The organism is Arthrobacter sp. 92 (assembly GCF_050260325.1).
In the GTDB taxonomy this organism is placed as follows: Bacteria; Actinomycetota; Actinomycetes; order Actinomycetales; family Micrococcaceae; genus Arthrobacter.
Genome location: NZ_CP189863.1, coordinates 1,478,640 through 1,705,614, shown reverse-complemented (window position 1 = coordinate 1,705,614; position 226,975 = coordinate 1,478,640). Strand labels below are relative to the sequence as shown.

General features: G+C 65.3%; 214 protein-coding genes, 1 tRNA gene, 3 rRNA genes and 1 pseudogene (2 of these 219 only partly in view). 67 read left to right on the top strand and 152 right to left on the bottom strand.

Annotated features, from left to right (window positions below):
• Positions 1-1,622, top strand: the 3' portion of a protein-coding gene (locus ACP4XC_RS07825) for an AMP-dependent synthetase/ligase (RefSeq protein WP_427174329.1). It extends 217 nt beyond the left edge of the window; 1,622 of the gene's 1,839 nt are visible here — the last part of the coding sequence; its start codon lies off the left edge, out of view; its stop codon occupies positions 1,620-1,622.
• A gap of 118 nt (positions 1,623-1,740) precedes the next feature.
• On the opposite strand, the gene ACP4XC_RS07820 is transcribed toward ACP4XC_RS07825, so the two are convergent.
• Complete coding sequence (locus tag ACP4XC_RS07820) at positions 1,741-5,136, bottom strand: pyruvate carboxylase (RefSeq protein ID WP_427174328.1); 3,396 nt, start codon at positions 5,134-5,136, stop codon at positions 1,741-1,743.
• 319 nt (positions 5,137-5,455) lie between these two features.
• Between ACP4XC_RS07820 and ACP4XC_RS07815 the strand changes: the two genes are divergently transcribed.
• Complete coding sequence (locus tag ACP4XC_RS07815) at positions 5,456-6,271, top strand: ParA family protein (protein WP_427174326.1); 816 nt, start codon at positions 5,456-5,458, stop codon at positions 6,269-6,271.
• 131 nt (positions 6,272-6,402) lie between these two features.
• On the opposite strand, the gene ACP4XC_RS07810 is transcribed toward ACP4XC_RS07815, so the two are convergent.
• The 5 genes from ACP4XC_RS07810 to gcvH all read right to left on the bottom strand — a co-directional run bounded on the left by ACP4XC_RS07810 (position 6,403) and on the right by gcvH (position 9,480).
• Complete coding sequence (locus ACP4XC_RS07810; protein WP_427174325.1) at positions 6,403-6,999, bottom strand: MerR family transcriptional regulator; 597 nt, start codon at positions 6,997-6,999, stop codon at positions 6,403-6,405.
• 239 nt (positions 7,000-7,238) lie between these two features.
• Positions 7,239-7,742: a bifunctional nuclease family protein gene (locus ACP4XC_RS07805; protein ID WP_427174324.1), complete on the bottom strand. Its 504-nt coding sequence runs from the start codon at positions 7,740-7,742 to the stop codon at positions 7,239-7,241.
• On the bottom strand, positions 7,742-8,458 hold the full coding sequence (locus tag ACP4XC_RS07800; RefSeq protein WP_427175053.1) for a MerR family transcriptional regulator: 717 nt from the start codon (positions 8,456-8,458) through the stop codon (positions 7,742-7,744). Before ACP4XC_RS07800 ends, ACP4XC_RS07805 begins: the two co-directional genes overlap by 1 nt.
• Before the next feature lie 23 nt (positions 8,459-8,481).
• Entirely contained in the window at positions 8,482-8,958 is a 477-nt protein-coding gene (locus tag ACP4XC_RS07795; protein ID WP_427174323.1) for an FHA domain-containing protein, read from the bottom strand.
• 135 nt (positions 8,959-9,093) lie between these two features.
• Positions 9,094-9,480, bottom strand: coding sequence for a glycine cleavage system protein GcvH (gcvH, locus tag ACP4XC_RS07790; RefSeq protein WP_427174322.1), 387 nt, complete (start codon positions 9,478-9,480; stop codon positions 9,094-9,096).
• A 147-nt stretch (positions 9,481-9,627) separates the two neighbouring features.
• Here gcvH and ACP4XC_RS07785 point away from each other — a divergent pair, with 147 nt between their 5' ends.
• Positions 9,628-10,536 (top strand): Fpg/Nei family DNA glycosylase, encoded by a 909-nt coding sequence (locus ACP4XC_RS07785; RefSeq protein ID WP_427174320.1) that lies wholly within the window; start codon positions 9,628-9,630, stop codon positions 10,534-10,536.
• 1,267 nt (positions 10,537-11,803) lie between these two features.
• On the opposite strand, the gene ACP4XC_RS07780 is transcribed toward ACP4XC_RS07785, so the two are convergent.
• Both ACP4XC_RS07780 and ACP4XC_RS07775 read right to left on the bottom strand, forming a co-directional pair.
• The gene (locus tag ACP4XC_RS07780) at positions 11,804-12,457 is read right to left on the bottom strand and encodes an AbiV family abortive infection protein (protein ID WP_427174319.1); all 654 of its coding nucleotides are present in this window, start codon (positions 12,455-12,457) and stop codon (positions 11,804-11,806) included.
• A 100-nt stretch (positions 12,458-12,557) separates the two neighbouring features.
• The gene (locus ACP4XC_RS07775; RefSeq protein ID WP_427174318.1) at positions 12,558-13,403 is read right to left on the bottom strand and encodes a hypothetical protein; all 846 of its coding nucleotides are present in this window, start codon (positions 13,401-13,403) and stop codon (positions 12,558-12,560) included.
• A 150-nt stretch (positions 13,404-13,553) separates the two neighbouring features.
• Between ACP4XC_RS07775 and ACP4XC_RS07770 the strand changes: the two genes are divergently transcribed.
• Positions 13,554-14,267 carry a hypothetical protein gene (locus ACP4XC_RS07770; protein WP_427174316.1) on the top strand — a complete coding sequence of 238 codons (714 nt, stop codon included), beginning with the start codon at positions 13,554-13,556 and terminating at the stop codon, positions 14,265-14,267.
• A 92-nt stretch (positions 14,268-14,359) separates the two neighbouring features.
• Positions 14,360-14,950, top strand: coding sequence for a hypothetical protein (locus ACP4XC_RS07765; protein WP_427174315.1), 591 nt, complete (start codon positions 14,360-14,362; stop codon positions 14,948-14,950).
• Between the two features lie 55 nt (positions 14,951-15,005).
• Here the strand turns inward: ACP4XC_RS07765 and ACP4XC_RS07760 are convergent, their stop codons facing one another.
• The 6 genes and pseudogenes from ACP4XC_RS07760 to ACP4XC_RS07735 all read right to left on the bottom strand — a co-directional run bounded on the left by ACP4XC_RS07760 (position 15,006) and on the right by ACP4XC_RS07735 (position 19,606).
• Positions 15,006-15,302 (bottom strand): helix-turn-helix domain-containing protein, encoded by a 297-nt coding sequence (locus tag ACP4XC_RS07760; protein ID WP_427174314.1) that lies wholly within the window; start codon positions 15,300-15,302, stop codon positions 15,006-15,008.
• 126 nt (positions 15,303-15,428) lie between these two features.
• Entirely contained in the window at positions 15,429-16,538 is a 1,110-nt protein-coding gene (locus ACP4XC_RS07755) for a DUF4209 domain-containing protein (RefSeq protein ID WP_427175052.1), read from the bottom strand.
• Positions 16,539-16,751: 213 nt separating this feature from the next.
• A pseudogene (locus ACP4XC_RS07750) lies at positions 16,752-17,171 on the bottom strand (DUF7380 domain-containing protein); the annotation flags it as partial.
• A 110-nt stretch (positions 17,172-17,281) separates the two neighbouring features.
• Positions 17,282-18,178, bottom strand: a complete 897-nt coding sequence (locus tag ACP4XC_RS07745) for a DUF5677 domain-containing protein (protein ID WP_427174313.1) — start codon at positions 18,176-18,178, stop codon at positions 17,282-17,284.
• An 83-nt stretch (positions 18,179-18,261) separates the two neighbouring features.
• Positions 18,262-18,405 (bottom strand): hypothetical protein, encoded by a 144-nt coding sequence (locus tag ACP4XC_RS07740; protein ID WP_427174310.1) that lies wholly within the window; start codon positions 18,403-18,405, stop codon positions 18,262-18,264.
• Positions 18,406-19,093: 688 nt separating this feature from the next.
• Positions 19,094-19,606, bottom strand: coding sequence for a hypothetical protein (locus ACP4XC_RS07735; RefSeq protein ID WP_427174309.1), 513 nt, complete (start codon positions 19,604-19,606; stop codon positions 19,094-19,096).
• A gap of 182 nt (positions 19,607-19,788) precedes the next feature.
• Between ACP4XC_RS07735 and ACP4XC_RS07730 the strand changes: the two genes are divergently transcribed.
• From ACP4XC_RS07730 to ACP4XC_RS07720, 3 genes are all read left to right on the top strand, one after another.
• A complete protein-coding gene (locus ACP4XC_RS07730; RefSeq protein ID WP_427174308.1) occupies positions 19,789-20,307 on the top strand; it encodes a hypothetical protein in 519 nt (172 codons plus the stop codon).
• A gap of 435 nt (positions 20,308-20,742) precedes the next feature.
• Positions 20,743-21,051, top strand: a complete 309-nt coding sequence (locus ACP4XC_RS07725) for a hypothetical protein (protein WP_427174307.1) — start codon at positions 20,743-20,745, stop codon at positions 21,049-21,051.
• Positions 21,052-21,098: 47 nt separating this feature from the next.
• A complete protein-coding gene (locus ACP4XC_RS07720; RefSeq protein ID WP_427174306.1) occupies positions 21,099-21,758 on the top strand; it encodes a hypothetical protein in 660 nt (219 codons plus the stop codon).
• Positions 21,759-22,073: 315 nt separating this feature from the next.
• Here the strand turns inward: ACP4XC_RS07720 and ACP4XC_RS07715 are convergent, their stop codons facing one another.
• Entirely contained in the window at positions 22,074-23,003 is a 930-nt protein-coding gene (locus tag ACP4XC_RS07715; protein WP_427174305.1) for a hypothetical protein, read from the bottom strand.
• 263 nt (positions 23,004-23,266) lie between these two features.
• On the opposite strand from ACP4XC_RS07715, the gene ACP4XC_RS07710 reads away from it, so the two are divergent.
• Entirely contained in the window at positions 23,267-23,983 is a 717-nt protein-coding gene (locus tag ACP4XC_RS07710; protein WP_427174304.1) for an HIRAN domain-containing protein, read from the top strand.
• A gap of 10 nt (positions 23,984-23,993) precedes the next feature.
• Here the strand turns inward: ACP4XC_RS07710 and ACP4XC_RS07705 are convergent, their stop codons facing one another.
• From ACP4XC_RS07705 to ACP4XC_RS07690, 4 genes are all read right to left on the bottom strand, one after another.
• Complete coding sequence (locus tag ACP4XC_RS07705; RefSeq protein WP_427174303.1) at positions 23,994-25,013, bottom strand: hypothetical protein; 1,020 nt, start codon at positions 25,011-25,013, stop codon at positions 23,994-23,996.
• A 34-nt stretch (positions 25,014-25,047) separates the two neighbouring features.
• Complete coding sequence (locus tag ACP4XC_RS07700) at positions 25,048-25,422, bottom strand: nucleotide pyrophosphohydrolase (protein ID WP_427174302.1); 375 nt, start codon at positions 25,420-25,422, stop codon at positions 25,048-25,050.
• Positions 25,423-25,513: 91 nt separating this feature from the next.
• Entirely contained in the window at positions 25,514-27,013 is a 1,500-nt protein-coding gene (locus ACP4XC_RS07695) for a hypothetical protein (protein ID WP_427174301.1), read from the bottom strand.
• A 289-nt stretch (positions 27,014-27,302) separates the two neighbouring features.
• Positions 27,303-27,548: a helix-turn-helix domain-containing protein gene (locus tag ACP4XC_RS07690; RefSeq protein ID WP_427174300.1), complete on the bottom strand. Its 246-nt coding sequence runs from the start codon at positions 27,546-27,548 to the stop codon at positions 27,303-27,305.
• 44 nt (positions 27,549-27,592) lie between these two features.
• Between ACP4XC_RS07690 and ACP4XC_RS07685 the strand changes: the two genes are divergently transcribed.
• Entirely contained in the window at positions 27,593-28,237 is a 645-nt protein-coding gene (locus ACP4XC_RS07685) for a hypothetical protein (RefSeq protein WP_427174299.1), read from the top strand.
• Complete coding sequence (locus tag ACP4XC_RS07680; protein ID WP_427174297.1) at positions 28,234-29,421, top strand: tyrosine-type recombinase/integrase; 1,188 nt, start codon at positions 28,234-28,236, stop codon at positions 29,419-29,421. Before ACP4XC_RS07685 ends, ACP4XC_RS07680 begins: the two co-directional genes overlap by 4 nt.
• Positions 29,422-29,525: 104 nt before the next feature.
• On the opposite strand, the gene ACP4XC_RS07675 is transcribed toward ACP4XC_RS07680, so the two are convergent.
• The 9 genes from ACP4XC_RS07675 to ACP4XC_RS07635 form a co-directional block, all read right to left on the bottom strand.
• Positions 29,526-29,602: transfer RNA gene (locus tag ACP4XC_RS07675), tRNA-Pro, on the bottom strand.
• Between the two features lie 150 nt (positions 29,603-29,752).
• Positions 29,753-31,303, bottom strand: coding sequence for a ribosome biogenesis GTPase Der (der, locus tag ACP4XC_RS07670; RefSeq protein ID WP_427174296.1), 1,551 nt, complete (start codon positions 31,301-31,303; stop codon positions 29,753-29,755).
• Positions 31,304-31,313: 10 nt separating this feature from the next.
• Positions 31,314-31,997: a lysophospholipid acyltransferase family protein gene (locus tag ACP4XC_RS07665; protein ID WP_427175051.1), complete on the bottom strand. Its 684-nt coding sequence runs from the start codon at positions 31,995-31,997 to the stop codon at positions 31,314-31,316.
• A 58-nt stretch (positions 31,998-32,055) separates the two neighbouring features.
• Positions 32,056-32,769 (bottom strand): (d)CMP kinase, encoded by a 714-nt coding sequence (gene cmk / locus ACP4XC_RS07660; RefSeq protein ID WP_427174293.1) that lies wholly within the window; start codon positions 32,767-32,769, stop codon positions 32,056-32,058.
• The gene (locus tag ACP4XC_RS07655) at positions 32,769-33,878 is read right to left on the bottom strand and encodes a prephenate dehydrogenase (RefSeq protein WP_427174291.1); all 1,110 of its coding nucleotides are present in this window, start codon (positions 33,876-33,878) and stop codon (positions 32,769-32,771) included. The genes cmk and ACP4XC_RS07655 overlap by 1 nt, the downstream gene beginning before the upstream one ends.
• Positions 33,879-33,881: 3 nt before the next feature.
• Complete coding sequence (locus tag ACP4XC_RS07650) at positions 33,882-35,123, bottom strand: pseudouridine synthase (protein WP_427174290.1); 1,242 nt, start codon at positions 35,121-35,123, stop codon at positions 33,882-33,884.
• A 110-nt stretch (positions 35,124-35,233) separates the two neighbouring features.
• Positions 35,234-35,902, bottom strand: coding sequence for an SMC-Scp complex subunit ScpB (gene scpB / locus ACP4XC_RS07645; protein ID WP_427174289.1), 669 nt, complete (start codon positions 35,900-35,902; stop codon positions 35,234-35,236).
• Positions 35,899-36,711, bottom strand: a complete 813-nt coding sequence (locus ACP4XC_RS07640; protein WP_427175050.1) for a segregation and condensation protein A — start codon at positions 36,709-36,711, stop codon at positions 35,899-35,901. The genes scpB and ACP4XC_RS07640 overlap by 4 nt, the downstream gene beginning before the upstream one ends.
• An 89-nt stretch (positions 36,712-36,800) precedes the next feature.
• On the bottom strand, positions 36,801-37,700 hold the full coding sequence (locus ACP4XC_RS07635) for a ParA family protein (protein ID WP_427174287.1): 900 nt from the start codon (positions 37,698-37,700) through the stop codon (positions 36,801-36,803).
• 318 nt (positions 37,701-38,018) lie between these two features.
• Here ACP4XC_RS07635 and ACP4XC_RS07630 point away from each other — a divergent pair, with 318 nt between their 5' ends.
• The 11 genes from ACP4XC_RS07630 (at position 38,019) to ACP4XC_RS07580 (ending at position 47,086) form a co-directional block, all read left to right on the top strand.
• Positions 38,019-38,348, top strand: a complete 330-nt coding sequence (locus tag ACP4XC_RS07630) for a hydrogenase maturation nickel metallochaperone HypA (RefSeq protein ID WP_427174286.1) — start codon at positions 38,019-38,021, stop codon at positions 38,346-38,348.
• 3 nt (positions 38,349-38,351) lie between these two features.
• Positions 38,352-39,311, top strand: a complete 960-nt coding sequence (hypB, locus tag ACP4XC_RS07625) for a hydrogenase nickel incorporation protein HypB (RefSeq protein ID WP_427174285.1) — start codon at positions 38,352-38,354, stop codon at positions 39,309-39,311.
• Between the two features lie 56 nt (positions 39,312-39,367).
• On the top strand, positions 39,368-40,426 hold the full coding sequence (locus ACP4XC_RS07620) for a hydrogenase expression protein HypE (protein WP_427174284.1): 1,059 nt from the start codon (positions 39,368-39,370) through the stop codon (positions 40,424-40,426).
• Positions 40,427-40,450: 24 nt separating this feature from the next.
• Complete coding sequence (locus tag ACP4XC_RS07615) at positions 40,451-42,244, top strand: nickel-dependent hydrogenase large subunit (RefSeq protein ID WP_427174283.1); 1,794 nt, start codon at positions 40,451-40,453, stop codon at positions 42,242-42,244.
• 6 nt (positions 42,245-42,250) lie between these two features.
• The gene (locus tag ACP4XC_RS07610; protein WP_427174282.1) at positions 42,251-43,177 is read left to right on the top strand and encodes a NifU family protein; all 927 of its coding nucleotides are present in this window, start codon (positions 42,251-42,253) and stop codon (positions 43,175-43,177) included.
• Between the two features lie 71 nt (positions 43,178-43,248).
• The gene (locus tag ACP4XC_RS07605; protein WP_427174281.1) at positions 43,249-43,965 is read left to right on the top strand and encodes a DUF5947 family protein; all 717 of its coding nucleotides are present in this window, start codon (positions 43,249-43,251) and stop codon (positions 43,963-43,965) included.
• Complete coding sequence (locus tag ACP4XC_RS07600; RefSeq protein WP_427174280.1) at positions 43,958-44,599, top strand: DUF6084 family protein; 642 nt, start codon at positions 43,958-43,960, stop codon at positions 44,597-44,599. Before ACP4XC_RS07605 ends, ACP4XC_RS07600 begins: the two co-directional genes overlap by 8 nt.
• Positions 44,596-46,062, top strand: coding sequence for a hypothetical protein (locus ACP4XC_RS07595; RefSeq protein ID WP_427174279.1), 1,467 nt, complete (start codon positions 44,596-44,598; stop codon positions 46,060-46,062). Before ACP4XC_RS07600 ends, ACP4XC_RS07595 begins: the two co-directional genes overlap by 4 nt.
• Entirely contained in the window at positions 46,059-46,178 is a 120-nt protein-coding gene (locus tag ACP4XC_RS07590; RefSeq protein ID WP_427174278.1) for a DUF6893 family small protein, read from the top strand. Before ACP4XC_RS07595 ends, ACP4XC_RS07590 begins: the two co-directional genes overlap by 4 nt.
• Before the next feature lie 27 nt (positions 46,179-46,205).
• On the top strand, positions 46,206-46,817 hold the full coding sequence (locus ACP4XC_RS07585; RefSeq protein ID WP_427174277.1) for a hydrogenase maturation protease: 612 nt from the start codon (positions 46,206-46,208) through the stop codon (positions 46,815-46,817).
• An 11-nt stretch (positions 46,818-46,828) separates the two neighbouring features.
• Positions 46,829-47,086 (top strand): HypC/HybG/HupF family hydrogenase formation chaperone, encoded by a 258-nt coding sequence (locus tag ACP4XC_RS07580; RefSeq protein ID WP_427174276.1) that lies wholly within the window; start codon positions 46,829-46,831, stop codon positions 47,084-47,086.
• A 13-nt stretch (positions 47,087-47,099) separates the two neighbouring features.
• Here the strand turns inward: ACP4XC_RS07580 and ACP4XC_RS07575 are convergent, their stop codons facing one another.
• The gene (locus tag ACP4XC_RS07575) at positions 47,100-47,873 is read right to left on the bottom strand and encodes a DUF6390 family protein (protein ID WP_427174274.1); all 774 of its coding nucleotides are present in this window, start codon (positions 47,871-47,873) and stop codon (positions 47,100-47,102) included.
• A gap of 254 nt (positions 47,874-48,127) precedes the next feature.
• Here ACP4XC_RS07575 and ACP4XC_RS07570 point away from each other — a divergent pair, with 254 nt between their 5' ends.
• The 3 genes from ACP4XC_RS07570 to ACP4XC_RS07560 are packed head-to-tail and all read left to right on the top strand — an operon-like array spanning position 48,128 to position 51,099.
• A complete protein-coding gene (locus tag ACP4XC_RS07570) occupies positions 48,128-49,291 on the top strand; it encodes an ABC transporter substrate-binding protein (protein WP_427174273.1) in 1,164 nt (387 codons plus the stop codon).
• Positions 49,281-50,357: a FecCD family ABC transporter permease gene (locus ACP4XC_RS07565; RefSeq protein WP_427174272.1), complete on the top strand. Its 1,077-nt coding sequence runs from the start codon at positions 49,281-49,283 to the stop codon at positions 50,355-50,357. The genes ACP4XC_RS07570 and ACP4XC_RS07565 overlap by 11 nt, the downstream gene beginning before the upstream one ends.
• A complete protein-coding gene (locus ACP4XC_RS07560) occupies positions 50,350-51,099 on the top strand; it encodes an ABC transporter ATP-binding protein (protein ID WP_427174271.1) in 750 nt (249 codons plus the stop codon). The genes ACP4XC_RS07565 and ACP4XC_RS07560 overlap by 8 nt, the downstream gene beginning before the upstream one ends.
• A 79-nt stretch (positions 51,100-51,178) precedes the next feature.
• Here ACP4XC_RS07560 and ACP4XC_RS07555 read toward each other — a convergent pair whose 3' ends face one another.
• Positions 51,179-52,519, bottom strand: a complete 1,341-nt coding sequence (locus ACP4XC_RS07555) for a cation:dicarboxylate symporter family transporter (protein WP_427174270.1) — start codon at positions 52,517-52,519, stop codon at positions 51,179-51,181.
• Positions 52,520-52,672: 153 nt separating this feature from the next.
• On the opposite strand from ACP4XC_RS07555, the gene ACP4XC_RS07550 reads away from it, so the two are divergent.
• Together ACP4XC_RS07550 and ACP4XC_RS07545 are read left to right on the top strand one after the other, a co-directional pair.
• On the top strand, positions 52,673-54,343 hold the full coding sequence (locus ACP4XC_RS07550) for a sensor histidine kinase (RefSeq protein ID WP_427174269.1): 1,671 nt from the start codon (positions 52,673-52,675) through the stop codon (positions 54,341-54,343).
• On the top strand, positions 54,340-55,059 hold the full coding sequence (locus ACP4XC_RS07545; RefSeq protein ID WP_427174267.1) for a response regulator: 720 nt from the start codon (positions 54,340-54,342) through the stop codon (positions 55,057-55,059). Before ACP4XC_RS07550 ends, ACP4XC_RS07545 begins: the two co-directional genes overlap by 4 nt.
• A gap of 30 nt (positions 55,060-55,089) precedes the next feature.
• On the opposite strand, the gene ACP4XC_RS07540 is transcribed toward ACP4XC_RS07545, so the two are convergent.
• A complete protein-coding gene (locus ACP4XC_RS07540; protein WP_427174266.1) occupies positions 55,090-56,991 on the bottom strand; it encodes a propionyl-CoA synthetase in 1,902 nt (633 codons plus the stop codon).
• A 175-nt stretch (positions 56,992-57,166) separates the two neighbouring features.
• Here ACP4XC_RS07540 and ACP4XC_RS07535 point away from each other — a divergent pair, with 175 nt between their 5' ends.
• From ACP4XC_RS07535 to ACP4XC_RS07520, 4 genes are all read left to right on the top strand, one after another.
• Positions 57,167-57,826: a GntR family transcriptional regulator gene (locus tag ACP4XC_RS07535; RefSeq protein ID WP_427174265.1), complete on the top strand. Its 660-nt coding sequence runs from the start codon at positions 57,167-57,169 to the stop codon at positions 57,824-57,826.
• Complete coding sequence (locus tag ACP4XC_RS07530) at positions 57,819-59,339, top strand: MmgE/PrpD family protein (RefSeq protein WP_427174264.1); 1,521 nt, start codon at positions 57,819-57,821, stop codon at positions 59,337-59,339. The genes ACP4XC_RS07535 and ACP4XC_RS07530 overlap by 8 nt, the downstream gene beginning before the upstream one ends.
• A complete protein-coding gene (prpB, locus tag ACP4XC_RS07525) occupies positions 59,339-60,244 on the top strand; it encodes a methylisocitrate lyase (protein WP_427174262.1) in 906 nt (301 codons plus the stop codon). The genes ACP4XC_RS07530 and prpB overlap by 1 nt, the downstream gene beginning before the upstream one ends.
• Before the next feature lie 68 nt (positions 60,245-60,312).
• Complete coding sequence (locus ACP4XC_RS07520) at positions 60,313-61,452, top strand: bifunctional 2-methylcitrate synthase/citrate synthase (RefSeq protein ID WP_427174260.1); 1,140 nt, start codon at positions 60,313-60,315, stop codon at positions 61,450-61,452.
• Between the two features lie 194 nt (positions 61,453-61,646).
• On the opposite strand, the gene ACP4XC_RS07515 is transcribed toward ACP4XC_RS07520, so the two are convergent.
• The 12 genes from ACP4XC_RS07515 to ACP4XC_RS07460 form a co-directional block, all read right to left on the bottom strand.
• Positions 61,647-62,618, bottom strand: a complete 972-nt coding sequence (locus tag ACP4XC_RS07515; RefSeq protein ID WP_427174259.1) for a hypothetical protein — start codon at positions 62,616-62,618, stop codon at positions 61,647-61,649.
• Entirely contained in the window at positions 62,611-63,120 is a 510-nt protein-coding gene (locus tag ACP4XC_RS07510) for an RNA polymerase sigma factor (protein WP_427174258.1), read from the bottom strand. Before ACP4XC_RS07510 ends, ACP4XC_RS07515 begins: the two co-directional genes overlap by 8 nt.
• Positions 63,121-63,188: 68 nt before the next feature.
• Complete coding sequence (locus tag ACP4XC_RS07505; RefSeq protein ID WP_427174257.1) at positions 63,189-63,677, bottom strand: 8-oxo-dGTP diphosphatase; 489 nt, start codon at positions 63,675-63,677, stop codon at positions 63,189-63,191.
• Positions 63,678-63,744: 67 nt separating this feature from the next.
• Positions 63,745-64,785, bottom strand: coding sequence for a site-specific tyrosine recombinase XerD (gene xerD, locus ACP4XC_RS07500; RefSeq protein WP_427174256.1), 1,041 nt, complete (start codon positions 64,783-64,785; stop codon positions 63,745-63,747).
• Positions 64,758-65,420, bottom strand: a complete 663-nt coding sequence (locus tag ACP4XC_RS07495; protein ID WP_427174255.1) for an NUDIX domain-containing protein — start codon at positions 65,418-65,420, stop codon at positions 64,758-64,760. Before ACP4XC_RS07495 ends, xerD begins: the two co-directional genes overlap by 28 nt.
• A 27-nt stretch (positions 65,421-65,447) precedes the next feature.
• Complete coding sequence (locus tag ACP4XC_RS07490; RefSeq protein WP_427174254.1) at positions 65,448-67,256, bottom strand: CTP synthase; 1,809 nt, start codon at positions 67,254-67,256, stop codon at positions 65,448-65,450.
• A gap of 133 nt (positions 67,257-67,389) precedes the next feature.
• Positions 67,390-69,129: a DNA repair protein RecN gene (recN, locus tag ACP4XC_RS07485; RefSeq protein ID WP_427174252.1), complete on the bottom strand. Its 1,740-nt coding sequence runs from the start codon at positions 69,127-69,129 to the stop codon at positions 67,390-67,392.
• Positions 69,130-69,132: 3 nt separating this feature from the next.
• Entirely contained in the window at positions 69,133-70,158 is a 1,026-nt protein-coding gene (locus ACP4XC_RS07480) for an NAD kinase (RefSeq protein ID WP_427174251.1), read from the bottom strand.
• Between the two features lie 13 nt (positions 70,159-70,171).
• Complete coding sequence (locus ACP4XC_RS07475; protein ID WP_427174250.1) at positions 70,172-70,984, bottom strand: TlyA family RNA methyltransferase; 813 nt, start codon at positions 70,982-70,984, stop codon at positions 70,172-70,174.
• A gap of 2 nt (positions 70,985-70,986) precedes the next feature.
• Positions 70,987-71,253 carry a hypothetical protein gene (locus ACP4XC_RS07470; RefSeq protein ID WP_427174248.1) on the bottom strand — a complete coding sequence of 89 codons (267 nt, stop codon included), beginning with the start codon at positions 71,251-71,253 and terminating at the stop codon, positions 70,987-70,989.
• Positions 71,254-71,262: 9 nt separating this feature from the next.
• Positions 71,263-72,252 carry an HAD-IIA family hydrolase gene (locus ACP4XC_RS07465; RefSeq protein WP_427174247.1) on the bottom strand — a complete coding sequence of 330 codons (990 nt, stop codon included), beginning with the start codon at positions 72,250-72,252 and terminating at the stop codon, positions 71,263-71,265.
• Between the two features lie 5 nt (positions 72,253-72,257).
• Positions 72,258-73,121, bottom strand: a complete 864-nt coding sequence (locus ACP4XC_RS07460) for a hypothetical protein (RefSeq protein WP_427174246.1) — start codon at positions 73,119-73,121, stop codon at positions 72,258-72,260.
• On the opposite strand from ACP4XC_RS07460, the gene ACP4XC_RS07455 reads away from it, so the two are divergent.
• Positions 73,110-74,051: a hypothetical protein gene (locus tag ACP4XC_RS07455; protein ID WP_427174244.1), complete on the top strand. Its 942-nt coding sequence runs from the start codon at positions 73,110-73,112 to the stop codon at positions 74,049-74,051. The two genes, ACP4XC_RS07460 and ACP4XC_RS07455, sit on opposite strands and share 12 nt — an antisense overlap.
• Positions 74,052-74,054: 3 nt before the next feature.
• Positions 74,055-74,225 carry a hypothetical protein gene (locus tag ACP4XC_RS07450; protein WP_427174243.1) on the top strand — a complete coding sequence of 57 codons (171 nt, stop codon included), beginning with the start codon at positions 74,055-74,057 and terminating at the stop codon, positions 74,223-74,225.
• A gap of 317 nt (positions 74,226-74,542) precedes the next feature.
• On the opposite strand, the gene rrf is transcribed toward ACP4XC_RS07450, so the two are convergent.
• The 7 genes from rrf to ACP4XC_RS07415 all read right to left on the bottom strand — a co-directional run bounded on the left by rrf (position 74,543) and on the right by ACP4XC_RS07415 (position 85,588).
• Positions 74,543-74,659 (bottom strand): 5S ribosomal RNA (gene rrf / locus ACP4XC_RS07445).
• A 230-nt stretch (positions 74,660-74,889) separates the two neighbouring features.
• Positions 74,890-78,016: ribosomal RNA gene (locus ACP4XC_RS07440) — 23S ribosomal RNA — on the bottom strand.
• A 491-nt stretch (positions 78,017-78,507) separates the two neighbouring features.
• Positions 78,508-80,031, bottom strand: a 16S ribosomal RNA gene (locus ACP4XC_RS07435).
• Together the 16S, 23S and 5S rRNA genes form the textbook arrangement of a ribosomal RNA operon.
• A gap of 507 nt (positions 80,032-80,538) precedes the next feature.
• Positions 80,539-81,852 (bottom strand): tyrosine--tRNA ligase, encoded by a 1,314-nt coding sequence (tyrS, locus tag ACP4XC_RS07430; RefSeq protein WP_427174242.1) that lies wholly within the window; start codon positions 81,850-81,852, stop codon positions 80,539-80,541.
• Positions 81,853-81,949: 97 nt separating this feature from the next.
• The gene (locus ACP4XC_RS07425) at positions 81,950-84,178 is read right to left on the bottom strand and encodes a HelD family protein (protein WP_427174241.1); all 2,229 of its coding nucleotides are present in this window, start codon (positions 84,176-84,178) and stop codon (positions 81,950-81,952) included.
• A 107-nt stretch (positions 84,179-84,285) separates the two neighbouring features.
• Positions 84,286-84,843, bottom strand: coding sequence for an adenine phosphoribosyltransferase (locus ACP4XC_RS07420; protein WP_427174240.1), 558 nt, complete (start codon positions 84,841-84,843; stop codon positions 84,286-84,288).
• Between the two features lie 94 nt (positions 84,844-84,937).
• A complete protein-coding gene (locus tag ACP4XC_RS07415; protein WP_427174239.1) occupies positions 84,938-85,588 on the bottom strand; it encodes a DNA-3-methyladenine glycosylase in 651 nt (216 codons plus the stop codon).
• Positions 85,589-85,670: 82 nt separating this feature from the next.
• Here ACP4XC_RS07415 and ACP4XC_RS07410 point away from each other — a divergent pair, with 82 nt between their 5' ends.
• Positions 85,671-87,170, top strand: a complete 1,500-nt coding sequence (locus ACP4XC_RS07410; protein ID WP_427174238.1) for a DNA-3-methyladenine glycosylase 2 family protein — start codon at positions 85,671-85,673, stop codon at positions 87,168-87,170.
• Positions 87,167-87,679 carry a methylated-DNA--[protein]-cysteine S-methyltransferase gene (locus tag ACP4XC_RS07405; protein ID WP_427174237.1) on the top strand — a complete coding sequence of 171 codons (513 nt, stop codon included), beginning with the start codon at positions 87,167-87,169 and terminating at the stop codon, positions 87,677-87,679. The genes ACP4XC_RS07410 and ACP4XC_RS07405 overlap by 4 nt, the downstream gene beginning before the upstream one ends.
• 7 nt (positions 87,680-87,686) lie before the next feature.
• On the opposite strand, the gene ACP4XC_RS07400 is transcribed toward ACP4XC_RS07405, so the two are convergent.
• The 10 genes from ACP4XC_RS07400 to argC all read right to left on the bottom strand — a co-directional run bounded on the left by ACP4XC_RS07400 (position 87,687) and on the right by argC (position 97,889).
• On the bottom strand, positions 87,687-88,427 hold the full coding sequence (locus ACP4XC_RS07400) for a maleylpyruvate isomerase family mycothiol-dependent enzyme (RefSeq protein ID WP_427174235.1): 741 nt from the start codon (positions 88,425-88,427) through the stop codon (positions 87,687-87,689).
• 28 nt (positions 88,428-88,455) lie between these two features.
• Entirely contained in the window at positions 88,456-89,013 is a 558-nt protein-coding gene (locus tag ACP4XC_RS07395; RefSeq protein ID WP_427174233.1) for a pyridoxine/pyridoxamine 5'-phosphate oxidase, read from the bottom strand.
• A 77-nt stretch (positions 89,014-89,090) separates the two neighbouring features.
• On the bottom strand, positions 89,091-90,527 hold the full coding sequence (gene argH, locus ACP4XC_RS07390; protein ID WP_427174232.1) for an argininosuccinate lyase: 1,437 nt from the start codon (positions 90,525-90,527) through the stop codon (positions 89,091-89,093).
• Positions 90,528-90,531: 4 nt separating this feature from the next.
• A complete protein-coding gene (locus ACP4XC_RS07385; protein WP_427174231.1) occupies positions 90,532-91,737 on the bottom strand; it encodes an argininosuccinate synthase in 1,206 nt (401 codons plus the stop codon).
• Positions 91,738-91,838: 101 nt separating this feature from the next.
• Entirely contained in the window at positions 91,839-92,369 is a 531-nt protein-coding gene (locus tag ACP4XC_RS07380) for an arginine repressor (protein WP_427174229.1), read from the bottom strand.
• The gene (gene argF, locus ACP4XC_RS07375) at positions 92,369-93,364 is read right to left on the bottom strand and encodes an ornithine carbamoyltransferase (protein WP_427174227.1); all 996 of its coding nucleotides are present in this window, start codon (positions 93,362-93,364) and stop codon (positions 92,369-92,371) included. The genes ACP4XC_RS07380 and argF overlap by 1 nt, the downstream gene beginning before the upstream one ends.
• Entirely contained in the window at positions 93,361-94,674 is a 1,314-nt protein-coding gene (locus ACP4XC_RS07370; protein WP_427174225.1) for an acetylornithine transaminase, read from the bottom strand. Before ACP4XC_RS07370 ends, argF begins: the two co-directional genes overlap by 4 nt.
• Complete coding sequence (gene argB, locus ACP4XC_RS07365) at positions 94,671-95,651, bottom strand: acetylglutamate kinase (RefSeq protein ID WP_427174224.1); 981 nt, start codon at positions 95,649-95,651, stop codon at positions 94,671-94,673. The genes ACP4XC_RS07370 and argB overlap by 4 nt, the downstream gene beginning before the upstream one ends.
• Before the next feature lie 43 nt (positions 95,652-95,694).
• Positions 95,695-96,861 (bottom strand): bifunctional glutamate N-acetyltransferase/amino-acid acetyltransferase ArgJ, encoded by a 1,167-nt coding sequence (argJ, locus tag ACP4XC_RS07360; protein WP_427174223.1) that lies wholly within the window; start codon positions 96,859-96,861, stop codon positions 95,695-95,697.
• Positions 96,858-97,889, bottom strand: a complete 1,032-nt coding sequence (argC, locus tag ACP4XC_RS07355; protein WP_427174222.1) for an N-acetyl-gamma-glutamyl-phosphate reductase — start codon at positions 97,887-97,889, stop codon at positions 96,858-96,860. Before argC ends, argJ begins: the two co-directional genes overlap by 4 nt.
• 162 nt (positions 97,890-98,051) lie before the next feature.
• On the opposite strand from argC, the gene ACP4XC_RS07350 reads away from it, so the two are divergent.
• From ACP4XC_RS07350 to ACP4XC_RS07335, 4 genes are all read left to right on the top strand, one after another.
• Positions 98,052-99,140 carry a fatty acid desaturase family protein gene (locus ACP4XC_RS07350; RefSeq protein ID WP_427174221.1) on the top strand — a complete coding sequence of 363 codons (1,089 nt, stop codon included), beginning with the start codon at positions 98,052-98,054 and terminating at the stop codon, positions 99,138-99,140.
• Between the two features lie 147 nt (positions 99,141-99,287).
• Positions 99,288-100,253 (top strand): quinone oxidoreductase family protein, encoded by a 966-nt coding sequence (locus ACP4XC_RS07345; RefSeq protein WP_427174220.1) that lies wholly within the window; start codon positions 99,288-99,290, stop codon positions 100,251-100,253.
• A gap of 308 nt (positions 100,254-100,561) precedes the next feature.
• A complete protein-coding gene (locus tag ACP4XC_RS07340) occupies positions 100,562-104,413 on the top strand; it encodes a Pls/PosA family non-ribosomal peptide synthetase (protein WP_427175049.1) in 3,852 nt (1,283 codons plus the stop codon).
• Positions 104,414-104,457: 44 nt separating this feature from the next.
• Positions 104,458-105,840: a M1 family metallopeptidase gene (locus tag ACP4XC_RS07335; RefSeq protein ID WP_427174218.1), complete on the top strand. Its 1,383-nt coding sequence runs from the start codon at positions 104,458-104,460 to the stop codon at positions 105,838-105,840.
• Here ACP4XC_RS07335 and ACP4XC_RS07330 read toward each other — a convergent pair.
• From ACP4XC_RS07330 to pheS, 3 genes are read right to left on the bottom strand one after another with little or no spacing between them, the layout of a single operon-like run.
• Complete coding sequence (locus tag ACP4XC_RS07330; protein ID WP_427174216.1) at positions 105,818-106,459, bottom strand: 4'-phosphopantetheinyl transferase family protein; 642 nt, start codon at positions 106,457-106,459, stop codon at positions 105,818-105,820. The genes ACP4XC_RS07335 and ACP4XC_RS07330 overlap by 23 nt on opposite strands.
• Positions 106,460-106,509: 50 nt before the next feature.
• On the bottom strand, positions 106,510-109,053 hold the full coding sequence (gene pheT, locus ACP4XC_RS07325; protein ID WP_427174215.1) for a phenylalanine--tRNA ligase subunit beta: 2,544 nt from the start codon (positions 109,051-109,053) through the stop codon (positions 106,510-106,512).
• 2 nt (positions 109,054-109,055) lie between these two features.
• Positions 109,056-110,117, bottom strand: a complete 1,062-nt coding sequence (pheS, locus tag ACP4XC_RS07320; RefSeq protein ID WP_427174213.1) for a phenylalanine--tRNA ligase subunit alpha — start codon at positions 110,115-110,117, stop codon at positions 109,056-109,058.
• Between the two features lie 265 nt (positions 110,118-110,382).
• Between pheS and ACP4XC_RS07315 the strand changes: the two genes are divergently transcribed.
• Together ACP4XC_RS07315 and ACP4XC_RS07310 are read left to right on the top strand one after the other, a co-directional pair.
• A complete protein-coding gene (locus ACP4XC_RS07315) occupies positions 110,383-110,829 on the top strand; it encodes a hypothetical protein (protein ID WP_427174211.1) in 447 nt (148 codons plus the stop codon).
• A 1-nt stretch (position 110,830) separates the two neighbouring features.
• Positions 110,831-111,475 (top strand): SIMPL domain-containing protein, encoded by a 645-nt coding sequence (locus ACP4XC_RS07310; protein ID WP_427174209.1) that lies wholly within the window; start codon positions 110,831-110,833, stop codon positions 111,473-111,475.
• Between the two features lie 35 nt (positions 111,476-111,510).
• Here the strand turns inward: ACP4XC_RS07310 and pcp are convergent, their stop codons facing one another.
• On the bottom strand, positions 111,511-112,167 hold the full coding sequence (pcp, locus tag ACP4XC_RS07305; RefSeq protein WP_427174208.1) for a pyroglutamyl-peptidase I: 657 nt from the start codon (positions 112,165-112,167) through the stop codon (positions 111,511-111,513).
• 139 nt (positions 112,168-112,306) lie between these two features.
• On the opposite strand from pcp, the gene ACP4XC_RS07300 reads away from it, so the two are divergent.
• Positions 112,307-113,443 carry an Rv2578c family radical SAM protein gene (locus ACP4XC_RS07300; RefSeq protein WP_427174206.1) on the top strand — a complete coding sequence of 379 codons (1,137 nt, stop codon included), beginning with the start codon at positions 112,307-112,309 and terminating at the stop codon, positions 113,441-113,443.
• A 30-nt stretch (positions 113,444-113,473) separates the two neighbouring features.
• On the opposite strand, the gene ACP4XC_RS07295 is transcribed toward ACP4XC_RS07300, so the two are convergent.
• On the bottom strand, positions 113,474-113,926 hold the full coding sequence (locus ACP4XC_RS07295) for a (deoxy)nucleoside triphosphate pyrophosphohydrolase (RefSeq protein WP_427174205.1): 453 nt from the start codon (positions 113,924-113,926) through the stop codon (positions 113,474-113,476).
• A gap of 297 nt (positions 113,927-114,223) precedes the next feature.
• On the opposite strand from ACP4XC_RS07295, the gene ACP4XC_RS07290 reads away from it, so the two are divergent.
• Entirely contained in the window at positions 114,224-115,432 is a 1,209-nt protein-coding gene (locus ACP4XC_RS07290; protein WP_427174204.1) for an MFS transporter, read from the top strand.
• Positions 115,433-115,487: 55 nt separating this feature from the next.
• On the opposite strand, the gene ACP4XC_RS07285 is transcribed toward ACP4XC_RS07290, so the two are convergent.
• Positions 115,488-116,405, bottom strand: a complete 918-nt coding sequence (locus ACP4XC_RS07285; protein WP_427174203.1) for a cation diffusion facilitator family transporter — start codon at positions 116,403-116,405, stop codon at positions 115,488-115,490.
• A gap of 233 nt (positions 116,406-116,638) precedes the next feature.
• Between ACP4XC_RS07285 and ACP4XC_RS07280 the strand changes: the two genes are divergently transcribed.
• The gene (locus ACP4XC_RS07280) at positions 116,639-116,905 is read left to right on the top strand and encodes a GlsB/YeaQ/YmgE family stress response membrane protein (RefSeq protein WP_427174202.1); all 267 of its coding nucleotides are present in this window, start codon (positions 116,639-116,641) and stop codon (positions 116,903-116,905) included.
• A 125-nt stretch (positions 116,906-117,030) separates the two neighbouring features.
• Here the strand turns inward: ACP4XC_RS07280 and ACP4XC_RS07275 are convergent, their stop codons facing one another.
• The 4 genes from ACP4XC_RS07275 to infC all read right to left on the bottom strand — a co-directional run bounded on the left by ACP4XC_RS07275 (position 117,031) and on the right by infC (position 119,987).
• Positions 117,031-117,933, bottom strand: a complete 903-nt coding sequence (locus ACP4XC_RS07275; RefSeq protein WP_427174201.1) for a TrmH family RNA methyltransferase — start codon at positions 117,931-117,933, stop codon at positions 117,031-117,033.
• A gap of 54 nt (positions 117,934-117,987) precedes the next feature.
• Complete coding sequence (gene rplT / locus ACP4XC_RS07270) at positions 117,988-118,452, bottom strand: 50S ribosomal protein L20 (protein ID WP_427174200.1); 465 nt, start codon at positions 118,450-118,452, stop codon at positions 117,988-117,990.
• 118 nt (positions 118,453-118,570) lie between these two features.
• Complete coding sequence (gene rpmI, locus ACP4XC_RS07265) at positions 118,571-118,765, bottom strand: 50S ribosomal protein L35 (protein ID WP_009358635.1); 195 nt, start codon at positions 118,763-118,765, stop codon at positions 118,571-118,573.
• 115 nt (positions 118,766-118,880) lie between these two features.
• A complete protein-coding gene (infC, locus tag ACP4XC_RS07260) occupies positions 118,881-119,987 on the bottom strand; it encodes a translation initiation factor IF-3 (RefSeq protein WP_427175048.1) in 1,107 nt (368 codons plus the stop codon).
• 387 nt (positions 119,988-120,374) lie between these two features.
• On the opposite strand from infC, the gene ACP4XC_RS07255 reads away from it, so the two are divergent.
• Positions 120,375-120,761 (top strand): DUF1844 domain-containing protein, encoded by a 387-nt coding sequence (locus ACP4XC_RS07255; protein WP_427174199.1) that lies wholly within the window; start codon positions 120,375-120,377, stop codon positions 120,759-120,761.
• Between the two features lie 117 nt (positions 120,762-120,878).
• Here ACP4XC_RS07255 and ACP4XC_RS07250 read toward each other — a convergent pair whose 3' ends face one another.
• The 8 genes from ACP4XC_RS07250 to ACP4XC_RS07215 form a co-directional block, all read right to left on the bottom strand.
• The gene (locus tag ACP4XC_RS07250) at positions 120,879-122,177 is read right to left on the bottom strand and encodes an MFS transporter (protein WP_427174197.1); all 1,299 of its coding nucleotides are present in this window, start codon (positions 122,175-122,177) and stop codon (positions 120,879-120,881) included.
• Positions 122,178-122,236: 59 nt separating this feature from the next.
• Positions 122,237-123,157 (bottom strand): SseB family protein, encoded by a 921-nt coding sequence (locus ACP4XC_RS07245; RefSeq protein WP_427174195.1) that lies wholly within the window; start codon positions 123,155-123,157, stop codon positions 122,237-122,239.
• A 12-nt stretch (positions 123,158-123,169) separates the two neighbouring features.
• Positions 123,170-123,916, bottom strand: coding sequence for a bifunctional 1-(5-phosphoribosyl)-5-((5-phosphoribosylamino)methylideneamino)imidazole-4-carboxamide isomerase/phosphoribosylanthranilate isomerase PriA (gene priA, locus ACP4XC_RS07240; RefSeq protein ID WP_427174194.1), 747 nt, complete (start codon positions 123,914-123,916; stop codon positions 123,170-123,172).
• A gap of 55 nt (positions 123,917-123,971) precedes the next feature.
• Positions 123,972-124,130, bottom strand: coding sequence for a hypothetical protein (locus ACP4XC_RS07235; protein WP_427174193.1), 159 nt, complete (start codon positions 124,128-124,130; stop codon positions 123,972-123,974).
• Positions 124,131-124,901 (bottom strand): imidazole glycerol phosphate synthase subunit HisH, encoded by a 771-nt coding sequence (gene hisH / locus ACP4XC_RS07230; RefSeq protein ID WP_427174192.1) that lies wholly within the window; start codon positions 124,899-124,901, stop codon positions 124,131-124,133.
• The gene (hisB, locus tag ACP4XC_RS07225) at positions 124,898-125,524 is read right to left on the bottom strand and encodes an imidazoleglycerol-phosphate dehydratase HisB (protein ID WP_427174191.1); all 627 of its coding nucleotides are present in this window, start codon (positions 125,522-125,524) and stop codon (positions 124,898-124,900) included. Before hisB ends, hisH begins: the two co-directional genes overlap by 4 nt.
• Positions 125,525-125,607: 83 nt before the next feature.
• Positions 125,608-126,726 (bottom strand): histidinol-phosphate transaminase, encoded by a 1,119-nt coding sequence (locus ACP4XC_RS07220; RefSeq protein ID WP_427174190.1) that lies wholly within the window; start codon positions 126,724-126,726, stop codon positions 125,608-125,610.
• A gap of 87 nt (positions 126,727-126,813) precedes the next feature.
• Positions 126,814-127,212, bottom strand: a complete 399-nt coding sequence (locus tag ACP4XC_RS07215; protein WP_427174189.1) for a LysM peptidoglycan-binding domain-containing protein — start codon at positions 127,210-127,212, stop codon at positions 126,814-126,816.
• A 337-nt stretch (positions 127,213-127,549) separates the two neighbouring features.
• Between ACP4XC_RS07215 and lexA the strand changes: the two genes are divergently transcribed.
• Positions 127,550-128,299 carry a transcriptional repressor LexA gene (gene lexA, locus ACP4XC_RS07210; protein WP_427174188.1) on the top strand — a complete coding sequence of 250 codons (750 nt, stop codon included), beginning with the start codon at positions 127,550-127,552 and terminating at the stop codon, positions 128,297-128,299.
• Between the two features lie 29 nt (positions 128,300-128,328).
• Here lexA and ACP4XC_RS07205 read toward each other — a convergent pair whose 3' ends face one another.
• Both ACP4XC_RS07205 and hflX read right to left on the bottom strand, forming a co-directional pair.
• Entirely contained in the window at positions 128,329-130,416 is a 2,088-nt protein-coding gene (locus ACP4XC_RS07205) for an ATP-dependent DNA helicase (RefSeq protein WP_427174187.1), read from the bottom strand.
• Positions 130,409-131,977 carry a GTPase HflX gene (gene hflX, locus ACP4XC_RS07200; protein ID WP_427174186.1) on the bottom strand — a complete coding sequence of 523 codons (1,569 nt, stop codon included), beginning with the start codon at positions 131,975-131,977 and terminating at the stop codon, positions 130,409-130,411. The genes ACP4XC_RS07205 and hflX overlap by 8 nt, the downstream gene beginning before the upstream one ends.
• Positions 131,978-132,410: 433 nt before the next feature.
• On the opposite strand from hflX, the gene ACP4XC_RS07195 reads away from it, so the two are divergent.
• Positions 132,411-133,025, top strand: a complete 615-nt coding sequence (locus ACP4XC_RS07195) for a class I SAM-dependent methyltransferase (RefSeq protein ID WP_427174185.1) — start codon at positions 132,411-132,413, stop codon at positions 133,023-133,025.
• Here ACP4XC_RS07195 and dapF read toward each other — a convergent pair.
• The 6 genes from dapF to ACP4XC_RS07165 all read right to left on the bottom strand — a co-directional run bounded on the left by dapF (position 133,006) and on the right by ACP4XC_RS07165 (position 138,801).
• Positions 133,006-133,950: a diaminopimelate epimerase gene (dapF, locus tag ACP4XC_RS07190; protein WP_427174184.1), complete on the bottom strand. Its 945-nt coding sequence runs from the start codon at positions 133,948-133,950 to the stop codon at positions 133,006-133,008. The genes ACP4XC_RS07195 and dapF overlap by 20 nt on opposite strands.
• Before the next feature lie 144 nt (positions 133,951-134,094).
• Positions 134,095-135,057 (bottom strand): tRNA (adenosine(37)-N6)-dimethylallyltransferase MiaA, encoded by a 963-nt coding sequence (gene miaA / locus ACP4XC_RS07185; protein WP_427174183.1) that lies wholly within the window; start codon positions 135,055-135,057, stop codon positions 134,095-134,097.
• Positions 135,058-135,059: 2 nt separating this feature from the next.
• The gene (gene miaB / locus ACP4XC_RS07180) at positions 135,060-136,616 is read right to left on the bottom strand and encodes a tRNA (N6-isopentenyl adenosine(37)-C2)-methylthiotransferase MiaB (protein ID WP_427174182.1); all 1,557 of its coding nucleotides are present in this window, start codon (positions 136,614-136,616) and stop codon (positions 135,060-135,062) included.
• A 129-nt stretch (positions 136,617-136,745) separates the two neighbouring features.
• Positions 136,746-137,258 carry a regulatory protein RecX gene (locus tag ACP4XC_RS07175; RefSeq protein ID WP_427175047.1) on the bottom strand — a complete coding sequence of 171 codons (513 nt, stop codon included), beginning with the start codon at positions 137,256-137,258 and terminating at the stop codon, positions 136,746-136,748.
• Positions 137,259-137,331: 73 nt separating this feature from the next.
• Entirely contained in the window at positions 137,332-138,387 is a 1,056-nt protein-coding gene (recA, locus tag ACP4XC_RS07170; protein ID WP_427174181.1) for a recombinase RecA, read from the bottom strand.
• A 189-nt stretch (positions 138,388-138,576) separates the two neighbouring features.
• Complete coding sequence (locus tag ACP4XC_RS07165) at positions 138,577-138,801, bottom strand: DUF3046 domain-containing protein (RefSeq protein WP_427174180.1); 225 nt, start codon at positions 138,799-138,801, stop codon at positions 138,577-138,579.
• Positions 138,802-138,842: 41 nt separating this feature from the next.
• On the opposite strand from ACP4XC_RS07165, the gene ACP4XC_RS07160 reads away from it, so the two are divergent.
• Positions 138,843-139,352 (top strand): MarR family winged helix-turn-helix transcriptional regulator, encoded by a 510-nt coding sequence (locus tag ACP4XC_RS07160; RefSeq protein WP_427174179.1) that lies wholly within the window; start codon positions 138,843-138,845, stop codon positions 139,350-139,352.
• 88 nt (positions 139,353-139,440) lie between these two features.
• Here ACP4XC_RS07160 and ACP4XC_RS07155 read toward each other — a convergent pair whose 3' ends face one another.
• From ACP4XC_RS07155 to ACP4XC_RS07125, 7 genes are all read right to left on the bottom strand, one after another.
• Positions 139,441-139,893: a helix-turn-helix domain-containing protein gene (locus ACP4XC_RS07155; RefSeq protein ID WP_427174178.1), complete on the bottom strand. Its 453-nt coding sequence runs from the start codon at positions 139,891-139,893 to the stop codon at positions 139,441-139,443.
• A gap of 140 nt (positions 139,894-140,033) precedes the next feature.
• Positions 140,034-140,528 carry a CinA family protein gene (locus tag ACP4XC_RS07150; RefSeq protein ID WP_427174177.1) on the bottom strand — a complete coding sequence of 165 codons (495 nt, stop codon included), beginning with the start codon at positions 140,526-140,528 and terminating at the stop codon, positions 140,034-140,036.
• 28 nt (positions 140,529-140,556) lie between these two features.
• The gene (gene pgsA / locus ACP4XC_RS07145; protein WP_427174176.1) at positions 140,557-141,183 is read right to left on the bottom strand and encodes a CDP-diacylglycerol--glycerol-3-phosphate 3-phosphatidyltransferase; all 627 of its coding nucleotides are present in this window, start codon (positions 141,181-141,183) and stop codon (positions 140,557-140,559) included.
• A gap of 9 nt (positions 141,184-141,192) precedes the next feature.
• On the bottom strand, positions 141,193-144,093 hold the full coding sequence (locus tag ACP4XC_RS07140; RefSeq protein ID WP_427174175.1) for a DNA translocase FtsK: 2,901 nt from the start codon (positions 144,091-144,093) through the stop codon (positions 141,193-141,195).
• Positions 144,094-144,274: 181 nt separating this feature from the next.
• Positions 144,275-145,966, bottom strand: coding sequence for a ribonuclease J (locus ACP4XC_RS07135; RefSeq protein WP_427174174.1), 1,692 nt, complete (start codon positions 145,964-145,966; stop codon positions 144,275-144,277).
• A 42-nt stretch (positions 145,967-146,008) separates the two neighbouring features.
• Entirely contained in the window at positions 146,009-146,917 is a 909-nt protein-coding gene (gene dapA, locus ACP4XC_RS07130; protein ID WP_427174173.1) for a 4-hydroxy-tetrahydrodipicolinate synthase, read from the bottom strand.
• A 78-nt stretch (positions 146,918-146,995) separates the two neighbouring features.
• Positions 146,996-147,352 (bottom strand): hypothetical protein, encoded by a 357-nt coding sequence (locus ACP4XC_RS07125; protein WP_427174172.1) that lies wholly within the window; start codon positions 147,350-147,352, stop codon positions 146,996-146,998.
• 255 nt (positions 147,353-147,607) lie between these two features.
• On the opposite strand from ACP4XC_RS07125, the gene ACP4XC_RS07120 reads away from it, so the two are divergent.
• On the top strand, positions 147,608-148,843 hold the full coding sequence (locus ACP4XC_RS07120; protein ID WP_427174171.1) for a heparan-alpha-glucosaminide N-acetyltransferase domain-containing protein: 1,236 nt from the start codon (positions 147,608-147,610) through the stop codon (positions 148,841-148,843).
• A 6-nt stretch (positions 148,844-148,849) separates the two neighbouring features.
• Here the strand turns inward: ACP4XC_RS07120 and ACP4XC_RS07115 are convergent, their stop codons facing one another.
• Genes ACP4XC_RS07115 through ACP4XC_RS07075 form a run of 9 tightly spaced genes read right to left on the bottom strand, consistent with a single transcriptional unit; the run spans position 148,850 to position 156,569 of the window.
• On the bottom strand, positions 148,850-149,332 hold the full coding sequence (locus tag ACP4XC_RS07115; protein WP_427174169.1) for a hypothetical protein: 483 nt from the start codon (positions 149,330-149,332) through the stop codon (positions 148,850-148,852).
• A 2-nt stretch (positions 149,333-149,334) separates the two neighbouring features.
• On the bottom strand, positions 149,335-150,093 hold the full coding sequence (gene dapB / locus ACP4XC_RS07110) for a 4-hydroxy-tetrahydrodipicolinate reductase (protein WP_427174168.1): 759 nt from the start codon (positions 150,091-150,093) through the stop codon (positions 149,335-149,337).
• Between the two features lie 46 nt (positions 150,094-150,139).
• On the bottom strand, positions 150,140-150,610 hold the full coding sequence (locus ACP4XC_RS07105; RefSeq protein ID WP_427174167.1) for a molybdenum cofactor biosynthesis protein MoaE: 471 nt from the start codon (positions 150,608-150,610) through the stop codon (positions 150,140-150,142).
• Complete coding sequence (locus ACP4XC_RS07100) at positions 150,600-151,127, bottom strand: MogA/MoaB family molybdenum cofactor biosynthesis protein (RefSeq protein ID WP_427174165.1); 528 nt, start codon at positions 151,125-151,127, stop codon at positions 150,600-150,602. The genes ACP4XC_RS07105 and ACP4XC_RS07100 overlap by 11 nt, the downstream gene beginning before the upstream one ends.
• Complete coding sequence (gene moaC, locus ACP4XC_RS07095; RefSeq protein ID WP_427174164.1) at positions 151,124-151,651, bottom strand: cyclic pyranopterin monophosphate synthase MoaC; 528 nt, start codon at positions 151,649-151,651, stop codon at positions 151,124-151,126. The genes ACP4XC_RS07100 and moaC overlap by 4 nt, the downstream gene beginning before the upstream one ends.
• Entirely contained in the window at positions 151,639-152,886 is a 1,248-nt protein-coding gene (locus ACP4XC_RS07090) for a molybdopterin molybdotransferase MoeA (protein WP_427174163.1), read from the bottom strand. The genes moaC and ACP4XC_RS07090 overlap by 13 nt, the downstream gene beginning before the upstream one ends.
• 26 nt (positions 152,887-152,912) lie before the next feature.
• Entirely contained in the window at positions 152,913-154,409 is a 1,497-nt protein-coding gene (locus ACP4XC_RS07085) for a molybdopterin-dependent oxidoreductase (RefSeq protein WP_427175046.1), read from the bottom strand.
• Positions 154,410-154,459: 50 nt separating this feature from the next.
• On the bottom strand, positions 154,460-155,749 hold the full coding sequence (locus ACP4XC_RS07080) for a sensor histidine kinase (protein WP_427174162.1): 1,290 nt from the start codon (positions 155,747-155,749) through the stop codon (positions 154,460-154,462).
• Positions 155,736-156,569, bottom strand: a complete 834-nt coding sequence (locus ACP4XC_RS07075) for a response regulator transcription factor (protein WP_427174161.1) — start codon at positions 156,567-156,569, stop codon at positions 155,736-155,738. Before ACP4XC_RS07075 ends, ACP4XC_RS07080 begins: the two co-directional genes overlap by 14 nt.
• 132 nt (positions 156,570-156,701) lie before the next feature.
• On the opposite strand from ACP4XC_RS07075, the gene moaA reads away from it, so the two are divergent.
• Together moaA and ACP4XC_RS07065 are read left to right on the top strand one after the other, a co-directional pair.
• On the top strand, positions 156,702-157,832 hold the full coding sequence (gene moaA / locus ACP4XC_RS07070) for a GTP 3',8-cyclase MoaA (RefSeq protein ID WP_427174160.1): 1,131 nt from the start codon (positions 156,702-156,704) through the stop codon (positions 157,830-157,832).
• 7 nt (positions 157,833-157,839) lie between these two features.
• Positions 157,840-158,106: a MoaD/ThiS family protein gene (locus ACP4XC_RS07065; RefSeq protein WP_427174159.1), complete on the top strand. Its 267-nt coding sequence runs from the start codon at positions 157,840-157,842 to the stop codon at positions 158,104-158,106.
• 29 nt (positions 158,107-158,135) lie between these two features.
• Here the strand turns inward: ACP4XC_RS07065 and ACP4XC_RS07060 are convergent, their stop codons facing one another.
• Positions 158,136-159,275 carry a response regulator transcription factor gene (locus tag ACP4XC_RS07060; RefSeq protein WP_427174158.1) on the bottom strand — a complete coding sequence of 380 codons (1,140 nt, stop codon included), beginning with the start codon at positions 159,273-159,275 and terminating at the stop codon, positions 158,136-158,138.
• Between the two features lie 135 nt (positions 159,276-159,410).
• Between ACP4XC_RS07060 and ACP4XC_RS07055 the strand changes: the two genes are divergently transcribed.
• A complete protein-coding gene (locus ACP4XC_RS07055; RefSeq protein WP_427174157.1) occupies positions 159,411-159,692 on the top strand; it encodes a hypothetical protein in 282 nt (93 codons plus the stop codon).
• Between the two features lie 30 nt (positions 159,693-159,722).
• Here the strand turns inward: ACP4XC_RS07055 and ACP4XC_RS07050 are convergent, their stop codons facing one another.
• The 16 genes from ACP4XC_RS07050 to ACP4XC_RS06975 form a co-directional block, all read right to left on the bottom strand.
• Positions 159,723-160,643 (bottom strand): alpha/beta hydrolase, encoded by a 921-nt coding sequence (locus ACP4XC_RS07050; RefSeq protein ID WP_427174155.1) that lies wholly within the window; start codon positions 160,641-160,643, stop codon positions 159,723-159,725.
• Positions 160,640-161,299, bottom strand: a complete 660-nt coding sequence (locus tag ACP4XC_RS07045) for a TetR/AcrR family transcriptional regulator (protein WP_427174154.1) — start codon at positions 161,297-161,299, stop codon at positions 160,640-160,642. The genes ACP4XC_RS07050 and ACP4XC_RS07045 overlap by 4 nt, the downstream gene beginning before the upstream one ends.
• A complete protein-coding gene (locus ACP4XC_RS07040) occupies positions 161,296-162,921 on the bottom strand; it encodes a class I adenylate-forming enzyme family protein (RefSeq protein ID WP_427174153.1) in 1,626 nt (541 codons plus the stop codon). Before ACP4XC_RS07040 ends, ACP4XC_RS07045 begins: the two co-directional genes overlap by 4 nt.
• On the bottom strand, positions 162,918-164,027 hold the full coding sequence (locus ACP4XC_RS07035) for a branched-chain amino acid ABC transporter permease (protein ID WP_427175045.1): 1,110 nt from the start codon (positions 164,025-164,027) through the stop codon (positions 162,918-162,920). The genes ACP4XC_RS07040 and ACP4XC_RS07035 overlap by 4 nt, the downstream gene beginning before the upstream one ends.
• Positions 164,028-164,170: 143 nt before the next feature.
• Complete coding sequence (locus ACP4XC_RS07030) at positions 164,171-165,046, bottom strand: branched-chain amino acid ABC transporter permease (RefSeq protein WP_427174152.1); 876 nt, start codon at positions 165,044-165,046, stop codon at positions 164,171-164,173.
• The gene (locus ACP4XC_RS07025) at positions 165,043-165,852 is read right to left on the bottom strand and encodes an ABC transporter ATP-binding protein (protein WP_427174151.1); all 810 of its coding nucleotides are present in this window, start codon (positions 165,850-165,852) and stop codon (positions 165,043-165,045) included. Before ACP4XC_RS07025 ends, ACP4XC_RS07030 begins: the two co-directional genes overlap by 4 nt.
• On the bottom strand, positions 165,849-166,613 hold the full coding sequence (locus tag ACP4XC_RS07020) for an ABC transporter ATP-binding protein (RefSeq protein ID WP_427174150.1): 765 nt from the start codon (positions 166,611-166,613) through the stop codon (positions 165,849-165,851). The genes ACP4XC_RS07025 and ACP4XC_RS07020 overlap by 4 nt, the downstream gene beginning before the upstream one ends.
• Positions 166,614-166,665: 52 nt before the next feature.
• On the bottom strand, positions 166,666-167,865 hold the full coding sequence (locus ACP4XC_RS07015; protein ID WP_427174149.1) for a substrate-binding domain-containing protein: 1,200 nt from the start codon (positions 167,863-167,865) through the stop codon (positions 166,666-166,668).
• A 213-nt stretch (positions 167,866-168,078) separates the two neighbouring features.
• Entirely contained in the window at positions 168,079-168,564 is a 486-nt protein-coding gene (locus ACP4XC_RS07010) for a DUF1579 domain-containing protein (RefSeq protein ID WP_427174148.1), read from the bottom strand.
• Positions 168,565-168,675: 111 nt separating this feature from the next.
• Positions 168,676-170,019 (bottom strand): M16 family metallopeptidase, encoded by a 1,344-nt coding sequence (locus ACP4XC_RS07005; RefSeq protein ID WP_427174147.1) that lies wholly within the window; start codon positions 170,017-170,019, stop codon positions 168,676-168,678.
• A 132-nt stretch (positions 170,020-170,151) separates the two neighbouring features.
• The gene (locus ACP4XC_RS07000) at positions 170,152-172,413 is read right to left on the bottom strand and encodes a polyribonucleotide nucleotidyltransferase (RefSeq protein WP_427175044.1); all 2,262 of its coding nucleotides are present in this window, start codon (positions 172,411-172,413) and stop codon (positions 170,152-170,154) included.
• Positions 172,414-172,662: 249 nt separating this feature from the next.
• Complete coding sequence (gene rpsO, locus ACP4XC_RS06995) at positions 172,663-172,932, bottom strand: 30S ribosomal protein S15 (protein WP_427174145.1); 270 nt, start codon at positions 172,930-172,932, stop codon at positions 172,663-172,665.
• A 217-nt stretch (positions 172,933-173,149) separates the two neighbouring features.
• Complete coding sequence (kynU, locus tag ACP4XC_RS06990) at positions 173,150-174,403, bottom strand: kynureninase (RefSeq protein WP_427174143.1); 1,254 nt, start codon at positions 174,401-174,403, stop codon at positions 173,150-173,152.
• Positions 174,400-175,254, bottom strand: a complete 855-nt coding sequence (kynA, locus tag ACP4XC_RS06985) for a tryptophan 2,3-dioxygenase (RefSeq protein ID WP_427174142.1) — start codon at positions 175,252-175,254, stop codon at positions 174,400-174,402. The genes kynU and kynA overlap by 4 nt, the downstream gene beginning before the upstream one ends.
• A gap of 121 nt (positions 175,255-175,375) precedes the next feature.
• Positions 175,376-176,359: a bifunctional riboflavin kinase/FAD synthetase gene (locus tag ACP4XC_RS06980; protein ID WP_427174141.1), complete on the bottom strand. Its 984-nt coding sequence runs from the start codon at positions 176,357-176,359 to the stop codon at positions 175,376-175,378.
• Between the two features lie 65 nt (positions 176,360-176,424).
• Entirely contained in the window at positions 176,425-176,562 is a 138-nt protein-coding gene (locus ACP4XC_RS06975; protein WP_427174140.1) for a hypothetical protein, read from the bottom strand.
• Between the two features lie 58 nt (positions 176,563-176,620).
• Here ACP4XC_RS06975 and ACP4XC_RS06970 point away from each other — a divergent pair, with 58 nt between their 5' ends.
• Complete coding sequence (locus ACP4XC_RS06970) at positions 176,621-177,223, top strand: NUDIX domain-containing protein (protein WP_427174139.1); 603 nt, start codon at positions 176,621-176,623, stop codon at positions 177,221-177,223.
• A 19-nt stretch (positions 177,224-177,242) separates the two neighbouring features.
• On the opposite strand, the gene ACP4XC_RS06965 is transcribed toward ACP4XC_RS06970, so the two are convergent.
• The 3 genes from ACP4XC_RS06965 to truB are packed head-to-tail and all read right to left on the bottom strand — an operon-like array spanning position 177,243 to position 179,053.
• Positions 177,243-177,776 (bottom strand): hypothetical protein, encoded by a 534-nt coding sequence (locus ACP4XC_RS06965; RefSeq protein ID WP_427174138.1) that lies wholly within the window; start codon positions 177,774-177,776, stop codon positions 177,243-177,245.
• A gap of 1 nt (position 177,777) precedes the next feature.
• The gene (locus ACP4XC_RS06960; protein ID WP_427174137.1) at positions 177,778-178,131 is read right to left on the bottom strand and encodes a hypothetical protein; all 354 of its coding nucleotides are present in this window, start codon (positions 178,129-178,131) and stop codon (positions 177,778-177,780) included.
• Between the two features lies 1 nt (position 178,132).
• Positions 178,133-179,053, bottom strand: coding sequence for a tRNA pseudouridine(55) synthase TruB (truB, locus tag ACP4XC_RS06955; RefSeq protein WP_427174136.1), 921 nt, complete (start codon positions 179,051-179,053; stop codon positions 178,133-178,135).
• Positions 179,054-179,146: 93 nt separating this feature from the next.
• Here truB and ACP4XC_RS06950 point away from each other — a divergent pair, with 93 nt between their 5' ends.
• Together ACP4XC_RS06950 and ACP4XC_RS06945 are read left to right on the top strand one after the other, a co-directional pair.
• On the top strand, positions 179,147-180,319 hold the full coding sequence (locus ACP4XC_RS06950) for a pyridoxal phosphate-dependent aminotransferase (protein WP_427174135.1): 1,173 nt from the start codon (positions 179,147-179,149) through the stop codon (positions 180,317-180,319).
• A 34-nt stretch (positions 180,320-180,353) separates the two neighbouring features.
• Positions 180,354-180,557, top strand: a complete 204-nt coding sequence (locus ACP4XC_RS06945; protein WP_427174134.1) for a hypothetical protein — start codon at positions 180,354-180,356, stop codon at positions 180,555-180,557.
• 33 nt (positions 180,558-180,590) lie between these two features.
• Here ACP4XC_RS06945 and ACP4XC_RS06940 read toward each other — a convergent pair whose 3' ends face one another.
• The 8 genes from ACP4XC_RS06940 to rimP all read right to left on the bottom strand — a co-directional run bounded on the left by ACP4XC_RS06940 (position 180,591) and on the right by rimP (position 188,111).
• Positions 180,591-180,932, bottom strand: a complete 342-nt coding sequence (locus tag ACP4XC_RS06940) for a CU044_2847 family protein (RefSeq protein WP_427174133.1) — start codon at positions 180,930-180,932, stop codon at positions 180,591-180,593.
• Positions 180,933-180,964: 32 nt separating this feature from the next.
• Entirely contained in the window at positions 180,965-181,402 is a 438-nt protein-coding gene (trxA, locus tag ACP4XC_RS06935) for a thioredoxin (RefSeq protein ID WP_427174132.1), read from the bottom strand.
• Positions 181,403-181,521: 119 nt separating this feature from the next.
• Positions 181,522-182,007 (bottom strand): nucleoside deaminase, encoded by a 486-nt coding sequence (locus ACP4XC_RS06930; protein ID WP_427174131.1) that lies wholly within the window; start codon positions 182,005-182,007, stop codon positions 181,522-181,524.
• Positions 182,008-182,132: 125 nt separating this feature from the next.
• Positions 182,133-182,654, bottom strand: coding sequence for a 30S ribosome-binding factor RbfA (gene rbfA, locus ACP4XC_RS06925; RefSeq protein WP_427174130.1), 522 nt, complete (start codon positions 182,652-182,654; stop codon positions 182,133-182,135).
• A gap of 244 nt (positions 182,655-182,898) precedes the next feature.
• A complete protein-coding gene (gene infB, locus ACP4XC_RS06920) occupies positions 182,899-185,820 on the bottom strand; it encodes a translation initiation factor IF-2 (RefSeq protein WP_427174129.1) in 2,922 nt (973 codons plus the stop codon).
• Between the two features lie 152 nt (positions 185,821-185,972).
• Entirely contained in the window at positions 185,973-186,335 is a 363-nt protein-coding gene (locus ACP4XC_RS06915; RefSeq protein ID WP_427174128.1) for a YlxR family protein, read from the bottom strand.
• Between the two features lie 178 nt (positions 186,336-186,513).
• The gene (gene nusA, locus ACP4XC_RS06910; RefSeq protein ID WP_427174126.1) at positions 186,514-187,494 is read right to left on the bottom strand and encodes a transcription termination factor NusA; all 981 of its coding nucleotides are present in this window, start codon (positions 187,492-187,494) and stop codon (positions 186,514-186,516) included.
• On the bottom strand, positions 187,494-188,111 hold the full coding sequence (gene rimP, locus ACP4XC_RS06905; RefSeq protein ID WP_427174124.1) for a ribosome maturation factor RimP: 618 nt from the start codon (positions 188,109-188,111) through the stop codon (positions 187,494-187,496). Before rimP ends, nusA begins: the two co-directional genes overlap by 1 nt.
• An 87-nt stretch (positions 188,112-188,198) precedes the next feature.
• Here rimP and ACP4XC_RS06900 point away from each other — a divergent pair, with 87 nt between their 5' ends.
• The 5 genes from ACP4XC_RS06900 to fdhF all read left to right on the top strand — a co-directional run bounded on the left by ACP4XC_RS06900 (position 188,199) and on the right by fdhF (position 195,941).
• Positions 188,199-189,353 carry a DUF4439 domain-containing protein gene (locus ACP4XC_RS06900; RefSeq protein WP_427174123.1) on the top strand — a complete coding sequence of 385 codons (1,155 nt, stop codon included), beginning with the start codon at positions 188,199-188,201 and terminating at the stop codon, positions 189,351-189,353.
• A 92-nt stretch (positions 189,354-189,445) separates the two neighbouring features.
• Positions 189,446-190,174, top strand: coding sequence for a VIT1/CCC1 transporter family protein (locus ACP4XC_RS06895; protein ID WP_427174122.1), 729 nt, complete (start codon positions 189,446-189,448; stop codon positions 190,172-190,174).
• A 148-nt stretch (positions 190,175-190,322) separates the two neighbouring features.
• On the top strand, positions 190,323-191,348 hold the full coding sequence (locus ACP4XC_RS06890) for an aminoglycoside phosphotransferase family protein (RefSeq protein WP_427174120.1): 1,026 nt from the start codon (positions 190,323-190,325) through the stop codon (positions 191,346-191,348).
• A gap of 145 nt (positions 191,349-191,493) precedes the next feature.
• Complete coding sequence (locus ACP4XC_RS06885; RefSeq protein ID WP_427174119.1) at positions 191,494-193,260, top strand: NAD(P)H-dependent oxidoreductase subunit E; 1,767 nt, start codon at positions 191,494-191,496, stop codon at positions 193,258-193,260.
• Positions 193,257-195,941, top strand: coding sequence for a formate dehydrogenase subunit alpha (fdhF, locus tag ACP4XC_RS06880; RefSeq protein WP_427174117.1), 2,685 nt, complete (start codon positions 193,257-193,259; stop codon positions 195,939-195,941). Before ACP4XC_RS06885 ends, fdhF begins: the two co-directional genes overlap by 4 nt.
• Positions 195,942-195,985: 44 nt before the next feature.
• On the opposite strand, the gene ACP4XC_RS06875 is transcribed toward fdhF, so the two are convergent.
• The 9 genes from ACP4XC_RS06875 to dxr form a co-directional block, all read right to left on the bottom strand.
• A complete protein-coding gene (locus ACP4XC_RS06875; RefSeq protein WP_427174116.1) occupies positions 195,986-196,780 on the bottom strand; it encodes a sulfite exporter TauE/SafE family protein in 795 nt (264 codons plus the stop codon).
• Positions 196,781-196,792: 12 nt separating this feature from the next.
• Positions 196,793-198,604, bottom strand: coding sequence for a proline--tRNA ligase (locus tag ACP4XC_RS06870; protein ID WP_427174115.1), 1,812 nt, complete (start codon positions 198,602-198,604; stop codon positions 196,793-196,795).
• Between the two features lie 326 nt (positions 198,605-198,930).
• Entirely contained in the window at positions 198,931-199,818 is an 888-nt protein-coding gene (locus ACP4XC_RS06865; RefSeq protein WP_427175043.1) for a GNAT family N-acetyltransferase, read from the bottom strand.
• The gene (gene ispG / locus ACP4XC_RS06860) at positions 199,781-200,947 is read right to left on the bottom strand and encodes a flavodoxin-dependent (E)-4-hydroxy-3-methylbut-2-enyl-diphosphate synthase (protein WP_427174114.1); all 1,167 of its coding nucleotides are present in this window, start codon (positions 200,945-200,947) and stop codon (positions 199,781-199,783) included. The genes ACP4XC_RS06865 and ispG overlap by 38 nt, the downstream gene beginning before the upstream one ends.
• Positions 200,948-200,986: 39 nt before the next feature.
• Entirely contained in the window at positions 200,987-201,280 is a 294-nt protein-coding gene (locus ACP4XC_RS06855; protein WP_427174113.1) for a YciI family protein, read from the bottom strand.
• A 73-nt stretch (positions 201,281-201,353) separates the two neighbouring features.
• Positions 201,354-201,875, bottom strand: a complete 522-nt coding sequence (locus ACP4XC_RS06850; protein WP_427174112.1) for a hypothetical protein — start codon at positions 201,873-201,875, stop codon at positions 201,354-201,356.
• Positions 201,872-202,558, bottom strand: coding sequence for a MarR family transcriptional regulator (locus tag ACP4XC_RS06845; protein WP_427174111.1), 687 nt, complete (start codon positions 202,556-202,558; stop codon positions 201,872-201,874). Before ACP4XC_RS06845 ends, ACP4XC_RS06850 begins: the two co-directional genes overlap by 4 nt.
• 101 nt (positions 202,559-202,659) lie before the next feature.
• Positions 202,660-203,991, bottom strand: coding sequence for a M50 family metallopeptidase (locus ACP4XC_RS06840; RefSeq protein WP_427174110.1), 1,332 nt, complete (start codon positions 203,989-203,991; stop codon positions 202,660-202,662).
• 18 nt (positions 203,992-204,009) lie between these two features.
• Complete coding sequence (dxr, locus tag ACP4XC_RS06835; protein WP_427174109.1) at positions 204,010-205,194, bottom strand: 1-deoxy-D-xylulose-5-phosphate reductoisomerase; 1,185 nt, start codon at positions 205,192-205,194, stop codon at positions 204,010-204,012.
• Positions 205,195-205,249: 55 nt separating this feature from the next.
• Between dxr and ACP4XC_RS06830 the strand changes: the two genes are divergently transcribed.
• On the top strand, positions 205,250-206,728 hold the full coding sequence (locus tag ACP4XC_RS06830; RefSeq protein ID WP_427174108.1) for a lipase maturation factor family protein: 1,479 nt from the start codon (positions 205,250-205,252) through the stop codon (positions 206,726-206,728).
• An 18-nt stretch (positions 206,729-206,746) separates the two neighbouring features.
• On the opposite strand, the gene ACP4XC_RS06825 is transcribed toward ACP4XC_RS06830, so the two are convergent.
• Together ACP4XC_RS06825 and ACP4XC_RS06820 are read right to left on the bottom strand one after the other, a co-directional pair.
• Positions 206,747-207,409, bottom strand: a complete 663-nt coding sequence (locus tag ACP4XC_RS06825; RefSeq protein WP_427174107.1) for a response regulator — start codon at positions 207,407-207,409, stop codon at positions 206,747-206,749.
• The gene (locus tag ACP4XC_RS06820) at positions 207,399-209,183 is read right to left on the bottom strand and encodes a sensor histidine kinase (RefSeq protein WP_427174106.1); all 1,785 of its coding nucleotides are present in this window, start codon (positions 209,181-209,183) and stop codon (positions 207,399-207,401) included. The genes ACP4XC_RS06825 and ACP4XC_RS06820 overlap by 11 nt, the downstream gene beginning before the upstream one ends.
• 228 nt (positions 209,184-209,411) lie before the next feature.
• Between ACP4XC_RS06820 and ACP4XC_RS06815 the strand changes: the two genes are divergently transcribed.
• From ACP4XC_RS06815 to ACP4XC_RS06805, 3 genes are read left to right on the top strand one after another with little or no spacing between them, the layout of a single operon-like run.
• Complete coding sequence (locus ACP4XC_RS06815) at positions 209,412-210,230, top strand: ABC transporter ATP-binding protein (protein WP_427174105.1); 819 nt, start codon at positions 209,412-209,414, stop codon at positions 210,228-210,230.
• A gap of 24 nt (positions 210,231-210,254) precedes the next feature.
• Complete coding sequence (locus ACP4XC_RS06810; protein WP_427174104.1) at positions 210,255-211,148, top strand: ABC transporter permease; 894 nt, start codon at positions 210,255-210,257, stop codon at positions 211,146-211,148.
• A 3-nt stretch (positions 211,149-211,151) separates the two neighbouring features.
• Positions 211,152-212,210 (top strand): ABC transporter substrate-binding protein, encoded by a 1,059-nt coding sequence (locus ACP4XC_RS06805; protein WP_427174103.1) that lies wholly within the window; start codon positions 211,152-211,154, stop codon positions 212,208-212,210.
• A 111-nt stretch (positions 212,211-212,321) separates the two neighbouring features.
• Here ACP4XC_RS06805 and ACP4XC_RS06800 read toward each other — a convergent pair whose 3' ends face one another.
• The 7 genes from ACP4XC_RS06800 to ACP4XC_RS06770 all read right to left on the bottom strand — a co-directional run bounded on the left by ACP4XC_RS06800 (position 212,322) and on the right by ACP4XC_RS06770 (position 220,446).
• On the bottom strand, positions 212,322-213,161 hold the full coding sequence (locus ACP4XC_RS06800; RefSeq protein WP_427174102.1) for an HpcH/HpaI aldolase/citrate lyase family protein: 840 nt from the start codon (positions 213,159-213,161) through the stop codon (positions 212,322-212,324).
• Positions 213,158-213,709, bottom strand: a complete 552-nt coding sequence (locus ACP4XC_RS06795) for a MaoC family dehydratase (RefSeq protein WP_427174101.1) — start codon at positions 213,707-213,709, stop codon at positions 213,158-213,160. Before ACP4XC_RS06795 ends, ACP4XC_RS06800 begins: the two co-directional genes overlap by 4 nt.
• A complete protein-coding gene (locus tag ACP4XC_RS06790; RefSeq protein WP_427174100.1) occupies positions 213,706-214,467 on the bottom strand; it encodes a CoA transferase subunit B in 762 nt (253 codons plus the stop codon). The genes ACP4XC_RS06795 and ACP4XC_RS06790 overlap by 4 nt, the downstream gene beginning before the upstream one ends.
• Positions 214,468-214,469: 2 nt before the next feature.
• Positions 214,470-215,279, bottom strand: a complete 810-nt coding sequence (locus ACP4XC_RS06785; RefSeq protein ID WP_427174099.1) for a CoA transferase subunit A — start codon at positions 215,277-215,279, stop codon at positions 214,470-214,472.
• Positions 215,280-215,339: 60 nt separating this feature from the next.
• Positions 215,340-216,515: an acyl-CoA dehydrogenase family protein gene (locus ACP4XC_RS06780; protein ID WP_427174098.1), complete on the bottom strand. Its 1,176-nt coding sequence runs from the start codon at positions 216,513-216,515 to the stop codon at positions 215,340-215,342.
• A 99-nt stretch (positions 216,516-216,614) separates the two neighbouring features.
• The gene (locus ACP4XC_RS06775; RefSeq protein WP_427174097.1) at positions 216,615-218,831 is read right to left on the bottom strand and encodes a biotin carboxylase N-terminal domain-containing protein; all 2,217 of its coding nucleotides are present in this window, start codon (positions 218,829-218,831) and stop codon (positions 216,615-216,617) included.
• Between the two features lie 7 nt (positions 218,832-218,838).
• The gene (locus ACP4XC_RS06770; protein ID WP_427174096.1) at positions 218,839-220,446 is read right to left on the bottom strand and encodes a carboxyl transferase domain-containing protein; all 1,608 of its coding nucleotides are present in this window, start codon (positions 220,444-220,446) and stop codon (positions 218,839-218,841) included.
• A 192-nt stretch (positions 220,447-220,638) separates the two neighbouring features.
• Here ACP4XC_RS06770 and ACP4XC_RS06765 point away from each other — a divergent pair, with 192 nt between their 5' ends.
• A complete protein-coding gene (locus tag ACP4XC_RS06765; protein WP_427175042.1) occupies positions 220,639-221,295 on the top strand; it encodes a TetR/AcrR family transcriptional regulator in 657 nt (218 codons plus the stop codon).
• A gap of 249 nt (positions 221,296-221,544) precedes the next feature.
• Here ACP4XC_RS06765 and ACP4XC_RS06760 read toward each other — a convergent pair whose 3' ends face one another.
• The 3 genes from ACP4XC_RS06760 to pdhA are packed head-to-tail and all read right to left on the bottom strand — an operon-like array spanning position 221,545 to position 225,118.
• A complete protein-coding gene (locus ACP4XC_RS06760; RefSeq protein ID WP_427174095.1) occupies positions 221,545-222,936 on the bottom strand; it encodes a dihydrolipoamide acetyltransferase family protein in 1,392 nt (463 codons plus the stop codon).
• On the bottom strand, positions 222,933-223,943 hold the full coding sequence (locus ACP4XC_RS06755; protein WP_427174094.1) for an alpha-ketoacid dehydrogenase subunit beta: 1,011 nt from the start codon (positions 223,941-223,943) through the stop codon (positions 222,933-222,935). The genes ACP4XC_RS06760 and ACP4XC_RS06755 overlap by 4 nt, the downstream gene beginning before the upstream one ends.
• Positions 223,943-225,118: a pyruvate dehydrogenase (acetyl-transferring) E1 component subunit alpha gene (pdhA, locus tag ACP4XC_RS06750; RefSeq protein ID WP_427174093.1), complete on the bottom strand. Its 1,176-nt coding sequence runs from the start codon at positions 225,116-225,118 to the stop codon at positions 223,943-223,945. The genes ACP4XC_RS06755 and pdhA overlap by 1 nt, the downstream gene beginning before the upstream one ends.
• A gap of 195 nt (positions 225,119-225,313) precedes the next feature.
• Between pdhA and ACP4XC_RS06745 the strand changes: the two genes are divergently transcribed.
• Positions 225,314-225,787 carry an Lrp/AsnC family transcriptional regulator gene (locus ACP4XC_RS06745; RefSeq protein ID WP_427174092.1) on the top strand — a complete coding sequence of 158 codons (474 nt, stop codon included), beginning with the start codon at positions 225,314-225,316 and terminating at the stop codon, positions 225,785-225,787.
• Between the two features lie 197 nt (positions 225,788-225,984).
• On the top strand, positions 225,985-226,461 hold the full coding sequence (locus tag ACP4XC_RS06740) for a hypothetical protein (RefSeq protein WP_427174091.1): 477 nt from the start codon (positions 225,985-225,987) through the stop codon (positions 226,459-226,461).
• 128 nt (positions 226,462-226,589) lie between these two features.
• Here ACP4XC_RS06740 and ACP4XC_RS06735 read toward each other — a convergent pair whose 3' ends face one another.
• Positions 226,590-226,975: the 3' end of a solute symporter family protein gene (locus ACP4XC_RS06735; protein WP_427174090.1), read on the bottom strand. 1,231 nt of this gene lie beyond the right edge of the window; 386 of the gene's 1,617 nt are visible here — the last part of the coding sequence; its start codon lies beyond the right edge, outside the window — the gene reads right to left on this strand; its stop codon occupies positions 226,590-226,592.

The window sequence follows — 226,975 nt, the reverse complement described above, 5'->3', positions numbered from 1 at the left end:
GGGTGGGGATCATGTCCCGCACGAGGTACGAATGGGCGCTCGTTGACTTCGCCGTCTGGTTCGCAGGCGCCATCTCCGTGCCCATTTATGAGACGTCCTCCCCCAGCCAGGTGGCCTGGAACCTCGGCGATTCCGGTGCCGTGGCCGCTTTCGCCGAGTCGCCGCACCACGAGGATGTCATCCGGCAGGCCGCCACCTCCGAGGGTCTCGGTTCCCTCGCCCACGTCTGGCAGCTTGAGGGCGCCGGTCTTGACGAACTGCGTGCGGCCGGGACCAGTGTCAGTGACGACCAGCTCGAAGAGCGGCGGAACAAAGCCTCCCTGACGGATGTGGCCACGATCATTTACACCTCCGGGACCACGGGACGGCCCAAGGGCTGCGAGCTGACGCACGGCAACTTTGTGGAACTCTCCGAGAACGCGCTGGCGACGTCGCTGTCCGGGATTGTCCACGAACATGCCCGCACCATCATGTTCCTGCCCCTGGCCCACGTGTTCGCGCGGTTCATCTCGGTCCTGGCGGTTGCCGGCGGCGTCACGGTGGCCCACACGCCGGACATCAAGCACCTCCTCCCGGACCTCCAGAGCTACCGGCCCACCTTCATCCTCGCCGTCCCGCGCGTGTTCGAGAAGGTCTACAACTCCGCCCTGACGAAGGCCGAGGACGGCGGCAAGGGCGCCATCTTCCACAAGGCGGCGGACACGGCCATCGCCTACTCGCGCGCCAAGCAGTCCGGTTCGGTTGGACTCGGACTCAGGCTGCGGCACGCCCTGTTCGACAGGCTTGTGTATGGCAAGCTCCGGGCCGCAATGGGCGGCCAGGTTGCACACGCCGTCTCCGGAGGGGGGCCGCTGGGCGAACGGCTGGGCCACTTCTTCCAGGGCATCGGCATGCAGATCCTGGAGGGATACGGCCTCACCGAAACTACCGCTCCCATCACGGTCAATACCCCGTCGCTGATCAGGATCGGCACCGTGGGCGCTCCCCTTCCCGGCAACGCGGTGAAGATCGCGGACGACGGCGAGATCCTCGCCAAGGGCGTCTGCGTGATGCGCGGGTACTACAAGCGCCCTGACCTCGCGGCCGAGGCCTTCGTGGACGGGTGGTTGCGGACCGGCGACATCGGCCAACTGGATGAGAACGGCTTCCTCACGATTACCGGACGCAAAAAAGAAATCATCGTTACCGCAGGCGGCAAGAACGTGGTGCCCGCACTCCTGGAGGACCAGATCCGGGCTGACGCGCTGGTGTCCCAGGTGCTGGTGGTGGGTGACAACCGTCCCTTCATCGGGGCCCTGGTGACCCTGGACGAGGAGGCCCTGCCGGGATGGTTGCACCGCCACGGCCTCGCAGCCGTCACCACCATGGCTGAGGCGGCGGAGCATCCCGCGATCAAAGCCGCGGTCCAAGGGCTCATCACCAAGGCCAATCAATCCGTTTCCCAGGCCGAGGCCATCAAGTCGTTCCGCATCGTGCCGTCTGATTTCACTGAAGCCTCGGGTCACCTGACGCCCTCCATGAAGGTCAAGCGCGCCCAGGTCATGAAGGACTTCGAGAACGTGATCGAAGAGATGTATGCGGCGCGGCGCCCTGCCCGCCCGGAGCCCTCCGGCCAGCACTAGCCACGCGGCACGGCACGGCACGGCAGAAAAACAGCAAGGGGAAACACGACAAAGTCCAATCAACAAAAAGGGTCCTTCCGGCTTCGGCCGGAAGGACCCTTCTGCTTTTTACGACTGGCTACTCGACGACGAGCAGCAGGTCTCCGCCCTGCACCTGCTCCACCGCGCCGACCGCGAGCCGGGATACGGTGCCGGCCACCGGCGTCGTGATTGACGCTTCCATCTTCATCGCCTCGATGGTGGCCACGGTGTCACCGGCCTTCACCGCGTCCCCGGACTTGACGGCCAGGGTGACGGCTCCCGCGAACGGCGCGGCAACGTGGCCCTGCTGGGCCGGATCCGCCTTCTCCGCGGCCTTGACGTTGCTGACCACGGACCGGTCTCGGACCACGACGGGCCGGGACTGGCCGTTCAGGGTGCACATCACGGTGCGCATACCCTTCTCGTCCGGTTCGGAAACCGCTTCGAGCGAGGCAATGAGGCGGACGCCCTTTTCCAGCTCGATCTCGTGCTCGGCGCCGCGCTGCAGGCCGAAGAGGTAGTCCCGGGTGTCCAGCACAGACAGGTTGCCGTAGGTCTCCACGCTCTTCTGGTAGTCCTTGGTGGGACCTTCGAACAGCAACCGGTTCAGGGTCTGCTGACGGGTCTTGGAGTCGCCCTTGAGTGCGGCGCTGTCCTCCGTGCTGAGCTCGACGTCCCGGACCTTCACGCTGCGGCCCTGCAGTGCCTTGGTACGGAACGGTTCGGGCCAGCCTCCGGGAGGATCACCGAGTTCGCCTGACAGGAACCCGATCACCGAATCCGGGATGTCGTAGTTCTGCGGGTTCTCGTTGAAGTCCGCCGGATCCGCGTTGAGTCCCACGAGGTGCAGGGCCAGATCGCCCACCACCTTGGAGGAGGGTGTGACCTTCACGAGACGGCCCAGGATGCGGTCCGCCGCTGTGTACATGTCCTCAATGGCTTCGAAGCGTTCGCCGAGGCCGAGGGCCATGGCTTGCTGCCGCAGGTTCGATAGCTGGCCGCCGGGAATCTCATGCTGGTACACGCGTCCGGTGGGGCCCGGCAAGCCGGATTCGAACGGTGCGTAGACCCGGCGCACGGCTTCCCAGTACGGTTCCAGCGAGCTGACCTTCGCCAGGCTCAGTCCGGTATCGCGGGGGGTGTGGGCCAACGCGGCGACCAGCGCGGACGCGGAGGGCTGGCTGGTGGTTCCGGCCAGCGATGCCGACGCCACATCCACGGCGTCCACTCCGGCGTCCACGGCTGCGAGGAGCGTGGCCAGCTGGCCGCCTGCGGTGTCGTGGGTGTGGAGGTGGACCGGAAGGTCGAAACGTTCGCGCAGGGCGCTCACGAGCTTGGCAGCGGCGGCGGGGCGCAGCAGCCCGGCCATGTCCTTGATGGCCAGGATATGCGCGCCGGCGTCAACAATCTTCTGGGCCAGCTCCAGGTAGTAGTCCAGCGTGTAGAGCTTTTCGTCCGGATCGAGCATGTCGCTGGTGTAGCAGAGCGCAACTTCGGCGACGGCGGTGCCGGTTGCCCGGACGGCACGGATGGCCGGTGCCATCTGGTTGACGTCGTTGAGGGCATCGAAGATCCGGAAGATGTCGATGCCGGTGGCCGCCGCCTCGTTGACGAATGCCTCCGTGACCTCTTCGGGGTAGGGCGTGTAGCCCACAGTGTTCCGGCCGCGGAGCAGCATCTGCAGGCAGATGTTCGGCAGCGCCTTGCGCAGCGCCGCCAGCCGGTCCCACGGGTCCTCCCCCAGGAAGCGCAGGGCAACGTCGTAGGTGGCTCCGCCCCAGGCCTCAACCGAGAGCAGTCCGGGCATCAGGGCGCTAACGGCGGGGCCGGCCGCGACCAGGTCCCGGGTGCGAACCCTGGTGGCCAGCAGCGACTGGTGCGCGTCGCGGAAGGTGGTGTCCGTGACGGCAACGGCGTCCTGGGCGCGCAGGGCCTTGGCGAATCCCTCCGGGCCAAGCTCAAGCAGCCGCTGGCGCGAGCCCTTGACAGTTCCTGAGTCGGTGATGAGGGGCAGCTTCGCGGCGGGGTCCGAATGGACTTTAAGGTCCCCGTTGGGCTTGTTCACGGTGACTTCGGCGAGCCAGGTCAGCAGCTTGGTGCCGCGGTCCGCGGAGACGCGGGCCTTCAGCAGCCCGGGCCGCTCGTCGATGAACGAGGTGGCGACGTCACCGGCCACAAAGTCGGGGTCGTCCAGGACGGCCTGCAGGAAGGAGATATTGGTGGACACGCCGCGGATCCGGAATTCGGCGAGGGCGCGCCGGGCCCGGGCGACGGCGGTGGGATAGTCCCGGCCGCGGCAGGTCAGCTTGACCAGCATCGAGTCGAAGTGCGGGCTGATTTCGGCGCCCGAGTAGACGGTGCCGCCGTCGAGCCGGACTCCGGCGCCGCCGGCGGATCGGTAACCGGTGATCTTTCCAATGTCCGGCCGGAAGCCGTTGGCAGGGTCCTCTGTGGTGATGCGGCACTGCAGGGCGGCGCCCTTGAGCTGGACCGTCTCCTGTGAGAGTCCGAGGTCCGCGAGCGTCTCGCCGGAGGCGATCCGGAGCTGGGCCTGGACGAGGTCGACGTCGGTTACTTCCTCGGTGACGGTGTGCTCCACCTGGATGCGTGGGTTCATCTCAATGAAGACGTGCTGGCCTGCCCGCTCGCCAACGGTGTCCACCAGGAATTCCACAGTGCCGGCGTTCACGTAGTTCAATGCCTTGGCGAACTTCACTGCGTCCCGGTACAGCGCCTGGCGGATGCCTTCATCAAGGTTGGGCGCAGGAGCGATCTCGATGACCTTCTGGTGGCGCCGCTGGATGGAGCAGTCGCGCTCGAAGAGGTGCATGACGTTGCCCTCGGCGTCGGCCAGGATCTGGACTTCGATGTGGCGGGGGCGCAACACGGCCTGTTCGAGGAACATGGTGGGATCGCCGAATGCGGCGTCTGCCTCGCGCATGGCCGCCTGGAGGGCTTCGGGCAGGGCGTCACGGGTATCCACCCGGCGCATGCCCCGGCCGCCGCCGCCGGCCACGGCCTTGGCGAAGATGGGGAAACCGATCTCGTCGGCGGCTGCGATCAGCTCGTCGAGGTCTTTCGAGGGCTGGCTGGACCTGAGCACGGGCACACCGGCATTGCGGGCCGCCTCGAGGGCAGCGACCTTATTGCCTGCAAGTTCGAGAACCTCCGCGGGCGGACCCACGAACGTGATGCCCGCCTCGGCCGCCGCCCGTGCGAGCCTCGGGTTTTCGGAGAGGAAGCCGTAGCCGGGGTAGATGGCATCGGCACCGGACTCCTTGGCCACCCGGACCACTTCGTCGACGTCGAGGTAGGCCCGGACAGGGTGGCCCTCCTCGCCAATCAGATACGCCTCATCAGCCTTCTGGCGGTGGATCGAGTTGCGGTCCTCGTTAGGAAACACAGCTACTGTCTTGGCGCCCAGCTCGTAGCCGGCGCGGAATGCGCGAATCGCGATTTCGCCGCGGTTGGCCACCAGAATCTTGGAAAACATGCTTCTCCTGCATCATTGCGGGTGGATCGGTAGGTGGTCACAGTGTCTAAGACGGGCAACTGCAAACACAAATCATTGTGTCTACCATCACAGAATTATCCGTCATGAGCAGTTGATTAGGCAGGCTTGCCCGCCTATGGGCTTTTCCAGCTTAGTGCCGGGTGGGGGCGGGGCACAGCCCCCGTGCGGGATGAAACGGGAATCAACACCGCGCCGACATATGATGAGTGGGGGCTGCGTCAGCTCGCCCCCGCTCCGGGGATAGCCGGAGCCGGCACTATCCCAACACGGCAACCGGCGTTAGGTATTGGTTTTTCAAGTGCAAGTAGTCAGCATCAGCAGCCTCAAAGGCGGGGTCGGCAAGACATCGGTCACCACCGGATTGGCGTCTGCGGCCCTTGCCGCCGGCATCCCCACTCTTGTGGTGGACCTTGATCCCCATGCGGACGCCAGCACGGCTTTGGGCGTTGCGCCCGGGGACCAACTGGACATCGGGCGCATGCTCAAGAACCCGAGGCGTGCCCGCCTCACGGAAAACGTCGTTCCCAGCGGGTGGGTTGCGCGTGCCGGCCACGCCGGCAGCGGCATCCTGGACGTGGCTGTGGGCTCGGCCTACACCGGCGTCTACGACCGCCCGGACCTGGGCCGCCGTGATCTGCGCCGCTTATCCACCGTGCTCGCCGGCACCAACAACTATGAACTGGTGCTCGTGGACTGCCCCCCGTCGCTGAACGGGCTGACCCGGATGGCGTGGTCCGCAAGCGACAAGGTGACCCTCGTGGCGGAACCCGGCCTGTTCTCGGTGGCCGGAACCGAGCGGACCCTCAGGGCCATCCAACTGTTCCGGCAGGAGTTCGCCCCGAGTCTGTCCCCGGCCGGCATTGTGGCCAACCGCGTTCGCCATGGCTCGTCCGAGCACGCCTTCCGCCTGGCCGAAATGCAGTCCATGTTCGGCGAGCTCCTTCTTACCCCGCACATTCCCGAACAAGCCAACTGGCAGCAGATCCAGGGCGCGGCCCACTCCATTCACCACTGGCCCGGAGACTCGGCCAAGAACGCCGCCGGGCTCTTCGATACCCTGCTGGGCAACCTTGTGCGGTCCAACGGCTCCGTCCGGAACCGAAGCCACCGCTAGTCCAGACCGCCCGGAGGCAACGGCCCGGGCGGCAAGGGCGGGCGGAATCAAGCAGGATCCACAACATAGGACAGGCCACCTTTCTTGTCGAAAGGTGGCCTGTCCTGTGTGTTTAGGTCTGGATTTCCAGGCTAGCTGATCTTGCGGGCAGCCCGGCGTTTGCTCAGCTCGTCGTCGGGAAAGGACTGCTCCGATGCGTGCTCGCTGGGAAGCGCCGCAAGGCTGCCTTCCACTTCACGCCACACCCGGCCCACTGCGATGCCGAAGACGCCCTGGCCGCCCTGGACAAGATCAATGACCTCATCCGCGGACGTGCACTCGTAGACGCTCGCGCCATCGCTCATCAGGGTGATCTGCGCAAGGTCTTCAACACCGCGTTCCCGCAGGTGTTCAACTGCCGAGCGGATCTGCTGCAACGAGACCCCCGTGTCCAGCAGACGCTTGACAACCTTGAGCACCAGGATGTCCCGGAAGCCGTAAAGCCGCTGCGACCCGGAACCGGCGGCGCCCCTCACTGCGGGTTCAACAAGCCCGGTGCGGGCCCAGTAGTCCAGCTGACGGTAGGTGATGCCCGCGGCTTTGCACGCGGTGGGACCGCGGTAGCCTGCGTCCTCGTCAAGAACCGGAAGATCTTCCGTGAACAGGAGGCCCTGGGCACCGCTCGCGGGCAGCGCAACGCCTGCCGTTGAAGCGTGCTTCAGTTCGCCTGCTTCGCCTTTCGGACTCACTGGATCCTCCTCGTCGTATGCTCCCCTAAGGAAGTTGCAGCAACAGCTGGACGAATGTGAAATTCATCCGTGTAATTAGGCCGGGGCTGCACTTTCCAGTGTGACTTGCGCGGCTGTTGTATGCAATGGGAACTTGGTACCTTCGACGTTAGGCCTGCCGCAGGCCAAGGTCAAAGATGCTGGCCGCATTTCAGGGGCGTGTCGAAACTTTCAGCCTCGAGTTTAAGCTTAATGTGGCCTCAGCCGTCGAAGTCCTCAGGTTCAACGTCGTCCAGGAACTCGCGGAAGCGCCTGAGCTCCCCTTCTTCGTCCACGGCGGGGCCTGGCTCGGTGTCCTCACCCTCGTCATGTTCGGTGATCCGGACCCCGGCCTCGTCCATTACGGCGTCCGCACACCAGATCCGGCACTTGGCGCGCAAGGCAAGCGCCAGCGCATCCGATGCCCGGGAACTGACTGTGGTGCCGTTCTCGAACTGGAGTTGGCCGTAGAAGATGTTGTCCTCCACGGCCACGATGTTGACGCTGACGATGTTGTGGCCAAGGGATTCGACGACGTCGATCAGGAGGTCGTGGGTCATGGGGCGCGGGGGCACCACGCCTTGCTGGGCAAGCGCTATGGCACTCGCCTCCGGGGTGCCGATCCAGATGGGGACGTGGCGTTCCCCGTGAATCTCCTTCAGCAGCACCAACGGCTGGTTCGAGGGCAGCTCAATCCGCACACCCACGATTTCGACTTCGATCATCAGCTGTCCATTCGCGAAATCCTGTCCTGCACCAGGGCACGGTGCAGGGTCAGGCAAAGATCACTGATTTCACGGGCGGCCTCAGCGGCGCGGGCGTGGGACGCCGCATCCTTCCGCGAGGTCAACGTTGCCACCGCGCGTTCCACGAGGCCGAATTCGCGTTCAGCGGCAGCCTGGAAGGGCCGCAGGTGCCGGGGTTCGAGTCCGTGGCTTTCCAGCTGGACGCACGTGCGGGCGACCTGCAGGGCATGTTCGTCGAACTTCCCATTGACGTGCCCGATCAGGCCGTAGCTCAGCAATGACTGCAGCAGCGGCACACTCGCCCCGGACTCGGCACGCAGTTGTTCCTCGCTGAGCCTGCGGACCTTGTTCTGCAGCTCCGCGGCCAGTTCGTCGGAAACGATCCGCGGCGATACGGTGACCCCGGGGGGCAGATTTTCCGGGCGTTCCCCCCGGTCGATCGCATCAAGGTAGTCCTTGATGACCTTCAGGGGGAGGTATTGATCCCGCTGGAGGGCCAGGACGAAGCGAAGCCGTTCCACATCCGTGTCCGCGTACTGCCGGTATCCGGCCGGGGTGCGCCGCGGGTTGATCAAACCCTTTTCCTCAAGGAACCTGATTTTGGACGCGGTCATACCGGGGAAGTCATCGCTCAATTGAGCCAGGACTTCCCCGATGTTCAGGACCTGGGGTCCTCGCCTTTCGGGCTGTGCCAGTGCCACAGGCAGCTACCCCGGGATCAGACGTTGCCTGCTGCGCGGGCAGGGCTGAGGTAGAAAGTGAGGCGGAACTTGCCGATCTGGACTTCATTTCCGGACTTGAGTTCCACGCTGTCCACGCGGTCGTGGTTCACATAGGTCCCATTGAGGCTGCCGGTGTCCACCACTTCGAAGCTGCGTGCAGTCCTGCGGAACTCAACATGACGGCGCGATACCGTAACGTCGTCGAGGAAGATATCGGCATCCGGGTGGCGCCCGGCAGTGGTGACGTCAGAGTCCAACAGGAATCTCGCCCCAGTGTTGGGTCCGCTGTGCGCGACCAGCAGGGCTGAACCGAAGGGGAGCGCCTCCACGGCTGCGCGCTCTTCAAGAGAGAGCTTGTGCGCAATGATCGGCTCATCACGGACCGGCGTGAGGTGGATGGACGTGGTCTCCGAAGACTTCACTCCACCTGTGCCGTAATCACCACCGCCGTGGTTCTGTTCGTGGCCAACCATGGATTCCTCCTTTTCCGTTGCAGATACCCCCTGCAAACAACGCATACACTCCGGAAAAGCCTGGCAGATCCGGTCCAACGGCCTGTTATCCGGCTGCTGATCGCTCAGCAGCCGGCCTCCACATACCGGTTGTCTTTAGCCTACCTGTTGTTCGTACTCGGATGCACTGAGCAGCGACTCCAAGGCGTCGGGCTCGGCGAGCTTGACTTCGATGAGCCATCCGTCGCCGTAGGGATCTGAGTTGATGAGCGCCGAATCTGTGTCCAACGATTCATTCCGGGCAACGACCTCGCCGCTGACGGGGGCATAAATGTCGCTCACGCTCTTGGTGGATTCAACCTCACCCACGACGTCGTTCGCTTTCACCTTGGTACCGGCCTCGGGCATCTGTGCGTACACGACGTCTCCCAGCGCATCCTGGGCGAAATCCGTGATACCCACCCGCACCACACCCTCGGCGTTCGGAGCGGACACCCATTCGTGTTCGGCGGTGTAGGACAGGTCTTCGGGAATGTTGCTCATCACGGGGCCTTTCATCGGTTCAATCAGCAATGTCGGTCGGTCAGCAATGTCAACGGAGGTCTGCAGAACAAGCCGCCGCTGAAAGTATAGGCACATTGGGCGGGCCGGTGAGCAGCCCCTGTCGCATGCTTGTGGCACAGTGGTGACATGCCTGAACTACCCGAGGTGGCCGGCCTGAGCGCTTTCCTGGACACCCGGCTCCGCGGCGCCATCCTGACGAAAATCCAGATCGTCTCGTTTGCCGTGCTCAAGACGGCGGATCCGCCCTATTCAGCGCTGGAAGGCCGGGAAATTACGGGTGTTCAGCGCATGGGCAAGTTCATCGTCCTTGATGCCGGCGGGATCCAGCTCGCCTTCCATTTGGCCAAAGCCGGCTGGCTCCGCTACACCGAATCGCCGTCACCGGCCGTCCTGCGCCCGGGCAAGGGCTATATTGCCGCACGGCTGGAGTTCATGAAGGCCGCCGCTGACGTCGCAGGCGCGCCCGGCGGACCCCGGCACGACCTTCATGTGGGGATTGACCTGACCGAGGCAGGCACAAGGAAGAGCCTCGCCGTCCACGTGGTCAGGGACCCGCAGGATGTGCCCGGAATCGCCACGCTTGGCCCCGATCCCCTGAGCGCGTCATTCGACCTGGCCACCTTTGCCGGAATCCTCGCGGCCAGTCCACAGCAGATCAAGGGTCTGCTTCGCAACCAGGGAGTCATCGCGGGAATCGGCAACGCCTACAGCGACGAGATACTCCATGCTGCCAGGATTTCCCCGTTCGCCCTGTCCAAGACTCTTGACGAGAACACTGTCCGGGTCCTGTACGAGTCCATCCACAGCGTGCTGGGGGCCGCCGTCGCGGAGGCAGTAGGGAAGGCTCCCAACGAGCTGAAGGATGCAAAGCGGAGCACCATGCGGGTCCACGGACGGACGGGACAGCCGTGTCCGGTATGCGGGACCACCATCCGCGAAGTGTCCTTTGCCGACAGGGCGCTGCAGTACTGCCCCGGATGCCAGACCAACGGAAAGATCCTCGCGGACAGGCGGACGTCGCGGTTCGTAAAATAGGGCGCGGCGGCCCGATTCCGCCGTCATCGCGAAAAGTCATCGGGAACCCGCGGAGCCGCCGGGCTCCTGAGGATCGCTGGCCAACAAAAAACCGCTCCATCACCGGACTTTCTTTCCAGTGATGGAGCGGTTATTTCTGCTGGTCGGGCTGACAGGATTTGAACCTGCGACCCCTTGACCCCCAGTCTCCGGCTAAGCATTCGCCGCCATTCACTGCTGACTGAAAACCGGCCTATATAAGGAAGGGAATCAAAGACAGACACCCCCGAACAACTACGAAATCAGCCGCGTTGCTACACGGGTTGCTACAGAGGGTCCCACCTCGAGTGACTCAGACATGCGGCTGCCGTCTCAAATCCCATAATCGCCACGCCTCGCTCGTCATCAAAACGGCGGCCACATAAGACTTCGTCACGTCTTCCAGACTGGAAGTCATACTCAGGACCGCGCCGCCGCCCGGAAGGCTGGTGCGTTCAGTCGGCCGTACATAAGTTGGCCAGGATCGAGCATGCGCCGCGGCGCTGGCCATCCGCCATTCGGCAGCTAGAGCTAACCGGAACCAATCATCGTTACTACCTCGTCCAGCCAAGTGGGCGGCAGCCTCACGCATCATCGTTGTGGACACGAAGTCGCCGTCATATGGCCGTCCCTTGCGAAGCCCCCGCAAGGACAGCAGCTCTTCGGTTAGCCGCTGCGCCAATTGGTCTAGCCCCTCAACGAAGTCGGGTGCTTGGTTATCTCTCACATAGTCATCGCGAGCAAAGTCATTTACGAAGCCCCGGTGCTGCTTCCGCTCATCAGACTCAATGGACAATGCCCGGCAGCGCCGGTCCTCGCGGCTGCCCGACAACAGCCAGACGGCCTGAGACGCGCCGAGCAAGGCTGCCCTCGTCACAGTAAAGATAGACGACGGCCGTAGCGTCAGACCGTCCCGGGTAAGGTCCGCCACCAGACCTAGATGGTCCACGGCGACTATGAGCCCGTACCAGGCTCCGGTTCGGACGGGATGCCCAGTCAGCCCGTCGTCATCCCTGGCTATGGAACTCCCAGGCTCCACTTCATCCCGCTCTCCGGTCCGGCGTTCCCAGTGTCGAACAGCCTTCATCGCGAGCCGGAGCCGCCCCCACCAAATTTCGTCCCCGTCCATGAGGCTCACTCTAACTGCCTGCTCCACTGACTCCGCCAACAGAGGCTGTCCCTGCCCGGCGTCCCGGACGAAGACCGCACCGGCAACCCGTTCGAAGTCGCATTCAAGACCGGAGATATGTCAAGGCTTCTCCGCCGGGGAACCGGCCCCACGCCCGTGCAGCTCAGGATGGGCAAGTTGTCCGAGCCGACGACTCATCCCATATAGCGGGCGAAATTGGTCGGGTCGCATGATAGCCCGCATCCAATTCTCGTCGTAGAGCAGGTGAGCTGCCCGCGCCACCGCCTCCAACTCATTGACAACTGAGGAGCGCGCCGCAGTACTGCCAGGCTGCCGAAGTGCACCGGCCTTCCAGTCCACATAAAAGCCTGCTTGCTTCATGTCGTTGAGATGGTCAGCTACCTCGGCGAACTCAGCGCCGTCGCCGCTGTCGTCCCTTGCCGGCCATTCGCCAGTAAACTCCTTCTCTAACCAAGAGGCGTAGCGCTTGGCCGTCCTGAGCTTGGGTGGATGCTTTCTAGCCAGACGCTCGAAGTCCGCGGGGATTAGCACAACGTCAGTGTGACCGTCCCATGCGGCATGCGCTGCCCTGTAGACCCACACGGCCTTTCCCAGCTCTTCGCAAGCCAGAACCACCAATGAGAGGGCACGACCAGCGGAGCCACGACCGACTAACGCCTCTGCATCCTCGAGAAGGTCGACTATGTTTTCCATAAGTGCGCGCCACCAGACCCACGCGTCTTCGGCCGAGAGCTGCGACGGAACGTCCCCCATGTATGTCCCTCCTTCGTATTACCCATCCATAGTCTATGGACGCGTAACCCTCGCGCCTGCGGTGAATCGCTGGGAGGCACGCAGGCCGGCAGGGTGTTAGTTAGCTGTTCTTGGCCTGCCCAGGGAGGTATTCGTCCACTGCATTCTTCCAACCGTCGCTAGACAGCACATCCGCGTCCAAGTCGGATGGGATCGGCGTGTTCACGGGGGCAACATACAAAGTGGCCTTGCCGGGCGGCACCCAAGACGTTGCGGATACTGTGACTTCGTCCGTAAAAATTCCATCCGGCAATTCGAGCCAGCCTCGTGTCTGCAGACGCTCAATCAGATGCAAGGTCTCTACTGCTGCCAGCATCTCCGAGGCCACGGTTCTCATGGCCGCCACGTACATCTCTTCCAAGGCCATTTTGCCGCCGTACGAGCGTCGTATTTCATCCTCATGCAACAGGTTTCCGTACAGCCACGATCCAGCCAGTTGTTTATGCGACAAAACGCCACCGTCCCATGGGTCTCGCGGCTTACCGTGGGGATAGTCTGGGTCCGCGTTGCGGAAGCTCGTACGCAACTCTGATGCTTTTGCTCGGAATTCTGAAGCCCCCGACCTGCCCTTTAACACTGTATTGACAGCATCAAGGACATTTTCGTAGTGGACTCCGTCGCTCTTCAGGAATATGGGTCGAACTCTGGCCGCGGCAGACTCCAACTGCTCGGTGGGGATCAGGTCCACCGGCTGCAAGCTAACCTTGGTCTCGCCTGTGACGGTACTTCGAGCCAGAACTGCCTTGATTTCCACCTTGGCTAGCTTTCGGAGTTCCAAAAGGTCGCCCGCAAGCGAGTGATCCTGGACTATCCTCACGCGCAGAACGAAACGCTTCAGCAATTCCAATTGGCGCTCCGGCAGAGGTCCCATCCCTTCTACACCTTTCGCGCTCAGCCCATTCGACACTCGCAACATATTACTGGTGTGTCCACCAGGACATGGCCAGGACTGCTGTGCCCCCAGTTACTCCGACGCAGACTGCACCGCATCCAACATTCGCGGTCCAGGGCCGTGCCGGGCCGGTCGATCCCGCTCGCGATCTCCTAGTCTGATCGTATGAACCCGACCAGCACGGCAACGCCACCTGAAGCTCTCAGGAGTTGGACCAACCAGCATCCGCGTAGGGAGGCAATCCAGCAACACGGGTTTAGTCTCAACTTGGCTTGGTGGAACAATCGCATCCTGCACCTCCGTGGTGGCCCGGTGGCTGGAGCGGATGGCCGCGAGGACTGGATTGATCGCGGGCACCTCTTCGCCATGGCCCAAGCTGCAAGGGACGACGAAACCGGGGGTAGCGCCTTGCAGCTGCTGTGGAGCACTTTGGCTTGGGGCACCGGAACTAATCACCGCAATTCACCGCGGCGCATCGCCTCGATCGAAGCCCGGCCTGACCATGCTGGGCTCTTGCTTCGCGACGCAGCGAGGCTGTCGGTCACAGATCCGAGGGGTGCGTTTTTGCTGTTGCAGCCCGGCCGCAATGCCATAGGTTTCCTAGGCCCGAATTTCTTTACCAAGTTCCTTTACTTCGCAGGCGGTGGTGAGCCCAGCCACCCGTGCCTCATCGTCGATAACCGAGTGCTGGTTAGTCTGTTCCGAGAGACCGGGAACTCAGACTTCGCTCCACGAACCACAAATTATGGTGTAGAAGTCTATGAATCGGCTCTGAGCCAGATGGTTGAGTGGGCAGAAGGCCTGTCGCACGCGGGCCGCACAGTCGGGCCGGACGAGGTCGAGCGTTGGGCCTTTTCGGCAGGCGGGCGGCGCGGCTGACCCGGGTCATGATTGTCAGGCGACTGCTCGCTCAAGATGGTGCCATCCAGTTAGAAATGCACGTCAGCAGAAACACCGAAAGGAAGTGCGCAGTGGACGAGCCTGTCCGAGGAGCTCAAGAATTTAGTCTGGCTGACCAGGACGAGGTGAATTGCCCTATGCATGGCTGGTTGTCTCATGCGGCCTTCCATGAAGCGGCGCACGCAGCATTCGCAGTGATGAACGACATCGAGTTCTCCACAGTGTCTGTTTACCCGTATGGACAGGCACCTGCGCACCCGAGTGGTTTGTTGGGTGGAGGCGTCCAGTTAGTCCACGATGGTCGTACTTGGGTGCCAGGCCGCCAAGATGTGGCGTTTGATTTTGCCGTCATTGGCACAGCGGCGGAGCGACGCGCGTATGGCCATTTCAATGACAACAGCCGGGATGGTGACCGCGAGTTTTTAAGGGTGTCCATGGGCTGGGGCGATTCAGAGGGAGATCGCGAAATTATGGACGCTCTCATCGAGGAATCTGAGAAGCGATTGGAGCTCCAGATGCCGATACTGTACCCAGCCATCGGAAAAGTATTCCTGGCTTTGATCGAGAGCCTCAACATCAAGGACAATGCCTACACTACTTTCGACCAGCCGCTCGTACTGTCGTCAGCGAAAGTCTCCAAAATCATCGGGCCCACTGTTTAGGCAAGTCAAGCTAGACACTCGGAGAGAAGGACGGATGAGGCTCGACCAGCGGAGGTTAGTCCTCTTCGGGCGAGAGGTCACCGTTCAGGATTCGGGCTGCCGTCTGTTCGTAGGCGCTGATGATGTAGTTTTCCAGGTCCGTCTGGCCGATCCGCCACATACCCCGCCCACCGATTTGGATCCCTCGAAGTTCTCCTGTCTTGAGTAATGCCCTGACTTGAGGCAGCCCGACGTTTAGCTCCTCGGCTACTTGTTCGATCGTCAGAAAGCGGCGTTTTGTTACCGGTTGTTCGCTCACTACTTCTTCATTCTCTTGATGGATTTTGCCGACGAAATCAATCTCGGATACCACTGCTCGGCCCACGGCCACCTATGGCCGACAATGTCTGCTCAGGTCGTGCGACTGGAGAGCTGGCAATTACACCGCGCCAGCTTACCCAACAACGCCATACCAAGCCGCCGAAAACGTACCGAAAGGCTACGCCGACTCTTGGTCCCCGGGCTGTTGCGTTCTGCCAGCAGCCCAGAAAGGCAAGACTACGAGGTATAAGCACAGCCACCAGACGTAAGCGGCGACATACCCAGCAGCTGATCCTTCAACAAGAAGCCCGTGGGCCTGGTGATTTCGGAAGTTCGGTCCGAGACGATCAAGAAGGACAGCATCCAACGTGAACTGCAGGTTATGCCCCAATATATCTGCGGTTTCGTCCATGGCAAGCAATGTACCCAGCGCTGCCTCTGACTGGATGCCGTCCGCGTCGCGCGTAGTCGTGTCGATGCCACGTTCCTTAAGGAGGTAACGCAGGAACGCCTCGATCTGAGGGACGAGAATGTGGGCGCTGGTCAGAAAATCCCAATTGAATCCGGCTGCGAGGCCCTTGAGCCAGAAGACCTCGTGCCCGGGAGGCACCGCCGGAGACTCCCTTACCAAATGGGCGAGTTCACGAGCCTGAACGTGGTGTTCGCGGCTAAAGACTTCCAACGCCGGGACTATTCGCCCCTTCACCAGGAGCTCTATGGACATCACGTAATCCTGGATAGCCCTAGCCCGTGCCAGCTCACCATCTGTGCCGGAAAGCGCGGACGGGATTCGCGCAACCGTTAGCCCCTCGGCTGTCATCACTGTTGTGCCTAGGATGTCCACCACCGAACCTTCGCCCCGTTCCGGCGCTGCCCTGCTAAACGATTGGGAGCCCGGTATGGGGAAGAGTGTAATCAGGGCAAATAGCGCTTCAACAGTCGTTTTACCTCTCACGTGAGCTTCTGCGCTTATTGCCATGTCAGCCAGGTCAATGGGCTCGGACTCGTATGGAGAAAACTCCTCCATACCTCTGGCGCTTGCGGATACGTGCCGTTGACGAAGTTCCCGCATACTTGTGTCAAACCGCTGACTTCGGTATCGCCTAGGAATCTCTCTGTGAACTTGGATTGCCTTTTCAAGCAGCGACGCAACCCTGATATAGCTGGGAGATTCGCTTTGTTCAACGGCGTCAGCTTCCTTTTCAAAGGATTCCGCCAACTCAGTCGAGATCGCCCAATAGAAGGTCTCCCTGGCGACGAAGCTTTGCCATTCCCGGGCTTCAGTCAATAGGGCTCGTTCTAAGAGGAACTTGCCCTCTGCACCTGCTTGACGAGCTACTCCGCGGAAGGCACATGCTCGCTCATGGGCACTTTCTCGCCCAATACCGTACCTTCGGGCCAAGGAGGATAGATCGAAGGTTAAGGAGTCCATTGCTGCCAAGCGTGTATCTAGAGCCTGACATATCTGGTCTTCCACCTGGGTCAAGGAATCTTCAGCAGGTCCCCGAAGCATCCGGCCGAGGCACATCGCTCTGTCCCAACACTCAACGATATAGTGCCCGGCAACCGAGGATGTCCCGCCAAGGCTAAGGGAACTATAAGCCTCTATGGCTTCAACCGCGTTGCTTACGCCGAGGTTTCGTCGTCTGAGCCAGACGACGTCGCGTACCCGTCCTCTCAGGTCTGGACGGGCTATGTGCTGAGCAATGGCGTCTAGGTACTCAAGCGTCGGATTTGAAAGGTCATCGATGGAGAAGCTCCGCTGACCCTCCAACTGGATGGCAGGTCGAAAGGGTGTCATTCTGTCGCCAGGTTCACAGTGTAGGAAGCATATGCTTCCTAGAACCCACGCGACGCGTTGGACATGCTCCGGCTGGTTGTCGTCCGCGGACAATCTCGCGAGGGCACCGTTCAGACCCATAAATTGTCCGACGGGCACGTCTTGCAGATATGTGCCGAGCACGGACCAGTCAAAAGTGTCCGCGTCCAAATCTCCCAGCTCAACGGTTGGTGGCACTGTGCCGTCCCCCGCTAGGCCTCTCCATCACTGACTACGCCTTTCAAGAATTCCTCATGCGCTGCGTCCAATGCCTTAATACGCTCGCGAAGGTCGGTGAGGGCTTCAACGATCGAAGGAGCTGGCGTCGGTGCGAATACGCCAACGTACCCCTGCAAAATCACTGTACTGAGGACCCCCATCATCAGGAGTACCTGAGGACGGAACTCAGTTGCTTCGAAGACGGGAACGAAACCCTGGCCTTCAGACTCGATGTGGTTTCGCAGGACGTCCGACCATGTCCCATGTACGGCTGAGGACCCCGCTCGGTACGCCGTATAGGCGGCAGGGCCCAAAAGCTTGATGCGTGCTTCCGCTGGTGGCCATCCGTTGTTTTTTCGGGAAGGAACCTCTGAGGGATCCACGCCGGCCTGACGGAAGGTATCGAGGGCCGATCTACGCATGCGCTCCTCTATCGGCCAGACTTCGCCACCGCGCTGCTTGACCAGGCCCTCTATTGTTTTCAGCAATTGCGACTCTTGAATCAGGCTGTCATGGAGAAAGGACAGGAACCGTCCAGAGTCTGACGGCGCATCAAGAAGGTAGGCAACGGTGGACGCCGATTCAAGAAACTCACGAGAGAGCGCCATCTGGTGATCTCCACCATGGTCGTCAATTATCTGACGCAATACCAGACGCGTGATCTTATACATTCGGACCAACTGACCGGCACAAATTGCCTGGTCACGCGGCAATTCATCTCCCTGCCCCTCTTCCCGGATTGATAGCGCTAAGGCAATCCACGACCCAGTTTCCTTCAGGATCTCAAACGACTCCTTCAGATAGGCAATCTCGTGACTCTCCCCGCGCAGGACATCGAAATTGACAATATATCGCTCTGGAACAACATCTCCAGCATCAGCCGTTTGCATGAATTCCGATCCCACTCCAGGTATTTCACGACCACCCTGAGCGACTTAAAGTAGCAATTCGATCATGGACATCATCCCCCACCCTAGCGATGGCACGTACATCCACACCGCGCGTCCAAGTGCAGGTACTCGTAGTCCGGTTCCAATTCCTCATACGGGTTGCCCTCCTGCTCGCCGTCGATGCGGCTCATCATGGCCATGAATCCCTCAGCGTCAAACTTCACCATGTTGGAGACCTTAGCGGGAGGCTACGACTGTGCTTTCCTGCGACCCCTAGTTCGTCCTACCCGCCACCCCGGCAGCGCCACATTTAGGAGGGCTTCCTTGTCGTCGGCCAGATCTCCGGCGCGGGACTTGGCCCGTTGAACATGCAGCCATACGCCTAGGATGTGTTCTTCCTCTGAGTTTGTTTCCTTGTGACGCGGCCACTCATTACCGGAAGCCATGTAGATAACCAGAACCCGCAAGCGGTCCTTCCAACGTGCTTCATCAGCGGCCTTCCGGCTCCGCTGATCCCAGAGGGGAACTGACGCCAATCCCTGCCGATACACCGGGGAAAGCGTGCCTCTTTCGGCATCCTGCCGACGTCGGAGTAGCCAGGCCGCCAGCGCGCGTTCACGCGTGCGGGAGGGTCTCGCCGAGGGAAGGCGGCCTTCCGAGGCGTAAAGGGACACGACTGCACTCATATTCGCTATCCCCGCTTTGCTCACTCTTGCCGACGTGCGCAGTTTGCCTGCATGCTCCTCCCTCAGGCTTGGCTCTGCGATAGCGGCAACTCGGATGTGGTAGCGGACGGTATTGACGGCCACTGACACCAACTGGGCAATCTGGGCGCACCCGAGTCCTTGTCGATACATCTCGACCCATTCGGAATGCGGCGCACGGCGCAGGACCCTGGTCATCGCTGAGAGCCCCTTACTTCGGCATTGAATCTGACTGGCGATCAAGTATCCGTGCGATCAGATCGGACTTTCTCGACTTGTACTCGCCGTGTCCTGTGCTTGCGCGTGCCCGAAATGACTTCGGATCCAACGCATTTTCTTCGACAACCGTCGCAACCCAGTCTTCAGGAAAATATCGGGTCTTTGATTCCCCTGGCCCGAGCGTCCAAGGCAGAGGTGTCTCCCACAGTTGGAAGCGCGTAGGTATCAGCTGCACTTTGCCGGACTTCGGTATAAGTACTACGGACTCGACGACAGTCGTCCCCGCACGTCCCTTGTTGGTTGCCTTGACCGCCACGAAGTGACGCGGAGGCTCCGTTCCCACGATGGCGGACGTCACCGTGAGTTCGACCTTTGCGCTATCAGACCACCGAAACCAGAAAGTGAGCACAACGGAGGCTACGGAAATCAGTATGGCTACCAGAGGCAATAAAGCGGCCCATGGGTCATTGCCAACAATCTGCACTTGAACGATGTCGAGAGGCACCCGACGATTCTAACGGTGGCTGGAAGAGAACCATTGGAGACGTCAAACAAAAGCCGCAGCGGAGTGCGGTTTATCCGCCCGCCTCTTGCAAGATCCCGTTCGAGCGACATGACGGGCATTAGGGCGCGGCCGTGGGAGAATTCCTTCGGCACAGACGCCTACAACAAGGGGGACCTCGAAAAATGGCAAGATCTAACACCGAGACCGCGAAACTGATTAGCGATGGTTTCAACAGTTCCAGTAAAGACTGGGAGATTGACCGTTATCAGTACAGCAACCAGGGGGAGCCCTCCCCCGGTACGCGGCACGTACAGGCGGTCATCGCCCGGTTGAGCTCTGCCGTCGGGGGCGATGATGAAGTGCTGCATGCCATTGCCGGCGTGAAGACGAATTCTGATGGAGGCCATGGAGAGGAATTCGAGGTGGCAGTATTCACCAAGGCCGCTCTGTTTCACTCCCGGTTTGGGCTGGACGACAAAAAGGTTGAAGTTGAGGTGATCCCGCGTGCCACTATCACTGCACTTAGGGTCACGGACTCAGGCCCGTACACTCAGGAAGAAAACCCAGCTCGCCTGAAATTTACAGCCGTTTACGACAACGGGCTCTCCGTTAGCTTCCCGCTCAAAAACAACACTTGGTCGGAAATGGACTGGCTGAGCGACGTTTACAGCGGCCTAAAGTCAGATCTACTGACGAACTGACAAACGCCAGGCCCGTCGAGGGCGGGACTGGGAACCTCCAGTCCCGCCCTCTGGCGCATCCGCAGGGACTAACTGAGGCGAGTCAGCTATGGGAAGCAGGATGAGTGGGGCTGGCCGCAGCCCTGAAATGTGGGGCTCTGCGTCCACGTGTCATGGTTAGATGGGCCCCATGGGGAAAACTTGGGGGATATTGGCGGTTGCCGCGTTGGCATTGACGAGCTGCGGGACCGAATCGGAAGCGACACCAGCGGACTCTCAAACCAGGCCGGCGTCGGCCTCGGCGTCACCCACCCCGTCCGCGAAAGCCAAAATTGGGGAGTCCGTCTGTAAAGACGCGGAGGGCGATTCATCCTCCCAGGCCGCTGACCTCGACCAAGTGCGGTTGCTTAGGGACGGCAAACTCATGTTCGTCGAGTTCACCTTGACAAGGTTGCTGTGACCGGGGCCGTTCTTTACTCCGTGACGGCTTGGAGTCCTGATGGCAAGACTGGTTATCAGATCGGTGCCAAGTTCCAAAACGGAAGAGAAGTCTCAAACTTCATCTATAACCTCACGACGTCCAAGCAAGAAAACATCACCAACGGGACCGTCGCCGCGGACAAAGAGGTAAGCACCTGCTACCCCCTCGCCAAGCTAGCTGGCTTGGGCGATACATTCGTCTGGTCTGGGACCTTGAGCGTCGACGGCAGGGACGTGGACCGCTGCCCGAACGGCGACCCCCAGGCGACATTTCCCAATGTCTGAGCGAGCTTCCAGTGAATGACCCATCATTTATGCTAATTCTGCCGGCCATGTTCGCTCTGCTGGGTGCGCTTGGCGGTTCCGGCCTTACCGCCTATATCAACCGCCGCAATACGGTTGACACACTGACATCCTCACAGCGCGCCAACGAAGAACAGTGGGACCGCAGCCACAAACGCGAGCACGACACTTGGCTCCGCGACCAAAAGCAAGAGGCCTACATGAAGTTCATGCTGGCCGCGCAATCGCAGCACGCCCGCATTCAAGCAATGCCATATGAGGACCTTCCTGGAGTAAACCCGGAAGAGCTTGTGATCGAACGCGCCGGGGTGAAAGTTATAGGCTCGCCGGCTGTGCGCTATGCAGCACGCGCTCTGGAATCAGCCGTGGCACATTCACACTTCGTGAATAGCTACGCCGGGGCTTACTTCCTGGAAAACCCCGAGGGGGATCATGAACGGGCTTTAGACGAAGAACAGCGAATACGTCACTTCACAAACAAAACGGAGGCCCTGGATTTGTGTGTCGCCGCCAGGGACAGCTTCGCTCTCCGGCTACTCGACTACGTCGAAGCCGTGCGCTTGGATCTTGGAACCTACTCGCCAGACGATGACGAGTTGAACCAAGACAACCGCCAGCGCTTGACCCAGTTTGGGGCCCAAGACGAGCGTGAGCATCTTGATACTTTGCCAGACGCGGAATTAGCGTGATTGGTCGGCCCAAGATAGCGGCTTTGCTGATGGCAGGCGCAGGAGTTCCACAAGAAGTTAGGCGTGCGCGTTCTTCACCCAACGCCGGAACCAATTGCCTCGTTCTTCGTCGAGTTTGCGCTGCTCTTCCACCCGTGCTTGCTCAAGTTCCCGGCGCATTTCGTCAGCGGCCCTTCTAACTGCAACGTCGAAAGAAGTGCTCTGGGACACGGCCTTCCTGCTACGGGACCTAGTCTTCCGTTTCACGTTTGCGGTCATTTTGTGTTTCCTTCCAGATACCACAGCCGAGCCTGCATCTTGGTGGTGCCAATGAGTCTACTGTTCCTCGACCATACTTTCGACCTCTGACATTCCGATGGGTTCCCCTAACCTGTGCGGCTGGGAAAGGCCGAGAGACGATTCAGCAACAGCCAAAATCAGACCCAAAACTTCCAAGTATTCGAGGGCCAGCTTTTCAGGTAAGCCCTTTGGGGTCGGCGTGTTCATGGAGAGCATGCCGTGGATGTTTCCATCTACGACGGCGGCAACGGACGCGTAGCAGCGATAATCGCGCCTCGCCGCGGGTGTGTGCGGCTCGTGGCTGCCATCGTCGTGCCAAACGCTGTCATCCATGTCCGGGCAGTATTCCCCGCCGCCGCGAAGAGTCCTCACCAGGATCGGCCGATCTTCGGCGACGTCACCGGAGATGATCGCTCGCCGAACACTGAACGTCTTGTCTACGACTTCTAGGCGGTAGTTGCCCGCGTCATCTTTGGTGAGGCGGTAGTAGTTAACCTTGACCGGCGTTCCCCCTCGCTCGAAGTAGCCCTGGAGCTTACCCAAGACATCCGCCACAAGAGGGCTGTACTCAGCAAGTCTCTTGGCCTCGCTTTGTGACGTTGAAACCCGTCGAATTGCCTCGAGTCGCTCAAGGTTGCGATGGATGACGGAGCGCATAGCAACCGCTTCTGCAACAGTGGCCTGGCGAGTTGAGTCGTCAAGCGTTTTTCGCAGCTTCAGCAGTGACGCGCTTTGGCCGATAGAACCCACAGCGGCAAGTGCCACACCCACACCGATCCAACATGCTGTTGTCACTATGTCGGAGCCCCAGTCTTTTGGCTGATCCTTCTCCAAAAAGACCGGAAGGATGGCAACCAGCCCGCCACCCAATATGACCGCCGCGGTTCCTGCATAGCTCGTTACGTACTTCCAATTTCGCCCGATGAATCTGGGGATCATCTGGATTTGGAACTGTCTGCTGGGCATCACTCGATTGTATGCATTGCCGAGTGCTTTCCCATCCCTGAGCGGGGGGATGAGGCGGAGGGCCGTCTGCAAAGAATAGACGGTGACTGTCCTCGCGCGCGCGACCCCCCTCACCCGCCGGAGGGGGAGGGACCACTGCCGGCAAAGGGGCCCTGAATGCGTCCAACCAGAGATTGCGACGCCCCTACCCGGGCCATACTAGATGGCAGCCTCGTTCGTGCTAATCGACAGTAAGGCATGCAGACCGCCTATATAGTCGGGGCATGGGGATTTGGGAGCGGTTCAAGAAGGCAGTCGTTGGCGTGGACACCAGGGGAACTTCAGCCTCCCAGCAGCTGCATGCCCCCACGCCCAGCCCACCCGCAACGACTCCGCGCCCTGATCCGGCTGACCGCCCACCTCTGGTGGAGGAGCGTCGAGCCGAACCGTCCAAGCAGTCGACGGCTACCAGCAAGGTTTATGAGGCTGAGAAACGGCGTGCGCAAGCTGCCGGGCAGACCGTGAAGGGTTATCGTGCCGGTTACATCGGGACCGAGGAGGCCAAGTCATTCCTGGTCGCCGATCCCGATGGGCTACCGCCGCTGAAATTGGTCCCGTCGAACAACGGCCTGGACTTCGCCCTTCCCGATGGAAAGCTCGTGGACTACAACACCTTGGCTTTGCGCCATTTCAACATCTTTGCCTTTCGCGTAGTTGGCATGGGCTACTACGAAGACCCTGAGAGGCCGTTCAAATTCCGAAACGGCCAGCGCGTGGCTGTGAAGCGTGAGTCCGACAACGAGCACGACCCCAACGCGGTCGCGATTACCGTTGGCCGTCCCGAACGGAAAGTCGGCTACGTAAATAAGCAGCGCGCCAAGTGGGTAGCGGAACTATTGGACGACGGGCAGGAACTCGAGGGAGTGGTGATCCAGACTAAAGCGTCCTCTCCGCGCGTTCTGCTGACCACGCCTGAAATGCTGGCCCATCTCCGCCGTTGAGACTGGTCGTTTAGGCACTAACCGTGTCAAAAACGGCCTTCTTAAAGTCTGTGTTCCAGTGGAAGTCAAAGTACGGTCTCGTAGCTTCGTTCTGAATCCAGAGATCGCAGGAGCGCCCAGCCACGAATTCCTGGAGGTACTGCCCCGCGGCGTCGCCGAATTCAAGCATGGGGCTGATCTGGAACATGCCGTTGTCGTCGACTGAGATGAGTCCGCGCCCGAACAGGGCGTCGCAGCCGAATGTGCAGTTGGGCATGACGACGTTGGCGTAGTCGCGCTTTTCCGCGTCAGTACATGCCGCCCGTCGCTTGATATGACCGGCCACCAGGAATCGTACCGGGAACTCCCGGCTGCAGATGGCGCAGTGGGCTGTGTCGCCGGGAAAGAGGCGCGTGCGCAGGAATGCCTGCTCTGCCCGGCGCGTGGCTTCAACCCGGAACTCCATCTGGGCAAAGTTTGGATCCTCGACGGTCTCTTCGTAAGCCGGCTCATCGGGCACCGGGGTGTAGTCGTTGCCGACCATGTCCAAGTAGGCCAGGACGGCGTCGCTTTTGTCCTGCGGGAGGACCTGAAACTCCATGACCGTGGCGTTGGGTTTGCGGTCGACCACGCGGTTGATCTCCATGTAGGGGATGGCAATCGTCCTGAGTTCGTCGATGGCAAAGATGCATTCCCAGGTCTGGGTTATGCCGTTGGCGGTCTCTGCTGTCCCCCACAGCCGCGTGGCTACTGCGGGACTCCGCAAGAGGTAGGTGATCACCCCGAGCGTAAAGAACTCGTTGTTCTTGGCGAACAGGACGATGTCGCCGGGCCGCATGCGCTGCCACTTTGCGACGTGCTGGTTGTTCTCGCCGGGCTTCGCGCCCCACAGCGGGACTTTTCCTGACGGGTAAAGCTGTTGAAGTTGGTCGACGTCGGACTGGTTCAGCAGCCCTGCTATTTCCTGGAGGTCCACCGGGGACTTGATGGTGTCCTCATAGTGCTTCTTGGAGATGGCTGCCGCGCAGGGCTGTAGTACAACGAGACTCATGCTTCCTTCTTCCCCCGAAAGTGTCTCCTGAAGCCTAGCCTTCGACCGTCTGTTCCGTGCCGAGGTTGGTGTACTTCGTGGCGTTGCCTCGGGAGAGTTCGACGGGGTACTTCTGGCCGTTGACCTGAATTTTGGCGCGGAGGGCGTCGTCGAGGTCGATCCCCAAGATGTCGGCCAGCCGAAGGAGGTAGCCGAAGACATCAGCTATTTCGTGCTCAACGGCAGTCCTGTTGTCCGGGTTGCGCATCCAATCGGCGACTTTGTCATCCTGGAGCCACTGAAAAAGTGATACCAGCTCTCCCGTTTCTCCGCTCAGGGCCATGATGAGGTTCTTGGGAGTGTGGAACTGCTCCCAGTCCCGCTCTTGGGCGAACGCGCGTAGTTGGGCGGTCAAAGATTCGATGGACATGAACTTAGCGTATGCGACGCACGCTGTTGCCTTGCTCAGGAGTGCCTACAACGTCACGGCGAGTAAGCGAAGCGGCTCGGTGCGCCGGGATCTACGACACTAACCGCACCCCCCGCGGAGCGGCCAGCGCCAATCCCCTGCCAGCTTCAGCAGCTTCACCGATGTCAGTGGTTCGGTTGGGGAAATCCGGAATGCTGGCATCGGCGCATTGCTGATGCGCCGGAGCCGAGGATCCGTTCGCGGTGCCAGAATCTGCAGTAGGAACGTGCAGTGGTCCTGTGCCCCCTTCCGAGGGTTGGGTGGGTACTGCAATTTCTGGCACCGCGTCACTGGCCCGTTGCGGGGGTACTGCAATTTCTGGCACCGCCAGTACTGGATTAAGAGCATCCGGATTGATGCCGTGGGCAAGCGAGTAATGCCAGAGTGTTGTTTCCCTGCCGTTGACCGGATTTACGGCGTCCCGCTCGTCCACCGTGAGCACTCCCAGCATATTGAGCGCTTGCAGTTCGCGGTCCACGGTCGCCCTTGGAAGGCCAAGGCGCTTGCGAACATCCTTGGTGGGGCTGTCAGGATTGGCCGCCACATCGTCGAGGACCCGGAGCCGCGGGGGCGGCATGCTGTCCCTGGCGCACCGGATCGCCAACCGCAGTGCCGCCCTCCGGTCAATGCCGATGGCGACGGCACCACGGACAATCTGCGTAAGCTGCTTGGCAAACCGTGTTGGCATCTCCGGCGCGTGAGCGTCGATGACGTCGCCCCGATAGTTGTGTTCCACAGCAGTCCTGGCTCTGGTGACAACATCCGCCGCGTCCAGGAGGACGTCCGTCTCTTTTTCAGTCACCTCGATGCCGCGGGGCTGCATTCCAGCCATTACGCGGGCGACAGCAGTTGCCAGTTCCCTGCGCATAGCGGCCTCATGCCCTGTATTGCCGATAGCTTGGCGGCCGGCCGCTTGTCGGCCTTGGCTGGAATCCATACGGACCAGCACAAACCTGTCTCCCATGGCCGAGATGACCGAGTGGGCCTTGTCCCATGCCGTGGTCACCGCCCCGATAACGACGAGTCGGCCTACCCATTCAAGGGTTTGTCCGCCGTCCGTGCCGACATTCCGAGACCACCTGCCGTCATAGACTTCTCGAAGAGCTCCGAGTACCTCGCCGCGTTGGTCGCCAGACATACTCAGGATGCTGGTGACGTCCTTGATTACTACAATGCCTCGGTCGCCGATCTTGCGAAGGAGCCCGCCGGTCGCATCCTGAGTGTGTTCCCGCTTTGAAGTTGCGGACAATAAGGCACCCTGGCTCGCGATTGTTGAAAGGACGTGCGCTCCCATCCCGGCAAGCGCACCAACAGTCTCCGTCTTCGCATTGCCCGATCCGGAGATAAGCCACAGCCACACGGGGTCGCCGTCGAGCCGTTCCACAGCTGCTGTGGCAAGAACGGCATCCAGCGCGTCTGTGTCATACTCAGCTCCGAGCCAGCGACGGAACACCGCGTGGCACTCCTCCACGGTCATGGGAGGGAGCATCCCCTCCGCCGCTTCGGAGTCAGCCAGATCCGCGGTCGTCTGTGGGCTGAAATCCAATGTCATTGTCCACCGCCCCACCAGCAAGCGCCCAGCCTCGCGGCCAACTCCCATTCTCGCCATCCGGTCCTCTCCAGACGGCGGCCCTCCTCGACTAGCTCCTCCGCTCGGAGGCCCATCACCATGGGCGATGTACGAAATCCTCCGGCAGCCGGGTCGAGGGGATCCCTTCGCCCGTCCTCGAGAGGAGGACAACGGAGGGAAGCTTGACGACGGCGGATTAGGCTACTGGTGGTTTCAAGAGTCCTGGCCCTCACTGCTTCCCGGCTTTGGGGGCTCGCCTGTGCCTTCGGCATCATCGACTGCCGCCAACCTTCAGGACCGTACCGCTGACCTTCCCGGCATAGTCTCGGACGCTCTCGGCGGTCACTAGGGATCGTCGACCGATCTTCGCCGGCACGAGCTCGCATTCCCTGATGAGCTGATAAACCATGGTCCGCCCAACGCCCAACGCCTCCGCTGCTTCGTCTATAGTCACGAGCACTCGTTCCACAACTGCCTCCTCTAATACGTACTTGGATACTAGAATCATTGCGTACATCTACGTATAGTGGGAAGCGTAACCGGACGAGTTTAGGAGTACGTATGGGAATCGGCAAGGCTAGAACCTCTTACGAGGAAGCAGCCGTGAGCAGGGGCGGAAATTTCGTAACGAACGACCAAACACTCCTGTCGTTCACGCTCTGGGGCCGCGACAGCAAGATTAAGGGATGGGAGAAGTACGAGGGACTGCCCTTTCCAGAGCGAATGCTCGTCGGCCAGCGCGCCACGCCTGGAGGGCGGAAGCCGGAAGGCGAGGACGCGGATTACATCGTCATTCAGTACACATTTGAGATGCGTAACGGCGTGCCGGAGTGTGTTCATCTCGATATCGAGTCTCAGTACGGCACGCAGAGCGTTCGGGCCAAAGACTTGGAGTACCTAAAAATCGACGACGTCCTTGAAGCCACATTGAATCACCTGACTGAGTGGGGAAGGAAGCTCCCCCCACCGCCCCACCAGCGGCGCGCCGCCGTCTCCGGCCTTATGCGTCGCCGCCGTACTCTCTCCGACGACGTTCTGCTTGAGGTGGCACGCATCTACGAGGAAAACATTGACGCCGCGCCCACCCAAGCAGTCTCTGACCACTTTGCCATATCAAAAAGTGCTGCAGACAAACGGGTCAAGCGCGCCCGCGATGCGGGCTACATAACCAAAACGGCTAAAAGCGGAAGGAAACCGCAGCAGTGAGTAAACGAGCGAATGGCGAAGGGTCGATATACAAACGCGAATCGGACGGGCGCTATGTCGGAGCCCTCACGCACCTGAATCCAGTGACGGGGAAAAACAGCCGGAAGGTGTTCTACGGAAAGACCCGGTCCGAGGTTAGAGTCAAGCTGCGCAATGCCACTGATCGGCTCGAGGAAGGCCAACCAGTCCGCGACTCGAAGGCCACGGTTTCCCAGTGGCTGCAACACTGGGCCGAGACGACACTCGCTGCGAGCGACCGCAAGGAGTCCACGCGTGCCTTGTACCGGACGCTTGCGACAAAGCACCTCATGGCGGAACCGTTCGGGGCAATACGACTGGACAAGCTCAGGCCATCGGACGTCGAGGCGCTGGTCCTCCGGCTCCGTGCGGGGACTCGGCTGGCCTTGACTGCGGATGGCACCGAGACCGAAGTGCGCGCACTCTCCGACTCGACTATCAGAACCACGTATACGGTGCTCCGTGCCGCCCTCGACGGCGCTGTGAGAGACGGACTACTGGCCCGCAACCCGTCCGCCATAGTGCGCAGGCCGGGAGTGCAGCGCACAGAAGCACGGCACCTCTCCCCTGCTGAAGTTCGCCGCCTCCTTCGAGCAGCCGCGCCTTCCCGCTACTACAGCGCCCTTCTGCTAATCGCTGGGACGGGAATCCGCCGTGGTGAATGCTTAGCGTTGCGCTGGGCAGACATCGACCAGGACGCTGGAGTACTGAGGATCAGGGGAACACTCTCCCGTATCGGCGGAAAGCTGACAGTCACGGAGCCCAAGTCGGCACGGTCCCGCCGCGTGCTTCCCCTATCCCCCGTCACAGCGGCCCTGCTGTCTGGTCAACGAAAAGCCCAGACTGCCGAGCGCCTGCGTGCGGGAAGCCAATGGGCGGACACGGGGCATGTGTTTACAACGGAAACGGGCCAACCCGTGGACCCCCGCAACCTCTACAGGGTGGTGCAGATCGCAGCGGCGCGTGCGGGCCTCAAGGACGTCGGAGTCCATTCGCTTCGTCACTCCGCCGCGACGGCCATGCTGGAGGCCGGGGTGAATATTAAGGCGGTCTCTGATTTGTTGGGGCACTCCTCGGTGAGCATCACCGGCGACATCTACGGGCACACGTCCGATGACAGCGCGCGCGCCGCGGTGGCCAGGCTGTCCGAAGCCATGGGGTTCTGAGCAAGCATCAGCCGCGTTGCTACATTCGTTGCTACATTCGGGGCGAACACAGAGAAGGCCGCCTCCAGATTTCTCCGGAAACGGCCTTCTATCTGCTGTTTCTTTGGTCGGGCTGACAGGATTTGAACCTGCGACCCCTTGACCCCCAGTCAAGTGCGCTACCAAGCTGCGCTACAGCCCGTTAGTTCCGCCGTTCTCCGCTTCGACGTCCTCCTGGAATGTTTCCCAGAATTTCTTCTCAGCAGTCCGGCCGAACCACCTCCAAAAGCTTACACGATCTCAGAGGGTGCCCGTGACACTTTCATGCTCCCACAGGGCAGGTGTGTCGCAATTAACGCTTCTTGCCACGCTTTTCACGGACGCGCATGTTGACCTCGATGGGTGTTCCCTCAAAGCCGAAGGTTTCGCGCAGCCGGCGCGTAATGAAACGGCGGTAACCGGGGTCCAGGAAACCGGTGGTGAACAGCACGAACTTCGGCGGCCTGCTTGAGGCCTGGGTGCCGAACAGGATGCGGGGCTGCTTGCCGCCGCGCACCGGGTGCGGATGGGCCGCCACAAGTTCGCCGAGGAAGGCGTTCAGGCGCCCCGTGGGGATGCGCTTGTCCCAGCTTTCCAGGGCCGTGTCGAGGGCCGGGACCAGCTTGTCCTTGTGCCACCCGGTCAGTGCCGAGATGTTGACGCGCGGCGCCCATGCCACGTGGGCCAGGTCCTGCTCGATTTCACGTTCCAGGTAGGTGCGGCGTTCGTCGTCGAGGAGGTCCCACTTGTTGAACGCCAGCACCAGCGCACGGCCTGATTCGATGGCGAGCTGCAGGATGCGGACGTCCTGTTCGCTGAGCACTTCGTCCACTGCAAGGAGCACAACGGCGACCTCGGCCTTTTCGAGCGCGCTCTGGGTGCGCAGGGAGGCATAGAAGTCCGCTCCCTGGGCCATGTGCTGGCGGCGGCGGATACCGGCAGTATCCACAAAACGCCAGGTGCGGCCGCCGAGCTCGATGAACTCATCCACCGGGTCACGGGTGGTGCCTGCGGTGTTATCCACCACAACGCGCTCGGAGCCGGCCAGCTTGTTCAAAAGGGAGGATTTGCCGACGTTCGGACGGCCGATGAGGGCAACGCGGCGCGGGCCGCCGGAGCGCTCGAGCCCCTCGATGGTGGAGAACTCGGGGAGGACATCCATGACGTGGTCCAGGAGGTCGGCGACGCCGCGGCCGTGGAGGGCCGAGACGGGGTACGGCTCGCCGAAGCCCAGGCCCCATAGCGTGGCGGAGTCAGCTTCCTGCGCGAAGTCGTCCACCTTGTTGGCCACCATGATGACCGGCTTCTTGCTCTTGCGCAGCATCTTCACCACGGCCTCGTCGGTGGCGGTCGCGCCCACGGCGGAGTCCACGACGAACAGCACGGCGTCCGCGAGCTCAACGGCCATTTCGGCCTGTTCGGCAACGCGGGCGTGGATTCCGCGCGCATCGTGCTCCCAGCCGCCGGTGTCCACTATCGTGAAGTTCCTGCCGTTCCAGTGAGCCGAGTACATGACGCGGTCGCGGGTGACGCCCGGGGTGTCTTCGACCACTGCTTCACGGCGTCCCAAAATACGGTTCACCAGCGTGGACTTGCCCACGTTGGGCCGGCCGATGATGGCCAGCACCGGATCCAGCTTGACGGGGCCGTCGAAGTCCTCGTCCTCGTAGAGGCCGTTCAGAAGGGCCGCATCTTCTTCATCTAGGTCGTAGTCGTCGAGGCCGGCCCGGAGTGAAGCGGCGCGGACCTCGGCCTCGTCATCGTCCAAGGCAGCAAGATGCTCCGCCACCTGGTCCGTGCCGGTGGGCGTGTATTCGTCTTCGCCGGCGCCAAAGTTGCCGGAGGTTTGAGTCGTATCGCTCATTGCACTTTCCTTAGTGGTGATCTGCCGGCGTCCCGGCTACTTCTTCATGACGTTTTTGCGGGGAATCCGCGCCGGGCAATGGTTGCCCGCTGAGTTGAATTGCGCTCTGGACATGCCGTGCCAACGCGGCCCGGATCTCTTTTCCCGCCCTGTCCATTGAAACACGCCCGGTCTCACCGGATTTGCGGTCCACCCGGACGGCCTCGCCGAAACTGACATGCAGCCTCCGGCCGGGCCGTGGGACGGAGTCCAGGTGTTCGCCGCCAGTCCGGGTGCCGAGGATGGCCACGGGGATAACGCACGCCTCCGAGTTGAGCGCAAGCCACGCCACACCGTTGTTGATGCTCGATGCCTCACCGCTGCCCCGTGTCCCTTCGGGCAGGATGCCGATGCAGCGGCCGGCATCGAGCGCGGCTTTGCTCAGCTGCAGTGCCGCCCGGTCCCCGGAACGGTCCACGGGCAACTGGCCGGAGGCCCGCAGCACTCCCCCGGTGAATCCCTTGAACATCTCCTTTTTGACGAGGATATGCATGGCCCGGGGGGAGGCGCCGAACATCACGGGTCCGTCCAGGAAGCTGATGTGGTTGCCGGCGAAAATCACCGGCCCCTCCGCCGGGACGTTTGCGCGGCCTTGAACGGATGTCCGGTAGACCACATGGTCCAGAAGCCAGCCCACCGGCCGGCTCCAGGCCATGGTCCAGGCTCCCGGAAGTTGGCCGGTGGCCGGAGGTGCCGTCCGGCGCTGCCCTGCATCAGTCACGGTTGATGATCCTGCTGACTATTCCCAGCGCTGCGTCCACGGTGCCGTCAAAATCCAGATCCGAGGAATCCAGGGTGACAACCCCGTCGGCAGCCTTCGTGAAATTCACCACGGTGGAGTCTTTTGCATCACGCTGGGTAACCTGCGCGGCCAATTGTTCGGCATTTTGGGTCCCGCCAAGCTGAATGCCGCGGCGGCGCAGGCGGGCTTCCTCGCTTGCTGTCAGCAGCATGCGCACTTCGGCACCCGGCACCACAACCGTGGTGATGTCACGGCCTTCCACCACTATGCGGCGGTGGTGCTTTTCGATCAGCCCACGCTGGCGGCGGATCAGCTCCTGCCGCGCGCCCAGGGTGGTGGCCACGGCACTGACGGCCGAGGAGATCTCCGGCTCGCGGATGGCCTGGGTCACATCAACGCCGCCCACCCGGACGAAGTCCTCCTGGGGACTGGTGCTGACCTCCAGCGGAAGCTCCTCCGCGGCCTGCTCGATCGCGGCCGCGTCCTTCAGGTCAACTCCCAGGTCAAGGCAGAACCAGGTCAGGGCCCGGTACATTGCCCCGGTGTCCAGGTAAGCGAGCCGAAGCCGGCGCGCCACCTCCCGGCTGACGCTGGACTTGCCCGACCCTGACGGACCGTCGATGGCTACCACCAGCGACCTGCCTTGGCGAAGCATGGGCACGGTATCAATCAGTTCCTGAGTCATTACTGGAGTACCCGCCATCCACGGTCGTTGAGTGCTTCGATGAGCAGATCATGCTTGTTGGGCAGTACAGAGAGTTCCACCATGCCAACATTCTGCCCCGAGGAATGATCCAGGCGCAGATCTTCGAGGTTGACGCCGATCTCGCCGATCTCCGTCAGCAGACGCGCGATCTGGCCCGGTTTATCGTCCACCAGGACGGTGAGCCAGGAATAGGCCTGGGGCGGCCCGCCGTGCTTACCCGGAATACGGGACTGCCCGGCATTGCCTTCGCTGATCAGCTGGGCGAGATCCAGCCGGGCGCCGGGCGCGGTGGGATCCTCCAGCGTCGCGATCAGCCGGTTGAGGTCCTCCCGAACCCCGTGCAGGACCTCGACGACCTTGCCCGCGTTGGCTCCCAGGATCTGAACCCACAGGGTGGGATCGCTGGCGGCAATGCGGGTGACGTCACGGAGCCCGTTCCCCGCCAGGGACAAGGCGTGCAGGGGCGTGCCCTGCAGGCGGCCCGCCACGAGGGAGGACATCACCTGGGGAACATGGGAGACCAGAGCCACGGCTTCATCGTGCTCGTCCGGTGCGAACTGCGTCACCACCGCGCCAAGGTCCGTCGCCAGGGCCCGGGCCGCCTGCAGGGCGGCCGGAGAAGTTTCCTCCGACGGGCAAAGGACCCACGGCATGGAGGTGAACAGCTCGCCGCGGGCAGCCACCGGACCTGACTTCTCCCGTCCAGCCATAGGATGCGTGCCCACGTACCGGCCAAGATCCACGCCCCGCGACCTCAGGTCCGCAAGGATGCCAGCCTTCACGCTGGCAATGTCCACCACCGTGGCTTCCGGGTACTCCAGGAGCGACCGCTCCACCACGTCAGCCGTAACATCCGGCGGCGCGGCTACGACCACCAGCTCAGGCTGCTCGTCGCCAATCCGGGACAAGGGCAGGCCCGCGCCGATGTCAACAGCGACGGCCTCGTTGGTGGGCGACGGGTCTGACAGGAACACGGACACGCCGCGCCCCCGCAGACCGAGGCCGATACTGGTCCCCAGCAACCCGGTCCCGATGACCACGACCGGGCCGTTGAGGTGGCCGCGGCCGTGGGTACGAAAGGCAGACATACGCTATAGCCCTACGGACGCCAGCAGATGGCCGACTTCCTGCTTGCCAAGGTTGCGGATGCTGCCCTGGCGCTGGTCGCCCAGGCCGATGGGACCCACCTTGACGCGCACAAGGCGCAGCACGGGGAAGCCCACGGCGTCGAAGAGCCGGCGGACAATCCGGTTCTTGCCCGAGTGCAGCACCACCTCAATGAGAACGTGCCCCGGGGTGGAGTCCACCAGCTTGAAGGAGTCAACGGATGCGATGCCGTCCTCAAGCTCGACGCCGGCCTTCAGCTGGGCGCCGATCCCCTGGGGGAAGGGGCCGCGGACCTGGACAAGGTACGTCTTGGGCACCTCGTAGGAAGGGTGCGTCAAACGGTTGGCAAGTTCGCCGTCGTTGGTCAGCAGCAGCAGCCCCTCGGTGGCGACGTCGAGGCGTCCTACGTGGAAGAGCCGTTCCCCATGGGTGTTGCGAACGAAGTCGCTGATGCACGGACGGCCGTCGGGATCTTCCATGGTGGAGACAACACCCTTGGGCTTGTTGAAGACCATGTAGACCATGTTCTCGTCCAGCTGGATGCGCAGGCCGTCAACGTGGATCACAGCCGTCTTGGGGTCGACGCGGACACCGAGCTCCGTGACCACCTTGCCGTCCACCTCAACACGGCCTTCCGAGATCATTTCCTCGCAGACACGCCGTGAGGCAACGCCAGCCTGGGCCATGACCTTCTGCAGGCGGATGCCATCGGCGTCGTGCAGCTCGGACTGCGGCACCTCGCGGCGCGGGCCGCGGTTGCGGCCCGGCTTGCGGACGGGGCCGAGGTTCTGGCCGAAGCGTTCGCTGCCGAAGGCGCGGGGACCGGCAGCCCTCGACGCGCCGGTGCGCGGCTTGGGCTTCAAGGCGCCGGGCGTGCCTGGAACCTTGCCTGCGCCGGGTTTGCGGGCGCCGGGCTTCCTCGCCGGCTTGGAGCCCGGCTTCCAGTCGCCGGCCGCGGGACGGCCGGACGGCGCGCCGGCATCCTGCAGGTCCGGATCGACAAAAGCCTCTTCGCGGGGCTTCGGGCGCTTGAACGAGCGGTCCGCGCTCTTCGTGAAATCGCTGGAGAACGGGCGCTGGCCCGTCCCACCGGTGCGGCCTCCGGTGGTGCGGCCCGCACCGCCCTGTGCGGCACCGCGGCCTGCGGCGCCTTGTGCTGGATTGCGTCCGGCGCTGTTGCGTCCCGAACTGCTACGTGGTGAACCCTGGCGTCCCGCCTGTGTCATGACCCGTCCTTCGTTATGTTGGCCGGCAAGGGTTGTCTCCTGACAACACCCGCCAGCCGGCCAGATTCGTTCTGGCCTGGTGGATACTCGTGCGCAGGCAGGGATGCTGCCTACATTCTTCCGGCGTCGTAGAACTCTTCGATACCCTCAAGCCCTGGAAGATGGGGCGAGAGCTGAGGCAATTCAGCCACCGAGCCGATTCCCATGCGTTCAAGGAAATACGACGTCGTGCGGTACAGGATGGCCCCGGATTCGGGATCCGTTCCCGAGTCCTCGATCATTCCCCGCTGCAGCAGCGTCCGCACAACAGAGTCAACGTTAACTCCTCGAATTGCAGACACCCTTGCCCTGGATACGGGCTGGCGGTATGCGATGACGGCGAGCGTTTCGAGCGCCGCCTGCGTCAGCCTGGCTGTCTGACCTTCAAGCACAAAGCCCCCGACGACGTCGGCGAATTCCGCGCGTGAATAGATCCGCCAGCCACCGGCGATATTCCGCAATTCAAAACCCCGGGGGGTGGATTTGTGGCCAGCATCGCTGGCAACGTCCATGTCCGGGGCATTAACAGTATAGCCGTTATAATCGCGCTGAAGTTCCGCCAGAAGCTGTTCGACGACGCCGACGGTCAGGTTCAGACCCGAGGCCAGTTCAAGGGCAGAGGCAGGCTGATCGATAACCATCAGGACGGCCTCGATGGCCGCTCGCGCGCCGCCCGGCAGAGCGCTGACATCCACACCGTCGCCGGCGGCCCCGCCGGGTCCTTGCGTTGTTCGGCTCACGGTTGCTCCTCATATTCGGTACTGAGATTATCGCTGCTCCAGAGTCCGCTCCCGGCGGTCCAGTGCACGGTGAGATCGCCCAGTGGCAGAAGCTGATCGAACGAGACCGCCTTGTCACGGAACAGCTCCAGGAGCGCGAGGAAGCGAGCCACCACCACGAGGGTCGACTCCGCATCCGCGGTGAGGGCACGGAAGGAAAGGGCCCTCCCCTGCTGCAGTTTCAGGCCCAGGATTTCCGCCTGCTCCTTCACACTTACCGGGCTGGCGTGAAGGTGGGCGAGCCCCACTTCGGTGGGGGGCGCCTCCCTGGGTTTGAGCGCCGCGCCGGCAAGGGCGGCAAACTGCCCGGGAGTATGCTTCCACACCAGCTCGGGAAGCAGTGCCGCGAAATGGCCTTCCAAGGCGACCTGCCGTGGGTATCGCATCGCCTCGAGGTCCAGAGCGGAGTCGATGAGGCCGGCCACGTGCTTGAACGCCTTGTACTGGAGCAGCCGGGCGAACAGCAGGTCGCGGGCTTCCAGCAGGGCGATGTCCTCGTCGTCCTCGACCTCGCCTGCGGGCAGGAGCCTTGCCGCTTTCAGGTCCAGCAGGGTGGCCGCGATCACCAGGAACTCGCTGGCCTCGTCGAGGGCCCATTCCTCCCCCACTTGCTGAAGGCCCCTGATGTACTTGATGAACTCGTCCGTTACGGTGGCCAGTGCCACCTCGGTGATGTCCAACCGGTGCTTGGTGATCAGACCGAGCAGAAGATCGAACGGGCCGGTGAAGTTGGCAAGGCGGACCTCAAAGCCGGGCTTTTTCGCGGGCACCGTTTCCGGGTCGACGTCCGCGGCTTCCGCCGTGTCGGCCTGCCGGCCGGCGGGAGCGAGCGGGTTGCCTGTCCGTGCCACGTCCCTGCTTAGGGCGCGCCGCCGCGCGAAATCAGCTCTTTGGCCAGGCGGCGGTAGGCATCGGCGCCGATGTGGTTCCCGGCGTAGCTCGTGATGGGTTCGGCAGCCACCGTGGCGTCGGCGAACTTGATGGAACGCTTGATGACGGTCTCGAAGACCTTGTCACCGAACGCCTCCACGAGCCTGCTGATGACTTCACGGCTGTGTAAGGTCCTGGCGTCATACATTGTGGCCAGGACGCCGTCCACCTGGAGTCTCGGGTTCAGCCGGTCCTGGACCTTGTCGATGGTTTCAACGAGCAGGGCAACAGCACGCAGCGCGAAGAATTCACAGATCAGGGGAATGATCACGCCGTGTGCGGCCGTCAGTGCGTTGACCGTCAGCAGCCCCAGGGATGGCTGGCAGTCGATCAGGACGACGTCGTACTCGTCCTCGACCTTCTTCAGCGCCCGGTCAAGCACCTGTTCGCGCGCCACCTCGTTGACCAGCTGGACCTCTGCGGCGGAAAGGTCGATGTTTGCCGGGAGCAGGTCCACATTCTCCACTCCGGTCTGCTGGATGGCATCGCGGATGTCCACTTTGCGGTCCATCAGGACGTTGTAGACCGTGAGGTCAAGCTCGTGGGGATTGGTCCCCAGGCCGGCCGAGAGCGCACCCTGCGGGTCGAAGTCGACCAGGAGCACCCGGCGGCCGTATTCAGCCAGTGCGGCGGCCAGGTTGATCGTGGAAGTGGTCTTACCCACTCCGCCCTTCTGGTTGACCATGGCGATGACCCTCGCCGGACCATGGGAAGACAGCGGCGCAGGCTCCGGAAATTCGCGGTAGGGCCGACCCGTGGGGCCCATAACGGCGTCTTCCAGATCGAGTTCGGTGCCTTCCAGAGTTGCTGAACCCTGTTCGCTGCTCACGTATCTATCCACACTTTCGATGACGTTGATTTCCTGCCGCTGAATGTTCAGCGCCGACTGGTCGTCTGATCGGTTCTTCTGATCTGTTCTTCTGATCGGTTCTTCTCGTCAAGGCTACAGCGCCCAACACGCTATTCGACGGAACTTGACACGCACCCTTGATTGAGCCTTTACCTTCTGGTTAAGGTCGAAGGTTGGCTTCCGGCCCGCATTTGCGCTGCCTCACCGGGCACCGGGACACCCCCGTCACTCCGCCTTGCGCCTATTGATGTTTGCACGCCCCAGGCCTACATTGAAACGACGAGGTGGCATAGGGACATGCACGAACTTTCGATCACGCAGAGTCTTGTGGAGGCGGTCCTCAACCGGACCGGCAACCGCCCCGTGACAAGCGTCAATCTCCGGATAGGCCCGCTGAGCGGTGTACTTCCGGATGCCGTGCGATTCTGCTTCGAGCTCGTCACTGCCGACACGCCCCTCGCTGACGCAGCCCTCATCATCGATGAACCCCAGGGCCTGGCATTGTGCCGCAGTTGCCGGAACGAATTCGCGCTCGAGGACCGGTTCCTGCTCTGTCCGTGCGGCAGCGCAGATGTTGAGATCGTCAGTGGCCGGGAGCTTGCGGTCACCTCGGTGGAGGTTGCGTAGCCAATGTGTGCAACGTGCGGATGCGGTGATGACGCCGGAACGAGGGTTTTGCGGCTGGACGGGACCGCCGAGCCCGTTCCCGGACGAGAGCACCAGCACCAGCACGGACAAGAGCACGAGCACGGACACCAACACGGGCACGGGCACGGGCACGGGGCCGAACACGGCCATCCGCCTGTCCACGGGAACAACCATCCCCAATCGCACACGGACGCCGGGGCCGCGGGGGCGCAGGATCCCGCCCTGGGAAGGCGCACCGTAATCCCGCTGGAAGTGAACCTCCTGGCGAAAAACGACCTCCTCGCCGCGCGCAACCGGGGCTGGCTCGAAGGGCGCGGCATCCGCGCTTTCAACATCATGAGCTCCCCGGGTGCTGGCAAAACCACCCTCCTGGTGCGGACCATCAGTGAACTGGCCGGGCAACTGGATGTCGCCGTCATCGAAGGGGACCAGGAGACCTCGCTGGACGCGGACCGGATCCGCGCATCCGGCCGCCCTGTCATCCAGATCAACACCGGGGCAGGCTGCCACCTCGATGCCGAGATGCTGCAGCGCGGCCTCACCGCGCTGGACCCCGGTCCGGGCTCCACAGTCTTCATTGAAAACGTGGGCAACCTGGTGTGTCCCGCGCTGTTCGATCTCGGCGAGTCCGCCAGGGTCGTGATCATTTCCGTCACGGAAGGCGATGATAAACCGCAGAAATATCCTCACATGTTCCTGGCCGCAGACCTGGTGATCGTCAACAAGTCAGATCTGCTCCCCTATGTTGATTTCGACGTCGAGGAATGCTCGCGCCAGGCGCGCCTGCTGAACCCAGGCGTGGACGTCCTGACCCTGTCGGCATCCACCGGAGACGGAATGGAGAGCTGGCTTGAATGGATCCGGAAGAATCCCGGCCCTATGGCCAGCCCCATCGGGGTCGCTACGAGGTCCGGTCCAGGCGCTGGCGGTCGACGCGTTTGAACTGCTGACGCACGTTTTGAGCCGCACCGGCGGGCGGGGCTCCGAAGGAGGCAACGATGCCTACGGAAACTGCATTGAAAGCGGAAGAAACACTGATCCATGTCCTCTGGATCAACGCCGGCCTCAGCTGTGACGGCGACTCTGTGGCCCTGACGGCGGCCACCCAGCCAAGCGTCGAGGAAATTGCCCTCGGCGCGCTCCCCGGGCTCCCGAAGATAGCGATGCACTGGCCCCTGATCGACTTTGAGTGCGGGCCGCAACAAGGTGCCGACGACTTCCTGGAGTGGTTCCGCAAGGCGGACCGCGGTGAACTTGAGCCTTTCGTCCTGGTGGTGGAGGGTTCGATCCCGAATGAAAAGCTGCACTCAGACGGCGGCTACTGGGCGGCCTTTGGCAACAACCTGGACACGGGTCAGCCCATCACCACCAGTGAATGGCTGGACCGGTTGGCACCCAAGGCGACGGCAATCATCGCCGCCGGGACCTGCGCCACCTACGGCGGCATCCATGCAATGGCGGGGAACCCCACTGGAGCCATGGGAGTGCCGGACTACCTTGGCTACGACTGGAAGTCCAAGGCGGGGATACCGATCGTTTGTGTGCCGGGCTGCCCCATCCAGCCGGACAACCTATCCGAGACCATGACGTATCTGCTCTATCAGGCCACTGGCCAGGCTCCCATGATTCCACTCGACGAGGCTCTGCGCCCCACGTGGTTGTTCGGTGCCACCGTTCACGAGGGATGCGACCGTGCCGGGTACTACGAACAAGGCGATTTTGCCACCGAATACGGTTCGCCGAAGTGCATTGTCAAACTCGGCTGCTGGGGCCCGGTGGTCAAATGCAACGTTCCGAAGCGTGGCTGGATGAACGGCATAGGTGGCTGCCCGAATGTTGGCGGCATCTGCATCGGCTGCACGATGCCCGGCTTCCCGGACAAATTCATGCCGTTCATGGACGAACCCCCGGGCGGCAAACTGTCCACGACCTCGATCATGCCCTACGGCAAGACCATCAGAACCCTCCGCAGCATCACCACGCACACCGTCGACCAGGAACCACGGTGGCGCAAGCCCGGCAATGATCTGCTGACCGGCGCCAAGCGGACCTGGTAAAACGAGACCCAGAGAGGCAATGCAATGACTTCGACGATTCCGATGCCGCCGACGGGCGGCGCCGCGGGCGAGAATCTGGTGGAGATGGCGTGGGACCCGATCACAAGGATCGTCGGCAGCCTCGGCATCTACACCAAAGTGGACTTCAAGAACAACCAAGTGGTGGAATGCCACAGCACCTCCTCGATCTTCCGCGGATATTCCATCTTCATGCGCGGCAAGGACCCCAGGGACGCGCACTTCATCACGAGCCGGATCTGCGGAATCTGCGGCGACAACCACGCCACCTGCTCGTGCTACGCACAGAACATGGCCTACGGCGTCAAACCCCCGCATCTGGGCGAGTGGATCGTGAACCTCGGCGAGGCCGCCGAATACATGTTCGACCACAACATCTTCCAGGAAAACCTGGTGGGCGTTGACTACTGCGAAAAGATGGTGGCCGAAACCAACCCCTCTGTGCTGGCCAAGGCCGAAAACGCCCGCGCCCCGCACGAGGCGGACCACGGATACCGCACCATCGCCGACATCATGAGGTCGCTGAACCCGTTCACGGGAGAGTTCTACCGGGAGGCCCTCCAGGTCAGCCGGATGACGCGTGAGATGTTCTGCCTGATGGAGGGCCGGCACGTCCACCCGTCAACGCTGTACCCCGGCGGTGTTGGCACCGTGGCGACCATCCAGCTGATGACCGACTATATGACCAGGCTGATGCGCTATGTGGAGTTCATGAAGAAGGTTGTGCCCATGCACGATGACCTCTTCGACTTCTTCTACGAAGCGCTGCCCGGCTACGAACAGGTGGGGCTGCGCCGCACACTGCTCGGTTGCTGGGGATCGTTCCAGGACCCGGAGTACTGCAATTTCTCCTACAAGGACATGACGGAGTGGGGCCGGAAGATGTTCGTCACGCCCGGTGTGGTGGTTGACGGCAAGCTCGTCACCACCGATCTGGTGCGGATCAACCTCGGGATTCGGATCATGCTCGGGTCGTCCTACTACCAGGACTGGGGCGAGCAGGAAATGTTCGTTACCCGCGATCCGCTGGGGAATCCGGTGGACCGGCGCCACCCGTGGAACCAGCACACCAATCCGAGGCCGCAAAAGCGCGACCTGGAAGACAAGTATTCCTGGGTGATGTCTCCCCGCTGGTTCGACGGCCAGGACAATCTGGCTTTGGACACCGGCGGAGGCCCGCTTGCACGGCTGTGGTCCACTGCGCTGGCCGGGCTCGTGGACGTGGGCTACCTCAAGGCCACCGGCAGCAGCGTGCAGATCAACCTGCCCAAGACCGCACTGAAGGGCCCCGTGGCGCTCGAATGGAAGATTCCGCAATGGAGCAACACCTTGGAGCGGAACCGTGCCAGGACCTACTTCCAGGCGTACGCGGCGGCGGCCGCCCTGCACTTCGCGGAGAAGGCCCTCGAGGAAATCCGGGCCGGCCGCACCAAGACGTGGGAGACGTTCGAGGTCCCGGACGAGGCCATCAGTTGCGGCTTCACCGAGGCGGTCCGCGGCGTCCTCTCGCACCACATGGTGATCCGCGATGGCAAGATCGCCAACTACCACCCCTACCCGCCCACGCCATGGAACGCCAGCCCGCGCGATTCCGCGGGAACGCCCGGCCCCTATGAGGATGCTGTCCAGGGCCAGCCGATTTTCGAGGAAAACGACCGCGAGCACTTCAAGGGCATAGACATCATGCGCACCGTCCGGAGTTTTGATCCGTGCCTGCCCTGCGGCGTCCACATGTACCTTGGTGACGGCCAGACGCTGGACCTGCTGCACTCCCCCACGCAGTCCTTGACCGGTGAGTAGCCTGCCATGGACCACGAAAACCTTCTCGGCGCCGCGGGTGAGCGGATCAGCTCGCTGCTTGATGCGCTGGGTTCCGGCGGCCCCGTGGCCCGGGACCGTGCGGAGGAACTGGTCCGGCAGGTAACCGACCTCTATGGCGCCGGGCTGGAGCGCATCCTTCAGGTGCTGGACGGCGAGGGCGCCCTCACGTCCAGCACACTGGCCGCCCTCACCTCCGATCCCCTCGTGTCCGGCTTGCTTGTGATTCATGGCCTGCACCCTTTGGACCTTCCGGCGCGGGTGGCAGGCGCCCTCGATTCGGTGCGGCCCTACCTCGGCTCCCACGGCGGGGACGTGGAGCTGCTCGGCATCAGCGAGGAAGGCGTGGTTCGCTTAAGGCTCTTGGGCAGCTGCCAGGGCTGCCCGTCGTCGTCGGTCACCCTGAAGCTCGCCGTCGAGGACGCGATCGAGACGGCGGCGCCCGAAGTGACCGGCATCGAGGTGCAGGAAGCAGCGCCGGCAACCGCGCCGGCCCTCATCCCGGTCGGCGCCCTGCGGTCACGGCTGGATGGTGCTGGCCCGTCCCCAGGGGAAGTCGCCGGCGGGACGTGGGAAGCGCTGCCCGAGCTGTCTGGCTTGGAGTCCGGCGCCGTGGCCGGGTTCCTGGTCTCGGGGCTGGAAGTGCTCGCCTGCCGGATCGGCACGGACATCTACGCGTTCGTGGACCGCTGCCCGCGATGTACCCGGCAGATGCCCGGAGCGAGCCTGCAACGTGCCCTGGCGGCCCCGCTGGGCGGCGGCCTGTTGCGGTGTCCGCACTGCAGGAGCCACTTTGACGTGCGCAAGGCGGGAGTCTGCCTTGAGGACAGGAACCTGCATCTGGATCCCCTGCCGTTGTTGTTGCGCGGCGGCGTTCCATCTGTCGCCGTGCCCACGGCCGCCGAGCCGCCGTGATGGGGCGCACGGCCCCACCCAGGAGCAGATATGGAACGGAGCACGGGAATGCAGCAGGAGAAGGAGCCGACATGACGGCAACGCCTGACACCAGCGTGACTTCCACCGGCGCAGCGCAGGGAAGCGGCGCCTCGGCGTTTTCCGTGCTCCGGCGGATAGCCTCAACACGCCCGGCCCGGGCCGCCGGCGAGCGCTGCGAGATGTGTGCCGAGCCCATCCCCGAGGCACACCAGCATGTAGTGGACCTGGAGGGCCGTTCCCTTCTGTGTACCTGCCGCCCGTGCTACCTGTTGTTCACGGACTCGACGGCGCAGCTGCGCTACCGTTCAGTGCCGGAGCGCTACCTGAGCTTCGAGCACTTTGTGCTGGGACCGGCACAGTGGGACGCCTTGGAAATCCCGGTGGGACTGGCGTTCTTCTTCCGCAACACGGCCCTCGGACGCACCGCCGCCTTCTATCCGAGTCCGGCAGGCGCCACCGAATCCGAGCTGCCGTTGGCCGCCTGGGCTGCTGTTGAAGCCGCCAACCCCTCCCTGGCAGTCCTCGCTCCCGACACCGAGGCACTCCTGATCCGAGCGCCCGGTGCGGACCGGGATGGCGCCGACTGCCACTTGGTGCCGATCGATGCGTGCTATGAGCTGGTGGGCCGGTTGCGCCGGGTATGGAAAGGGTTCGACGGCGGACAGGACGCCCGCCACGAACTCGCCGGATTCTTCGATCGCGTGAGCGCACGGAGCCGGCCGGCCCCCGACCCGGCTCAGGCGGACGGCGAGCGCCAGCATGGCTGAGTTGGAGTTCAGCGTGCTGGCCATTGCCCCGGAGGCCTACGCCGCGGCCCCGCAACTGACGGTCCGGCTGCGCATCATGGAGAGCACCGGCGCCGTCATCCACGCCATGGCACTGAGCTGCCAGGTCCGCATCCGGGCCCAGCGCCGGGGATACGGCGCCGACGAGGAGGCCGGTCTCCTGGAGCTCTTCGGCAGCCGCGAACGCTGGCCCACCACACTGAAGCCCTTCCTCTGGATGCAGAGCGGCGTCCTGGTCCAGGGCTTCACAGGAGCGGCCGAAGTTGACCTGCCCCTTCCCTGCACCTTTGATTTCGAGGTCTCCGCCGCGAAGTACCTGAATGCGCTGCGGGGCGGGACCGTTCCGCTGGAGTTCCTCTTCTCCGGGACCGTGTTCACGCGCGGCCCGGAGGGTTTCGGCGTCGAGCGCATTCCGTGGGACCGGGAAGCGTCCTACCTCATGCCGGTGGCCGTGTGGCGCGCCCTGATGGACGCCTTCTTCCCCAACCAGGGGTGGCTCCGCCTGGACCGCGACGTTCTGGCTGCCCTAGCAAGGTACAAGGCTGCCCGCGGACTCCTCTCCTGGGACGCCGCGATCGAAGGGCTGTTGGCCGGGGCCGGTGACCCGGTGCCGTGAACGCCGGTCTCAGCCTGGCGCGCGCGGTTGCGGACGCAGTCCTCTACGAGGGGTATCTCCTCTACCCTTACCGTGCATCGTCCACAAAGAACCAGGCGCGGTGGCAGTTCGGCATCCTGGGCCCCCCCGGGGCGGCGGAATCCGGGACTGGTGAAGACCACGGCATGTGGGCGGACTGCCTGCTGGAAGCGGGGGCCGCGGGGCGCGTTGAGGTTCATCTGCGGTTCCTGCACCTTCAGTCGAGAACAGCTGAACGGGCCACCGGGGATGGCTTCACGCCGGTGGAGGAGCTGACGGTGGGCTCATCCCGGTGGATCAGCTGGGACGAAGCCACAGAGCAGGAGATCACGCTGGGACCGTTCAGCATCGCCCAACTGGTGGCCGGCATGACGGCCCCCATATCGGTTGCCGCCCACGAGGAGACCGAACTGGTACGGGATGGCAGCGGCGCAGCCGTGGGACGCCTCGTGCGCCGGCGCCGGAACCTCAGCGGCGCTCTCTTCCTGTCCGCGGTACGGGCACCCGTGGCTGTGGACCCGGAGGGAGCGGCGCCTGTCCCGCTGTGGCGGATCAGCGTCGCCGTCCGCAACACGGCGGCGGGCCGGACCACGGACAAACGCTCCGCCATCGAACTTTCCTTCATTGGCACGCACATCCTGCTCAGTGCGTCCGACGCCGATTTCGTCTCGTTGGCCGACCCGCCCGAGCGTGCATCCGAGGCCGCCGCTGCCTGCCGCCAGAGCCGCTGCTGGCCGGTGCTGGCCGGACCCGAGGGCCAGCGCGATGTGCTGCTTCTTTCCCCCATCATTCTTTATGACCACCCGGCAGTGGCGCCCGAAAGTTCCGTGGAGCTTTTCGATGCGACCGAGATCGATGAGATCCTGACCCTGCGGGTGCTCACCCTGACCGACGAGGAAAAGGCCGAGGCCAGATCCACCGATCCCCGGGCCGCGGCAATCATTGAGCGCTGCGAGAACATGACCGCAGAGGAACTCCAGCAGCTGCACGGGATTCTGCGGAACCCGCACGCCCTACGCGAGTCTCCCGCACCCGGGGACCCGGGGAATGATGGGTTCCCCACCTATTTCGTTCCCGGAGCTGATCCGTCCGCAGACCCCGGGGGCGATGCCCCGTGGTGGGACCCGGCGCGGGATGCCGCCGTGGACCCGGAATCCGATACCGTCCTGATTGACGGCGTGCCGGTTTCCCGGGGCAGCCGGGTGCTGGTGGCACCACAACGCCGCGCCGACGCGCAGGACTTCTTCTTCGCGGGGCAGCCGGGACGCGTCACCGGCGTTCATTTCGACGTCGACGGCGGCACCCACGTGGCAGTGGTCCTGGAAGCCGATCCGGCCGCCGAACTGCAGGAATGGTACGGGCGGTACCTGTATTTCTCCCCGGAAGAACTCGTCCCGCTTCCCCCTGCGGGGAACGGGAACAACGGAAAGGAAACATCGCCATGAAGGGCATCGGAATCTTCACCGTCATGCTGCTCATTGCCTGCGGCGCTGCGGCCACGGTGATCGGCATCAGGTCCATCCCCGACATCAAGCGCTACCTGAGAATGCGCCGGATGTGATGGCGGACGGAACCGAAGGGACTGGACGTGACGAAGATACTCGTGGCCGGGGTGGGGAACATCTTCCTCAGGGATGACGGTTTCGGACCGGAAGTGGCGCGCCGCCTGGCATCGGAGGGCACCTCAGCCGCACCCTTTGATCCTGTTGACGGGATTGACGTGCGGGTAGAGGACTACGGAATCCGCGGGATGCACCTCGCCTACGATCTCCTGGACGGAGTTGATGCGCTGATCCTGGTGGATGCCGTTCCGGGCCGACCCGTGAGCGCCGGCGGCCCCGGACCCGGCAGCATCCGGGTCATGCGGATCCGCGGCGACGACCTGGAGGGTGAACAGGCGGACGGGGAGCATGGGGACGGGGATCACCCGGGCCGTGACTACCCGTCCGAGGAACCCGACGGCGGGAACCAGGCCGGTCTGGACCCCCACGGCATGGATCCCCTGGCCGTGTTACAGCGACTGCGCAGCCTGGGCGGCGCCCTCCCTGTGACCTACCTGGTGGGGTGCGTTCCTGCAAGCGTTGATGAGGGCATGGGGCTCTCCGACGAAGTCTCACGGGCAGTCCCAGAGGCAATGGATGCGGTCCGGAGGCTGCTGGCCCTGAACCCGGCCGGCGCGGCCGCGGCCCAAAGCAAGTGAGGAGGGGAATCATGTGCCTGGGAATTCCCGGCAGGGTCATGGAAGTCCTGGACGGCTACAACGGCCAACTGGCCCTGGTGGACGTGGCCGGGGTTCAGCGGAAAGTCAATATTGGGCTGCTGGAGGACGGTCCGGTGGAACCGGGAACCTGGGTGCTGATCCACATGGGTTTCGCGTTGGAACGCGTGGACCAGAACGGCGCCGACCAGGCAATGTCGGGTCTCGAACTGATGGGCCGCGGACCGGACAGCGGTGAGCCCCTAACGTAGCTGGCAGCACCGCTCAATGCTCCAGCGCGATCGCCGTTCCGCGGTGCTCCACACCGGAATTTGCGATCTTCAGGTGGCGGTCAAAGTAATGCCGCAGCCTTGCGAGCTGCCGCGGCGACAACCGGTCGCACACCCAGTCCCAGTGCAGGGAGACAATGTCGCCGGGTGCCAGGTCGTTGACGAAACCGCTCCCGGCCACGGCGTACTTGGCCGTCTCCATCACGGCGTCTCCGAGCGAGAGCGCCACTCCGTCCCAGCGGAGGGGCCGGGACCGTACCAGGACTTCATCGCCGGTCACCGCCACCACCTCGCCCCAGCGGATGCGGCACTGATCGAGCACGGCGAGCGCTGTGGCCGAGCGCCGGTCATCGCGCAGGAGTCCCAGCCACGGGTAAATCTCGAGCACATGGAAGCTGTGGTGCGGGACGCCTCCGGCCAGCACTCCCTCCATCAGGTGCGGGAACTGATGACCGGTACGGGCGCGGAACCGGTCCTCCATGGAATTGCCGATGTTCCTCACACCCACGGAGTCCAGCAATGCGTTCCCCACCCAGTAGGCCTCAACCACCCGGTAGTCCAGCGGATCCGGCGTGCCTGTGGCTCCGGCTATGAGTTCCAGGTAGGGCCAGGCACCGGCAAACCCCTTGGCCAGTTCCCGCAGTCCCGGATCCGTAATGCCCGACTGACCATAGTGGAGGAGGGCGTCGCTGTCCTCGGGGCCGCAGCTGCCCCTGGAGTTGGGCGGATAGGCATACCGCACGAACAACTGCGCACCATTGACCAGCATCCCGTGGCCTCCGTCCCAAGGACTCGATTCGCAGGGCTCCGATCGACAGGGGCCTCGACTCACAGGGGCTCCGATTCACACGGATTAGTGTGAGGCTAGCACCGCCCACCCGGCACAACAACGGCCGTTTGGCAGGGATTGACACCCGCTCGACAGGGGGCGGATCCTGTGAGGAACTGCCGCACCAAACGGGCTGCCACTGTTGCCATGGCTCGAGCGGTCGTTCTGTGTTGTCCTTCCGGGGAGGTGGGCCGATGAGCAGTCCCGAATCGAGTCGGCGGGCACTGCTGACGGCGGCCCTGTACGGTGCGGGGGCGGTACTGCTGACCTCCTGCGGCGAAGGCAACGCCTCCCCTCCGGCGTCGGCCCCGCCTGCCTCCGACACCTCCGACACCGCCGCCGAGGCACGGATACGGGTGACTGACCAGCGCGGAAAAGCCCTTGAGTTCGACCGCCAGGTCACGCGGGTGGTCACCATCCCCATGCCCGCCGCCTCGCTGCTGGCCGCCGTCGACCGTGGCACCGGCCATTTGGCCGGGATGCACAACGCCTCCTGGGTGGCCATGCGGGACGGCGCCATGGGCACCATGTTCCCCGAGGCACTGAAGATCCCCCATGACATCGCAACAACCGACTTCACCCCCAACGTCGAAAGCATCCGGGCACTGGATCCCGACGTCGTGGTCCAATGGAGCGATTCGCAATTGACTGCCCCGCTGGAGGAGGCCGGGATGAAGGTCCTGGGGATCAAGAACACAGGGACCCAGCAGGACGTGGACACCTGGATGTCGCTTTTCGCGGCCATGCTGGGCCAACCGGACCGGGCCGTGCAGATGAAAGCGCGCAGCGACGAGGAACAGCGGGCCATCAGGGCCGAGGCTCAGGGCCGCCGCTCCCCCGCCCCGGCCATCATCTACTTCAACAGGTTCAGCGGTGGCCTCAAGGTGGCCGGACAGTCCAGCTACAACGACTTCTACATCAAACTTGTAGGCGGCAGCAATCCGGCAACGGGTCCCCATGGCCTCACGGGCAGCGGGATGGTAGGGGTGGACGTCGAACAGGTCCTCGCGTGGGACCCGGATATCATCCTGCTGGGAAATTTCGACGATGCCATGCCCAATGACCTGTACTCCAATCCGGTGTGGCAAAGCGTCTCCGCGGTGAAGTCGCGCCGCGTCTACAAGGTTCCGCTGGGCGGCTACCGGTGGGACCCGCCCGGCCAGGAGTCGCCACTCATGTGGCGCTGGCTCAGCGATATCAGCTTCCCTTCCGTGCAGCCGTCCTCGCTGCGGGCAAAAATCGACGGCTACTTCGATTTCCTTTACGGACACAGGCCAACACGTTCCGAAACGGACAAGATCCTGTGGAACGAAATCAACGGCCAGTCGGCCAACTACGGGCAATTCAATGCTTCGTGAGGCGTCCGACGCCTCCCCCGGCACAGCGCTCGGGCAGGCGCCGGCATCCTGGGGCCGCAGCATAGGTCCGCCCGTGGTTGCCGGCGTGGTCCTCGCAGCTGTGGCGGCCCTGGCGCTGGCGAGCGGCCGCTACAACGTGCCCTTGGCGCATGTCATGGAGATCCTTGCCTCGCGGGTGGCGCCATTGACGTCCAGCGTTTCGGGCGCCGAACAAAACGTGGTGCTGCTCGTCAGGCTTCCCCGCGTACTGCTGGCCCTGCTGGTGGGAGGCGGCCTGGCAATCGGAGGAGCGGCACTGCAGGCGGTCTTCCGTAATCCGCTGGTCAGCCCGGAGGTCATCGGAGTGTCATCGGGCGCCTCTTTCGGTGGCGCGCTGGCGCTGCTGCTGGGACTTGGACCGGGGCTTCTGGTGGGTGGATCGTTCGCCTTCGGCCTGCTGGCACTGGCCACGCTGTTCCTGATCACATCCGGCCGCGGCGGCGCCCACATGCTGATGGTCGTGCTCGGCGGGATCGTCACGGCGTCGTTCTTTTCCGCTCTCGTTGCCTTGGTGACGTACGTGGCGGACCCCTTCACCACGCTGCCCGCCATCGTCTTCTGGCTGCTGGGAAGCGTCGCCACGGCCACGTGGGCGAAGGTGTCCGTGGCCCTGATCCCTGTCGCAGCGGGCACCGCCGTGTTGCTGGCATTGCGCTGGCGCGTCAATGTGCTTTCGCTTGGCGACGACGACGCCGCCTCACTGGGGCTCCGCCCGCGTCCGCTTCGCTGGCTGATCCTTGCGGCAGTGGCCCTGATCGTGGCCGGAGCGGTTGCGGTCAGCGGCGTCATCAGCTGGGTCGGGCTGGTGATACCGCACCTGGCGCGCATGTGGGTGGGGCCGGACCACCGGGTCCTGCTTCCGGTCTCGTTCCTCCTGGGCGGGGCTTACCTCATCGCGATCGACACCATCGCGCGCACCGTCACTGCCGGCGAGATCCCGCTGGGTGTCCTCACGGCGCTGGTTGGGGCGCCCGTCTTTTTCCTGCTGCTGCGCCGCAACCGCGAGAGGATCTGGGACGGTGCTTGAGCTGCGCGGGGCCGGTTTCGGCTACACACCACGGAACTGGATATTCCGGGATGTCAGCTTTTCGGTGCCCCCCGGCACAGCCACCGCGGTCCTGGGCCCCAATGGCAGCGGCAAGACCACCCTGGTGCGGTGCGCGGCAGGGCTTTTGCCGGTCCGGGACGGCACGGTCCACCGGTCCAGGGCCGCCGGCTATGTACCCCAGGCGCGCGGAAGCACGTTCGGCTACCCGGCCCTGGACATGGTGGTGATGGGCCGCGCCCGCAGGATCGGGGTCTTCAGTTCCCCGGGAAAACACGACAGGGCGGCTGCGCTGCAAGCCATGGACCGCGTAGGCATCGCAGGACTCGCCCACCGGCTGTTTCCCACACTCAGCGGAGGCGAACAGCAGCTGGTCCTGATCGCCCGGGCAGTGGCCGGAGGATCTCCGTTGCTTGTCCTGGACGAGCCGTCCACCGGCCTGGACCTGAAAAACCAGGCACGCGTGCTCGGGCTCCTGCGCGACCTCAGGAGCAGCGGGATGTCGCTGCTGCTCAGCACCCATCACCCCGAACATGCGCTGTACCTGGCTGATTCTGTGGTTCTCCTGGGCCCCACCGGGGTCCTCACAGGCGCGGCCTCGACGCTGCTGACGGACTCCCAGCTCTCGGAGCTGTACGGCGTTGGCGTGAGCATGTTGACCTACGACGACGGCGGCACCTCCCGCCGCACCGTGGTCACCCGCTACGGCCCCGGTGGCGACTGACTGCGGACGCGGCAACGCCCGGGAGCGTGGCTCCCGGGCGTTGCCGCGGATTGGGACGTGTTAGTCCTTCAGGCCAGGCTCAGGCGTGGGCCGGAACTGGCTGCACGGTGGCTTCGTGCCCTGCGTGGTGGCCGGCGATCATGGTCTGCTCGTCGAAAGGCAGTGCGCCCGAGAGGACGCGGTCCACCTGTCCGCCGTCGATTTCCTTGACCCATGTGCCGATCAGGACCGTGGCCACGGCATTGCCGGTGAAGTTGGTCAGCGCGCGGGCCTCGGACATAAAGCGGTCGATACCCACGATCATGCCCACGCCGCCCAGCAGCTGCGGGGCATGTGCCTGGAGTCCGGCGGCCAGGGTGGCCAGGCCTGCACCCGACACACCTGCGGCACCCTTGGACGCAATGATCATGAAGATCAGCAGGGAAATCTGCGCGCCGAGGTCCAGCGGGGTGCCCATGGCGTTGGCCACAAACAGGGAGGCCATGGTCAGGTAGATGGCCGTGCCGTCCAGGTTGAAGGAGTAGCCGGTGGGGACCGTTACGCCGACGACCGGCTTGGACACTCCCAGGTGTTCCATCTTGGCGATCAGGCGCGGCAGGGCAGCCTCGGAGGAGGACGTGGAGAAGATCAGCAGGTATTCCCGGCCGAGGTACTTCATGAGCTTGAAGATGTTGACGCCCGCCACGACTTGGAGAATTCCACCAAGAATGACCACGATGAACAGGGCGCACGTGATGTAGAAAGCCACCATGAGCGTGAACATGCTCACGATCACCTGGAACCCGGTGGCCCCGACCACCGCGGCGATGGCGCCGAAGGCACCGATGGGAGCCAGCCACATGACCATGATCAGGATGCGGAAGACGAGGGCCTGGCCGTGGGCGATCGCCTTGAGGATCGGCGCACCCTGGGTGCCCATCTTTTGAAGCGCGAAACCAACCAGGATGGCGGCCAGCAGGGTGGGCAGCACCGGAATGTCGCCGGGAATGATGCCCAGCAGGAAGTCGACGGTGCTGTCCGCGGCGGCCTTCTTGTTGGGGTCGTAGGCGCTCAGCTTGAGCCCCTCGCCGGGGTGGACGATGTTGCCCACCACAAGGCCGATGGCCAGCGCGAACGTGGACATAACGACGAAGTAGCCCAGAGCCAGTCCGCCGACCTTGCCCACGGTGGCGGCTTTGGCGATGGAACCGATGCCAAGGACGATGGTGCAGAAAATGACCGGTGCGATCATCATCTTGATCAGCTTGATGAATCCGTCACCGAGGGGCTTGAGGTTCTTGCCCACCTCCGGGAACATCAGTCCGACCACTGCGCCGAGGACAACGGCGGCGATGACGGCGATGTAGAGATAATGGGTCTTGTCGAGCCTTTTGCGCCCAGCCGTGGCTGGCGAGGGTGACTCTCCTCGTTGAGAAGCCATGATGTGTCTCCTTATGGATAATCTGGAAGACGTTGCGGCACAGTCTCTGGGCTCTTCACGTCGGTCCGGTGTGATATCCATCATTAGGCACGGGGTGACCTGGCTCACCGTTGCGTTCATATTGGTCATGGAAGGTACTCGTGGAAGGTTTTGATGAGGCATAAGTGGAGCATCGCGCGCCGCCTGTTCGTGGCGCATCTGCTGTTTATGCTGGCGCTGACCACCATCGTCGGCACGGCCACCTTCATCGACGCCCGTGACCACGCCTACGATGAGGCCGGACGCCGGATGACCGGCGTCGCCACCGCAGTGGCCGACAACCCCCTTGTCCTGCAGGCTGCATCCACGAAGGACCCCTCAGCCCAGCTGCAGCCCTATGCCCGGAAGGTGATGCATGACGCCGGCGCGGATTTCATCACCATCATGGCACCTGACCGGACCCGGTGGACCCATCCCAACGACGAAGAGCTGGGCAAGCCCTACATCGGTTCCATTGATGCCGCCCTGAAGGGACAGGTCTTCACCGAAATTACCGCCGGAACGCTCGGACCGTCTGTCCGGACCATCGCCCCGGTGAAGGACCAGGCAGGGAACGTGAAGGCCCTGGTGGCGGCCGGAGTGACCGTGGGGACCGTGGACGTGGCCGTGTCCGGCAGGCTGCCGGCCCTGCTGGCCATCGCCTTTGCGCTGCTGTTGGGAGGGTCGGTGGCCTCCTGGCTGCTGGGCCGGTACCTGCGCACTGTCACCCGCGGCTGGGGCCCCGAACAGCTCGCCCAGCTCTTCGCCTACTACGAATCCGTGCTGCACTCCGTCCGGGAAGGCGTCATTCTCGTGGACCCGAAGGGCCGCGTGGTGATGTACAACGATCAGGCCGCGGAGCTCCTGGGACTGGCACCGCAAACCCCGGGCAGCGGCCGGAGCGAGCCGCCGCTGCTGACTGACCTCCCCGTGGCTGAGAGCCTGAAGGATCTCTTCGAATCCGGCCGGACCACGCGGGATGAGATCCATGTCTCCGGGCCCCGGCTCCTCGTGGTGAACCAGGGCCCAGCCGTGGGCCCGCCTGCCGCCGGGCGTCAGCGTCCGGCGGTGTTCGGAACCGTGGCCACCATCCGCGACCGCACGGAGATCGAGTCGCTCGGCAGCGAGCTGGAGAGCCTTCGCACCCTCTCCGATGCCCTCCGCGCGCAAACCCACGAGCACGCCAACCGGCTGCACACCATGGTTTCCCTGATGGAACTGGGCCGTGCGGATGAGGCCCTGGATTTCGCCACGAAGGACCTGGAGCTAAGCCAACGGCTCACCGACGAGATGGTCCACTCCATCGAGGAGCCAATCCTGAGTGCCCTGTTGATGGGCAAGATGGCCGAGGCCCACGAACGGGGCGTGGAACTGGACCTGAGGGCCAGCGGTTCGGCCGAGTTGGCGGGCCTGGCTGTCCAGGACCTGGTGACGATCCTGGGCAACCTGTTGGATAACGCTATTGATGCCGCCGCCGGCGCCGACGCCCCCAAGCGGGTGGAGCTTGCCGTGGAGACCAGCGCCGAGGGCCTGGACATCACCGTTCAGGATTCCGGCCCCGGCATAGATCCCGCATCCGTGGACGATGTCTTCCGTCACGGGTTCAGCACCAAGGCGGCGGGCAAGTTCGGCCGTGGGCTCGGCCTGGCGCTGGTCCGGCAGGCCGTGCACCGGCTGGGCGGCTCCATGGCCATCAGCAACCATGGCGGCGCACATTTTCATGTGTTCCTCCCCGCGGCGGGTCCGGAAGGTCCGGCCAAGGATGCCAACCGCGGCGCCTCCGCTGCCATCAAGGAGCCTTCATGACCGATATACGCGTCCTGGTTGTTGAGGATGAGCCCATAGCCGCGGCGGCCCACGCGGCGTATGTGGGACGGCTTGAGGGTTTCTCCCTTGCCGGCACCGCTCCCGATGGGCAGTCCGCCCTCCGGTTACTGGCCGAATTCTCCGCTGCCGGAAACCCCGTGGAGCTGGTGCTGTTGGACATGAACCTGCCGGATCTGCACGGGCTGGACATTGCCCGGCGGATGCGGGCCTCGGGACTCTTCGCGGACATCATCGCCATCACCGCTGTGAGGGAGCTCAATATCGTTCGCAGCGCCGTGGCCATCGGGGTGGTCCAGTACCTGATCAAGCCATTCACGTACGCCACGTTTGCGGACAAGCTGGGCAGCTACCGGCTCTTCCGGGAACAGCTCGCCTCCACGGGAGCAGGCGGCGGCAAGGCCGGAGCCTCCCAGAGCGACGTCGACCAGGCGTTCGCGAGCCTGCGGGCGCCGTCGGAGCTGCCCCTTCCCAAGGGACTGGCAACATCAACGCTGGACGCGGTGAAAGACTTCATGAAGCGGCAGGACCGCGCCGTTTCAGCCAGCGAGGTGATGGAAGTGCTGGGAATGTCCCGGGTGACCGCGCGGCGGTACCTGGAGTACCTCGCGGATGCCGGAACGCTCTCCCGGACCGCGCGCTACGGAGCCCCCGGCCGGCCGGAGAACGAATACCGCTGGCTCCGGCCGACGTCCTAAGACTCCTGCTCCACAAAGGACGCGTCCGCCCTATTCCCCCGCCGCGGCGGGGCGAAGGGTCTCGATGAGCTGGTCGATCACGCCGGCGTCTTCGATGGTGGACGGCACCACATAGTCGTCGCCGTCCGCGATCTGCCGCATGGTCTTGCGCAAGATCTTTCCGGAGCGGGTCTTGGGCAGGGCTTCCACGACGGTGACGTGCTTGAAGTCCGCCACCGCTCCGATGTCCCGGCGGACCAAAGCGATGAGGTCCTTGACCAGGATTTCCTCGGGAACCTCCACGCCGGATTTGAGCACCACATAGCCGCTGGGGCGCTGGCCCTTGAGCGGATCCGCGATGCCGATGACGGCGCATTCAGCGACCGCCGGATGCTGACCGATCACCTGTTCCATCGCGCCGGTGGAGAGCCGGTGGCCGGCGACATTGATGATGTCGTCGGTGCGGCCCATCACATACAGGTACCCGTCTTCGTCCCGGTAGCCGGAGTCGCCGGTGGCGTAGAAACCCTCGAACGCCTGCAGGTAGGAGGAAATGTAGCGTTCGTCGTTACCCCAAAGCGTGGTCAGCGTGCCGGGCGGCAGCGGAAGTTCCAGGACGATGTTTCCTTCCGTCCCCGCCTCCACGTCCTCTCCGCTGCCGTCCACTATTTTCAACCGGAAGCCCGGCATGGGGACGCTCGGCGAGCCCGCCTTGATGGGCAGCTCGTCCAGGCCCCGCGGATTGGCGCAGATCGCCCACCCCGTTTCGGTCTGCCACCAGTGGTCCACCACCGGGACACCCAGGATCCTGGAGGCCCAGTGGAAGGTGTCGGTGTCCAGCCGTTCGCCGGCGGCAAAGAGGGTGCGCAATGTCGAGATGTCGTACTTTTCGAGCAGCTTCGCCTCGGGGTCGGCCTTCCGGATGGCCCGCAGGGCGGTCGGCGCAGTGAAAAGCACGTTGACCTTGTGGTCCTGGATCACCCGCCAAAACGCTCCGGCATCCGGGGTGCCCACCGGCTTTCCTTCGTAGATCACGGTGGTGGCACCCGCCAGCAGCGGACCGTACACGATATAGGAATGGCCCACCACCCAGCCGACGTCGGAGGCGGTCCACATGACGTCTCCGGGGCCGACGTCGTAAATGTTCTGCAGGGTCCAGCTGAGTGCCACCCCATGGCCCCCGTTGTCCCGGACCACGCCCTTGGGCGCGCCGGTGGTCCCCGAGGTGTAGAGGATGTACAGCGGGTCGGTGGCCTTGACGTCCACTGGCGCGGCCGGTTCGGCGCCGGCCATGGCGGTGTCCCAGTCCAGCCAGCCGGCGTGGTTGGCCGCCGAGGCCGCGAAGCCTTCCCTCGCCTTGACGAGGACCGGTATGTCCTGCGCTCCGGCGAGGCTGAGGGCTTCCGCGACGGCGGGCAGGTATTCGATCCGGCGGGAGGGCTCGATGCCCCCGGACGCCGTGAGAACAGCCTTCGGGGCTGCGTCCCGGATGCGGGCGGCGAGTTCCTTGGGGGCAAAGCCGCCGAAGACCACGGAGTGGACGGCCCCTAGGCGCGCGGTGGCCAGCATGGCGATGGCGGCTTCGGGAATCATCGGCATGTAGATCACCACGCGGTCACCCTTGCCCACGCCCTGGCTGCGCAGGACCCCGGCGAACCGGGCAACCAGGTCCGTCAGTTCGGCGTAGCTGTAGCTCCGTTGCACGCCCAGCATGGCGGAGTCGTAGATCAGCGCGTCCTGATCGCCCCGGCCTTCCTCGACGTGGCGGTCCAGGGCGTTGAAGCAGGTGTTGAGGACCCCGTCCGGGAACCAGCCGTACAAGGGCGCCCTGCTGGAGTCCAGGGCACGCTGCGGGGGCGAAGACCAGGCGAGCGCGGCCGCGGCTTCCAGCCAGAACTCCGCGGGCTTCTCCAGACTGCGCGCGTAGCTCTCCCGGTAGTTCTTGGTAACCATGAAATGAATCCCGTCCACGACGTTGTGATGCTGCCCATGGTAGCCCGACGTTTCGGAACCACACAAGAGCCAATGTATACAGGGCTGGCATCTTTATCCACGTTTTCCGGGAATTGCTGGGAAAATTCACCCGGGATGTATACACTGGACACCGTCAACCAATGAAGGAGGCAGGATGCGCGCAAGCGACAGGGCCTATGCGGCCCTCCGCGACGACATCATCGAATGGCGCCTCCAGCCCGGGACGGTGCTCGCCGAAGTTGAGCAGTCAGAACGCCTCGGCATCTCGCGCACACCGTTGCGGGAGGCCCTCAGCCGGCTCACCGCAGAGGGACTGACGACGGCGGCAGGCGGCCGCGGCGTCGTCGTCACCGACATCTCGCTGGAGGACATCGACGAACTCTTCGAGCTCCGCGAAACCCTGGAGGGCAAGGCGGCGGCATTGGCCGCTGAACGCGGGGATGCCGCAACGTTTGAACAGTTGCGGCTCGAACTGCTGCAGGCGCCGGAACTAATCAGCGGCGCCGACCCCGCACGCCACGACTACTACGCCCTTGTGGGCCGTCTGGACGCTGCCATCGACGCCGCGATCTCCAACTCCTACCTCGCCCAGGCGATGCGGAGCCTGCGCGTGCACCTGGTCCGGGTCCGCAGGCTGGCGGCGGACGACGCGGAACGCCTCACCGCAGCCGCGGCCGAGCACGCCGCCATCGCCGAAGCCATCGCAGCCGGCAATCCACGGCTGGCCGAAGCCGCCACCACCGTGCACCTGCACCGAAGTCTTTCCCACGTCAAAGCCACACACACACCGCAGCAAGAGGAGCACCATGGTTAAGGAACACCACGTCCGCGTTTACAAGAGCGAGGAAAACCTCCCGCGCGAGGACCAGCTAGCCTACAAGATCGCGAAGGTCGCGGCAGACCCCGTGGCCGTGAGCGACGAGGTCACTGACATGGTGATCAACCGGGTCATCGACAACGCGTCCGTGGCCATCGCATCCCTGAACCGTGCCCCCATCGTGGCCGCCCGCGCGCAGGCCCTGACCCATGGCCTCACCACCGGGGGCAAAGGCTCGAAGGTGTTCGGGATCGACGAGCGCGTGGCGCCCGAATGGGCCGCGTGGGCCAACGGGGTGGCGGTGCGTGAACTCGACTACCACGACACCTTCCTCGCCGCGGACTACTCCCACCCGGGCGACAACATTCCGCCGATCCTCGCCGTCGCCCAGCACGTCGGCTCCAGCGGCCAGGACCTCATCCGCGGCATCGCAACCGGCTACGAAATCCAGGTCAACCTGGTCAAGGCCATCTGCCTGCACAAGCACAAGATCGACCACGTCGCGCACCTGGGCCCCTCGGCCGCCGCCGGCATCGGCACCCTCCTGGGCCTCGAGGTCGAGACCATCTTCCAGTCGATCGGCCAGGCGCTGCACACCACCACCGCCACCCGGCAGTCCCGCAAGGGCGAGATCTCGACATGGAAGGCACACGCCCCCGCGTTCGCCGGCAAGATGGCTGTTGAATCCGCGGACCGGGCCATGCGTGGGCAGACCTCCCCCGTGCCGATCTACGAAGGCGAAGACGGCGTCATCGCGTGGATGCTCGACGGCCCCGACGCCAACTACACGGTGCCCCTGCCCGAGGCCGGCGAAGCCAAGCGCGCCATTTTGGACACCTACACCAAGGAGCATTCCGCCGAGTACCAGGCACAGGCCTGGATCGACCTCGCCCGGAAGCTGCACGGCGAACACCCCGAGGTTACGGACCCGGCCAACGTTGAGTCTGTGCTGATCAAGACCAGCCACCATACCCACTACGTGATTGGCTCAGGCGCCAACGATCCCCAGAAGTACAGCCCCACCGCGAGCCGCGAAACCCTCGACCACTCCATCCCGTACATCTTCACCGTTGCCCTGCAGGATGGCGCCTGGCACCACGTGGATTCCTACGCGCCCGAACGTGCCGGCCGCCCGGACACCGTGGAACTGTGGCACAAGGTCACCACTGTCGAGGATCCGGAATGGACCCGCCGCTACCACTCCCTGGACATTTCCGAGAAGGCCTTCGGCGGTTCCGTGGAGATCACGCTCAAGGACGGCACGGTCCTCACCGACCAGATCGCCGTGGCCGACGCCCACCCCCTGGGCGCCCGTCCGTTCGCGCGGGAACAGTACGTCAACAAGTTCCGCACCCTCGCTGCCGGCCTCGTGGCCGAGGAGGAAATCGAACGCTTCCTGGCCGCCGCCGCCCGGCTCCCCGAACTTGCCGCCGGCGAGCTGGACCAGCTCAACATCCAGGCCGCGGAAGGCGTCATCGACCTTTCAGCGGCCCCGAAGGGACTCTTCTGATGCTGTACTCCAAAACCACCCCGGAGCAGAAGCGGCTCCGTTTCCGCGAGCTCCTTGCCGCCGGCACCATCACACAGTTCCCGGGGGCCTTCAACCCGCTCTCGGCGCGGCTGATCGAGGAAAAGGGTTTTGACGGCGTGTACATTTCCGGCGCCGTCCTGGCCAACGACCTTGGGCTGCCCGACATCGGTCTCACCACGCTGACCGAAGTGGCCACCCGGGCCGGACAGATAGCCCGCATGACCGACCTGCCCTGCATGGTGGATGCCGATACCGGCTTCGGCGAGCCCATGAATGTTGCCCGCTCAATCCAGGAACTTGAGAACGCCGGCCTGGCCGGGTGCCACATCGAGGACCAGTTCAACCCGAAGCGCTGCGGCCACCTGGACGGCAAGAACGTGGTGGACCTGGATACCGCCACTAAGAGGATCCGGGCCGCGGCCGACGCCCGGCGGGATCCGAACTTCCTGATCATGGCCCGCACGGACATCCGCGCCACCGACGGCCTCCAGGCCGCCCAGGACCGGGCAAAGGCGCTCGTGGAGGCCGGCGCGGATGCCATCTTCCCCGAAGCCATGAAGGACCTGAGCGAGTTCCAGGCCATCCGCGACGCCGTGGACGTGCCCATCCTGGCCAACATGACCGAGTTCGGCCAGAGCGCGTTGTTCACGGTGGACGAGCTGGCCGGTGTTGGCGTGAACATGGTGATCTACCCGGTGACGCTCCTCCGTAGTGCCATGGGCGCCGCGGAGCGTACTCTGGAATCGATCAAGTCTGACGGAACCCAGGAGGCACAGGTAGAGAACATGCTGACCCGTGCGCGGCTGTATGACCTTGTGGACTACGAGGCCTACAACCGCTTTGACACCGGGGTCTTCAATTTCAAGATTCCCGGTACCAACTGACATCCCCCAACCATCCCGGACTTCCGGCTCCGGCCGGCATACAGGCATAGGAACGAAGGAGTTTCAGCATGGCTGAAAATGAGATCAAAAAGGGCCTCGCCGGCGTCGTGGTGGACTACACCGCCGTCTCCAAGGTCAACCCGGACACCAACTCGCTGCTGTACCGCGGCTACCCCGTGCAGGAGCTGGCCGCCCGGTGCAGCTTCGAGGAAGTGGCCTACCTGCTGTGGAACGGCGAACTGCCCACCGCGGAGCAACTCGCGGAGTTTACTGCCAGGGAACGCGCCGGACGCGCCCTGGATCCGGTGGTCAAGCAGGTGATCGACGCGCTGCCGCTCACCTCGCACCCGATGGATGTCTGCCGTACGGCGGCCTCCGTCATGGGCGCGCGGCACCCGCTGGCGGAGGACTCCTCCCGCGAGGCGAACCTGGCCAAGGCCATTGACTTGTTCGCTGCGATGCCGGCCGTGGTGGCCTACGACCAGCGGCGCCGCCACGGCCAGGACGTGGTGGAACCCCGCGAGGACCTCGGCTACGACGCGAACTTCCTGTGGATGACGTTCGGCGAGGAGCAGGTGCCGGACGTGGTGGACGCGTTCAACGTGTCCATGATTCTTTATGCCGAGCACTCCTTCAACGCCTCCACGTTCACCGCACGCGTGATCACCTCCACGCTGTCTGACCTGCACTCGGCGGTAACGGGTGCCATCGGCGCCCTCAAGGGGGCGCTCCACGGCGGGGCCAACGAAGCGGTGATGCACACCTTCGACGAGATCGGGATCCGGCCGGAGGAGTCACTCGAGGAAGCCGCCGCGAGGGCAAAGGCATGGATGGAGGACGCCCTGGCCCACAAGAAGAAGGTGATGGGCTTCGGGCACCGGGTGTACAAGCACGGCGACTCCCGCGTGCCCACCATGAAGGCCGCGCTGGACAAGATGATTGCGCATTATGGCCGTCCCGAGCTGTTGGGGCTGTACAACGGGCTCGAAACAGCCATGGATGAGGCGAAGGGGATCAAGCCGAACCTCGATTACCCAACGGGGCCCACCTACCACCTCATGGGATTCGACACCGCCACCTTCACTCCCCTGTTCGTGGCGAGCCGTATCACCGGCTGGACCGCCCACATCATGGAGCAGTTGGAATCAAACTCCCTGATCCGGCCGCTGAGCGAGTACAACGGCGTGGAGGAACGGCACCTGCCGTAGACGGGGCCGTCTGCGGAACGTCCGCCCCCAGGCGGAATCTGACAGGCGGAAATTGGCAGGCACAAACGCGGGCCGGTCACCTGAAGAGGGTGACCGGCCCGCGTTTGTACCGCCTGCCGTTTTGCCTGCCGTCAGGGTGCTGGCGTCAGCCCGTCACGTGCAGTCTGATGATCATCTCCCTCAGCTTCCTGCGCTCAGCCTTGCCCATATAGTCCCTGGACCGGATGCACGGCGAGGGAGATCAGCATCCGCTTGACGTCCTGGTACTCCTGCGTCTGCATGTACGCCTTGGCCTCAGCCACGCTGGCGAAGGAGAGGGCGGCCTCATTGCCGTCAGGGGTGAGCCACACGGCGTCCCCGAAATGCACGAAGGGCATGTTGTCCGGGCCCAGGATGCCGTTGTACAGCCCGCACGTGGTGGTGCCCGGAGCGAGTTCCATGTCGTTCAGGGCCATGGATCCATAGACCTTGTCGGATTGGATGACCCGAAAGACGAACGCAGACGGGCCGAGGGGATGTTCTTTGAGTTTGTCCGCCTTTTGCGGGATGTCGAGCACAACTGAATCCAGGGTCGAGAACGGCTTCGGTTCCGGGCAGGCCGGCCCTCCCGTTCCCTCGTAGGCCAGGGTAAGGGTTGACATTTTTTTACCGTCGGGATTCTTCACCTCAACGACGTTGTACGAGCCCCCTTGGATCGTTTGCGGCATCTGGGAGACGGTCCAGCTCGCGGGGAGTTCAAACGTGGCCTGGCCGGTCGCGTCCGTGAAAGTCGTCCAGGCGGACTGAGCGGCCGGCGGGGCCGCGCTCGTCGGCGCCGGCGTGGACGCCGAGGCAGATGCCGACACGCCCGGCGAGGCAGTCGGGGAACCAGCCGTTGGAGCCGCAGTGCCTGCGGGTGAAGGAGGCATGGTCAGGGATCCCAGATGAGTGGCCACCAGGACACCGGCCGTAACAGCGGCCGCGGCGAGGGTCATGGCGACGGCCAGCCTGGCCCGCCGGTGCTTCCGGTCCTCGAACCGCACCACGCTGGCAGGCAGACTATGGATGAACTCCCCGGGTTCGGCGAGCATCCGGCGCAACGCCGCCTCGCCGTCGGGCGCGGACGTCTCGTGGCGCACAGGGTCCGTTGCGGAAATCATGTCCTTGATCGGATCCATCTCAGGCACCCATCTTTTGTGTCGAGGTTTTAGCACTGGCCGGCATGTGCTTGCGAAAAGCGGCCCGGGCCCGGTGCAGCCGGACCTTGGCGGCCGACTCGCTGCATTGCAGCACGCCCGCAATGTCCGCGATGCTCAATTCATCCCAGTAGGCGAGCTGGAGGATATCCTGATCCGTCTCCCGCAGGGCGGCCATGGCATCCTGGACCGCCACGTACTCTGGCCCGTCGCCGGACAACACAGCGGCCGCTGAGCGCAGCTTGTCCTGGAGCGCCCGTTGCCGGTCCCGGCTGCGGTACGCATTCCCGATAAGGTTGCGGGCCACCGTCAAGAGCCACACCGTGTCCGTCCGCTGCGCGTCATCCCATTTCTGCCACACCACCCGGTATACATCCGCGGCAAGTTCCTCGGCGAGCTCGGCCGATTCCACCCGCCGCCTCACAAATCTGTAAACCCGCGGATAGCTGTCCTTATGAACGGCGATGAACGCCAATTCGCGCTCCGAAAGCACACGTCCCCCCAATAAGAAGTGTCCGAACTGCTGGATAACTGTATTGTTTCCGGCTGCCCGGGCCGGGGTTACAGGCCCCGCACAGAATAGTCCGCAGTGGCCACGGTCTCGTTGTCATCGTTCAGGGTGATGACGGCCTCCACGATGCCCTCCCCCAAGGCCAGCGGCAGCCAGTGCTCCGCATCCTGCCACATGCGCTCCAGCGGCAGAGACGCCACGTGGAACCACTCCGGGACGATTTCCTGGCTTTCGACAGGGTCGCCCGTCCAGCGGCGCGCGGTGAACAGGCTCGTGGACATGTTCCACTCCGGCCGGGCAGGAAAGATGAATTCAACCAGACCGGCAACGCGCAGATCGTCCTCCGTGACCACGATTCCGGCTTCCTCGAAGACTTCCCGGCAGGCAGCCTCGGCATCGGACTCCCCTGGTTCCACGTGGCCGCCCAGCCCCACAATTTTTCCGACGCCGAAGCCGGTCTTCTTCATGCCGAGCAGGACCTGCGTACCGGCAGTTCCGTCGCGTAACAGGAAGCACAAAGTGACCGCTGTCGAGTTCATGAATCCACCCTAGCGCCCGGCCGCGGTGGCAGTGGCTGCCCCGCCGCAGGAATGCCGCGGACCGGTATTAGCCCAGGGCGCGGGGGTGTGCGGCAGCGTAGACCTCGCGCAGGGTATCGGCTGTGACCAGCGTGTAGACCTGCGTGGTGGTCACAGAGGCGTGCCCCAGCAGTTCCTGGACAACCCGGACGTCGGCTCCCCCCTCCAGAAGGTGTGTGGCGAACGAGTGCCGGAGCGTGTGCGGAGAGACGTCCTTGCTGATGTTGGCCTTGTCCGCCGCGGCCTTCAGAATGGTCCAGGCGCTCTGCCTGCTGATTCTTCCGCCGCGGGCGTTCAGGAAGAGCGCCGGGGTGCCCTTGCCCTTCGCCGCCAGCAGCGGCCTGCCACGGACCAGGTACGCGTCCAGCGCCCGTGCCCCGAAGGACCCCAAAGGCACCAACCGCTCCTTGGACCCCTTGCCGAACAGCCGCACGATGGCGGGTCCTGGCTGCTCCGGCTGCAGCGAAATATCGTCCACGTCCAGTCCGACGGCCTCGCTGATCCGGGCTCCGGTGGAGTACAGGAATTCGAGCAGTGCGCGGTCCCGGAGCCCGGTGGCGGTATCGGTGCCGGCGGCCTCAAGGATTCTGGTGACCTCGTCGACGCTGATGGCCTTGGGGAGCCGCCTGCCGGGCATGGGCGGGTGGACGTCACTGGCGGCATCCGCCGTCGTTATTCCTTCCAGCGCCCAGAACTTGTGCAGGCCGCGCACGGCAACCACGGTCCTGGCCGCCGACCGGACCCCCAGCGTCGAGCCGCCGTCGGATCCGTCCGATAATGCCTGAACAAAGCCGGTCACGTGGTGCCGCGTCACATCCGCAGGCTGGCGGACGTCCCTGGCAGCGAGGAAAGTGGCGTAGCGCGCCAGGTCCCGGCGGTAAGCCGAGAGGGTGTTGGCCGCGAGTCCCCGCTCCACGCCCACGTGCTGCAGGTAGTCGGTGATGGCGCGGTCGATCGCATTGCGGGGCCGGGTCGCAAGGCTGGAAGGATCCTCCCGAACCGGCCGTGCCGGCTGCTCCGCCTCGGGAGTGACCGTGGTCATCAACGCTGGCTGGGGTGAGCCGGCCAAGGGGCGTCGGCAGGGCGCAGACTCTTGAAATCGTCCGCGCGGGCCGCTGCAGCAGCGAGAATACCGACGACGGCGGACGGGTTGTGCAGGCGGCCGTCCAACACCGCGGCCACGGCGTCGTCGAGCCGCGTCCAGTGAAACTCGATCTCCGCCTCCTCGTCCGTGCGGACGTGGAGCTCGTGGTGGGGAACCGCGCTGAGCCCACGGGCCAGATAGATCCGGATAGCCTCGCTGGAGGAGCCCGGCGAGTTGAAGAAATCGGCCAGGACGTTCCAGGTTGAGGCGATAAGGTCCGCTTCCTCGGCGAGCTCCCTGGCAGCCCCTGCCACAAAGTCCTCGCCCTCGACGTCAAGCAGCCCGGCGGGGATTTCCCACAGGTCCATGCCCACGGGATGCCGGTACTGCTTCATCAGCAGGATCTCACCGGCATCGTTCATGGGCAGGACGGCCACAGCGCCCGGGTGGTCGATGTAGTCGCGAACCAGTTCGTCCCCGTGCTCACTGAGCTGGAAACTGTCACTGACAACATCCCAGATGCGGCCCTGGTAGACCTTCTGGGAAGACAAAAGACGGCGCGGGCTCGGGGCATCCGAAACCTGCCGTGCAGCACTGGGGGTTTCAGACATACCGGGCATCGCGCCGTCCTTCGATTGAGCTGGGAACTACTTTGAGGCCACCGTGTTTGGGGCCTCTGCCTTTGGGGCCGCTGCGCTTGATGACTTGCGGGCGCCGGCGGTCACCGGGGCGCCCGGCAGCGTGGCAAGACTGTCCTCAGCCTTCTGGTGCTCCAGCGCAGCTTTCACGAGACCCGCGAACAGCGGGTGCGGCCGGGTGGGCCTGGAACTGAGTTCCGGGTGCGCCTGGGTGGCCACGTAGTACGGGTGGACCTCGCGGGGAAGCTCCACATACTCCACCAGCTTGCCGTCCGGCGACGTTCCGGAAAACACCAGGCCTTGGGCAGCAATCTGCTCGCGGTACTTGTTGTTGACCTCGTAGCGGTGGCGGTGGCGTTCGCTGACCTTCGTGGTGCCGTAGGTTTCGGCGATGACGGAACCCTCGTCCAGCTTGGCCTCGTAGAGGCCCAGGCGCATGGTGCCGCCGAGGTCGCCCTTGCCGTCAACGATGTCCAACTGCTCTTCCATGGTGGCGATCACCGGGTACTTCGAATCCGGTTCGAATTCGCTGGAGGATGCGCCCTCGAGGCCAACGACGTTCCGGGCGTATTCAATAACCATGCACTGAAGTCCCAGGCAGAGTCCGAGGACCGGCAGTTTGGTTTCACGGGCAAATTTCAGGGCGCCCAGTTTGCCTTCGAGTCCGCGGATGCCGAAACCGCCGGGAACGCAGATGGCGTCCACTCCGGAGAGGGAGCTGACCGCACCTTCGTGGGTCTCGCATTCGTCCGAGGGCACCCAGCGGATCTTGACCTTCGTGTCGTTGGCGAAGCCGCCGGCACGAAGCGCCTCCGTGACGGAGAGGTACGCGTCCGGGAGGTCGATGTACTTGCCGACCAGTGCGATCTCAACTTCATGCTTCGGGTTGTGGACGGCTTCGAGGAGTTTGTCCCAGCTTGTCCAGTCAACGTCCTTGAACGGCAGGTCCAGGGCACGCACGATGTAGGAGTCCAAGCCCTGCCTGTGCAGCGTCTTGGGGATGTCGTAGATGCTGGGAGCGTCCGGGCAGCCGATGACGGCGTCGATGTCGACATCGCACATCCGGCCGATCTTGTCGCGCATTGGCTGGGGCACCTCGCGGTCGGAGCGGATGACAATCGCCTCGGGCTGGATCCCGATGGAGCGAAGCGCAGCCACGGAATGCTGCGTCGGTTTGGTCTTCAGTTCCTGGGACGGTCCGATGTAGGGAACCAGGGACACATGCAGGAAGAAGACGTTGCCGCGGCCGATGTCCTGGCGGACCTGGCGGGCCGACTCCAGGAAGGGCTGCGACTCGATGTCGCCGACGGTTCCCCCGATTTCGGTGATGATCACATCGGGGGCGTTCTTGCCTTCGGCGGGCAGGCGCATGCGGCGCTTGATCTCGTCCGTGATGTGCGGGATGACCTGGACGGTGTCGCCGAGGTACTCGCCACGGCGTTCCTTGGCGATCACCGTTGAATAGACCTGGCCGGTGGTCACGTTGGCGGAGCCCTCAAGGTTCTCGTCGAGGAAACGCTCGTAGTGTCCGATGTCGAGGTCGGTCTCGGCGCCGTCGTCAGTGACGAAGACTTCGCCATGCTGGAAGGGGTTCATAGTGCCCGGATCCACGTTCAGGTAGGGATCGAGCTTCTGCATTGTTACAGACAAACCGCGTGCCCGCAGCAGGTGACCGAGGCTCGAAGCCGTCAGTCCCTTGCCTAGCGAGGACGCCACACCGCCGGTGACGAAGATGTGTTTGGTCGTCTTGGACGAACCCGGGAACCGGGAATTTACACGGGAATTTGATCGCTGCACCACGGAATTCGAGCCTATCATCAAATGAGCCTTCCACGGGTCGAATAACGGTTTCCCCAAATGCTCCAGTCTCCCCCGCCGTACGGCCTTGTTCAAGGTCTGGCGCGGGACCGGCTGGGCCCGGCCGCCCGGATGTGACCAGTCTCGCAGTACTTCAGGCGCGCTGTGGGAGCAGCTTGGCGTCGTCCAGCAATTCCTGGGCGTGGGCCTGGGCTGATTCGGAGTCTTCCTGGCCGGCAAGCATCCGGGCCAGCTCTTTGACCCGTTCCGCCTCATCCAGCAATTGCACGTCACTGGAGGTGAACCCGCTGGCGGTGGCCCCGTCGGAGCCGCGCACGGAGGTCTTGGTGACACGGATGTGCTGGTCCGCGAAAGCGGCCACCTGAGGAAGGTGGGTGACCACCAGCACCTGGACATGCCGGGCCAGCATGGCCAGGCGCCGCCCGATCTCCACCGCGGCGCGGCCGCCCACTCCTGCATCGACCTCGTCGAAGACGAACGTGGGGACGGGGTCCACGGCAGCCAGTACCACTTCGATGGCCAGCATCACGCGGGAAAGTTCACCCCCGGACGCGCCCTTGCCCAGCGGACGCGCCGACGCGCCGGAGTGCGGCTGGAGCAGGAACGCGATGTCATCGGCGCCGAACGGCCCCAGCTGACCGGCGGCCTCCACATTGATCACGAGTGTGGCATCGGCCATGGCCAGCGCCTTGAGCTCGGCGCTGACCCGTCCGGACAGGTCCTTGGCGGCCTTCTTTCGGGCCTTGGTAATGGCCCCAGCCTGCTTCCGGAGCTCGGCTTCGGCGCGGGACACTTCGGCGTCGAGGGCTTCGATCCGGGTGGAGTCATCCTGCAGTTCCTCGTACCGTGCCCGGGCTTCCCCGGCCCAGACGAGCACTTCGTCGATGCTGGGCGCGTACTTGCGGACCAGCTTGGCCAGCGCCGCACGGCGGTCCTCGATCTCCGCAAGCCGCTCAGGGCCTTCGGTGTCCAGCGCGGCCTGATAGCTGGCAAGCTCGGTGGCGATGTCACTGAGCAGGAAGCCGACTTCGGCCAGCCGGGCCGCCGCGGAGCCCAGTTCCTCATCGTGTTCGGCAACGTGTTCCAGGGTGCGCTTGGCGGCGTCCACCAGCGTGGTGGCGTCTCCACCCTCGCCGAAGTCCTCGGCGATCAGCGCCTGGTGCGCGGTGCTCGCCGCAATCCGCAGCTCCTCGACGTTGGCGAGCTTCACGGCCTCCGCCTTGAGCGCCTCGTCCTCCCCCGGCTGCGGGTCGACGGCGTCGATCTCAGCGAGGGCCGCCTCCAGGGATTCGGCCTCACGGAGCCGTTCCCGGGCGGCACTGCGGAGGGCGTCGAGCTCGGCCTGGCTGGCGTGCCAGTGGGCGTACAGCTCCTGGTACCGGACCAGGGTTCCGGCCAGCCCCACGCCGGCGAATTTGTCCAGGGCGCCGCGCTGGGCCACGGGGCTCTTAAGCCTGATTTGGTCCGACTGCCCGTGCACCACCACGAGGGTTTCACCGATTTCGGCAAGGACGCCCACGGGGGCGGCGCGCCCGCCAAGATAGGCCCGGCTGCGGCCGTCGGCTCCGACGCTGCGCGCCAGCAGCAGTTCAGCGCCGCCGTCGAACTCCTCGATGTCGGCTCCTGCCTCGCGGGCCCGTTCCACCGCGGCATGGCCGGCGTCGAGCCTGAGCACCGCCTCCGCGGAGGCGCTCTTCGCGCCGCTGCGCACGGCGCCGGCGTCGGACCTCGCACCGAGGAGGAGGCCGACGGCGGTCACCACCATGGTCTTGCCGGCACCGGTTTCACCGGTCACCACGCTTAGCCCGGGGCCCAGCGGCAAGGTGGCATCGGTGATGACGCCGAGGTCGCGGATTCTCAGTTCTTCAAGCATGGTTCACTTCGCAGTCGTTGGATCGTTGGTCCCGGGCTCTTCTTCGTGCCGGGAGGCTGAGGGCGGTGCCATGGGCCTGGGCGTACGAACGAGGGGCACCGGGCCGGTGTGAATGGCCTCGGACTGCGGCATGGGACCCCGCCAGCCGTGAATCGGCAGTTGGAATTTGCGGACCAGCCGCGCCGAAAACGGCGTCTGGTGCGTCCGGGCCAACCGTACGGGAGTTGCCGAACGGGTCACCTCCACACGCGCTCCCGGCGGGAGGTCAACGCACCGGCGGCCATCGCACCACAACACGCCCTGCGCGTCGGTCCGGTTCAGCACTTCCACGGCCAGCCTGGAGCGTGGTGAAACCACCAGCGGCTTGGCGAAGAGCGCGTGTGCGCTGATGGGAACAATCACCAGGGCCTCCACCTCCGGCCACACCACAGGTCCGCCGGCCGAAAAGGCGTAGGCCGTGGAGCCGGTGGGGGTTGCCAGCACCACTCCGTCGCAACCGAAGGAGGTCAGGGGGCGCTCATCCACTTCCGTGACCACCTCGAGCATCCGTTCCCGGTTGCCCTTCTCGATGGCGGCCTCGTTTAGCGCCCACGTGTGCCAGATCTTCTGGCCCCGCACCCAGACCTGAACGTCGATGGTCATACGCTCTTCCACGGTGTAGTCGCGGCTGGCAATCCATTCGACCGTCTGCGCCAGGTCGGCCCGTTCGCTTTCGGCCAGGAATCCCACGTGCCCCAGGTTGACGCCCAGCAGCGGCACGTCAACTTCCCGGACAAGTTCCGCCGCCCGGAGAATCGTGCCGTCTCCGCCCAGTACCATCACCAGTTCGACGTCGGGAAGCTGGACATGGTCGTGCAGAACCTCAACCGGGTGTTCGAGCCGGCCGAAGAAGTCCTCCATGTCCTCCAGTTCGGATTTTTGCATCACCGGCACGATGCCGGAGGAATGCAGTTGTTCGCACGCCTCCCAGGCAGCCTTCAGTGAATCCTCGCGGCCGGTGTGGGCAAGGACCAGTACACGCCTGCTCATCGGGTTCCGCTCTCTAATGGTTGGGCCAGATCGTTCCGAGCAATGCAGCAACGGCTGCGTCACGCTCTTCGATCTTAGGCAAATCGGTGGCTATCCCGCGCGTTATCCACAGGAAGTATTCGACGTTTCCATCCTGTCCCGGCAACGGGCTCGCCGCCAGGCCGCGCAATTCGAGTCCTGCATCCAGTGCGGCCGCGGCCACTTTTCCCACCGCCTTACGGCGCTCCAGCTCCGAGCTGACCACGCCGGTGCGTCCCAGCCGGTCCTTGCCGATCTCGAACTGCGGCTTGACCATCAGAACCAGGTCTCCACCTGGATCCGTGCATGCGGCCAGGGGCTGCAGCACCAGGGTCAGAGAAATGAAGGAAAGGTCGGCCACGGTCAGGGCCACCGTGCCGCCGATCTCCGCGGGTGTCATGTAACGGACGTTCATCCCTTCGTGAACCGACACACGGGAGTCATTCCTGATCTGGGCCACCAGTTGTCCGTGGCCCACATCCACCGCCACCACGCGTGCGGCGCCCCGCCTTAGCAGGACTTCGGTGAAGCCTCCCGTCGAGGCCCCCGCGTCAAGGCAGCGTTTGCCTTCCACCGTGACTTGGGGAAACGCATCAAGGGCCCCGGCCAGTTTGTGCCCGGCCCGGCTCACGTACGTATCCTCATCGCCCCCGGCAACCTGGAGGGCCGTCAGGTCATCGACCTGAACGGAGGCTTTGGCAAGCACAGTGCCGCCGGAGCTGACTTTGCCCTCGGCGATGAGCCGAGCGGCATGGGTGCGTGATCTCGCAAGCCCGCGGGTGACGAGCATCTGGTCCAGCCTTGCCATTTTCAGGCGACGCCGGAGGTGGTCGGGGGCACTTCATTCAGGGCGTCGAGCAGGGCATCGTGCAGGTCCGAGTAGGCAACCGCATGCTCGGCGACCGGCAGCCCGGGAACGGCGCCCAGCCGGCCCACCAAGGCACCGACCGACGCGTCGCGGTGCAACGCACCGGCGGCCCCGGCCTGGCTTGCCCCGTCGAGGTCCTCCGTGACGGGAGGCCAGCGGACCTCGGTCCGATCTGAGTCCGTTTCTGGATACGTGTTCAGCTCGGTCATGGTCCCAGTCTAATCAGTCAGCCACTCAAGGACCGGAGCCGTGGCCTTATCCGCCTTGGGGTTGGACGTCCACCATGCCGAGCAGGCGGCGCGCCAGGAGTCGAGGTCCTCCGGGTCGCCGGTGATCTGGACCGAGCCTTCACGCACCACGGCGGCGGAGGCGCCGCAACGGAATGTACCGCCGTCGTCCTCCACGGACGGGTACACGAGGTACAGGTCGCTGAGATCGTTTATCAGGTAGTCCGGACGTTCCGGTGCGCGGGCGGCCAGGATGGACTCCCGGGTGTCGACGCCGGTCAGCACGGCTACCGTGGCGAAGCCGGCATTGTTTCCGCCCAGGATGTCGGTGTCCAGCCGATCACCTACCACCAGCGGCCTTTCGGAGGACAGCCGCTTCGCCGCAGTGTGGAAGAGCGGAGCTTCCGGTTTGCCGGCAACCAGCGGCTTCTGGCCTGTTGCCGCGGTGACGGCGGCCACCAGGGTTCCATTTCCCGGCGCGATGCCCCGGGCCTGCGGGATGGACATGTCCGTATTGGTGGCAACCCACAGGGCGCCTCCGGCAATCACGTACGACGCCTCGGCGAGGTCCTTCCAGCCGATTTCGGGGCTGAAGCCCTGGACCACGGCCACCGGCTTTTCCTCCGCGCTGCGGACAGGTGTCAGCCCGGACAGCTCGACTTCGAGGGCGAGGGCGTCGCTTCCCGTAATGAGCACGCGCGCTCCCGGCGCGAGGAGTGTGGAAAGCAGCTCCCCCGCCGCCTGCGATGAGCTGACAACCTGGTGGTCTTCCGCCGGTGCGCCAAGCTCGCGCAGGTGCGCGGCCACCTGTGCAGGCGTACGCGATGCGTTGTTGGTCACGTAGCCGAGGCCGACGTCGATTCCTGCCAATTGCCGCAGAGCCTCAATGGCTCCCGGGATGGCGTGCGGACCGGCATAGACCACACCGTCGAGGTCGGACAGCAGGGCATCGAACATGGAGATCAGTGGAACATCCGGCATACCGCTTAGTCCTCCACGCGGTCGGGCTGGCCGGTCTCCGCGTTCGTGTCCTCGAGCTCGTCCTCTTCCACGGAGTCCTGGTCGGACTCAGCATCGTTGGACTCGAAGTAATCGGATTCGACGTCGTCAGAGCCCTCGTCCACCCCTGTCGATGTTGCGGAAGCCTCGGCGCCGGATTCCGCCGCCAAGGCGTTGCGGGCGTCCGCGCTTTCCTCGGAGGATGCGGGCGTGGCATCGGTGGACTCCTGCGTACGGTGACGACGCTGCGCCGCCTCTTCCCGGGCTTCCTCTTCCTCGTCCCAGCCGAGGTCGATGATGTCCGGTTCCTCCGAGGCTCCAAGGCCCAGTGCATTCTCGGCGACGATCGCCTGACGCTGCCACTTCTCGGCTTCCTGCGCGCGGCCAACCGCGTTCAGGGCGTCGGCGTAAGCCCGGAACAAGCGGGGGCTGTAGGAAAAAGCCCTGTTGATGTCCAGCTGCGGGATCTCCAGCTCGGCCACCGCGGCGTCGAGCTGGCCGAGGTCCGTACGGGCCCCTGCGGCGACGATGGCAAGCTCCACCTTGCCGGGTGCGTCCAGGTCCTTGGCTTCCTCGGACCGGGCCACATCCAGCGCCCGGTCCGGGCGTCCCAGTCCCCGCTCGCAGTCGGCCATGACGGGCAGGTGCACGTTGGAGCCGCTGATTCGACGGTAGGTGCGGAATTCACGGAGCGCTTCGCCGTAGTGGCCGGCGGCGTATGCGGTCAGGCCCACGGCCTCGCGGACCGCGGACAGCCGTCCCCCGCGGCGGCTGGCGGCCAGGGCATGCTGGAAGGCAAGCTCGGGCTCCTCGTCGATGAGCCGGCCGGCCATCACCAGGTGACGGGCCACCCACTCCGCGCTCTTCGCTTCGAGGGTCTTGATTTCGTGCTTGGTTACGCGGTCCAGTTCCTGGCCCGTGACGTCTTCGTCAATCTGGGGAGAGCGCTCGCGGTCAGGACGGTTGGAGCTGCGCAGGTCGCGGGCATTGGGGACATGTACCGGCCGGTCCTCGGGCCGGTCGCGGCCGAACTGGCGCGGGCCGGACTCGCCGCGGTCAAAACTGCGGGGGGCGCGCTCCTGGCGCTCGCCGCGGTCGCCGAAGGGCTTGCGGTTCTCGCCGGCACCGAAGCTGCGGCGTTCCGGACTGCCTTCACGGGCGGGACGGTCACCATAAGGCTTGCGCTCACGATCACCGGCGCCGAAGCTGCGGCGCTCCGGACCGCCTTCACGGGCGGGACGGTCACCATAAGGCTTGCGCTCACCGGCACCATACGGCTTGCGCTCACGATCACTGGAACCGGCGCCGAAGCTGCGGCGCTCCGGACCACCTTCACGGGCCGGACGGTCACCATAGGGCTTACGCTCACCGGCACCGTACGGCTTACGCTCACCGGCACCGGCGCCGAAGCTGCGGCGCTCCGGACCACCTTCACGGGCCGGACGGTCACCATAAGGCTTACGCTCACCGGCACCGTACGGCTTGCGGTCACGATCACCGGAACCGGCACCGAAGCTGCGGCGCTCCGGACCACCTTCACGGGCCGGACGGTCACCATAAGGCTTACGCTCACCGGCACCGTACGGCTTGCGGTCACGATCACCGGAACCGGCACCGAAGCTGCGGCGCTCCGGACCACCTTCACGGGCGGGACGGTCACCATAAGGCTTACGCTCGCCAGCACCGGCACCGGCGCCGAAGCTGCGGCGCTCCGGACCGCCTTCACGGGACGGACGGTCACCAAACGGCTTACGCTCTCGATCGCCAAAGGCTGGGCGTGATCCTTGCGAACCCCGGTCTTCCCGGGCACGGAACCCGCGGGGATCACCGCCGGAGTTGTTTGTGCCGCGGAAACCTCCGCCGCCGGAACCTCGTCCGCCGCCGGAGTTGTCGCGGTCTTTGCCGCCGCGGTTACCGTCGTTGTGCTCAGCCATGGTGGATTCCTCCTGTTGTGAGCCGACCACTGGCGCAATCGCAGCCGCTCTTATTCCGTGTTTCGTTTCCTACGCAACCCGAAATCAAGCGCTTCGAAGTCCGTACAACTCATACAATTCTAAGCGAGCGGCCCGCGCCCGGCTAACGACGGGAAGCCTTTCGACCCCGCCGGTGGCAAGTCTCACACCGGAGGCAGGGCAGTAGCTCCCGAGTGGCGGCTCCGGCCCGCGTGGGGCCGGGCATATCCCCTGGGAATGTACACCGTGCCCGCTACGGAAAGGTGGGGTTAAATGGCTCAGGCTCCGACGTTGTTGTCGGAGCCTGAGCTCTAATGGTTGTCCGGCGGTGACCTACTCTCCCACACCCTCCCGGGTGCAGTACCATCGGCGCTGTGGGTCTTAGCTTCCGGGTTCGGAATGGGACCGGGCGTTTCCCCCACGCTATGACCGCCGTAACCCTTGCTCCGCACCCCGTTCTAGGGGGTGGGAAATCTTGTGGTTACAACATGTGTTCCTGCCCGGTGCGGGCAGGTGTGGTGTTGTTATTCAGTTGTTGGTTCGCCAGGCAACGTGCCGCGGGTGCGGGTTTGTTGGTTGGGAACCACATAGTGGACGCAAGCAGTCTTGTTTCTTTCTACCACCCCATGGGTGCAAACGCTTTTGAAGTTCGTTTGCGGGGTGGTGTGTGGTGTAAGTTATCGGCCTATTAGTACCGGTCAGCTTCACGAGTCGTTAGTCCTCGCTTCCACATCCGGCCTATCAACCCAGTGGTCTGGCTGGGGGCCTCTCACACACAAGGTGTATGGAAATCTCATCTCGAAGCGAGCTTCCCGCTTAGATGCTTTCAGCGGTTATCCCATCCGAACGTAGCTAATCAGCGGTGCACTTGGCAGTACAACTGACACACCAGAGGTTCGTCCGTCCCGGTCCTCTCGTACTAAGGACAGCCCTTCTCAAATTTCCTGCGCGCGCAGCGGATAGGGACCGAACTGTCTCACGACGTTCTAAACCCAGCTCGCGTACCGCTTTAATGGGCGAACAGCCCAACCCTTGGGACCTACTCCAGCCCCAGGATGCGACGAGCCGACATCGAGGTGCCAAACCATGCCGTCGATATGGACTCTTGGGCAAGATCAGCCTGTTATCCCCGAGGTACCTTTTATCCGTTGAGCGACGGCCATTCCACAATGTACCGCCGGATCACTAGTCCCGACTTTCGTCCCTGCTCGAGATGTCTCTCTCACAGTCAAGCTCCCTTGTGCACTTACACTCGACACCTGATTGCCAACCAGGCTGAGGGAACCTTTGGGCGCCTCCGTTACTTTTTAGGAGGCAACCGCCCCAGTTAAACTACCCATCAGGCACTGTCCCTGACCCGGATTACGGGCCGAAGTTAGATGTCCAAAGTGACCAGAGTGGTATTTCAACGATGACTCCACCCGAACTGGCGTCCGGGCTTCAACGTCTCCCACCTATCCTACACAAGCCACTCCGAACACCAATACCAAACTATAGTAAAGGTCTCGGGGTCTTTCCGTCCTGCTGCGCGTAACGAGCATCTTTACTCGTACTGCAATTTCGCCGAGTTTATGGTTGAGACAGCGGGGAAGTCGTTACTCCATTCGTGCAGGTCGGAACTTACCCGACAAGGAATTTCGCTACCTTAGGATGGTTATAGTTACCACCGCCGTTTACTGGGGCTTAAATTCTCAGCTTCGCCTTGCGGCTAACCGGTCCTCTTAACCTTCCAGCACCGGGCAGGAGTCAGTCCGTATACATCGTCTTGCGACTTCGCACGGACCTGTGTTTTTAGTAAACAGTCGCTTCCCCCTGGTCTCTGCGGCCCCGCCACGCTCCGGACAGTGAATGTCCATCACGATAGGGGCCCCCCTTCTCCCGAAGTTACGGGGGCATTTTGCCGAGTTCCTTAACCATAATTCTCTCGATCGCCTTAGTATTCTCTACCTGATCACCTGTGTCGGTTTGGGGTACGGGCGGCTAAAACCTCGCGTCGATGCTTTTCTAGGCAGCATAGGATCACCGAATCCCCCCGTGAGGGAGTCCCATCAGATCTCAGGCATCATGAACGGCGGATTTGCCTACCGTTCGCCCTACATCCTTGGACCGGGGCAACCATCGCCCGGCCCGGCTACCTTCCTGCGTCACACCTGTTAATACGCTTACCTCCCAGGATCAGGTCCCGCGCTCGGCCAAAACCCACACACCCCAAAGGGTGATAGGGCAGGCTCCGGGCGGTTAGTATCCCCTGTTCAGCATGGGCGGTTTTTCGCCGGTACGGGAATATCAACCCGTTGTCCATCGACTACGCCTGTCGGCCTCGCCTTAGGTCCCGACTTACCCAGGGCAGATTAGCTTGACCCTGGAACCCTTGATCATTCGGCGGACGGGTTTCTCACCCGTCTTTCGCTACTCATGCCTGCATTCTCACTCGTGTAGGCTCCACCGCTGGTTTACACCGCGACTTCACTGCCCACACGACGCTCCCCTACCCATCCAGACGCCTGAACCACAAGGGCTTAGCAAAAATCTGAATGCCACAACTTCGGCGGTGTACTTGAGCCCCGCTACATTGTCGGCGCGGAATCACTTGACCAGTGAGCTATTACGCACTCTTTTAAGGATGGCTGCTTCTAAGCCAACCTCCTGGTTGTCTTCGCAACTCCACATCCTTTCCCACTTAGCACACGCTTAGGGGCCTTAGTTGGTGGTCTGGGCTGTTTCCCTCTCGACTATGAAGCTTATCCCCCACAGTCTCACTGCTGCGCTCTCACTTACCGGCATTCGGAGTTTGGCTGACGTCAGTAACCTTGTAGGGCCCATTAGCCATCCAGTAGCTCTACCTCCGGTAAGAAACACGCAACGCTGCACCTAAATGCATTTCGGGGAGAACCAGCTATCACGAAGTTTGATTGGCCTTTCACCCCTACCCACAGCTCATCCCCTCCATTTTCAACTGAAGTGGGTTCGGTCCTCCACGACGTCTTACCGTCGCTTCAACCTGGCCATGGGTAGATCACTTCGCTTCGGGTCTAGATCACGCCACTGCAACGCCCTGTTCAGACTCGCTTTCGCTACGGCTTCCCCACACGGGTTAACCTCGCGACGTAACACTAACTCGCAGGCTCATTCTTCAAAAGGCACGCCGTCACCAGAATCAGACTGGCTCCGACGGATTGTAAGCACACGGTTTCAGGTACTGTTTCACTCCCCTCCCGGGGTACTTTTCACCTTTCCCTCACGGTACTGGTCCGCTATCGGTCATTAGGGAGTATTTAGGCTTATCAGGTGGTCCTGACAGATTCACACGGGATTTCTCGGGCCCCGTGCTACTTGGGATACTCTCCAGGCGGTGCCAAACATTTCGGTTACGGGGCTCACACCCTCTCTGGCCGGCCTTTCAAGACCGTTCACCTATGCCCGCACATCACACCTCACCAGCCCGGCAGAGCTGGTATGGAAAGTCCCACAACCCCGACCATGCAACGCCCGCCGGCTATCACACATGGAACGGTTTAGCCTGATCCGCGTTCGCTCGCCACTACTGACGGAATCACTATTGTTTTCTCTTCCTGCGGGTACTGAGATGTTTCACTTCCCCGCGTTCCCTCCACGCACCCTATGTGTTCAGATGCGGGTCACCAGGCAGCTCGCGCCCCTGGCGGGGTTTCCCCATTCGGAGACCCTGGGATCACAGTCCGGTTATCGACTCCCCCAGGCTTATCGCAGATTCCTACGTCCTTCTTCGGCTCCTAATGCCAAGGCATCCACCGTGTGCTCTTAAAAACTTGACCACAAAAGATCAATAAAACGCTATTCTTTCGAGAGAACCACAGAAACCATCACCCCACCCCGAAGGATGACGCAACAGATCCAGGTTCATATATCTTGGAAATTGCTTCTTATAAAAGATGCTCGCGTCCACTATGTAGTTCTCAAACAACAACCCCGTACCACACACCCCACACACACAAACGCGCATGATCGGTGCAGCCAGGAAACCAGAAACACACAAGTCCCGGAGCCAAAACCCCGGCCCTGTTGCCTCAGGACCCAACAGTGTGCCAAACACTAAACCACCCGCAACCCCCCGCACCGTTCCAGGACCACCGCCCCAAAGGGCGTGTATCCGTACTGGGTGCCGGGAAAAAACCGGCGGCCGCTATTCGTTGATATTCCACCCGTGAGCACCCGCCGCAGAACTAGCGTCTGCGCAACGGGCCTACTCCTGACAACCCCTCCACACCCGCATACACGGGGCAAGGTGACTGTAGGCGCTCCTTAGAAAGGAGGTGATCCAGCCGCACCTTCCGGTACGGCTACCTTGTTACGACTTAGTCCCAATCGCCAGTCCCACCTTCGACAGCTCCCTCCCACAAGGGGTTAGGCCACCGGCTTCGGGTGTTACCAACTTTCGTGACTTGACGGGCGGTGTGTACAAGGCCCGGGAACGTATTCACCGCAGCGTTGCTGATCTGCGATTACTAGCGACTCCGACTTCATGGGGTCGAGTTGCAGACCCCAATCCGAACTGAGACCGGCTTTTTGGGATTAGCTCCACCTCACAGTATCGCAACCCTTTGTACCGGCCATTGTAGCATGCGTGAAGCCCAAGACATAAGGGGCATGATGATTTGACGTCGTCCCCACCTTCCTCCGAGTTGACCCCGGCAGTCTCCTATGAGTCCCCGCCATCACGCGCTGGCAACATAGAACGAGGGTTGCGCTCGTTGCGGGACTTAACCCAACATCTCACGACACGAGCTGACGACAACCATGCACCACCTGTGAACCGGCCCCAAAGGGGAAGGACTGTTTCCAGCCCGGTCCGGCCCATGTCAAGCCTTGGTAAGGTTCTTCGCGTTGCATCGAATTAATCCGCATGCTCCGCCGCTTGTGCGGGCCCCCGTCAATTCCTTTGAGTTTTAGCCTTGCGGCCGTACTCCCCAGGCGGGGCACTTAATGCGTTAGCTACGGCGCGGAAAACGTGGAATGTCCCCCACACCTAGTGCCCAACGTTTACGGCATGGACTACCAGGGTATCTAATCCTGTTCGCTCCCCATGCTTTCGCTCCTCAGCGTCAGTTAATGCCCAGAGACCTGCCTTCGCCATCGGTGTTCCTCCTGATATCTGCGCATTTCACCGCTACACCAGGAATTCCAGTCTCCCCTACATCACTCTAGTCTGCCCGTACCCACCGCAGATCCGGAGTTGAGCCCCGGACTTTCACGGCAGACGCGACAAACCGCCTACGAGCTCTTTACGCCCAATAATTCCGGATAACGCTTGCGCCCTACGTATTACCGCGGCTGCTGGCACGTAGTTAGCCGGCGCTTCTTCTGCAGGTACCGTCACTTTCGCTTCTTCCCTACTGAAAGAGGTTTACAACCCGAAGGCCGTCATCCCTCACGCGGCGTCGCTGCATCAGGCTTTCGCCCATTGTGCAATATTCCCCACTGCTGCCTCCCGTAGGAGTCTGGGCCGTGTCTCAGTCCCAGTGTGGCCGGTCACCCTCTCAGGCCGGCTACCCGTCGTCGCCTTGGTGAGCCATTACCTCACCAACAAGCTGATAGGCCGCGAGTCCATCCAAAACCACAAAAAGCTTTCCACCCCCCACCATGCGATGAGGAGTCATATCCGGTATTAGACCCAGTTTCCCAGGCTTATCCCAGAGTTAAGGGCAGGTTACTCACGTGTTACTCACCCGTTCGCCACTAATCCCCCCACAAGTGAGGTTCATCGTTCGACTTGCATGTGTTAAGCACGCCGCCAGCGTTCATCCTGAGCCAGGATCAAACTCTCCGTTGAAGTAAAACAAAAACGAACACAACCACCAACCCCCGGGAAAACGGGAGAAAACGGCTGCAAAATTTGAAACCAGCTGTAAAAACCAGACCACACCACGGGGTGGCGGATCCAGTCAATTCAACCAATCCATATAAATAAATTGGTATCAACAAACTTGGCACACTATTGAGTTCTCAAACAACAGACACATTCGAATACTTCTCGAAACAATTCATAAATTCAATTCAATGAATTCTTTATGTTCCGCATTTCTTCGCTGCGATGTTTCTAGCTTATTTCATTCAATTTCATTTTGCAAATCCTGATAATTTTCCGGAAATTCACTTTTTCAACTGAATCCGCCCATCGAAATTTGAAGCAAATTTTCATTGTTAGCGCGAGGCGCATGAAGACTTGCTTCTCAATTTTGTAGGGGGTCTGTCACCACTCAGCGGCGGCGACTCAGAAAACAATACACGCTCCTCCCCCGCCGGGCAAATCAGCGGAAAAGGAGCGTGCAGGTGCCCGCTAGGAAGCTGAAACTTCCACCGTGGCCAGGTTCTTCTTACCCCGGCGCAGCAGTAGGTACCGGCCGTGCAGAAGTTCGTTGCGCGGGATCACCGCCTCGGGGTCGGTGACCTTGACGTTGTTGACGTAGGCGCCACCTTCGCCGACAGTCCGGCGGGCAGCCGATTTGCTCTCGGCCAGCCCACTCGCCACGAGCAGATCGATAATGCCCAGGCCGCCCGGTTCAACCCGGGCCGTGGGAAGTTCAGCGGTCGCGGCCACAAGGGTGCGTTCGTCGAGTGCGCTCAGATCCCCGCCGCCAAACAAAGCCGCGGACGCAGCGATGACCTTTTCCGTGGCCTCCACGCCGTGGACGAGTGAGGTCACTTCGAAGGCAAGGCGGCGCTGGCCTTCGCGGGCAAAGGGACGTTCCGCTATGGAGATTTCGAGAGCTTCAATCTCGGCACGGCTCAGGAAGGTGAAGACCTTCAGCCGGGCCGCAACATCGGCGTCGGCCGTGTTCAGCCAGAACTGGTAGAAAGCGTAGGGGCTGCACATCTCCGGGTCGAGCCAAATGGCGTTCCCCTCGCTCTTGCCAAACTTGGTGCCATCGGAGTTGGTGATGAGCGGCGTGCCAAGAGCGTGGACGTGCTTACCTTCCACTTTGCGGATCAGCTCCGTTCCGCTCGTGAGGTTGCCCCACTGGTCTGAACCGCCGGTCTCCAGGACGCATCCGTAATCGCGGAAGAGCTGCAGGTAGTCCATGCCCTGCAGGATCTGGTAGCTGAACTCGGTGTAGCTGATGCCTTCCTCGGAACCGAGGCGTGAGGCCACGGCGTCCTTGCGGAGCATGGTGCCCACACGGAAGTGCTTGCCGATATCCCTCAGGAAGTCGATGGCGCTCAGCGGCGCGGTCCAGTCCAGGTTGTTGACCATCCGCGCGGCGTTTTCGCCTTCGAAGCTAAGGAAGCGACGAACCTGCGCCTGCAGGTACCCCACCCATTCAGACACGGTGTCCTTGGTGTTCAAGGTTCGTTCGGCGGTGGGACGGGGGTCACCGATCAATCCTGTTGAACCGCCCACGAGGCCCAGAGGCTTGTGCCCGGCCAGCTGGAGGCGCCGCATCACCAGAAGCTGCACAAGATTGCCCAGGTGCAGGCTCGGGGCAGTGGGATCGAATCCGCAGTAATAGGTGACGGGGTCACCGGCCAGGAGCTTTTCCAGCTCCACTTCATCCGTGGACACGTGGATCAGGCCACGCCATTTTAGCTCCTGCCAGACATTGGCAAAGCTCGGATCGTTCTGCTGGGACTCGAGAAGATTTAGTTGGGACACGTCTTCTAAGTTAGCAGGATTGAACGTGCCCCAGCGCGGAATGACGGGGAACGCACGCTGGCGGGACGACTTGTGGCCGGTCGTCCCGCCGTCGGGGTCAGCGCTCGATGCCTGCCGGGACAGGGGCCGCCGCAATAAGCCGCAGCCGCTGCGTTGGCCTGGTCATGGCGACATAGAGGTCGCCTACCCGGCCGTGTTCGTGGTTGAGCATCATGGCGGGCTCGAGGACCACAACGCCGTCGAACTCCAGGCCCTTTGCTTCCCTCGGGCTGATCACCACAATGTCCTGTTCGTAGCTGCCAGCGCCCGTGCCGACGCGTTTGCCGTAGGCGGCCCGCAGTGCCGCGGCGGCCTCCGGCAGGAGCTCGCCGTCGGCGATCACGGCGAGCAGGCCACCGTCGAGCGCCTCGATTTCTTCGGGAAGCACCTCCACAAGCCGGCTGACGATGCTTCCCGCCTCGACCCGGTCGATGATCGGTGACCAGCGGCCTTCCCGAACGGCCTTGGGGGCTGAAACAACGAGTCCGGCGGCGTTGGCCATCCGCACGGCCGCCTCAGCGATCTGGGACGGGGTGCGGTAGTTGACCGTCAGTTCCTCGAGCTGCCACCGGTCGCCAAACATCGGCTCCAGGGCGCTCTGCCAGGAATTGGCGCCGGCCACAGAACTGGTCTGGGCGATATCGCCCACGATCGTGAATGACTTCAGCGGGCATCGGCGCACCAGGAGCCTCCACTGCATGGGCGAGAGTTCCTGTGCCTCATCCACCACGATGTGGCCAAAGGCCCACGTGCGGTCGCTATTGGCCCGCTCGGCCGCGGTGAGCCGCGAGATGCGCTCCTCGTTCTGGTCGACGAGTTCCTCAGCGGTGATGAGCACGTCCACGCCGGCCGTTTCCATGTTGACCAGGGTTTGTTTCGCGTTGGCAAGATCGCGCGCCCTGTCGTGTTCCTGCTGGGCCAGTCCGCGGCCTGCGGCCGGGTCCAACTCCCCCAGCAGTTCCGCCGCCTCGTCCAGCAGCGGGACATCGGCTTCGGTCCACGGTGAATCGGCAGGCCTGAGTAGCAGCGCCCGTTCGGCATCGGTCAGGTGCGGCGTGCATGCTTCCAGGATTGCGGGCTTGCTGAGGAGTTCGCCCACGAGTTTTTCGGGCGTCATCGGCATCCAGCACAGGTTCAGGGCAATCCGGACGTCGCGGGCAGTCCGGACGTCCTCGGCGAGGTAAGAGCGGTCAGCGTTGTTGCCGATGCTGCCGGCTTCGACCAGTTCGGTCATCTGCTCCGTGAGTTCCCGGAGCAGGATCTTGACGAATGTCAGGCGTGCCTCATTGTGCGGCTTGCCCGTGCCCCGTGCCTTCTCCCGGGCCCGGCGGACCTGGCGCGGCGTGAGGACCAGCTTGCGGCCATCCACCTCCAGGACACGGTCGGCCGGAGGGACGCGTTGCCTGTTGGCGACCGCGTTGGCCATGACGTCCGCCATGTCCAGCCGGCCCTTGATAGCGGCGACGTCCGCTTCCTGCTCAGCGACGGCGTTAATGCCGGGCATCAGCCGTCCCACGCTGGCCATGACCACGCCCGTCTCGCCAAGGGAGGGAAGGACGCGTTCGATGTACTTCATAAACGACGACGACGGGCCCACAAGGAGCACGCCAGCGGACTTGAGGCGGTCGCGGTGCGTGTACAGCAGGTAGGCCGCACGGTGCAGGGCCACTGCGGTCTTGCCGGTGCCCGGACCTCCCTGGACCACAACGGCACCGGAGATGGATGAGCGGATGATGCGGTCCTGCTCCGACTGAATGGTGCCCACAATGTCGGACATGCGGCCGGTGCGCTTTGAGTTCAGGGCGGCCAGCAGCGCGCCTTCTCCCTGCAGGGATTCGTTGTCCTTCAGCATGTCGGCGTCAAGGACATCGTCTTCGATGGCCTTGACTTCGCGCCCCTGCAGGATCAGGTGCCGGCGACGGCGGACGCCCTGGCGGTCGAATGCGGTGGCCTGGTAGAAGTGGCCCGCTTCGGGCGCACGCCAGTCCACCATGAGCCGCTGCAGGTCATCGGTGGTGAGGCCGATGCGCCCGATGTACTGCGCCTCCCCCGAGTCGAGGTCGAGCCGGCCGAACACCAGCCGGTCGTCGACGGCGTCGAGCTGCGCCAGGCGGTCCTCGTACAGGGCCGCGAAGGCGTCCCGTTCTGAAACATTCTGCATCGTCCCCACGGCCCCGGCGCGGCGCACCTGGGCCAGTTGCTCCCGCTTTTCGGCGCGCAACTCATCCAGGCGGGCGTACAGCCCGGCCACATAGTCCCGTTCGTGGACCAAATCAGCGTCAAGCATCGAGCCGTTCCCCTATCGCGAAATACAGACCGTCCATTCTACAACCATTTCGATGAACACATCTGAAACATGTCAGTGCTTCCACGCCCCCCGGCATGCCAAAGGTCCTAAACACGAATGAGTGACCTTACGCGGTGACCGGTCAGGGCGGACCGACCGCGCAGTCCGCCGAGTTCCATCACCACTCCCACCCCCGAAACGTGCACGCCGCTGCGCTCGAACAACCGGGCGGCGGCACCGAGCGTGCCGCCGGTGGCGAGGACGTCGTCGAGAATCAGGACCCTGCTTCCGGCCGGGAGGTCCGTGGTGTGCAGTTCCAGCGTCGCGGTGCCGTATTCCAGGGCGTAGTCCTCGGCAAGGACTTCCCGCGGAAGCTTTCCGGCCTTGCGGACGGTGATCACTCCGGTATTGGTGGCATAGGCCGCAGCCGCCGCCAGCAGGAAGCCGCGGGCCTCGACTCCAGCCACGGCGTCAAACTGTCCCCGGAACGGTTCAACGAGGGCGTCAACAACGGCCCTCAGCGCCGCGCCGTCGGCGAAAACCGGCGTCAGGTCCTTGAAGATAATTCCGGGCTTGGGATAGTCCGGGACTGTGGCGCAGAGACTGTTGATCAGCTCGTCCACTGGCACGGCGCTCTTGACTTGGCCTGGCTCGCTTTGATTCACCCGTCCACACTATGCCCGCGCCAGCCAATGTTCACGATCGGGAGACGCAATACACGTATCGGACACTGGCGGGGGTGATCCAATGCTCCGGGGGCTACGGCGAGCGGACCTTGGCCGCCTTGTAGCGCGAGACCGTGGGATCGCCGGTCAGCCAGAACCGCCAGGGGTAGTCATGGCTGCCGCCGGCGCCGGACACCCCCACCCGCGGACCCGAGCTGAACCGGGTAGCCCTGCTCTCCGGGAGCTCCAGGCTGAAGGGCGCGCCGAGGGCGTCCCGGCCGCTGTCGGCCGTCGTCAGCCCCAGTGCGGTGGCCAGCCGTGCCGGGCCGCTGGCCAGATCCGTATGGGACTTCGACGCCGGGCGCCGGGTGTGGGCCAGCTCTTCGCCGCCCACGATTTCACCGGCCCGCAGCAGGAGGGCCGACGCCACGCCTGCCGGTCCGCAGACGATGTTGGCGCAGTAATGCATCCCGTACGTGAAATAAACGTAAAGATGGCCGGCCGGGCCGAACATCGGCGCGTTCCGGCGCGTGGGCCCACGGTAGGTGTGCGAGCCAGGGTCCGGGTGCAGGGAATCGTGCGGCCCCAGGTAGGCCTCGACTTCGGTGATCCGCACGGACACAGCACCTTCGGCGCTGTCATGTGTCAGCACGGAGCCGAGCAAGAGCGGCGCCACGTGCCGGGGGTCCGCGGACAGGACTTCGCGCAGCTGCTGCTCGGAGACGGGGCGCGTGGTGGGGCTCATGCAACAACTTTAACAAATTCCACCCCACGGCCATGTCCGATTTCCGCTAGCAGCGGGTCCGGGAAGCTGACAGTATGGAGCCATGGACTTCTGGCAGCGCTACCGGGCAATCGATGCCCGCGACCCCCGCTTCGACGGACAGTTCTATACAGCCGTACGGACCACCGGGATCTACTGCAGGCCGTCATGCCCCGCCCGGACCCCAAAGGCCGCAAACGTCACGTTCTATGAAACATCCGCTGCGGCCCATGATGCCGGGTACAGGGCCTGCAAACGCTGCCTGCCGGAGGCCGTGCCCGGCACACCCGCGTGGAACTTCCGTTCGGACGTGGCGGGCCGCGCCATGCGGCTTATCAACGACGGCGTGATCAACCGCGACGGCGTGGAGGGGCTCGCCTCGCGGCTGGGCTACTCGTCGCGCCAGCTCAACCGGATCCTCAGCCATGAACTGGGGGCCGGCCCGTTGTCGCTCGCCCGGGCCAGCCGCGCGCAGACCGCACGGACCCTGCTGGTCTCGACCCAGATGAAGCTGGCGGACGTGGCTTTCGCGGCCGGTTTCAGCAGCGTGCGCCAGTTCAATGAGACCATCGGCGAAGTCTTTGACATGACGCCCACGGCGCTGCGCCACACGGCCCGTCATCACAAAGCAGCGGCGGCCACGACGGCGCTGACCCTCAATCTCCCCTACCGGGAGCCATTCGACCCCGGCATCTTCAATTTCCTGGCCGTGCGCGCCATTCCGGGAATCGAGACCGGAACCCCCACCTCCTACGCGCGGACCCTGCGGCTCCCCCACGCGGACGCCCGCTTTAGCGTGGATTATGACGCCGCCGCACCGGGCCGCCCCTTGGCCCTCACCCTAGGGGCGGTAGACCTCCGGGACCTGCCTTCCCTGCTGAGCCGGGTCCGCCGGCTCCTGGATCTCGACGCGGATCCGGTGGCCATCGATACAGCGCTCGCCTCGGACCCGCGGCTGGCACCGTCTGTCAGGACCTGTCCCGGAATGCGGATGCCGGGCGCGGTGGATCCACAGGAACTGCTCATCCGGGCAATGATCGGCCAACAGATCACGGTGGCCGCCGCCCGGACGGCCCTCACCCTGTTGTCCGAAGCCGGCAGCGGGAGCATGGCCCCGGCCGATGGCGTCCACCGGTTGTTTCCCACGCCGGCCCAGATCGCGGAGAGCGGATTCGAACTGCTGCGCGGTCCGCGGCGGCGGATAGAATCGGTCACTGCCGCGGCGACGGCGATGGCCTCTGGCAAACTGGACTTTGGCTACGGCGACTCGCTGTCCGGTCTTGAGGCAAAGCTGCTGCCCCTGCCCGGCGTGGGGCCTTGGACCGTGGGCTACGTCGCGATGCGCGTCATTGGCGCCCCCGATGTCTTCCTGGCAACCGACGCGGCGGTGCGTAACGGCGTCCGCTCGCTGGCCGGCCACCCGGACAGTTCCGCACTCTCCCCCGGCTTCCAGGAAGTCAGCCCCTGGCGCTCCTACGCCACGATGCACCTCTGGCGCGCCGCCGGCGCTCTCCAGGCGGCCGCCCGTGCCAGGACCTCCACCCCGAAAGAAGCGAACACATGAAAGCCCAACTGTTGACCATGTCCACCCCGGACGGGCCCTTCACCATCATCGCCCGGGACGGCGCAGTCCTTGCTTCCGGCTGGACCGCGGTCCCCGGCGAACTGACCGGCCAGATCCACGCGGAACTGTTGCCCACCGGCTATGAACCGGTCCTCGAACTGGGGGCAATTTCAGCCGCCGTCGAGGACTTCTATGCGGGCAATCCGGCGACGGCCATGTTGGTACCGGTGGTTCAGAAGTCCGGCCCCTTCCGAAACCATGCCTGGGACGTACTGCGGACGGTGGAGCCCGGACATCCGGTCACCTACACCGAGTACGCCGAACTCTCCGGAAACGTCAAGGCCGTTCGGGCCGCCGCCAGTGCGTGCGCCTTCAACGCCGCGGCCCTGTTCGTCCCGTGCCACCGCGTGATCCGCACCGACGGCAGCCTGGGCGGCTTCCGCTGGGGTTTGGCCATCAAGGAGAGCCTGCTCGGACGCGAACGGGAGCAGGCCCTCGCGCTGAAGTGAGCCGGCCCTACTTCGCCAGCGGCACTCCGGCGGGCCACGGCAGCAGGGCCGGGAGCTCAACGCCGTCCGCCGCCGCCGTGGCACGCAGGCTGCCCAGTGACGGTTCGCGCCCGGCCAGCCACGCCGCGATGTCGGTCAGCATGCCGCTGATCACGATCGACTCGCCGCCGGCCGTGCCGAGGCTGGTCGCCGGCAGACCGAGCGGCTGGAGGACAAACAGTTTCCCTTCGGGCACCCGTGCTGCGAGGAAGTCGAACAGGTGCTCGCAGAACGGACGGCTCCAGGTTTCGGGCCCGCGTCCGGCGCCGAGGTCGCACGCGTGGATGGTCAGTTCGCGCCAGAGCGCGAGCCCGCCGTCGAACACCGCACCGCCGCGGTAGGTGATGGGTGTTTTCCAGCCTTCGCCCTCGACGGCGCCAAAGGCTCGCAGCGCCCTTTCCAACGAGGCCTCGACGTCGGCCCTGTGCTCGGCAGCTTTGTGGCCCGCGGCCATCTCGATCGCCCGGTTGCGGCCGTCGGTGCCGCCGTCGTAGAGCTCGATGCTCGCTCCGCGGGAGGCGTACTCCAATTGGCGGGCCATCGCGTTGGCGATGCCGCAAATGTGGGCAAGCACGTGGCCGCGGCTCCAGCCGGGAAGTTTGGAGGGCGCCGTGACGTCCGCGTCGGAAAAGGTGGCGGCTATTCCGGTCACGACGTCGGCTGCGCGGCGGAGTTCATCCGGGAGCGTCTCAGGGGTGATGGTGGTCATGGCGCCAATCCTAGCTGGAGCCCCCGGACTAGCGCTGCCGGGGCGGCTCAGTCGGATGTTCCAGCCGGGCCGGACCGTAGCGGTGGCGGACATGGCGCCGGTCATGCCGCGCCTGCCAGAATTCAATCTCCCGCGGACGCACCGCGTAAAGCTGCCAGCTGGGGTTCTCACGGCCGTCCGCCCCGGGCCTGGCGTGCCAGTCCACAGCCGAGGCCTCGGCGGACAGCTCCACCACGTCCCCGGCCACCCGGACTTGGCGGCCTTGCTGCTGCCAGTAGAAGTTCAGTGCGGCGTACCGGTTATCCGCGAGTTCCTTCCCCTTGCGGGAGTCACGCGAAGTCGCAAAGTGCCAGCCGTCGTCGTCGATGTCCTTGAGGATCAGCATCCGCGAAGACGGCCGGCCGTCCTGGTCGGCGGTGGCCAGGCTGCAGGCGTTGGGCTGGGGCACACCCGCGGCAAGGGCCTCGGCGAGCCAGAGCCGGAAGAGTTCGGCAGGGTCCGCGGGGGCTGTGGCCGGGTCGAAGTCCGTGAGCCGGTCGGGGAAATCGGGCAGGGCACGCAGCAACTCGCGGAACGTTTCGCTCATCCGCCCACCTTAACGAAAAAAGTTCCGGCAGGCCCGACCACCGCGGTCGTGCCTGCCGGGACCCTCCTCACGAGATGCTAGTCCGCGTACGCACGGACGCCGTCGAGCTCGGCTTCCAGCGCGAGCAACTGTCGCTCCACTGCGGCCGGCGCCGTGCCGCCCTGGGAGTTGCGGCTGTTGAGCGAGCCCTGGGTGGACAGAACACTGCGGACCTCCGGGGTCAGGTGCTCCGAGATGGCGGCGTATTCCGCATCCGTCAGGTCCCAAAGCTCCACGCCGCGGCTTTCGGCCCGCTTGACTGCGGCACCGGAGAGCTCATGCGCCTCGCGGAACGGAACGCCCTGGCGGACCAGCCACTCGGCGATGTCGGTGGCCAGGGCGAATCCCTGGGGTGCCAGGGCTTCCATCCGTTCGGTGTTGAACTTCAAGGTGGCGATCATGCCCGAGACGGCCGGAAGCAGGACTTCCAGGGTGTCGGCGGCGTCGAAAACCGGTTCCTTGTCCTCCTGCAGGTCGCGGTTGTAGGCCAGGGGCAGGCCCTTCAGCGTAGCGAGCAGCCCGGTCAGGTTGCCGATCAGGCGGCCGGCCTTTCCGCGTGCCAGCTCCGCCACGTCCGGGTTCTTCTTCTGCGGCATGATCGAGGAGCCGGTGGAGTATGAATCATGCAGGGTGACGAAGGAAAACTCCTTCGTGGCCCACAGGATCACTTCCTCCGAGACGCGGGAGAGGTCCACGCCGATCATGGCGGTGATCCACGCGAACTCGGCGAAGACGTCGCGGGAGGCGGTGCCGTCGATCGAGTTGTGCGTGGCGGAGAAGAAACCGAGTTCCGCGGCCACGGCTTCCGGGTCAAGGCCCAGCGAGGACCCGGCGAGTGCGCCGGAGCCATACGGCGAGACGCCGGCGCGCTTGTCCCAGTCGGCCAGGCGCTGCACGTCACGCAGGAGGGCCCACGCGTGGGCCAGCAGGTGGTGGCTGAGCAGCACGGGCTGGGCGTGCTGGAGGTGGGTCCGGCCGGGCATGGCCACCCCCCGGTGGGCCTTGGCCTGGTCCACGAGCGCATCGATCGTGGCGAGCACGCCGCGGGCGATGATCCGGGCGTGGTCGCGCAGGAACATCCGGCCGAGCGTGGCAACCTGGTCGTTGCGGGACCGGCCGGCGCGGAGCTTGCCGCCCAACTGGGTGCCCGCGCGCTCGATCAGTCCGCGTTCGAGGGATCCGTGCACGTCCTCGTCGGACTCGGCCGGTGTGTAGGCGCCGGAGGCGACGTCCTCGTCCAGCCGCGTCAGGGCGTCAAGCATGCCCTCAAGCTCTGCATCGTCCAGCAGCCCCGCCTTGTGCAGCACGCGGGCGTGCGCCTTGGATCCGGCGATGTCGTAGCGGGCCAGCCGCCAGTCAAAGTGCGTGGACTTGCTCAGCGCCGCAAGGGCGTCGGCGGGGCCGCCGGCGAACCGGCCGCCCCACAGCGCGCCCGTGTTGGTTGCCCCGGACTTGGTGGTTTCCGCTTCAGCCACAGGGCTACTTTCCTGCGACGCGGATGTCGCGGCCGGAGGCAACCTTGGCGGACATGCCCCACAGCTCGATGAATCCGCGCGCCATGGACTGATCGAAGGTGTCGCCGGTGTCGTAGGTGGCGAGGTCGAAGTCGTAGAGCGAGGTCTCGGAGCGGCGTCCGTTCACGATCGCCTGGCCGCCGTGCAACACCATGCGGATGTCACCCGAGACGTACTTCTGGGTGTCCTCGATGAAGGCGTCGAGGGAGCGCTTGAGCGGCGAGAACCACTGGCCGTCGTAGACCAGCTCGGACCAGCGCTGGCCGACGGTGGCCTTGAAGCGGGCCTGCTCGCGCTCGACCGTGATGTCCTCGAGGTGCTTGTGCGCGGTGATCAGGGCCATGGCGCCGGGCGCCTCGTAGATCTCGCGGGACTTGATGCCGACGAGGCGGTCCTCGACGACGTCGATCCGGCCCACGCCCTGCGCACCGGCGCGGCGGTTGAGTTCCTTGATGGCCTGCAGCGGGGTGACCTTGACGCCGTCGATCGCGACCGGGACACCGGCCTCGAAGGAGATGGTGACCTCATCCGGTGCCGGCGGGAATTCCGGGGTGGCGGTGTAGTCGTAGATGTCCTTGGTGGGGGCGTTCCAGATGTCCTCGAGGTAGCCGGTTTCGACGGCGCGGCCCCAGACGTTCTGGTCGATCGAGTACGGGTTCTTCTTGGTGGTCTCGATCGGCAGTCCCTTTTCCTCGGCGAAGGCGATGGCCTTGTCGCGGGTCAGGGCGAGGTCGCGGACCGGGGCGATGCACTTCAGGTCCGGGCCGAGGGTCTGGATGCCGACCTCAAAGCGGACCTGGTCGTTGCCCTTGCCGGTGCAGCCGTGCGCCACGGTGGTGGCGCCGAATTCGCGGGCCGCCTTGACCAGGTGCTTGACGATCACCGGGCGGGAGATCGCGGAGACCAGCGGGTAGTGGCCCTGGTAGAGGGCGTTGGCCTTCAGCGTGGGCATGCAGTACTCGTTGGCGAACTCGTCGGACGCGTCGGCCACGTAGGCCTCCACAGCTCCGCAGCCCAGTGCGCGCTGGCGGATCGTCTCCAGCGACTCGCCGCCCTGTCCGACGTCGACCGCCACGGCGATGACCTCCGCACCGGTGGCTTCACCGATCCAGCCGATCGCTACGGAAGTATCCAGGCCACCGGAGTAGGCCAGCACAATACGCTCAGTCACTTCAAATGCTCCTTAGTTGTTTCTTGCTTCTTGGTTGTTTGGGTAACACCGCACGTCACTGGGCGGCATCGGCTATAGACAGCTTATGGGGAGCTGCCCGCTTATTGGCCGGCTTCCTCGGCCAGCTGCAGGAAGCGGGTGGCGAGGGGGGCGCCGCCCTGCGGATCGCGGGTGACCAGCAGCACGGTGTCGTCCCCCGCAATGGTGCCCAGGATGGACGGCATCACCGAGTGGTCAATAGCCAGCGCAAGGAAGTTCGCGGCCCCGGGCGGAGTCCTGAGCACCACGATGTTCGCGGATGCCTCGGCGGTGACCAGCAGCTCGCCGCAGAGACGGGCCAGGCGGGCGTCCAGGATTTCCTGGGTGACGCCGCTCTTGGCCGCGCGCTCCCCGCCCTCGCCCGGAACCGCGTACACCAGCACGCCATCCTTTCCGCGGACCCGGACCGCGCCCAGCTCCACGAGGTCCCGCGAGAGGGTGGCCTGGGTGACCTGGACCCCGTCATCCGCCAGCAGCGCGGCCAGCTCCGCCTGGGAACGGACCGACTCGCCGGTCAGGATGGCGGTGATCCGTGCCTGCCTGGCTGTTTTGGTGGCGGGGCTTGCGCCCTGCCCGGCGGGCTGGAGGGACACTACCCCAGCTCCTGGACGGGGGCCAGTCCCTCAACTACGGCCAGGCCGGAGCGGTGCATCAGCCACGCCATCAGTGCCTTCTGCGCGTGCAGGCGGTTTTCGGCCTCGTCCCAGACGATGGACTGGGGGCCGTCGATGACGCCAGCGGAGATCTCATAACCGCGGTATGCCGGAAGGCAGTGAAGCACGACGGCGTCCGGCGCCGCAAGCGCCATCGCCGCTTCGTCCACGGCGTAGTCCCGGAACAGCCGCATCCGGGCCTCTTTCTCCGCTTCCTGGCCCATGGACACCCACGTGTCCGTGGCCACCACATCGGCTCCCGTGAGCGCCTCCGCCGCGTCCGTGGTAACCAGGACGGAGCCGCCGGTTTCCGCGGCACGCTCCTCGGCGGCGGCGACGATTTCGGCGGCCGGCAGGTATCCGTCAGGGCCGGCGACGCGGACATGCATGCCGGCCGTGACGCCGGCCAGCAGGTAGGAGTTCGCCATGTTGTTCGCGGCGTCCCCGAGGTAGCTCATGGTGAGGCCCCTCAGTTCCCCCTTGTGCTCCTTGACGGCCAGGAGGTCCGCGAGGAGCTGGCAGGGGTGGTAGTCATCGCACAGGGCGTTGATCACGGGAACCTTGGAGTTCCGGGCCATGGCCACGAGCCCGGAGTGGGCGCCGGTGCGCCACACGATGGTGGAAACCATGCGCTCGAGCACCTTGGCCGTGTCTTCCACAGACTCCTTGTGGCCGATCTGCGCCTCGCCGGGATTGATGATGAGCGCATTTCCGCCCATGTCCGCAACGCCGGTGGCGAAGGACACGCGGGTCCTCGTGGAGGTCTTGTCGAAGATGACGGCAACGGTCCTGCGTCCCCGGCCCTCCGCGGCGAACGGCTGGACGCTGTACGGCGCGGCCTTCATCCGGACAGCCAGATCCAGCACCTCGGCCTGCTCGGCCGGAGTCAGGTCAGTGTCCTTGAGAAAGTGACGGGTGGCGGTTGTGCTGGTCACTGGGCATCCTTTGCGGTCTTTAGAAGCGTGGGCAATGCGGCGATGAAGCGGTCCGCCTGTTCGTTGGTCAGGATCAGCGGCGGCGCCAGCCGAATGGTGCGCGGGCCGGGGCTGTTGACGATGAAGCCGGCGTCCAGGCCGGCGGTAACGACGGCGGGAGCAACATCCGCATCCAGGTCAAAGCCGATCAGGAGGCCCTCGCCGCGGACTTCCGTTACGCCGTCGACCGCGGCGAGGCTGCTGCGAAGCCGCTCACCAACCGTCCGGACGTTCTCCATAACCCGCTGGCTTTCGATGGCGTGGAGCGTGGCCAGGGCCGCGGCCGTGGCCACGGGGTTTCCGCCGAAAGTGGTGCCATGCTGGCCCGCGGTCAGCAGTGCTGAGGTCTCCGGGCCAAAGGTGACCAGGGCTCCGATCGGGAAGCCGCCGCCGAGTCCCTTGGCAAGGGTGACAGCGTCAGGGACGATTCCGGCGTCCTCGCTGGCGAGCCATTTCCCGGTCCGGGCGATTCCGGTCTGGACCTCGTCCAGGATCAGCAGCGCACCAAAATTGGCGGTGGCCTCGCGGGCCGCCTGCAGGTAGCCCGCCGGCAACGGGCGCACTCCAGCCTCGCCCTGTATGGGCTCGAGGAACACGGCGGCCACAGTTTCATCGATCTCCGCAAGCAGCGCGCCGATGTCCCCAAACGGGACGTGTACCACTCCGCCGGGCAGCGGTTCGAATGGTGCCCGGTAGGCCTGCTTGGCGGTCAGGGCGAGGGCGCCCATGGTGCGGCCGTGGAAGGCGCCTTCGAGCGCAATGATCTTCGTCCTGCGCTTTCCGCCGCCCCCGAACTCGCCGTCGGGTCCGGCACCCGTGTTCCGCCGGGCCAGTTTGAACGCGGCCTCGACGGCCTCCGTGCCGGAGTTGGCGAAGAACACCTTGGATCCCGCGGGCGCCCGCGTGATGGCCAGGAGCTTCTCGGCCAGTGCCACCTGGGTGGGGCTCGTGAAGAAATTGGACACGTGACCCAGGGTGGCCAGCTGGCTGGAGATCACGGAGGTGACAAACGGGTGGGCGTGGCCCAAAGCATTGACCGCGATGCCGCCCAGAAGGTCCAGGTACTCTTTTCCGTCGGCATCCCACACGAGGCAGCCGGCCCCGCGGACCAGGACACGCTGGGGAGTGCCGAAGACGCCCAGGAGCGAGGACGAATAGCGGGCTAGCCATTCGGCGCCGGTCGCATGACCCTGGGTTTCGACGAGCTCAACCACAGGCGACTGTTCGGCGACCGGGTGAGCGGCTGGCGTGGGGTGTTCGAGCTGGCTCATGAATTCATTTCCTCGTCCGGGACCACCTGCGTGCCGATGCCCGCGGTGGTGAAGGTTTCCAACAGCATGGAGTGGGCAAGCCGCCCGTCTACGATGTGCGCCCGTTCCACTCCACCGTCCACCGCCTTCAGGCAGGCCTCCATCTTCGGGATCATGCCCGACTCAAGGCTGGGCAGCAGCTCGCGCAACTCGGAAGCCGTCAACGAGGAGATCAGCGAGGAGCGGTCCGGCCAGTTGGCGTACAGGCCTTCGACGTCGGTCAGGATGACCAGCTTCGAGGCGCCAAGGGCCTCCGCGAGGGCCGCGGCAGCGGTGTCGGCGTTGACGTTGAGCACCTGGCCTGTGGTGGTTCCGTCGTCGGCCACTTCCGGGGCCACCGTGGAGATCACCGGGATCCTGCCGGCGGCAAGGATGTCCACGATGCCCTCCGGGTTAACGCCGATCACTTCGCCCACGAGACCCAGGTCAACTTCTTCGCCGTCCACGATGGTGCCGGTCCGGACCGCGCGGAGCAGACCGCCGTCTTCGCCGGACATCCCCACCGCGTACGGCCCGTGGGAGTTGATCAGGCCCACCAGTTCGCGGCCCACCTGTCCGGTCAGCACCATCCGGACCACGTCCATGGCCTCGGGTGTGGTGACCCGCAGGCCGCCCTTGAACTCGGACTCGATGCCCAGCTTGCTCAGCATCGCATTGATCTGCGGGCCGCCCCCGTGCACCACCACCGGGTGGATTCCCACATGGTGCAGGAAGACGACGTCCTCGGCGAAGGCGCGTCGAAGTTCATCGTTGACCATGGCGTTGCCGCCGTATTTGATCACCATGGTGGTGCCGGCAAATCGCTGGATCCACGGCAGGGCCTCGATCAGGGTGCCCGCCTTGTCCTGGGCTGTCTTTGCCGAGTCGGCTGTCTTTGCCGAGTCGGCGGGCTTTACCGACGGAGCGATGGATGTGCTCTCGCGTGACTGGGTGTTCATGTTCTCTCCCCGGAGGTGGCCGCGTTGACTGTCTCGAGGTTCGCTAGCTCGAGTACGCGCTGTTTTCGTGGACGTACTCATGCGTAAGGTCATTGGTCCAGATGGTGGCCTCCGCTTTCCCGGCGTTCAGGTCGATTTCCACCAGGACTTCACGGGGTTCGAGGTCCACCAGGCTGCGGTCCTCGCCAATGCTTCCGTTCCGGCAGATCTGGACGCCGTTCATGGAAACGTTGAGCTGGTCCGGTTCGAAGGCGGCGTCGGTGGTGCCGACGGCGGAGAGCACGCGTCCCCAGTTGGGGTCCTTGCCGAAGATCGCGGTCTTGAACAGGTTGGAGCGGGCGACGGCGCGGCTCACGATCTCGGCGTCCTTTTCACTGGCGGCGTTAAAGGTGCGGATGGCGATGTCGTGGCTGGCGCCCTCGGCGTCCCCTATGAGTTTGCGGGCCAGCTCGGCACAAACCTGCGTCAGTCCGGCGCCGAAGTCCTTGGCCGAGGGCACGGCCCCGGAAGCGCCCGAGGCCAGCAGGACCACGGTGTCGTTCGTGGACATGCAGCCGTCCGAGTCGGCGCGGTCAAAGGTAACCCGGGTGGCATCGCGGAGAACGACGTCGAGCATTTCAGCCTGCACATCGGCGTCCGTGGTGAGAACCACCAGCATGGTGGCCAGGCCCGGGGCAAGCATGCCTGCCCCCTTGGCCATGCCGCCGATGGTGAATTCGTTCCCGTCGGCGTCCTTGCCCGTGAACACGGCCTCCTTGGGAACCGAATCGGTGGTCATGATCGCCGTGGCCGCGGCGGCCCCTCCGTCGGCGGCCAGCGCCGCGGCGGCGGCCTGGACTCCCGGGATGAGCTTGTCCATGGGGAGCTGCTCGCCAATCAGGCCGGTGGAACAGACCACCACGTCCGTTGCGGAGATGCCCAACGCTTCCGCCGTTTTCTCGGCAGTGGTGTGCGTGTTCTGGAATCCTTGCGGGCCGGTGCAGGCGTTCGCTCCGCCCGAGTTCAGGATCACGGCGTCGACGCGGCCGTCCTTGGCCACTTCGCGTGACCAGTGGACCGGCGCGGCCGCCACCCGGTTCGAGGTGAACACGGCCGCGGCGGCCTTTGCCGGTCCGTCGTTGACCACCAGCGCCACATCCGGGTTGCCCGAGGCTTTGATGCCGGCTTTCACTCCCGCGGCGCGGAAGCCTTTGGATGCGGTAATGCTCACGGTGCTACTCCCTGCAGGTTGAGGCCGGCTGTTTCCGCCAGGCCAAGGGCGATGTTCATGGACTGCACGGCTCCGCCGGCGGTCCCTTTCGTCAGGTTGTCGATGGCGCATGTGACGATGACGCGGCCTGTGTGTTCGTCGAAGGCAAGCTGCATGACCGCGTGGTTGGACCCCTGGACAGCCTTGGTGGCGGGCCACTGGCCCGTGGGCAGCAGGTGCACGAACGGCTCGTCGTCGTACGCTTCGCTCCATGCACGGCGCAGCTCCTCCGCCGTGACGCCCGGCTTCACCTTTGCCGTGGCGGTAGTGAGGATGCCGCGGCTCATGGGTGCGAGGGTGGGCGTGAAGGATACTGTCACAGGTTCTCCGGCGGCATTGCCCAGCCCCTGTTCAATCTCGGGGGTGTGCCGGTGGCCGCCGCCCACGCCATAGGGGCTCATGGACCCCATGACCTCGGCGCCGATCAGGTTCACCTTCGCGGCTTTCCCGGCGCCCGAGGTGCCTGAGGCAGAGACGATCACGACGTCGTCGGGCTGGAGGAGATTGCCGGCGAACCCGGGCGTGAGGGCCAGCAGGGCCGACGTCGGGTAGCAGCCCGGTACGGCAATCCGCTTGGCTCCCTTCAGCTTTTCCCGCTGTCCCGGCAGTTCGGGAAGTCCGTAGGGCCAGGTTCCGGCGTGCGTGGACCCGTAGAACCTTTCCCAGGCGGCGGGATCTTCCAGGCGGTGGTCGGCGCCGGCGTCGATCACCACGGTGCCCTCGGGCAACTGGGCCGCGATCTCCGCGGAGGCTCCGTGCGGAAGTGCCAGGAACACCACGTCGTGCCCGGAGAGGTTCGCCACCGTGGTGTCCTCCAAAATGCGGCTGGCCAAACCGTGGAGATGAGGCTGCAATTCCCCTAGTCTGGAACCGGCGTTGCTGTGCGCTGTGATGGCCCCGATAGTGACGTCCGGGTGCCCGGCCAGCAGCCGCAGCACCTCTCCCCCGGCATAACCGCTAGCACCTGAGACGGCAACAGAAATAGTCATAGCTACGACTATACAGCAAGAGTATGCATAGGTTCCGATATTTATGCATCCCATGTGCGTGCCCGCGGTGACGCCGCGTATGCTTGATGAAGGGTGAACCTGACCGTGCGGTCCGAATGTCGGCTGCAGCGTTGCCCGTAACAGTTACGAGGCCACGCCTTCATGTCCCTTGCCACCACTTCGGAGCGCCCGCAATCCCGGGTCCGACAGCCCAATGCGGTTGTCCTGAGCTACTCGGAACTCCTCAAAAGCGTCAAGAGCGCCGGCCTCCTCGAACGGCGGGTAGGTTTTTACGTCACCGTGTTCGCCAGCCTCATGCTCCTGATGACCGCCACGTGGTTCGGTTTTGCGCTGATCGGTGACAGCTGGTTCCAGCTCCTGATCGCCGCCGCCCTTGGCATCCTTTGCACGCAGCTGAGCTTCCTGGCCCACGAGGCCGGGCACCGGCAGATCTTCGCTTCCCGCCGGGCGAATGACTGGGCCGCAAGGCTGCTCGCCACGTCCGTGGCCGGCATGAGCTACTCCTGGTGGGAGCAGAAGCACGGCGCCCACCACAACCACCCGAACGTCATTTCCAAGGACCCTGACATCGCGCCCGGGCCCATCGCCTTTCATACCGAAGCGGTTGCCGACCGGCAGGGACGGTTCGCCTTCCTCACCCGCAAACAGGGCTGGTTCTTCTTCCCGCTGCTCTTCCTGGTGGGGCTCGGCCTGCAAATCGATTCGGTCAAGTTCGTCTTCCGCCGCGCCAAGGTTACCCACCGCTGGGTCGAGATCCCGATCCTGGCCGTCCGGCTGAGCGTGCTGCCGGTTCTCGCATTCAGCTTCCTGCCGATCGGCATGGCGTTCGCCTTCATCGGCGTACAGCTCGCCGTCTTCGGCTTTTACATGGGCGCCTCGTTCGCGCCGAACCACAAGGGCATGCCGGTCCTGCCGGCGGACAGCCGTGTGGACTTCTTCAGCAGGCAGGTCCTGACCTCGCGCAACATTTCGGGCGGACGTTTTATGGACATCCTCCTCGGCGGCCTTAACCGCCAGGCCGAGCACCACCTGTTCCCGGACATGGCGCGCCCGCAGCTGGACAAGGCAGCCGTGATCGTCCGTGAGTACTGCAAGAAGCACCAGGTCCCCTACACGGAAACCACCCTCCTGGAGTCCTACGGCATCATTGTCCGCTACCTCAACGACGTCGGACTCGCCGCCGGACGCCACTTCGAGTGCCCCATGGCCACCGTTACCCGGCGGTACTGACCACCCCCGCCGTTGCGCCGCGTCAACCGAGGCTGTTACGCGGCGTTAACCGGCGCCAGCCGGACCACGCTTCACCCGGGCCACCGGTGTCCCTAGGATGGGTTGAGGATCCGGGCGCGGGAAGTACCTCCCCGGAGAAGGAGACCCATGACGCACGCAATCGTCGCCCGGCAGCCGGGCGGTCCCGAAGTTCTGCAACTGGCCGAGGTGGACCGTCCCGTCCCCGGCCCCGGCCAGGTCCTGATGAAAGTCACTGCCACGGGCGTTAACTTCATCGACACCTATCAGCGCAGCGGAACGTACAAGGTGTCCTATCCCTTCACTCCTGGCTCCGAGGCCGCCGGCGCCGTGGAGGAAGTGGGCGAAGGTGTCACCACCCTGGCGCCCGGCGACCGCATTGCCACGGCGGAAGGTTCCCGCTGCTATGCGGGCTACGCCCTTGTTGACGAGGCGAAGGCCCTGCCTGTTCCGGACGGCGTGGACGATTTCACGGCCGCCGCGCTGCCGCTGCAGGGCATCACGGCGCATTACCTGATCAACTCATCGTTCCGGGTGGAACCGGCCCATACGGTGCTGGTACACGCCGGTGCCGGCGGCGTTGGCCTCCTCATGATCCAGCTGCTCAAGGCCAAGGGCGCCCACGTCATCACCACCGTATCCACCGATGAGAAAGCGCAGCTGGCCCGTGAGGCCGGCGCCGACCATGTGCTCCGCTATGAAGGCTTCGCCGCAAAGGTCCGGGACCTGACCGACGGTGCCGGCGCGCACGTGGTGTACGACGGCGTGGGGAAGGACACCTTCGACGGCTCCCTCGCCTCCTTGCGCATCCGGGGCATGCTGGTCCTCTTCGGAGCGGCCTCGGGACCGGTTCCGCCCTTCGACCCCCAGCGACTCAATGCCGGCGGCTCGCTGTCCCTGACCCGGCCCACCATCGTCCACTTCCTGCGCAACGCCCAGGAAAGGCGCTGGCGTTCCGATGAGATCTTCAGCGCCGCGGCCAACGGCAGCCTCAAGGTCCGGATCGGCGCCCGCTACGATCTGGCGGAGGCAGCCCAGGCCCACAGCGACCTGGAGCACCGGCTCACCACGGGGAAGGTGCTGCTGGTCCCCTGACCGGGCCCTGTCCACGCGCGTGCCGGGCGCCGGGCGCATGCCGGTCCGGGCGCCGGGCGCCCGGCGGCCGGGCCAACGCCGGACGGACGTCCGGTAAACGGGAAACGAACCGGGACACCTTCTGTTCACCTTGTTGAGAAAGAATCACCCCCGTGATTGAAGCGCACCGGCACAACCCCGACCCGTCAGCCGACGGAGCGGACAACGGGCTGGCCGCCCCGCTCGCCGGCGGCTCTCCTCCAGCGGTCCAGCCAGTGTATGAGCCGCAGTTCCCGGGCGCGGCGGCCGCTCCTTCGGAGCGGACCCTGATGGACATCTTCCAGGAGACCGTGCGGCAGTTTCCCGAAGCCTCGGCCCTGGATGACGGACGGCAGTCCCTCAGTTACGCCCAGTTGATGACGGCTGTCCGGGGCGCGGCGCTGGAGCTTCACCGGGCGGGACTGGGCGCCGGGGACAAGATCGGAGTCCGCATCCCGTCCGGTACCAACCGGCTGTACATCTCCATCCTGGCGGTTCTCCTCATCGGCGCCGCGTACGTTCCCGTGGACGCGGACGATCCCGACGAGCGTGCCAAACTCGTCTTCAGTGAGGCCGGGGTGGCAGCCATCCTCCGGGCCAACGGCGAGATTGTCACAGGGGGCAAACGGCCCCGGCCCTTTCCCGAACCCCGGATGCCACAGCCAGACGACGATTCCTGGGTAATTTTTACCTCCGGCTCGACCGGGACTCCCAAAGGTGTGGCCGTTCAGCACCGGTCCTCGGCCGCACTTGTTGACGCAGAGGCACGCATCTTCCTCCGGGAAGAGCCCATCGGAACCCAGGACCGGGTCCTCGCCGGATTGTCCGTGGCCTTCGACGCCTCGTGTGAGGAGATGTGGCTGGCCTGGCGGCACGGCGCCTGCCTCGTCCCGGCGCCCCGCGCCTTGGTCCGGACGGGGATGGACCTGGGCCCGTGGCTCATCAGCCATGGCATCACCGTGGTCTCCACCGTGCCCACCCTCGCCGCCTTGTGGCCGGTCGAAGCACTTGAGAGCGTCCGCCTGCTGATTTTCGGCGGGGAAGCCTGTCCCCCGGAGCTTGCCGAGCGCCTCGCCGTCGACGGCCGCGAGGTCTGGAACACCTATGGCCCCACCGAGGCGACCGTAGTGGCGTGCGCTGCCCCGCTCGGCGGCGAAGGCCCCGTCCGGATCGGCCTGCCGCTCGATGGCTGGGACCTCGCCGTGGTCGATGACGGGGGCATCCCCGTGCCGCACGGCGAAGTGGGTGAGCTCATCATTGGTGGCGTGGGGCTGGCCCGGTATCTCGACCCCGCGAAGGACGCCGAGAAATATGCGGCCATGCCGTCCCTTGGATGGAGCCGCGCCTACCGCTCCGGCGACCTGGTCCGGTACGAGGCGGAAGGGCTCATTTTTATGGGCCGCGCCGACGAGCAGGTGAAACTTGGTGGCCGGCGAATCGAACTCGGGGAAATTGACGCGGCACTGCAATCGTTGCCTGCGGTGGCCGGCGCTGCCGCCGCGGTGCGGACGACGGCGGCCGGGAACCAGATCCTGGTAGGTTACCTGGCTGCCGCCGGCAGCGCGGACATCGATTTGGCCGCCGCGCGCGTGCTGCTGGGAGCCAGCCTCCCGGCGCCGCTCATCCCGCTCCTGACCGTGGTGGAGTCGCTCCCCACCAAAACGAGCGGCAAGGTGGATCGGCACTCCCTGCCCTGGCCCCTGGAGGGGACCGGGGCAGCGGACGCTGAGAAGGCGCCGCTGAACCTCCCCGATGACGCGCGATGGATCGTGGAGCAGTGGAGCGCGGTGCTCGGCAGCGCCGTCACCACCCTGGACGCGGACTTCTTCGCCCACGGGGGCGGTTCCCTCGCGGCAGCCCAGCTCGTCTCGGCCCTCCGGGTCCGCTACCCAACAGTGACAGTGGCCGATATCTACGCCACGCCCCGGATCGGGGCGCTCATCGACACCGCCCGGCAGTCATTGCCTGAGGGCGGCGCGGGACCCGCGCCGGAACGCTCCGTCCGCCCCACCGCCCGCAAGTCACAGATCTTCCAAACCCTGCTGGGCGTGCCCCTGCACATCCTCGTGGGCATGCGCTGGCTCACGTACCTGATGGCCGCGAACAACCTCCTGTCCACGGTCGCCGGGTTCACGGCGGCTCCCACCATCCCGTGGTGGGCCGTGGCGCTCTCGTGGCTGGTGTTCGTGAGCCCCGCGGGGCGGATGGCAATCTCCGTGCTGGCCGCCCGGGTGTTGCTTCGCGACGTCGGCCCGGGAACATACCCCCGCTCGGGCAAGGTGCATCTGCGGCTGTGGCTGGCCGAACAGATCCAGGACCTTTCCGGGGCCATCAGCCTGGCCAGCGCGCCATGGGTTCCCTACTACGCGAGAGCTCTCGGCGCCAAAATCGGGAACGATGTGCAACTACATTCGCTGCCGCCGGTCACCGGGCTCCTCTCGCTCGGTCCCGGCTGCAATATCGAGCCGGAGGTCGATATTTCGGGGTGGTGGATCGACGGCGACTTCGTCCACATCGGCGCGGTGCGAGTGGGGGCCGGCGCAACCGTGGGCGCGCGCAGCACCCTTATGCCCGGGGCCAGCATCGGTGCCGGTGCCCAGGTTGAGCCGGGCTCGGCTGTGCTCGGCAAGGTGAAGGCCGGACAAGTGGTGGCAGGCTCCCCCGCCGAGCGCCGGGGCAAGGCCAAACAGGGGTGGCCCGATGCCCCGGCCAGCCACCCGTTGAGGAACCGGCTATGGTTTGGCGCCTTCGCCACAGCTTCCGCCGCGCTGGCCACGATTCCCTACCTGTCAGCCGGCGCAGGTGCCCTGGTGGTATTTACGTTCATCCGGGGCAGCGAATCGCTCACCGCCGCGCTTCCTCAGGTGCTGGCCGCGCTGCCGCTGGCCGCCCTGACCTGGTTCCTGACAAACCTCTTCCTCATTCTGGCCGCTACCCGGCTGCTCGGCCTGGGACTCAAGGAGGGCTACTACCGGGTGCGCAGCCGGATCGGTTGGCAGGTCTGGGCCACGGAACGGGTGCTGGACCTTGCGCGCGATCTCCTTTTCCCTATCTACGCCAGCCTGTTCACGCCCGTGTGGCTGCGGCTGCTGGGCGCCAAAGTGGGCAAGAACGTGGAGGCGTCCACCGTTCTTCTTCTCCCCCGGATGACCACCATCGGAGAGGGAGCGTTCCTGGCCGACGACACTATGGTGGCCTCCTACGAACTGGGCGGGGGCTGGATGCGGATTGCCCCGGCAAAGATCGGCAAACGCTCCTTCCTCGGCAATTCCGGAATGACCGGGGCGGGGCGCAGCGTTCCCAAGAATTCCCTCGTGGCCGTGCTCTCGGCCACTCCGGCGAAGGCAAAGTCCGGCACATCGTGGATTGGCAGCCCGCCCGTCCGGCTCCGGCGGACGGCGATCGCCTCGGACAACACCCTCACCTTCCAGCCGCCGCTCCGGCTCAAGCTGGCACGCATGCTCTGGGAATTGTGCCGGTTTATCCCCGTGGTGCTTACAGTCGCATTGGCCGCCGGCGTGCTGCTTGCCTTCGACTGGCTCTCCGCCCTGTTCAATTACGGCGTTGCCGCCCTGCTGAGCGGCCTGGTGATACTGGCGGCCGGCGCCGCTGCCGCGGGGAGCGCGGTCGCGGCCAAGTGGCTGCTGGTGGGCAGGATCAAGCCTGGCGAACACGCGCTGTGGAGTTCCTTCATTTGGCGGAACGAGGTGGTGGACACCTTCATCGAAATGGTCAGCGCGCCGTGGTTTGCCCGTTCCGCCACCGGCACGCCGGCCCTGGTGTGGTGGCTCCGGGCGCTGGGAGCCAAGATTGGCCGCGGCACCTGGTGTGAAAGCTACTGGTTGCCGGAAGCCGATCTTGTGACGCTCGGCGAAAGCTCAACCGTCAACCGGGGCTGCGTGGTCCAGACCCACCTCTTCCATGACCGCATCATGAGCATCGACACTGTTACGCTCGAAGCCGGAGCCACGATGGGGCCCCACGGCGTTATTCTGCCGCGTGCCCGGATTGGGAAGGGCGGCACCGTTGGGCCTGCGTCCTTGGTGATGCGGGGTGAAACAGTGCCCGCCGCAACCTACTGGATGGGCAACCCCGTACGCCCTTGGACCGGTCCGGCATCACCCGGGCCCCGGTTGAAATAACTCCAGCAAACATGTCCGGAACCGCGATAGCGAAGGCCCGCTCTATGAGTCCCACAGCATCATCCAGCCCGGAGGCCGCACGGTGGCCGGACGGATCCGCCGCTTCGCCGGATCCCTATGTCCCAGGGCACGGGACCAATGCCTACAAGGTGACGCGGTATGAGCTGGACCTGGACTACAAGATCGCCAGCAACCGGCTCAATGGCCGCGCGGTCCTGCATGCGCTCGCCCAACGGGCCGCCTCGGCAATCGTCCTGGACCTCACCGGGTTGCGCGCGGTCAAGATCTCGCTCAACGGCAGGAAGGTCCGGAAATTCGCCCAGCGGGCGGACCAGCTGGTGGTCTACCCGGACATGGCCCTGACTGCCGGTGAGGACTTCATTCTCGACATCCGGTACGAAGGAAACCCGTTCCCGCGGCGCGGGCTGTGGGGCGACGTGGGCTGGGAGGAACTAACGGACGGCGTGCTGGTGGCCGGGCAACCGGACGGCGCGGCGTCGTGGTTTCCCTGCAACGACCATCCCCAGCAGAAGGCCAGCTACCGGATCTCCGTCACCACGGACGCTAATTACCGTGCGGTGTGCAACGGGCTCCTCATCTCACGAAGCACCAGATCCAGCAGGGAAACATGGACGTACGAGCAGGCCGAGCCGATGGCCACCTATCTTGCCACGGTACAGATAGGCCGATACGACATCCTGGTACTGGATCCGTCGGCGGCTCCGGGCAGCGTCCCCCAGTATGCCGCGGTGCCAGCCTCCTTGGCCGATGCGGCACGGAGCGGCCTGGCCCGCCAGCCGGAGATGATGAGGACATTCGTCAACCGCTTTGGGCCCTACCCGTTCCAGGAGTACTCGGTGGTGGTCACGGAGGATGCCCTCGAGATACCGCTTGAGGCCCAAACGCTGTCCATTTTTGGGCGCAACCATCTGGACAGCGGCTGGGAATCACAGCGGCTGATCGCCCATGAACTGTCCCATCAGTGGTTCGGCAATTCCCTGACAGTGACCACCTGGAGCGACATTTGGCTGCACGAGGGATTCGCCTGCTATGCCGAGTGGATCTGGTCCGAGGAAGCCGGAGTGATGACAGCGGCTGCCCGCGCCGCGGCCGCCTGGCGCAAGCTCGACGCCGGGAACCAGGACATTGCCGTGGGCGACCCGGGACCTGAACTGATGTTCGATGACCGGGTCTACAAACGCGGCGCGCTCGCACTGCACGCCCTCCGGCTCCGGTGCGGGGACTTGGCGTTCTTCGCGCTGCTTCATGACTGGACCAGCAATAACCGCCACGGGTCGGTGTCCACAGCGGAGTTTATCCGGGCCGCCGACCGCGTGGCCGGGATCGACTCCGAGGCCTTGCTTCATCCCTGGCTGTTTGACGAGGCCCTGCCGGCCCTGCCCGTCAAGGACGCCGGGAGCCGCTAGGACCGGCGGCGGCAATGACAGCCAAGGCCGCCACGTAGCCCGTGGGAAGTCCAAGGCAGGCCACGTCAAGATCGCGGAGTTCAACGCCGGCGGTTGCCGCGCCCTCCAGCGCGGAGGGATCCACACGCAGACCTGTGCCGCGGGCCTTGAGGATGGATTCCTTGCGCGCCCAGGCGCGGGCCCGCCAGCTATCCCGGTCCTCAGGCGCGAGGCCCTCGACAGTACGCTGCTCCCCCACGGTAAGCGCAACACTGTCAAAGCCCGGGAAGGCAACCCCGGAGACGTGTTCCAGGTCAACGCCCACGGCCGCCGTCCCCGGATCCGCTGTGGCGGCCAGAACGGCCCATCCCCCGGAGCGCGACAGACTGATTCGAAGTCCGGACGGAGCACCGTCCAGCCAATAACCGGGCCGGCCATGGTCCACGTCCGGCCCGGTGCCACAATCCGGGCAGGCGTAAACGGCAGTCAGCCGTTCCGGGCCCACGCCGAGTCGCTCGGCGGCCAGGGCGCGCTGGGCAATCCTGCCGGCCAGGAACTCATCGCGAACCGAAGGTATCCGGATCGCGGCAGCACGGGTCCGCTCCGAAGCGCCGAGGGACTCCACGCCCCCGAGCGCCACGTCCGCAAGACGCAGCGCCCTGAGCGTGACTCCCCCGGCGGTGCAGTCCTTTAGCGTTGGACCGCTCCGAAGCGTTCGGCTGCAACCGCCACGGCGCTCTCGCGCGCTGCGGACGCCTCGTCGGCGGTCAGGGTGCGGTCGGCGGCACGGAAACGCAGACTGAACGCCAGTGATTTCTTGCCGTCTTCAATGCCTTTGCCAGCGTACACGTCGAAGAGCGCGACGTCTTCAAGCAGCTCGCCGGCGCCTTCGCGCAGGGCCGAGAGGACGTCGTCCGCCGGGATCTCCTGCGGCACCACGAGGGCCACATCCTGGGTGGCCACCGGGTAGGTGGAGATATGCCGGGCCACGATCACGTCTGCCGCGGCCTCGAACAGGGCGTCGGCATTGAGTTCCAACGCCACCGAGCGGGCCGGCATGTCGTGCGTGGCCAGCAGTTTCGGGTGCAGTTCCCCCGCATAGCCCACCACCTCGCCGGAGCGCAGCGCCAGCTGCGCGGCCCGTCCGGGGTGGAATGCCTGGTGGTGGCCCTGGCTGATCAGGATCTCGACGCCGAGGACGTCACCGGCAATCCGGGCGATGTCCAGCGCGTCCGCCCAGTCCCACGGACGGGGCGTGTGCCCTGCGGCGGCCGGAGAATCGTGCCCCGTGAACACGGCGGCGAGGTGCAGCGGCTGGTCCGGGACGCCGTCGTACAGGGCGTCCAGCACCTCATCGGAGGGCTTGACGCCGAGCGGCGGAATCGTGGCGGTGCCCAGGGCCTCACCCGGCAGGAACACGAGTCCGGCCTCAAACAGGGCCAGGTCGCGGAAGCCGCGCGAGTGGTTGCGCTTGGCCACCTCGATCAGGCCCGGCAGGATGGAGGTCCGCAGGAAGCCGTGCTCCTCGCTGATCGGGTTGGCGAGCTTGAGGGCCCGGCGTTCGGTGCCCTCCGTGGCCACGCCAAAGGTGTCGTTGGCGGCCTTGGACACGAACGGGTAGGCCAGGACCTCGGTGAGGCCGGCGTCTGCAAGAGCCTGGACGAGGCGGCGGCGCTGCTGCTGGACACGGGTCAGGCCGCGTCCGGGGGGTGCCACGGGCAGGGTGGCGGGAATCTTGTCATAGCCCACCAGCCGGGCAATTTCCTCGGAGAGATCCTCCTTGGTTTCCAGGTCGTTGCGCCAGCTCGGGGCCGTCACCACGTAGCCGGCCTGGTTCTTTTCAACGATGGCGCCCAAATCCTCCAGCGAGGTAACGATCTGTTCCTCTGAGAAGTCGATGCCGATCCGGGCGGCGGCGAAGGCGGCAGGCAGCTCGATGGTGACGGCGTCCGGCGCGGTCCCGACGTCGGTCCCTGCCTCATCAGCTGTACCGCCGGCGAGCTCCACCAGGAGGTCCACCACGCGCTGGGCGGCGACGCTGGCGACCTGCCAGTCCACCCCGCGCTCAAAACGCTTTGATGCTTCGGAGGGCAGCTTGTGGCGGCGGCGTGACCGGGCGATCGAGACTTCATCGAAGTGGGCGGCCTCAACGAGGATGTTGGTGGTGGAGTCCGACACTTCAGTGTGGGCGCCGCCCATCACGCCGGCGATTCCAATGGGGCCCGAATCGTCCGTGATCAGCAGATCCTCGACGTCGAGCGTGCGCTCCTTGTCGTCCAGGGTGGTGATCTTCTCACCGGCCGTGGCGCGCCGGACCACGATATCGCCGGAGAGCTTATCCAGGTCGTAGCAGTGGTTCGGCTGGCCCAGCTCGAGCATGACGTAGTTGGAGATGTCCACCGGGAGGGAGATGGACCGGATGCCGGCGAGCCGCAGCCGGGAAGACATCCACGGCGGTGTGGGGCGGGAGGCGTCGACGCCGCGGACCGTGCGGGTCACGAAGCGGTCGCAGCCCGGCTTGCCATAGATGGGGGCGTCGTCGTTGATCTTCACGCCGTATCCGCCCGAGAGCGCGGGGGGGGCCTGGACCTTGGACGCGGGGTCCGTGAACACGGTGCCGGTGGCGTGCGCGTATTCCCGGGCCACGCCCCGGATGGAGAAGCAATAGCTGCGGTCCGGCGTGACGTTGATTTCCGCGGCCTGGTCGTAGAGGCCCAGCAGTTCCATGGCGTCGGTGCCGATTTCGGGATCCAGCCCGATCCGGGACAGCACCAGGATGCCGTCGTGGTCATCCCCGATGCCGAGCTCGCGGACAGAGGCAATCATGCCGGCGGAGAGGTGACCGTAGGTCTTCCGCGCGGAAATGTGGAAGTCTCCGGGCAGCACGGCACCGGGAAGGGTGACCACCACTTTGTCGCCTTCCACGAAGTTGTGGGCGCCGCAGATGATCCCCTGCACACCGGAGGGATCGATGCCCTCGCCGGTGAGGCTCTGCCGCTGACCTTCGGGCACAACCCGCACCTGGCACCAGTTGATGGTCTTGCCGTTGGTCTGGGGCTCTTTGACGATGCTCAGGACCTGGCCCACCACGATGGGGCCACGGATGTTATCCGTGGGGCGGTGGACCGCTTCTTCTTCGAGGCCTACCTTGACCAGTTCGGCCATCACGTCTTCGGCCATTGCTGAGGCCGGTACCTGCGCAAATTCACGCAGCCAGGAAAGTGGGATACGCACTGTTAGATCTCCATCCCGAAGTGCTCGCTGAAACGTACGTCGCCTTCAATCATGTCGCGCATGTCGCCAACCTCGTTGCGGAACATGAGGGTGCGCTCGATGCCCATGCCGAAGGCGAATCCTGAATAGATGTCCGGGTCGATGCCGGCTGCGCGGAGGACGTTGGGGTTGACCATGCCGCAGCCGCCCCACTCGATCCAGCTCGGGCCGCCCTTGGCACCCGGGTGCCAGATATCGAGCTCCGCGGAGGGCTCGGTAAACGGGAAGTAGTTGGGCCGCAGCCGGATCTGTGCCTCGTCCCCGAACATCTGGCGCGCGAAGTGCTCCAGTGTGCCGCGGAGATCGGCCATGCTGAGCTTCTTGTCGATGGCCAGGCCCTCGAACTGGTGGAATACCGGCGTGTGGGTGGCATCGAGCTCATCGGTGCGGAATACCTTGCCCGGGCACAGCACGTAGATGGGAAGCTCACGTTCCAGCATGGAGCGGACCTGCACCGGCGAAGTGTGGGTGCGCATCAGCAGGTGCGCCTCAGGTGGCTCCACGAAGAAGGTGTCCTGCATGTCCCGGGCCGGGTGGTCCGGCTTGAAGTTAAGCGCATCAAAGTTGAACCACTCGGACTCCACTTCGGGACCCTCGGCGATTTCCCAGCCCATGCCGACAAAGATGTCAGCAACGCGGTCCTGCAGGGTGGACAGCGGATGGCGGGCACCGGCCCGGCGGCGCCGCGGTGCCGCGGTCACGTCCACAGTCTCTTCCACGAGCATCCGCGCGTCGTTCTCGGCTTCGAGCTCGGCGGTGCGGTCCGCGAGCGCCTTGTTGACCCGTCCGCGGGAGGCTCCCATGAGTTTCCCGGCGGCGGCCTTCTGGTCCTTCGGCAATCCTCCGATTTCCCGGTTGGCGAGGCTCAGCGCGGACTTTTCGCCGGTGTGCGCGAGGCGCACGGCCTTGAGTTCATCGAGTGTGGCGGCGGCGGCTATTGCGGCAACGGCCTGGTCTACGGCGGCGGTAATGGCGGCTTCATCCAAAGGATTCGGGACGGCAGCGCCCGGCAAAGTTTCAGTCATCTACTGTTCTTAGCTACGAGTCGGGTGTCGCCAGCGAGCGGTTCTGCTGATGCCGGATCCACCGGCAGCAGTTCCATCACTGGCATGTCATGACGGGAGCTGGTTCAACGGCTTCCGTCGTGACAAAGGGCAGGGGCCCGCCATAATTTGGCCGGCGGGCACTCACCCCCAGTCTAGTTGAACGCGCCGGCCCGGACTCGCCACCGCGCCAAACGCGAGAGTCCGAACGGTTCCGCCGTCCACGGGTACCGCCTAGCATGGCCTCATGACGTCGGGACAGCAGCTGCGGCAGGTTGCCAATGTGCTGAATGCAAGCACCCTGTTGGGGCTGCTGCTTGCCAGGTGTGCGCGCACGGCCGTCCGCAGGGGCCCCCGGGGACTGGTCATCGCCACCGGCTACCGGTGGACCTTGCCGTTCGCCGGAGCCTTCGCAGTGGGCAACGTGGTCATTTTCCGCGCAGGCCCGGCGCAAGCGCTGGGAAATGCCGCCTTGCTGGCTCACGAGGAGCGGCACTGCACGCAGTACGCCTGGTGCCTCGGAGTGCCGTTCCTTCCGCTGTACTTCATCGCGGCCGGCTGGTCGCTGTTACGGACGGGAAACCCTGCGTCAGCGAACTTCTTTGAACGACAGGCCGGGCTGGAAGCCGGCGGCTATCCGGACATCCACAAACGCACGGCGGGCCCCAGAGCCCCTCACGGAATCGAGGCCTGACATGTCGGGAAATTCCAGAACCATCACGGTCAGCGGATCAGGAAGCGCCGAGGCAGTCCCGGACCTGCTGACACTCTCGATTGGGGTTGAGTGCCGCCGGGACGACGTCGGAGCGGCCTACGCCGACGCGGGGCGCATCGGCTCCGGCCTCGCGGCAGTGCTGCGGCAGCACGGGGTGGACGATCCGGACATCACCACATCCGGACTCAACGTCCGGGCCGATGTGGTGTGGAAGGAAGGGCACGGTCAGACCGTCACGGGCTATGTGGCGTCCAGCATGCTCGCGGTCCGGCTGCGGAACATTGCCGGGTCATCGGAAGTCATTGCGGCGGCGGTGGCGGCCGGCGGCAACGACGTCCGGCTGAACGGCCTGCAGCTTGGCTTTGCTGATCCGGCGGCCGTCACAGCTCGTGCCCGGGAAGCCGCCTGGCTCGACGCCCTCACCACGGCCCGTCAGTACGCCGCCCTGGCAGGCGCGGAACTCGGAGCGGTGGTTTCAGTGACCCAGAAGCAGCACGCCGGCGCTCCCGTGCCCTTGGCGAAGATGCAGCGGGCCATGGCAGCCGAGGCCATCGGCATCGAAGCCGGCGAATCCAGTGTCAGCGCCGCTGTCAGCGTTGTATGGCAGCTGCGGGGGCAGGCCTAGTTGCATCGCCTGCCGTTGCACTGGCCGCAGGCGGCCTAATGGATGGCGCCGGCGGCCAAAGTGATATCCGGACCGGTGGACAACGCAGTACGGACGACGACGGCGAGCGCGGCCGCCATGGTCCCGGCGGGCATAGAGGGAGTGCCGTTCCCCCGCGGAACCTGATGCGTCTCGTAAGGGACGTGGACAAAACCGGCGCGGACCGTTGTGGCCGCAGAGCCCGCAGAGATGGTCAGGGAGTGCATCAGGGCGTAGAAAATGTGGTTGCACACGTAGGTGCCCGCGGTCTGGGAGACTTCAGCCGGGATGCCCGACATCCGGAGGGCGTCCAGCGCGGCTTTGATGGGAAGGGTGCTGAAGTACGCTGCCGGACCACCAGCGACCACCTCCTGATCCACGGGCTGGTTGCCGGCGTTATCCGGAACCCGGGCATCGTCACAGTTGATGGCCACCCGCTCCAGCGACACCCGGGCGCGCCCGCCGGCCTGGCCAACGCAAATCACCAGTTCCGGGCGGTGGCGCTCAAGTGCGGCATTGAGCACGTTGATGGATTCGCCAAAGACGCACGGCAGCTCGACGGCAGCAACGTCAAGCCCCTCGGCCTCGAGGAGGCCGCGCGCCTGCACCGCGGCTGCCCACGACGGGTTGGATCCCTCGCCGCCGAACGGTTCGAAGCCGGTCAGGAGAATCATGGGCCCAGCCTAGCAACCCCGCGCGGGGCGCGGCCCGGGTGAACGAAGGGATCCGCGTGGGAGTGCGGACCCGGACACGAGGGACCAGGGATCCGCCCGGGCCTTGACTTTTATTAGAACATACCTTCGAATGGTACCCATGAGATGGGATGCACAAGCATTGAACCCGGCGGCTGAAGGCGCCCCCGCGGCCGCAGGGTTGCCGGTTCCGCCGCGCACGGATGCGCTCCTGCCGCTGGCTGGACTGGTCCGCAGCGTCTCAACCCCTGAATTTGCCGGGGTCACTTTCCACGAGGTCACCGCAAAATCGGTGCTCAACAAGGTGGCTGCCGGTTCCCGGATGCCCTTCGAATGGACCGTCAACCCCTACCGCGGCTGCAGCCATGCCTGTGTCTATTGTTTTGCCCGCAAGAGCCACACCTACTTGGATTTTGACGCCGGGCTGGACTTCGACAGCCAGGTGGTGGTCAAGATCAACGCCGCCGAGGTTCTGCGCAAGGAGCTGGCCAAGCCCTCATGGGGCCACCATCAGGTGGCCCTCGGGACAAACACAGACCCCTATCAGCGCGCTGAGGGCCGCTACAAGCTGATGCCCGGCATCATCCGCGCCCTCGCCGATTCGGGCACTCCCCTGTCCATCCTGACCAAGGGGACGTTGCTGGCCCGGGACATTCCGCTATTGAAACATGCGGCGGCGCAGGTGCCCGTGGGCATCGGAATCTCCCTGGCCATGACCGATGAACTGCTCTCGGAGTCGGTTGAGCCGGGGACGCCGGGACCGCGGGCCCGGCTGAAGCTGATTTCCCGGCTGCGGGATGCAGGCCTGCCCTGTGGGGTTATGGCCATGCCAATCCTGCCCTGGCTCTCGGACAGCGACGAAGCCCTCGATTCCCTGTTCGGCTCGCTGGCGGCAGCAGGGGCCAACGGTGTCACGGCCGGAGCGCTGTATCTGAAGCCGGGCACCCGCGAATGGTTTATGCAGTGGATGGCCGCCCACCATCCGGAGCTGGCGGGCAAGTACCGCCGCCTCTATGGCTCAGGGTCCTACGCCTCCAAGGAATACCGGCAGTGGCTGGCAGGCCGCATCCGCCACTTCAAGGCGCTGCATGGTTTCTCCGGTTCGCAGGGGTTCAGTCACCGGGATCTTGAGCAGGACCCCCGTGACGAGGAGGCTCAGTATCCGGCCGGAAGCATGCCCGCTGCGGGCCACGGCTCCCCCGGCGGGGAAGGTCATGCCGCACTGACAGGCGGACCCTCGCAACCCACGCTTTTCTAGGCCAGCCTGCTGCGCCGGACCCGGAGGCCGTTATCTTTGCGCTGCGGCCGATTCGACGCGGGCCGCGGAATCCAGCAGCGCCCGCACAATCGGGAGGTCGGCCGGAATCCACGGCAGCGTGAGGACCTCACCGTTCCGGTCCAGGCTCACCCAGCGGAGTTCGTCGTGGTCCTCCAGTGGCTGCGGCTCCCCGTCCGTAACCTCTGCGAACCACACCCGCATCGAGGCCCGGGCGTTCAGGGGCCAGCCGGCGGCAGTTTCCGCCAGCACCTCGGTGCCGAGCCTGACGCCAATTCCCAGTTCCTCACGAAGCTCACGATGCAGGGCCTGTTCAGCAACTTCTCCGCTTTCGACCTTGCCGCCCGGAAATTCCCACATGCCGGCAAATTGGGGCGGCGCGGTCCGGCGCGCAACCAGCAGGCGGGTTGGCCGCGCTAAGGAATCCACTACGGCTCCGCCTACAACTTTGATCAGTCCAGTCACGGGTCCAGTCTATGGGGGACAATAGTGGGGGCCGATTCCGCGTGGCCCGGGAATACGAGCCCTCCCTCCGCGTTGTACAGATCGGCGCTGTCGCGGGCACGCCGCGCTGCCCGGCTTTCCCCGGCCGGGCTGATCTGTCCATTCGGTCCGCACGTCCGCACCAGACATCGCGCACCCGGGCGCCCCGAACCAAGACATTCCACACCAACACATTCCACACCAGGACATTCCGGCCCGGGACATTCCGGCCCGGGACATTCCCGGACCCGACCGCAAGATATTCCAAGAAGCAGGCGAATGACCTCCACCAGCACCCTCAGTCCAGCCACGCCGGACACCAAACCGGCAAGACTCGCGTGGGCCATCATTTCCCTGGCCATGGGCGGCTTCGGCATCGGCGTCACGGAGTTCACCATGATGGGTCTGCTCAAGGAGGTGGAGCGGGGGCTCAACATCAGCACACCCGAGGCAGGGCACCTTATCTCCGCGTACGCTCTGGGAGTGGTGGTGGGCGCCCCGCTGCTTGCGGCCGTGGGCGCCAAGCTTCCGCGCAAGCACCTGGCCCTCGGACTCATGCTGTTCTTCAGCCTCGCAAACCTCACATCGTTCATCGCCCCTGACTACGGCACCATGCTGGTGTCCCGGTTTGCGGCCGGACTCCCTCATGGCGCCTTCTTCGGAGTTGCGGCCGTCATCGCCGCCTCGCTGGTGGCGCCCACGAAACGCGGCTGGGCGATCTCAATGGTCATGGCCGGGCTGACCGTCTCAAACGTGATCGGTGTCCCCTTCGCCACCTGGCTGGGCCAGACGTTCGGTTGGCGGCTCCTCTTCATCCTGGTGGGACTCATCGGAATCGTGACCCTTGTGATGCTCGGGAAGTTCGTCCCGTTCCAGGCCGCCCGCCCGGACGCGAGCATCCGGCGCGAATTAGGCGCCCTCAAACGTGCCCAGGTCTGGCTGGCCATCCTGATAGGCATCGTGGGCTTCGGCGGCTTCTTCGCCACTTACACCTACATTGCCCACACCATGACGTCCGTCGCGGGCATCCCGCCGTCGCTGCTGCCGCTTGTAGTGGCCCTCTATGGCCTGGGCATGGTGGCCGGCAACGTGGTGGGCGGCCGCATTGCCGACAGATCGGTGATGGGAACCATCTACCTGGTGCTCCCCGGTATCGCGGTGGCACTGGTCCTTTACGCGGTGGCGGCGCATTGGCCGTGGTCAGCGCTGGTGATGGTTTTTGTGGTGGGCGGAGCCGGATCGCTGCTGGTCCCGGCCCTGCAGACCCGGCTGCTGGATGCCTCTCCTGACGCGCCTTCGCTGGCCTCTTCGTTGAATCACGCGGCGCTGAACGTGGCCAACGCCCTCGGCGCTTTCCTGGGCGGCCTGGTCATTGCCTGGGGCTGGGGCTATGTTGCTCCCGCACTGGTCGGCGCTGTCCTTGCCGTTCTCGGGCTCGGAGTCGCGGCGGTGAGCGGACTGCTGGAACGCAGAAGGCCGCTGGTCTAAGTCACCTGCGCAATGCAGGGACCTGCCAGCGGCCTCTGACCGTGGTGGGCTGATCTCAGACCTGGGCGCGTTCGACGTCCGGTTCGAGATAGATGACCTGTGCGATCGGGACGGCCTCCCGGATCCGGATTTCGGCGTCGTCAATCGCCCTGGCGATGTCCTGGCCCGAGTCGTTCCGGCCGATGCTGATCTTGGCAGCCACCAGCAGTTCCTCGGGGCCAAGGTGCATGGTCTTGAGGTGGATGATGCTGGTCCCGCCGGCTTCGATGGCCGTGCGGATTTTCGCGACGTCGGTTCGGGTTGCGGACTCGCCCAGCAACAAGGACTTCGTCTCGAGTGCCAGGACGACGGCGATCGCCACGAGGAGCAGGCCGATCATGGCCGTCCCGAGCGCGTCCCAGATGCCGTTGCCCGTGATCAGGGTCAGGCCCACGCCAAACAGCGCAAACACCAAGCCCACGAGGGCCCCGAAGTCCTCCAGCAGGATCACTGGAAGCTCCGGCTGCTTGGCGTTGCGGATGAACTTCACCCAGCTTTGCTGCCCGCGGAGGTGGTTGGATTCGGCGATCGCGGTCCGGAAGGAGAACGACTCGGCAACGATGGCGCCGACCAGCACGGCCAGCGGAACCCACCAGAAGTCGCCTTCAATGCCGTGCGGGTGCTGGATCTTGCCCCAGGCCTCGTACAGGGCGAACAGGCCGCCGACGCTGAAAAGCACGATCGAGACGATAAAAGCGTAGATGTACCGCTCCCGGCCGTAGCCAAAGGGATGCTCAGGGCTCGCGGCCTTTTGCGCCCTCTTCCCGCCGACCAGCAGAAGGAGCTGGTTGCCGGAATCGGCCACGGAGTGGATGGCTTCCGCGAGCATCGAGGAGGACAGCGTCAGGAAGAAAGCAACGAACTTGAGTACTGCGATGGTCAGGTTGGCAGCCAATGCCGCCACGATCGCCTTGGTACCGCCATTTGCAGCCAAGTGGGCTTCACCTCTTCAGGAATTGCTCGAAAATTTGCAGAGTTCGGTCACCCCGGAACGCTGATGCCCGCAGGAATACCGTACCCGTTTCCGGCAGACAGCCACGCCAAACAGGGCGGGACTCGTGATGGTAACGATTGAATATGGTTCTGCTGACATTTACCGCCGCAGGTGTTAGCTTGAAGCCATACGCGGGATTCGTAATGAATGCCGACGAAGATGTAGGAGGAGACATGGGCTTTCTAGGCTGGATCATTCTCGGACTCATTGTAGGAGCAATCGTCAAGGCAATCATGCCGGGCAAGGTCGGCGGGGGCTGGGTCACCAGTCTCGTGCTTGGCGTAGTCGGCGCGATCGTCGGCGGCTGGATCGGCGACCTCCTGTTCGGCGGTGGCAAGATGGAATTCTGGAACCTCGGTTCCTGGCTCCTGGCTATCGTTGGCGGCCTGGTGGTAGCCGGTATCTACGGCTTCATCACCGGCAGGAACCGGACCACATAACAACCAACACTGACCACCGAACAGCGCACCTTAGCGCCGGACAGTGAAGACAACGACGGCGGGGCCCACCAAAAGGTGGACCCCGCCGTTGCGTTGTGCCGCGTTGCGTACCGGCTAGGAACGGTTCAGGAACGCTTTTGGGACCGAGCGCTGGCGTAAAGGCACACCGTGGCGGCCGTGCCCACGTTGAGGCTTTCCGCCGCGCCATAAACGGGGACGGCGACCCGGTGGTCGGCCAAGGAAAGCTCCGCCTCGGACAAGCCCTGGGCTTCGTTGCCGAATAACCATGCAGTGGGGTTTTCCAGGGCATAGACAGACTCTGCGTTTCCGGCCGGGGCACCCAGCCGGCGGGCCGCGTTCTGGTCCTGCAGCAGGTCCAGGTCCAACTGGCCCTGGCCGTCCGCCGCGAGGACACCGATGCCGCGTTCCTTGAAGCGGGCCGCCAGATCCTCGACATCAGCGCCGAGAACCACCGGCAGGTGGAAGAGAGAGCCCGCCGTCGAGCGCACGGCCTTGGGGTTGTAGATGTCCACGCTTGAGCCGGTCAGAATGACGGCGTCCGCGCCGGCCGCATCCGCGGCGCGCAGCACGGTGCCTGCGTTGCCGGGATCGCGGACCTGGCACAGGACGGCGATCAGCCTGGGACCGGCGTCGAGCACCTGCTCAAGGCTCACATCCAGGAATCCGCAGACCGCGAGAATGCCCTGCGGGTTCACCGTGTCCGCCATCGCGGCCAGCACCTCCTCAGTGGCGAGGAATGCGGTGGTGCCCTCCGCGAGTGCCTCCAGGTCCGGGTGCCGGTCGAGGCAGGCCTCGCTGGCGTAGACCTCATAGACGAGGCCGGGCTCGCCGGCGGCGATCCTTTTCTGGTGCAGGACCAGGGCCTCCCGGACAGCCTGCGGCCCCTCAGCCAGAAACTCGCTGCGCTTTAAACGGGCCGGGCGCCCGGCAAGTTGTGCCACCTTCCTCACCCGATCAGCTCGGGGGTTGGAAAGTGGAGAGTCTTGCGGGCGCCCGGTTTCGTTCATATAAGAACCTTAGTGGCTTTTCCAGCCGGTTCTTGAACTACCCAGAACGGGGAACTACTCAGCGGCCTTCTCGGCGGCAGCCTTCTTGGCGGCAGGCTTCTTGGCAGCCTTGGCATTGGGAGCAGCTGCAGCTTCGACCTGGACGGCCGGAGCCGAGGTGTCGGCGGGCAGCGAGTCCTTGGCCACCTGCACGAGTGCGGCGAATGCGTTGGCGTCAGAGACGGCAAGCTCGGCCAGCATACGGCGGTCAACCTCGACCTCAGCGGCCTTCAGGCCCTGGATCAGACGGTTGTACGTCAGTCCGTTGGCGCGGGACGCAGCGTTGATGCGCTGGATCCACAGGCGGCGGAAGTCGCCCTTCTTCTTCTTGCGGTCGCCGTAGCTGTACACAAACGAGTGCAGCAGCTGCTCTTTGGCCTTGCGGTAAAGGCGTGAACGCTGTCCACGGTAACCCTTTGCGCGCTCGAGAATAACCCTGCGCTTCTTGTGGGCGTTGACCGCCCTCTTCACACGTGCCACGTGCGTACTCCTTCGAAATTCTTGTCCCAAGCATCTACTGCCGGAAGTCCGGCTGGCCTGAGAAGCCGTTTTGGTAGTTGACCGTTGCCCGATGGCGCGCGGTCAGAGAACTTGGAACTTAGATGCCGAGCATCTTCCGGATGACCTTGGCGTCGCCCTTGAAGACGATCTTGTCGCCGGCGAGGCGACGGGTCAGGCGGGAGGACTTGTGCTCAAGGTAGTGGCGGCGGTTGGCCTGCTGGCGGCGCAGCTTGCCGCTACCGGTCAGCTTGAAGCGCTTCTTAGCACCGCTGTGGGTCTTCATCTTCGGCATGGGAACCGATCTCCTTACGTATCCGCAGACAGTGCCTGCAGTCTTTCGTGCAGCCGCCCCTGCGGGCGGCGTGCTGGTTGCTTGCTGCGCGGGCGATGCTTCACGCAGCTTTGAACTAGTTGGTCTTCTTACCGGACGGCTTGGAAGCCGTCTTCGGGGCAGCCGGCCTGGCAACAGGCTTGGGCGCCGCCGGCCGGGCTACCGGCTTGGGCATTGGAACAGCTGCCGGTTTCGGTGCAGCGGGCGAAGCCGCAGCGGGTGCCGGCTCCCCTGCTTCCTTGACGGCTGCGGGCTTGCTTGCCGCGGGCCTGCTCGCAGCGGGCTTGCTTACCGCGGGCCGCGGCGAAGCGGCAGCCTTGGGGGCCTCGCGCTTCGGTGCAGCCTGCCTGGTCTGCTTCGGAGCCTCCTGAGCGGGAGCCTCCTGCTTCGGCGCCTCCTGAACGGGAGCTTCCTGAACCGGAGCCTCCTGAACGGGAGCCTTCTCGACGGGAGCCTCCTGCTTCGGCGCTTCGGCTGCCGGAGCCGCGGCCTCAGTCACAGCAGCCTCAACCTCGGTTGACCCGGCCTGCGCCGCTTCAACCTCCGGGGCAGCCTCGGTGGAAATCTGGAAGCCCTCCGGCAAAAGGTCCGCCAGCGACTGCGTCAGTGCCGGCTGGTCACCGCTGACATCAACGCGGCCCGAGGCCTTCGCCTCGTTCTGCGCCTTAGCCTCGGCGCGCTGTGACGCGCGGCGTGCCTCAGCCTTGGCTTCGGCCTTGTTCTTCAGCGGGCCAACCACCATGACCATGTTTCGGCCGTCAATACGGGGGCTCGACTCGACAACTCCCACTTCAGCGACGTCGTCGGCGAAGCGCTGGAGCAGGCGGATGCCCATCTCGGGGCGCTGCTGCTCACGGCCGCGGAACTGGATCATGGCCTTGACTTTGTCGCCGGCGCCGAGGAAGCGGAGGGCGTGGCCACGCTTCGTCTCGTAGTCGTGGGTGTCGATCTTCAGGCGGAAGCGGATTTCCTTTAGAACCGTGTTGGTCTGGTTCTTCCGGGCCTCGCGCGCCTTGACTGCGGCTTCGTACTTGTACTTGCCGAAGTCCATCAGCTTGCACACCGGAGGCTTCGCCTGCGGTGCAACTTCAACGAGATCCAGATCAGACTCGGCAGCCAAACGCAGGGCGTCCTCAATACGGACGACTCCTACCTGTTCGCCTGCAGGGCCGACCAGCCGCACCTCGGGGACGCGGATACGCTCATTGATTCTTGGCTCGCTAATGTTAAAGCTCCTGTGTTTGAGTGAGTATTTCACCGGCAAATAGAGAAGGCCCCCAATTGCCGGAGCAATCGAAGGCCTCGAAGATCGGATGTGCCGCTTCCGGAGAAGCAGCACGCCTTCCCCCAGGCTGATGCCATAAGGGAAAGCCCGACCAGGTACCCGGCAACCTTGCGTCCGCAGGAACAAATCCCTGCTGGAAAACGGCTGACGCGGGTGGGAGAGAACTCCGCTTGCAAACTGAAAGTCCATTCTACAGAAAGATACCCGGAGGCTGCACATTCGCAGTTACGGGTTTCCACACAGCAAAATAACGACATTCAGTTGGTCTGTGACAAGCTTACCAGTATGAGCACTTCAGACAGTAATTCACACGTTTACGAGCCCGCCGGCGCCCAGGAGCAGGTGGCGCAGCAGATCCGTGACATCTCCGAGGTTCCGGCCATTGAGGTCATCACCACGGCAGCCGTGCACCTGATGAGCGCTTCCGCCGTGAAGCTTGGCCTGGCCGCGGAGGACAACGCCGAAGAACTCAAGGATCTGGACGAGGCCCGCAAACTGATCACGGCCCTGGCCGGACTGGTCACCGCGGCCGCGCCGGAAATCGGATCGCAGCATGCGGGCCCGTTGCGCGACGGCCTCCGCTCCCTCCAGTTGGCATTCCGCGAAGAGTCCGCCATTCCGGATGCGCCGGGAAAGGGACCGGGCGAGAAGTACACCGGGCCGGTCAACTAAACACTCGATACGGCGAACGGCGGGCGGACCGGACAGGTCCACCCGCCGTTGGCGGTTAACGCGACGGATGCGGATAACGCGGCGAACGCGCGTGGCACGTGCGGCGGCGAACCGGCATCAGGCGGTGGTCGAACGGCGGCGGCGGCGTTGCAGCGTCAAGCCAAGGAGACCGAGCACCGCGCCGGCCGCTCCCACGGAGACGAATCCGGCCCATGCGCCCAGGCCGTCGATAAAGACTCCCGCGAGCGGGGCGCCGAGCGCTACGCCGGCGGTAAGAGCTGATCCGTACCATCCCATCGCCTCGCCTCGGCGGGCTTCGTCAACGAGTGCGGCAACCTTTTCGGACGCCGCCGAAAGGACCGGCGCGCACAGGAGCCCGGGTAGGAGCGAAAGCAGGCAAAGCGCCCAGGTGTCCTGGGCAAAACCCATTGGAATGGTGAGAGCGGCCATCCCCAGGAACAGGAGAACGGGCGGCACGGGCCTGTGCATGGCGCCGTAGACCACGCCACCCACCACTGAGGCCGCGCACCAGAAGAGGAACACCAGCCCTATTTCGGCCTGGTGGCCACCCCTTTCCAAGGCTGCGACGATACCAACGTCCGTGCCGCTCAGCACCATGCCGGACCCGGCCGCCACAGCGAAGACGGTTGCGACCGCCGGAGTGAACCACAGGAAGTTGCGGGCCACTTTATGCCTGATTCCCGGCCGCCGACCGCCGTTCGCGGAGGCCGGCACCAACTCCGCCGCGGCTTCCTGAAGGTGCGCAGGGGCGGCCGCGAGGACGGCCACTTCGGCGCCTTCCCGCTGATCGGCGTCATAGCCGGCATCCACCGCCGCGCTGCGCGTCGGCGGGTTGAACCACATCAGGAACAGCCCGGCGGCCGAGGTGCAAACGCCCACCACGGTCAGGCCGATCACCGAAAATCCGGTGGTTGCCACGATGGCGCCGGCCGCAGGACCGAGCATAAACACCAACTCGGTGGAGATCGCATCCAGGGCAAACGCCGTACGCCGCTGTTCTCCGCTGGCCATCACCCCGAGGGACTGGCGGACCACGCTGAAAATCGGCAGCGTCAACAGCCCGCCCACAAAGACCAGCGCCAGCAGCCATTCGTACGACACGTGCGGCACAATGGACCAAATCACGGTTTCGGAAATCACCGAGGGGATAAGCGCTTTGCGCAACCCCACGGTGTCGACGCGGCGTCCCCGCCACGGCGCCCCCAACGCTATGCCGATGGTCATAATGGCTGCCGCGGTGCCTGCGGCCGCGTAGCCCTGGCCCAGGGTCAGGACGATGTGGAGCGTGAGGAGAACGCCCGCGGCGGAGTGGGGAATGCGGGCGATCATGCCCACCAAAAGGAGCCTCCGCACCGGTTTCACGGCGAGAAGCTGCTGATAGAGGGCGAAATTCACAGGCTACTTCCTTCATCCTGCCGGCTGCCCGGCAGGAAGCATCCCCGCCTGACCTCCAGTCACTCTGGTGCGCGCTGCAACTTTACCTCGATCGAATCAACGCGCTCGGCAAATACGGCGTTCCGGGACCATTCGGCGTTCAGCCCGGCGACCACGGATTGGAGGCCGGCAGCGTCCAGCCCGTCCGCGAGGTGGAGCACCACCTGCAACTCGGGCCCCGCGCCGCCGCCCGGCAGCACCGCGCCCCCGGCGGTGGCGGAGGCGACGCCGCCACCCGCGTGAAGTTCCACCCGCCTGACGGCGGGAAACGCCGAGGCAACGGAGCCAACAGCATGTGCCAGTTCGGGGTCGGAATACGAGGGAACCCAGGTTTGCTGCCGCGCCAGAGCCCAGACCGCCGGGCGACGCACCACGAACGTCACTTCGGAACCCGGATCGAGCACCAGCAACTCGGCCCCCTCAGCCACTGCGGACAGCGCGGCACGTGCGGCATAGACGGCCACCGGCCGGGCCTGCGGATGCCAGGCCTCCAGTGACGTTGCGGAGGTGAAGACCGGCATCGCAGTCCGTCCATCCGGTGCCTTGAGGGTCACGAGGGCCATGTCGGCCTGCTTGTCCGCGTGCAGGCCCGCTGCTCCGGGTGCCTCTTCGGCGAGCTGGGCGACGATCGGAACGAAAACCCGCGCGGTGGCCAGCGACGCCACCACGGAGGCTTCGTCGCCGTCACCGGCCAGGAGGGCGGCCACGGCGGCGAGGTATCCGGCGTCGGCCGCGCCGTCGTCATCCTCGAAGTTGTGGATCTTCGCGTCCTCGCCGGCAAGGCTGCGGCCGGACCAGGGCTGACCTGCCGAATCGGCGGCGCCCCCTGCCCCCGCAAGCGCCGCAGCGATGTGCCCGGGAAGCTGGCGCGGCGTCCGTGTGGATGGAAAAGCCGAGTCAGCCGCCTCGGAGGGTCCCGTAGCGGGTGCCTGCTCGTTCATAATGGATGGCCCTTAACGGCGGCCGGCTACGTCCAAGGCCTCCGGAAGCGTGAAGGCGCCCGCGTAGAGCGCTTTGCCCACAATGGCCCCTTCCACACCGAGGGGCACCAGGGACCGGAGCACTTTGAGGTCATCGAGGCTGGAAATGCCGCCGGATGCCACCACCGGCTTGCCGGTTTTCTGAACCATCTGCCGGAGCAGTTCGACGTTGGGGCCCTGCAACGTGCCGTCTTTGGTGACGTCCGTGACCACGTAGCGCGCGCAACCTGCCTCTTCCAGCCTGTCCAGGACGTCCCAAAGGTCCCCGCCCTCCTTGGTCCAGCCGCGCCCCGCCAGCGTTGTCCCGCGGACGTCCAGCCCGACGGCGATCCGGTCACCGAAGCGGTCGATGGCCCGGCTGGTCCATTCCGGGTTCTCAAGGGCCGCCGTGCCGAGGTTAACCCGGGCAACGCCCAGATCCAGTGCTTTTTCCAACGACTCGTCATCGCGCAGGCCGCCGGAAAGCTCCACCTTGATGTCGAGGCGGCCCACCACCTCGCGGAGCAGGTCAGCATTGGAGCCGCGGCCGAACGCTGCGTCCAGGTCCACGAGATGTACCCACTCGGCACCCTGCTGCTGCCAGTTCAGGGCGGCTTCCAGCGGTGTTCCGTAACTCGTCTCGCTTCCCGCTTCGCCTTGGACCAGGCGCACGGCCTGACCGTTCACGACGTCGACGGCGGGCAGCAGTTCCAGTACGGGAAGCGGCGTTTCGGTGGTCATCTTAGAATCCTCGCGTTGTAGTAAAGCTGGGTATTGAACTGTGACCGCGATGCCACTAGTTTCCCGGCAGGGTCAAGAGGTAGGCGGCCAGCAGCGACATCCCGGCCAGGACATAGAACACAATCTGCGTCCAGAGCGGTTTGCCTTGCTGCCTGAAGGACAATGCCCCACCAATAAGAAGACCGGCCAGACCCATCAGGACAATGGACCACATCTAGGCGGCCGGTCCGGATCCGGCCGCTTCCGCGGCGGCCGTGGCGGATGAACTTCCACGGTCCTTGCGGAGGCTCTCCACCCAGTTCCTGAGCAGGCGGGCGCCTGCGTCGCCCGACTTCTCGGGGTGGAACTGCGTGGCGCACAACGGACCGTTTTCAACGGCGGCAATAAAGGGGGCGCCATGCTCGGACCAGGTCACCAGTGGCGGGGACATCCGCGGCTGGATGACGTCAAAGTCCCAGTGCTGCACGCCATAGGAGTGCACAAAGTAGAAGCGCTCGTTCTCCACGCCTTCGAAAAGTTTGGACCCTTCCGGGACCTTCACGGTGTTCCAGCCCATGTGCGGCACAACCTCGGCTGGAAGAAGTTCCACCTTGCCGGGCCACTCCCCCATGCCCTCAGCTTCGGTGCCATGTTCCACCCCGGCTTCGAACAGCACCTGGAGGCCCACGCAGATAGCGAGAACAGGGCGGCCGCCGGCCACACGGCGGCCGATCATGCGGACGGCATCCACTGCCTTGAGCTCGCGCATGACCGTTTCAAAGGCGCCAACACCCGGAACCAGCAGTCCATCGGCGTTGAGTACGTCCTCAGGCTTGGAACTGAGCACCACCTCCGCCCCCGCCCGCTCCAGCGCCCGGACCGCCGAACGGACATTGCCGGAGCCATAGTCCAGCACGGTGACGGTGGGCTTGCCCTCGGGCGACTCGGGCCGGATGCTTGCCACCGGATCCACGATGGCGCCGCCCTGGATCACCGGGCCGGTCACAGCGCACCCTTGGTGGACGGGATGCCCTCAACACGCGGATCGGACTCAACTGCCGAACGGAGGGCGCGGGCGAACGCCTTGAACTGCGCCTCCACGATGTGGTGGGGGTCCCGGCCGGCGATGACGTTCATGTGCAGGCAGATGCCGGCGTGAAGTGTGATCGCTTCGAAAACGTGGCGCGTCAGCGACCCCGTGAAGTGACCGCCGATCAGGTGGTACTCCTGGCCCGCGGGCTCGCCCCCGTGCACCAGGTATGGGCGCCCGGAAACGTCTACCACGGCCTGCGCCAATGCCTCGTCCAGCGGCACCGTGGCCTCGCCAAACCGCCGGATGCCGGCTTTGTTCCCCAAAGCGGTGCGCAGCACCTCGCCGAAGGTGATGGCCACGTCCTCCACAGTGTGGTGGACGTCGATGTGGGTGTCTCCCGTGGCCTTCACCGTCATGTCAATCAGCGAGTGCTTGCTCAACGCGGTCAGCATGTGGTCGTAAAACGGAACCGACGTGCTGATGTCCGAAGTGCCCGTGCCGTCGAGGTTGATCTCAACAAGCACGGATGATTCGCTCGTGGTCCGCTCCATCCGTGCGGTCCGGGCCTCGGCAGCAATCGTTCCGGTGGTGCTCATGATGTTAAGTCCTTTAGATGCAGGAGAAGTGCTGGCTGTGGTGGAACTTGGCGTTCTGATTCGCGCTGTGTCCCGACCCAAGTTTAGGCCGGGACGCTGGGCTGCCGGATCAGGATCCGTTCCAAGGCAACCAGGAACGCTGTGGTTTCGGTCTCAGTGCCCGCCGTGACCCGCAGGTGCCCCGGGATGCCGACGTCGCGGATGAGGACCCCTGCGTCCAGAAGTCCCTGCCACACGTCATGGGGATTTTCCAGGCCGCCGAAGAAGACGTAGTTGGAGTCCGATGCGGCGGGCTTGAGCCCCATCCGGGTGAGCTCGCTGACGATCCGGTCCCGCTGCCGCTTGATGTCCTCCACATCGGCCATGAGCGCCTCGCGGTGCCGGAGGGCCGCCAGTGCCGTTGCCTGCGTGATGGCGGACAGGTGGTACGGCAGGCGGACCAGGCGGAGCGCGTCCGTCACCTCGGGCGCGGCCGCCATGTACCCCAGCCGGGCTCCCGCCAGTGCGAAGGCCTTGCTCATGGTGCGCGAGACAATCAGCCTTTCCCTCCCCGGAAGAAGCGTCAGCGCGCTCGGAGTGCCGTCGTGGGCGAACTCATGGTAGGCCTCGTCGACGATCACGATGGTCTGGCTGGCCTCGCCCGCGGCATAGACAGCCTCCACCACGTCCAGTCCCAGGCCGGTACCGGTTGGATTGTTGGGTGAACACAGGAAAACGATGCTCGGCTGCAGTTCGCGGACCTGCCGCGCGGCGGATTCTGCGCTGAGGCCATAGTCATCCGCCCGCGCCCCGACGATGTATCCGGTGTCCGTGCCGCTGGCCAGCAACGGGTACATGGAGTACGTGGGAGGGAACCCAAGGGCCGTCCGCCCCGGTCCGCCAAACGCCTGAAGGATTTGCTGGAGAACCTCATTCGAACCGTTGGCGGCCCAGATATTTTCGGCCCCGAGACCGTGCCCCAGGTATTCCGCCAGCGCTTCCCGCAGTTCCGTGAACTCGCGGTCCGGATACCGGTTGAGGCCTACGGCAGCGGCGGTGACAGCCTCGGTAATGGCGGCCCTCACGTCGGCGGGAACACCGTGTGTGTTCTCGTTGACGTTGAGCAGGATGGGGACATCCAGTTGGGGAGCACCATAAGGGGTGAGGCCCCGCAAGTTGGTCCGGAGGGGCAGTCGGTTGAGGCGCTCTAGCTGGTCAGTCACCTGAACAGTTTAAGTGAGCCGGAGCGTGCCCTGAAACTGTGACGTCTTCAGGGGCCCGCGCGGACTCCTCCGGTCAGGCGGCAGAAGCTATTTCGAGGGCACAAACAAACGCTGCCCCGGCATAACCCGGGCGCCGTCAAGGTTGTTGAGCTGAACAATATCTGCCACCACGTCGCGGGGATCACGCTCGGGGGCCACGGTGCCGGCGATTCCCCACAAGGACTCCCCCGCCTGCACTGTCACCGAGATCGTGGGCGTTGCGGACAGCTCGGAGGCGGAGTCCGCGGCCTTGGCTGGCGAATTAAGGAATCCGGACAGCGAGATCAGGAGCGCGGTAAGCAGGACCAGCGGCAGACCGATGAGGACGATGCGCCCCCGGCGGGTCAGCCGCAAAGGCGGCAGCGTGCGCTTGGCTGGCTGTTCGGGGCACTGCTCCCACTGGAAGCCGTGAATGGATGACACCTGACTAGCACTTGTTGCTGACATGAACTGAGCCCTCCTGGACTGTACTGTGCCGCCCGGCGTGTTTCTGATCCTGCGTATTCCAGAAACGGCCACCGCTTCGGCCCCGTTCGAACATAGAATCGAATGGATTCCATATTCGAACACATCTTCGAACTTTGCTGGTTCTGTTCTAGCACTTATTAACGAACATTGTCGAGACTCACTAGAACAAATGTTTGAAAAACCCCTGTGGCTGGCTTACGTTTGAGTCACAGGAGAACCACTTTCCGCAGTACATCAGCAGGGTCTGACATTTCAGGCCGGAAGTTCCCGGCAGCAGCAGCCACGGCGGCCGGGTGGAATGAAAGGCGTTGGCGAAATGGCAGCACAAGCCACCGGCGGCAGGGCTACCCAGCGGAGCCAGCAGCCACCACGAGCGCCGAAGAGCCTCACGGTGCGGCAGAAGAAGATCCTGGAAACCATCCAGCGCTCGGTCAATGAGAATGGCTATCCGCCGTCCATGCGCGAAATCGGCGACACCGTGGGACTGGCCAGTCTCTCCAGCGTGACCCACCAGCTCTCCCAGCTGGAAAAACTCGGATACCTTCGCCGCGACCCCAAGCGGCCGCGCGCCATGGAAGTGCTGATGCCGCTGACCCTCGATGAAGGAAACGCACCGATCTCGGGTGTCGAAAAGACGGCCCGGCTGCGAACCGTTGGAGGGCAGGCCGTCTCCGACCTTGCCAGTGCAACGGACACCGCAATGGTGCCCCTTGTCGGCCGGATTGCAGCTGGCGGCCCCATCCTGGCCGACCAGATGGTGGAGGATGTCATGCCGCTGCCGCGCCAGCTGGTGGGGCACGGCGAACTCTTTATGCTGAGAGTGTCCGGCGATTCCATGATCGACGCCGCGATCTGCGACGGCGATTGGGTGGTGGTGCGTCAGCAGAGCGACGCAGTCAACGGCGACATCGTGGCCGCCCTGCTTGACGACGAATCCACCGTCAAGACCTTCCGTCAACGTGACGGACACACCTGGCTACTGCCGCAGAACACACAGTACGAGCCCATCCTCGGCGATCACGCCGTAATTATGGGCAAAGTCGTTTCGGTGCTCCGCTCGCTGTAGGGCCGCCCGCATAAGTGGCAGTTCGCCGCTTAGCCCGCAGCCTTCGCTCCGGCGGTCTCTTCGTCGGGTGCCTTCGACAGCCGCTCCAGCGCCGAGAGCGCGATGCCAGGATCTGTCGTGGGCCAGAAAGGCGGCAGCGCCGCACGCAGGAATCCGCCGTAACGTTCCGTGGACAGGCGGGAATCCAGGACGGCTACCACGCCCCGGTCACCCGTCGAACGGATCAGCCGACCTGCGCCCTGCGCCAGCCGGATGGCTGCATGGGTCGCTGAGACAGACATAAAGCCGTTACCCCCCGACTGCGCAACTGCCCGCGACCGGGCCGTCATGAGGGGATCGTCCGGCCGGGGAAAAGGAATGCGGTCAATGACCACGAGCCTGCATGAGCCGCCCGGGACATCGACTCCTTGCCAGAGGGACATGGTGCCGAAAAGACAGGTGTCCGGCTCATCCGCGAACTGGCGCACCAGGGCCGTCATTGAAGAGTCGCCCTGGCAAAGAATACTGACATCCAGCCGCGGCCGCATGGCCTCAGCAGCCTCCTCTGCCGCGCGCCGGGAGGAGAACAGGCACAACGCGCCCCCGCCCGAAGCCCGGATCAGTTTCTCCAGTTCGTCCAGTGCCTCCGGTGAGGTCCCCCGACCCGGCTTGGGCAAATGCGCGGCGACATAGAGTATTCCCTGTTTCGGGTAGTCGAAGGGCGATCCAACGTCCACTCCCGTCCAGCTCGGCGCCCCGGGACCCACCAGGCCAAGTCCCCCGGCGGCCGGTTCGAAGGCCGATCCGATGGCCAGCGTGGCGGAGGTCAGAACCACAGTGTGACCTTCGAAGAGTCCCTCCCGCAGACGCCCCGCAACGCTCAGTGGCGCGATATTGATGAGGGCAGGCGCGGACTCGTCAGGTTGGGAGTAGCCCTGTTGGGGGTCAAAGGTGCTGTTGCGCGAGAACCACACCACTTCGCGGTTGTCGCGGGCGGCCATCAGGCGTTCGCACAGTTCCAGGATCACCATGATGCGTGACCTCGCCAGCTGCCGGCCGCCGTCGGCCGTACTGCCGCTTTCGGCCTTGGAGTCGGACAGCGCGGCACGGCAGGCTTCCCGGAGCTGGTCCACGCAGTCCAGCTGCTCGGTGTTCAGGCCATTTGGCATGAGACCGCTCGGAACGCCCTCTATGGCCAGCTCAAGATTGGCCGCGGCATTGTTGAGGGCATCAACGGTAATGCCGGTGTGCTTGCGGGCCCCGGAGGCGGCGGCGTGGATCATGGCCACGGACAGCTGCCCGGAGACGGCTCCCGTCACCCGGTCCTGAAGTTCGTGGGCCTCATCAACCACCACCACATCGTATTCGGGCAGCACGGCCAGTCCCTCGAAAGCGCTGACAGCCAGCATGGCGTGGTTGGTCACCACCACGTCCGCGTCGGCGGCGTTTTGCCGGGCAAGTTCGCTGAAGCATTCCGCAGCCATGGGGCACTTCTGGGCGCCAAGGCATTCCATCGAGGTGACGGACACCTGCCGCCAGGCACGGTCCGTGACCCCGGGCATCAGTTCGTCACGGTCACCGGTGGCGGTCCCCTCCGCCCATTCCCGCAACCGCACCACTTCCTTGCCCAGCTGCGAGGCTGGACCGCCCATGGCGGCAGCGAAGTGGGGGACGCTGGTGTCTTCGCCCAGGGAGAAGAGCTGCCCCTCGGCAGGTTCTTCCGAAGGAAAGCCGCCCTCGAGCTTGTGCCGGCAGACGTAGTTAGACCGGCCCTTGACCAAGGCAACCTTGACAGGACGGTCCAGGGCCGGGGTAATCGTCTTCAACAACCGCGGCAGGTCGCGGCCCACGATCTGGGTCTGAAGCGCCAGCGTGGCGGTAGAGACCAGGGTGGGTTTGGCGCTGTCCAAAGAATGCGCGATCAGGGGAATCAGGTAGGCAAGGGACTTGCCGGTACCGGTTCCAGCCTGGACCAGCAGGTGGTCGCCGCTGTCAATTGCGCGCGCCACCTGCCGGGCCATCTCGTGCTGTCCGCTGCGGCTTTGGCCGCCCATCCCGGAAACCGCGCGGTCGAGCAGCTCGATGACGAACTCCTCCCCGGGCGAGCTGTCGATGTCCGCAGCCTCGGAATCAGTCATTGCTGATGAATGATTCCAGTTCAGAGGCAAGCCCCTCGCGCACCATCACCAAGGCGCGTGTGCCCTCCTCCTCATGTTCGAGGCGCAGGATCTCAGCGTCGGTCTCGTGGAGCTTGCTGAGCAGGTCACCACGGCTGTACGGAATCAGCAGCTCGAGCTTGACGCTAGGCCGCGGGATGGACTCGCTGATTGCCTTCAGCAGCTCGGAAATGCCCTGCCCAGTGCGGGCCGAGACCACCACATGCCGGGGTTCGCGCTGCCTCAGCCGCTCCACCACGAACGGATCCGCGGCATCGACCTTGTTCAGGACAATGATTTCGGGCACCTTTCGGGCATCCACTTCGCTGAAGACGGAGCGGACGGCGGCAATCTGCCCCTCCGGGTCAGGGTGCGAGGCATCCACCACGTGCAGGATCAGGTCGGAATCGGCCACTTCCTCCAACGTGGAGCGGAACGCTTCCACCAACTGGGTGGGGAGCGAACGGACGAAGCCCACGGTATCGGCAAGCGTGTAGCCCAGGCCGTCGGCGGTCTCAGCCTTGCGCACGGTGGGATCCAGGGTGGCGAACAAGGCGTTCTCCACCAGGACCCCCGCATCGGTGAGCCGGTTCAGGAGCGAGGATTTTCCGGCGTTGGTGTAACCCGCGATCGCCACAGACGGCACGGCATTACGACGGCGGTTGGCCCGTTTGGTTTCCCGTGCCGGCTTCATCGCCGCGATCTCGCGACGAAGTTTGGCCATGCGCGTGCGGATCCGGCGCCTGTCGAGTTCGATCTTCGTTTCACCTGGACCACGCGAGCCCATACCGGCACCGGCACCGCCCACCTGGCCACCGGCCTGGCGGGACATCGACTCGCCCCAGCCGCGCAGGCGCGGCAACAGGTATTCGAGCTGCGCGAGTTCCACTTGCGCCTTGCCCTCGCGGCTCTTGGCGTGCTGAGCGAAGATATCGAGGATCAGGGCCGTGCGGTCGATGACCTTGACCTTCACGATGTCTTCAAGTCCGCGTCGTTGTGACGGGGCCAGTTCAGCGTCCACCACCACGGTGTCAGCTCCGGTGGACATTACGATGTCTTTGAGCTCGAGTGCCTTGCCTGATCCGAGGAAGGTGCCGGGGTCGGGCTTGGCACGCCGCTGCACCAGGCCATCGAGCACCTCAGAGCCGGCGGTCTCCGCCAGCGCGGCCAGTTCCCGCAGCGAGTTTTCGGCGTCCGCAAGAGTGCCTTCGGACCAAAGACCTGCCAGGACCACCCGCTCGAGCCGGAGTTGCCGGTACTCTACCTCGGTGACATCCTCGAGTTCAGTGGAGAGGCCTGCCGTGCGGCGCAGTGCCCGGCGTTCCTCCAGATCCTGCTGGTCGCCGTCGTAACTGCTGTGTTCGCTGTCCTGGCGTGAAATCGCCTGGGCCGCCCCTAGAACGCCCCGTGATTCACCGGAGGCGGGGACGGCCTTGTGGGCGGGAACGTCCTTGGACAAGATCCGGTCGATGACAGCCTGGATTTCCTCAGGACTCATGTCCTTGGGGGCTGAATCTGATCCGGCGTTGGGCTGGTTGGTCATGTTCTCCTTTGAGGGTTCTACATCTTCAGAATAGTGCCGATTGCTCGGCTGTGGCGCGGTATTCGCGCTGGGCTGACGACTATTGGTCATCCGTGCTTCCTGGACTGCCGGCGGCAGCTTGTGCGGCGCCGGCAGGGCCGACTGTGAATGGGGGGTGTCCGGCGGCCATGGGGGCCACCATTAGGGATGGGCGCGTGGAATCTCGGCTTAACGAAAAGTGCCGAATCAGATCAGCATTGCTGGGCTCCAAGTAGTTCTGGCGGAAACGGTGCCGGAAAATCACGGCAACATGGCGCGCTGAGCGGAAGGTGAATACCTGCGTCGCTGCGGGACGGGCGGGACCCGTGCCGGGCTACTTAAAGTTCAAGAACATAGATTTAAGATTAGCAGACCGTTTTCGCATCCAGCCGACGGTCAACTAATCTGGCGAGTTATGGAGTCTGCACACTATTTCAGCGCCCAGCCCGCAGGGCCGTTCACCCGCAAGCCACTTACCGTGGAACTTGCCGGCGAAACCCGGCAGCTGCAGACCTCCACCGGCATTTTCAGCCCTGACGCGATTGACAAGGGAACCGCCGTGTTGCTGGCTGACGCCCCGGCTCCGTCGCCCCGGGGAAACCTGCTGGACATCGGCTGCGGCTGGGGCCCCATCGCTTTGACGATGGCTCTCCGGGCACCACACGCCCATGTGTACGCCGTGGATGTCAACGAGCGATGCGTGACCTTGACCAATGAGAACGCCGGCCTGCTGGGCCTGGACAACCTTACGGCCAGCCTGCCGGACGCGGTTGATCCCGAACTGCGCTTTGACACGATCTGGTCCAACCCTCCCATCCGGGTGGGCAAGGACGAGTTGCACTCGTTGTTGCTGCAGTGGTTGCCGCGGTTGGCTCCCGGGGGCTCGGCCTGGCTGGTGGTCCAGAAGAACCTTGGCTCGGACTCCCTTCAGCGCTGGCTGGCGGCCGAGCTGGACAGCACCTTCACCGTCACACGCGAAAGCACTTCGAAATCCTTCAGGATCCTCCGGGTCAGGAAAGCGTCCCGCTAGCCACGATCACGGCGGGCCCGCTGAGCTCCACGTGCTCCCGGCCCTCAGGACCGGGGAAGAATTTCACGCCGACGACGCCGCCGGGGACCACGACCCGCCAGGCATCGGGAGCGCCCTGGCCAGCCCAGTGGCGGATGGCGACGGCGGCCGCGCACGCCCCGGTGCCGCAGGACTGCGTCTCCCCGACCCCCCTCTCGTGGACCCGCATGGTGACCGTCCCCACGCCGTTGTGAACCAGCGGATCCGACGGCACAACGAACTCGACATTGGTTCCGTGTGGGGGAACGGGATCGACGTGTGGGGCCTTGAACAGTTGCGTTTTTTCCAGTTCCGCCAGCTCAGCGAGTGCCACAACAGTGTGGGGGTTGCCCATGCTCACCGACAAGGCGGGCCGGGGCACCTCGAGTCCGTCAGCGCTGACCAGCGAATCCATGGCGCGGGCCGTGGCCTCGCCGGGGAAGATGAATTCCCAAGGGCCCATGTCGACGGCATAGCCGTCTTCCGTGCGCACGATCGTCTTGACGCCGCCACGGGTTCCGATGGTCAATGAATCGCCCGAGCCCAGGTGGACCAGGCCCTCGGCGATGAGGAAATGCACGAAGACGCGGACTCCATTGCCACACATCTCGGACAACGACCCGTCGCCGTTGCGGTAGTCCATAAACCACTCGGCGTCCGGGTGGGCGGCCTGCAGTTCACGTCCTTCGGGAAGGTAACGGGACGGCACAGCCCGGATCAGCCCGTCGCCTCCGATGCCGCGGTGGCGGTCGCAGAGTTCGGCCACCTGTTCCGGGGAAATGGGCCAGGTGCCCGTCGGATCGGCGACCAGCACGAAGTCGTTGCCGGTACCGTGTCCTTTGGAGAACGCCAGGCCGCTCAGCCCCTGGAGAGTGTGGTCAGGGGTGGGTGCAAGGGTTTCATCCATGATCCAAGATTACAGGGACCTGCGGTGCGCTCAGTTAACCGCCCACTGCGCGCCGCCGGGCCCGCGGCGGCGCAACTGCGGGCCGGCCAACCAGCAGGCCGGCCAATCAGCAGGCCGGCCAACGTCAGTCGGCCGCTGGGCCCGTCAGCCGCAGAGCGTCAACGCCTTGGCCACGAGGTCCGGGTCCTGCCAGTCCAGCCAGTGGATGCGGGGGTCCGCCCTGAACCAGGTCAACTGCCGGCGGGCGAATTGCCGGGTGGCCACGATGGTTTCCTCGGCGGCCTGTTCCTCGTCGGCTTCGCCGTCCAGCACTCTGAGGAACTGCGCATAGCCGAGCGCCCGCGACGCGGTCCTGCCCCGCCGCAGGCCCAGGGAGTCCAGTCGCCGCACTTCGTCCAACAAGCCGCTGCTGACCATGCGGTGCACGCGGGCCGCCAGTCTCTCCCGCAGCAGTTCACGGTCAACCTCAAGGCCGATCTGGACCGCTGGCTGGAAGTACTCGCGGACAGGCATGAAGGAGCTGAACGGCCTGCCGGTCAGCTCGTGGACTTCCAGGGCCCGCACCACCCTGCGGGCATCCCCGAGCCGGGCGGCGGATACCGGATCAACCAGTTCCAGCCTGGTCCGCAAGGGAGCAAGCCCGGACACCTCGAGATCGTGCTCGAGACGCTGCCGTATGGCCGGCTCAGTGCCCGGGAACTCCAGCACGTCCAGGGCCGCGCGGATGTACAGGCCTGATCCACCCGCCAGGATGGCCCTCCTGCCGCGGCGATGGATGTCCGCGATGGCTGCCCGCGACTCCCGCTGGAAATCGGAAACGCTGGCTTCATCGGTGACGTCAAGGGTATCCAGCAGGTGGTGCGGAACGCCCTTTCGCTCCTCGGCGGTGATCTTGGCCGTGCCAATGTCCATTCCGCGGTAGAACTGCATGGAATCGGCGTTGATGATCTCGCCGTCCAGTTCGAGTGCCATCCGCACCGCGAGATCGGACTTGCCGGAGCCGGTGGGACCCACAATCGCGATGACCGGCGGCTGACGGCCCTCTTGGCCGGGTCCAGCGCCATTGCGAACCGGGCTTCCCTGCTCGCTTCCCCGCTCGCCGGTCATAACTAGCTGCGGCGGACAGGGAGCGCGGGCATGCCCAGTGACACGCCGCTTTTGGCCGGGGAGGCACCGGGCGCCGGGGCACCGCACGAGTCCGCCAGGGCACGGTCCCACGCGTCACCGGCTCGTGAGCGGCGTAGCGAGTAGTCGGCGGCGGATGCCGGGTCCGCTACAAGATGGAAGGCCGCGGCTTCAGTGATGGTGACCGTAACAAGGTCTCCGGGCCGGGGCTTGTCGGCGCCCTCCGGCACCGAGAAATGAACCAGGCGTTGATCCTGAGAACGTCCGGAGAGCCGGTGGGTTTCCCCTGCCTTGCGTCCGGACTGCGCCGTGACCATGACTTCAACGCGGCGGCCCAACTGACGGGCATTCTCCTCCGCCGCGATCCGGTCCTGCAATGCGGTCAGGCGTTCAAAGCGTTCCTGGACCACTGCCTTGGGGAGCTGCTCCGGCAGCTCCGCGGCGGGGGTGCCGGGTCGCTTCGAGTACTGGAAGGTGAAGGCGGTGGCAAAGCGGGACTTCTCCACGATGTCCAGCGTGGCCTGGAAATCCTCTTCGGTCTCGCCGGGGAACCCTACGATGATGTCGGTGGAAATGGCCGCGTGCGGAATCTTCTCCCGGACCTTTTCCAGGATGCCGAGGAACTTGGTGGAGCGGTAGGACCGTTTCATGTCCTTGAGCACCTTGTCCGAACCGGACTGCAGCGGCATGTGCAGCTGCGGCATAACGTTTGGCGTTTCGGCCATGGCGTCAATGACGTCGTCCGTGAATGCAGCCGGGTGCGGGCTGGTGAACCGGACGCGCTCCAGCCCCTGGATTTCACCGCAGGCGCGGAGCAGCTTGGAAAACGCTTGGCGGTCCCCGAATTCCACGCCGTAGGAGTTCACGTTCTGGCCCAGGAGCGTGACTTCGATGGCGCCGTCGTCCACCAGGGCCTGGATTTCGGCGAGGATGTCTCCGGGACGACGGTCCTTCTCTTTCCCGCGGAGCGCCGGGACGATGCAGAACGTGCAGGTGTTGTTGCACCCCACGGAGATGGAAACCCAGCCAGCGTAGACCGAGTCACGCTTGGTGGGGAGGGTGGACGGAAAAACGTCCAGGGATTCGAGGATCTCGAGCTGCGCCTCGTTGTTGTGCCGGGCGCGGTCAAGGAGTGCCGGGAGCGCGCCGACGTTGTGGGTTCCGAAGACCGCGTCGACCCAGGGTGCCTTCTTGAGGATGGTCTCGCGGTCCTTCTGGGCAAGGCAGCCGCCCACGGCGATCTGCATGCCGGGGTTGGCTGCTTTCACCGGTGCCAGCATCCCCAGGTTGCCGTAGAGCTTGTTGTCGGCGTTTTCGCGCACGGCGCAGGTGTTGAAGACCACGACGTCGGCGTGCTCACCGGTGGAGGCGATGTAGCCTGCGTTCTCCAGCATCCCGGCCATCCGCTCGGAATCGTGGACGTTCATCTGGCAGCCGAAAGTGCGGACCTGGTAGGTCCGGGGCTGCGTGGGGCCAGGGAACGACTCCATATTGGCTGAAGCGGGGGCGTCGGACGCTGGGGAAGGAATGGTCAAACTCACCTGTTAAGGGTACCGGTTCTTAAAGGTGCCGGCCGTGTCTGTCCCGGCCCGCATGGCTCCCCGCCGCACCGGGACCGTGCGCGTGCCCTCGAGCCCGCCCCCGCCCCTGGGCACCTTGATCCTTGGCGCTCACAGATCCTGGTCCGTCCGCGCCGCGTCAAGGACCTCGCCGACGATCCTGAACGCTTGTGATGGCTGGTACCCCTTGCGCGCCAGCATGGAGGCGAGCCGGCGCATGGTCTTGTCCCGCTCGGCACGGTCGGACAACTCCCCCGCGTTTCTGAGCTTGCGCTCCACGAGTTCACGCGCGGCATGCTCCTCGGCTTCGTCGCTGAGCTGTTCGAGGGCGTTCGCCGCGGTCTCCGCGTCGATGCCCTTCTCGGCCAGCTCGCGCCGGAGCGCCCCTTTCGCCAGCCTTCGCGATTGGGCCCGGCTGCGGACCCACATGTCGGCGAATTCGGCGTCGTCCACCAGCCGGACTTCTTCGAACCTGTCCAGCACCGCTTCGGCCACGTCTTCGGGGACATTACGCTCGGCCAGCTTGCGGGACAGCTGGAGCCTGCTCTTCGGGGAGCTGGTGAGCTGCCTCAGGACGATGGCCCGGGCAACGGAGGCCGGGTCCGGTTCGGCGTCAGGACTCAGGCCGGAGCCGGATCCCTCCGTGTCCTGGTCAGGATCCCCGGACGGAAATCCTGACCCACCGCCTCGTCTACGCCTAGAACCCGTCAACGGCCTTGAGCTTCGGTGCGGCTTCGCCTTCTGAAGCGGCAGGCTTCACCCCGACGCCAAGCTTCTCCTTGATCAGCCGCTCCAGCTCGGCGGCGAGCTCGGGATTGTCGCGCAGGAAACGGCGCGAGTTCTCCATGCCCTGTCCCAGCTGGTCGCCGTCGTACGTGAACCAGGAACCCGACTTCTTGATGAGGCCGTGCTCCACGCCCATGTCAATGATTCCGCCTTCGCGGGAAATGCCCTGGCCGTAAATAATGTCGAACTCGGCAATCTTGAACGGCGGAGCCATTTTGTTCTTGACGATCTTGGCCTTGGTCCGGTTGCCCACGGAGTCAGCGCCTTCTTTGAGCGTCTGGATTCTGCGGACATCGATACGGATGGAGGCGTAGAACTTCAGCGCCTTACCACCGGTGGTGGTTTCAGGCGAGCCGAAGAAGACGCCAATCTTTTCACGCAGCTGGTTGATGAAGATGGCGGTGGTCTTGGTCTGGCTGAGGCGCCCCGTGATCTTACGGAGGGCCTGGCTCATCAGGCGTGCCTGGAGGCCCACGTGGCTGTCGCCCATGTCGCCTTCGATTTCCGCGCGGGGAACGAGGGCCGCCACGGAGTCGATGACGATGACGTCGAGCGAGCCCGAGCCAATAAGCATGTCCATGATTTCCAGGGCCTGCTCACCGGTGTCCGGCTGGGATACCAGCAGGGCATCGGTGTCAACGCCCAGCTTGGCCGCGTACTCCGGATCAAGGGCGTGCTCGGCGTCGATGAAGGCCGCTATGCCGCCCAGACGCTGGGCGTTGGCGACAGCGTGCAGGGCAACCGTGGTCTTACCGGATGATTCCGGGCCATAGATTTCTACGACACGGCCGCGCGGCAACCCGCCAATTCCCAATGCCACGTCCAGGGCGATGGATCCGGTGGGAATCACCTCGATGGGGGCACGCACCTCATCGCCCAGCCGCATGACGGAGCCTTTGCCGAACTGCTTGTCAATCTGGGCAAGCGCTGCGTCGAGCGCCTTCTGACGATCCGGGGCTGCCGCCATGGTTCACACCTCTAATGTTTCTCGCTGGAGTGGCCTCAGCGGCCCTAATGTTTGTCATCACCGACGCTAACGTCACCCTCCGACATTCTTGCCGGATGACGCTGCGTATGTGGAAAACCCTCTGAAAAAAGCATAGCCCTACCCGAACAGATATTCGAACAACCGTGCGGCGTGTCAGGGCACGGAGCGCTACTTGCGGGCGGGTTTGATGTCCCTGCCGAGCCTGCGCTCGGGGGGAACATCCTGAACATCGCACATCGCCAGCCAGACCTGGCGCGGTGGCACGCCTGCGGCAAGCGCCTGGTCCGCCGTACGGCTGCCGACCCCTGCCAGCACGAGCGAACTGCTCAGCACGCGCGAGTAGCCGGCCCCGAACTCGTCGTCCATTAGTCGCCAGAAGTCACTGATTCGCACAAATAAAGTCTCTCACGCCACGGGACAATAGAATTGTTGCTATGAGCAACCCAGCCGCCGATTCCGACGCTTCCCGCATCCCCGAAGACAGCGTCGACGCGGCCTTGCGGACCGTGGAGAACCAGATCAGCCTGTTCTGGCGCCGTGGCCGTTCCATCTCCCAACAGCTCTCGCGCCAGGTGCATCCGGACATGGAGCCGGCCGCCTACGGACTGCTCACTGTGATCCGCCGCGAAGGGCCCATCCGGCTGACGGACCTGGCTTCGTGCATCGGAGTGGGAAAGCCATCTGTCAGCAGACAGATCGCTTTTCTTGAGAGCATCGGCCTGGTCTCCAAGGACGCCGATCCGCTCGACCGCCGGGCACAGGCCATCCGGCTTACGCCAAGGGGCGAAGAAAAGATGCACCAGGTCCAGGACGCACGGCGCGAGGTGTTCCGGGACAGGCTTGGCGAATGGCCGGTGGAGGAACTGCAGGCACTTGCCAAGTACATGGCCAAACTCAATGCCACGTACGAGCGCGACGGCTTCCCCAAGGACGGTACGAAGTAGGCACCGGGGCGCCGTCGGAATCCGCCACAACCACGAAGGGCCCCGGCATGATGCCGGGGTCCTTCGTTTGTGTTGCTGAACGACTGGGTCAGCGGGCGCCCGAGAGCAGGCCCTTGGCCAATTCGTCCGACAGATCTGTGGTGAGTTCGCGGTCCAGGTCGCGGCCGTAGCGCTGCGCGAACTCCTGCGGGACGGTGTCCGGAACTGCTACGCCTTCGGCGACGGCGACGCGGTCGCTGACTTCGCGCAGCATGCTGGACAACGGGACATCGAGGGCCGAGCAGATCGAGGAGAGCAGCTCCGAAGAGGCTTCCTTCTGGCCGCGTTCCACTTCACTCAGGTAGCCCAGTGATACGCGGGCACTGTGCGAGACTTCGCGGAGGGTACGGCCTTGGCGTTGGCGGACATCGCGCAGCACATCACCGATTTCGTGACGAAGTACAACCATCTTGCGCTCCTTCTGTTCGCTCTTAGCCTGATCGGCGAGGCCCACATCCTTCCAGCGGACAACGCCGTTTACGGATACGGGCTGCTTTACCATCTGTATCGCCTTGCTCCCTCGTTTGTCAGATCCGCCTGCATCAGGCGAACCATAATTATTTATTCATCCTAGGCGCCTCCATGATTCGGAAGCGACACAATGTAACAACTATTAGGAATCAAATTTTGTTCCCGGCAACTTTACGCCGGGTAAGCCCGCAAAGATAGGGCCTCAAGTAGCCGCTCCAAGGCTGCGGCACAGGCCTGGGACCGGATCTCGGCCCGGCCTCCGTCGAAAACGTAGCCGAACGACGTCGAACCCTCAGCAGTGGCAACTCCGACGAACACGGTTCCCACCTCTTTTCCGCCGTGCGGTTCGGGCCCTGCGACGCCGGTGGTGGACACCCCGAGGTCCGCTCCACAGATCCTTCTCGCGCCGGCGGCCATAGCCGCGGCGACGTCGCCGTCAACGGAGCCGACTGCGTCTAGAAGGTCACGCGGCACCCCCAGGACGTCAGCCTTCACGGAGTTCTGATAGGAGACGACGCCACCCTGGAGCATGGCGGACGCCCCGGGGGTGTCGGCCAGGACCGCTGCCACCATGCCCGCCGTCAATGACTCCGCCGTGGCCACGGTGAGTCCCCTCGCGATGGCTTCAGTTACCGTCTTCTCCGCGATCCGATGCAGATTAGTCATGACCATGCCTCCCTTAACGCGGCTGACGTTATCCCCGTTGGCTCTCCGCGCGCCGACCGCTGGCACGCAGCTTCAGCGCTTCCACAACATACTGGACCCCGGTCCACACTGTGATGGCCACGGCCACGATCATGACGATGAACGCCACAATCCCAAGCCAGGGCGCCAGTGACGCCAGCGGGATGACATAGAGGAGGATCGCCACGGTTTGGACCACGGTCTTCAGCTTGCCACCCCGGGATGCAGGAATCACCCCGTAGCGGATCACAAAGAAACGCAAGGCCGTGATGCCCCATTCCCGGGCCAGGATCAGGATGGTGATCCACCACGGCAGCTCGGCCAGAACGGACAGCATCACCAGGGCCGAGCCGGTGAGCAGCTTGTCCGCGATGGGGTCGGCGATCTTGCCGAAGTCGGTGATGAGACCGCGGCTGCGGGCAATGTCGCCGTCGAGTTTGTCGGTGTAGATCGCGACGGCGAACGTCAGGGCGGCGGCCCACCGCCAGATCCCGTTCTGGGCATGCAGTGCCGGCGAGTCCAAAAGGAGGAACCAGACGAAGAACGGCACCAAGGCGATCCGCAGCATCGTCAGGATGTTCGGAAGGTTCCAGATCCCGGAGGCGGAGCCTGAGCTGTGGGCTTCAGTGCTAGTCACTCTCCTAGGCTACCGTCCGGTGAGTGACCAGGCGTCCTCGGAGCCGCTGTCATCCTCACCGGATCCTTCATCGGCCCCGTCGTAGTACTCAACCTTCTGGCTGCGGTTCTCCAGGTCGGCGGCCACGAGGTCCTCCGCGTAGCCGCCCTGGGCGATGTTGGCGTTGGCGTTATCGCTCAGTGCCGCCGTCTGGGAATCCGGGGCGGCGGGCGCCTCGAGCCCCTTCATGGCGGCCAGCACTGCGGCGAGGTCATCGGGCTTGACCAGCACGTCGCGGGCCTTGGATCCTTCGGAAGGGCCCACCACTCCCCTGGACTCGAGCAGGTCCATGAGGCGGCCGGCCTTTGCGAAACCGACACGGAGCTTGCGCTGCAGCATCGAGGTGGAGCCGAACTGCGTGGTGACGACGAGCTCGGTGGCCTGGAGCAGGACTTCGAGGTCGTCCCCGATGTCGTCGTCGATCTGCTTCTTCTGTGCCTCGGGCGCGACGTCGTCGCGGTAGACGGCCTTGAGCTGGCCCTTGACGTGTTCGACCACCTTGTGGATCTCGGACTCGGTGACCCACGCGCCCTGGACGCGCATGGCCTTGTTGGCGCCCATCGGCAGGAAGAGCGCGTCGCCCTGGCCGATCAACTTCTCGGCGCCGGGCTGGTCCAGGACCACGCGGGAGTCGGTCACCGAGGACGTGGCGAACGCCATGCGGGAGGGCACGTTCGCCTTGATCAGGCCCGTCACGACGTCCACTGACGGACGCTGGGTGGCAAGGACCAGGTGGATGCCGGCCGCACGGGCCAGCTGGGTGATGCGGACAATGGAGTCTTCGACGTCGCGCGGGGCCACCATCATGAGGTCGGCGAGTTCGTCCACGATCACCAGCAGGTACGGGTACGGCTTGATGACGCGCTTGGAATCGACCGGCGGGTGGACCTTGCCGGCCCGGACCGCCTTGTTGAAGTCGTCGATGTGCTTGAAGCCGTAGTTGGCCAGGTCGTCATAGCGGGCGTCCATTTCCCGGACCACCCACTGCAGCGCCTCGGCGGCCTTCTTCGGGTTGGTGATGATGGGGGTGATCAGGTGCGGCACGCCTTCATAGGCGGTGAGTTCCACCCGCTTGGGGTCCACCATGACCATCCGCACCTCGTCCGGGGTGGCGCGCATCAGGATGGAAGTGATCATGGAGTTTACGAAGGACGACTTGCCGGCGCCGGTGGCGCCGGCCACCAGCAGGTGGGGCATCTTGGCGAGGTTGGCAACGACGTAGCCGCCCTCGACGTCCTTGCCGACACCCATCACCATGGGGTGGTCCGTGCGGCGGGCGTTCTGACTCCGGAGCACGTCGCCGAGGGACACGGTCTCGCGGTCCGTGTTGGGGATCTCGATGCCGATGGCGGACTTGCCGGGGATGGGACTCAGGATGCGAACGTCCGAGCTGGCCACAGCATAGGAGATGTTCTTGGACAGTGCCGTGACGCGCTCCACCTTGGTCCCGGGCGACAGCTCGATTTCGTAGCGGGTCACGGTGGGGCCGCGGCTGAAGCCCGTGACCTGGGCGTCCACGTTGAACTGGTTCAACGTCTCCGTCAGGGACGCCACAATGGCGTCGTTGGCTTCCGTCCGCTCCTTGGGGATCGATCCGGGGGTCAACACGTCCGACGACGGCAGCGTGTAGGTGACGTCGCCCGCCAGGGACAGCTGCTCGGTGCGCTGCGGGATGGGAGTGGGCGGCGGGGCGGGGCTCACCGGACGGGAAGGAACCTGCGCGGCGGCCGCCACGGCGGCAGGGGCAGGCGTGTTCAACGAACCGGCCGACACCATTCCGGGTGTGACCAGCGGGATGGCCTCGGTGGCGTTGTCCCCGGCCTTGGCCTGGGAACCGAGTCCTTGGGCGGCCTTGATTTTCTCCACGGCGATTTCGGCCTGCGTGGGTCGGCGTACTCCCGGCGCGGGCCGGGAACCCTTGGCCGCGGGAGCGTCGTCGTCGATCACGGCGTGTTCGAATGCTTCATCTCCCACGTAGCCCTCGAGGCCTTCGTCGCCCTCCCGGTCCTTGCCGAAGAGCCGCATGCGCTTCTTCTTCTTCGGCGCGGCAGGGGCGGCGTTTTCGTAGAGGTAGCTGCGGTCGTGGCCGTCATTGGCGTCATGATCCTGGAGATCTATGCCCATGAGGTGTTCGTAGGCTCCGCGGAGGCGACTGGGGATGGCGCCGAAAGGCGTGGCGGTGACAATCAGCAGCGAGGTGAAGGCCAGCAACCCGTAAACCACCACCGGCACGGCCGGGTGAAGGGCCGCGAGCGGGGACGCGGCCAGGAATCCCAACATGCCACCGGCCTGCCGGAGTCCGGCGAATCCGTCCGCAACAGTGGGTTGGCCGCCGATGATATGCGCCAAGCCGCAGCCGGCAAAGGTCATGATCAGGAAGCCGATTCCGATCCGGTTGTTGCCCCGGCCATCGGCCGGCTGACGAAAAAGCCGGAAGGCGCACACAAAGAGCATGAGCGGCAGCAACAGCGACATCCAGCCGAATGTCCCGTTCACGATGGCGTAGATGGCGTCCGGAAGCCAGCCCTTGAAGCCCCACCATGCGAAGGTGGCCACGAAGACACCGAGGGCCAGGTTGAAGAGGGCGGCCCCATCGCGGCGCTCCTCCGGCGCAAGGTCACTGACGTCATGTCCGATCCGCCTGACACCGGCGCCGACCATATGGCCGATGCCAAGCCAGGCGCCGGCCACCACCCTGACAGGCCACGGCTGATGGGGTTCAACCGTGGCCATCTGCTTGGTCCGTGCCGTACCGGATGTTCCCCCCGGCCGGCTCGTTTTGGACGTAGCGGAGCCGGTGCCCCGGCCCGCAGAGCTGCCTGATTTACCGCTTGAGTTGCCTCTAGGCGCGGAGGAAGTACGTGTCGCCATACTGTCCACGCTACCCGAGTATCGACCGGTAACTCCGGATTTCCGGGCCCCCCGGATCCATGTTGCACCACATCCCGGCCGGCCAACCGCCTGTTAACGAGCGCCGGCCCTCCCTGCAGGATCCTTGCCGGGGAGGCAACGGTCCTGCTGGGAGGGCCTGACGTGGCGCGGAGGCAGCCGCTTAGGCTTCCAGCACCACCGGGATGATCATGGGCTTGCGGCGCAGCTTCCGGTTGACCCAGGTGCCCACAACGCGGCGGACCACCTGCTGCAGCTGGTGCGTGGTGTGCTCACCGTGGTTGAGTACGGCTTCCTCCAGGGCGGCGTTGATCTTGGGAATGATCTCATCGAAGACGGAATCGTCCTCTGCAACGCCGCGCGCGTGGATCTCCGGGCCGGAAACGACCTTGCCCGTGGCCCGGTGGATGACCGTGATGATGGAGATGAAGCCTTCGTCACCGAGGACCTGGCGGTCCTTGAGGTCCGCATCCGTGATTTCGCCGACGCTGGATCCGTCCACGTACACAAACCCGACTTCGACCTGGCCCACAACGTCAGCCTGGTGGTCGCGGAGGTCAATGACCGTGCCGTTATCAGCCAGGAGGATGCTCTCTTCGGGGACACCGGAGTCCAGGGCGATCTTGCCGTTGGCAATCAGGTGCCGGGTCTCGCCGTGCACGGGCATGGCGTTGAGCGGTTCGAGGATGTTGTAGCAGTACAGCAGCTCGCCGGCGGCGGCGTGGCCGGAGACGTGGACCTTGGCGTTGCCCTTGTGGATGACGTCGGCGCCGAGCTTGAGCAGGCCGTTGATGATGCGGAACACGGCGTTCTCGTTGCCCGGGATCAGGCTGGAGGCGAGGATGACGGTGTCGCCCTGGCCGACGACGACGCGGTGGTCACCGTTGGCCATGCGGGACAGGGCCGCCATCGGCTCGCCCTGGGAACCGGTGGACATCAGCACCACCCGGTTGTCCGGCAGGTTGTCGATGTTCTTGATATCCACCAGGATGCCGTCCGGCACGTCCAGGTAGCCCAGCTTTGCGGCGATTGCCATGTTCCGCACCATGGAGCGGCCGACGAAGGCCACCTTCCGGTTGTGGTTGGCCGCGGCGTCCAGAACCTGCTGGACGCGGTGCACGTGGGAGGAGAACGAGGCCACGATGAGGCGCTTGGACGCCTGCCCGAAGAGCCGGTCCAGGGTAGGCCCGATCTCTTTTTCGGCAGTGGTGAAGCCCGGAACGTCGGCGTTCGTGGAGTCGGACATAAACAGGTCCACGCCTTCTTCGCCAAGCTTGGCGAAGTGGCGGAGGTCCGTGATCCGTCCGTCCAGGGGCAACTGGTCCATCTTGAAGTCGCCCGTGTGAAGGACAGTGCCGCCTGCCGTGCGGAGGAACACGGCGAGGGCGTCGGGGATGGAGTGGTTGACGGCGACGAATTCGCATTCGAACGGGCCGAACTTCTCCACCTGCCCCTCGGTGACGGTGAGGGTAAGCGGCCTGATCCGGTGCTCCTGCAGCTTCGCCTCGATCAGGGCCAGGGTCAGCTGGGACCCTACGAGGGGAATGTCGGCCCGCAGCCGGAGCAGGTACGGGACCGCTCCGATGTGGTCTTCGTGGCCGTGTGTGAGCACAACAGCCACGATGTCCTGGAGCCGGTTCTCGATGTAGGAGAAATCAGGCAGGATCAGGTCCACGCCGGGCTGGGTCTCCTCAGGGAAGAGGACTCCGCAGTCCACGATGAGGAGCTTGCCGGCGATTTCGAAGACCGTCATGTTGCGGCCGATCTCCCCCAGGCCGCCAAGCGGCACGATCCGAAGCGTGTCGGCTCGAAGTGTGGGCGGAGTAACCAGTCCTGGAAGGGCGGTTTGGGTCATAGTGCACTACTTTCCGGGCGGAACAATGCCGGACTTTTCCGATCAGGAAAAGACCAGCCCTGCTTCCGCCAAATCCTCGCGGATGGTTTCGATCTCGGCTTCGTCCGGCTCCACGAGGGGCAAACGGACAACCGAGTTGGGCAGGACTCCCTGCCATTTAAGAATCTGCTTGGCCGCAACGGCCCCCTGCACCCGGGTCATCGTGGCCCGGATGACAGGTTCGAGTTCAAAATTGATCTTGCGGGCGGTGCCGAGGTCGTTCGCGTTGACGGCGTCGATCAGCTCGCGGAACCGGCGGGTGGCAACGTGGGTCGTGACGCCCACGAGCCCGACGGCGCCCAGCGCCATCCACGGCAGGGTCAATCCGTCGTCGCCGGAGTAGAACAGGAGGTCTGTGTGCGCCATGACGCGCGTGGCGGCGGCGAAATCGGCCTTGGCATCTTTGACGGCAACGATGTTCGGGTGCTCGGCGAGACGGATCATGGTCTCCGGAGCAATCTGGATTGAGGACCGGCCGGGGATGTCGTAGAGCATCACGGGAACGTTAGTGGCCGAGGCAATCGTCTCAAAGTGGGCGCGCACGCCGGCCTGGCTGGGCTTGTTGTAGTACGGCGTGACGATCAACAGTCCGTCTACGCCAACCTCGGCTGCCTGCCGGGAAAGGTGAACGGAGTGCGCGGTGTCGTTGGTTCCGGTGCCGGCGATGATCGCGGCACGGCCGCCAACGGCTTCCTTCACCGCACGGAACATCCCGAGGTTTTCCTCGTCGGTGAGGGTGGAGGTTTCGCCGGTGGTTCCGGTGACCACCAGACCGTCGCAGCCGTCATTGACGAGCTTCACGGCCAGTTCCGCCGCCTGCTGGTAGTCCACTTTGCCGTCCTGGGTGAACGGCGTGACCATTGCGGTCAGGAGGGTACCGAAAGCAGGGATATTCGCGGAAGTGTCAGCCATAGTAAAAACGTTACCTTGTCCACGGCATGTTAGGACAATGGCGCCAACGTGATGAACATCAAATTCCGTCCTGGACCGTCACGTTGACTGCGGCCGGCGTGGCATCCTGGCCTCCCGCGGCGCGGGTTCCGGGTTCGGCTGCGGGTCGGGTTCGTCTGCACCCCTGCCCGTTGGAGAAGGCGTGCCGCAATACAGGCTGACGGCTTCCTCACGGAGCACTTCCGCCCAGGAGGCGAGACGTTGCGCGGCACGCACGTAGTGGAACAGTTCCGTCGGAGTGAGTGCCTCGACGTCGCATTCAGCGAGCCTGCGGGCGAGCTCGGCTCCCGGCGGTTGTTCAGAGAGCCGCGGCCCTTCCTGGCTCCACTGGATGTCCTCAGCGGGGCGGCCTTCGACAAGTTGCCGGAACAGGTAATCCACAACGCCGGGACTCATTGCCCTCAAGGGGTCCTGCCGGACTGACTGAGCATGTGACCCGCGGCGTGGCGGCGCGGCCTTTGGTAACCGGTCTGGTGTGTTGTTCATAAAGCGATGTTATTCGAACATATATTCGAATACAAGATCCGGCGCGGCCGTGCCGCCAATTGCCGTGTTGCCACTCGCCGTGCTGCCCATTGTGGGCACAGCAGCGTGGTCCAGGGCTGGCGTGGTCCCGGGATGATGAGACCGGGGGTGTGAGACGATCGGCTCATGACCTACCGCGGCACGGCTAAACCCTCCCGGACGGCCAAAGGACCAGCCGCGGTGACACGCCTGGCTGGCATCGACGCGGCGCGCGGACTTGCGCTGCTGGGCATGATGGCCACTCATCTCCTTCCCACGTTCCAGACGGATGCGCAGCTCACCCCCACCTGGATCGGGCTGACTTTTTCGGGCCGGGCGGCCGCGTTGTTTGCTGTCCTTGCCGGCATTGGGCTGGCACTCTCGACCGGAAAGCAGCGTCCTTTGGAAGGCGTGGCCTTGCGTGGGGCGCGCCGCGGTGTGTCGCTCCGCGCCGTGGTGATCGCCGTCGTCGGGCTCTTCCTCGGCGGCCTCGACGTCAACGTGGCCATCATCCTTGTTCACTACGCCGCGCTGTTCCTGTGCGTGCTGCCGTTCCTGGGGCTGGGCATCAGGCCGTTGTGCGGGTTCGCTGCTGCCTGGGCGTTGGGTTCGCCCGTCCTGGCCTACCTCCTGCGGCCCTGGCTGATGGCTGCCTCCCCGCCACTGCAGCTCGGGCACAATGCCGGGTGGGATGACCTGTCCACTCCCGGCCAGCTGCTGGGGGACATCTTCCTGACCGGCTACTACCCGGTGTTCCAATGGCTGACCTACCTCCTGATCGGGCTGGCGATCGGACGGCTGGCGCTGGCGAGCCTGGTGGTCCAGGTGCTGCTGCTTGCCGGCGGGACGGCGGTGGCGGTCCTGGCGAAGTGGCTGGGCACTGTGATGATGGAGGACTGGGGCGGCAGGGCGAGGCTCCAGGCACTTCTGGGAGACCCGAAGTACCCGCTCGACAGCGTCCTTCAGGTCAATCTGGCGGGGATCGATCAATCGGGCTCGTGGTGGTGGCTGGCCAGCAGCGCGCCCCATTCCGGCACAACGTTGGATCTACTCCACACCTCGGCGGTGGCGGCAGCCGTGGTGGGCGCCTGCCTGTTGCTGGAACGGCTGGGCCAATGGCTCAGCCTGGACCTCCTGCTCCCGGTGCGAGGAGCAGGAGCCATGACCCTCAGCCTTTACACAGCCCATGTGGCGGTGGTGGCAGCGATGTACCGGCAGCCGCTGCCCGGTGGCTGGACTGAAGACGGCGTGTATTTTGCCCAGGCCCTGACGGCCCTGATGATCGGGGCGGCTTTTGCGTCCCTGAACTGGCGCGGACCACTGGAGTGGGCCGGTCACGCGGCGAACCAGTTGGGCAGGCGCCAGAGTGCGGGCGTCCGGTAGCAGCCGCTACCGGACAGCCCGCTGGTCGCGGAAAATCCTCAGTGCATCGCGCATGGACGCCCGGGCGCGTTTGCGGTCTCCAGCGGCGTCATAGGCGCAGCTAAGGCGGAACCAGGAACGCCAGTCATCGGGGGCCGATTCCGCCTCCGCGCGGTATTTCTCAAACTCGGCGTCCGCCGATTCCCGGACGATCCTTCCGGCCGGGGTCCGCTGCAGGTTGTCCTCCGGCAGCCCGCCCTCGGCCTCAAGAACCTTTGCCATCTGTTCGGTCCTTGCGCCAAACAGCAATTCACGGACCAGCGCCCAGGCGCCGATGGCGGGCAGCACGAGGTAGGCCGCCCCGATGGCTTTGGCCACCGGATTAGGATCCCCGAGCAGGAGCACGGAGCGCTGGAACGAGACCACCAGGTAGAACACCAACAGGAGCGTGACCGCACCCACCCAGATCTTGGTGCGGTTGCTCTTCAGTGCTGCCACAACGTTCCCCATGATCAGGCGCCCAGGTCCAGGTAACCGTCCAGGCCCACCGTCAGTCCGGGGTTGCCGGCCACGTTGCGCACGCCGAGGAGCACTCCGGGCATAAAGGATGCCCGGTCGAACGAATCGTGCCGCAGCGTCAGCTGCTCCCCCGGCCCTCCGAGGAGGACTTCCTGGTGGGCGACGAGGCCGCGGAGCCGCACGCTGTGCACGCGGACGCCGTCCACGTCGCAGCCGCGCGCACCGGGAAGCTCGGTGGTGGTGGCGTCGGGGCTGGCCCCGACGCCGGAGGCCGCCCGCTCGGCCGAAATCAGCTGCGCGGTCCGGAGCGCGGTCCCGGAGGGGGCATCCACTTTGTCCGGGTGGTGCAGTTCGATGATCTCCACCGATTCAAAGTACTTGGATGCCTTGGCGGCAAAGGCCGATGCCAGGACCGACCCCAAGGCGAAGTTAGGTGCGATCAGGACGCCGACGCCCGGGTTCCGGGAGAGCAGTTCCTCCAGCCCGGCGAGCCGTGCGGCATCCCACCCGGTGGTGCCGACGACGGCGTGCATGCCGTTCCCGACGGCGAAACGCACGTTCGCCTCGGTGCTCTCGGGAACCGTCAGGTCCACCACCACCTGCGCGCCGGCCGTTACCAGCTCGTCGAGGGAATCGTCCCTGCCCAGCGCGGCCACCATCTTCATGTCTGCTGCGGCCTCGATGGCTTTGACTGCCTCGGCGCCCATGCGCCCGTTCGCGCCCAGCACGGCGACTGCGAGTTGTTCGGTCATGGGATTAACCCTACCGCCGGGCCACGCGGCCCGATGAACGGTTACTTTACGCTCCTGCACCGACCCATTCGACGGAGCCGTCGCTGAAGAACTGCTCTTTCCAGATGGGTACCTGCGCTTTGATGCGGTCCACGAGTTCCGAGCACACCTCGAACGCCTGGCCACGGTGGGACGCCGACACGGCGCAAACCAGGGCCGGGTCTCCGATTTCCAGCATTCCCACCCGGTGGGCCGCCCAGATCCGCACCGGTTCCCGGCGCTCGTCGCCGGCATGTTCGGCGACCAGCTGCGCCACGACATCGGCCATCACCTGGTGGGCGGTGGGGTGGGCACTGTAGCTGAGCCGCTCGACGGCTTTTCCGCCGTCGTGGTTCCTGACCACGCCGCTGAAACTGACGACGGCGCCGGCCGTGTCAGATTCCACAGCGGCAATGGCCTGCTCCACCGAGATGGGTTCGGCGCTCAGCACCGCGTGCACGATCTCGAAGCGTGGTTCCGGGGCGATGTCAGTGCCCATGATGGCCCTCCAGCTGGTCGCAAAGATGCCCGATCACAGGGTCAAGAACGGTGAGGCCGTCCATCACGCCCTTGGGTGATCCGGGCAGGTTGACGATAAAAGTTTTGCCTGCGGCTCCGGCGTGACCGCGGCTGAGCATGGCCGTGGGGGTTTTGGCCGTGCCAGCCCGCCTGAGCCCTTCCATGATGCCGGGAATCTCGCGGTCCAGCAACGGCAGCGTCATTTCCGGGGTCAGGTCATCAGGGCTGAGCCCGGTCCCTCCGCTGGTGATGATGACGGCGGGCTGCTGGGTCAGAAGCGCCCGGAGCGCAGCGCCCACAGGCTCTCCGTCCGGGACCACCATGGCCGGAAACGGTTCGAAGCCGTGCTCCGCGAGCCAATCAATAATTACCGGCCCGGTCTCGTCCTGGTAGATGCCGGCCGCAGCCCTGTTGGAGGCAATCACGACGCCGGCCTTGCGCCCTGTAGCCTCCCCGTGGCGGTGCGGTTCACTGTTGCCGGGTTCAAAGCTGCTCATGCTGTCCAGTCCCCGCTCTTGCCGCCGCTTTTGGCCAGCACCCTGATATCGGTCAGGACCGCGTGTTTGTCCACGGCCTTGATCATGTCGTACACGCTGAGCGCCGCCACCGAGGCGGCCGTCAGGGCCTCCATCTCGACGCCGGTGACGCCCCTGGTTTTGACCGTGGCGAAAACTCCCACCGTGTCGGCGCCGAGCTCGAAGTCGAGTGTCACCTTGGCGATCGGGAGCGGGTGGCACAACGGGATGAGTTCCGGAGTCTTTTTCGCGGCCATGATGCCTGCCACCCGGGCCACCGCGAGGGCGTCTCCCTTCGGCAGGTCACCGGCGCCCAGAAGGGCCATCACCTCGGCCGTGGTCCGGACAGTTGCCGTGGCCGTGGCCTCCCGCGTCGTTTCGGCCTTAGCGGAAACGTCCACCATCTGCGCTGTTCCGTCGCGGCGCAGATGCGTCAGGCTGGCGGCTTCGGCAGCAGTGTCATCACTGTTCACGGCGCTGGTATCTTCACTGTTCACAGCGTCCATACTTCCACTTCTTCGCCTGCCACGAGCGCGGAGGTCCCCACGGGCACGTGGACCAGTGCGTTTGAGTTCGCCAAGGCGTGGATCAGGTGCGAACCTGCCCCGCCTTCAAGGCGGACCGTACCATCCGGCAGGAGCGTGCCGCGGCGGACCTGATGTTTGCCTTCAGGCGACGTCAGCGGGCTGGCCAGGCGGGCCTTCACCGCCGGGCGGGGGGCCGGGGATCCGAGCAACGTGCCCAGCACCGGCCGCAGGAACATCTCGAAGGAAATGAGGCAGCTCACGGGGTTCCCCGGAAACCCGATAAACGGGGTGCCGTCGAACCGTCCGAGGCCTTGGGGTCCGCCCGGCTGCATGGCCACGTGCAGGAACTCCACCTCCTGTGCCGCGGTGGCCTGCCGGACTACCTCGTACGCGCCCTTGCTGACCCCGCCGGTGGTGACGATCAGGTCAACAGCGGGTGAGTGCCGGCGCAGCAGGAGGAGAAGCTCGTCCGGGCTGTCCGTGGAGATCCCGGTCCTGAGCACGTCGAGGCCCGCCTGCCGCATCGCCGCTTCAAGCAGGGTGCCGTTGGCGTCGTAAATCTTGCCGGCTGCCAGCGGGCTTCCCGGCTCCACCACTTCGTCCCCCGTGGTGACCAACAGGACTCTTGCCTTCCTGTACACGGTGACCACGGTGATGCCGAGTGCGGCCAGAAGTCCCAGCTGGCCGGGACCGAGGCAGGTTCCCGCGGCCAGCGCCAGCTCGCCGGCCCTCACATCGCTGCCGGCGTCGCGCACAAACGTGCCCGCCAGCACCGGCGGAAGCCTGACCGTGGCCGCCTTGCCGGGCACGGGAAACACGTCGGGCTCCGCTAGTTCGATGGGCACGACGGCGTCGGCACCCGGCGGGATCATGGCTCCGGTCATGATGGGGGCGGCAAGGCCCGTTTCCAGGGCCGCGGGGGCCGCGCCGGCCGGAATGGGGTCGGTAATCCGGAGTTCAGCCCCGGCGTCCGGAATGTCCGCGCTGCGCACGGCGTAGCCATCCATCTGCGAATTCGCGAACGGCGGCAGGTCCAGCGGAGCCAGGATATCCATGGCCAGCCCGCGGCCCAGGGCTGCCAGGAGCGGCAGCTGCTCGGTGTTCTCCGGCCTGGCGAAGGCCGCCAGCAAGTCGTGGAAGGCCTGGCGGTGCGCGGCGACGGTGCGTGGCGTCCCGTGATCGGGGCCGGAATGGGAACTGGCGGTATGGTGCATGGGTTCCTTACGGTGGGCCGGACTCGCTAGGGCGTCACGTCAACTCTAATGGTGTGGAAGCCGGTGGCGCCGTCGGGCGCCACCGGGGCGCGCTGTTCGGTCTGGGGCGTGCCGTTCAGATCCGTGGCCCTGACCTGGACTTCGTACTGCCCCGGCGTGAGGGGCAGGGCCAGTTCCCACTGGTACCAGGTGTCGCGTGAAATCCCCGGGGCCAGATGGGCCGCCTGCCAAGCGCCGCGGTTGACCCGGAGCTCCACTTTGCCGATGCCGGTGTGCTGGGCCCACGCAACGCCGCCAAATGCCACGGTCCCCGCACGGACAGTCCGCCCGGCGCGGGGCACATCGATCCGGGAGGATGTCTTGATGGGACCCCGCTCGCTCCAGCCGCGGGGAGTCCAGTATCCGACGTCGTCCGCGAAACGCGTCAGCTTAATTTCGGTGAGCCATTTGGTGGCCGACACGTAGCCGTACAGGCCCGGCACGATCAGCCGGACCGGGAAACCATGCTCCAGCGGCAGGGGTTCGCCGTTCATGCCGACGGCGAGCATCGCGTCCCGGGTGTCCGTTAGCGCTTCGAGCGGAGTGCCTGCGGTCCAGCCGTCCTTGCTGCGCGAGAGCACCATGTCCGCTCCGCTCCGCGGGCCGGCCATGGCCAGCAGTTCCCTGACCGGCCATCCCAGCCAGCGCGCATTCCCAATCAGGTCCCCGCCCACCTCGTTGGAGACGCAGGCGATGGTCACATGGCGTTCGATCATGGGTTTGGCGAGCAGGGTGGCGAAATCCAGCTCGACCTCGCGGTCCACCAGTCCCGTGACCTTGAGCATCCATTTCTCCGGGTCGATGGCCGGGACCGTCAAAGCTGTGTCTATCCGGTAGAAATCGCGGTTGGGCGTCACCAATGGGGACAGGTCTGCGAGCGTTAGTTCCGCGCCAGCCGGGAAAGGTGGCGCCGGGGAGGCCGCAGCCGGCAGGACCAGCTTGCTTCGGAGCTCGCTGACACCGGCAGCGGCACCCCGCAAGGCGGCGGCGATGACGCCGCCGAGCGCGGCGACGGCCGCACCTCCGCCCAGAGCCTGCAGGAAGCGGCGGCGTGCAGGGCCTGCAGCCGCGCTGCCAGGCTCCGGGCTCCAGGTGCGCAGGCGCCCGACGAGCCCGCGCAGCACCAATATTGCGGCAGCCGCGGAAAGGAGCGGCACCGGAATGGCGCTGGCTGTCGCCTGCGCCCGCCCCATTACCGCCGCCAGGCCAACCACGCCGAACACGGCGATCACCGCAAAGCCGGCAAAACGACGGCGCCATTCGAGGACTCCCGCGAGGGCGGCCAGCAGGGCTATCGCCAACGCCATACCGCCCAGCAACGCAGCCTTGTCGGCCATTCCAAACACGCCGATGGCCCATTCCTTGACAGCTGGCGGCACAGCATCAATCACGGCACCGCCAACCGCTGTCACGGGTGAAACCGAAGGGCTCAGCAGGCCGGCGGCAAGTTCGCCCAGGACCACCCCCGCGGCCACGGCCACCATTCCCGCGGCGGCAGCCCATCGGGTTTGGACTTTTCCAGCGTGCGGCGCATTCACTGGACGGCCCCGTTCCGGGGGGACTCGTTCTGGCGCTGTTCCCTGCGGGCCGGTCCTCTCCGGGCCGGCTCTGTCTGACCCGGCACTGTCTGGGCCGGCACCTTCTCGGCGGGTACCTTCTGGGCCGGTACATTCTGGGCCGGGAGGTGCAACGAAAAGCGGCAGCCGCCGTCGACATTTTTCACCCTGACGGTGCCATCGTGGGCCCGGACGATTCCGGCCACCATGCTCAGTCCGATTCCCGCGCCGCTGTAGTCCGCTCCCGCGGCGGCGGCTCCAGCTGTGTCCATGGCGGACCTGTTGCGGGAAGGATTCTTCTGCCAGCCCGTCTCAAAAAGGCGGGCAAGGTCCTCTTCGGCGATTCCGCCGCAGCCATCGGTCACCGAGATCATGGCGTCACCGCCATCACGGCCCACCTCGACGGTTACCCGGGAACCGGGGCTGCTGTAGAGGATGGCGTTCAGCACAACGTTGCGGACTGCCCGTCCCATCGAGGGCCCGTCCGCCAAGGCCAGGCACTCGCGGTCACCGCCGCCGTCGAGCACTATGCTCCGGCGCGCCGCCAGAGGTGCCAGATCCGCGATGGCGTCACTGGCCAGGTCATAGAGGTCCAGTGGTTCGGCCTGGAGGCGCAAGGTGCCGGCCTGGATTTTGGAGAGCTCCAGGAGATCGTTGACCATTGCGGCCATCTGCTCGGTCTGCGCGATGATAGTGCGGTAGTAGCCGGCGACGTCGGGGGCCATGCCGTCTTCGAGCGCCTCCACCATGGCCCGCATGCTGGCCAACGGTGTGCGCAGGTCGTGCGATATCCAGCTCACGAGTTCCCGGCGGGAGCTCTCGACGGCGGCCTCCCGTTCACGGGATTCGGCCAGCATGCGGCTGCTGCGTTCCAGTTCCTGCGCGAGTTCGGAGAGTTCCGAACTCATGACCGGCGAGGGAAGCCCGGGGCTTTCGCCGCGCCCGATGCTCCTGGCGGCGGCGGCCAGCGTCTTTGCGTTTCCGGAGACCCTGGCTCCAAGCACGAGGGAGATGGCCACGGCCACAGCGGACGCGATGGCCAGGACGTACCACATGACCTCCAGGTCACGCGCGGAGATGAACATGGCATTGAACGCGCTGACCATGCCCGCGGTCAGCACCGCCACGGTGGAGAGCACCACCACGCAGACCTGGACAGCGATCGAGGTTTTGCGAAGCGGCATCAGGGACAGGAGCGATAGGGCGCCGATGACCACGGCCCAGAACAGCGCCCACCCGACGATGGTGAGCAGCTCAGCGGTCTGCATCGCGCACCTCGCCCGTTCCGGAGGCAGGCAGGCTCTGCTCGGCCGGTGCGGGTGCGGTGGCCGGTGCCGGTGCGGGTGCGGTGGCCGGTGCCGGTGCGGTGTCAGGGGCATCCAGCCGGTAGCCCACACCCCAGACAGTCTTCAGGAGGGAGGGCCGGGTGGGATCAGCCTCGATCTTCTCCCGCAGCCTGCGCACATGGACGGTCACCGTGGACAAGTCCCCGAAGTCCCAGCCCCAGACGGCCCTGATCAGTTCCTCGCGGCTGAACACCTGGTTGGGGCGGCGCAGAAAGAAAGCCAGCAGGTCAAACTCACGGATAGTCAAGGTCAGGGGACGTCCACGATGGGTCGCGGTGCGTGAAGCCGGATTCAGCTGGAAGCCGGCCGCCTCCACGGCGGCTTCGGGACTGAATTCCTGGAGACTCCGGCGCAGCACCGAACGTACCCTGAGGACCAGTTCGCGCGGAGAAAAAGGCTTGGTGATGTAGTCATCCGCGCCCGCTTCGAGGCCCAGGATCCTGTCGTCCTCTGTGCCCAGGGCCGTCAACATGATGACCGGCACGCTCATGGTCTGCCGGATCCGCCGGCAGACCTCAACCCCGTCCAGGCCGGGCAGCATCCGGTCCAGCAGGACCAGGTCCGGGCTCCGCTCGGCCGCGAGCCGGAGGGCCGTGAAACCGTCCCTCGCCAGGTCAACCTGGAAACCGGCCTGCAGGAGATAGTCGCGGACCACATCGGCTATGGTCAGTTCGTCTTCGACGAGAAGGATCCGCCGGTGACCGATGGCGGCCTGGACCGGAGCCGGCTGGGACTTGTTCACTCCTCCAGCATAGGTTCGCGGCCGGCCAGCGGCGGGGGTTATGGCACCCCTGGAGCGATCCGTAGGACTTCTGTAAGATCCGTGGCGGCCGCGGGCGTTATGGTTGGCCCCAACGTGGCGTAGCCTGAATTTATGACTGTTCAGCTTGGCATGCCGCAGCCCAGGGACGGAGCCATCACGGGCCCGGGGACCTCCAGCCCGCCGCCGCGCCCGGAGGGCCTTGCACCCGGGCTTGTGGACAGATACGGACGCCGTGCCACGGACATGCGGCTTTCGCTGACGGACAAGTGCAACTTGCGCTGTACCTACTGCATGCCTGCGGAGGGACTGGAGTGGCTCTCAAAACAGGCCGTGATGACCGCGGCCGAAATCACAAGGATCGTGAGAATCGGCGTCGACCACCTGGGGGTGCGGGAGCTGAGGCTCACCGGCGGCGAGCCGCTGGTGCGGGCAGACCTCATCGAGATCATCTCCGCCCTGCGGCTGGCCCATCCTGAACTGCCCATTTCCATGACCACGAACGGCGTTGGACTCGATAAGAAGGCTGCGGGCCTGAAGGCGGCCGGGCTGTCCCGGATCAACGTCTCGCTCGATTCGCTGCACGAGGAAACCTTCACCAAACTCACCCGGCGCCCCTTCCTGGACAAGGTCCTCGCCGGCGTGGACGCGGCCTGGGCCGCAGGCCTGGGGCCCGTGAAACTGAATGCCGTGTTGATGCGCGGCATCAACGACACGGAGTCGCCGGCCCTGCTCGCCTGGGCGCTGGACCGCGGATACGAGCTGCGTTTCATTGAGCAAATGCCCCTGGATGCGGATCACGGCTGGACCCGGCGCAATATGATCACCGCCGCTGAGATCCGGGGCATCCTCTCGGAGGAGTTTGTGCTCAGCCCCGATCCCCGGGCCCGCGACGGAGCCCCGGCGGAGCGGTTTGAAGTACGACGCCGCCTGCCCGGTGCGGCGGACGGGCAGGGCCCCATACTGGGTACCGTGGGGATCATCGCCTCGGTCACCGAGCCTTTCTGCGCGGATTGCCGCCGCACCCGGATCACGGCGGAGGGCAAGATCATGAGCTGCCTGTTCTCCCGCGAAGAGTTCGATCTCCTGGGGCTGCTGCGCGCGGGCGCCAGCGATGAAGAGCTGGCGTCACGGTGGCAGGATGCGATGTGGGTCAAGCCCAAGGCCCATGGCATGGACCATGTGGGGCTCGACGCCCCGGACTTTGTCCAGCCGGACCGCAGCATGAGCGCCATCGGAGGCTGATCTTTTCGTGAACGTACGCTACTTCGCTGCCGCACGCGCTGCCGCCGGCGTGGATGAGGAACGCTTTGAGCTCGCCGACGGCGGCACCCTGGCCTCCCTGGTGCAGGCGATCCTCGCCGTCGAACGCCCCGAGCCGCCGGCCGGTACGCCGCCGCTGGCCCGGATCCTGTCCCGCTCCAGTTTCCTGCTCAACGAGGTCGCCGTCCGGGACCACGCCACGGCGCTCAAGCCGGCCGACGTCGTTGACGTGCTGCCGCCGTTCGCAGGCGGCTAGCGCAGCACGGACAGGCTCTCCGCGGCGCATCAGCTTCGCAGCCCCGCTGAGGTGCCCAGGGCCAGGCCCAGCAGTGCGCTTCTGCTGCGGACCCCGCAGGTGGCAAAGATGGCCTTGAACTGGTCCTGAACGGTGTAGGGACTGATCCGCATGGCGGCGGCCAGTTCCGCCGTGCTGAGGCCGCCGGCGGCGAGGCCCAGCAGCCTGTGCTGTTGCCTGGTCAGCGCAAAGCAGCGGGCAAATACCTCGAGGCGGTCCGCGGCCGGGCATTCCTGAACCGTCACCGCCAGCGGAGGCGTTGACCCCGGCGGGCCGCCCTCCACAGCGGTTGTCCCTGCCATCCTGGTGGCGCGCAGGAGGGCCCAGTCGCCGGACCCGAGCGGCACCCGCGAGAGCGCCGGGTGGCTGTCCACCCCTGCTTCCCTGGCCACCAGCTGGGCCGCGACGTTGAGGACCTCGGCGGGGACCCCTTGGTACGGCCGCGGGCCGGGCTGCAGCAGGCCCAGCCATTCGCCGGCAGATGCCGTTTGCCCCACCACGGCCATGGACTCATCCAATGTCAGCACCGCCTGCTGCGGCAACGGCCTCCGCCGGGCCGGCGAAGGTGTGGCCCTGACCGTGGAGGTGGTGGTTTCCCGCCGGCATTGTGCCGCCCTGCTCCGGCGAAGACCGGCCGTCAGTGCCGGCACCACAGAGGCGAGGTACGCCGACTCGTCCTCGGAAAAGCTTCCCTCGTCTCCGCCGCGCCACAGGTCAAGCCAGCCCCAGCAGCCGTGCTTGTCCGCAAAGACCGTGGACAGGATGTCCGTCACGTCGAATCGCCGCAGCAGGCGGTCCCAGAGCAGGCTGCCCGCCAGCTCTCCCCCAGTGGCCGCCATCAGGCTCATGACCGGGCGGGGCCGGCCCACGAGGGCGGTCCACCGGCCTTGCGGTGTCAGGTATTTCAGCCGGATCAGGGCCGGCAACTCCTCCGGGCACGGGATCCTGGCCATCGGCGAGATGCCGGTGGCCGACTCGGGATCCGCCAGCGGCCACACAAAGGCGCTGAACGGCACCATCCTTCCCAGCTCCTCGAGTGCTTGACGGCGCAGGTCATGGTCCTCCAGCGTGCCCTCGCAGAGACTCCTGATCCGCTCCTGACTCCGGTTCAGCGCCCAGCTCGTGGCCATGGAACCAGTATCCGCCGGACGGGTGGGATCCGGACCAACAGGCCACCCAGATTTCTGGGATTTCGGCCGACGTCCAGCCAGGCCTAGCGTGAAGTATCCCAGCAGCCAAGCACCAACAGCGACGAGGAGAGCGCCATGTTTACCTTGCAGATCGAGCACCGAATCAGGGATTTTGGTGTGTGGAAGACGGCCTTCGACCGGGATCCGGTGAACCGGTCGGCATCCGGAGTCACGGCGCACCGGATCAGCAGGCCGGTGGATGACCCGCTGTATGTGCTGATCGAGCTCGATTTCGAGCAGCGCGGGCAGGCCGAAGCTTTGTTGGCCAATCTTCAGGCGAAGGTCTGGAACTCTGCCTTAGCCGCGCCGGCGCTTCAGGGGGCGCCAATAACCCGGATCCTGGAGACCGCGTCCTGAGGAGTTTCCGCGTTTGACGGGCCAGCGCCTTCAGCGGGCCAGCGCCGTCCGCACTGATTCCGCCACGGCGGCGGCGCCGGCCTCGCCCATGACGATGGTGTAGTGGTTCACCTCCGGAACCTCGCGGATCCGAAGGTCCGGGAGCTTCTCAGCCCAGGCGTCCAGATAGCCGGGCGCGTAGAGTCCCGAGGGCTCGTTGAGGAGGCCGCGCGGCGCCCGGAGCACCTCGGTGTCCACGGCCAGTTCGTCGAGGGCCTTCAGCAGCGAGGCGCCGCGGTGCAGCTCGGCAGTGTCCTCGGCCATCGCCTGATAGCGCGTGGACGGACGCAGCTCGGGCTCCTCGCCGGTGAGGTCATAGTCCACGTAGGCCTCCACCAACGGACCCCAGTCGTGGCTGAAGGCGGGATGCTGCCGCCAGAAGGACCGGTACACCTCGCGGCTGGGGAACGTCGCTTTGAGGCGTTCGGCCGCGGGGCCCAGCACCGCCGCGACGATTTCCTCATCGGAGAGTCCGTCGGGAACCTGCAGCGGCAGTCCGCCGTCGACGAGCACAAGGGAGCGCACCCGTTCCGGGAACATGTTTGCCAGCACAACGGCGACGAAGCCGCCCATCGAGTGCCCGACGACGACGACGGGCCCGGTTGTCAGCGCGGCCAGCACAGCCGCGAGGTCTTCGGCGTGCGAGGGCATGCCGTATGGCGCGGGCAGCCCGTTGCTCCGGCCCCGCCCCCGCAGGTCCGGGGCGATAATCCTGACATCGGGCAGCGCCTCTGCCAGATACGGCCATGCCTTGTGCGAAGCGGTCACGCCGTGAACGGCCAGGATGGTGGGGGCAGCCGAGTCCTCGGGTCCCCAGATGCCGGTGTGCAGCATGCCGCCGCGGACCTGCACGTCCGTGGCCCGGTAGTTGGTGTTCCCTGCTTCTCTGGTAATTCCTGACGCTCGTGTCACGGGGCTGTCCCTTCCTGTTCTGAATTCGGTACGGGCGTGGGAGCGGGCGCCAGCGCCCGCTCGATGAACTGCATCATTTCCTCGAACACTTCCTCCGGAACGTCCGCCCGGGCGCCCCGGGCGGGCTCGGCGCCCTCGTCGTCCCAGAGGACCCAGCGCATGCCGATGAGTTCGCCGATGCCCATCAGCGCCCAGGCCGCCACGGTGGGATCCATCTGCCGGACTTCGCCGCTAAGCTGGGCCGCTTTAAGTCCCTCGATGTAGCCGTTGACGATCCGCGTGTAATGCAGCCGCAGTGCGCCCGGCGAAACGAACTCGGCCTGCCTGATAATCCGGTACAGGGCGGGGTGTTCGGCGGTGAATTTGAAGAATGCCCGGAATCCGGCCCGTTCGGCCTCCAGCCGTGTACCGGCGCCACGGGCGGCATCGGTCATGGCGTGCCGGACCCGCCGGTTCAGGTCCTCCACGACCTCGTCGAAGATGGCCTGCTTACCCTCGAAGTAGAGGTAGAAAGTGCCCAGGCCCACCGCGGCAGCCTCGGTGATCTTCACGATCGAGGCCTCGTGGTACCCCACTGAGGCGAACACGGCCTCCGCTGCCTCCAGCAATTTCGCCCTGGTACGCGTGCCTCTCGCGGTGCGCGGCGCGGCGCTCACTGCCCGCCTCCGCTCAGGCCGTGGCGTGTCTGTGCATGTTGAGAAGGAGCATGTTGCGTGGGGACAGCTGGCGTCAGCTGCTGCCGCAGCTTGGCCCGCAGCACCTTGTTCAAGGCCGTCCGAGGGAGCGCGCCAACCGTCTCTACCCTGGCCGGGACCTTGAAGTGGGCAAGCTGGGAGGCGCAGTGGTCGCGCAGTTCCTGCTCGTCCGTGGCCACCCCGGGCCGGATGACCACGAAAGCGACGCCGGTTTCACCCCAGCGCTGGTCCTCAACGCCGACGACGGCGGCCTGCGCCACGGCGGGATGGGACAGCAGGACTGCCTCCACTTCGGCCGGGGCCACGTTTTCGCCCCCGGAGATATAGATGTCCTTGAGCCGGTCCACCACCCTGATGAAGCCTTCCGCATCACGTTCGACGAGGTCCCCGGTGCGAAGCCATCCGCCGGTCAGGACTGCGGCTGTGGCGGCGGGATCCCTGAAGTAGCCAGCGAAGACGCCGGGACCGCGGACCAGGAGCTCTCCGGCCGCGGCGCCGTCGAGGATCTCGCCGGTGGCAGGGGCCGCCACCGCCACGTTCACGTGCGGGTACGGTTTGCCGGAGTAGCCCACCATGCGTTCGGCGTCCTCATTGGGCAGGCACAGCACGTTCGGTGAGGCCTCGGTCAGCCCGTAGCCCTGGCTGAGCGCCACTCCCCTGCGGTGCCAGATCCGCAGCAGCGGGGCGGGCATCGACGCCCCGCCCACCACAGCGTGGCGCAGGCTGCCGAGCTCGGCATGAGGGAAGTCCGGGTGTTCGGCCAGCATGAAGTACTGGGTGGGAACACCCATCAGCATGGTGACGCCCCGCTCGGCAATCAGCTGCAGGACCCGGCCGGGTTCGAAGCCGCGCTCCAGCACAACGGTGGCTCCGGTCCACCACGCCAGCAGCGGCTGGATGTTCCACCCGCCCACATGGAACTGCGGAAGCACAGCCAGGACGACGTCGGTGCTCCCCATGTCCAGCGTCCGGGAAAGGGACAGATTGGTCCAGAAGCAGTTGGCGTGCGTCAGGACGGCGGCCTTACTGGCCCCTTCGGTGCCTGAGGTGAAGATCATGAGGAGGGCGTCGTCGTCGCGCACCTCCCGCTGACCGGTATCGGTCCCCGGAACAGGGTCCTGTGACGACGCGCGCCTCCGCGAGGGCGGCGGCACGGACTTCTCGACGCCGCCCGGACCGAGGGAAGCGGTACGGGGCCTTTGTGGTAGCAGCGCGCAGGACGACGCGGCGAGCGAGTCGAGCTCATCTTCGACGAGCAGGAGTTGGGGGTCGGATAGTTCGAGTTGCCCGGCCAGCTCCTTCGGCGCCAGCCGCCAGGAAAGCGGGACCAGGACGAGTCCGGCCTTGGCACAGGCAAAAAACGCCACCACATGGTCCGAGCTGTTGCCGGTCAGGGTGGCGATCCGGTCGCCGACCATGTAGCCGGCTGACCGGAATCCCGCTGCGAGGGCGCTCGCGCGGCGTTCCAATTCCCCATAGGTGAGGGTGCAACCACGGTCATCGATGGCCACCCGGTGTGGGGTGGCAAGGCTGCGGTCCGTGGTCCAGCGGCCCAAGGTGTGCAGTCCGTTTGCGGGGCTCATGCCGCCTCCTCCAGGATTTCGCGGGATGTTTCAGTACGTTGTCCGGTGCGCCGCGCTTTTTGCCGTCCCGGCCCCCGTGTCAGCCGCTGTGCAGCGCCGGTCAGTCCGCCGGGCAGGAAAAGCACCACGAGGATGAACAGGGTGCCGAGGATGAACAACGGCTCAGACAACGGTACCCGCAGGACGTCCGGCAGGGACTTGACGGCCTCCGAATTGGCGAGCGTGGTCAGGCGCTGGTCCAGGATCGTATAGAAGACCCCGCCGATCACGGCGCCCCAGCGGGAACCGACACCCCCGAGGACCACCATCACCAGCAGGGTGATGGTGAGGTCCGCTGATATGGCCCGGGGCACGGCGCCGCTCTGCAGCAGGAGGAAGACCATGCCGATGATGCACACCAGAACCGCGGAGACCACGAAGATCAGCAATTTCACGAGGTACGGCTGAAGGCCCAGGACCCGGACGCGGAGCTCGTTCTCCCGCACTGCCGCCGCCACGTGCCCGGCCCGCGAGGACTGCACCACAGTGACCACGATGAAGACGGCAACGAGGACCGCCAGGGCCAGCCAATAAAGATTGCGCGTGTTGACCACGCCCACGAGGAATTCGGGCAGGTTCTCGGTGCGCAGGGTCAATCCTTCGTCCCCGCCGGTGGCACCATTGGGGTTCCGGCCCACGATCACGGAGCCGGCCTGGGCGAAGGCAAGCGTCACCATGGCGAACGGGATCCCGCTGACCCTCAGGCTGATGCTGCCCACCACATGGGCCAGCACGATCACGATCAGCAGTGTCAAGCCCATGGCAGGCAAGAGCGGGATATCCAGGTTTTTCAGGATGATCGCCAGCCCGTAAACTCCGGCGCCGAAATACAGGGCATGGCCGAAGGAGAGCAGCCCTGCCACCCCGAGCAGCAGGTGGTAGGTCAGCGCAGCCGCGGCCATGAGCATGCACATCGCCAGCAGTTGCAGCGACCCCGGCGTGTATGTCGGACCAGGCAGCACCCCCGGCAGGGACAGGTTGAGCAGGGGCAGCAAGACCAGCAGCAGCACTCCGGCCGCGCTGCCGGCCACGGCCGCGATGCGTCTGGGGCCCTTGCGAAGACGCATGGTGCGCCCCGCATCGGAAGCGGGCCGACGCGGCCCTGCCGCCCTCTTCGCCTCGTCCTTGTCAGGGTTGTTGGTGTTGGGGTTGCTGGTGTTGGGGCTGCTGGTATGGGTGCTGCTGGCGTCGGGGCTGTCAGTGTCAGTGCTCATGCGGTTCTCCCGAGCAGGCCGGAGGGACGGAAAAGCAGTACCAGCGCCAGGGCGAGCACGACGACGAAGTCGCCGGTGCCGCCGAGGTAGAAGTTGGCGAACTGCTGAAGGACGGCGACGGCGACTGCCGCGACGGCGGCTCCGGTCAGGGAGCCCAGACCGCCGATCACGGTGACGATGAAGGCGAAGATGAGCAGCGACCCGCCCAACATCGGCGAGACGTAGCCGAAATAGTGCGAGGCAAGGACGCCGCCGAGTCCCGCTGCCGCGCCGCCGATCGTGAAGACCAGGGTGAAGGCCTTGCGGACGTCGATCCCCAGTGCCGTGACCATGGACCGGTTTTCCACGCCGGCCCTGATGATCATGCCGTAACGCGTGTTCTTGAGGAAAAACACCAGGGCCAGCAGCACGAGGCCGGCGGCGATGATGCAGACGAACCTGTCGTTGGGGACGTGGGCGCCGAAGATTTCCGTGGTGTCCTTGAACCAGGCGGGCCCCTGGATAAACACCGGGTCGGTGCCCCAGATGCCGTCGAACAGGGCAACCGCAGCGAGAGAGAGTCCCACCGTGACCAGGACCTGTTCAATGTGCCGCTGGTACAGCCGGCGGATGAGGACGAATTCGGTGAATGCCGCGAACCCTGCCCCTGCGGCGGCTCCGGCCGCAAGGGATAACAGGAATGTTCCCCAGTTATCCGATCCGGTCCGGCGCGCGATCTCCCAGCCGGTGAAGGCGCCAAGGGTGAGGAAGGCGCCATGGGCGAAGTTAAGGACGCCCATGAGTCCGTAGATGAGGGAGAGCCCCGCTGCCACGAGGAAGTACAGCGCGCCGAGGCCGAGGCCGGTAAACAGCAGCAGGATCAAGGTGCTCACAGGGCCGTGCCTTCCCCGGCGGGTATGCCGTCAACTGAGCCACCGTCGGTTGAGCCGCTGTCGGTTGAGACGCCCAGATGCCGCCGGGTCAGCTCGGCGTCGTCAAGGAATTCCTGTGCTCCGCCGGTGTGAACCACCCGTCCGCCGGACAGGACGACGGCGCCTCCGGCCAGTTGGCGCACTACCTGCAGGTTCTGTTCGACGAGGAGGATGGGCACAGTCCTGGCCGCTTCAGCGAGGGTTTCGGCGACCTCGGCCACGATCCTGGGTGCCAGGCCCTTCGTCGGTTCGTCCACGAGCAGGATCTTGTTGGTGTTCAGGAGCGCCCGTGCGAGCGAAACCATCTGCTGCTGGCCGCCGGAGAGCGATCCAGCCATCTGGGCGGACCTTGCCAGCAGGTCGGGGAAGAGGTCCTCCACGAATTGTCGGCGCGGCGACGCGTCCCGTTCGGCGAGCCGGAGGTTTTCCGCCACGGTCAGCTTGGCGAACACCTCCCGGTCCTCGGGCACGTAACCCACTCCCCTGCGGATGATCCGGTAGGTCGGTTCCTTGTCGATCCGCACCCCGTCGAGCTCTATTGCTCCCGTGCGGTCGATCAGTCCGATGATGGCTTTGATGGTGCTGGTCTTGCCGACGCCGTTCCGGCCCAACAAGGCCGTGATGCCTGTGGCGGGGACGCTGAAGGAGACATCCTCGACCACCTGCTGGCCGGCGATGGAGGCGTTGAGGCCCTTGACGGTCAGGATGGACGCGGCCGGGACCGGCCGCGCTTCCGGGTTTGATGCGGGGGCGTTCACTGGATTCATACGGGTTCTCCCAGGTAGGCGCTTTGGACGGTGGGGTCCGCCATGACGGCGGCCGGGCTGTCCAGGGCCAGCAGGGTTCCGTGGTGCATCACGGCCACCCGGTCCACAAGCCCCATCACCACATCCATATGGTGCTCCACCATCATCACGGTGCAGCCGCGGTCCCGGTGCAGGCCGCGGATGATGGCGGTGAGGGACGGGACGTCCCCCGACGCCACCCCGGCCATCGGTTCATCGAGGAGCACCACGGCTGGATCGGTCGCCAGCAGAACGGCGATCTCCACTTTGCGCTTCTCGCCGTGCGAGAGGTCCCCCGCCGCCGTCGTCAGCTGTCCTGACAGCCCGACCTCCGCGATGGTGCCCCGGGCGATGCGCGTGGCTTCATCCGAGAACGACGGGAAGCGCAGGATGCTGAAGCTGCCCCCCAGCTTCGCCTGCGCGGCGAGCCGGACGTTCTCCAGCACGCTCAGCCGGGGAAACAGGTTGGAGGTCTGGAAGGTTCGTCCCAGCCCTGCCTTGGCACGCTGGTGGATCGGCGCAGCCGTAATCTCCCTGCCGTTGAGCCTGATGCTCCCCGCGGTGGGGCGCATCACGCCGGAAATCAGGTTGAAGAGGGTGGTCTTTCCGGCCCCGTTGGGGCCGATGACGCCGATCATCTCGCCGGCGTTGATGGTGAAGCCGACATCCTGGAGAATGCGGGCGCCACCGATCTGCAGGCCAAGGCCGTCCACCGCGAGGGCGGGCAGGGCTGGGGATATCATGCGGATCCTTCGTGACTCGCTGGAATTTCAGGGGGCGGTTGCGGTGCCGGGGTTACTTCTTCTCCGGCGGCGCCACCTGGTCGGCCGGAACCACCTTGACCACCTGGGGAGCCCACGCGCCGTCCTTCTGGACGAGCTTGGCCTGGTACATGTCCTGGACCAGGGCGTGGTCCGAGGCGCGCACGGTTTCCTTGCCCTTGGGTCCGTCGAAGCTGAAGCCTTCCAGCGCCTTGACCATGGAATCGGTGTCCGTGCCGCCGGCTTTTACGGCCTGGACAATCATTTGTCCGGCGACGAAGCCATCGGGGGTGAACAGATCAGCCTTCGAGCCCGCTTTCTCAACGGAAGCAACCATTTTCTTCTCGACGTCAGTGCCTGAGGCACCCGGGAAGTAGTGGTTCAGGAAGCTGATCTTCGAGGTCGCCTCACCATAGGCGCCGAAGGTGGAGGCGTCGCCGAGCCCGGTGACGATCGGGGCAGCGGCAAATGCGCCCTGCTGGCTCAGGGTCTGCCACATGGTGCCCGACGTTGCGCCGGCCCAAGCCACGAACACCATGTCGGGCTTGGCGTCAATGAGCTGCCGGGCAAAGGGAGTGAGCTCCTGGCCGTCCGGCACAAGGACGGATTGCACGGTGGCCCCCTTGGCACCGAGGACGGCCTTGACGGCCGCGACGTTGCCCTGGCCGAACGCGTTGTCCTGGGCGAACACCACCACTTTCTTCCCCTTGGTGTCGATAAAGGTGCCCGCCGTGGCGACGTCCTGCAGGCTCTGGCGTCCAGACCGGAAGGTGTATTTGTTGATGCCCTGGATCGCGTCTGTCGCGGCCGGCCCCGAGATGTACAGGACCTTGTTCTGCTGGGCCTGTTCGGCCAACTTCAGGGCGATGCCGGAGGAGACGGTTCCGCCGATGATCTTATAGCCCTTGCCGATCATGTCTTTCGCCGCCGTGACCGCCTTGTCCGGGTCGCCGCCGTCATCCGCGTACGTCAGGTTGATCTTGGCGCCGTTGACTTCTCCGGTTCCCCCGGTGGCGTAGTCGATGCCGGCCTGCAGCCCCTGGTAGTAAGTGGCGCCGTAGGCGGCCAGTGCCCCCGTCTTGGAGTAGATGATGCCCACATTGACCGGGTCTGCGGACTTGCCGCCCGCAGCGCTGCCGGTCCCTGCCGGCGCGCCGGCGGTGGGCGCGCAGGCGCTGAGGGCGAGCCCGGTGACCATGACAGCGGCCATCAGGAACTTCTTTGTATCCTTCACGGGATGCCTTTCGTTGAGAATCCGCGATATCGGGCAGGAAATCTGGATCAGGACCTAGAACCTGAAAGGTGATTCAGATTACGGCACAATCTATGATACCGATCACAGGGTGTCAACGGATTTCCGCCATGGCTTCACAACGAAATGGCCACGTTCCCGCCACGGTGGATGTGTGCCCGGTACGCCGGCCTCGATGGGCCCGCGGCGGGAGTCTCAGACAGGGACGGCGGCGGGCTCGGAGACGCGGCGGCAGACGGAGGTCATAAACGGCCTGAACCCGCTCGCAGTGCCGAGCCTGAGCGCGGCAGTGTGCGTCAGCACGCCGTCGTCCAGCCGAAAGGTGTGGCGCGCGGTTCCGCGGTCGCTGCGCCGCTCGACCGTCAGCGTGCCGTCCTGCCAGCTGGCCCTGGCGGGCGCTTCGCGAGGCAGCCCCACAGTGTTCACGTGGTACCACATGGTGTCCGGGTGATCCGGATCCATGGTGAAGACTCCGTAGCCTTCTGCACGGGTCCCGTCGGTTTCGGTGTGGCGGTACCACTGCGTCACGGCGAGTCCCGCCGCGGCCAGGGCGAACGTGATCTCGGTCGCCGCGGTGCGCGCGGGACCCCAAGGCGTTGCTTCCCATTGGGTAGTGCCGGTCCAGTGCCCCAGGAAGGCCTTGAGTGCGTCGTGGGCACTGCGCGGCAACGGCCGGTCCATGGTTCCTCCCGAATGACCCCGCCACCATCATCACGCCCCGCCGCCCGCGCTGTAAAGACATCAGCGAGGTGGAGTGCTGCCGGATGACGCCCGGCGGCGCGGGAGTGAGCCTTAGAGACCGAAGGTTTCGTCTTCCTCGAACGGTCCCACCACAGTCACGGTGCGCGGGGCCGCTGCGAGCTCGCGGGCAAGCTCACGGACCTGGTCCGCCGTCACGGACTGGATCAGGCGCAGCGTCTCCTCGATGTCCTGGTACTCGCCGGATACCAGTTCGGCCCGCCCCAGCCTGGACATCCGTGAACCGGTGTCCTCCAACGCGAGCACGATGCCGCCGCACAACTGCCCCACGGCCTTCCTGAGTTCATCCCCGGAGATTCCGCCCTCGGCCAGTTTGTCCAGTTCCACGCCGAGCAGGTCCAGCACCTGGCGGACCTTCGACGGAGTGCAGCCCGCGTACATGCCGAAGTAGCCGGCATCGGCGTAGGAGGACGCAAAAGAGTAGGTGGAATACACCAGGCCGCGCTTCTCCCGGACTTCCTGGAACAGGCGCGAGGACATGCCGCCGCCCAGCACCGCATTGAGTACGCTCATCACATAGCGGCGGTCATCGGTGGCAACGATCGTGGGGCAGCCCATGATGATGTTGGCCTGCTCCACCGGGCGCTTCACCACATGGAGGCCGGCCGTTCCGGTGATTTGCGCGCGTTCGGTGGACCGGCGCTGCACGGGGGCGGCGTCGGACTCCAGTTTCCAGCCGGCCGCGTGGAGCGAATCGACCACCAGGCGGCAGACGACGTCGTGGTCCAGACCGCCCGCGGCGGTGATAACAAGCTCATCCGGACGGTAGTAGCGGCGGTAGTGATCCCACACCGAGTCGCGGGCGACCGCGCGGATGGCATCCGGGGTCCCGCCGATGGGCCGACCCAGGGGATGCGTTCCGAGCACGGCCGCGACGAAATGCTCGTGCGCCACGTCCGTGGGGTCGTCGCTGTCCATGGCGATCTCTTCCAGGATGACGTCGCGTTCCTGTTCCATCTCCTGCGGATCCAGGACCGCCCCCGTGATCATGTCCGCTATGACGTCGATGGCCATGGGAAGATCCGTATCCAGCACCCTGGCAAAGTAGCAGGTACTTTCCTTGGCGGTGGCCGCGTTGGATTCCCCACCTACCTCGTCGAAGGCCGACGCGATTTCCAGGGCGGTGCGCCGTTTGGTGCCTTTGAAGAGCAGGTGCTCCAGGAAATGCGTGGAACCGTGCTGCCCCTGGGCTTCGTCACGGGAACCCACCCCCACCCAAAAACCGATGGTCGCCGAACGCTGGCCGGGCATCGCCTCGGTCAGCACGCGCACACCGCCGGGAAGGACAGAACGCCGTACCTCGGAGCCACCGTCGGCTCCGTGGATCAGGGTATCGGCGTGCTGGTTCTGCTCAAGCGGCAGGGGTACGACAGTCATCAAGGCCTTTCAGTAAACACGTGCCAAATCTGCCTGCCATCGTATCAGCGGGGCCACCGTTGCCCTTAACGGCAGCGGGGCCGGTGGATATCCACCGGCCCCGCGCTTTGTTGCTTCAGTCCAGACCGTGCGTTAGATTTCAACGCCCTCGGATGCAGCCGAGGCGTGGACGGGCTCGGACTCTCCGCCGGCACCTTCCTCGTCAGCCACAACAGGAGAAAGGGACAGCTTTCCGCGGTCGTCGATCTTGGTGATCTCGACCTGGATCTTCTGGCCCACGGAGACGACGTCCTCAACGTTGTCCACGCGCTTGCCGCCAGCGATCTTCCGCAGCTCGGAGATGTGCAGCAGGCCGTCCTTGCCCGGGGTCAGGGACACGAAGGCGCCGAAGGTGGTGGTCTTGACGACCGTGCCCAGGTAGCGCTCGCCGATTTCCGGAACCTGCGGGTTGGCGATGGCGTTGATCGCAGACCGTGCCGCGTCGGCGGACGGGCCGTTCGTGGCGCCAATGTAGACCGTGCCGTCGTCCTCGATGGAGATGTCCGCGCCGGTGTCCTCCTGGATCTGGTTGATCATCTTGCCCTTGGGCCCAATGACCTCGCCGATCTTGTCCACGGGGATCTTGACCGCAATGACGCGGGGGGCGAACTCGGAGAGCTCGTCCGGGGTGTCGATCGCGGAGTTCAGGACGTCCAGGATGTGCAGGCGTGCTTCGCGTGCCTGCTTCAGGGCGGCGGCCAGAACGGACGCCGGGATGCCGTCGAGCTTGGTGTCCAGCTGGATGGCCGTGACGAACTCGGAGGTACCGGCGACCTTGAAGTCCATGTCGCCGAAAGCATCTTCGGCGCCGAGGATATCGGTCAGGGCAGCGTAGCGGGTCTGACCGTCAACCTGGTCGGAAACCAGGCCCATGGCGATACCGGCAACGGCAGCCTTCAGCGGCACACCTGCGTTGAACAGGGACAGCGTGGAGGCGCAGACGGAACCCATCGACGTCGAACCGTTGGAGCTGAGAGCCTCAGACACCTGGCGGATGGCGTACGGGAATTCCTCGCGGGACGGCAGCACCGGAACAATGGCGCGCTCTGCAAGGGCACCGTGACCGATTTCGCGGCGCTTGGGCGAACCCACGCGGCCGGTCTCGCCGGTGGAGTACGGCGGGAAGTTGTAGTTGTGCATGTAACGCTTGCGCGTTACCGGCGACAGCGAATCGATCTGCTGTTCCATCTTGAGCATGTTCAGCGTGGTGACACCCATGATCTGGGTCTCGCCGCGTTCGAAGATGGCCGAACCGTGGACGCGGGGCAGAACCTCGACCTCGGCAGTGAGCTGGCGGATGTCCGTCAGGCCGCGGCCGTCGATGCGGATCTGGTCCTTGAGGATGCGCTGGCGCACAACCTGCTTGGTGACGGAGCGGAAGGCTGCGGACAGTTCCTTCTCGCGGCCTTCGAACTGGCCGGCCAGGGAAGAGGTGACCTCGTCCTTGAGCGAATCCGATGCGGTGTCGCGCTCCTGCTTGTCGGCGATCTGGAAGACAGCGGCCAGCTTCTCGGCGGCAGCGGACTCCACAGCGGCGTAGACGTCGTCCTGGTAGTCCAGGAAGACCGGGAACTCGACGGTCGGCTTGGCGGCGCGGGCCGCCAGGTCGGACTGTGCTTCGCAAAGGGCCTTGATGAACGGCTTGGCAGCCTCGAGGCCTTCGGAGACAACCTCTTCGGTCGGGGCGGTGGCGCCCTGTTCCTTGATGAGGTTCCAGGAGTTGTCGGTGGCTTCGGCTTCAACCATCATGATGGCGACGTCGTCACCGGCGATCCGGCCGGCAACGACCATGTTGAACACTGAGTTCTCAAGCTGCGAGTGCTTCGGGAAAGCAACCCACTGGGAACCGTTCTCGTCGCTGACGAGGGCGACGCGGACGCCACCGATCGGGCCGGAGAAGGGCAGGCCGGAGAGCTGGGTGGACATCGACGAGGCATTGATGGCCACGACGTCGTAGAGCTCGTCGGGGTTGATCGCCAGGACGGTGACCACGATCTGGACCTCGTTGCGCAGACCCTTGATGAAGGCCGGACGCAGCGGGCGGTCCATCAGGCGGCACGCCAGGATGGCCTCGGTGGACGGGCGGCCTTCGCGGCGGAAGAACGAGCCCGGGATACGGCCGGCGGCGTACATGCGCTCTTCGACGTCCACCGTCAGGGGGAAGAAGTCGAAGCCTTCACGCGGGTGCTTGCCTGCGGTGGTGGCTGAGAGCAACGCGGTGTCTTCGTCGATGTACACCATGGCTGCGCCGGCTGCCTGCTTGGCGAGACGGCCGGTTTCGAAGCGGATTACACGCTTGCCGAAGCGGCCATTGTCAATGACTGCTTCTGAGAACTGGATTTCGGGACCCTCCAAGAGAGTCACCTCCGTTTCTTGTTTTGACGGAAGCCCAGCCGCATCAACCCAGTCCAGCATCTGTCTACTGGCCTGCACTGCACCCGGTCATCGATCGAGACCCACGGGCCGGGCTTCATTTCTTCGAAGCCGTTCCCGGGAATCACTACCGAGGACCGCGAATGCGTGATGCGGTTGATCCTCCTGTTTAGTTTTCTTCTGAAGAAGGCGGCCCGGTCCGGGCAGGAACGGGCCGCCCCTTAAGGCTGACTAGCGACGCAGGCCGAGGCGCTCGATGAGCGCACGGTAGCGGTTGATGTCAGTGTTCTTGAGGTAGGTGAGCATGCGCTTACGACGACCAACCATGGCCAGCAGACCGCGCTGGGTGTGGTAATCGTGCTTGTGCTCCTTCATGTGCTCAGTGAGATCCTTGATCCGCTGAGTCAGGACTGCTACCTGGACCTCCGGTGAACCGGTGTCGCCCTCGGACGTTGCAAAATCCTTGATGATGGACTGCTTTACAGCGGCTTCAAGTGCCACGATAACTCCTAGAGATGTGCCGTGAGGCCCGAGTCAGTAATTCACTGCCGGGTATGCCGGGCAGGATTTCCCGGATGAAAGCCGGGAGAATCCACACACAACAAGAGCCAGCCGCCACGGACTGCAGCCGGATCCAACGTTTAGTTTACCGGCCACGCGGCAATCTTGTCGAAACGCCCGGAGTTGGGACGGCCGCGTCCGTCGGGCACTGTCTCTTTCAGGCGCTGGCAAGCAACCGCCGGATGGCCGCCATGCCCCGGTAGAGCTCGGTGAAGGACGTGCTCAGCGGAGAGAGCCCGATGCGGATGCCGTGCGGCGCCCGGAAATCCGGAATGACGTCCTGTTCCCATAGAGTGGCCGTCATTTCGCGGAAGGCCGGATGGTCCACGGTGATATGGCTGCCCCGCTGCTCCGGGTCCCTCGGGGTGGCGAGCGTGACACCGGCGGGGGCCAGCCACGCATCGTGAAGTTGCACGGCAAAGGCGGTCAGAAGACGCGACTTCTCCCGGACCGCGGTCATGCCGACTTCCTCCAGCAGATCCAGTGTCCCCCGCATGGCGAGCATGCCGAAGATTGCGGGCGTGCCGCTCAGGAAGCCCCGGATCCCTGCCGCCGGCTCATATCCTGCCGCCATTTCGAAAGCGTCCTTCCGGCCCATCCATCCCCAGATCGGCTGGTTCAGTCCGTCCAGGTGCCGCGCGTTGACGTAGGCGAAAGCCGGCGATCCTGGTCCCCCGTTCAGGTACTTGTAAGTGCACCCGGCCGCGAAATCGACATTGGCGTCGTCCAGCGCGATTTCCACCGACCCGGCGGAATGGCACAGGTCCCACACCACCAGGGCACCCGCGTCGTGCACGGCAGACGTGATTCCAGGCAGGTCCGCAAGGTACCCCGAGCGGTAGGCGATCTGGCTGAGGACCACGACGGCGGTGGCCGGCCCCGTGGCCGACCGCACCTGCTCGAGGCTGACGCCGGAAGCGGGATCGGCGTCGATCCAGCGCAACGTCAGGCCCTCTTCGCGGGCGATGCCCTCGACGAGGTAGCGGTCGGTGGGGAAATTCTCCGTGTCCAGCACTATTTCCGTGCGGGCTGGATCAGTCACGGCAGCCAGGCCCGCACGGATGAGTTTGTACAGCACCACAGTGGTGGAGTCGGCGATGATGGTCTGTCCCGGCGCTGCACCGAGGACCGTGCGGCCCAGCTGATCGCCGATCACCTGTGGCAGGTGAAGCCATTCCTCGTCCCAGCCGCGGATGAGCCGGCCGCCCCACTCGTCCTGGATGAAATTGCCCACGTCAGTGACGGTCCGCTTGAGCGGACGTCCGAGCGAGTTGCCGTCCAGGTAGGAGAGGTCTGTGTCCGTGCCGATGAAGAGCTCACGGTAGCTGGCGAGCGGGTCAGCGGCGTCGAGGTCGACGGCGCGCCGCAGCAGGGGCCCGGTCGCTGCCGTGTCTGGGGTGGTGGTGCTCACTGGCCGATCTCCGTCCGCACGGCGAAGAGTTCCGGGAAGAAGGTCAGCTCAAGCGCTTTCTGAAGGAAGGCGGCGCCGCTGGAGCCTCCGGTGCCGGCCTTCATGCCGATGGTGCGCTGGACCGTGCGCAGATGGCGGAAGCGCCACAGCTGGAAGTTGTCTTCGAGGTCCACCAGTTCCTCACAGGCCTCATAGGCGCCCCAGTTATCGGCGGCGTTCTCGTAGATATATTTGAAGACCGGCACCAGTTCCGGGCAGAACTCATGAGCTTTGGTGACGTCACGCTCAAGGAGGGACGCGGGAATCTCGAAGCCCTGGCGCTTGAGGTAGGCGAGGAAGTCGTCGTAGATGCTCGGCGCCTCAAGAAGGTGGCTCAGCATCTCGTGGGCTTCCGGATCCGATTCGAACACCGACAGCATTTTGGCGTTCTTGTTGCCGAGAAGGAACTCAACAGCGCGGTATTGACTGGACTGGAACCCTGAGGAGTTGCCCAGGAAGCCGCGGAACTGGGAGTACTCGGTGGGGGTAAGGGTCGCCAGCACCGACCACTGCTCCGTGAGCGTCTTCTGGATGTGCTTGACCCGGGCGATCGCCTTCAGAGCGGACCCGAGGTCGTCCGAACGGAGCCAGGCCGCGGCGCTGCGAAGCTCGTGCAGCACCAGCTTCAGCCACAGCTCCGTGGTCTGGTGCTGGATGATGAACAGCATTTCGTCGTGGTGCTCGGGCGTGCTGACCGGCTTTTGGGCGCTGAGCAGGGTGGGCAGCTGCAGATAGGACGCATAGCTCATCCGGGAGCTGAAGTCCCGGACAATATCCTTGTCCAGCTCCCTCGTGTTTTTTTCAACGGTCACGTCTCATGCCTTCCTTGCCAGATGGCTGGAACCGGGCGCCGCTCCGGTGAGTTGGAACGCCGCCAGCGCGGAGTTGGACGCCGATCCTGCCCTTTTGTCCGCTTGTCAGCGGGCTAACTTGTCAGTGGGAGAACAGGATGTTGTGCGCCTGAACCACGTCCAGGCGCATCTGTTCAACCAATGCCTCAGGGCCACGGTACGCCACCATTCCGCGCAGCCGGGCCACAAATTCCACGACCACTGTCTGGCCGTACAGATCGAAGTCGTCCACGGACTCTTCAGGGCGGTCAATGACGTGGGCCTCGACCTGCCGGCTGACGCCGTCGAACGTGGGATTGGAACCTACCGAGATGGCAGCCGGCCACCGGGCGCCCGCCTGGTCGACCAGCCAGCCTGCATAGATGCCGTCCGCCGGGATGTACCCGCTGGCCGTCGATGCAAGGTTGGCGGTGGGAAAGCCAAGGTCGCGGCCGCGCGCGGCCCCGTGGACCACTTCGCCGCGCATCCGGTGCGGGCGGCCCAAAACGGCGGCTGCCGTGGCGACGTCGCCTTCCCGGAGGGCTTCGCGAACCCAGGTGGAGGAGCAGCGGCGGTCAGCGCCGCCGTCGTCGTGGATGGGGAAGCCCTCGGAGCCGAATTCGCTGATGACCTGCACTTCGAAACCGAGTTTCTTCCCCAGCTCCTCCATGGTGGCGAGGTCCCCGGAATTGCCGCGGCCGAAGCGGGCGTCGTGACCGATCACGACGTGGCTCGCTTTGAGGCTGCCGACCAGTATGTTGGCGACGAATTCTTCCGGTGTGAGGCTGGCAAGTTCCAGCGAGTACTTCATCACCAGTACGGCGTCGAGGCCAAGCTCGCCCAGGGCCACCAGTTTGTCTTCCAGGCCCATGATCAGTTCAGGGGCCGATTCCGGGCGGTGGACCTGAGCCGGGTGCGGGTCAAAGGTGATCGCGACAGCGCGGGCGTGGTTCAGGCGGGCGGTGCGGATAAGCTGCGAAAGCACCTGCTGGTGACCGCGGTGCACGCCGTCGAAGTTGCCGAATGTGACAACAGAAGGACCAAAGTCCGCCGGGACTTCGGACGGATCGTTCCAGATGTGGACCATCAACCTCGCCTTTTGCTACCTGCCATAAACTCCTCCGGGCGGACCACGCCGGCTCCGGAACTCTCCTAGATTACCCGCAATCCCTGCTGGCCCCCGACGGAACTGCCGGGGCCGCGGGCGTTCCGGGCCAGGGCCCTGGCGCCGCGGGCTACCGGCACGGACGAGGCGGCAACCAGGCCGGTGAAAACGTCAGCCTTCAGCATCCGTAACACGACGCAGGCTCCCGGACCGTATGCGGAGCCGGCATGGCAAGCTAGAGGCATGGACAGCACCTTCGCCCCCCAACCCGGAGAACCGCCATTCGCAGGGCCCTGGTCAGGCGAGCCACGCAGGCCCCTGGGCCCGCGTGATCCGGGGGACGCTTGGGTGGAGGGCGAGCGCGGCAGGTTCTGGGGCCGCTTCGGCTCCGCCGGCCTGCTGGCCCACGACCCGCGCAAGGGCATCCTCCTGCAGCACCGCGCATTGTGGAGCGACCAGGGCGGAACGTGGGGGCTGCCTGGCGGCGCCCTGCACCAAGGGGAAGAGGCCGTCCACGGAGCCCTGCGTGAAGCCCACGAAGAAGCCGCGGTGCCGCCGGAAAGTGTCAGGGTCCTGTTCACCTCTGTGTTCGACGTGGGCTACTGGACTTACACGACCGTGGCCGTAGAGGTTGTTGATCCGTTCGAACCGGAGATCAGTGACCCCGAAAGCCTGGAGCTCGCATGGTTCCCAATTGACGGCGTCGCCGACAGGGAGCTGCATCCCGGCTTTGCGGCGGCGTGGCCGGCTCTCCGAAGCAGGCTGTTGCGCCCGGAGTCCGGGAACGCCGGCGGCGTCGAAAACGGAATGGGCTCCGAGGCACGGACGGCCCACCGCAGACGCTGAGCGGACCGGCTCGCGCTCGTTACGCCTGTTGGGGCGCCGGCCTCCGCCGATACAGCCAGATGAGTCCGAGGATCGGGAGCAGTAGCGGGATGAAGCCGTAGCCCCGGCCGAAGAGGGACCAGACCGTCTCATGCGGGAAGTTGACGGAGTCGAACACACTCAGCGCGCCGACCACCAGCACGCCCAGAAGTTCCACCAGCACCGCCGTCACCGAGATCTTGAACCAGGTCCTGCCTGGCTTGGCGAGCGACACCGTGGCCACCAGGTAAACCAGGGCAGCGAAGGCGGACAGCAGGTAGGCCAACGGCGCTTCGGAGAACTTGGTAAGGATCTGGAACCCGGCCCGTGCGGTGGCCGAAATGGCGAACACGGCGTAGACGGCGATCAGCAGCCGGCCGGGGCCGGTGTTGCGCGTGTCGGCCGGACTACCGGTGTCGGCGCTGCCGCTGCTTCCGGCACTGGCGGCGTCGGCTGTCCGCCCGGCCTTGTTCGTTGTGTTGTGTGCGGTCTTGTCTGCGGGGGGCTGCGGAGTCACGTGGTTTGCTTCTTCCAACTCAGTACCAGATCTGGTTCATGCGGGCTGCCATCACGAGCGCCGTCACACCGACGGCGGCGAGTACGAAATTGCTCCAGCGCGTGCGCTCAAGGATCGACCAGTACACAGCGCCCACGGGAAGCATCAGCGCAGTGACCATATATCCCCAGAATTCCCAGGCCGCACCGGCGATGCGTTCGCCGCCGGCTACGCGGACGATTGAGCCGACGAGATACACCAGCAACCCTAGTTCGACGGCGGCTACCGACAGTATGGTGGCATCGTTCGGCGCCTTTTTCAGGATCCCGGCTGTGGCGCAGATGATGGTGGACAGGAGCCCGACCGCCAGGATGATGTAGAAGTACGCGTCCAAGCTACGTTGCCTGCTGTTCGTTGCTGGGCGCAAATACGAGCACCGGCTTGGCGAAGCTGCCGGCGTCCGCCAGGAGCGCCACCAGCGAGCCGTCCGGCGCGAAGGCAGCGGCCGGTTTCTCGGCGGTGGCTGCCTGGGGCGTGCCGGCGTCCACGCCGGCGGCGATGCGGCGGCCAAAGGAAATCTCGTTGGTTTCTTCATCGCTAAGCTCGCGGTTGGGCATCAGCGCACGCGCGGCCTGGGACATCTCGAGAACCTCGAGTTCCTCCGCCAGCTGTTCAAGGGTCCGTGCCTGCTCCAGCGTGTACGGGCCGACCTGGGTTCGACGCAAGGCTGTGAGGTGCCCGCCTGTTCCCAATGCCTCGCCAAGGTCGCGGGCGAGGGCGCGGATGTAGGTGCCAGACGAGCACTCGACGGTCACATCCACATCCAACGCTTCCCCGTCCTTCACCGGCCGGATGGAGTGGACGGCGAAGCGGTGGATGGTCACCGGCCGGGCAGCGAGCTTGACGTCCTCGCCGGACCGGACCCGGGCATAGGCACGTTCGCCGTTGACCTTGATGGCGCTCACGCTGCTGGGCACTTGCTGGATTTCCCCCGTCAAGGCGGCGACGCCGGCACGGACGGCTTCCTCGGTGACGGTGGCGGCGCTGTGAGTGGCAATGACCTCGCCTTCGGCGTCGTCTGTCACCGTGGACTCGCCGAGGCGGATGGTGGCGGTGTACGTCTTGGAGGTGCCCACGATGTACGTCAGCAGCCGGGTGGCCTTGTTGATGCCGAGCACCAAAACTCCTGTGGCCATGGGGTCCAACGTCCCGGCATGGCCCACCTTTCGGGTACCGGCGAGCCGCCGCATCCGTCCAACCACATCGTGGCTGGTCCAGCCTTGCGGCTTGTCCACTATCACCAGTCCAGAAAGCACGCTCCCCAGTATATCCGCGCCCGCGCGTTGCCCCGCGCCCAGCCACGGGCTTGACGCCGCTCTACTAGCGGGGCGACGGTTAAGATTGCAGGCATGCCAGAGCTTGCCGCACACGTCCGCGATGTCCCCGTCAACCAGATCCGTGAAATCACGGAGGCCGCCTGGCACACCCCGGGCGCGATCGTGCTGAGCATCGGCGAGCCGGGATTTCCGGTTCCCCGCCATATCCTTGATGCGGGGATAGCATGCCTGGACCGAGACGAGACCAACTACACGCCCAATGCCGGGATCCCTGCCCTGCGCGAGGCATTCGCGGCAAGGTTCCGGGAACATAACGGGACCGACGTCGGGGCCGAGCGGGTCTATGTGGTGGACGGCGCACAACAAGGCCTCCATTTCGCCATGACCCTGCTGCTTGCCCCCGGCGACGAGATCCTGATTCCGAACCCCGGCTACCCCACGTTCGCGATGACCAGCAGGCTGCTGCATGCCGTCCCTGTGGAGTATCCGCTGTTCCCGGACCACGACTTCCAGCCGCGGATTGAGGACATCGAAGCCCTCATCACCCCACGGACCAAGGTGCTGGTCCTCAACTCGCCGTCCAACCCCCTGGGAGCTGTGCTCGGCGAAGGGCTGACGCGCCGCCTCGTCGACCTGGCCCGGCGCCATGATCTCTGGATCATCTCCGACGAATGCTATGAGGCCTTCACCTACGACGTCCCGCATGTCAGCCCGGCCCGGTTCGACAGCGAGGTGCCGGGGCAGGCGCGGGTCTTCACCTCGCTGACCCTGTCCAAGACCTATGGACTGACCGGGCTCCGGATCGGCGCCCTGGTCTGCCCGCCCGGGCTGGAGCGCAAGATGAACAACGTGATGGAATCGATCGTGTCCTGCGTGGCCTCGCCGTCCCAGTACGCCGCGATAGCTGCGCTGACCGGGCCCCAGGACTATGTCAGCCACGCGCACGCCCACTACCGGGCCAACAGGGACGCCGCGTCCGCCGTCCTGCAGTCCAAGGGCATTCGGTTCCTCAACGCGCAGGGCGCCTTCTATCTGTGGGCGGATGTATCCCATGTGAGCGGCGGGGACGTGCGGTCCTGGGCGCGCCGGTTCCTGGCCGAGTCCGGAGTGTCGTTCGCCCCCGGCACGGCGTTCGGCTCAATCGGCGAGGGCTGGATCCGGATTGCGCTGTGCGGCGACCGGGCCGAACTCGTGGAGGGACTGGGGCGACTTCCGGCCCTAGCCCCGGCGACTCCGCTGTCCTAGCCTGTCACTAGGGGCGGCTCCGGAGAGGAACATCATGTGGTGGCAGGACCTGCTGTGGGGCGCGTGGAACGGTATTACCGCGTGGATCGTGTTGATTGCCCATGTCTTCGGGGCCTGGCAGGAATTCCCGTTCTATAACACCGCCCGGGCGGGCAACTGGTATGACTTCGGCTTTTTGCTGGGGATGGGATCGCCCCTGCTCGGCAGCCTGGGCGCCCGGGGAACACGGCGAAGGTAAACGCGCTGCACGTTCTAGATCGCGCTGCACGTTTTAGATGCTGACTTCCTCCTCCGGAGCCGGCGGTTGTTCCGGTGACCAGGACATCTTGACAATGAAGTGGCCCTCGGAGCAGTTCCGGGCAATGATGGCCCCGGACGAGCCTGCCAGCTTCACACCAAACTGCAGTTCCAGGTGCTCCGGAGCCAGCTCGCTCAGGACGTCGGCTGCCGCGTTGGCAGCCGGCCGCACCGCTGCAAGTACGTCTTCCAGCCTGCGGCCGGTGTCCAGGATGCCTTGGTGATCGCGGGCCGGATGCTCCACCCCGAAACTGTTTTCGTCGGCTTCCACCAGCACCATCCCGGACCCGACCTCGTAGCGCAGAATCTCTGTCATGGCGACCTCCGTTTGCTTGGCGTTGGGGTTGGTCAGCTGAGGGTTGAGGACAGCGCCCGCTCCAGCCACGTCCTGAGCGCAGGGGCCGGCGCGGCGCCGGCCTGGCGCGCCACCACAATTCCGCCGACAATCACCATCAAGGTGGGGATCGCCTGAACCGCAAACTCCGACGAGAGGCCCGGCGCGTGGTCGACGTCGACCTTCACGAGCTTGATGCGGCCGGCTTTCTCCGCCGCGAGCTGGTCCAGCACGGGACTGACCATCCGGCAGGGCCCGCACCACTCTGCCCAGAAGTCGATCAGTGCGGGGACTGGGGACTTCTCGGCGATGAGCTTAAAGTCGTCGTCACCCGCCGCCACGATCCACGGGAGGTCATGATGGCAATTGGCGCACCGTGGGTGGCCTGATGCCACCGCGGGAATCCTGTTGGTCTTGCCGCAATTCGGGCACTTGATGAGGCTTGATTCCACGGCCCGCTACTGCCTTCCAGTTACATCTGAAGTCCTGCATCAATCGGACTCCCCCGGCCGCCAGCGGGCTAGAGTCGAAGGTCCCGCAGGGCGGCCATCCTCATCGTGCAGGGCGGACTTCAGTATTCGGTGCGGTCCGGGTTCTGCCGCCATGCGTCGAACGGAGTACCCGAGGTCGGAATGTCGGTGTGGCGGACAGGCATCAGTTCCGGGCGCAGCCCCTCGAAGTACTCGTAGAACAGGGCGTCGTCGAAACCGGCCGCGGCTGCACCGTACCTGTCGGCGGCAAAGTAGACCCGGTCAACCCGGGCCCAGAGCGCCGCCGACAGGCAGAGCGGGCACGGCTCGCAGCTGGCGTAGAGCACCGCCCCGCTCAGATCGAAGGTGGCACACTTCGCGGCCGCTTGCCGGATCGCCACCACCTCCGCATGGGCTGTGGGATCGTTGTCCCGGGTCACCCGATTGACGCCGAAGTGGAGTCCACCATCGGAGGTGACCACAAGTGCGCCGAACGGACCGCCGCCGTCGGCCACGTTCCGCACGGCCAGGTCGACGGCCTGGCTCAGGTATTCGCTGACGTGGGCCGGTGAGGGTTGGGCAACCATGCTCCGATCATAACCATCCCCGCGGACGAAACCGCGAATGAGCCCGTGCATGCACGGGAAACCCGTTTAAACGCGAAGTGGCCGGACCCGTTCCGGGCTCCGGCCACTTCGCTACGAGCAGGCGCCTACTTCCCGGCGTCCTTGTTGGCGTCCTCGTCGATGTCGACATCCTCGGTGAGGTCTGTTTCCTCTTCGTCGAAGTCGTCCTCGTCGAGCTCCACGTCCTCGACCACATCGGTCTTGTACGGGTCGGCGTCACCGGCGTGCTTGGCGCTTGCGGCGAGGGCCGCCACCTCGGCGTCGCGCTTCTTGGCGGCGCGAAGGAGTTCCTCGAGGTTGGAGGCGTTGACCGGGATCTGGTCGGCCACAAACTCCAGCGTGGGAGTAAGCCGCACAGTGATGTTACGGCCCACTTCCTGCCGCAGGACGCCCTTGGCCTTTTCAAGGCCCTTGGCGGCGTCGGCGTGCGCCACCTCGTCGCCGAACACGGTGTAGTAGACGGTCGCGTGCTGCAGGTCGTTGGTCACCCGCGAGTCGGTAACGGTGACGCCCTCGAGCCGGGGGTCCTTGACCTTCCGGCCCAGGGCCTCCGCAACAACAACCTTAATCCGCTGCGCCAACTTGGCAGCCCGTGCGGGATCAGCCATTTCCACTCCTAAAAATTTGGATGTACGACGGCGCGATGGCGGTCTGTGTACACACGTTGGGTTTTGATGCCACGCGCCTAAAGCGAGTCTACGACGGACCCGTTGGGTTTTTCCGGCGGCCTGGGAGTGGCATCGGGCCTGCCGAAGCTGGGCGGCAAAGGATCGCAGATCCTTTGCCGCCCAGCGAAGGGGCGGGGCCGCCGGAAAAATCCAACGGCCCCGCACCTTGTAACGCTAAACCGACTTAGACGCGCGGCTTTTCGCGCATCTCGAAGGTCTCGATGATGTCACCTTCGTTGATGTCGTTGAACGAGCCCAGACCGATACCACACTCGAAGTCCGTGCGGACCTCGGTGGCGTCGTCCTTGAAGCGCTTGAGCGTCTCAACGGTGAGGTTGTCACCAATGATCTTGCCGTCGCGGCTGATGCGGGCCTTCGTGTTGCGTCGGATAACACCCGAGCGAACGATGGAACCGGCGATGTTTCCGAACTTGGAGGAACGGAACACCTCGCGGACCTCGGCGGTGCCAAGCTGGACCTCTTCGTACTCCGGCTTGAGCATGCCCTTGAGAGCCAGCTCAATGTCATCGATTGCTGCGTAGATGACGGAGTAGAAGCGCATGTCCACGCCTTCGCGGTCTGCCAGTTCGGCAACACGCTCGGCGGGCTTGACGTTGAAGCCGATGATGACGGCACTGTCGACCGTTGCCAGGTTGACGTCGTTCTGCGTGATCGCACCGACACCGCGGTGGATGATGCGCAGCTGGACGCCTTCGCCGACATCGATCTTGAGCAGCGCGTCTTCGAGGGCTTCCACGGCACCGGACACGTCACCCTTGAGGATGAGGTTGAGGGTGTCGATCTTGCCTTCGGCGACTGCCTGGTCGAAGTCTTCCAGGCTGATGCGCTTGCGGCGCTTGGCCAGGGCGGCGTTGCGGTCGGCGGTTTCACGCTTCTCGGCGATCTGGCGGGCGGTGCGCTCGTCAGCAGTCACGAAGAAGGTGTCGCCGGCGCGGGGCACGTTGGACAGACCCAGGACCTGAACGGGGCGGGATGGACCGGCCTCGGTCAGGGCGCTGCCGTCGTCGTCGAACATCGCACGGACGCGGCCGTGGGCCGTGCCTGCCACGATGGTGTCGCCGACGTGCAGGGTACCGGACTGAACCAGGACGGTGGCAACCGCGCCGCGGCCCTTGTCCAGGTTGGCTTCAATCGCGATACCGCGGGCGTCCTTGTTCGGGTTGGCGCGCATGTCCAGGGCTGCGTCCGCGGTAAGCAGGACAGCCTCGAGCAGCTCGTCGATGTTCAGGTTCTGGCGGGCAGAGACCTCCACGAACATGGTGTCGCCACCGTATTCTTCCGGAACCAGTCCGTACTCGGTCAGCTGGCCGCGGACCTTCTCCGGGTTGGCGCCTTCCTTGTCGATCTTGTTCACGGCCACGACGATCGGCACGTTGGCCGCCTGGGCGTGGTTGAGGGCTTCAACGGTCTGCGGCATAACGCCGTCGTCCGCTGCGACCACGAGGATGGCGATGTCAGTGACCTTCGCACCACGGGCACGCATGGCGGTGAACGCCTCGTGGCCCGGAGTATCGATGAAGGTGATCTTGCGATCGGTACCTTCGTGAGCGTGCGTGACCTGGTAAGCACCGATGTGCTGCGTGATGCCGCCGTGCTCGCCCGCCATAACGTCGGACTTGCGGATGGCATCGAGCAGGCGGGTCTTACCGTGGTCAACGTGACCCATGACGGTGACAACCGGAGGACGTGCCTCGAGTTCCTCGTCGCCTTCGGCTTCGAGCTCGGCGTCGAAGTCGATGTCGAAACCGGAGAGCAGCTCGCGCTCCTCATCCTCCGGGGATACGACCTGGAGCTTGTAGCCAAGCTCCTCGCCCAGCAGGGCGAAGGTCTCTTCATCCAGCGACTGCGTGGCGGTAGCCATTTCGCCGAGGTGGAAGAGGACGGTCACCAGTGCGGCGGGGTTCGCCTCGATCTTGTCGGCAAAGTCCGTGATGGACGAGCCACGGCGAAGCCGGACCACGGTGTTGCCGTCGCCGCGGGGCACACTGACGCCACCCAGCGACGGAGCACTCATCTGCTCGAGTTCCTGGCGCTTGGCACGCTTCGACTTGCGCTGCTTGCCACGGCCTGCGCCGCCCTTGCCGAAAGCACCCTGGGTGCCACCGCGGCCGCGGCCGCCCTTGCCGAAGCCACCGCCGGCAGGAGCACCGCCACCACCGGTGCCGGGAGCACCGGTACCTGGAGCGCCACCCGGACGGCCCGGACCGCGGCCGCCGCCACCGGGACGGCCTGCACCGGCGGGTGCGGGACGTTCGGTGCGGTTGGGCATCATGCCGGGAGTCGGACGGTTTCCGCCGGCTCCGGCCGGCCGGCCAGCGCCTGCTGCGCCGGCCGGACGCGGGGCGCCCGGACGTGCACCCGGAGCGCCGCCGGTGCGGGGAGCACCCGGACGGGGACCACCAGCGCCTGCTGCGGGACGGGGACCGCCGGGGCGTTCGCCCTCGGTGCGGCTTCCGCCCGGACGCGGCATGCCCTGAGAAGGAGCGAACGGGTTGTTACCCGGACGCGAAGGACGTTCGGTGTCACCGCCGCGGCCGCGGGGCATGCCCTGGGACGTGGCGAACGGGTTGTTGCCGGGACGGGGACCGCCCGGACGGGGCGCGGAACCGGACTGGCGTGCCGGAGCAGCTTCGGCCTTCGGAGCCGGACGTGCGCCCGGCTTGGCACCTGTTGACGGGGCACCTGCTGAGGGCGAGGCTGCGGCCGGCGCAGCTGCCGACGGTGCAGCAGGAGCAGCCGCTGCCGGAGCCGCCGGAGCGGCCTGGGCAGGCGCCGGCGCTGCAGCGGGGGCTGCTGGAGCCGGGGTTTCAGCCGCGGGAGCCGGAGCCTTGGGAGCTGCCGGGCCCGGCGCAGGCGCGGGACGGGTAGCTGAAGGGCTTGCAGGCGCCTTGGGCGCGGAGGCGGGGGCTTCGGTCTTCGAAGCGCCGGCGCCGGGGTAAGCGTTGCGGAGTTTCCTCACAACGGGGGCCTCAATGGTGGAAGAGGCAGAGCGAACGAATTCGCCCAGTTCCTGCAGTTTGGTTACTGCATCTTTGGAAGTAATACCGAGCTCTTTAGCAAGCTCATGTACGCGGACCTTGGCCACATTTCTCCTGTCTCGGTCCGCACCGAGCCAGGCACGAACCGTCTACTTCTTACTGCGGGCCTCCGCCGCGAACGCAGCTGGAAGGCCCATTGCAGAGCGCAACAAAGTTGTCATCGTTGCGCACTCATCGGTGGGAACTCATCGGGTTTCCATCAGTTTTCTGACCCGCTTTCAGGTTGGACGGTTTTTGCTGCGGCCACCGGAGTGTCCACGGCTTGCGTGCCTGCCGTTATCCGGCGTTCGACGTCGGCTGTTCCGGCCGCACCCGGGAGGGCACGTCCAAAAGCTCGCCGCTTGACCGCCAGCGCCAGGCACGTTTCGCTGGGATGCAGCCATGCACCCCTGCCAGCCATCCGGCGTCGTTCGTCAACCACGACGGCGGAGGATCCGCCGCCTGCGGTGACTAACCGGAGTAACTCAGACCGGGAGCCTTTCTTACGGCATCCGATGCAGGTACGCTGCGGCTGATTCTCGTTGTGAAGCACTGGTGCCACTGTGAGTATCTTCCTGCCCATACATATCTGCTGCCCTGCACCACCCGTGCTGCTCAGCAGTATGACGGGTACGCTCAGGGCGCACGAACACCGGCCATAAGGCACGGTCATGTTCTATTCTAGCCCCTCGGCGGTACGTGCCCCGAAACGACGGGTCCAAAGCCGGGGGCCGTCCGCGGTGGCGGGCCGCTGACGCGGCCTAGTTTTCGCGCGGAACCGCAGCGTCCGAGACGATGTCGATCCGCCAGCCGGTCAGCTTGGCGGCCAGGCGGGCGTTCTGGCCCTCCTTGCCGATGGCCAGGGACAGCTGATAATCGGGCACCACAACACGGGCCGAGCGCGTAGCCTCGTCCGTGATGGTGACCGAATTCACGCGCGACGGCGAGAGGGCACTGGCGATGAACGTCGCCGGATCATCGCTGTAATCGACGATGTCGATCTTCTCGTCGTTGAGTTCGGTCATCACTGCCCGGACCCGTGAGCCCATCTCCCCGATGCAGGCACCCTTGGCATTGATGCCCGGGATGTTGGCCTTGACGGCGATCTTGGTGCGGTGGCCGGCTTCGCGGGCCAAGGCCACGATCTCCACCGAGTGGTCGGCGATTTCGGGGACCTCGAGCTCGAACAGCTTCCGGACCAGGCCCGGGTGTGAACGGGACAGCGTGATGGACGGACCCTTGGTGCCCCGGTGCACGTCGATCACGAAGGCGCGGAGCCTGTTGCCATGGATGTACTTCTCACCGGGAACCTGCTCGGGCGGCGGCAGCAGCGCCTCCACCGTTCCAAGGTTGACCTGGATCATGTGCGGGTTGTTGCCCTGCTGGATGGTGCCCGCCACGAGTTCGCCTTCGCGGCCCTTGAACTGCCCCAGGACGTTGTCGTCCTCGGCGTCACGCAGCCGCTGGAGGATGATCTGCCGGGCGGTGCTGGCGGCGATGCGCCCGAAGCCGGCCGGGGTGTCTTCGAACTCGCCAATGGGGGCGCCGTCGTCGTCGATCTCCGTTGCCCAGATGGTCACGTGGCCGCTCTTGCGGTCCAGTTCCGCGCGGGCCTTCTCGAAGGCTCCCGGTGACTTGTGGTAAGCCACCAGCAGTGCCTGCTCGATGGTGGGGATCAGGAGGTCCAGCGGGATTTCACGCTCACGCTCCAGAAGTCTCAGTGCGCTCATGTCAATATCCATCAGGCCTCCTCAGAAGGTCCATTGTGTTCATCTTCCAGACCGACCTCATCAAGGTGGCTGAACTCTATCTCGACTTTTCCATTACGGATCCTGTCGAAAGGAATTTTCTCGGGCTCGCCCTGCTTGGGCTTCATGCCCTTCTTGGCCGCGATCTCCGGAACGAGCGTCACGCCGTCGTCGTCAACGGACTGGATCCTGCCGGTGATGTTCTCCCCCTGGATGATGTTCACGTTGACCATGCGCCCGCGGGCACGGTGCCAGTGCCGCGGCTCGGTCAGGGGCCGGCCGACGCCCGGGGAGGAGACCTCGAGGTCGTAGGGCCGGCTGTCGTAGCTGGGGTCGCTGTCCAGGATGCCGGAGAGCTCCCTGGAGATCTCCGCAATTACGTCCAGGCTCACGCCCCCGGTTTCCTCCTGCGGCAGGTCCACTACAACGTGGACCACACGGTTGGCGCCTGCGATCTGGATGGACACGTCCTCCAGGTAGAGCCGGTGCGCCTGGACGGAGGGTTCCAATAACGCCCGGAGGCGCTCGGCCTCAAAATTATGCACGGATGCGGCCTCAGCCTTACCCGTCCCGGTCCGGTCTGATGAAGTCGTGGCTTCTGCATTACTCACGATGCCGGCCGCCTCCCGCTAGATGATGTTGTGACTACTAGCGTAGCGATTTTATGGGCGCCGTGGTGCACGGAGTTCCTGCCCGGCATGACAACATGGTCTGTTGTGAAAGACGACACCAAGGAAAAGAGGCCGCCGGCCCGCTATTTCCGGTACGGCATCCTTGCGTCGATAGCCCTGTTGATCATCAGCCTGGGCGTGGCCCTCGTTCCGGGTACCCCGCCTAAGGGCCCGGAACCCGCTTTTTCCGAACGGGCACGGGCCTCTGCCCTTGCCGAAGCGACTGATCTGCGAGCGGCAGGCGGCCAGCTCGCCGACCGCACGACCGGTGCGGAGCGCCTGGCTCTTTTGCAGACTGTGACATTGCTGACAACCCAGGCCCGGGCGCTCATGACTCCGCCGGGTCAAGGTCCGGGCCAGCTCCCTTCCAAAGCCGCTGCCGGCGGCTCCTCCGGAACGTCCGCCGCAAAGCCTTCTGGAACGCCGTCACCCGCCGCAGTCCCAGCCAACAGTGCCCCGGCATCAAGTGCCGCCCTCGCCGCTGCACTGTCCGTCAGCGGAAAGCAGCGCCTTGCGGATGCGGAAACGGCCGACGGCGGGATGGCACGTCTGCTCGCCGCCACCGGCGCCGCTCAACTGCTTCAGGCGTCATTGCTCGCACCCTCTACGGAGCCTGCCGAAACAGGCCCGCAAGCCACACCTCCCCCGGCCGCGGACACGGGCACGGGCTCCTGTGCGCCGTCGTCCGGAAACACCACCCTGGCGGCCGCGCTGGCCATCACCGTCAAGACCGAGGCTGAAACCGTTTACGGCTACCAGGTTGCCCTCGCCCGGCTGGAAGGCAACGCCGCCCGCTCGGCGTCCGAACTCCTGGCCCGTCATGAATCCGTGGAAAGCGAAGCCGAAGCCCTGAGCCGGCTGCATTGCGCAAACATTCCGCCCAGGGAGGCCGGCTACACCTTGGGCCCGCTCTTTATTGACGCGCCGGCGGCAGGCCTCGGGGGCCTTGAGGCCGGCACGCTGCCGGTCTACGGTGACCTGGTGGCGCTCAGTGAAGGCAACACCCGCAAATGGGCGGTCTCCGGCCTTGTTGCCGCAGCCCGGCGCGCTGCGCTCTGGGGCGCCGACCCCGGCGCCCTGCCCGGCATCGTGGTGGACACCGCCCAACTGCCGGCGCTTCCCGCGGAGACCGCAACAGCCGCCCCTGCCACCCCACAGGAACCCGGCGAAAACGGGCACTGAGACTGCGCGGGTGCCACCCTGCGAGCTTTGCCTTGCCTTGCTTAGTCTTGTATTACTGGCAAGCTTGACGGTCCAGGTGGTTTGCTGGAGTCATGGACACCACCGGAGCAGCAACACTTCATGACAACGAGCCGCACGGCAATGACATCGCCCAGCGCCTGAACTGGCTCCGCGCGGGAGTGCTGGGGGCCAATGACGGAATTGTCTCCGTGGCCGCCATTGTGGTGGGCGTCGCCGGTGTAACCACGCAAACCGGACCCATTCTTACGGCCGGTGCAGCCGGCTTGGTGGGTGGCGCCATCTCCATGGCCCTGGGTGAGTACGTCTCCGTCAGCAGCCAGAGCGACAGCCAAAAAGCCCTCATCGAAAAAGAGCGCCGAGAGCTCCAGGAGCAGCCTGAGGAAGAGCTGGCCGAACTTACGGCGATCTATCAGGGCAAGGGCCTGAGCGCCCACACCGCACAGGCCGTGGCCAAGGAGCTCACGGAGCACGACGCCCTGGCCGCCCACCTGTCCGCGGAGCTGAACATTGACCAGGAAGACATTGTCAGTCCCTGGCACGCCGCGTTCGCCTCCGCCATTGCCTTCATCGTGGGCGCCATCCTGCCAATGCTCGCCATTCTCCTCCCGCCTGAAAACATCAGGGTTCCCCTGACCTTCGGCGCAGTCCTGGTGGCGCTGGCGGCAACCGGGTCCCTGGGGGCCTGGATCGGCGGCGGTTCCAGGTCCAGGGCGGCGGTCAGGGTGGTTGTTGGCGGGGCGCTCGCGCTGGCAGCAACATACGGCATCGGCAAGCTGCTGGGTGCCGCCGGCGTGGTCTGATATCCCGCGAAAGGGACCCGGGGCAACCTGCCATCCCGGGGTGCCCGGGGTCACCGGGGGGCGGGTCAACGCGGGGGCGGGTCAACTAGGGGCGGGTCGACGCGGGGCCCGGGTCAACGCGGGGGGCGGGTCAACTACGCTGGAGTTGATGAGTTCCGCCCCAGACATCCCCATTCCGCCCGCGCTCGCACGCAGGTTCAGCGGCAGCAGCCCGGGACGTGCCTGGCTCGCGTCCTTGCCCGGGCTGATCCGCGGGCGCCTTGAGCACTGGCAGCTGGCCGTGGACCTCGAACCCGGGCAAATGCCGTGGAACGGACACGGCGGATTGGTCATTCCGGTGCTCCAGGGTGGTGCCCGCACCGCGCTGAAGGTGGCCTACCCCCATGACGAAGCGCGGGCTGAACGGCACGCCCTGATGCTCTGGAACGGGCACGGCGCGGTCCGGCTCGTGAAATCCGATGCGGGTACCTGTTCCATGCTGCTGGAACGGCTGGAGGCGGGGCGCTCGCTCCTGGATGCCCCCATGGACGTGGCCGTGGCAGTCTGGGGCGGCCTGATGGCAAAGCTGAGCCTGGTGCCGGACCTTCGGCCCGAATGGCGCGAGTTTGATCATGTGGCCGCCCAGGCTGAACGGTGGACCGATGACCTGCCGGCGGATTGGGAGCAACTGGGGCGCCCGTTCCCCCGCTGGCTTCTGGAAGCTGCCCTGGAAGTCTGCCAGACCCGTGGCGCGGTGGGCCGGCGTGCGGGCAAGGACGTCCTGGTCAATACCGACTTCCATTTCGAAAATGTGCTCGGCAGGCCGGACTCGTCCGCATGGGAAGGGCCGGATGATTTCGCTGCGATTGATCCCCAGCCAATGATCGGTGAAGCGGAATTCGCGGTGGCACCGCTCCTGTGGAACCGCCTCCACGACCTGCCCCGCTCTGATCCCGGCACGGCATTGCTGCAACGATGCTGGGATTTCAGTGAGGCGGCGGGCCTGGATCCGGAATCTGCACGCCAGTGGGGCGTGGCCCGCGAGGTCGAAAATGCGCTGTGGTTCGCCTCGCGGCCAGCATACGGGGGTGACCTGGCACGCTCGTTATGGGTGGCAAGCACTCTGGCCGGCAAGACCCTCGGCGGTCTCCCCCACCCGCATGACCTGCCCTGCCCGGGTCAAGCCTTTACCTAGCCCTTCGTCCGGCCCGCTGCCCACTGCCGACTGCCCGCTGCCCGCTGCCCGCTGCCACGCTGACGGGCGAAGCAGCGGCTGCGCCCGCTGGTGGGAGGACTTTAGACTCTTGCCCGGGAAGGCCCACGCCAGAAGGGTGGGATGCATGCACGAGCCCCGTGGTAAGCCGCTTCATAATGACGCAGTTCCCGCCGCGGAAGACCCTGTTGCCAACCGGGACCTTCCTCGCGGCAGGCAGGAAACGGCATATCCCGCAGATCCATTTGTCCGGTATGCCGGCCGCTTCGCACGCCCCATCACGGCATTGAGGGACGAACTCCGTGAGCACCAGTCCGACCCTGCCGCTGTGTCCCGGGGGCTGGGGTTGCCGGCGGCGGCAGGCCAGGGCCCGGCGTCGTTTTTTGCGGATTTGTCCGCCCCGCATGGACGTCGGCACGTCCGTGTGTGTGGTGCCGCCGCCTGCTTCGCGGCCAGCGGCGGCCAGCATGTGGCGGCGGTCGAAGCGGCGCTCGGAATCGCCGTCGGAAGCCGAAGCGATGACGGCGCGGTGTCACTCCAGGAGGTGCGCTGCCTGGGTTACTGCTTCTCGGGTCCAGCCGCCCTCGACGGCGGGGACGCCTGCGCCGGCATCGATGTGGCGTCTCAGCTCCGGGACAGTTCGCGTCGACGCAGCCCGTCCATCCCGGTGCAGTGCGATGCTCCCGTGCCCGTGGTGACGGCGGGACTCCTCGGAGGGTCGCAGCCGTGGTCGGTGTGGCCGGGAATCGTGGCCGCCGGTGCATCCGGGGATGTCCTGGCACAGGTCGAGTCGGCGGGGCTGCGGGGCCGCGGAGGGGCGGGGTTCCGGGCTGCGGCCAAGTGGCGGGCCGCCTTGGCCCACCCTGGGCCGCGGATCGTGGTGGCCAACGGCGACGAGGGGGATCCGGGATCGTACGCAGACCGCCTGCTGATGGAGCGGGACCCGCACCGGGTGCTGGAGGGGCTTGCCCTGGCTTGCTATGCGGTCGGTTCGGCCACGGGCATCGTGTTTGTCCGGTCGGAGTACCCCCAGGCCGTGGAACGGCTCCAGGAGGCGGTGAGGGAGGCCATCTCGGCGGGACATCTGGGACCGGATGCGGAGGGTGCGGGCTTCAGCCTTGAGGTCCGGGTGGTGGAAGGCGCCGGGTCCTATGTGTCCGGTGAGGAAACCGCATTGTTGAACGGCCTTGAGGGCGCGCGCGGGGTGGTGCGGCCCCGGCCGCCGTATCCCACTGAACGTGGACTCCACGGTCGGCCAACCGTCGTCAACAATGTCGAAACCCTCAGTGCCGTCCCCTGGATTGTGCAGCACGGCGGCCAGGCGTACGCCGCCCTGGGGACCGCCGATGAGCCCGGCACACTCTTGGTCTGCCTGTCCGAGCGGTTCCGCCGGCCCGGGGCCTACGAGGTGGAGATCGGGACCCCGCTGCGGCACGTGGTGGAAGACCTCGGGGGCGGATTACGGGACGGGGCAGCCCTGCGCGCCCTGCAGATCGGCGGACCCTTGGGCGGCTTCCTGGGCCCCGGGGACCTCGACGTCCGCCTCAGCGAGTCCGCGCTGTCCGGATTTGGGGCGGCGCTGGGCCATGCGGGCATTGTGGCCTTCGATGACAGGGTCTCGGGGGAGGATGTGCTGAGAAATCTGTGGGATTTCGCCGCGGCGGAGAGCTGCGGCCAATGCTCGCCATGCCGGGTGGGCTCGTGGCGGGGCCGGGCACTGGCGGACGTGCACGGTCCGGCGGCGCGGCGGGAACGCGCCGCCGTGCTCCGCACTATGGCCTCGGGCAGCCTCTGCGCGTTTGGCCGCCGGGTGCCGGCGGCTGTGCGCAGCCTGGTCCGTGTGTATGGGCTCGACGGCTGGTCGGACGCCTGGCCGGACGGCAGGACACCATGACGGTGCTGGTGAAAGTTTACGTGGACGGGATACCGGTCGACGTCGCGGCCGGAGCCCCGCTCCTTGATGCCGTCCGTGCCGCCGGACTGACGGTTCCCACGTTGTGCCACGACGCCCGGCTCACCACGGTTGCCTCGTGCCGTACGTGCCTTGTTGACGTCGCTGGCCACGGTCCGGCTGCAGCCTGCAGCACCCCCGCCGTGGACGGAGTCCGGATCTCGGTGCAGGGAGCCTGGGACCTCAGGCGCGATGCCTTGCAGACAATCGTGGCCGGCCTGCCAGGCAGAGCCTTGGAGGTGCCGGCGGACCGCAGCGAGTTGAGCCGTGAGTGCGCCGAGTACGGTGTCACCGCACTCCCCGGCGTGGTCCAGCTGCCTGTTCGGGGAACGGACCATTCCCACCCGTACGTCAAGCTGGACCGCGACCTGTGCATCGCCTGCGGGCGGTGCGTCCGCGCCTGTGCGGAGATCCAGGGGACCTTCGCACTGACGCTGGCGGGCCGGGGCGCCGACACCGTGGTGGCGCCGGGAACCGGCGGCCCGTGGGCGGCGTCCGACTGTGTGTCCTGCGGCGCCTGCGTCGATACCTGCCCCACCGGCGCATTGTCGGAGCCCGGCCTGCTCAATTTGCTGCCCATCGAGCGCACCACCCTCACCACCTGCGGATATTGCGGCGTGGGCTGTGCGCTCAAGGTCTCCACCCGGGATGAGAGGATCCTCACCATACGCCCCGCAGCCGAGGGGTCGGTCAACCGGGGCCATGCCTGCGTCAAGGGCCGCTTCGCGCACGGGTTCCTGGATTCAACCGAGCGCCTCGCCACGCCTCTCATCCGCCGGGATGGAATACTGAGTCCCGCCAGCTGGGAGGAAGCCATCAGCTACGTCGGTGTCAGGCTGACTGAGATCCGGAAGGGGCAGCCTGACGGCTTCGCGATTATTTCATCGGCACGGGCCACCAACGAGGAGAACTACCTCGCACAGAAGTTCGCCCGCGCCGTCATGGGGACGAACAACGTCGATAATTGCGCCCGTCTCTGCCACGCTCCCTCGGCGGCCGGCCTGGCAGCGACCTTTGGCCTGGGTGGCGGCACGAATCCGTTTGATGACCTGGACGGCGCCGACCTGGTCCTGCTGGTTGGCGCCAACCCCACCGAGGCACACCCGGTGGTGGGCTCCCGGATCTTCCAGCGGGTGCTGGCCGGCGCCCGCCTGGTGGTGGTGGACCCCCGCCGCACCTACCTGGCCAGGCACGCCGATGTACACCTGCGGCCGCGGCCTGGCACAAACGTGGCGGTGTTCAACGGGCTCGCGCACATCCTGGTCCGCGAAGGCCTGGCCGACACTGCATTCCTCCGCGCGCACACAAGCGGGTACGACGAGCTGGTGGAGCTGCTCGGTGACTACCCGCCGGACCGGGTGGCCCACATCTCGGGTGTGCCGGCAGCTGAGCTCGTAAGGGCTGCAGTGACCTTCGGCCAGGCCGGGTCGCCGTCCATCTTCTATGGGCTCGGGGTCACCGAGCACCTCCACGGCACAGACGGGGTGCGCACCCTGTCCAATTTGGCTCTGCTGCGCGGAGCGGTGGGGCCGGGCTTAGGCGGCGGGATCAACCCGCTCAGGGGCCAGAACAATGTCCAGGGCGCGTGCGACATGGGCGCCATGCCCGATCTGCTCCCGGGTTACCAGAAGGTGGTTGAGGCCGGGGTCCGCGAGCGGTTCGCCCAGGCCTGGCAGGTTCCCGTGCCTCCGACGCCGGGGCTGAGGATCCCACAGATGTTCGCAGCAGCCCGGAACGGGTCGCTCAAGGCCTTGTGGGTGATCGGGGAGGACGTGCTCGCCACCGACCCGGACAGCAGCTCCGTGCGGGCAGCACTGGAGGCCTGCCCCTTAGTGATCTGCAATGATTTGTTCCTCTCCCCCACCGCCGCCGCGGCGGACGTTGTATTCCCGGTGGCCGCGTGGCTTGAGAAAGATGGCACCTTCGTCAACTTCGACCGGCGTTTCCAACGGGTGCGGCCGGCCGTGCCGCCCCCGCCCGGCGCCCGTACCGACTTTGCGGTGCTGCAGGCCGTGGCCGCAGGCATGGGCGCTGACCTTGGGTGCGCGACCCCCGCGGAAGCCATGGCTGAGTGCGCCGGCCTGTCGTCCCTTTTCGGCGGAATCTCGCACGACCGGCTGGACCTGACCGGCCCCCTGCACTGGCCCTGCGCCTCCGCCGCGGACCCCGGAACGCCGCGGCTGTACCAGGACCGGTTCGCAACTCCGGACGGGCTGGCCCACCTTGCCGCCAGGCCTTATCTGCCGCCGGGCGAACAGTGCGATGCCGCTTTCCCGTACCTGCTCATCACAGGCCGCCGCGGCGAACATTACAACTCCGGCAGCATGACCCGGCGGACCGCGAACATCAGCCTTCTCGCCCGGGAGGAGCTCGACGTCGGCCCCGGCGATGCCGCCGCGCTGGGCGTGGTGGACGGCGACCGCGTGGAGCTGGCCAGCCGGCACGGGAAGGCGCGGCTGCGGATCAGGATCACGGACGATGTGGAGCCGGGCCAGGTGTTCGCCGCATTCCATTTCCCCGGTTCCACAGTCAACGCCCTGACCTCCGCCGTCGAGGACGAGGTGACAGGCTGCCCGGAATACAAAGTGACCGCCGTCCGCATCAGCGGCAGCAACATCCTCTGACAGGGGGCGTGATCCCCGGAGCGTGACCCCCTGGGGGCCGGTCTCTAGTGGAAGGTGTCCTGCCAGACGTCGAAGCCGAGCTTGATAATCAGAGCACCCACCACGGCCAGGAAGACGTTGCGGATGAAGGAGCTTCCCTGCTTCACGGCGGTCCGGGCTCCGACGTACCCCCCTGCCATGTTCGCCAGGCCCAGGACCAGGCCCAACCCCCACAGCAGCGAGCCGTGCGGAAGGAAGAAGATCAACGCGCCGGCGTTCGTGGCCATGTTGACGATTTTCGCCTTGGCGCTTGCTTCGAGGAACGCATAGCCCATGGCTGACACCAGCGCGATGATCAGGAACGAGCCCGTTCCCGGTCCGATCAGGCCGTCGTAGAATCCGATCCCGGCCCCGATCAGGCAGGCCACCACGTAGTGGGTACGGCCGTCGTGCCGCAGCGAGGTGAGGTCGCCGACGCTTGGCTTGAACGCCGTAAAGAGCGCGACGGCCACCAGCGCCACCAGGATGATTGGCTTAAAGACGCTGGCTGGCAGCGTGGCCGCGAGCACGGCGCCGCCGAAGCTTCCCGCCAGCGCAACCACGGCCATGGGAATGGCCGTCCGCAAGTCCGGCCCCACACGGCGGTAGTAGGTCACGGCGCTGGTGGTGGTGCCGAAGATGGACCCCATCTTGTTCGTGGCCAGCGCCTGGACCGGGCTGATCCCGGGAACCAGCAAGAGCGCAGGCAACTGGATGAGGCCGCCGCCGCCCACCACGGCGTCCACCCAGCCGGCGGCAAACCCCGCGACGACGATCAGGACCAGAGTGATGAGCTGGACGGACTCGAACCCCGAAATCACGCCTTGCAGCTGTTATTTACTGCGGACGGCGTTGACCACGTAGTCAACGGCCTTGTCCACGGGCACGTTCTCCGCCTCGCCGCTGCGGCGATCCTTGATCTCCACGACGCCGTCCACGAGTCCGCGCCCGACAGCGAGGATGGTTGGTACGCCGACGAGCTCGGCGTCACCGAACTTCACGCCCGGGGACACCTTGGGGCGGTCGTCGTAGATGACCTCGAGCCCGGCGGCCTCAAGCTCCAGGGACAGTTTTTCGGCGGCGGCGAAGATCTCCTCGCCGCGGCCCACCGCCACGACATGGACGTCTGCCGGAGCCACAGCGCGTGGCCAGACCAGGCCTTTGTCGTCGTGGTTGGACTCCGCAAGGGCAGCCACGGCACGGGTCACGCCCACGCCGTAGGAGCCCATGGTCACCACCACCTGCTTGCCGTTCTGGTCCAGGACCTTCAGGTCGAGGGCTTCGGCGTACTTGCGGCCCAGCTGGAAGATGTGGCCCATTTCGATGCCGCGGGCTGTTTCGAGCGGGCCGGACCCGTCAGGGGCCTCGTCGCCGGCGCGAACCTCGGTGCACTCGATCACGCCGTCCCAGCCGAAGTCGCGGCCTGCAACGAGCCCGAAGACGTGCTTGCCGGCCTCGTTGGCGCCGGTGATCCAGGCCGTACCGCTGACGACGCGGGGATCCACGAGGTAGAGCAGTTTGGCGGCGCCTTCGGTACCGAGCAGGGGTTCGTCCAGGGAAAGGCCGGGGCCGAGGTAGCCCTTGACGATGAGGGGCTGCTTCTTCAGGTCTTCCTCGCCGGCGGCTTCAAGGGTGATCTCACCGGCAATCGGCAGGAAGGACCCGATGTTCGCTTCGACGCGCTTGAGGTCGACGCCGCGGTCGCCCGGAAGGCCGATGACCACCAGCTGGCGTTCCCCGGTGGGCAGGGTGACGGCGAGCACAACGTTCTTGAGCGTGTCCGCGGCGGTCCAGGCGCCGCCGTCGGCTTCGCTGCGCGGAACGAGGACATTGGCGGCGTCCACGAGGGTTTCAATGGTGGGCGTGTCCGGGGTGTCGCGGACTTCCGCCGCGGGGGCGTTGCTGAAGTCGATAGCGGCCGGAACAACCGTTGTGACGGCTTCGACATTGGCCGCATAGCCGCCCGCCGAGCGCACGAACGTGTCCTCGCCGATCTCGGTGGGGTGCAGGAATTCCTCGCTCTTGGAGCCGCCCATGGCGCCGGCCGTGGCCTTGACGGGAAGGACCTCAAGGCCGAGGCGCTCGAAAATCTTCAGGTAGGCCGAACGGTGCGCCGCATAGCTGGCATCCAGCCCGGCGTCGTCGATGTCAAAGGAGTAGGAGTCCTTCATGATGAACTCGCGGCCGCGCAGCAGGCCTGCCCGGGGACGGGCCTCGTCGCGGTACTTGTTCTGGATCTGGTAAATGCTCAGCGGCAGGTCCTTGTACGAGGAGTACAGGTCCTTGACCAGCAGGGTAAACATTTCCTCGTGCGTGGGGGCCAGCAGGTAGTCGTTGCCCTTGCGGTCCTTGAGCCGGAAGATGCCCTCGCCGTACTCGGTCCAGCGGTTGGTGGCCTCGTAGGGTTCCTTGGGCAGCAGCGCCGGGAAGTGGACCTCCTGCGCGCCGATGGCCGTCATCTCCTCGCGGATGACTTCCTCAACCTTGCGCAGCACGCTCAATCCAAGCGGCAGCCAGGTGTAGATACCCGGTGCGGCCCGGCGGATGTACCCGGCCCGGACCAGGAGCCGGTGGCTGGCCACTTCGGCGTCGGCGGGATCTTCACGCAGGGTGCGCAGGAACAGCTTGGAGAGTCGAAGGACCACTAGATAGGTATCCGTTTCTGGGGTAGGTCGGGGAAGCCCGGGAAACCCGGGAAAGTCGTCTGGGTACTAATCTACCGGCAAGCGCTGCGCGGCGGACGCAAAAGAGCCACGCCAGAACTTAAGGAAGCCCCTGGCCGTCTCCGGCTGGTCATCCTGTCGTGGCGTGGCTCTTTGTTGGTCTGAGAGACCGCGCGCGCCCCATTAGCGCAGCTAGGTCGAATTTATGTGATGCCTGCCACCATTACAAGAGTGGTCACGCAGTTTTCTGTCCATGACTCAATGTTTCATCTGATTTATTGCCCGGCGTGACCTAAAACCGGCGTGATTTAGAAAAGGACCGTGGCGAACGTGCCCACCTGGCGGAAGCCGACCCGTTCGTACGTGGCCCGGGCCCGGGAGTTGTAGTCATTGACGTACAGGCTGGTAACCGGAGCAAGCTGCCGGGCCAACTGCACGACGGCCGCCATGTAGCCCGCGCTCAGGCCCAGTCCACGGAACGACGGATTCATCCACACCCCCTGGATCTGGGTGACATCGGGAGTGACCGCTCCGAGCTCGGCTTTAAACATCACCTGGCCGTCGCTGTTCAGGTGCACGAGGGAGTGCCCCTGCCTGATCAGCCCTTCCACCCTCCGGCTGTAGAACTCCCGGCCTCCAAGGAACGGCGAGTAGCCCACTTCCTCTTCGAACATGGCGGCGCAGGCAGGCAGGATTTTGTCGAAATCCGCGAGTTGACTGAAACCCAGGCTGGGGTTGGCGGTCACGGCGGGCGGCCCCGCGATGGTCATCAAGGGCTGCTCAGCGCGGACGTCGTGGGCAAGCTGGCCCAGCTGTTCCAACCGGCCGTAGAGAGCCAGCACGGTATCGGCGGGTCCGAAGATGGACGCGAAGCGGCGCCCGGAACGGTGGACGTGCTGCGCAACGAGCCCTGCGAACTCCGGGTCCAGCTGGACGGGCACAAGATTGGCTCCCGTCCAGCAGGCGCCAACCAGCTCCCCGCCGTCGAACACTCCAAGGATGCTGGCCCCGCCCAGGGTGGGGCCAGCCGTGCCCGCAGTAGCCAGGTGCGAGAGCATAAAAACGTTGGCTACGTTGTCTTCCTGTGCCAATTCCCGGAGCCTGTCCGTGTCCTGGCCGCCCAGGACACGGACGTCGACTCCGGCTGTGGCTCCGTCCTTACGAGACGCTAACCACGGGGCTACCCTTGACAGCATCTTCGCCATCGGCCTCCCCCATCTCTTCAGCGATTCGCATGGCCTCTTCGATCAGTGTCTCAACAATTTCGCTCTCGGGAACAGTCTTTATGACCTCTCCCTTCACAAAGATTTGGCCCTTGCCGTTTCCGGAGGCCACACCGAGGTCTGCTTCACGGGCTTCGCCGGGTCCGTTGACGACGCAACCCATGACGGCAACGCGCAGCGGGATCTCCATGCCTTCCAGGCCGGCGGTGACCTGCTCGGCGAGGGTGTAGACGTCCACCTGGGCGCGTCCACAGGACGGGCAAGAGACGATTTCGAGCTTGCGGGGCCTGAGGTTCAGCGACTGCAGGATCTGGTTGCCCACCTTGATTTCCTCCACGGGCGGGGCCGAGAGGGAGACCCTGATGGTGTCGCCGATACCGCGGGACAGCAGGGCGCCGAAGGCCGTGGCGGATTTGATGGTGCCCTGGAAGGCGGGGCCGGCCTCGGTGACGCCAAGGTGCAGGGGCCAATCGCCTTTTTCGGCGAGCATTTCGTAGGCGGCGACCATGATCACCGGGTCATTGTGCTTGACGGAGATTTTGAAGTCGTAGAAGCCGTGCTCCTCGAACAGGGAGGCCTCCCATACGGCGGATTCCACGAGGGCCTCCGGGGTGGCCTTGCCGTATTTCTTCAGGATTCCGGGCTCCAGCGATCCGGCGTTGATGCCGATCCGGATGGAGGTGCCGTGGTCCTTCGCCGCGCGGGCGATTTCCTTGACCTGGTCATCGAATTTGCGGATGTTGCCAGGATTGACCCGAACGGCGGCGCAGCCGGCTTCGATGGCGGCGAAGACGTACTTCGGCTGGAAGTGGATGTCCGCGATCACCGGGATCTGGGACTTGCGGGCAATGATGGGCAGTGCCTCGGCGTCGTCCGCGGACGGGCAGGCCACCCGCACGATGTCGCAGCCTGACGCCGTCAGTTCCGCGATCTGCTGGAGGGTGGCGTTGATGTCTGTGGTGGGCGTGGTGGTCATCGACTGCACGCTGATGGGCGAATCGGAACCGACCCCCACCGAACCGACCTTGATCTGACGCGTCTTCCTGCGCGGGGCAAGAACGGGCGGCGGCGCTGACGGCATTCCCAGGCTGACCGAGGTCACGTGGACTCCTTATATTGAAAGGTCTGTAGTTGGAACTGACTAGGCCGCGTGATCGGCCAGGAGACCGGTCAGTGGAGCCCATTCCGTGGTCCGGATGCCGGAAATGACGCCGGCTGCGGCAAACGGGTCCTGCTTGAGGATTTCGTTCAGGGCCGCTTCATCGGCCGCCTTGAAGATCAGCAGCGCGCCTGCCCCATCCCCGTAGGGTCCGCTCGCCAGCAGCGTGCCTTCCTGCGCCCGTCCCGCGGTCCATTCGCGGTGATCGGGGCGCCGGGCGGCCCGGGTTTCGGAGGACTCGGCGTCGTACACGTACTCAACAGCAAAAACAGTCATACAGCTACCCTATCCCTCAGGCTGCCCGACTTCGCATCCGGGCCGGCTTCCGCACTGCCGGTTCGCGCGGGGCTTAGCCCGGCAAAAGTATCCGGGTCAGGGCGGCAACCCCGGCCGCCCACAGCATGGACGCCAGGGTTCCGATGATGAACCGTTCCGCCGCAACCGGCGTCTCTTTCAGCTCCGCGAACCGTCCCAGGCCCTTGATGGCCACCACATACGCGATGGCCACGGGTTGTCCGGTGAGAATCGCGAGGCAGACGGCCAGCCGTTCCAGGACACCGATGATGGCACCCCCTCGGAGGATGCGCGTGGTGGTGGCCGGCGCCGCGCCGGGGGCGCCGGGTGCGGTCGACGGCGATGGGCCCGGTGCGGTTGCCGCGTCGGCTTCCGCCGGGAGGATGATCTCGCCGTCCACGGTGACATCGGCGGAGGGGTCCTCCACCGCGGGATCGCGGGCCCCGGCAACGGCTGCCTGGCTGGCCGCGTCGGCTTTGTCATCAATGGTCCTGGCGAGCCGGAAGACGAGTGCGGTGACCGGCCAGCCGGCGAATCCTGCCGTGAGGAGGGCGAGGGTGACCCAGAGGGCGTTCATTGTTCTCCTTCCGGACGTTCCCCGGTTTCGATCAGACCGTGGGCCAGGGCCAGGAGCGCCTCCGCGGCGGGCCTCGCCGCCCATTCTTCCTGCCAGCCGGAGCGAAGCAGCGCACGGCTCACCGACTGTTCGCTAATTCCGAGCTTTTTGGCCGCGGCTTTCTGGCTGCCGTGACGTGGCGTGCCCTGGTGCAGGGAGCGGAGAACGTCCACCACTTTCCACTGCGCATCCGTCCGGTCCTGCACCAGGCGCCCGATCAGACGCAGGACGGCCTCGGCGTTCGCGCATGCCCTGGTGCCAGGACCTTCCTCCGGCGCGGGCACAGCACCCCGTCGCTGGCCGCCGGACACCACTGCCAGCGGAACATGGCCGGCAGCGGCCTTGGCGCGTTCAACCGCAAGCCGGGCAGCGACAAAAGCGGGTCCGGATCCTTCCCGGGGACTGGCCGGCAAGGGCAGGTCAACGGAACCCACCCCGATGCCGACGTACCACCGGCCACTGCGCAGGGCGTGCAGCGCAACGTCCACCACCTCCGCCGGATGCTCCAGCACCCCTTGGACTTCGTCGCCCACGGAGCGTTCGAAACGGCCGTCGGGTGAAAGCACGGACAGCTCATCGAGCAGCTCCGGGACGCGGTCCACGTCCCTACTGCTGCCCCGCTGGTCGATGGTGATGACGTACATGGATCAACCATATGCGACCGATTAGTGATAATCAATCATTTACAGCTGAGTTTTGGAAATCAGCCGATAAAGGTTTAATTTTGAAGATCAGCCGCAACTGGTTAGCCGAACAGGTTCACAGGTTTCACGATGTCGGCATAGATCAGCAGGGCGCTCATGCCCATCAGCAGAGCCGCCACAACATATGTCACCGGCAGCATCTTGGCGATATCGAAAGCTCCCGGATCGGGGCGGCCGAACAACTTGGCCACCCGGCGTCGCGCCCCCTCATACAGCGCGCCCGCCACGTGGCCGCCGTCGAGCGGCAGCAGCGGGATCAGGTTGAACACCGCCAGGGCGAAGTTCAGGCCCGCCAGCAGACCCACCAGGGCGGCCAGCCGGGATTGCAGCGGCACCTGTTCCATGGCGGCCACCTCGCCCGCCACCCGCCCCACGCCCACCACGCTAATGGGGCCATTCGGATCGCGGGGCTCTTCGCTGAAGGCCGCCTTCGCCACGCCTACCACACGGGCGGGGAGGTTGAACACCACGCCGGCAATCTGCTTGATGTTTTCGCCCGCCATGGGCAGCACGGATGACGCGGGCTGGGCCACCAGCGCGGTCTGAGCGCCGATCCCAAGGAACCCGACGTCCTGGTATTGAAGATTGCCGCTCGCATCTTTCGCCTGACGCCCGTCGGGGCCGATCACCGGGCGGGCGGACAGCACGGGTGTCACCCTCGTGGTGACGGGCGCGCCGTCGCGCTCCACCGTGATGCTCACTTCACGGCCCGCCGAGGCGCGGATCCACCCGGTCAGTTCATCCCAGTTCGTCACCGCCTTACCGTCGAAGGAGGTGATGACGTCATTCGGTTTGAGCTGGGCCTGGGCCGCCGGGGTCAGTTTGCAGTCGGCGGAGTTCGGATCCACGGTCTCCCCCGCTTTGACCTGGCACTTGGAAACGTCGGCGATGGTGGTGGTGGGCGTGGAGACGCCAAAGCCCATGAGCAGCACCGCGGTCAGGACCACGCCGATCAGGATGTTCATGGCCGGCCCGCCCAGCATGATGATGATCTTCTTCCACACCGGGAGCCGGTAGAAGACCCGGTTTTCATCCCCGGCGCCCACTTCCTCGTGCGCCATGGAACGGGCCTCGGTGGCCAGGGTCTGGAACATGCCGGTGCTGGAGGGCCGCACCGTGCCGTCGTCTTTGTTCGGTGGATACATCCCGATCATGGACACATAGCCGCCCAGCGGGATGGCCTTGACGCCGTATTCGGTCTCACCCTTCCGAGTGGACCACAGGGTGGGTCCGAATCCGATCATGTACTTGGTGACCCGGACCCTGAACAGCTTGGCGGGAAGGAGGTGGCCTACCTCGTGCAGCGCAATGGACACGGCGATGCCGATCGCCACAAAAACGACGCCAAGGATAAAGAGAAGGACGGGGCTCATGCTTGGATCTGCTGCTTCCTAGAGACTGCTTACTGCTAAACGTTCGTGGGTGCGGGCTCGTGCCCACGTTTCAGCTTCCAGTACGGATTCAACCGTCAGCCCGGAGGAGCCTGTGTGTTCGCTGAGCACGGCTTCGATGGTATCCACAATGTCAGTGAAGCGGATCCGGCCGGCGTGGAAAGCCATCACGGCTTCCTCGTTGGCGGCGTTGAACACGGCCGGAAAGGTGCTCCCCCGCCCTGCGGCGTCCTTCGCCAGGGCCACCGCGGGAAAGGCGCTGCCGTCCAGCGGCTCGAAGGTCCAACTGGTGGCCTGCGTCCAGTCGCAGGCCTGTGCGGCCTTCGGTACGCGGTGGGGCCAGCCCAGCCCGAGTGCGATGGGCAGGCGCATGTCCGGCGGGGAGGCCTGGGCAATGATGGAGCCGTCCACGAACTGCACCATGGAGTGCACGATGGACTGGGGATGGACCACAACGTCGATCCGGTCCAGGGGAATGTCGAAGAGCAGGTGCGCCTCAATGACCTCCAGGCCCTTGTTCACCAGGCTGGCGGAGTTGGTGGTGACCATCAGGCCCATGTCCCACGTGGGGTGGTCCAGCGCGTCCTGCGGGGAAACGTCGTGAAGTTCCTCCCGCGTCCTGCCACGGAAAGGGCCGCCCGAGGCCGTCAGGATGAGCCTGTCCACCTCGCCGGCCGTGCCGGAACGCAGGCATTGGGCGATCGCGGAGTGCTCCGAGTCCACCGGAACGATCTGCCCTTCACCGGCCGCCGCCTTGACCAGCGAGCCGCCCACGATCAGCGATTCCTTGTTGGCCAGGGCAAGTGTGGCGCCAGACTTCAGCGCGGCCAGGGTGGGGGCGAGGCCGATGGAACCGGTGATGCCGTTGAGGACGACGTCGGCCTCGACTTCCGCTATCCGGGTGGAGGCGTCGGGCCCGGTGAGGAGCTCGGGCCGGTACCCGCGGAGTCCGGCCGCGCTGGCGGCGTCGTTGATCAGGGCCTGCAGCGCCGCCGCGTCGCCGGTGGCAACCCCAACCGCCCGGGCACGGGTGTGAACTGCCTGCGTGGCCAGCAGTTCGAGGTTGCCTCCCCCGGCGCTGAGCGCCACGACCTCAAAAAGGTGGGGTGCGCCGTCGACGACGTCAATCGCCTGCGTGCCGATGGAACCGGTGGACCCGAGGATGACGACTCTGCGTGGCTGCATGGGTTAAGTATCCCGTACCTCCCGGCAGGGCCCGCGCAGGCGTAACGTGGACAACGTGGACTGGGCTTCCTGGTTCGACGCGCCGGATTACGAATTCGCCCGGCAGGTTCTGCAGCGCGGAATGGCCGTGCTCTATTTCGTCGCGTTCCTGTCCTCCCACAACCAGTTTCCGGCCCTGCTCGGCGAGCGCGGCCTTCTCCCGGTGCCGGAGTATCTGGACATCCTCAAGCGTCTTCGCACGCCCACCCTGTTCCGCTGGCGCTACTCGGACCGCCTCCTGCGCGCCGTGTGCTGGGCCGGCATGTCACTCGCGGCAGTGCTCGTGGCCGGGCTACCCCAGCTGGGGCCGCCGTGGCTGCCGATGCTCGCCTTCCTGGCACTCTGGCTGTTGTATATGTCGATCGTCAATGTGGGACAAACGTTCTACGGCTTTGGCTGGGAGATCCTGCTCCTCGAAGCCGGCTTCACCGTGGCTTTCCTTGGTTCGGACCAGACGCCCCCGCCCAGGACCATCCTGCTGCTCCTGGCCTGGCTTGTGTTCCGCCTCGAGTTCGGCGCAGGCCTGATCAAGATCCGTGGCGGGCGCGAATGGCGTGATCTGACGGCGCTGTACTACCACCATGAAACGCAGCCGATGCCGGGTCCGCTGAGCCGACAGGCGCACCTGCTTCCCAAACCGCTCCACCGGATGGAGGTGCTTGGCAACCACTTCGCGCAGCTCGTGGTGCCTTTCTTCCTCTTTGCGCCACAGCCCTTGGCCACTATTGCCGCCGGAATCATCATCGTCACGCAGCTGTGGCTCGTGGCCAGCGGGAACTTCGCCTGGCTCAACTGGATGGCCATCCTCCTGGCGTTCGCTGCGGTCAGCGACACCGTGGCGCATGCGGCCCTGCCCGTCATCCCGCTGGACTGGCATGCGCCCGCTGGCAGCGCGGACTCCGGCGGACCGGGCCGGTGGCAGTCCCCTGTCTGGTGGCTCGTGGTGGTGCTTGCCGTGACCGTGCTGCTGCTGGTGCTCAGCTACTGGCCGGTCCGGAACCTGTTCTCGCGCAGGCAGCTGATGAACGCCAGTTTCAATCGCTGGCGGCTGGTCAACACGTACGGGGCCTTCGGCACGGTCACCAAATTAAGGATCGAGATCGTGGTGGAGGGAACACTGGCGGAGGAGCCCGACGACGACGCCGACTGGCGCGAGTACGGCTTCAAAGGCAAACCCGGGGACGTGCGGCGAATTCCGCGGCAGTGGGCCCCCTACCATCTCCGCCTCGACTGGCTGATGTGGTTCCTGCCACTCCGCACGGTGCACGAGGAGTGGTTCTACGCGTTCCTGGCGAAGTTGCTGGAGGCCGACCGCCAGGTGCTGCGACTGCTGCGCCACGATCCGTTCGACGGCGGCCGCCCGCGGTGGGTGCGGGCCCGCAGCTACCTGTACCACTTCGCCACCCGGGAGCAGTTCCGGGAGACCGGTCAGCGCTGGATACGGACCCCCCTGCATGAGCCTATTCCGCCGCTGTCCCTGCCGCCGGGCCGCTGACCGGGCGCGCTCAACCGGCTACGTTGCCCGGAGGCTGTACCGGTGTTCGGGCCTCCCAGTGGTGCCATAGCGCAGGTTGACGTCCACGGAGCCGTCCTCAACCAGGGCCGAGAGGTACCGTTGCGCCGTTGCGCGGGAGATGCCGACGGTCGCGGAAACGTCCACTGCGGTCAGTGCTCCCGGGGTCCGCCCGAGGGCGCCGAGGACGGCGTTCTCCGTCACGGTCCGGGCTTTGGCTGTTTGCGCATCCGAGGAGTGAAGCTGGCGCACGGCACGTTCCAGAGCCTCCTGGTCCAGTGCGGACTCCGAAGCGAGCAGGCGGCGGTAACGGCCATAGCCGCGGAGCTTTTCCGCGAGCTGCTTCTCCGAAAAGGGCTTGATGAGATATCCGAGTGCTCCCCTCCGCATGGCCTTCCGCACGGAGGAGGGGTCCGAGGCGGCGCTGAGCACGAAAGCGTCAATGTCCAGCCCCCGCAGAATATCCAAGCCGTTGCCGTCCGGGAGGTAGATGTCCACGAGGACAAGGTCCGGGCGGTAGGCATGGATGGCCTCCAGTGCGGCTCCCCCCGTACCCACAGGTTCCAATGCCATGTAGCCGGGCGCCCCATTGACATAGGTGGCGTGGAGCCGGGCCACGTGGAAATCGTCGTCCACAATCTGGACCCTCAGGTCATCCTTCATTTCCTGTCCTTTCCTCATGTAGTGCAAGGACCCGCGGCAGGCGCGCACAGAACACGGCGCCCGGTCCCCCCGCCGCTCCCGGGGAAATCACCAAGACGTCGCCGCCACGGCTGCGCGCGATCTGGCGGGAAAGGGTCAACCCCAGTCCTTCTCCGTGACCGGCATGTCCTGCTTCCGTCCAATCGCCCGGGCCCTGGGGCAGTCCGTGGTCCGGCGTCCTTCCCGAGGTCGAGTAGCCCTCCTTGAACGGCGCCTCAGGGTCCAAAGCGTGCAGCCCGTCCCCCGAATCAGCCACCGTGAGATAGAGCGTGCTGTCCTCGCTGAGCAGCTCCACCTCCACCCAACGGTCCAGGCATTCCCCCCGGACAGCCGCAGCAACGGCGTTATCCGCCAGGTTCCCCAGGACAGTGGTGACATTCTGCGGATCGGATACCGTCCCCGTGATCAGAGTGGCCTCACCCAGCCGGAGGCGGACGCCCATCTCCGCCGCGCGCAGCGCCTTCGCGCCAATGAACGCCTGGAGATAGGTGTCCTCCAGCTTGCCCGCAAAATCCACAGGGTACTTCAGTGGACCCGATTTCAGCGTTGCCTGGAGGTAGCTGGCTGCTTCGTCCGCGCGCCCGACGTTCAGCAACCCGGAAACGGCGTGTAACCGGTTGGCGAATTCGTGGCGCTGCGCCCTCAGGGCAGTGGAGAGTGCGCCCACGGCATCCAGTTGGCGGCTGAGTGCTTCGACGTCAGTCCGGTCGCGGACCATCAGGACCCAGCCGAGTTTCCGCCGGCCCCGCACCACCTTCCGTGCCGTCATGATCAGCACTGAGCCGTTCACCATCATCTGAACGCTGCTTTTCCCGTCGGCGTTGGCCGGTTCGAGCAGCGCCAGCACCCGGGACGGAAGTCCGAGTTCCGCCAATGTGCGTCCGGAGCTGCCCGCCAGGCCCAGAAGGCGGCGGGCCTTCCCGTTGCAGATGGTGACGCGGCCGTCTTCGGCGATGCCCAGCACGCCTTCGTCGACCCCATAGAGCACCACCGCCTGGTCCTGCACAAGTTCACCGATCTCAGCAGGTTCCAGGCCCAGCGTGTGGGTGCGCAGCCTGCGGCTCAATAGGGCCGTTCCGGCCGTGCCCAGTGTCAGGGCCACAGCCGCGACTCCGAGGATGGGGAGGATGGCGGCCTGCAGACCTGCGAGCACGTCGCGGGTGGAAAACCCGACGCTGACCTCGCCGACAATGGACCGCCCGTCCATGGACCAGACAGGGACCTTCGAACGGACGGAAGGGCCGAGGGTTCCGGTCTCCTGGACGGTGATTTCCTGTCCCGAGAGGGCGGCATCCGGGCTGGTGCTCACCGGCCGGCCCAGCTCGGCCGGGTTGGGATGTGACCAGCGGAGGCCGGACCTGTCCGTGACCACCACGAACAAGGCGTCGGTCCGGTCCCGGAGCACTTCGGCAAGTTGCTGGACCGGTCCTGTGCGCAGCGTGGAGTTCCCCGGCCTGATGTCAGCGGGGGCCACAGCGTTAAGTTCCCTGCGGATGGTTTCCTCCACGGCGAGGCTCTGGGCCACGGCCAGGGATTTGGATCCGATCTCATCACTGAGCCGCTGATACGTCAGCAAGCCGTAAACGCCCGCAGTCAGAATGATCACCAGAACCACAACGGCGAGCTGGAGGACCAGCATCCTGGTTGAAAACGCCAGCCCCGGCCGGCGGACCGCCCGGCGGTCCCCCAGCTCCGGGACAACACTGTCCGCTGCTTCCACCGGCTCCTCATTCACTTCCTGCACCGGACCCCGGTGACCCGGCACAACGTTAGGGCCATTGCCTCCCCAAGCACCACTGATACGTGAGCACAAAGCGCACAAGGTGCAGAAAGGGTTGATTAGCGGCAATGGAGCTAAAGGGCGACGACGCCGACTTCGCCCCGTAGCGTCTTGTGACGTGGCACACAGGCAGCCAAATCCGGGGCCTGCGCCGCAGCAACGCAAAGTGACGAAGGAGACACCATGCCAGCCAATAAGGCGCCGCTGATTGAGTTGAGGGCGGCGACGAAGAGATTCCCTAAGAACGGCGGGGGCATCCATACCGCCATCCGCGATGTGAACCTGGCCGTTGCTCCCGGGGAGTTCGTCGCCGTCGTCGGGCCCACCGGATGTGGCAAATCCACCACGCTGTCCTTGATCTCCGGACTCCAGCCCGCCTCGGAAGGCGAAACGTATGTCCGGGGGGAACTGGTGACGGGCATCCCGGCCCGGGTGGGGTACATGTTCCAGGCCGACGCCACCCTTCCGTGGCAGACGGTGCTGGACAATGTGGCCTCGGGCCCCCGTTACCGGGGAGCTTCGAAGGCGGACGCCCGCATCCAGGCCCGGGAATGGGTAGAACGCGTGGGGCTGGGAAAATTCGAAAAGTACTACCCGCACCAGCTCTCCGGCGGCATGCGGAAGCGGGTTGCGCTGGCTCAAACGCTGGTCAACGAACCCGAGATCATGCTCATGGACGAACCGTTCAGTGCCTTGGACGTCCAGACCCGCCAGCTCATGCAGCAGGAGCTCCTAAGGCTCTGGAGCGGCAGCGACGCCGCCGTTGTTTTTGTTACCCACGACCTGGAAGAGGCCATTGCCCTTGCTGACCGTGTGGTGGTGATGACGGCGAGCCCGGCAACCATCAAGGCGGAATTCAGGGTGGATCTTCCCCGTCCGCGCGATGTGGAGGAGGTCCGGTTGACGCCCGGGTTCCTGGCAATCTACCGCCAGGTCTGGGAGAGCCTGCGCGACGAAGTGGAACAGGCCAGGGCCACGGCCGGACAACCCGATGCAAAGTAAACGAAACCAGTTAGGACAACGACGATGACGTCACCCACCATAAGCGCCCCACGCGCGGCACAGGGTCAGGAGCTCAGCGCCGAAAGCGAGGCCGGATTGCTCGCCGGTGCCCGCAAGTCGAGACGAAATGCCGCCTACAAGGTCTGGGCCCTGCGCGCACTGATCGTGGCCGTGTGGCTGGGCAGCTGGGAACTGACCGCCACCTATCTGATCGACCCGTTCTTCTACTCCAAGCCGTCCCTGATCTGGGACCGCCTGATCCAATGGTTTGCCTCCGGCACCCAGTTCGGATCGGTGTGGGAAAACATTGGCTACACCGTTCTGGAGGCAACGGCCGGCTTCGCCATCGGCACCGTCGCTGGGATCGTGCTCGGCGTCCTCCTGGGCCGGAGCCGCTACATGGCGGAGGTCTTTTCACCCTTCATCAAAGCTGCCAATGCGGTTCCGCGAATCGTGCTCGCCGCGCTGTTCATCATCTGGTTCGGTTTCGGCATCAGTTCCAAGATTGCCACGGTGGTGGTCCTGGTGTTCTTCGCGGTGTTCTTCAACGCCTTCACCGGCGCCCGCGAAGTGGACGGCAACGTGGTGAACAACGCACGGATCCTGGGAGCAAGCAAACGCAAAATCCTGACCTCGATCGTGCTTCCCAGCGCCACCACCTGGATCCTTTCCTCGCTCCACACCGCCTTCGGGTTCGCGCTCATCGGGGCGATCGTGGGCGAGTACGCCGGGGCGAAACACGGCATGGGCATGCTGATCGCCAACGCCCAGGGCACGTTCGACTCGGCGGGTATCTACGCCGGCATGATCATCGTCACCGTGGTGGCGCTGCTGGCTGAATCCGTCATCACCACCGCAGAAAACAAGCTCCTCAAATGGCGGCCCTCTCAGGCCCAGACTCAGATCAAGGGAATCTAAACCATGAAAACGAAACTACAGCGACGTAGTGTCCAGGCATCAGCCGTCCTTCTCACCATCGCGGTGGCCGCCGGAGTGAGCGGCTGCCAGGATTCACGGGCGGCCTCCGTGGACAGCGCAAGCACACCCGAAGTCAACATCATTGTGGGCGGCCTGGAAAAGGTCATCTACATGCCCGCCAAGCTCGCCGAAGGCCTGGGTTTGTTCGAAAAGGAAGGGGTCAAGGTCAACCTGCTGGGCGAGCAGTCCGGCGCCACAGCGGAGAACTCGCTTCTGACCGGCAATGCCCAGGGCGTCGAGGGGTTCTATGACCACACCATCGATTTGCAGGCCAAGGGACAGTGCATCACCTCAGTGGTGCAGCTGGCGAACATCCCCGGCGAGGCCGAGGTGGTCTCCAGCAGCAAGGCCGGAGCGATCAAGTCGGCGGCCGACTTTGAAGGACGGAACCTGGGTATCACCTCTCTGGGGTCATCAACCGACTTCCTCACCCAGGCCCTCGCCGGGCAGGCAGGGGTGAAGAGCTACACCCCGGCCAAGGTCGGCGCCGGCCAGACCTTCATTGCAGCCATGGACAACAACGGCATCGATGCGGGCATGACCACCGATCCCACCATCGCCCAGCTGGTTGAAACCGGAAAGGGCAAAGTGATGATCGACATGCGCACGGAGGAAGGAACCCGCAAGGCGCTCGGCGGCCTCTATCCCGCGGCGTCCGTGTACATGAGCTGCGACTTCGTGCAGAAGAACCCGCAGACGGTCCAGAAGGTGGTCAACGCCTTCGTGGGCGCCCTCCGGTTCATCAACAGCCACAGCGCGGCAGAGATCGCCGCCAAGATGCCCAAGGAATACGCCAACGCCGGGCAGGCGCTTTACGAAAAGTCCATCAATGACACCAAGACCATGTTCAACAAGGACGGAAAGATGGATGCCGACGGCGCCAGGAACGTGCTCAGCATCCTGGACAAATACTCCACCAACGTCAAGGGGAAAGGCTCGTCCATCGATCTGAGCAAGACGTACACCACGGCCTTTGTCGAGAAGGTCCCGGCAGAGAAGTAGCGGCAGCTGGTCTGAGCGAACAGGCCACCAGGGATCCCGCGGGAAACAGAAGGCAGCGGGTGCGTCCGGGATTAATCACCGGCCGCACCCGCTGCTTTGTTGCGGGAGTTCCTAGACCGTGTGCCCGGCGCGCCTCAGGGTGGACTCGGCATGCTTCAGGATGGGGCCGTCGATCATCCGGCCGTTGAACTGGAACACGCCCGCGCCGGCAGCGGCCGCGGCATCCAGCAGTTCGGTGGCGGCAGCCACTTCGGATTCTCCGGGCGCGTAGGCTTCGCGGACCACGGGCACCTGGTTCGGATGGATGCAGGCCTTGGAGCCAAATCCGGAGGCGACGGCGTCGCGGGATTCGGCGCCCAGCCCCTCAAGGTCGGGGATGTTCACGTAGACGGAGTCGATGGCCTCCTTGCCGGCAGCCCTGGCAGCGAGCAGCACGGTGGAGCGGGCGTGCAGCGCGACGGCGCGGTAGCCGCCGTCGTCGTTCCTGCTGGATGTCCCGCCCAGCGACGCGATGAGGTCCTCGGCGCCCCACATCAACGCCACCACGTTCGGTGCCGCCGCGATGGCCGCGGCGTTGAGGATTCCCGCCGCCGTCTCACACAGCGCGATCACGTGGAAGCCCTCAAGCTCCTTGAGCTGCCCGGCATTTTCGGTCTTGGCGAGCATCACGGTCCTGTACGGGGTGTGCTTGAGGCAGTGGAGGTCCTTCTCGAACTCCTCGGTGCCGGCCGGGTTAAGCCTGATGATGGTGGAGGCGGGGTTCAGCTCGGGAACGTCGCCCGTGGAACCAAGCTGCGCGAGGATGGCACCCCGGGCCCGCTGCTTGTCCGCCGGGGCCACGGCGTCCTCCAAGTCGAGGATCACGGCGTCGGCACGCTCGGCGGCCTTCTGGTACCGCTCGGGGCGGTCGGCGGGGCAGAACAGGAGGGCGGGACCCATCAGGAAGCTCATGGCTCTATTCTCCCCTTTTCCGCCGTTTCTTTCTGCGCAGCGGCATGGGCCTCGCGTGTCCACATGAGGCAGCTGCGGGTGGCAAGCGCCACCACCACCCCGTCCTGGTTCCGGCCGGTGTGATTCATGGTCACGATCCCCTGGCCCGGGCGGGAGGCGGAGGGTCTTTTCGCGCTGATGACAGTCTCCGTGTACAGGGTGTCGCCGTGGTACAGCGGGTGCGGGAAGGAGACATCGGTGAGGCCGAGCTGGGCAATGATGGTGCCTTGGGTCAGCTGGGGAACCGACTGCCCCACCACCGTGGCGAGGGTGAACATGGAGTTCATCAGGCGCTGGCCGAAGGGCTGCCGCGCGCTCCAGGCCGCGTCAAGGTGCAGGGCCTGCGTGTTCATGGTCATGGTGGTGAAGAGGACGTTGTCCGTCTCAGTCACCGTGCGTCCCGGGCGGTGGGCATAGACCACGCCTTCTTCCAGTTCCTCGAAATACAGGCCGCGCTGTTCAATAACCCTCGGCTCGCTGCCCCGCGGCCGGGGAGGATGGGCGCTCATACGGTCAATTCCTGGTCTTCCTCGAAAAGCTCGGCGCCCGTGGCGGCCGCCACGTCCTCTACAGAGACGTTGGGCGCCAGTTCCCGCAGCACCAGCCGGCTCTCGCCGCCCACGTCGACGACGTCGATCACTGCCAGGTCCGTGATGATCCGGTCCACGCAGGCTTTGCCGGTCAGCGGCAGCGTGCACTTCTCCACGATCTTTGGCCGTCCGTTCCGGTCCACGTGTTCCATCATCACGATGACCTTCTTTGCCCCGAAGACCAGGTCCATGGCACCGCCCATCCCCTTGACCATCTTTCCCGGGATCATCCAGTTCGCCAGGTCCCCGTTGGCGGCGACCTCCATGGCACCGAGCACCGCCACATCCACGTGGCCGCCCCGGATCATCCCGAAGGAGGCTGCGGAGTCAAAGAACGCGGCTCCGGGATTGACGGTGACGGTTTCCTTGCCCGCGTTGATCAGGTCCGGGTCCACCTCGTCCTCGCCCGGGTAGGGTCCGACGCCCAGGATGCCGTTCTCGGAGTGGAGCACCACCTCCACGCCGGCCGGAATGTAATTGGGGATCAGGGTGGGCATGCCGATGCCGAGGTTGACGTACTGGCCGTTGTGCAGCTCCTGCGCCACCCGGGCGGCCAGTTCGTTGCGTGTCCAGCCCTTGCTGTCATTACCGGAAGGGTGCGCCACCGCGGCGCGCCGGTACTCGGGCCGGACGGCTTCCGGACGGGTCGGCGCACCCTGCGTGCTGTTCGAATCCATGGCTACGCTCCTGCGGTGTTGGTGGTGCGGGACGTGTCGGTGGTGCCCGAAGCGGAGGCCGGGGTGAGCGCCACCGTTCTCTTTTCGATGCGCTTCTCAATCCGCGGGGCCACAACAACGCGTTGGACGAAGATGCCGGGCGTGTGAATGTGTTCCGGGTCCAGTTCACCGGGTTCGACGAGTTCTTCAACCTCGGCGATGGTGATCCTGCCCGCCATGGCACACAGGGGGTTGAAGTTCATGGCTGCGGCATGAAAGACCAGGTTGCCGTGCCGGTCGCCCTTCCAGGCATGGACCAGGCCGAAGTCCGGCGTCAGCGAGTCCTCCAGGACGTAATCAGTGCCGTTGAAATTGCGCACTTCCTTGGGGGCGGAGGCAATCGCGATGTTTCCGTCGGCGTCGTACTTCTGCGGCAGGCCGCCCTCGGACACCTGGGTGCCCACACCCGCCGGGGTGTAGAAGGCGGGGATGCCGGCGCCGCCGGCCCGCAGCTTTTCGGCGAGCGTGCCCTGCGGGGTGAGTATCACCTCCAGTTCGCCGGAAAGGTACTGCCGGGCAAACTCCTTGTTCTCCCCCACGTAGGAGCTGATGGTGCGCCGGATCCTGCCGTCCTTGAGCAGGATTCCCAGGCCCCAGTCATCGACGCCGCAATTGTTGCTCACCGTCTCGAGCTCCCTGGCCCCGCGCTGGTGGAGGGCGTCGATGAGCGCCACCGGAATGCCGCATAACCCGAACCCGCCGACGGCGAGCGACGCGCCGTCGTGGATATCCGCAACGGCCTCCGCAGCGCTGGCAACCACCTTGTCAATCATCGTTGATCCTTTCAGGTCGGGTCCTCCAGGGGCCTCGCCAGGCTTTACCACCAGCGGCGGTTACAGTCCCAGTTCGCGGGCGATCAGCATCAGCTGAACCTCCGTGGTGCCCTCCCCGACCTCAAGGATCTTGGAGTCGCGGTAATGGCGTGCCACGGTGAACTCGTTGATGAAGCCATAGCCGCCGAACACCTGGGTGGCGTCCCGCGCGTTGTCCATGGCTGCCTCGCCTGCGACCATCTTAGCGATGGCCGCCTGCGTCTTGAACGGCTTCCCGGCGAGCATCCGGGCGGCGGCATCGTAGTAGGCCAGCCGGGCGGTGTGGGCGCGTGCCTGCATGCGGGCGATTTTGAAGGCGATGGCCTGGTATTTGCCGATGTTCTGCCCGAACGCGCTGCGCTCCTTGGCGTATTTCACCGACAGGTCCACACACCCCTGGGCGGCACCTGTGGCAAGCGCCGCGATGGCGATCCGGCCCTCGTCCAGGATGGAGAGGAAGTTCGCGTAGCCGCGGCCCTCCTCGCCGAGCAGGTTGGCCTCCGGCACGTGGACGTCCTTCAACGTGAGGGGGTGCGTATCGGAGGCGTTCCAGCCAACCTTGTTGTAGGCCTTCTCGGCTTTGAAACCGGGAGTGTCCGCGGGCACTAGAAGGGTGGAAATTTCCTTCTTGACGCTGCCGTCCTTGCGCTCATGACTGTTGGTCACGGCCGTCACGGTGACCAGGCGGGTGATGTCCGTACCGGAGTTCGTGATGAACTCCTTGTTGCCGTTGATGACCCAGACGTTCTCACCCCCGACAACCTCGCGCCGGGCCGTGGTCTTGGTCCCCCCGGCGTCCGAACCCGCTTCCGGCTCGGTCAGCCCGAAGCCCGCGAGCGCTTTGCCGGACGCGAGCAACGGCAGCCATTCCTGCTTCTGCGCGTCGGTGCCGAACCGGTAGACGGGCATGGCGCCCAGGGAGACCCCGGCTTCCAGGGTGATGGCGACGGACTGGTCCACCCGGCCGAGCTGCTCAAGAGCCAGCGCCAGCGCGAAGTAATCCCCGCCCATGCCGCCGAACTCCTCCGGGAAGGGAAGGCCGAAGAGTCCCATGTCCGCCATTTTGGAGACGACTTCGTAGGGGAAGCTGTGCTCTTCGTCGTGCCTGGCGGACACCGGGGCCACCACCTCGTCGGCAAATTCACGAACGGTGTCGCTGAGGTCCTGGTATTCCTCGCTGAGCTCAAAATCAGCCATGTTGGGACTTCCTTGTCTGGTGTTTCGGGGGGTCTGCAGGTCTGTGGTTTGCGTGTTCGGGGTCCGCGTGTCGGGGGTCCCTCGAAAAATGGCGTGTGGTCATTCCGCCGCGCCCATCGCGATGACGGCTTCCTCGAGGGTGTCCTCGGCTGCGTCCTCCGCCCGGGGCGGTGCGGGATGGATGGTTGCCAGGACCTGGTCCGCCTTGACGAGGTCGCCGGAAGCGATGCTGATATGCACCGTCCCGCCCAGCGGCGCCACCAGTTGGTGTTCCATCTTCATGGCCTCCACCGAGAGCAGCACCTGGCCGGTTTCCACGGTATCGCCGTTGCGGACAGCCACCGAGACCACCGTGCCGGGCATCGGCGAGCGCACCGCCGGGTCCGCGGCCCCCTCCTCGCGTTCGATCCCGGCGAGCACCCGGGCCAGCCTCGATTCGCGGCTGAGGAGCTCCAGCCGGCAGGACCATCCCTTATTGCCCAGGAAGACGCTCCGCGGATTGCCCCGCGGAGGGTGCTCCGCCCAGAGGGCGCCCTGGGCGAACCGGAGTTCCTCGCCGTCGAGTTCCAGGCGGACGGCGTCGCTGGACAGCCCCAGGACCTTCACCTGGCGCGCCGGGCCGTTGTTGACCCGGGCACTGGCGTGGCCCAGAGCGGCGTTGTTCAGCCAGGTGACCGCCACCGTGGCCAGCCCGCCGTCGGGCGTTCCGAAGCTCATGCGCCAGGGCGCGGGTGCGCCAACGCGCCAGCCCCGGACCGAGTCCCAAGGGGACCGCACGGTTGGAGGGGCTTGGTCGAGGACCCAGAACTGCATGGCTGCCGCGATGAGCTCGGCGTCCCCGGCACGGCGGAAAGTGAAGCCGGGCATCCTGCGCTCGATCAGCCCGGTGTCGAGGCGCCCGGCCCGGACGTCGGCGTCGTTGATCAGCAGCCGGAGGTATTCGACGTTCGTGTCGATCCCCAGTGCCGTGTAGCGCGAGAGGGCCGTGTCGAGTTTGTCCAGCGCGGCATGGCGGTCGGGGCCCCAGGCGATGACCTTGGCCACCATGGGGTCATAGTCGCTGGAAATTTTGAGTCCCTCAAGCAGCGAGGAGTCGATCCGGATGTGGGGATCCGTGGACGCCGGGGTGAAGGAATCCAGACCGGCCGTCCCGGTGAAGAGTGTGCCCCGTTCGTCCAGGAGCACCACTTCACCGCCGGAGGGCATGAAGTTCCTTTCCGGAATCTCCGCATAGACACGTGCTTCCACCGAGTGCCCCTTGAGGACGACGTCGTCCTGCGCCACCGTGAGCATCTCGCCGGCGGCGATCCGGACCTGCCACTCGACAAGGTCGACCCCGGTGACCATCTCGGTGACGGGGTGTTCGACCTGGAGCCGGGTGTTCATCTCCATGAAGAAGAACTCGTCCGGGGCGTTGTCCGAAACCAGGAATTCCACGGTCCCGGCGCCTGAGTAGCTGACGCTGCGCGCGGCCTGGCAGGCGGCCTCACCGAGGCGGGCCCGGACATCGGCGCCGTCGGGCAGTGATTCCAGCAGCGGAGAGGGTGCTTCCTCGATGACCTTCTGGTGCCGGCGCTGCAGCGAGCACTCGCGCTCCCCCAGGTGGATGACGTTGCCATGGTTGTCCGCCAGGACCTGCACCTCGATGTGGCGCGGCATAGTGACCAGGCGTTCCAGGAACAGGGTGTCATCGCCGAAGGCACTGGCGGCGACCCGCCGTGCCGTGGCCAGCGTCGCTTCCATGTCATCGGGGCGTTCCACGATGTGCATTCCCTTGCCCCCGCCGCCAGCGGAGGGCTTGATCAGCAACGGGAAGCCGACGCCGGCAGCGGCCTCCATCAGCTGGGCGTCTGTCATGCCGGGTTCGGCAGCGCCGGGGACCACCGGGACGCCGTAGCCGGCCACGTGGTTCTTGGAACGGATCTTGTCCCCCATCACGTTCAGGGATTCAACGCCGGGGCCGATGAAGGTGATCCCCGCCTTTTCCAGGGCCCGGGCAAAGTCGACATTTTCGCTGAGGAAACCATAGCCGGGGTGCACCGCGTCCGCGCCGGTGTCGCGGCAGGCCTGGATGATGGCTTCGATCTTCAGGTAGCTTTCGGTGGCCGCGGCGGGGCCGATCCGGACGGCGAGGTCGGCTTCGCGCACATGGCGGGCTCCGGCGTCGGCGTCGGAATAGACGGCGACCGAGCGGATGTCCAGGGCACGCAGCGTGCGGATCACGCGGCATGCGATCTCGCCGCGGTTCGCAACCAACACGGTGCCGAAGAGCGGATTCCGCCGGGGTGTGGAGGGAATGGTCGAAGAAGTGGTCATGACTGGCTCACATCCGGAACAGGCCGAAGGAGGTCTCCGGCAGCGGGGTGCGGGAGACGACGTCGAGCGCCAGTCCCAGGATGGTGCGGGTGTCCGCGGGGTCGATTACGCCGTCGTCCCAGAGGCGGGCAGTGGAGTAGTAGGGGCTGCCCTGATCCTCGTACTGCTGTTTGATGGGGGCTTTGAAGGCTTCCTCGTCCTCGGCGGACCATTCCTCACCGCGGGCCTCGTACTGGTCCCGCTTCACGGTGGCGAGCACGCTGGAGGCCTGGTTGCCGCCCATCACGGAGATCCGGGACGCCGGCCACATCCACAGGAAGCGTGGCGAGTAGGCGCGCCCGCACATCGAGTAATTGCCCGCGCCGAAGGAGCCGCCGATCACCACGGTCAGTTTGGGCACGCGTGCGGTGGCGACGGCGGTGACCATCTTTGCGCCGTTCTTGGCGATGCCGCCCTGCTCATAGTCCTTGCCCACCATGAAACCGGAAAGGTTCTGGAGGAAGATCAGCGGGATGCCACGCTGGTCGCAGAGTTCGATGAAGTGCGCACCCTTGAGCGAGGATTCGCTGAAGAGCACGCCGTTGTTGGCCACGATGCCCACGGGGTGGCCGTGCAGCCTGGCGAAGCCGGTGACCAGGGTGGTGCCGTAATTCTTTTTGAACTCGTGGAACCTGCTGCCGTCCACGAGCCGGGCGATGACCTCGCGGACGTCGTACTGGGCGTTCACATCCGTGGGGACGGCACCGTAGAGCTCGTCCGGATCGGCCACGGGTTCGACGACGGCGTCGATGTCCCAGGCGGGGGCGGCCGGCCGGGGCAGCGTGGCTACGATGTCGCGGACGATCTGGAGGGCATGCTCATCGTTCTCGGCCAGATGATCGGTGACTCCGGAGATCTTCGAATGCACGTCCCCGCCGCCCAGTTCCTCGGCCGTGACGATCTCGCCGATAGCGGCCTTCACGAGCGGGGGGCCGCCCAGGAAGATGGTGCCCTGGTTGCGGACGATCACGGTTTCGTCGCTCATGGCCGGGACGTAGGCGCCGCCGGCGGTGCAGGAGCCCATGACGGAGGCGATCTGCGGGATGCGGGCCGCGGACATCTTCGCCTGGTTGAAGAAGATCCGGCCGAAGTGTTCCTTGTCCGGGAAGACCTCGTCCTGTTTGGGCAGGAACGCCCCACCGGAATCCACGAGGTAGATGCACGGCAGGCGGTTCTCCAGCGCTATTTCCTGGGCGCGGAGGTGCTTCTTCACGGTCATCGGATAGTACGTGCCGCCCTTGACCGTGGCGTCGTTGGAGATGACCAGAACCTGGCGGCCGTGCACCAGGCCGATCCCGGCAATGACGCCCGCGCCGGGTGAATCGTCGTTGTACATGCCGTTCGCAGCCAGCGGGGCAATCTCCAGGAAGGGGCTCCCGTTATCGAGGAGCTGGTCGATCCGCTCGCGCGGGAGCAGCTTTCCCCGGGCAACATGGCGCTCGCGCGACTTCTCCGGGCCGCCCAGTGCAGCTGTGGCCAGCCGTTCCTTCAGCTCGCGGGCGAGTGCCAGCTGAGCCTGCCGGTTTGCGGCGAATGCGTCGCTGCCGGCGTTCACCTGGCTGGCGATTGTCTCCATTGACTGTTTTCCGTTCCCGGACGCCCGATGAGGGCAATCCTGAGCGATTCGGTTAGTGCCGTATAACTGAGATTTAGGTTAGTCTCTATTAACTGTGATGTCCAACACTGGCGGTGTTGCTAGGATTTGCAGTTCCAAGGAGGAAAAGTGCCGATCATCGAGCGTGGCCCGGAAGCGCAGGAGTCCGCCAAACTGCAGCCCCCGGCGCAGGAGTCTCCGGAGCAGGCCCTGACCCAGCCCGGACTGACAACGCAGCGCAGCCAGGCCAAGGAAAGCCGCCGCCTGGCGCTGTTGTCCGCGGCCGCCACCTTGTTTGCCGTTGACGGATTCAACCGCGTGTCACTCGAGGACCTGGGCGCCGCGGCCGGCGTCAGCGGTCCCGCCGTCTACAGGCATTTCGCCGGCAAGCAGGCCGTCCTCGGCGCCCTGCTGCTGAGTGTGAGCCGGGACCTGCTCGAGGGCGGACGGAACGTGGTGGCTGAGACGGCCGATCCCATGGCGGCATTGCGCCGGCTGGTCCGGTTCCATGTGGACTTCGCCCTGAGCAATCCGGAGGTCATCAGGGTCCAGGACCAGGACTTCAGCAACCTCTCGGAGGACGACCAGGCCGAGGTCCGCACCCTGCAGCGCAACTATGTGGAGCTCTGGGTCGACGTCCTGGCGGGGCTGCACGCCGGCACCGAGGCCGCAGAGCTGCGGATGCGGGCCCACGCCACCTTCGGCCTGATCAATTCCACCCCGCACTCGGTGCGCAGCCACGGACGCCGGATCGCGGCCAAACGGGCCCGGCCGCTGCTGGAGAGCATGGCGTTGGCGGCCCTTATGGCTCCGGCCGCTCCCCTCGACTAGCTGCCCACCCTGCCCACCCGGCACACCCGGGGCACCCGGGGCGCGTCGAGTGCACGTGGCACGTGCGGCGCACTCCTGGGGCACTTTGGCGCGGACACGCCGTAAACGGTGGCGCCGCCGTCGTACATCGCGCCCAAAGTGCCCCGGGACGGAGGGAACCCGATCACACATACGACCCAGCCCGCAACAAAGCTGCCGGCTTCCCTCCTCTCGCGAGGGGGGAAGCCGGCAGCCGGGAGCCCGGGCTCGCTAGGCCATGGCCATGACCATGCCGGGGTCAGCGAGAATGGCGCCGACGTCCGCCAGGAACCGTGAACCCTGCTCCCCATCCACCAGGCGGTGGTCAAAGGACAGGCTGAGGGTCATCACCTGGCGCAACGCGATGTCGTCCTTGTACTCCCACGGCATCCGCCGCACTGCGCCCATGGCCAGGATCGCGGCCTCGCCCGGGTTCAGGATGGGCGTGCCCGCGTCGATGCCGAACACTCCGATGTTGGTGATGGATATGGTGCCGCCCGACAGCTCAGCAGGGCTCGTTTTGCCGGCGCGGGCGGTTTCCGTCAGGTTGGTCAGCGCCGTGGACAACTCCGCGAGGGACATGCGGTCCGCGTCCTTGATGTTAGGGACCGTGAGGCCTCGCGGGGTGGCAGCGGCTATGCCCAGGTTCACGTAGTTGAACTGCACGATCTCCTGGTTTGCCTCATCCCACCGGGAATTCACCGTCGGCTGGCGGCGCAGCGCAATGAGAAGCGCCTTGGCCACAAGCGTCAGCGGGGTGAGTTTGAAACCCTCAAAGGCCCGGCTGGACTTGAGCCGGGCCAGCAGTTCCATGGTGGGTGTGACGTCCACGGTCAGAAACTCGGTGGCGTGCGGGGCCGTGAAAGCGCTGGAAACCATGGCCGCCGCGGTCAGTTTGCGCACGCCCTTGATGGGCATCCGCACCTCCCGTTCGCTGCGGACCGCCTCGCGGCCCGCGTGCTCAGGCTGCGCCAACACGCGGGCCGCTGCCGGAAGGTCTCCTCCGCCAACAAGGTTCCGCACGTCCTCCCTCGTGATCAGTCCGCCGGCCCCGGTTCCGCTTACCGCCGCGAGGTCAACACCAAGGTCCTTGGCCAGTTTCCGCACCGGGGGTGTGGAGCGGGGACGCTCCGCGGGGGCAGCAACGGCGGACCTGGCTTCGGCCGGCTCAACCACCGGCTCAGCGGCCGGCTCAGCCACCGCAGTTGCGCGCCGCCCAGCGGCCGGTGCGGCGAAGGCGCGGGAGCGCCGCGCGGGCCTGCCGGAACCCTCGACGACGGCACCATACCCCACGAGGTTCGGCTCGCGTTTAGCGGTGCCGGCCTCGGCCTGAGGACCCCCGGCGACGATCCCCGCGGCGGGACTCCCGTCGTCCTCTATCTCGAACGACACGATCGGCTTGCCGACCTCAACCACGGTGCCCGGCTCCTCATGAAGCGCGGTGACCACCCCGGCGAACGGGGACGGCAGTTCCACCACGGCCTTGGCTGTTTCCACCTCCGCGATGACCTGGTTCAGGGCGACTTTGTCACCCACGGCCACCTTCCAGCTAAGGATTTCGGATTCGGTCAGGCCTTCGCCGAGATCCGGCAGCCTGAATTCCCTGATCATGGTGGCGCTCATCCTTCCAGCCCGCTGAGCGAGTTGGGCCGGCCGAGGGCGCGGTCCACACCGTCAAGAATCCTGTCCAGGTCCGGCAGATGATGCATTTCAAGCTTGGAGTAGGGGTAGGGAATGTCGAAGCCGGTGACCCGGACGGGGGCGGCCTCAAGGTGGTAGAAGCAACGCTCCGTAATGCTTGCGGCAACTTCCGCGCCGAGGCCGCCGGACTGGGCCGCCTCGTGGGTGATCACCAGTCGGCCGGTCTTCCGAACCGAAGCCTCCAGGGTGGCATAGTCCACCGGTGACAGCGAGCGCAGATCTATGACTTCCACGGAGATGCCCTCGTCGGCCGCGGCCATGGCGGCATCACGGGCAGTCTTGACCAACGGGCCGTAGGCCACGAGCGTGACGTCCCTGCCCTCGGTGACCACCCGCGCCTTCTCCATCGAGAGCGCGCTGGCGGGTTGGACGGACTCGTCCACTTCGCCCTTGTCGTGGTAGCGGCGTTTCGGTTCGAAGTAGAGCACTGGGTCATCGCACGAGATGGCCTGTTGGATCATCACGTAGGCGTCCTGGGGGTTGGACACGCTGACCACCCTCAGGCCCGAAGTGTGGGTGAAGTAGGCCTCCGGGGACTCAGAATGGTGCTCCGGTGACCCGATGCCTCCACCAAACGGCACGCGGATGGTGATGGGCATCCTCACGGCACCCTGGGTGCGGTAGTGCAGCTTCGCCACCTGGGAGACGATCTGGTCGAAGGACGGATAGATGAATCCGTCGAACTGGATTTCCACCACGGGGCGGTAGCCGCGGTAGGCAAGTCCGACGGCGGTCCCCACGATCGCGGACTCGGCCAGCGGGGTGTCCACAACGCGGTGCTTGCCGAAGTCCTTCTGCAGTCCGTCCGTCACGCGGAAGACACCACCCAGGGTTCCGATGTCCTCCCCCATCAGGATTACTTTGGGATCGTTCTCAAGGGACTTTCGCAGTCCGGAGTTTATTGCCCGGGCAAAGGTCATCTGCGTCATCAGCGTGCACCTTCTTCGGCAGCGGCCTCGGGATTACCGAAGGACGCCAGGTAGCGGGAGTAGTGGTCCTCCTGGCGTTCCAGCCAGGAGTTGGGTGTGCTGTAAACGTGCTTGAAGATCTCCATCGGCTCCGGGTCCGGCATGCTGATACAGCCGGCCCTCATCTGCCGGGCAACGGCGTCGGCCTTGGCCGCGACGCCGGCTTCGAAGTCCCCCGTCAGCAGCCCCTTGCGTTCCAGGAGCGATTTGAGGCGGAGAATCGGGTCCTTGGCTGCCCAGTCCTCCAGTTCGTTGGCGTCCCGGTAGCGTGTGGGGTCATCGGCCGTGGTGTGCGGGCCCATGCGGTAGGTCACGGCTTCTATGAAGGTTGGTCCGCCGCCGTGCCGGGCCCTCGTCAGCGCCTCCCGGGTTGCCGCCATCACGGCCAGGACGTCATTGCCGTCCACCCGGACGCTCGGTATGCCGAATCCGGTTGCGCGATCGGCCAGTTGGATGTGGGACTGGAGGCGGACCGGTTCGGAAATGGCCCAGTGGTTGTTCTGGCAGAAGAAGATCACCGGTGACTGGAAGCTGGCCGCGAAAACCATGGCCTCGTTGACATCGCCCTCGCTGGTGGCGCCATCACCGAAGTAGGTGATGGCAACAGAATCCGCGCCATCATTTTGGATGCCCATGGCGTAGCCGGTGGCATGAAGCGTCTGGGCGCCGATGATGATCTGGGGCGTTGCCATGTTAATCGTGAAGGGGTCCCAGCCCGCGGACGCGTTACCGCGCCAGACCTTGAGGATATCCGTCAGGTCCACGCCGCGGCAGTAGGCGACGCCGTTTTCGCGATAGCTGGAGAAGATGAAGTCGTCCTCACGCAGGGCCCTCGCCGAGCCCACTTGGGATGCTTCCTGCCCCAGCAGCGGCGGCCAAAGCCCAAGCTCCCCCTGGCGTTGGAGGGCAGTGGCTTCGGTGTCGATGCGCCGGATGACCACCATGTCCTCGTAGAGCGAGCCCAGTTGCTCATCGGAGACGTCCTGGACCCAAGGGTCATAAGCCGGATGACTGACGCGTTCACCGCCGGGAGTGATCAGTTGGACCAGCGTTTCGCCGGCCCGGCCGTGATGTTCTGCACTGTTGCCCGGGCCGCCGGCGGCGCTGCCGCCCTGGCCCAACTCGTCTGTAAACACAGTTGCACGCAACCTTCATACGATGTGTCACCAGCGCTCGAGGACTCGTGATCCCCGTGCACGCCGGCCGCCCGGGCGCCGTTGCCCCGGATAATTGTGACCCTACTCACAATGCTCAATGGGTACAACCACCCGCAAATAAACTGAGCAAAATGCACTATCTGGCCCGCAGAGACCGTGCTAGCCTTGCGCATTATGCAAGCTTTGGATGGCACTGACACACGGCTGCTTGCGGCCCTCGCCCAGGACCCTCGGCGGACTGTGGTGGCGCTGGCCCAGAAGCTTGGCCTGTCCCGTAACACGGTGCAGGCCCGAATGGCCCAACTCGAAAAGAAACACGTCTTCCTGTCCTTCGAACGCCGGATCAACCCGGCGTCGCTGGGCTACCCCCTGATGGCGTTTATCTCCGTCCACGTCCAGCAACAGAAGCTGGGCCAATTGGCTGTGGACCTCGCGGGTATCCCGGAAATCCTGGAAGGCTACGGGCTCACAGGTTCGGCTGATCTCCTGCTCCGCGTGGTGGCACTGGACGCGGAGGATCTCTTCCGGATCAACGGCAAAATCCTTGCCTGCGAAGGTGTGGACCGCACGGACACTGCGCTGGCCATGGGTGAGCTGATCCCGTTCCGGATCCAGCCCCTCCTGGAACGGGGCTCGACGGCGGGATGACCCGGGTCCCGGAGTCGCCTCCGGCGCCGTTGCGGACGATGTAGCTCCGGGCAGCTCCGGGCAGCCCCGCGCAGCCTGGACAGCCGGCTTCGAGACGCGGGTTATAGGCTGGTGCAGTTGACTCCAGCGGGAGCCGGGCGCACGCCCCCCCCGCGCAATGGGGCAGCGGCCGCGCCGACTGCCGGAAAGGCTTGACCTTGAGCACACCCCATGATTCGCTCCAGCCCGCGTCCGCTCCGCCGCCGAAAAAGGGCGGGAAAAGGATGTGGATCGTCCTGGGCATGGCCGGCGGCGCGGCGGCCCTGGCCGCTGCGGGGTCGGTCCTCGCGGGCGCGCTGGCGGGGGGTGCCGCGGGCAAAACCAAGGGCCTTGCGGATGACTTCACCAAGCTGGTCATCGCGGGCAGCACCGACCAGGCCTATGACGGATTCCTGGACCCGGCCCTCCGGGGCAAGCTCTCCCGGGAGGAATTTACAGCCGGTGTCCGCAGCCTCAAACTGGACAGCAGCTGCATGCCGGCCTACAACGACGTAGACGTGAAAACCGAAAACGGGACGAGCACGGCCGACGTCGCCGGGTTGATCACCTGTGGCGGCAAGGCGGTGGATCTGGCGTACCGGTTCCGCGGCGATGAGCCAAAGATGACCACCATCAGGCTCAAACCCAAGGAGTGAGCTTTCCGCGGAGGCGATGGCGGACGGGTGTTGGGACGGAAAGCAGAAGCTCCCGCGCGGATGCACGGGAGCTTCTGTGTGGTGCGGTGACGCCTGCTCGCGTCGGGACCGTCCCTGTTTGGATAGTCCTAGTGGTTGACCGCTTTCTCCGCGCCCACGCCGGTGAGGGAACGGACTTCCATCTCGGCCTGCTTGGTGACATCTTCCTTCCGCTTGTCCAGCACGGTACCGAGCCAGCCCAGGAGGAACGCGAGCGGGATGGAGACGATGCCGGGGTTGCTCAGCGGGAAGATCGCGAAGTTGGCCCCCGGGATCATGGACGTCTTGGTGCCGGACACCACCGGGGAGAGCGCGATCAGGATGATGGCCGACGCGAGTCCGCCGTACATGCTCCAGATGGCGCCCTGGGTGGTGAACTTGCGCCAGAACAGCGAGTACACGATGGTGGGCAGGTTTGCCGAGGCGGCCACGGCGAAGGCGAGCGCCACCAGGAAGGCGACGTTCTGGCCGTTGG

Excerpts from the sequence above, each read along its gene's own strand:
- ACP4XC_RS07820 (WP_427174328.1), bottom strand. The coding sequence starts at position 5,136 with ATGTTTTCCAAGATTCTGGTGGCCAACCGCGGCGAAATCGCGATTCGC.
- ACP4XC_RS07805 (WP_427174324.1), bottom strand. The coding sequence starts at position 7,742 with ATGATCGAAGTCGAAATCGTGGGTGTGCGGATTGAGCTGCCCTCGAAC.
- ACP4XC_RS07795 (WP_427174323.1), bottom strand. The coding sequence starts at position 8,958 with ATGGTTGGCCACGAACAGAACCACGGCGGTGGTGATTACGGCACAGGT.
- gcvH (WP_427174322.1), bottom strand. The coding sequence starts at position 9,480 with ATGAGCAACATTCCCGAAGACCTGTCCTACACCGCCGAACACGAATGG.
- ACP4XC_RS07785 (WP_427174320.1), top strand. The coding sequence starts at position 9,628 with ATGCCTGAACTACCCGAGGTGGCCGGCCTGAGCGCTTTCCTGGACACC.
- ACP4XC_RS07780 (WP_427174319.1), bottom strand. The coding sequence starts at position 12,457 with ATGGGGGACGTTCCGTCGCAGCTCTCGGCCGAAGACGCGTGGGTCTGG.
- ACP4XC_RS07770 (WP_427174316.1), top strand. The coding sequence starts at position 13,554 with ATGAACCCGACCAGCACGGCAACGCCACCTGAAGCTCTCAGGAGTTGG.
- ACP4XC_RS07745 (WP_427174313.1), bottom strand. The coding sequence starts at position 18,178 with ATGCAAACGGCTGATGCTGGAGATGTTGTTCCAGAGCGATATATTGTC.
- ACP4XC_RS07740 (WP_427174310.1), bottom strand. The coding sequence starts at position 18,405 with ATGGTGAAGTTTGACGCTGAGGGATTCATGGCCATGATGAGCCGCATC.
- ACP4XC_RS07730 (WP_427174308.1), top strand. The coding sequence starts at position 19,789 with ATGGCAAGATCTAACACCGAGACCGCGAAACTGATTAGCGATGGTTTC.
- ACP4XC_RS07720 (WP_427174306.1), top strand. The coding sequence starts at position 21,099 with ATGTTCGCTCTGCTGGGTGCGCTTGGCGGTTCCGGCCTTACCGCCTAT.
- ACP4XC_RS07715 (WP_427174305.1), bottom strand. The coding sequence starts at position 23,003 with ATGCCCAGCAGACAGTTCCAAATCCAGATGATCCCCAGATTCATCGGG.
- ACP4XC_RS07710 (WP_427174304.1), top strand. The coding sequence starts at position 23,267 with ATGGGGATTTGGGAGCGGTTCAAGAAGGCAGTCGTTGGCGTGGACACC.
- ACP4XC_RS07705 (WP_427174303.1), bottom strand. The coding sequence starts at position 25,013 with ATGAGTCTCGTTGTACTACAGCCCTGCGCGGCAGCCATCTCCAAGAAG.
- ACP4XC_RS07700 (WP_427174302.1), bottom strand. The coding sequence starts at position 25,422 with ATGTCCATCGAATCTTTGACCGCCCAACTACGCGCGTTCGCCCAAGAG.
- ACP4XC_RS07695 (WP_427174301.1), bottom strand. The coding sequence starts at position 27,013 with ATGACATTGGATTTCAGCCCACAGACGACCGCGGATCTGGCTGACTCC.
- ACP4XC_RS07690 (WP_427174300.1), bottom strand. The coding sequence starts at position 27,548 with ATGTACGCAATGATTCTAGTATCCAAGTACGTATTAGAGGAGGCAGTT.
- ACP4XC_RS07685 (WP_427174299.1), top strand. The coding sequence starts at position 27,593 with ATGGGAATCGGCAAGGCTAGAACCTCTTACGAGGAAGCAGCCGTGAGC.
- der (WP_427174296.1), bottom strand. The coding sequence starts at position 31,303 with ATGAGCGATACGACTCAAACCTCCGGCAACTTTGGCGCCGGCGAAGAC.
- ACP4XC_RS07665 (WP_427175051.1), bottom strand. The coding sequence starts at position 31,997 with ATGGCCTGGAGCCGGCCGGTGGGCTGGCTTCTGGACCATGTGGTCTAC.
- cmk (WP_427174293.1), bottom strand. The coding sequence starts at position 32,769 with ATGACTCAGGAACTGATTGATACCGTGCCCATGCTTCGCCAAGGCAGG.
- ACP4XC_RS07655 (WP_427174291.1), bottom strand. The coding sequence starts at position 33,878 with ATGTCTGCCTTTCGTACCCACGGCCGCGGCCACCTCAACGGCCCGGTC.
- ACP4XC_RS07650 (WP_427174290.1), bottom strand. The coding sequence starts at position 35,123 with ATGACACAGGCGGGACGCCAGGGTTCACCACGTAGCAGTTCGGGACGC.
- ACP4XC_RS07630 (WP_427174286.1), top strand. The coding sequence starts at position 38,019 with ATGCACGAACTTTCGATCACGCAGAGTCTTGTGGAGGCGGTCCTCAAC.
- hypB (WP_427174285.1), top strand. The coding sequence starts at position 38,352 with ATGTGTGCAACGTGCGGATGCGGTGATGACGCCGGAACGAGGGTTTTG.
- ACP4XC_RS07620 (WP_427174284.1), top strand. The coding sequence starts at position 39,368 with ATGCCTACGGAAACTGCATTGAAAGCGGAAGAAACACTGATCCATGTC.
- ACP4XC_RS07615 (WP_427174283.1), top strand. The coding sequence starts at position 40,451 with ATGACTTCGACGATTCCGATGCCGCCGACGGGCGGCGCCGCGGGCGAG.
- ACP4XC_RS07610 (WP_427174282.1), top strand. The coding sequence starts at position 42,251 with ATGGACCACGAAAACCTTCTCGGCGCCGCGGGTGAGCGGATCAGCTCG.
- ACP4XC_RS07605 (WP_427174281.1), top strand. The coding sequence starts at position 43,249 with ATGACGGCAACGCCTGACACCAGCGTGACTTCCACCGGCGCAGCGCAG.
- ACP4XC_RS07600 (WP_427174280.1), top strand. The coding sequence starts at position 43,958 with ATGGCTGAGTTGGAGTTCAGCGTGCTGGCCATTGCCCCGGAGGCCTAC.
- ACP4XC_RS07590 (WP_427174278.1), top strand. The coding sequence starts at position 46,059 with ATGAAGGGCATCGGAATCTTCACCGTCATGCTGCTCATTGCCTGCGGC.
- ACP4XC_RS07580 (WP_427174276.1), top strand. The coding sequence starts at position 46,829 with ATGTGCCTGGGAATTCCCGGCAGGGTCATGGAAGTCCTGGACGGCTAC.
- ACP4XC_RS07575 (WP_427174274.1), bottom strand. The coding sequence starts at position 47,873 with ATGCTGGTCAATGGTGCGCAGTTGTTCGTGCGGTATGCCTATCCGCCC.
- ACP4XC_RS07570 (WP_427174273.1), top strand. The coding sequence starts at position 48,128 with ATGAGCAGTCCCGAATCGAGTCGGCGGGCACTGCTGACGGCGGCCCTG.
- ACP4XC_RS07565 (WP_427174272.1), top strand. The coding sequence starts at position 49,281 with ATGCTTCGTGAGGCGTCCGACGCCTCCCCCGGCACAGCGCTCGGGCAG.
- ACP4XC_RS07555 (WP_427174270.1), bottom strand. The coding sequence starts at position 52,519 with ATGGCTTCTCAACGAGGAGAGTCACCCTCGCCAGCCACGGCTGGGCGC.
- ACP4XC_RS07550 (WP_427174269.1), top strand. The coding sequence starts at position 52,673 with ATGAGGCATAAGTGGAGCATCGCGCGCCGCCTGTTCGTGGCGCATCTG.
- ACP4XC_RS07545 (WP_427174267.1), top strand. The coding sequence starts at position 54,340 with ATGACCGATATACGCGTCCTGGTTGTTGAGGATGAGCCCATAGCCGCG.
- ACP4XC_RS07540 (WP_427174266.1), bottom strand. The coding sequence starts at position 56,991 with ATGGTTACCAAGAACTACCGGGAGAGCTACGCGCGCAGTCTGGAGAAG.
- ACP4XC_RS07535 (WP_427174265.1), top strand. The coding sequence starts at position 57,167 with ATGCGCGCAAGCGACAGGGCCTATGCGGCCCTCCGCGACGACATCATC.
- ACP4XC_RS07530 (WP_427174264.1), top strand. The coding sequence starts at position 57,819 with ATGGTTAAGGAACACCACGTCCGCGTTTACAAGAGCGAGGAAAACCTC.
- prpB (WP_427174262.1), top strand. The coding sequence starts at position 59,339 with ATGCTGTACTCCAAAACCACCCCGGAGCAGAAGCGGCTCCGTTTCCGC.
- ACP4XC_RS07520 (WP_427174260.1), top strand. The coding sequence starts at position 60,313 with ATGGCTGAAAATGAGATCAAAAAGGGCCTCGCCGGCGTCGTGGTGGAC.
- ACP4XC_RS07505 (WP_427174257.1), bottom strand. The coding sequence starts at position 63,677 with ATGAACTCGACAGCGGTCACTTTGTGCTTCCTGTTACGCGACGGAACT.
- ACP4XC_RS07495 (WP_427174255.1), bottom strand. The coding sequence starts at position 65,420 with ATGCCCGGTATGTCTGAAACCCCCAGTGCTGCACGGCAGGTTTCGGAT.
- ACP4XC_RS07490 (WP_427174254.1), bottom strand. The coding sequence starts at position 67,256 with ATGATAGGCTCGAATTCCGTGGTGCAGCGATCAAATTCCCGTGTAAAT.
- recN (WP_427174252.1), bottom strand. The coding sequence starts at position 69,129 with ATGCTTGAAGAACTGAGAATCCGCGACCTCGGCGTCATCACCGATGCC.
- ACP4XC_RS07480 (WP_427174251.1), bottom strand. The coding sequence starts at position 70,158 with ATGAGCAGGCGTGTACTGGTCCTTGCCCACACCGGCCGCGAGGATTCA.
- ACP4XC_RS07475 (WP_427174250.1), bottom strand. The coding sequence starts at position 70,984 with ATGGCAAGGCTGGACCAGATGCTCGTCACCCGCGGGCTTGCGAGATCA.
- ACP4XC_RS07470 (WP_427174248.1), bottom strand. The coding sequence starts at position 71,253 with ATGACCGAGCTGAACACGTATCCAGAAACGGACTCAGATCGGACCGAG.
- ACP4XC_RS07465 (WP_427174247.1), bottom strand. The coding sequence starts at position 72,252 with ATGCCGGATGTTCCACTGATCTCCATGTTCGATGCCCTGCTGTCCGAC.
- ACP4XC_RS07425 (WP_427174241.1), bottom strand. The coding sequence starts at position 84,178 with ATGCTTGACGCTGATTTGGTCCACGAACGGGACTATGTGGCCGGGCTG.
- ACP4XC_RS07415 (WP_427174239.1), bottom strand. The coding sequence starts at position 85,588 with ATGAGCCCCACCACGCGCCCCGTCTCCGAGCAGCAGCTGCGCGAAGTC.
- ACP4XC_RS07410 (WP_427174238.1), top strand. The coding sequence starts at position 85,671 with ATGGACTTCTGGCAGCGCTACCGGGCAATCGATGCCCGCGACCCCCGC.
- ACP4XC_RS07405 (WP_427174237.1), top strand. The coding sequence starts at position 87,167 with ATGAAAGCCCAACTGTTGACCATGTCCACCCCGGACGGGCCCTTCACC.
- ACP4XC_RS07400 (WP_427174235.1), bottom strand. The coding sequence starts at position 88,427 with ATGACCACCATCACCCCTGAGACGCTCCCGGATGAACTCCGCCGCGCA.
- ACP4XC_RS07395 (WP_427174233.1), bottom strand. The coding sequence starts at position 89,013 with ATGAGCGAAACGTTCCGCGAGTTGCTGCGTGCCCTGCCCGATTTCCCC.
- ACP4XC_RS07370 (WP_427174225.1), bottom strand. The coding sequence starts at position 94,674 with ATGAGCCAGCTCGAACACCCCACGCCAGCCGCTCACCCGGTCGCCGAA.
- argB (WP_427174224.1), bottom strand. The coding sequence starts at position 95,651 with ATGAACACCCAGTCACGCGAGAGCACATCCATCGCTCCGTCGGTAAAG.
- argC (WP_427174222.1), bottom strand. The coding sequence starts at position 97,889 with ATGACTATTTCTGTTGCCGTCTCAGGTGCTAGCGGTTATGCCGGGGGA.
- ACP4XC_RS07350 (WP_427174221.1), top strand. The coding sequence starts at position 98,052 with ATGTCCCTTGCCACCACTTCGGAGCGCCCGCAATCCCGGGTCCGACAG.
- ACP4XC_RS07345 (WP_427174220.1), top strand. The coding sequence starts at position 99,288 with ATGACGCACGCAATCGTCGCCCGGCAGCCGGGCGGTCCCGAAGTTCTG.
- ACP4XC_RS07340 (WP_427175049.1), top strand. The coding sequence starts at position 100,562 with ATGGACATCTTCCAGGAGACCGTGCGGCAGTTTCCCGAAGCCTCGGCC.
- ACP4XC_RS07335 (WP_427174218.1), top strand. The coding sequence starts at position 104,458 with ATGAGTCCCACAGCATCATCCAGCCCGGAGGCCGCACGGTGGCCGGAC.
- pheS (WP_427174213.1), bottom strand. The coding sequence starts at position 110,117 with ATGACTGAAACTTTGCCGGGCGCTGCCGTCCCGAATCCTTTGGATGAA.
- ACP4XC_RS07315 (WP_427174211.1), top strand. The coding sequence starts at position 110,383 with ATGACGTCGGGACAGCAGCTGCGGCAGGTTGCCAATGTGCTGAATGCA.
- ACP4XC_RS07310 (WP_427174209.1), top strand. The coding sequence starts at position 110,831 with ATGTCGGGAAATTCCAGAACCATCACGGTCAGCGGATCAGGAAGCGCC.
- pcp (WP_427174208.1), bottom strand. The coding sequence starts at position 112,167 with ATGATTCTCCTGACCGGCTTCGAACCGTTCGGCGGCGAGGGATCCAAC.
- ACP4XC_RS07300 (WP_427174206.1), top strand. The coding sequence starts at position 112,307 with ATGAGATGGGATGCACAAGCATTGAACCCGGCGGCTGAAGGCGCCCCC.
- ACP4XC_RS07290 (WP_427174204.1), top strand. The coding sequence starts at position 114,224 with ATGACCTCCACCAGCACCCTCAGTCCAGCCACGCCGGACACCAAACCG.
- ACP4XC_RS07280 (WP_427174202.1), top strand. The coding sequence starts at position 116,639 with ATGGGCTTTCTAGGCTGGATCATTCTCGGACTCATTGTAGGAGCAATC.
- ACP4XC_RS07275 (WP_427174201.1), bottom strand. The coding sequence starts at position 117,933 with ATGAACGAAACCGGGCGCCCGCAAGACTCTCCACTTTCCAACCCCCGA.
- rpmI (WP_009358635.1), bottom strand. The coding sequence starts at position 118,765 with ATGCCGAAGATGAAGACCCACAGCGGTGCTAAGAAGCGCTTCAAGCTG.
- ACP4XC_RS07255 (WP_427174199.1), top strand. The coding sequence starts at position 120,375 with ATGAGCACTTCAGACAGTAATTCACACGTTTACGAGCCCGCCGGCGCC.
- ACP4XC_RS07245 (WP_427174195.1), bottom strand. The coding sequence starts at position 123,157 with ATGAACGAGCAGGCACCCGCTACGGGACCCTCCGAGGCGGCTGACTCG.
- priA (WP_427174194.1), bottom strand. The coding sequence starts at position 123,916 with ATGACCACCGAAACGCCGCTTCCCGTACTGGAACTGCTGCCCGCCGTC.
- ACP4XC_RS07235 (WP_427174193.1), bottom strand. The coding sequence starts at position 124,130 with ATGTGGTCCATTGTCCTGATGGGTCTGGCCGGTCTTCTTATTGGTGGG.
- hisB (WP_427174191.1), bottom strand. The coding sequence starts at position 125,524 with ATGAGCACCACCGGAACGATTGCTGCCGAGGCCCGGACCGCACGGATG.
- ACP4XC_RS07215 (WP_427174189.1), bottom strand. The coding sequence starts at position 127,212 with ATGTCAGCAACAAGTGCTAGTCAGGTGTCATCCATTCACGGCTTCCAG.
- lexA (WP_427174188.1), top strand. The coding sequence starts at position 127,550 with ATGGCAGCACAAGCCACCGGCGGCAGGGCTACCCAGCGGAGCCAGCAG.
- ACP4XC_RS07205 (WP_427174187.1), bottom strand. The coding sequence starts at position 130,416 with ATGACTGATTCCGAGGCTGCGGACATCGACAGCTCGCCCGGGGAGGAG.
- hflX (WP_427174186.1), bottom strand. The coding sequence starts at position 131,977 with ATGACCAACCAGCCCAACGCCGGATCAGATTCAGCCCCCAAGGACATG.
- ACP4XC_RS07195 (WP_427174185.1), top strand. The coding sequence starts at position 132,411 with ATGGAGTCTGCACACTATTTCAGCGCCCAGCCCGCAGGGCCGTTCACC.
- dapF (WP_427174184.1), bottom strand. The coding sequence starts at position 133,950 with ATGGATGAAACCCTTGCACCCACCCCTGACCACACTCTCCAGGGGCTG.
- miaA (WP_427174183.1), bottom strand. The coding sequence starts at position 135,057 with ATGACCGGCGAGCGGGGAAGCGAGCAGGGAAGCCCGGTTCGCAATGGC.
- recA (WP_427174181.1), bottom strand. The coding sequence starts at position 138,387 with ATGGCGGCAGCCCCGGATCGTCAGAAGGCGCTCGACGCAGCGCTTGCC.
- ACP4XC_RS07160 (WP_427174179.1), top strand. The coding sequence starts at position 138,843 with ATGAGCAACCCAGCCGCCGATTCCGACGCTTCCCGCATCCCCGAAGAC.
- ACP4XC_RS07155 (WP_427174178.1), bottom strand. The coding sequence starts at position 139,893 with ATGGTAAAGCAGCCCGTATCCGTAAACGGCGTTGTCCGCTGGAAGGAT.
- ACP4XC_RS07150 (WP_427174177.1), bottom strand. The coding sequence starts at position 140,528 with ATGACTAATCTGCATCGGATCGCGGAGAAGACGGTAACTGAAGCCATC.
- ACP4XC_RS07140 (WP_427174175.1), bottom strand. The coding sequence starts at position 144,093 with ATGGCGACACGTACTTCCTCCGCGCCTAGAGGCAACTCAAGCGGTAAA.
- ACP4XC_RS07135 (WP_427174174.1), bottom strand. The coding sequence starts at position 145,966 with ATGACCCAAACCGCCCTTCCAGGACTGGTTACTCCGCCCACACTTCGA.
- dapA (WP_427174173.1), bottom strand. The coding sequence starts at position 146,917 with ATGGCTGACACTTCCGCGAATATCCCTGCTTTCGGTACCCTCCTGACC.
- ACP4XC_RS07125 (WP_427174172.1), bottom strand. The coding sequence starts at position 147,352 with ATGAGTCCCGGCGTTGTGGATTACCTGTTCCGGCAACTTGTCGAAGGC.
- ACP4XC_RS07120 (WP_427174171.1), top strand. The coding sequence starts at position 147,608 with ATGACCTACCGCGGCACGGCTAAACCCTCCCGGACGGCCAAAGGACCA.
- ACP4XC_RS07115 (WP_427174169.1), bottom strand. The coding sequence starts at position 149,332 with ATGGGGAACGTTGTGGCAGCACTGAAGAGCAACCGCACCAAGATCTGG.
- dapB (WP_427174168.1), bottom strand. The coding sequence starts at position 150,093 with ATGACCGAACAACTCGCAGTCGCCGTGCTGGGCGCGAACGGGCGCATG.
- ACP4XC_RS07105 (WP_427174167.1), bottom strand. The coding sequence starts at position 150,610 with ATGGGCACTGACATCGCCCCGGAACCACGCTTCGAGATCGTGCACGCG.
- ACP4XC_RS07100 (WP_427174165.1), bottom strand. The coding sequence starts at position 151,127 with ATGAGCAGCTTTGAACCCGGCAACAGTGAACCGCACCGCCACGGGGAG.
- moaC (WP_427174164.1), bottom strand. The coding sequence starts at position 151,651 with ATGGACGCTGTGAACAGTGAAGATACCAGCGCCGTGAACAGTGATGAC.
- ACP4XC_RS07090 (WP_427174163.1), bottom strand. The coding sequence starts at position 152,886 with ATGCACCATACCGCCAGTTCCCATTCCGGCCCCGATCACGGGACGCCA.
- ACP4XC_RS07085 (WP_427175046.1), bottom strand. The coding sequence starts at position 154,409 with ATGGTGGCCGTGGCCGCGGGGGTGGTCCTGGGCGAACTTGCCGCCGGC.
- ACP4XC_RS07080 (WP_427174162.1), bottom strand. The coding sequence starts at position 155,749 with ATGCAGACCGCTGAGCTGCTCACCATCGTCGGGTGGGCGCTGTTCTGG.
- moaA (WP_427174160.1), top strand. The coding sequence starts at position 156,702 with ATGACTGTTCAGCTTGGCATGCCGCAGCCCAGGGACGGAGCCATCACG.
- ACP4XC_RS07060 (WP_427174158.1), bottom strand. The coding sequence starts at position 159,275 with ATGGCCACGAGCTGGGCGCTGAACCGGAGTCAGGAGCGGATCAGGAGT.
- ACP4XC_RS07055 (WP_427174157.1), top strand. The coding sequence starts at position 159,411 with ATGTTTACCTTGCAGATCGAGCACCGAATCAGGGATTTTGGTGTGTGG.
- ACP4XC_RS07040 (WP_427174153.1), bottom strand. The coding sequence starts at position 162,921 with ATGAGCCCCGCAAACGGACTGCACACCTTGGGCCGCTGGACCACGGAC.
- ACP4XC_RS07035 (WP_427175045.1), bottom strand. The coding sequence starts at position 164,027 with ATGCGTCTTCGCAAGGGCCCCAGACGCATCGCGGCCGTGGCCGGCAGC.
- ACP4XC_RS07025 (WP_427174151.1), bottom strand. The coding sequence starts at position 165,852 with ATGAATCCAGTGAACGCCCCCGCATCAAACCCGGAAGCGCGGCCGGTC.
- ACP4XC_RS07020 (WP_427174150.1), bottom strand. The coding sequence starts at position 166,613 with ATGATATCCCCAGCCCTGCCCGCCCTCGCGGTGGACGGCCTTGGCCTG.
- ACP4XC_RS07010 (WP_427174148.1), bottom strand. The coding sequence starts at position 168,564 with ATGGACCGGCCGTTGCCGCGCAGTGCCCACGACGCACTCAAGGCCTTC.
- ACP4XC_RS07005 (WP_427174147.1), bottom strand. The coding sequence starts at position 170,019 with ATGACTGTCGTACCCCTGCCGCTTGAGCAGAACCAGCACGCCGATACC.
- ACP4XC_RS06980 (WP_427174141.1), bottom strand. The coding sequence starts at position 176,359 with ATGGTCCACATCTGGAACGATCCGTCCGAAGTCCCGGCGGACTTTGGT.
- ACP4XC_RS06975 (WP_427174140.1), bottom strand. The coding sequence starts at position 176,562 with ATGCTGAAGGCTGACGTTTTCACCGGCCTGGTTGCCGCCTCGTCCGTG.
- ACP4XC_RS06970 (WP_427174139.1), top strand. The coding sequence starts at position 176,621 with ATGGACAGCACCTTCGCCCCCCAACCCGGAGAACCGCCATTCGCAGGG.
- ACP4XC_RS06950 (WP_427174135.1), top strand. The coding sequence starts at position 179,147 with ATGCCAGAGCTTGCCGCACACGTCCGCGATGTCCCCGTCAACCAGATC.
- ACP4XC_RS06945 (WP_427174134.1), top strand. The coding sequence starts at position 180,354 with ATGTGGTGGCAGGACCTGCTGTGGGGCGCGTGGAACGGTATTACCGCG.
- ACP4XC_RS06940 (WP_427174133.1), bottom strand. The coding sequence starts at position 180,932 with ATGACAGAGATTCTGCGCTACGAGGTCGGGTCCGGGATGGTGCTGGTG.
- ACP4XC_RS06930 (WP_427174131.1), bottom strand. The coding sequence starts at position 182,007 with ATGGTTGCCCAACCCTCACCGGCCCACGTCAGCGAATACCTGAGCCAG.
- rbfA (WP_427174130.1), bottom strand. The coding sequence starts at position 182,654 with ATGGCTGATCCCGCACGGGCTGCCAAGTTGGCGCAGCGGATTAAGGTT.
- ACP4XC_RS06915 (WP_427174128.1), bottom strand. The coding sequence starts at position 186,335 with ATGGGCAGGAAGATACTCACAGTGGCACCAGTGCTTCACAACGAGAAT.
- nusA (WP_427174126.1), bottom strand. The coding sequence starts at position 187,494 with ATGGATATTGACATGAGCGCACTGAGACTTCTGGAGCGTGAGCGTGAA.
- ACP4XC_RS06900 (WP_427174123.1), top strand. The coding sequence starts at position 188,199 with ATGACAACATGGTCTGTTGTGAAAGACGACACCAAGGAAAAGAGGCCG.
- ACP4XC_RS06895 (WP_427174122.1), top strand. The coding sequence starts at position 189,446 with ATGGACACCACCGGAGCAGCAACACTTCATGACAACGAGCCGCACGGC.
- ACP4XC_RS06890 (WP_427174120.1), top strand. The coding sequence starts at position 190,323 with ATGAGTTCCGCCCCAGACATCCCCATTCCGCCCGCGCTCGCACGCAGG.
- ACP4XC_RS06885 (WP_427174119.1), top strand. The coding sequence starts at position 191,494 with ATGCACGAGCCCCGTGGTAAGCCGCTTCATAATGACGCAGTTCCCGCC.
- fdhF (WP_427174117.1), top strand. The coding sequence starts at position 193,257 with ATGACGGTGCTGGTGAAAGTTTACGTGGACGGGATACCGGTCGACGTC.
- ACP4XC_RS06865 (WP_427175043.1), bottom strand. The coding sequence starts at position 199,818 with ATGCTGTCAAGGGTAGCCCCGTGGTTAGCGTCTCGTAAGGACGGAGCC.
- ACP4XC_RS06855 (WP_427174113.1), bottom strand. The coding sequence starts at position 201,280 with ATGACTGTTTTTGCTGTTGAGTACGTGTACGACGCCGAGTCCTCCGAA.
- ACP4XC_RS06850 (WP_427174112.1), bottom strand. The coding sequence starts at position 201,875 with ATGAACGCCCTCTGGGTCACCCTCGCCCTCCTCACGGCAGGATTCGCC.
- ACP4XC_RS06845 (WP_427174111.1), bottom strand. The coding sequence starts at position 202,558 with ATGTACGTCATCACCATCGACCAGCGGGGCAGCAGTAGGGACGTGGAC.
- ACP4XC_RS06840 (WP_427174110.1), bottom strand. The coding sequence starts at position 203,991 with ATGAGCCCCGTCCTTCTCTTTATCCTTGGCGTCGTTTTTGTGGCGATC.
- dxr (WP_427174109.1), bottom strand. The coding sequence starts at position 205,194 with ATGCAGCCACGCAGAGTCGTCATCCTCGGGTCCACCGGTTCCATCGGC.
- ACP4XC_RS06825 (WP_427174107.1), bottom strand. The coding sequence starts at position 207,409 with ATGAAGGATGACCTGAGGGTCCAGATTGTGGACGACGATTTCCACGTG.
- ACP4XC_RS06815 (WP_427174105.1), top strand. The coding sequence starts at position 209,412 with ATGCCAGCCAATAAGGCGCCGCTGATTGAGTTGAGGGCGGCGACGAAG.
- ACP4XC_RS06810 (WP_427174104.1), top strand. The coding sequence starts at position 210,255 with ATGACGTCACCCACCATAAGCGCCCCACGCGCGGCACAGGGTCAGGAG.
- ACP4XC_RS06805 (WP_427174103.1), top strand. The coding sequence starts at position 211,152 with ATGAAAACGAAACTACAGCGACGTAGTGTCCAGGCATCAGCCGTCCTT.
- ACP4XC_RS06800 (WP_427174102.1), bottom strand. The coding sequence starts at position 213,161 with ATGAGCTTCCTGATGGGTCCCGCCCTCCTGTTCTGCCCCGCCGACCGC.
- ACP4XC_RS06795 (WP_427174101.1), bottom strand. The coding sequence starts at position 213,709 with ATGAGCGCCCATCCTCCCCGGCCGCGGGGCAGCGAGCCGAGGGTTATT.
- ACP4XC_RS06790 (WP_427174100.1), bottom strand. The coding sequence starts at position 214,467 with ATGGATTCGAACAGCACGCAGGGTGCGCCGACCCGTCCGGAAGCCGTC.
- ACP4XC_RS06785 (WP_427174099.1), bottom strand. The coding sequence starts at position 215,279 with ATGATTGACAAGGTGGTTGCCAGCGCTGCGGAGGCCGTTGCGGATATC.
- ACP4XC_RS06780 (WP_427174098.1), bottom strand. The coding sequence starts at position 216,515 with ATGGCTGATTTTGAGCTCAGCGAGGAATACCAGGACCTCAGCGACACC.
- ACP4XC_RS06775 (WP_427174097.1), bottom strand. The coding sequence starts at position 218,831 with ATGACCACTTCTTCGACCATTCCCTCCACACCCCGGCGGAATCCGCTC.
- ACP4XC_RS06770 (WP_427174096.1), bottom strand. The coding sequence starts at position 220,446 with ATGGAGACAATCGCCAGCCAGGTGAACGCCGGCAGCGACGCATTCGCC.
- ACP4XC_RS06760 (WP_427174095.1), bottom strand. The coding sequence starts at position 222,936 with ATGAGCGCCACCATGATCAGGGAATTCAGGCTGCCGGATCTCGGCGAA.
- ACP4XC_RS06755 (WP_427174094.1), bottom strand. The coding sequence starts at position 223,943 with ATGACGCAGATGACCTTTGCCCGGGCAATAAACTCCGGACTGCGAAAG.
- ACP4XC_RS06745 (WP_427174092.1), top strand. The coding sequence starts at position 225,314 with ATGCAAGCTTTGGATGGCACTGACACACGGCTGCTTGCGGCCCTCGCC.